The sequence below is a fragment of the Teichococcus globiformis genome (assembly GCF_042646265.1).
GTDB lineage: Bacteria > Pseudomonadota > Alphaproteobacteria > Acetobacterales > Acetobacteraceae > Pseudoroseomonas > Pseudoroseomonas globiformis.
Genome location: NZ_JBHRTN010000018.1, coordinates 734,308 through 947,182 on the forward strand (window position 1 = coordinate 734,308; position 212,875 = coordinate 947,182).

Genomic DNA, 212,875 nt, shown 5'->3' on the forward strand with positions numbered 1-212,875 from the left:
GATGATATTTCTCCCGAGCGGAAAGTGTAGAATTCGGCTCGCGCTGCCTTCGCACCATCCGGCCCTGGCTGCGCCGGTCCGGCCGGACCGGGCATCTTCCGCCCCGCCGCTTGCGGTGCCTATAGGTTACAATCGCGCCCGTGCCTGAAGGAGTTGCCGCATGCCGACCCGCCAGCCGATCAGCCTCGGCCTTTCCATGCGTTACATCGGCTACCACGCCGCAAGTTGGCGCCACCCGCAGGCGCAGCCCGGCGCGGGCTCGGATTTCCGGCACTTCGTCCGCCTCGCGCAGTCGGCCGAGGCTGCCAAGTTCGACATGCTTTTTCTGGCGGATGGCATCGGCATCCGCGCCAAGGACGCACCACCCGGCGCGTTGCAGCAGACGGCGCAGAGCACGGTGCTGGAGCCGCTGACGCTGCTTTCCGGCCTTGCCGCCGTGACGGAGCGCATCGGCCTGGTCGCCACCGCCTCCACCACCTACAACGAGCCTTTCCACATCGCCCGCAAATACGCCTCGCTCGACAGCATCAGCGGCGGCCGGGCGGGATGGAACATCGTCACCTCCTGGTCCGAGGCGGAAGCGCGTAATTTCGGCCGCGACAAGCACATGGACCATGGCCCGCGCTACGCCCGCGCGGCGGAGTTCGTCGAGGTGGTAAAGGGACTGTGGGACAGCTGGGATGCCGACGCCTTTGTGCATGACAAGGCGAGCGGCACCTTCTTCGATCCGGCCAAGATGCATGTGCTGGATCACCAGGGCGAACATTTCCGCGTGCGTGGCCCGCTCGACATCCCTCGCAGCCCGCAGGGACGGCCGGTGCTGGTACAGGCTGGCGCGTCGGATGCCGGTATCGGCATCGCCGCCGCCAATGCCGAGGTGGTGTATTCCGTCGCTCACGATCTGAACGGCGCCAAATCCTACTACGACAAGGTCAAGAACGCGGTAGCCACGGCTGGGCGCAACCCGTCTGGCTGCAAGATCATGCCCGGCATCACGACCTTCATCGCGCCGACCGAGACCGAAGCGCGCGAGAAGTACGAGCAGCTCAACGCCCTGGTGCCGGAGGCTCTGGGCCTGTCGTATCTCTACGGCCAGATGGGCGACCTTTCAGGCCACGACCTCGACGGGCCGGTGCCGGAGCCGACCGACCCCGCAGTGCGCTCCATCGCCAAGGGCCTGCTGGCCCTGGCGCAGCGCGATAACCTCTCGATCCGGCAGCTCTACACCACCATTGCGGCTGGCTTTGGTACGCGCATCCTGATCGGCACGCCGCGCCAGGTGGTGGACGAGTTGGAAGCATGGGTCGAGGCCGGCGCGGCGGACGGCTTCAACCTTTGCCCACCCGTGCTGCCGTCGGCCTTCGATGATTTTGTGGCGATGGCGCTGCCGGAGCTGCGCCGCCGCGGCCTGTTCCGCGAGGAATACAGCGGCACCACGCTGCGCGAGCATCTGGGAGTCACGGTCCCAAACAGCCGCTATGGTGGGGCGGTGGTGCCGCGGGAGTGAACGGAGGACGTCATGAGAGGGGCACCGCCCCTCTTACACTCTCCACGCCGAAGGGCTGAGGCTCTTGGAAACGCGGTTGGCGGGAACGATCCTTTGGAGGTCGCCACCGGCCGGATCTGCCGGTCCGCTCTGAGAGCGGCTTTGCAAGATGCTACAGTTGACGGAATTCGGCGAGCTTCCCCTAGGTCGATGACATTGTACCGCCGGCTAACGACGTAACTTCTACAGCGCGGGAAGCTTGATTGTCTGTCCCGCGACATCGATCGCCACCTTGCCTCGAAGCCCACGGGAGCCCCCACCTTCGAGCAGCTCATGCGCTTCGCCGATCCGGGCCAATGGAAGCACCGCACCAATGACAGGTCGGATCAGGCCGCGTTCGACCAGGTTTGTCAGCGCGTCAAGCTTGCCGCGGTTCTGCCGGGTGAAGACGAAATGGTAGGCGGCGTTCTTCCCCCAGGCATCGATCAGGTTTTGCGGCTGTGAGATGTCGACAATACTGACCACGCGCCCGGCGTCCGCAAGGGCAGGCGCGCTTCTTGTCAGGGTGTCGCCGCCGATCGTGTCGAACACGACGTTCACCCCCTGCCCCCGCGTCAGGTCCGCGACGGCTGAGACATAGTCATCGGAGGTGTGGTCGATCGCCTCGTCTGCTCCGAGTGAACGCACGAACTGGTGGTTGCCACGGCGCGCCGTCGTGATGACGCGCGCACCCATCGCCTTGGCAAGCTGGATCGCCACCGTGCCCACGCCGCCCGCACCGCCGTGGATCAGAATGGTCTCGTGGACGGCAAGCTGGGCGCGGGTCACCAAGGCTTCCCAGACCGTGCCTCCGACCAGCGTCAGGCTGGCAGCCTCCAGATGATTGATGTTGTTCGGCTTGCGGGCGACCAGATCAACATCGGCAACGTGTTGCTCCGCATATGAGCCGGCGCCGCCGAAGATCCTGGGCGTGTAGTAAACCTCGTCGCCAAGGGCGAATTCGCTGACATGCGCGCCCTTCTCTTCCACGATGCCGGAAACGTCGTGACCGATAATGGCGGGGAGTGGCACGTCGTCGGCGTAGTCGCCGCGCCGGATCTGATAGTCCAGCGGATTGATGGCGGTGGCGTGAACGCGCACCCGGACTTGCCGGGGCCCGACGGCCGGAACGGCAACATCGCGCATCTCGAAAGCGTCGAAGCCACCGAACTTGCTGAGAACGATTGCCTTCATGGTGCCGGTCACACTCTTGCCTTTTCCTGAACCAGGTTGACGGTAAGAGCGTCTTATCGGGTACCCACGCTTGCTGTAATACGCACAAAATTCTCCCTAGGTGCACAGGACGATACCGACATGGTCAAGCGGCGCCATTCCAGCTTGGATTGCAGTCCCGGTTGCGCCGTCGAGGCGGCCATCAGTCTGATCGACGGCAAATGGAAATGCGTCGCGCTCTGGTACCTTCACGAAAGAGGGGAGGTCCGCTTCAATGAGTTGATGCGCCTGATGTCCGGGGTCACACAGAGGACGTTGACCAATCAGTTGCGCGAGCTGGAAGCCGACGGACTCATCAATCGCGTCGTCTACGCTCAGGTTCCACCCAAGGTCGAATACAGCTTGTCCGATCGGGGTCGGACTTTCGTGCCGATCCTTCTATCCCTTTCGGCGTGGGGAGAAGCCAATATGGACTTGTTCCAGCAATCCCACGTGGCGACCTCGTAACCTCCGCCAAGCTGCAGGCCCGTGCGATGGCACCGGCTCCTGGCGCCATGGAACCGCCAGCCAGGGTCTGACCAGAATGCACCCGGGAACGGCCCAGGCTTTGCCAAAATCCGGGCGTAACTACCTTCTCCCGACACGCCAAAGCTGGGCTGGAAAGTCAGGATGCTCTTCCGCGCGCGCATGACCGCCCGGAAGGCAGACACTGCAACAATTGGAACGACATAGAAGGGTGGGAGCCGATCGCAACACGGGGCTTCCTTTCGGATCCCGCCCTTAGGGAACGTCCCCAACATCGGGAGCCGGGGAAGATGCTCGCCTGCTGGAGAGCCCGAGGGGCACCGCGCCCCTGGGCCCACCTTTCAACGCTTCTCCACGTTCCAGAACACCGGCACGGCCGAGGGGATCAGTCCGCCGAGGTTGGACCGCATCGCCGCCGGCTGGGCGAACTGGCCGAAGGGAATTCCGAGCCCCTGCTCATAGACGATGGTCTGGATCTGCCCCGCCACCTCCCGCTGCTGCTCGCGGCTGGGCGCGCGGGCAAAGGCATCGAACAGCGGCACCATGCGCTGGTCGCACATGAAGCCCGCCGTCTTGGCCTCGGTGCAGTTGAAGCTGATCACGGTGTTGGTCAACGGCGAGGACAGGTCGAGGCCCAGCGCATGCACGCCATAGACGCTCCAGCCCTCACGCAGGGTGCGGCGGGTCAGCACCGAGGCCCAGTCCATGATCTGGAAGTCCACCTTGAAGCCAGCACGCGTCAAACGGTCCGCCAGGATCTGACTGGAAATCTTCGGTGCCTCCAGGTCGGAGGCGGCCATCACCACCACCGGCTCGCCCGCATACTTTGTCTGCTTCAGCAGCGCCGCGGCGGCCTCGATCGAGGGATCCTTCAGCGGCTCGGTGCCGGCCGTGGTCTCGTAGGGCGAGCCGCAGATGAAGAAGGCGGCGCAGTCGCGCGAATAGCGGTCATCAAGGCCAAGCCCGGCCATCACCTCCCGCTGGTCCACAAGCTTCAGCAGCACGCGGCGGATGGCGGGGTCGTTGAAGGGCGGAGAGGCGGTGTTGATCCGGTAATGGCCGGTGAACATGTGCGGTCCCGCAAAGTTCACCACCTTCACCCGCCGGTCCTTCTCCATCATCGGCAAAAAGTCGAAGGGGGCGTACTGCATGTAGTCGATTTCGCCCGATTGCAGGGCGGCGGCGGCCGTTGAGCCGTCCGGGATGACGCGGATATCCAGCGCCTCGACCTTCGCCACCTTGCCTCCGGCCAGGAAGTCCGCCGGCTCGGCACGCGGCTTGTAGGCCTCGTTGCGGCGGAGGACCATGCGGTCGCCAGGCCGGTGCTGCGCCCGGTCGTAGATGAACGGGCCTGATCCGACGATCTCGGACAGTTGCGTGCTGCCCGGCGTCGCCGCCAGCCGTGCCGGCATGATGAAGGGAGTGGGCGAGGAAGGGGTGCCCAATGTATCCAGCACCAGCCCGTAGGGTTCCTTCAGCACCAGGCGGAAGCTGTTCTCGCCCGTGGCCTCCAGGCTGGAGGCGACCGCCATCAGCCGCGCGCCGAGCGGGCTACGCGTTGCCCAGCGCTTCAGCGAGGCGACGGCATCGGCGCCGGTGACCTTGCTGCCGTCATGAAAGGCGAGGCCATCGCGCAGGGTGAAGTCCCAGTTCAGCCCATCGGCCGAGACAGTGTGGCTCTCCACCATCTGCGGATGCATCGCGCCCTTGGAATCGGGAGCGAACAGCGTGTCGAACACCATCAGCCCGAAGGTCCGGGTGATGTAGGCGCTGGTGAAATAGGGGTCGAGCGTGACGATCTCGGCCTCCAGCACCACTTTCAGTGGTTCGGCCCGTACCGCCGGGGCGGTGGCAAGGGCAACTCCCAGCGCCATGGCGCCCATGATCGAGCGGTGAAACATCTTCATCTGACCCTTGGCCCTCCTGCAACAGGTGGACAGGGTTTCAGCAAAATGCGTGCCGCGCCAGAGGCGGCGCTCAGGTCAGTCCAGCGCCATAGGGACAGCGTGGTGGTGGCAGTGGCCATGTTCGAAATCGGCCAGCGTTTCCAGGATGCGGCAATCCTTGGCCTCGCCGCCCCGGCAGGATCCGGCCATCTCCACCAGCTCGGCCCGCAGCGCCTCCAGGCGGCGCAGGCGCGAATCCACTTCCGCGATCTGCGCCGTGGCCAAGCCGTGGATCGCAGCGCAATCCTCGCGTGGCCGCCCCGCCAGTCCCAGCAGTGTGCGGATCGCCGGCATGGCGAAGCCCAGCTCGCGCGCATGGCGGATGAAGCCCAGTCGGCGGAGGTGGTCGGCGGCATAAACACGGTGCCCGCCATCGCTGCGTGCCGGGGAAGGCAGCAGCCCTTCCTGCTCATACCAGCGGATGGTGGTCGGCTTCACCCCCGTCCGCCGGGACAACTCGCCGATCGTCAGCGTCACTGCAGCCTCCTTTTCGCCGCCGGAGGGGCATTTCGCCCTTGAACCTCCAGTCGCTGGAAGGTGCATATGGGGAGCCGGCCACGCATGGAGCAAGACGATGGATGGCGGCACCCGACATGGCTGGAAGGTAGGCGGCATGGATTGCGCCGCCTGTGTCGCCAAGGTCACCCGCGCCGTCGAGCGCCTACCCGGCGTTTCGGAGGTATCGGTCAACCTGATGGCCGAGGAACTGTTTCTTGACCTCGCGCCCGGCACCACTGCTCCAGGGAAGGTAAGGGATCAGGTCTCAGCCCTGGGCTACAGCGTCACGGCCCTGCCCATCATCGTCCGGCCTGATGGCGGTAAAGATGAGCATGCGCATGACGGATGCTGTGGACGTGGCCACCCTGATCGCGCCGACGGGCCGGAGCCGGAGGCACGTTATCGCTGGAAGGTGGAGGGCATGGATTGCGCCGCCTGCGTGGCAAAGGTGACGCGGGCGGTGGAACGCCTGCCTGGCGTGAGCGGCATTTCGGTCAATCTTATGGCCGAGGAACTGTCGCTACGGCTGGGACCCCACGGTCGGCGGAACGATGTGGAAGCCCAGGTGGCGGCCCTCGGCTACGCCATCTCTCCCCTCGGCGACCCTCATGCTGTGGGGCTGGGCAGCATGGGCCATGCTCCGGGCCATGAGCATGGCCCTGTGGCGCACAGCCATGGCGCGGCGGATCCGGCGCGTCCCTGGCATGCCAACCGGCAGGCCCGGCTGGTGCTTCTGCTGGGCACCCTGGTGGGAGCGGCCAGCCTGGCCGGCTGGCTCTGGCCCGCCGCCGCAGCGTGGCTCTACCTCACTGCCACCCTGGTCGCGGTGGTGCCCTTCGGCCGCCGTGCGGTGGCCCTGGCCCGCGCCGGCAGCCCCTTCAGCATCGAAACGCTGATGGTGACCGCGGCTATCGGCGCGGCCCTGATCGGCGCCGCTGGCGAGGCCGCGCTCGTGGTCTTTCTGTTCGCCACGGGCGAATGGTTGGAGGGGGTCGCCGCCGGCCGGGCCCGCGCCGGCATCCGCGCCCTCGTGGAGATGATGCCCCGCACCGCCCGTCGCGAGCGCGGGGGGCGCGTCGAGGAGGTGGCGGCCGACAGCCTCGCTCCCGGCGAAACGATCCTGATCCGCCCCGGCGACCGCGTGCCTTGCGACGGCACCATCGCGGAGGGCCGCTCGGCGCTGGACGAGAGCCCGGTCACCGGCGAAAGCCAGCCTGTGGCCCGTGGACCGGGCGACCCCGTAGTGGCCGGCAGCATCAATGCCGATGGCGTGCTGCGCGTCACCGTCACCCATGCCGGGCCGGACAGCACCCTGGCCCGTATCGCCCGCATGGTGACAGAGGCCACGGCTTCGCGCGGGCGGACCCAGCGCTTTATTGAGCGTTTCAGCAACGTCTGGACGCCGGGCTCCATGGCGGTGGCGGCGCTGGTGGCGTTGCTGCCGCCGCTGCTGGGCGGCGGCGACTGGTCCACCTGGCTGTACAGGGGCCTGGCGCTGCTGCTGGTGGCCTGTCCCTGCGCGCTGGTGATCTCGGTGCCGGCGGCCATGGCGTCTGGCCTGTCGGCGGGGGCACGGCACGGGATGTTGGTGAAGGGCGGCGCGGCCCTGGAGGCGATTGGCGGCGCCCGCACCGTCGCCTTTGACAAGACCGGCACGCTGACCGAGGGCCGCCCGCGGGTCACAGATATCCTCCCAGCGCCCTATGTGCGGGAGGAGGAAGTGCTGCGCCTCGCCTCCGGGCTGGAAGCCGGCTCCTCCCATCCCCTGGCCCGCGCCATCCTGGCGGAGGCGCGGGTACGCGCCGTCACGCCCCCGCCGCTCTCCGCTGCAGCGGCCATCCCTGGGCAGGCGGTCACCGGAACATTGGAAGGGCAGCCCTACGCCCTGGGCAGTCCGGGCTGGGCAGCGGAAGCGGGGCATCCCCTGCCCTCCACCCTGGCCGGCACTGCCGAAGCCCTGGAAGCCGAGGGCAAGACAGTGGTGGCGCTGGTCCGTGACGGGGAGGTGATGGGGCTGGTGGCCATGCGCGACGAGCCTCGGGCCGATGCGGCGGCCGGCATTGCCTCGCTCCGCCGGCTCGGGCTGCGCTGCGTGATGCTGACCGGCGACAATCCTCGCACCGGCGCCGCGATCGGGCGGGTGCTGGACCTCGAGGTGCGTGCCGGCCTCCGGCCCGAAGGCAAGCTCCGGGAAATCGCGGCGCTGCGACAACAAGGGCCGGTGGTGATGGTCGGGGACGGCATCAACGACGCGCCGGCCCTGGCGGCTGCCTCGTCCGGCATAGCCATGGGCGGCAGCACCGATGTGGCGCTGGAAGCCGCCGACGCCGCGTTGATGCGCGAACGCGTCGGCGGTGTTGCCGGTCTGGTGGCACTGTCGCGCGCCACGCTCGGCAACGTGAAGCAGAATGTCGCCGTCGCTGTAGGACTGAAACTGATCTTTCTGGTCACCACCGTGGCAGGCATATCCGGCTTGTGGATGGCGATCCTGGCCGACACCGGGGCCACCGTTCTGGTGACGCTGAACGCCTTGCGGTTGTTGCGCTGGCGGCCGGCGCAGCACTGATCGCGCCGTGAATGCGGAGGGCCGAGTCGGCCGAGTGTGCGGCGCGGCATAAGTTCCGGTCAAACTCTGGTGTTTGTTGCCATTTGCTTGCCCATCAAGGATTTTTTTTCGCTCACGCAGCGATGATTCTCGTGACTTTTGCCAACGGCTGGTCGGACACTACGTGATGTGGAGCGACGACGCCCCGGCACGGAAGCCCCCGCGACGGACAGCGCCCTTCACGCCACCAGAGGCAAGCCAGGAGCGCGAATTGGCCCAGCTTGACGATATCTTCTCCCTGCACAGCGCGATGCGCGAGCAGCGCCGCGAGGTCGAGATGAGCCTCGCGGAATTTCTTGAACAATGCCGCACCGATCCGGGCTGTTACGCATCCGCCGCCGAACGGATGCTGCGCGCCATTGGCGAGCCTGAAACCATCGACACGGCGAAGGATGCGCGGCTCGGCCGCATCTTCCTGAATCGCACCATCCGCATTTACCCCGCCTTCGCCGAGTTCCACGGCATGGAGGAGACGATCGAGCGGATCGTCGGATTTTTCCGCCATGCCGCGCAGGGGCTGGAGGAGCGAAAGCAGATCCTCTACCTGCTGGGCCCCGTGGGCGGCGGCAAATCCTCGCTTGGCGAGCGGCTGAAAGCGCTGATGGAGCAGGAACCCATCTATGTGCTGAAGGCGGGCCAGGAGATCAGCCCGGTCTTTGAAAGCCCCCTCGGGCTGTTCGACCCCGAGCGCATGGCGCCGGCAGTGTCCGAACGCTACGGCGTGCCACTGCGCTACCTGACCGGCCTTGCCAGTCCCTGGGCGCTCAAGCGGCTGGATGAGTTCGAGGGCGACCTCGAGCGCTTTCGCGTCGTGAAGCTCTACCCGTCCCGCCGCCGGCAGATCGCCATCGCCAAGACCGAGCCGGGCGATGACAACAACCAGGACGTATCGGCCTTGGTGGGCAAGGTGGATATCCGCCAGCTCGAAACCTACAGCCAGAATGACCCTGACGCCTACGGCTTCTCGGGCGGGCTGAACCGCGCCAACCAGGGGCTTCTGGAATTCGTCGAGATGTTCAAGGCGCCGATCAAGATGCTGCACCCCCTGCTGACGGCGACGCAGGAGAACAACTACGTCGGCACCGAGAATATCGGCGCCATTCCCTTCAATGGCGTGATCCTGGCGCATTCCAATGAGGCGGAATGGCAGAGCTTCCGCAACAACCGCACCAACGAGGCCTTTCTCGACCGTGTAAGCGTGGTGAAGGTGCCCTACTGCCTCCGCGTTACGGAAGAAACCAAGATCTACGAGAAGCTGATCCGCACCTCGGCCCTGGCGGAAGCGCCGTGCGCGCCGCACACGCTGGAGATGCTGGCCCGCTTCGCCGTGCTGTCGCGGCTGAAGCCGCACGCCAATTCACGGCCCTTCATCAAGATGCGCGTGTATGACGGGGAAAACATCCGCGAGATGGACCCCAAGGTAAAGACGATGCAGGAGTATCGCGACACCGCCGGCGTCGATGAAGGGATGGACGGCATCTCCACCCGCTTCGCGTTCAAGGTGCTGTCGGCCACCTTCAACCACGACCCGACCGAGGTGGCGGCCGATCCGGTGCACCTGATGTACGTGCTGGAACAGGCCATCAAGCGCGAGCAGTTCCCGCCCGAGGTGGAACAGAACTACCTGACTGCCATCAAGTCGGAACTGGCCTCGCGCTACGCCGAGTTCATCGGCAACGAGATCCAGAAGGCCTATCTGGAGAGCTACCACGACTACGGCCAGAACCTGTTCGACCGCTACCTCGACTACGCCGATGCATGGATCGAGGATCTGGACTTCAAGGACCCGGATACCGGGCAGATGATGAACCGGGATCTGCTGAACGCCGAGCTGACCAAGATCGAGAAGCCGGCGGGCATCGCCAATCCAAAGGATTTCCGCAACGAGGTCGTGAAGTTCGCGTTGCGGACAAGGGCGGCGAATGGCGGGCAGAATCCGTCCTGGACCTCCTACGAGAAGATCCGCGACGTGATCGAGAAGCGGATGTTCTCCCAGGTCGAGGACCTGCTGCCGGTCATCAGCTTCGGCTCCAAGAAGGATGGCGAGACCGAGCGCAAGCACAGCGATTTCGTCGAGCGCATGGTTTCCCGCGGTTACACGGAGCGCCAGGTGCGCCGGCTTGTCGAGTGGTACATGCGCGTCAAGCAGTCGGCCTGAGGCCTCCGGGGGACGGTATCGACTTTGGACATCATCGACAGACGACCGAACCCGCATGGCAAGAACCTCGAGAACCGCCGCCGCGTCCTGGTCCGGGCACGGCAGGCAGTGCTCCGGGCGGTCCGGGATGCGGTGGACAGCGGGACACTGCGGGAAACCGGGCATGGCGAGGCTGTTACCATCCCCGCCGACTCGCTGCATGAGCCTGTGTTCCACGAGGTGTTCACCAGCGGCCGACGCGACATCGTTCTGCCGGGCAACAAGGAATTCTCGGTCGGCGACCGCCTGAAGCGCCCCGATGGAAAAGGCGGCGGGGCCGGCGGTGGCGGAGGCAGCGGCGCCTCCGGTGAGGGCGGAGGCGGCAGCGAGGACAATTTCCGCTTTGTGCTCACCCGCGACGAGTTCCTCGACCTGTTCTTTGAGGATCTCGAGCTTCCGGACCTGGTGAAGCGCGACATCCTGGACACCGAGACGGTGTCGCCGCAGCGCACTGGCATCTCCACCGATGGCTCGCCCTCGCAGATCGACCTGGCGCGCTCCATGCGCCAGAGCCTGGCGCGCCGCATCGGGCTGAAGCGCCCCAAGAGTGAAGCGGTGCGCAACATGGAGGCCGAGGTCGCGGCGCTGGAGGAAAGCGGCGAGGAGCCGGAGCGGCTGAAAGCGCTGCGCGCCGAGGTGGCCGAGGCCCGGCGGCGTCAGGCGCGCATACCCTGGGTCGACCCGGTCGATCTGCGTTACCGCCGATTCACCCCGACACCGAAGCCTTCGGCGCGGGCGGTGATGTTTTGTCTGATGGATGTGTCCGGCTCCATGACCGAAAGCATGAAGGACCTGGCCAAGCGGTTCTTCCTGCTGCTGCACGTCTTCCTCGAGCGCCGCTACAAGCGTGTGGAACTGGTGTTCATCCGCCACACGGAGGCAGCGGAGGAAGTGGACGAGAAGACCTTCTTCACCGACCCCCGCACCGGCGGCACCATCGTCTCTTCGGCTCTGGCCGAGTTGATCCGCATCCAGCGCGAACGCTACCCGGCCGCATCCTGGAACATCTATGCGGCCCAGGCCTCGGATGGCGACAACTATGGCGGCGACACCGCCCGTGCCGTGCAGTTGCTGGAGAACGATATCCTGCCGCTGGTGCAGCATTTCGCCTATATCGAGGTGGCACCTTCCGGCGCCGTGATCCGCGGTGAAACCGACCTTTGGCGCGGCTATGATCCGCTGTCCGACCGGGTCGAGCACATGGCGATGCGCCGTGTCAGCGACCGGCGGGAAATCTTCCCGGTGTTCCGCGACCTGTTCGGCAAGCGCCCGGTGGCGGGGTAAGGCGCCATGGAGAGCGGCTCATCTTCCCTGCTCTACTCCGGCACGGCCTGGGACTTTGCCACGCTGCGCCGGTCCTATGACGCCATCGAGCGCATTGCCGAGCAGGAACTCGGCCTCGATGTCTACCCCAACCGCATCGAGGTCATCAGCTCCGAGCAGATGCTGGATGTGTACACTGCCCATGGCATGCCGATCACCTACCGGCACTGGTCCTACGGCAAGCACTTCCTGCAGCACGAGAACGAGTACAAGAAGGGCTACAGCAACCTCGCCTACGAGGTGGTGATCAACGCCAACCCCTGCATCTCCTATCTGATGGAGGGCAACACGGCGACGATGCAGGCGCTTGTCATTGCTCACGCCGCTTTCGGCCACAACCACTTCTTCAAGAACAACCACCTGTTCCGGCAATGGACGGACGCCACGGCCATCCTGGACTACCTCGAATTCGCCCGCAGCTTCATCTCCCGCTGCGAGGACCAGCACGGCATCGCCGCGGTGGAGCGGGTGCTGGATGCAGCGCATGCACTATCCCGAAACGGCGTCCACCGGCATGGCGGCAAGCGACCGCTGAACCTGCAGAGCGAGGAGCACCGCGAGCGCGAGCGGCGGCAGTACGACCAGAAAGTGTTCAACGACCTGTGGCGAACCGTACCTGGCGTCAAGCCGGTGCATGCCACGGACACAGTGGCCGAGCGCCGCCGGCGTCTGGGCCTGCCTGAGGAGAACCTGCTTTACTTCCTGGAGAAGACCTCGCCCGTTCTGAAGAGCTGGGAGCGGGAACTGATCCGCATCGTCCGGTTGATTGCACAGTACTTCTACCCGCAGCCTCAGGCCAAGGTGATGAACGAGGGCTGCGCCACCTGGGTGCATCACCAGATCATGACCCGGCTGCACGAGACCGGGCAGATCGACGATGCAGCCTTCCTGGAATGCATCCATTCCACCAGCTCCGTCATCCAGCAGCACGGCTTCGAGCATGTGGGACCAAACCTGAACCCCTATGCGCTCGGCTACGCGATGATGAACGACATCGCCCGCGCCTGCACCGACCCTTCGGAAGAGGACCGGCGCTGGTTCCCCGACTTCGCCGGCAACAAGGATGCCATCGGCACGCTGAAACATGCCTGGGCCAACTACCGGGATGAAAGCTTCATCCTGCAGTTCCTGTCTCCTGCCGTGATTCGCCGCTTCCGCCTGTTCCGCTTGCTGGACGACACCACCGACAGCCATCTGCTGGTGGACGCCATCCATGACGAGGATGGCTATCGGGAAATCCGCCGGTCACTGGCCCGCAGCTACGATCCAGGGATTGGCACGCCTGACATCCAGGTCCTGGACGTTGACCTGGCCGGCGACCGGCGGCTGCTTCTGGAGCACCGCACCAGGCCAGGACGGCTGCTACATTCCAAGGATGCGGCGGCGACCATGCGCTACCTCGCCAGCCTTTGGGGCTACGAGGTGCGGCTGCAGGAGGTGGACATGGTGACCGACAACATCCTGGCAGTGCACTCGGCGGCCCCCTGAGGATCGCGCCATGAAAAAGGGCGGAGCCGCAAGGCCCCGCCCTTCATTATTCCGGTCAGGCCGGGATCAGCGCGAGTAGAACTCGACGACCAGGTTCGGTTCCATCTGCACCGGATACGGCACGTCCGACAGCTTGGGCGCGCGCAGGAAGCGGCCCTTCATCTGGCGGTGGTCCACCTCGATGTATTCCGGCACGTCGCGCTCGCCGCTCTGCGCGGCGTCCAGCACCATCACCAGCTGCTTCGACTTCTCCTTGACCTCGACCACGTCATTGTCGCGGACCAGGTAGGAGGGGATGTTGACGCGCTTGCCGTTGACCGTGACGTGGCCGTGGTTCACGAACTGCCGGGCCGCAAAGGGCGTCATCGCCAGCTTCATGCGGTAGATCACGGCGTCCAGGCGGCGCTCCAGGATCTCGATCAGGTTCTCGGAGGTGTCGCCCTTGCGGCGCACGGCCTCCTCGTAATACTTGCGGAACTGCTTCTCGCCAATATTGCCGTAGTAGCCCTTCAGCTTCTGCTTGGCCATCAGCTGGATGCCGAAGTCGGTCGGCTTCTGCTTGCGGCGCTGGCCATGCTGGCCGGGGCCATATTCGCGCTTGGCGACCGGGGACTTGGCGCGGCCCCACAGGTTCACGCCCAGGCGGCGATTGATCTTGTACTTGCTTTCCGCGCGCTTCGTCATGCGGCGGGCTCCTTCTTGTTGTGGCCCCGCTGCCGTTGACCGGTCCGAGGTGCCGTTGTGTCCCGGTAGTCCCCAAGGCTGGTGCCAAGGGGCGGGCGCGCAGGACCGGGCCCACGTCCGCTTTCCCGGAAAGGTGCGCGCCTGTAGCCGCTGCCCGGGCCGCTTGTCAAACGCCGCCCACCCCCCTACCCGGAGTTTCAGGCGGGAGGAGCAAATCCAATGGTCACACGGGCGGAAATCCTGATCCTGGGGCTAACGGCGGGAGTAGCGGGCAGCCTTGTCGGGGGGTTGATGCTGGGCATCGGCCTGGGCCTCGTGGTCAATGGCGTGCATGCCGCCTGGGTCCTGGTGCTGCCGGCGGCACCGGTAGGGGGCATGATCGGCTATGGTTTGGCCCGGCGGCTGGCCCGGCAGGCCGAGGCGCCCTAGCAACCACCCTCCACCGCTTCCCGTTCTGCAAAGCAATGCTGCAACGCGGCATACCAGCAGCGAGAAGGGGTCTGGAGCATGTCCTTGGCAGAAAATGGCCGCGTCGTCGTGATCACCGGCGCGTCCAGCGGCATTGGCCGCGCCACGGCCTATGCCTTCGCCGAACGAGGCGACCACCTGGTTCTGGCCGCGCGCCGGGCGGAGCGGCTGGAGGAGCTGGCGCGCGAATGCGAAGGTATGGGCGTGCATGCCCTGGCGGTGCCGACCGATACCACGGATGAGGACCAGGTCCGGCATCTGGCCGGCCAGGCGCTGGAGCATTTCGGCCGGATCGACGTTTGGTTCAACAATGCGGGTGTCGGTGTTTTCGGCCGGTTCGAGGACATTCCGCCCGAAGCCTGGCGCCGGGTGATCGAGACCAACCTGTTCGGCTACGTGCACGGGGCCCGCGCGGCCATGCCGGTGTTCCGGCGGCAGGGGCATGGCGTGCTGATCCAGAATGCCTCCATCGTCGGCCGCATCGCCAAGCCCGATTCCACCGCCTACGCCACCAGCAAATTCGCCGTGCGCGGATTGTCCGAGGCACTGCGGCAGGAAGTGCTGGATCAGCCCGGCATCCAGATCTGCACCATCCTGCCTTCCGTAATCGACACGCCCTTCTTCCAGCATGCGGCCAATTACAGCCACCGGCGCGTGCGGGCGGCGCCGCCCGTCTACACGCCCGAGAAGGTGGCGCAGGCCGTGTTGCGTTTGGTCGACAACCCGCGTGCCGAGACGCCGATCGGCGGCTTCGCCTGGTTCGGCACGCTGATGAAGCGACTGGCCCCTGCCCCGGTCGCTACACGCCTGACCGGACGCGCCCTCCATGCCGGCTTCCTGGCGCGGGAAGCCAGTCCGGACACCGACGGCGCGTTGTTCACACCCATGGTGGATGAAGCCCGGGTGCGCGGCGGCTGGCGGCACGGGCCCAACAATGGCGGGGTGCCGCTGGCGGCCTTCGGCCTGCTGGCCGCCGTGCTGATCCTGCGCCGGATGTCCCGCTGATGCCGGCCCCCGCAACGCAGCCCTTCACGGCCCTCGCCCTTTCCGGCGGCATCGCGCTCGGCGCCTACGAAGCCGGTGCCTGCGCCGCGCTGCAGGACGCCGGACAGGAGCCACGCTGGATTGCCGGCGCTTCGGTGGGCGCCATCACCGCCGCGCTGATCGCCGGCAACCCGCCGGAACGGCGCGCGGCCCGGCTTAAGGAGTTCTGGCAGGCCGCCACCCACGAGCCTTTGCCCTTGGCCCCGCTCTGGTTCGGCGCGCCCTTCACCGGCCCCTGGCGGGAAGCGGAGGCGATGGCGGCGGCGCTGCAGTCTCACTTGTTCGGATGCCCGTCGATCTTTCGCCCTCGCCTCGGCCTGCCCGGGGCCGGCGTGCGCGACGTGCCTGCCCTGTACGATCTTTCGCCGCTGCGGGCGCAGCTTGAACAGCTGGTTGATTTCGGCCGACTCAACAGCGGCACCATCAGGGTGAGTATCACCGCCACCGACATCGAGAGTGGTGACCGCGTGGTGTTCGATACCGCGCGCGGACAGCGCATCGGTCCAGAGCACCTGCTGGCCTCGGGCGCCCTCCTGCCCCTGTTCGGCCCGGTCGAAATCGAGGGCCGGCTGCTGGGCGATGGCGGGCTGGCGTCGAACCTGCCCCTGGACCTGATCCTGGACGACCTGCCCCCGGAGGAGGTGCTCTGCCTGGCCGTCGAGCTGTTCGCCCGTCGCGGCAGCCGCCCGCACACCCTGGCCGCCGCCGCCTCCCGGGCAGGGGACATCGCTTTCGGCAACCAGACCCGCCGCATGGTGGAGGGACGGCAGCGGGAACACCGGCTGCGCGCCTTGCTGGCCCATCTTCCGGAACACCTGGCGGACGATCCTGCCCTCGCCAACCTGCGGCAGGAGGCCCGAACACAGCGCACGGCGGTAATCTGCCTGAGCTACCGCGCCGCGCTGGACGAGGCGGGGCTGGGCAAGGCCTTCGATTTCTCGGGCAAGACCCTGACCCAGCGCTGGCAGAGAGGTGGTGCAGACATGCGCATCGCGCTGGAGCAGGCACGCCATCTGCCGACCGGTGCGGGGCTGGTCGTCCACGAGATCGACACCCCGGCGGAAGGCGCGGAGTGAAGCGGTGAACGAAAAAGAGGGGAGCCTTCGCCCCCCTCCAGGTTCAGCCGGATGCTGCCTCGGTGCGGTTCAAGCCGCCACCTGCAGCGCCTCCGACTGCCGGCGCACCATGTCCTGGTAGGGGCCAGGGCGGCGCATCAGCTGGTCTGGCGGGCCATCCTGCACCACCTGCCCCTGGTCCATGACGACAATGCGGTCGAAATTGGTCAGGGTGGCCAGGCGGTGGGCCACGGCGATCACCGTGCGGCCCTCCATCAGGGAGTCGAGTGCCTTCTGCACTTCGGCCTCCGACTCGCTGTCGAGCGCCGAGGTGGCCTCGTCGAGCAGCAGGATCGGCGCGTTCTTCAGCAGGGCGCGGGCGATGGCCAGGCGCTGGCGCTGACCGCCCGAAAGCTTGGCGCCACGGTCGCCGACAATGGTGTCGAAGCCCTCTGGCAGGGCCTCGATGAAGTCGCGGCAGCGAGCGGCCTCGGCGGCAGCCAGCACTTCCTCGTCAGTCGCATCGGGGCGGGCGTAGCGGATGTTCTCCAGCACCGTGCGGTGAAACAGGGAGACATCCTGCGGCACCACCGCGATCTGCTCGGCCAGGCTTTCCCGCGTTGCATCGGCAATGTTCTGCCCGTCGATGTCCACTTCGCCCGATTGCGGTGCGGAATGGCGCTGCAGAAGCGTCAACAGGGTGGACTTGCCGGCGCCCGAGCGCCCGACCACGCCAACCTTCTGCCCTTTGGGAATGGACAGGTTCAGCCCACGCAGGATTGGCGGCGAGCCTTCCGGAGCGGCCGGATAGCTGAACACCACGTCGCGGAAATCCACCGCGCCGCCCCGGCCCTCCAGCAGGCTGGCGTTTTCCACATCCGGCAGGTCATGCGGCACCAGCAGCGACACCAGCGCTTCCCGCATGCGGGCCACGTACTGCGTCAGGTCCACCAGGGCCATGGCGAGGTCGCGCGAGGCATGCAGGATGGTGAAGCCCAGCGTGCAGACCAGCACGATGTCGCCGGCCGTGGCACGTCCGGCCTGCCACAGCGTCACCACCCACCACAGCAGCACGGCCGTCATCACGGCGGTAGCGGCGCCGTGTACCAGGCGAAGCTTCTCCAGGTAGCGAAGGCTGGCGCGGCGAGCGGCGGTTTCATCGGCCAGCGACTTGTCGAGCAGCACACGCTCCCGGCCGAAGGCGCCGAAGGCACGGACCAGCGAGAAATTCTGCACCACGTCCACCAGCTGCCCGTCCACTGCGGCGGCCCGTCCAGCGAAGCGGTCATGCATCACCTCGCCCTTGCGGCCGAGCCAGGCAACACCCGCCGCCAGCAGCCCTGCCGCCACCACAAGGCAGCCCGCCATCAGCGGGTCCACACTGGCGAGGAAGGCAATCGCCAGGGTGACCGCCACCGCGGGGGGCACGGTGTGCCACGTGAAATTCTGCAGCACGGTGAAGCCTGCCGTGCCGGTGGCGCTGATCCGGGCCGCCAGCGTGCCGGAAGAGCGGTTGGCGAAATAACCGGGCGAGTGGCCGGAAAGGTGATGGAACAGCTCGGCCCGCATCGAGGCGGTGGCGCGGGGAAAGCGATCCGCCGCGATCCAGCCGCCGACGCGCCACAACAGGTTATCGGCGGTGATAATGCCGGCCAGGATGGCGAAGGCGGTCCACACGGCGGTGGAGGCCACGTTGGACGGGCCGCCCGACAACGTGTCGATCAGGTTCTTCACGGCATAATTGGCACCCACCGAACAGCCGACCGCGCCGAGCACCGCGATCATGATCGCGACGTGGCTGCCGGCGTAGGGCCGCAGGTGGCGGAACAGGAACCCGATCGGACGCCGGGATAGGCGGAGCAGGTCGCTGGTGTCGGCACGCTGCATGGGGGGAACTCGCCTCCGAAACCTGAAGCACAAACGCGTGAGCCCAGCCTTGGGCCGCGTTCTTGCTGAGGTAACGCCAGCATCAAGACGAAATCGTGGCGAAGTTTGCCGAATCCAAACCTCAATCACCTGCGATCTATCCACCCAGTGACGAAGCAATGGAGACCCGACCCGATGCGTATCGCTCAGATCGCTCCCCTTACCGAGGCCGTGCCCCCGAAGCTGTACGGGGGCACTGAGCGGATCGTGTCCTACCTGACGGAGGAGCTGGTCGAGCTGGGCCACGAGGTGACGCTGTTTGCCAGCGGCGACTCGATCACCAAGGCCAAGCTGGCGCCCATGAGCACCAAGGCGCTGCGGCTGGACCCTTCCGTGCGTGACGCCAACGCGCCGCTGACGCTGATGCTGGAGCAGGTTTATCGCCGCAGGCACGAGTTCGACCTGCTGCACTTCCACCTGGACTACCTGCCCTTCCCGCTCTTCTCGCGGCAGAGCGTCCCCTTCGTGACCACGCTGCACGGCCGGCTGGACCTGCAGGAGCTGCAGCCCGTATTTGACGCCTTCCCCAACGCGCCGGTGGTGTCGATCTCCAACGACCAGCGCCGCCCGTTGCCTCAGGCACATTGGGCCGGCACCGTTTATCATGGCCTGCCGGAGCGCCTGCTGGTGCCGGACGCACAGGCGAAGCCGGGCTACCTAGCCTTCCTGGGCCGCATCGCGCCGGAGAAGCGCTGCGACCGGGCGATCGAGATCGCCATTGCCACCAATACCCCGCTGAAGATCGCGGCCAAGGTGGACAAGGTCGACGTCGATTACTTCGAGAGCAAGATCAAGCCGATGCTGAACCATCCGCTGATCGAGTTCATTGGCGAGATCAACGAGACGCAGAAGCAGGACTTCCTGGCCAATGCCATCGCCCTGCTGACGCCGATCGACTGGCCGGAGCCGTTCGGACTGGTGATGATCGAAGCCATGGCCTGCGGCACGCCGGTGATCGCCTTCCGCCACGGCTCGGTGCCTGAGGTGGTGGATGACGGCATCACAGGCTACTCGGTGACCAGCATGTCCGAGGCGATCTCGGCCGTGGCCCGCGTCAAGGAACTGCCCCGCGCCGGCGTACGCGCCCAGTTCGACAAGCGGTTCACCGGCCGCCGCATGGCTGAGGACTACGTGTCCCTCTACGAGGGGCTGTGCCGCCGCGAGGCTCCGCAACTGGCCGTCGCCGCCGAATAAGGGCACGGCACCAAAACCTGGCCGGGAGCGCCTCGCCGCTTCCGGCCTTTTTCGTCTCCGGCCGGCCATGCGAGGACGGGGCGGCCCTCTCGAACGTCCCTGACAGTTAAAGCTTCACCCTTCGGGAAGCCCTCGCCACGAGGTGAAGCAGCGTCCAGGCCGCTACGGTTTCAGGCTGAAGCCGTCTTGTGCCGAGCCGGTGGGCATGTCGCTGCTCCGCCGCCAGCGGCCGCAAATGGGCCTCCGGGGGTACGGAGCACCGGGTGACGAGGGACATAACACTTCCCGGCCAGTGCGCATGCGTCCCGGTTCCGCTTTGATTCCCGCCCCGCATGCCCTATCTGCTGCGCGGACCTCTCGGCGGGTGTTGACCGCCTTCCCGACTCTGCCGCCGGAACAGCATGACCGACACGCCGCTCTCCCGTATCCGCAATTTCTCGATCATCGCCCATATCGACCATGGCAAATCGACCCTGGCCGACCGCCTGATCCAGGCCACGGGCTCCGTCGCGCTGCGCGACATGAAGGAGCAGATGCTCGACAGCATGGAGCTGGAGCAGGAGCGCGGCATCACCATCAAGGCGGCTTCCGTGCGGCTCGACTACAAGGCGCAGGACGGCGAAACCTATGTCCTGAACCTCATGGACACGCCGGGTCATGTGGATTTTGCCTATGAGGTCAGCCGGTCGCTGGCCGCCTGCGAGGGCTCGCTGCTGGTGGTCGATGCCTCCCAGGGGGTCGAAGCGCAGACGCTGGCCAATGTATACCAGGCGATCGACGCCAATCACGAGATCGTCCCCGTTCTCAACAAGATCGACCTGCCAGCCGCCGAGCCGGAGCGGGTGAAGCAGCAGATCGAGGATGTGATCGGTCTCGACGCCTCGGAGGCGGTGGAAATCTCGGCCAAGTCCGGCCTCAACATCGAGGGCGTGCTGGAAGCCATCGTCACCCGCCTGCCGGCTCCCAAGGGCGACGCTTCCGCGCCGCTCAAGGCCCTGCTGGTGGACAGCTGGTACGACCCCTATCTCGGCGTCATCATCCTGATCCGGGTGGTGGACGGTACCATCCGCAAGGGTCAGAAGATCCGCTTCATGGCGGAGGGCACTACCCAGACGGTGGACAGCGTCGGCGTGTTCCGCCCCAAGATGGTGCCGGTGGATTACCTCGGCCCGGGCGAGATGGGCTACCTCAACGCCGCCATCAAGACGGTGGCCGAGACCAATGTCGGCGACACCATCACCGATGACCGCACCCCCGCCGCCGAGCCTCTGGCGGGCTTCAAGCCCTCCATCCCTGTGGTCTGGTGCGGCCTCTATCCGGTCGATGCCGATGATTTCGAGAAGCTGCGCGAATCGCTCGGCAAGCTTCGGCTGAACGACGCGTCCTTTCATTTCGAGGCGGAAAGCTCGGCGGCGCTGGGCTTCGGCTTCCGCTGCGGCTTCCTTGGCCTTTTGCACCTGGAGATCATCCAGGAACGGCTGTCGCGCGAGTTCGACCTCGACCTGATCGCGACCGCCCCCTCGGTGGTCTACAAGCTGACCGACAGCAAAGGCGTGACCAGCGACCTGCACAACCCGGCCGACATGCCGGACCCAACGCAGATCGACAAGATCGAGGAGCCCTGGATCAAGGCCACCATCATGGTGCCGGACGAGCATCTCGGCTCGATCCTGACGCTGTGCTCGGAGCGCCGGGGCCAGCAGGTGGAACTGACCTATGTCGGCAACCGCGCCATGGCGGTGTATCGCCTGCCGCTGAACGAGGTGGTGTTTGACTTCTACGACCGGCTGAAATCGGTCTCGCGGGGCTACGCCTCCTTCGACTACCAGATGGACGGCTATGACGAGGGCGACCTCGTGAAGATCTCGATTCTGGTGAACAACGAGCCGGTGGACGCGCTGTCCTTCATGGCGCACCGCTCCCAGGCCGAACGCCGCGGCCGCTCCATCTGCGAGAAGCTGAAGGACCTGATCCCCCGTCAGCTCTTCAAGATCCCCATTCAGGCGGCGATTGGTGGCCGGGTCATCGCGCGCGAAACCATTTCCGCCATGTCAAAGGACGTTACCGCCAAGTGCTATGGCGGCGACATTTCCCGCAAGCGCAAGCTTCTGGAGAAGCAGAAGGAAGGCAAGAAGCGGATGCGGCAATTCGGCAAGGTCGAGATCCCGCAATCGGCCTTCATCGCCGCCCTTAAGATGGATAGCTGAGAGCGGCCAGCGGAGCCTATTCCGTGATGGCTCCGAAAGCTGACCTTGCTGTAACGTTCTTCCACGCCTCTCCGCCCACCCCGGTGGAGGGCGCCCGCACCGCCTGAGAAGCGGACGGAAACGTCGGAAGGACTTGATTGATGCTTCGTCGCTGCCTGCCTGTTTCCCTGGCCGGCCTCGCCCTCTCGGCGCTGGCTCTTTTCCCGTCCGGCTCCGCCCGGGCGCAGGGCAACTACCCGACCCGCACCATCACCATGGTCGTGCCCTTCGCAGCCGGCGGGCCGACCGACACCGTTGCCCGGCTGGTGGCCGAGGCCATGGGACGCGACCTCGGGCAAACCGTGGTGGTCGAGAATGTTGGCGGTGCCGGCGGCACGCTGGGCGCGGCGCGCACCGCGCAGGCCCGCCCGGATGGCTACAACATCCTGATGCACCATATCGGCATGGGCACCACGCCAACCCTTTACCGCCGGCTGCCTTATGATCCCGTCAATGGCTTCGCACCCATCGGCCTCGTCACCGAGGTGCCGATGACCATCATCACCCGCAAGGACATCCCCGCCGCCAACATGGCCGAGCTGACCGCCCTGGTGAAAAAGGAAGGCGAGAAGCTGAACTACGCCCATGCCGGGATCGGCGCCGCCAGCCATCTCTGCGGCCTGCTGTTCCGCCAGGCTGTGGGCGCGCCCATGACCACCGTTCCCTATCGCGGCACCGCTCCGGCCATGACCGATCTGGTGGCCGGCACCGTGGACGTCCTGTGCGATCAGACCACCAACACCACGGAGCAGATCCGGGCCGGCGCTGTGAAGGTCTTCGCCGTCACCACGCCCGAGCGCCTGAAGGCCATGCCCGATGTCCCCACCGCGGCCGAGGGCGGCCTGTCCGGCATGGAGGTCACTATCTGGCACGGGCTCTACGCGCCGAAGGGCACTGACGCCGCCATCGTGAACCGGCTTTCCGCGGCGTTGCAGGTAGCGCTGCGCGATCCCCGCGTGGTGGAGCGCTTCGCCGATCTGGGGACCACGCCGGTAACGCAGGATCGCGCCACACCGACGGCCCATGAGACATTCTGGAAGGCCGATATCGCCAAGTGGAAGCCTGTGATCGAAGCTGCCGGGCAGTATGCCGATTGAATATCCCGGCATTCATGCACGCCTCGATTGGTAGAAGAGGGACGCACACAACCGAACATTCGTTCCAACCGGTCACTCTGCCTTGGGTTCGTCCGGCAGGCTCGTCTTGACCCTTGCGCATGGCGCCGCGCCGCCGCATGGGGAGGTTGATGCAACCCCGCCGCGGGCGGATCCGGTCAGGACGATGAGGCAGGCGACACGACGGGCGCCGACCGTTCGGCTTTATTTGCTGCTCATCGCCCTGGCCGTCTTCCTGCCGGTCTGGGGTATGGCCGGCCATGTGGCTGGCCGGATGGCCGAAGCCGAGCGGGACCGCCTTTCCGCCCAGGCGGCGGAGGCAGCGCGCGAACTGGCCTTCGGGCTGGAACGCGAGGTGCTGGGGCTGCGCGGAGAACTGGCCGCACTGGGCCGCTCGCCTGCACTCCGCAACCAGGATTTTGCTGCCTTCCACGAGGCCGCGCGCACCCTGCCGATGACCTACCGCGCCCGCATCTGGCTGACCGATGTGCAGGGCCACATCGTTGTCGACAGCGGCCGCGCCTTTATCGACCCGCACAAGCCGGGGATCGTGCTCCCGGTGCTGCGTGATGCTCCCCGAAGCACCGGCATCTCCAGCCGCCACTCGCTGACGGCGGACGAGCCGCTGCGCCTCGACATCACCGAGGAGCTCTGGCCACAGGGCCCGGGGCACCCATCGCTGTTTCTCACCGCCTCGCTTGACCCCATGCCGCTGTGGCGGCCGCGCATCCAGCGACTGACCGTGCCTTCGGAATGGATCGTCACCATTATCGACGAGAATGCCCGATTGCTGGCGCGCAGCCCTCCCCTGCCCGGTTCGGTAGGGCGCGAATTGACCGCCACCAGCCCCATACGCCGGGTCCTGCGCACGGATTCAAACCAGGGTTGGCTGCTCAGCCAAACGGCCCGTTCGGAGCCGGTCTATACCGCCTGGCGCCGCGTCGAATCGACGCCCTGGACCGTCACCGTTTCCCTCCCGACCGAGACGCTGGACGGCGCCCTTTACCGTGTGCTGACGCCGGTGGTGCTGGTGGGCGGCTCGGTGCTGGCCATGTTCACCCTGGCATTGGCCCTCTGGGTGGACCGGCGCGTAGCGACGCCGCTGGGGCGGCTGGGCGAGATCGCCCACGCCTTTGGGCGGGGTGGTCCGCTGCCCGCCTTTCCACCGACCGGGTTGCGCGAAATCGACGAGGCTGCGGCGGCGCTGACCAAGGCGGCCGCGGAGCGCGATGACCTGGAAGCGGAGCGCATCGCCCTTTCGGCCCGGCTTCACACCGTGCTGGAAAGCACCACTGACAGCGTCCTGGTGCTCGACCGCGAAGGGGTGCTGCTCTACCTCAACGGTCGCGCACGTGCCCTGGCCGCCAGCACCGGGGAGGCCATCGGCCGCCGTTTGCCGGAAAGCTTTCCCGGATGGGACGAGGGCCCCTTCTCCGCCGCCTTCGAGGTGGCGCGGCAGGATGGAACGGCGCAATCCGTCACTGCCTTCCATCCGGCCCTGGCGCGCTGGATCTCGGCTGACATTTTTCCCTCGGCAGAGGGGCTGACGCTGTTCTTCCGCGATGTCAGCGACGAGCGCGCGGCCCAGGCGGCGCTTCGGGAAAGCGAGGCGCGACTCAAGGCGGTGATGGACAACGTCCCCGTCGGCGTGCTGCTGGCCGAGGCCCCCTCGGGGCGGATCCTGCTCGGCAACCGGCGGCTGGAGGAGATCCTGCGAAGCCCGGTCGAGTTGCTGGGCGGCATTGGCGAATACCGCGCCAAGCTGGAGGCCTACCACGCCGATGGCCGCCGCATGGACGGGCCGGAGTTCCCGCTGGCCCGTGCCTTGCTGACCGGCCTGCCGGCCACGGCGGAGCATCATTACCGGCGTGGCGACGGCTCCATGGTATGGCTGCGGGTGGCTGGCACGCCGATTCGCGATGCGCAGGGGCGGATCGTCGGGGCCGTGGCCGCCATCACCGACATCGACGCGAGCCGCCGCGCCGCCGAGGCACTGCGCGAGAGCGAGCTGCGCTTCCGCACGCTGGCCGAGGCCATTCCGCAGATCGTCTGGTCAACCTTGCCCGATGGGCGAATCGACTACGTCAACCCTCGCCTGCAGGATTTCACGGGCCTTGCCCCCGGGATCGCCGTGCAGTCGCTGGACCGGCTCGTGCACCCCGAGGACCAGCAGAGGGCCGAGCGTGCCTGGCGCAGGGCGCTGCGCGGCGGAAAGCCGTTCAGTGCCGAGCTGCGACTGCGCCGGGCTGAGGGAGGCTGGCGTTGGTGCGTGGCCCGTGCCCTGCCCGCCCGTGCCGCCGATGGGACCATCCGCCGCTGGATCGGCGCCGTGACCGATGTGTCGGAACTGGCCGAGGCACGCGAGGCGCTGGCCCGGCAGGTCGCGGCGCAGACCGCTTCGCGCAAGGCAGCGGTGCAGGCGGCGGCCGACCTTGCCGCGTCCGAGAGCCGCTTCCGCCGCTTCGCCGAGGCCAGCCCGGACGTGATGTGGATGTCCGACATCAGCGGCCAGAACCTGGAATTCCTGAGCCCGGCCTTCGAGCGCATCTGGGGCGTCTCGCAGGAGCGGATGGAGCGCGAGCCTGGCCTCTGGGTGGAAATGATCCACCCCGCGGATCGCGATCGTGTGCAGGCCGCGGCAACGCAGGCCCGCATCACCGGCATGCAGGACATCGAGTACCGCATCACCCGCCCGGATGGTGGCATGCGCTGGATCCGCGATGTCGGCTTCCCCATTCTGGATGCCCAGGGCCGAATGACGCGGCGTGGCGGCCTGTCGCGCGACGTGACCGACGCCAAGGCAGCCGAGGCACGGCAGGCCCTGCTGCTGGGCGAGCTGAACCACCGGGTCAAGAACACCCTGGCCACCGTGCATTCCTTGGCGCTGCAAACGGCGCGCAATGTTGTCGGCGCACCGGATGCCATTCCCCGCTTCCTGCAGGACTTCCAGGCCCGGCTGCTGACCCTGTCGCGAGGGCATGACCTGCTGACCGCCCGCACCTGGCGCGGCGCCACGCTGGAAGAAACGGCACGGGCCGTACTGGCCCCCTGGCAAGGCGAGGCAGCGGGCGAACCGGGCGAGTTCCGCTTCCGCATCGGCGGCCCCACCGTCTGGCTGGCACCCAAGCAGGCGCTGGGCCTCGCTCTCGCCCTGCACGAACTAGCGACCAACGCCCTCAAGCATGGCGCGTTGACTCATCAGGATGGGCGTATTGTGGTTCGATGGGGTGGCGAGGCCGATGGCATGGTGCAACTGATGTGGCGCGAAGGAAATGGACCGCCAGTGCGGGCCCCTTCCCGCAAGGGCTTCGGCACGCGCATGCTGGAGCGTGGATTGCCGGCGGAGCTGGGGCCTGGCTCCTCGGTAAAGCTGAATTACGAGAGTGACGGCTTCGTGGCGGCCATTCGCTTCCGCCCCGTCAACGGACCGGTGGTGGAAGAGGAGCCCGCATGAGCGGCTTGAATGGACGGCGCATCCTGGTGGTCGAAGACGAGGCGCTGATCGCCATGCTGGTGGAGGATGCGTTGCTGGAAGTCGGCGCCATCGTGCTCGGCCCCGCCGCCACGGTGGAGGAAGCGCTGGAATTGTTTGAAGCCGAGCGGCCCGAGGCCGCCGTGCTGGACATCAACCTGGCGGGCCAAGCCTCCACCCCTGTGGCGGATACGCTCAGCGACCACAACATCCCGTTTGTGGTGGCCACCGGCTACGGCGCCGCTGGCCTGCCGGAGCGGCATCGCGACGTCACCGTGCTGGCCAAACCTTATGACCCGCGCGACCTGATCCTAGCCCTGGAGCGGGTTTGCTCCTGAGGAACCACGCCGCCTGAAGACACGGCGGGAGGAGCTTGGCTCCTCCCGTCCGAAAGCAGCGGCGGCCTGAGCCTCCGGAAAGCCACCTCAGCACCTATTGAACCGCTGGTGGCGTTCCGGACTTCAGGTCTGACGCACCCTCAGCGGTTCATGACGCGCCCGGCCACCGCGTCCAGCTTCGCCATCAGGGCGGGATCGCGCTTCTCGGGCGGGGTAACCAGCGCGTATTCCAGCGCACGGTCGCATCCCGCCGGACAGGCGCCGCGCGGCACGCCCAGCATCGGCACCACTGTCTTCACCAGGGCCTTCGCGCGGTCGGCATTGGCTTGCATCACCTTGACCACGGCATCCACCGTCACCGCATCATGGTCGGGGTGCCAGCAGTCGAAATCAGTGACCATGGCAATGGTCGCGTAGCAAAGCTCCGCTTCACGGGCGAGCTTGGCCTCGGGCATGTTGGTCATGCCAATCACGTCGCAGCCCCAGGCGCGGTACAGCTCGCTTTCAGCCTTGGTGGAGAATTGCGGGCCTTCCATCACCAGATAGGTGCCGCCGCGCTTGTAGCTCAGCCCGATCCGGCGGGCCGCTTCCTCGGCCGCGTCGCCAAGGCGGGGGCAGACAGGGTGGGCCACCGAGACATGCGCCACACAACCCGTCTCGAAGAAGGACTTGTTGCGCGCAAAGGTGCGGTCGATGAACTGGTCCACGATCACAAAATGCCCCGGCGGCAGGTCGCCATTCAACGAGCCTACCGCCGAGATGGAGAGGATCTCGGTAACGCCGGCGCGCTTCAAAGCATCGATGTTGGCGCGGTAATTCAACGCCGAGGGCGGCATCCGGTGGCCGCGGCCGTGGCGCGGGAGAAACACCACGCGCACTCCGCCAAGGCGGCCAAAAAGCAACTCGTCCGAGGGCTCACCCCAGGGGCTCTCGATCCGGCGCCATTCGCGCTCCTCAAGCCCGTCAATATCGTAGAGGCCGGACCCGCCGATCAGGCCGATCACGGGTTCGATCATGTCGCTCATGCGGGGGGCTCCTCACGAAAAAGGCCGCCTGGTGGCGACCCTTTCCTTGGAGCCGGCCCGGCAGCACTGCCGGACCGTCCTTGAAGCAGGATACGGCCGGCCGCAAGCCACCGGCCGCATGACGTTCCTATTTCACGTGGTCGCCGCCAATCCGCGCCCAGACCCGCCGCTTCACCGTGTAGGTCAGCCCGCCCAGAACCAGCAGGAACAGGATGATCCGCACACCCATGGCGCGCCGGGTTTCCGATTCCGGCTCGGAAGCCCAGGCCAGGAAGGCGGTGACGTCGCGGGCCATCTGATCCACGGTGGCGGTGGTGCCATCCGCGTACTGCACCTGGCCGTCGCTGGTCAGCGGCGGCGCCATGGCGATCTGATGGCCGGCGAAGTACTTGTTGTAGTGCATCCCCTCCATCAGCGTGACACCCGCTGGCGGATCCTCGTAGCCGACCAGAAGCGCATGAAGGTAGTCGGCGCCGCCCCCGCGGGCCTTGACGATCACCGACAGATCGGGCGGCAGAGCACCATTATTGGCCGCACGCGCCGCGGAGTCGTTGGCGAAAGGCTTGCGGAAGCGGTCTGAGGGGCGTCCCGGCCGCTCGAACATCTCGCCGTCGTCGTTCGGACCGTCCTGGATCTGGTAGCCGGCGGCGACCGCCGTCACCTCCGGCTCCGAGAAGCCGATATCCCGCAGGTTGCGGTAGGAGACCAGCCGCATGGAATGGCAGGCCGAGCAAACTTCCTTGTAGACCTGGAAGCCGCGCTGCAGCTCGCCCCGGTCGAAGGTGCCGAAAGGCCCGTCAAACGAGAACTTGGTGTTGGGCAGTTCGACGCCGCTTTCCGCCGCCTGGGTCGCCGGCATGGCCAAGCCGATCGACATCAGGCCGGCGAGCGCGGCTGCCTTCAGGGTGTGCACGCGCATCAGGCCTTCTCCATCGGCTTGGCCACGGCCGCGCCGGGCAGTGGCCCGCCGCCTCGCGTCACCGGCTGGCTGATGCTTTCCGGCAGCGGCAAGGGCCGCTCCACCTTGGCCAGCAGCGGCAGGATGACGAGGAAGTAGGCGAAGTAATAGGCGGTCGAGAGCCGCGCGATGGTGACGTAGACGCCCTCGGCCGGCATGGCGCCCGCCCACATGAGGACAAAGAAGTTGATGCCCCACAGCATCAGCGCCCAGCGCGCGATTGGCCGGAAGCGCATGGAGCGCACCGGCGAGCGGTCCAGCCAGGGCAGGATGAACAGGATGGCGATGGAACCGAACATCATCAGCACACCGCCGAGCTTGTTCGGCACCGCGCGGAGAATGGCGTAGAAGGGCAGGAAGTACCATTCCGGCACGATGTGCGCCGGCGTCACCAGCGGGTTGGCCGGGATGTAGTTGTCGGTATGGCCCAGGTAGTTCGGGGTGAAGAACACCAGAACCGAGAACACGATGAAGTAGACGATGATCCCGACGCTGTCCTTGGCCGTGTAGTAGGGGTGGAAGGGCAGCGTGTCCTGCGGACCCTTCGGCTCAATGCCGAGCGGGTTGTTGGAGCCTGTGATGTGCAGCGCCGCGACGTGGAGGAACACCACGCCGGCGATCACGAAGGGCAGCAGGTAGTGCAGGGAGAAGAACCGGTTCAGCGTCGGATTGTCGACCGAGAAGCCGCCCCAGAGCAGGGTGACGATGGCATCCCCCACCAGCGGGATGGCCGAGAACAGGTTGGTGATGACGGTGGCGCCCCAGAAGGACATCTGGCCCCAGGGCAGCACGTAGCCCATGAAGGCCGTGGCCATCATCAACAGGAAGATGGTGACGCCGAGGATCCAGAGCAGCTCGCGGGGGCTCTTGTAGGAACCGTAATACAGGCCGCGCCAGATATGGATCAGCACAACGATGAAGAACATCGAGGCGCCGTTCATGTGAACGTACCGGATCAGCCAGCCATAGTTCACGTCGCGCATGATGCGTTCGACGCTGTCGAAGGCCAGTCCGGTATGCGCGGTGTAGTTCATCGCCAGGAAGATGCCCGTCGCGATCATGATCACGAGGTTGATCAGGGCGAGGGCGCCGAAATTCCAGAAGTAGTTGAAATTCCGCGGAGTCGGGAAGCTCCCATACTCCTTTTGGATCATGGTGACGACGGGCATGCGCTGATCGATCCAGCGCAGGACGGGGTTTGTGACAGTGCTGTCGTGCAGGCCGGCCATGGTTCTGCTCCTCAGCCGATGCGGATCTGGGTGTCGGAGCGGAATGCGTATTCCGGTACGGCGAGGTTGGTCGGCGCGGGGCCGCGGCGGATGCGGCCCGCCGTGTCATAGTGGCTGCCGTGGCAGGGGCAGAACCAGCCGCCGTAATCGCCACGCGGGTCGGTCGATTTCTGCCCCAGCGGCACGCAGCCGAGATGGGTGCAGACGCCGACCACCACCAGCCAGGGTTCGCGTTGCACCCGGTCCTGGTCGCTCGCCGGATCGCGCAGCTGGCCCAGCGGCACGTCCTTGGCCTCCTGGATCTCGGCCGCGGTGCGGTGGCGCACGAAAACGGGCTTGCCACGCCACATCACCGTGACGGCCTGCCCTTCGGCGATATGGTCCAGCGTCACGTCCGTGCTGGCCAGCGCCAGCACGTCCTTTGCCGGGTTCATCGACGCGATGAAGGGCCAGACAATGGCACCCACGCCGACGGCGGCAAACGACCCCGTCACCAGTTTCAGAAAGTCGCGCTTCGTCCCCTCCGGCTGGCCATGGGGTTCACCCGTGGCCGGGGAACGTGTCGGCGCCAGCGTATCAGCCATGCCTCATCGTCCCTTATGGCGGCTGACCCCGGTCTCCAGGCAGGCGGGGACGCCGCAAATCATTGGCCGCAACTGGCGGCAGCGCACATCCTTCCAGACCCCCTTCCGCCCTTGGACCTGCGTGGGAGCCCGGCGATCCATGCGCCACCGACATATTAAGGGCACGTCAGAGAAGGTGGCAATCGCCAGCCCGCGCCTTAGCGAGGCTGAAACGCGGCTTTCATGGTGGAACGCCCCTGCTTCCGCCGTTGCGCCGGGCCCGGCCAGGCGCTAGCCCCCGCCTGCCTACCGTCGTGAGGATCGCCATGCCTGACACCACTCCGATGGATCATCCGCTCGCCCAGCCTGCGCGCTCCTGGTTCGAGTCGCTGCGCGACCGGCTCTGCACCGCCTTCGAGACGATCGAGGACGATCTGGCCACCGGCCCCCATGCGGCCCTTCCCCCCGGCCGATTCGAGCGTCAGCCCTGGGACCGACCTAGCGGCGAAGGCCCGGAGGGCGGTGGGCCAGGAGGCGGCGGCGTCATGTCCGTGATGCGCGGCCGGGTGTTCGAGAAGGTCGGGGTCAACGTTTCCACCGTTTGGGGCGAGTTCAGCCCGGAATTCCGCAAGCAGATCCCGGGTGCCGCCGAAGACCCTCGCTTCATGGCCACGGGTGTGTCGCTTGTCGCGCATATGCGTTCCCCCCGCGTGCCTGCGGCGCACATGAACACCCGCTTCATCGTGACTAGCCGCGCCTGGTTCGGCGGCGGCGGCGACCTCACGCCCATGACCATGGATGCGCCGGAGTCGCTGGAAGACGCCGCCGCCTTCCACGCCGCATACAAGGCCGCCTGCGACCGGCATGACCCAGAGCACTATCCGCGCTTCAAGCAGTGGTGCGACGAGTATTTCTTTCTGCCCCACCGCAACGAGCCGCGCGGGCTGGGCGGCATCTTCTACGACTGGCTGGGCCGCGACGATCCAGGCGGCGAGCGGCTGGAAGACCACTTCGCCTTCACCCGCGACGTAGGTAAGGCCTTTCTGTCCGCCTACCCCGCCATTATCCGCCGCCGCATGCACGAACCATGGACCGAGGCCGAGCGAGAGCACCAACTCATCCGCCGTGGACGCTACGTGGAGTTCAACCTGCTGCACGATCGCGGCACGCTGTTCGGGCTCAGGACCGGCGGGAACACGGAGGCGATCCTGATGTCCATGCCGCCGGAAGTGCGCTGGCCCTGATCGCCAGGGGCATCGCCCCTGGACTTCCGCCGAAAGAAGGGGTGGCTCCCCAGCTTCCCCCTCCCTTGGCGCGAAGGCCCGCCGCGGCCGCGTTCAGCGGATTCTGTCGCGGTCACCAGCTCGAATCCGCGGTTGCCTGAGGCCTGCCCTCCGGCATGTTCTTCAAAAGGACCGCTCCGTTCGGGGGACGAGGTGGTTCCACCATTGCGGCGGGACACGCGGGAGTGCCCCTCCACCCTCCCTTTCAGGCCGCCTGCTCCGAAAAGAAGCGATTTGCTGGCCGCGGCAGGCCGAGGTTCTCCCGCAGCGTCGGTCCATCATAGTCCGTGCGGGCCAGGCCCCGCCTGCGCAGGACCGGCAGCACGTCTTCCACGAAGCGCTCGAACTGGGTCGGGAAAAAGGGCGGCATGATGTTGAAGCCGTCGCAGGCCTCGGCGCGGAACCAGCTTTCCAGCGCATCGGCGATCTGCTCGGGCGTGCCCCAGACGATGCGGTGCCCGCGCGCCCCGGCCACCAGGTAGTACAGTTCCCGCAACGTCAGCTTCTGGGTGCGGGCCAGGTCGGTCAGCAGCTTGGCGCGGCTCTGCAACTGGTCCGACTCGGGCAGGTCCGGCAAGGGACCGTCCAGGTCGAAGCCGGAGATGTCGTGGCCCAGCCGGTCTGACAGCAGGCGCGTCGCCGCCGCCGGGTCGATGCCGCCCTGCAATTCGGCGTACAGCGACCTTGCCTCGGCCTCGGTGGCGCCGACCACCGGGCAGACGCCCGGCAGCACCAGCAGGTGGTCGGGATTGCGACCGGCCTCGCGCACCTGCCGCTTCAGCCCTTGGGTGAAGGCCCGGCCCTCTTCCAGCGTTTGCTGCGCGGTGAACACCATGTCGGCCGTGCGGGCCGCCAGGCGCTGGCCGGGCGCGGAGGAGCCGGCCTGGATGATCACCGGATGCCCCTGAGGCGAACGGGATACGTTGAGCGGCCCCTTCACGGAGAAGTAGTGCCCCTTGTGGTCCAGGGTGTGGATCGAGTCGGGCCGGATGTAGTGGCCGCTCGCCTTGTCCTTGATGAAGGCGTCGTCGGCGAAGCTGTCCCAGAGGCCGCGCACCACGTCGATGAATTCCTCGGCGATGGCATAGCGCTCGTCATGCGCCGGGTGCTCGCCACGGGTGAAATTCGCCGCCGAGCGGGAATAGGAGGTGGTCACGGCGTTCCAGCCGGCGCGCCCACCCGAAAGGTGGTCCAGCGAGGCGAAAACCCGCGCCGTGCTGAAGGGCTCGCCATAGGTGGTTGAGGCGGTTGCGGCGAGGCCGATATGCTTTGTCGTCATCGACAGCGCGGACAGCAGGGAAAGCGGCTCGATCCGCGCCATGGCCGAAGGGTGGGCGTCGGCGCCCGTGGTCAGTCCATCGGCCAGAAATAACAGGTCGAACTTGCCGGCCTCGGCGGTTGCGGCGACGCGCTGGATCAGGCCGACATTCTCGCCGCCCGAATCCGCCTCCGGATGGCGCCAGCCGGCGACGTGGTGCCCGGCGCCCTGGAGGAACAGCCCCAGGCGCATCAAGGGGGTGGTCATGCTCGTGTCTCCCGCTCAGTCGAGGCGCAGATTGGCGCTCTCCCGCAGCCGGGTCCACTTGGCGATCTCGGAATCCAGTCGCTGCGCCAGATCCTCAGGCCGTCCACCCACGAATTCCACCCCCTCCTCGGCGAAGCGGCGACGCAGATCCGGGTCCGCCACAGCCTCGTTCAGCGCGGCGTTGAGCCGTGCCACCACCGGAGCAGGCGTGCCTGGCGGGGCGAAGAGCCCGTTCCAGCTGGTGACGTCGAAGCCCGGCAGGGTTTCCGCCAGCGCCGGCACGTCGGGAAGGCGCGGGCTGCGCTGCGGGCTGCTGACGGCCAGTGCCCTGGCACCATTCTCCAGCATCGGCAGCACCTCGATCATCTGGGCGAAGGCGCCGTGCAGCCGGCCGCTGGTGATGTCGAGCATTTCCGCCGCGCCACCTTTGTAGGGCACGGTCACCAGCTTCAGCCCGGCCTGGAAGGCCAGCAGCTCGGCGGCAAAGCGCGGCGCAGTCGCGGCGCCGGAATTACCCAGGTTGAGCGCACCGGGATTGGCCTTGGACCAGGCGATCAGTCCCGCCACATCCTCGGCCGGAAGACCGGGGCCGGTAACCAGCACGTAAGGCAGCCGCGCCACGGCGCCGATGGGCGTGAAGGCCTTGCGCGTATCGCCCGGCGGCAGGTCCGGCTGGAAGACCGGGTTGATGGAACTGGCCGGCGTCGCAATGAACAGCGAATAGCCATCCGGCGCGGCGCGTGACACTTGAGCCGCAGCCAGCGAGGTCGAACCACCCGGCTTGTTGTCCACGATGATGGTGGTGCCGAGGATGCGGCCCATCCGCTCGGACACGGCGCGTGCGATGGTGTCCACACCGCCGCCGGGCGGAAACGGAACCGTCAGGGTGATGGGACGGAGTGGAAATCCATCATTCCGGGGCTGTCCCTGGGCGATGGCCGGTGCACGCGCTGCCAAGGCGCCCAGCCCCGCGACCATGGCGGCACCGCCCTGCAGCAGGCGGCGACGCGGGAGAAACAAAGCTTCGGAACGGGCCGTGATGCGCTGCATGACCATCCTCTGATACACGATATCTGAAGGTTTAATTCTGTAACCAGCAAAGTCCATCGTATTTCAGGATCCCTTGGCCATGGCGGAGCTGTTGGATCCGCTGGAAAGCGGCAACCCGAGGCCAGCCGCCGTGTGCTGGCGGTGACATTCTCATGGACTTTATCCACCCTGAACCACGATATTTCATCGTGCAAATACCCAGGCGGTGAATGAACAAGCTGCGAGTGGAGGCATCACCACGGCGGCGATCCAGGCGGAACGCCTTTTCCCCACAGTGTCTTCCCCCGCAACGACGCGCGCTGGCCACCGATTGCGTCGATGTCCGCCCGAACCCTTGCGGCGGAACGGCGACGCCACCATACCGCTTGGCATGGCCCAGGACCTTTCCACCACGGCCGGGCGCCGCGCCGCCTGGATCAACAGCCTGTTTGTCGATCATGCCGTGCTGCGGCTGGGCTGGCGAAACTGGGGGGTGGTGGAAGCCGGGCGGCTTTACCGCTCGAACCATCCCTCCCCCTGGCAGTTCCGCCGAGCGGTCCAGGGCGTCGGCATCCGCAGCGTCATCAACCTGCGCGGCCACCGGGAGAAATGCGGCTCCGATGCGCTGGGCCGGGCCGTGGCGCAGGAGTTGGGGCTCGAACATGTGGACGCCCCGCTGGAATCGCGCGGCGCGCCGCACAAGGACCGCATCCTTCGCCTGGCAGGCATCTTCCGCGACCTGCCGGAACCCGTGCTTATCCACTGCAAATCGGGCGCCGACCGCACCGGCCTCGCCGCCGGGCTTTGGCTGATGCTGCAGCACCGCCCGGTGGAAGAAGCGATGCGTCAGCTCTCCTGGAGGCACGGCCACGTTTCCGCCTCCAAGACCGGCATTCTTGACGCTTTTTTCCGGGAATATGCCCGCTTCACCCGGGCGCATGGCCCGAAGCCTTTCCTTGACTGGGTTCGGGATGATTACGACGAGGACGCCCTGCGAAGCCAATTCCGCAGCCGCGCCTGGGCCGACCGCCTGGTGGATGGCATCCTGCGCCGGGAGTAGCGCGGCCGCCCGAGGCCCGCGCCCGAATCGAGGAAGCCACTCCGCATGAGCGACAGCCATTTCTACGAACCGCGCCGGGGGCACGGCCTGCCGCACGACCCGTTCAACGCCATTGTCGGGCCGCGGCCCATTGGCTGGATCTCGACGCGCGGGGCCGACGGCTCGCTGAACCTCGCGCCCTACTCCTTCTTCAACGCCTTTTCCTACCATCCGCCGATCGTCGGCTTCTCCTCCACCAGCGAGAAGGACAGCCTGCGCAATGCGCGCGAAACCGGCGAATTCGGATGGAGCCTGACCACCCGGGCGCTGGCCGAAGCGATGAACCTGTCCTGCGCACCCCTGCCCTATGGCACGAGCGAGTTCGAGGCGGCAGGCCTGTCCCCTGCCTCCTCCCGCATCATCGGCGCCCCGCGCGTGGCGGAAAGCCCGGTGAGCTTCGAATGCAAGGTCAGCGACATCATTCACCTGAAGGGCCATGACGGCCGCCCCGCGCAAGGCTGGCTGGTGATCGGCGAGGTGGTGGGCGTGCATATCGACCGCGCTTTGCTGAAGGACGGCATCTACGACACCTTCGGCTCCGGTGTGGTGCTGCGCGCCGGCGGCCCCAGCGCTTATGCCGCCATCGGCCCCGAAAACCGCTTCGACATGCGCCGCCCTGGCTGAGGGCTTCCGCAACCGCACCCTTTGCCGCGGCATTGCTGTTCGCACTGGCCGGCGCCGCGAGGCCCGGCCCGTCGGAGGCCGCTCGCATGACAAAGCCCACCCCGACCGTACCGCCACCTCGTCCAGACAGCCTGAACCAGTCCTTGCGGCGCAACATCCAGGCGCTGGAAGAACGGCGCCGGCGTGAGGCCGCTTCGGCCACCCGGCAGGAGCGGGTGGCCGAGGCCATCACCCGCTTCACCGGCAGCATGCGCTTCGTCTACCTGCACATCCTGCTCTATGGAGGTTGGATCCTCGTCAACCTGGGCGTCGTGCCCGGGGTGCCGCGCTTCGATCCCTCCTTCGTGGTGCTGGCGATGGTGGCCTCGGTGGAAGCGATCTTCCTGTCCACCTTTGTGCTTATCAGCCAGAACCGCATGTCGGCGGCGGCCGACAAGCGCGCGGACCTGGACCTGCAGATCAGCCTGCTGACGGAGCATGAGCTGACCAAACTGTCGGAAACGGTGGTCGCCATCGCCGAGCGACTGGACATCCGCGCCGGGTCGGACCCCGAAGTGCAGGAGATCGGGAAGGACGTGGCGCCCGAGGCGGTGCTAGACGAGATCCAGGCGCAGCAGCGCGAAGGCGGCGCACCCGTCTGAGCCTCCCTGCCGCGGCTATTCCGCGGCGAAGGCCTGGGTGCGGACCATGCGGGCATACAGCCCGTCGCGAACCATCAACTCGGCATGCGTGCCACTCTCGGTGGCACGGCCATCCTGCATGACGATGATGCGGTTTGCCTGCTGCACCGTCGCCAGCCGGTGTGCCACCACCAGCGTGGTACGTCCGGCCCGCAGCCGTTCCAGCGCCCGGCCGATGGCGGCCTCGTTCTCGGCATCCAGCGCGCTGGTCGCCTCGTCCAGCAGAAGCACGCGCGGGTTGCGCAGCAGGGCGCGGGCCAGGGCGATGCGCTGCCGCTGGCCACCCGAGAGGCGTGACCCGGCAGGCCCGAGCACCGTCGCATAGCCCTGCGGCAGGGCCTCGATGAAGCCGTGGGCGGCAGCGGCGAGCGCGGCCTCCTCGACCTCCGCCTGGCTGGCACCGGGGCGCCCGCAGGCGATGTTGGCCATCGCCGTGTCGTCGAAGATCACCGCATCCTGCCCGACATAGGCCATTGCCGCGCGGAGGGACTCCAGCGTCACCCCGCGGATGTCGGCGCCATCCAGGGTGATGCGCCCTTCCGTCGCGTCGTACAGGCGCGGCAGCAGCGCCAGGGCGGTCGACTTGCCAGCGCCCGAAGGGCCGACCAGCGCCACGGTCTGCCCCGGCTCGGCGGCAAAGCTCAGATCGTTCAGCGCCGGCTGGTCGCCACCATAATGAAAGCCCACTGCCTCGAACACGACGCGCCCCTGGCCGGGTGGCAGGGGCAGCGCTCCTTCGGGCGCGGTGATGCTGGGCCTGCGATCCATCATGGCGAAGACGCGGATCAATCCGCCGAAGCCTTCCTGCAAAGCGGCGTTCAGGGAGCCGAGGGAGCGCATCGGCCGCGTCGCCAGCAGCAGCGCGGTGATGAAGCCGGTGAACTCGCCCACCGTGCCGCGATCGGTGGCCACCTTCCAGCCGACAAAGGCCAGCACGCCCGCGACGGCGATGCCGCCCAGCGCTTCCAGGATCGGGTCCAGCATCGAGCGGGTGCGGACAATGGTGTAGAGCGCGCGGCGAAGATCGGCGAAGGCGCCGGCAGCGCGAGCCTCCTCCTGCCGCTCCAGCCCGTAGGCACGCACCATGCGGGCGGCGGAAAAGCTCTCAGTCAGCATCGCCGCCGTCTCGCCCACCCGCTCCTGCATGCCGCCCGAGGCACGGCGGATGCGTTTGCCCAGCCGGTTGATAGGCACCACCGCCACGGGATAGAGAAACACCAGGATCAGGCTCATCTGCCAGTCCAGCCACACCATGGAGATGGCCAGACCGATCACCGTCAGCCCGTCGGCCAGGGCGTTGATGGCCTTGGTCAACGCCTCACGGATGGCCTGGGCGTCAGCGGTGAAGCGGGCAGCGGCGCGCGCCGGCGCCTCGGTGGCGATCTGCGCCAGGTCGGCGCGGGCATAGGCGCGGAACAGGTCGTTCTGCAGCCCTTCGATCACCCGCAGCACCACCCCCTGCACAGCCACGGCCTGCCCGAACTGTGCCAAGGATTTCAGGGCGGTGATCAAGATGATGACCGGCGGCACCAGCCACACGATTCGGGCGTCGCCAGCCGTGAACAGGTCGAAGCTCTGTTGGATCACCACCGGGTAGAGCGCGGTGAAGCCTGCCAGTGCCGCGGTGCAGAGCAGTGCCATCAGGATGCCGCCACGCCGATGGCGCACATAGTCGCGCCACAGGCGAAGGGTCAGGGCACGGGTGGTTTCGGGAAGCGGAAGGGGGGCGGCCATGCGCCGCGCTTAGAGCGGATAGGCGTGGCGGGAAAGAAGCGTCGCCATCCAGCAGGCCGGAACCGGGCGGCTCACCGGTTCAGCTCGGCCAGGGCGCTCGCCATGGGCCGGTCGGACATCACCAACAACCCGCTGAACGGGCTGTCGATTTCCATGATAATGAAGACGGCGCTGCCGATCGCCAGAGCCGACAGCAGGAATGCCATCAGGACCACGCGGTTGATCGGCATGTTCAACCCGAAGCTGGCGAAGATCAGGGTCACAAGAATAACGGCCCAGCCCAGGATCAGCGGCTGCACGGTGGGCGCATCCTGCTCGATCAGCACCTGACGCTGCCGCAATAACTGGGCCGCGCTCTGCGTGGCCTGAAGCTGCAGCTGTTGAGCGCGGATGGCCTGAGGCACCAGCGACCGGATCATGCGCCGGACTTCTTCCAGCATCGCGCCTGCAGCAGGAGCGGAGGGATGTGCCGGAGCATGTTGCGTTCCTGGCCAGATATCCCGCTTGAACTGTTGGGCAAAGGCACGCAGCCGCGCGCGTGCGGCATCCGCTTCCGGCCCGTAGTCCCGCAGGACACCATCCAGGATCACCAGCTCGGCCGCAAAATTCTGCACTTCCCGCGTGGTGGTGTCGGAGGAGGTTCGGGCGGTTGTGATCAGCAGCCCCAGAACGAGCGCCGCCAGCACCGACAGGCTGCCGGTGCAGAGCCGGATCACTTCCTGGGTTTCCTTGGTCACATGCTCCGGCGGCAACAGGCGGTGGAGATACAGGCCGCCAACTGCGCCGGCGAAAACACAGGCCGCAGCCGCGAGGCCCACAACAGCCGGCATGCCTTCACCCACCCGGCCAAGCCGCCTGAACATGCACCGCTGCGGCCACAGCTCTCTTCATCGCCCTCCGCTCCATCCTTGCCGGATGTTCGCCGATCCGTCTTCACCCTGCGGCGCCAGAACGGAATATTACGGTGGAAGAATGGAAACGGCCAGGGCGGAGGATCGGCAGAAGGAGACAGGCTTCAGCGGGCCGCCCCTCGGGCTTCCGGGGCCAGGGTATCGAGGCGCGGCATCGCGCGGGCATTGATGACCAGCGTCAACATGCCGCAGAGCAGCGTAACGATCCCCACATAGTGCGCCGGACCCAGGCGATCCAGCGGAACCAGGACCGACACCAGCAACGGCGTCAGTCCGCCGAAGATGGCGTAGGACATGTTGTAGGCGAAGGAGACGCCCGAGAAGCGGATGGGAGCTGGAAAGGAGTGGATCATCACGAAGGGTGTGACGGTGATGATGCCGACAGCCGCACCTGCCACGGCATAAAGCGGCACCAGCAGGTCCGGCCGCAGTCCGGCACCAATATACAGGGCATAGGTCGCGGAGATCAGCCCGACGCAGCCGATCAGCCCGACCTTCAGGCTGCCGAAGCGGTCCATCAGCGCGCCGCACAGAACGGCCGAAACGGTGAGGGTGAAGGTGCCTGCCAGATTCGCCCGCAACGTCTCGGCCGGCGTGAAGCCGTACATCTTCTGCAACAGTGTGGGCGTCATCAGGATCACCACCACCACGGCCGCCGACAGCATCCAGGTCAACGCCATGGAGACGACCACGCCTCGGCCATGCCCGGCCAGGACCTGTTTCACCGGCAGTTCGCGTGACAGCGCCGCGCGCTGACGCAGTTCCTCGAAGATCGGCGTTTCGTGCAGGAAACGACGCAGGTACATGGCCAACAGCCCGAACACGCCGCCGATCAGAAAGGGAATGCGCCAGGCGAAGCCGCTGACCTCCTCCGGCGTGAAGGCGGTGTTGATGGCGGTGGCCATCAGTGAGCCGAGCATGATGCCCCCTGTCAGCCCGCCGGTCAGCATGCCGATGGCAAGGCCCACATGGCGCTTCGGCGCGTGCTCGGCCACGAAGACCCAGGCGCCCGGCCCTTCGCCGCCGATCGCCGCGCCCTGCATCATGCGGAAGATCAACAGCAGCACCGGCGCGGCATAGCCCAGCGTGGCATAGGTGGGGGTGAGGCCGATCAGCAGGGTTGGCACGGCCATCAGCAGAATGGAGAAGGTGAACATCTTCTTCCGGCCGACCCGATCGCCGAAATGCGCCATGATCAGCCCGCCGAGCGGACGGGCCAGGTATCCAGCAGCGAAGATGCCGAAGGTCTGCATCTGCTGCAGCCAGTCCGGCATGCCGGGTGGGAAGAACAGATGCGAGATGGCGGCCGCGAAAAAGACAAAGATAATGAAGTCGTAGAATTCCAGCGCGCCGCCAAGCGAGGCAAGGGTCAGCGTGCGGACATCCCGCCGGTTGAGGTTCCGGTTCACCTGCCCGGCCATCCCTTGCTCGCTCATGCCACCATCCAAGAATTCGGACGAAATGCCCGGTCTATTGCAGGCCGATCCGGCGGCTTAAACTTCATGTCGCGCGGCCGGTCGATCTTGGAATTTTAGGTCGTGGATGCGGTAGGAAGGAGCATGGATTGGGAAAGGCAGCAATGCACCGCCAGCAGTTCTGAGAACGATTACACAGCTGTCCGCAAACGTTCCCGGCACTTCATTGAAGGCCCGCGGCGTGCCGCAGCATGGTGCGGCACGCCGAGGCGGAGGCGGTGCAGCCGCCCTCCCACCACCACCGCCTCGCTTCGGCCAAAGCACGTCCCATGGCCGGGCCGGGGGAAATGCCGAGTTCCAGCGCATCCCGGCCCTGCAGCGGAAACACCGGAGCGGGCGTATCCGCAATACGACGGCGGAGGGCGGCCCGATCCCGACCATCCCAAGCCTCTGCAGCCCAGGCGAGGTCCGTGGCGATTGGGGGCGCAACATCGGCCAGCAGCCGCCGCAGGTCATCGCCTGAGGTTTCCGGCGCCGGTGCAGGAACCGCCAACAGGGTGCGCAGCCGCTTCGCTTCATCGCCCGACAAACGAAGGCGGCGGATCAGGTGCTCGGCGCCGCCTGCCCCGTTCAGAAGCACCGCCAGCCGCAGCACGGGGTCGGGCGGGGCGCCAAGCCGGGCCACCGCCGCGACGCAGCCGGCCTCGGGCAACACCGCCTGCAAAACTCCCGACTCGCGCATCAGCTCCAGTGTCGGAGCCGGATCGGTACCTTCCAGGAGGCGCTTCAGCTCCATCCAGACCCGTTCGGCGGACAGGCGGGCCAGTCCGGGAATAGCGGCGCGAATGGCCGTCAGAGCGGCAGCATCAGGCGCCCCGCGCCCATAGCGCGCGTGGAAGCGGAAAAACCGGAGCAACCGGAGATAATCCTCGGCGAGGCGAGTGGCCGGGTCGCCGACAAACCGCACCAACCCGGCGGCCAAATCCTCGCGCCCGCCGAAATAATCCCAGATCCGCCCTTCTCCATCCATCGAAAGGGCGTTGATCGTGAAGTCGCGGCGCGCTGCATCTTCCCGCCAATCTTCTGTCCAGGCCACGGTGGCATGTCGGCCGTCGGTCAGCACATCGCGGCGCAGGCTGGTCACTTCGACCGGCTCCCGGTTCAGCACGGCGGTGACGGTGCCGTGTTGCAGGCCGGTCTCGAAAACCTTCAGTCCCGCTTCCCGTAGCCGTGCCGCGATGGCGTCGGGCGGCAGGGGCGCGGCCACATCCACGTCATGCACCGGGCGTCCGGCAAGTGCATCGCGCACGGCACCGCCCACAGCACGTGCACCCGGCAGCGCCGCCAGAACCGCCGCCGGCGCGCCTTGCCGAAGCATCTCGGGTGGATCGATGCGGACAACTGGCGGGTCGGAAGGGTCGGTCATGGCGCGGCAGGCCAGCATGTGGCGAGGCCGCGCGCAACCACGCATCCAATTGCCCCGCTGCCGCGTTTGCCGGGCACGCCGCCGGAATCCCGTGTGGCACCAAAGGACAGGAGATGCTTATGGACGAGAACCGCGTGACCGGCGCCGCCCGCGAAGGCCTGGGCCGGGCGCAGGAGGCTGCCGGCGCCATCACCGGCAATGCCGAGTACCGCGCGCGGGGCATGTACAACCAGGGCGCCGGCTCGGCCGAGAACATGGTCGGGCAGATGTGCGAGAGCGTGCGGGAGCAGCCGCTGACCTCGCTCGCGATCGCGGCCGGCATCGGCTACATCCTGGGTCGCCTCCGCATTCTCTGACGCATGGCCTTGCGGCGGCCGACCCTGAACTCAATTTCATCCGGAACAGGTTCAGGAGACGCCGCCCATGCCTTCCTTCACACGCCGCCAGGCCCTGATGAGCGGGGGCGCCTTCACCCTGGGAACCCTGGTTCTGGCCAGCGATGCGTCCGCGCATCACGGCTGGTCCTGGGCGGAGGGTGAGCAGGTGGAAATGACCGGCACCGTCCGCAATGTTTATATCGGGCAGCCGCACCCCACCCTTCAGGTGGAAATGCCCGACGGAATGTGGACGGTGGAGCTGGGCAACCCTTCGCAGACGAGCCGAGCGGGATTTTCGGCCGAATCCGCCAAGGTAGGCGACCAGATCACCGCCCTCGGCAACCGTTCACGCGACGCGAACGAGAAACGGCTGAAAGCCGTGCGCGTCTCGGTGAACGGCCGCACCTACGACATCTACCCCGAGCGCATCCGCACCTGATCTTGCAGGCCCTTTCCGAGTGGGGAGTGGCCGCGGCCATCCGCGAGGGCGCCCTCCTTTACCCGCTGGTGAATGCTGCGCACATCCTGGGCATTGCCCTGCTGATCGGCACGATTGCCACGCTCGATCTGCGCCTGCTTGGCCTGTTCCGGCAGCAGCCGCTGGCCGCACTGGCCCCGCCGCTCTGGCGGGTGGCCGCCGGCGGGCTCAGCCTGGCGCTACTCACCGGCTTCCTGCTGTTCAGCACCCGTCCTGCCGACTACCTGGCCAACCCCGCGCTGCTGACCAAGCTGGCCCTGGTCACCGTGGGCATCGCCAACGCCCTGCTGCTGCACCGGAGTGCCGCCTGGCACGAAGCCTTGTCAGGCACCCCGCCGCGCCCCAGGCTGAAGTTCGCGGCGGGTTTGTCCCTGGCATGCTGGTTGGGGGCGCTTTTGGCCGGACGCTGGATCGGATTCCTGCAATGAACCCGCCAAGGCCGCGGAATGCCTGACTCAGAACAGCGACATCTGGCCCTTGGTGCCGACACCGTCGGGAACAGCGAACTGCCCGCAATCCAGCGCTCCCTGTGACCACCGATCAAAGCCCAGCCGGCGAGAAGCGACACGAAACCGGTTGGCCAGCATCTCGGCGTAAGGGCCCGAACCCTTCATGCGCTGTGCGAAATCCCCATCGTAAAGGCGGCCACCGCGTGTCTGCCGCACCAGGGCGAGCACCCGCTCGGCCCGGTCAGGCATGTGCGCGCGCAACCAGTCCTCGAACAAGCCGGCGATCTCCAGCGGCAGGCGCAGCAACACGTAACCGGCGCGCGTAGCTCCTGCGGCGGCGGCGCGCTCCAGAATGCGCTCCAGCTCCATGTCATTGACGGCGGGGATCATGGGCGCGGCCAGCACGGCGGTGGGAATGCCGGCCTCGGTGAGTTGCCGCACCGCCTGCAGCCGCCGCTCCGGCGCGGCGGCGCGGGGCTCCAGGATGCGCGCCAGCTTCGGATCCAGAGTCGTGATGGAAAAGCAGACGCGCATCAGCCCACGTGCGGCCATGCGCCGGAGGATATCGAGATCGCGCAACACGCCGGCGGATTTGGTGACAATGGTGGCGGGATGGCCGAACCGTTCCAGCACCTCCAGCACCGCACGGGTCAGCTTGAGCTGACGTTCCACGGGCTGATAGGGATCGGTATTGGAGCCCAGCGCAATCGGGCGGGGCACATAACCCGGCTTGCGCAGTTCCTTCTCCAGCAACGCGGCAACATCCGGCTTGAACAGTAGCCGCGTTTCGAAATCCAGCCCGGGTGAGAGACCCAGATAGGCGTGGCTCGGTCGGGCGTAACAATAAACGCAGCCATGTTCGCAGCCGCGATAAGGATTCACGGCCCGGTCAAAGCCAAGATCGGGGGAGTTGTTCCAGCTGATGGCGCTGCGGCTGGCGTCCTTGGTCAGGGTAGTTGGCAGCGGTGGCAGTTCGGCGAAGCTGTTTTCCAGGGTCTGCCAGCCATCGTCGAAGGCCGCCGTGGCCTGTCGGTCGAAACGAACGGGCGGGTTGCGGGTGGCACCCCGCCCCTTGCGGGCGCCGTCCAGGGGGCTGGACACAGCGATGCTGCCCTCCGGCATGGACATGTTCCTCTTTCGTTCGGACCGACTCTGCGCAAGAAATGCAAGAGGCGTCAAGAACAATGAAAGAACACTTCATCCATGACCGAAGGGGCACCTGCCGCTCTTGCGCCGCTTCCGGGCCTCTGCTGCGTAGGCGCCAGGGCGATGGTTCTCGTTCTGGTTCGGCACCACGATCGAGCGATGATAGTCGGCCCAGTCGGCCGCGCTCATGGCCTCCAGATCCGTGGTGCTGGTGGCGGAGGCCAGCACCGCGTCGGAATAGGCAATCTGCGGCACGGGCTGGGCCTGCAGCAACGGTTCCGAACGACGAAACGAAATCGGCATGCCCGTGCGGGTCAGGCGAATATTGGTGAACAACGGGCCGAACCAATGGTCGGCCTCGACCATTCCCTCAAACGGCTCATAGGCTGGGTGGCGCGGAAGATTGGCCAGCGGCCGCAGCAGCAGGCTCCAGCCCGGTGCGGTCCGCGCGGCCAGGCCAGTCCACATCTGCACCACGCCGGGCTCCTGCAACGCGGTCAGGAATGGCGGCGAGTAGCCGCGGATTTCCTCCGGCACGGCGGCGTCGAAGCGGGAGGCGAAATGCGGGAACTGAGCCGAGCCCAGCGGCATCCAGCCTTCCAGCCCCGCGCAGTGCCACCAGATCTGTGCGCCATCCCAGATCAGATCAAAGTCCATCGGGGCATGAAGGTGCCAGCCGAAACCCGCCGCGCTGGTCACAGCATCGCAGTGCCGCACGGCGCGGATCGGCAGGCTGCCACCGGCCGAGCGGTCGGCACGTTCCGGAAGTCGCGCAGTGTCGATCATGCGGTGAAAGGTGACGAAGGGTATCGCGGCGGAAAGGGCAGCCATGGTTCTCGCGGTCCGGCTTCTGGCGGGGCACAAAAAAAGCCGGGAGCATTTGCTCCCGGCCTTCCAGCTGAGGATGACGGTACTGATTAGCCGCGGCGCATGCCGGCGCCCAGGCGCACCCGGCCCGCATCAGCCGTGGCGGCGGCAAAATGCGGGCAGCCCGTTGTAGCCGGGGCGTTCCGGAACCCGGGCGGCAGCGGAGGCAGCCCAGCCGGCATCGTCATCGCACGGCGTTCAAGATGGCGCATCCCGGCGCCGAGACGAACCAGGCCGGCATCCTGCACATCGGCGATCTGAACCGGGTTCTGAGTGATGATGGTCATGGTGGGTTCTTTCACGATGGGCCAGGCAAAGGCGCGGCATACGCGGCTTCGGGGGGAAAGCGGCGGTTAACGCAACCAAGCGGCAAGAGGGGAAAGCGTCTCAGGCATGGCTCCGCCCTTGACCAAACGGACTTTATCCCCATTTCCGCTCAGATCAAGGATTATTTTCCCTCAACCAGACAGATAATCCTCGCCTTCTCTTTTAACGTGACTTTGACGGTCGGCGTGCGTCTATCACGCGCAGCGACGAAGCAGGATTGTTAGGGTCTGCCCATGATGCCAGCGCAGCAATGGGAACACGCCATGACGAGCACCCGTCTTCCGGAGCAAGCCTCCGTCCGTGACACCCAGGACAGCCTGATCAAGGTTTATGCCGCCGCCCGCCGCTACATGGCGCATCGTGAGCGGGCGCGGATCCTGCAGGAGCGCCGCGATCAGGCCCCTGCCGACTTGGCCGAAGCCATCGATCGCGACTTCATCGAGTTCGACATGATGCGGGCTGAGCGGCGCCTGCGGGAAGCGCTTCGCGCCGCCGCTCCCCTGTTGGCGGATGACGCGCTGCCCGATCTCGACGACGAAGGCTGATCGCCGCAGGGATGAAAGATCTGCCGCCGGTGCAACTTCCCGCACGCCTTCCCCTGGCGGCAGAGTTGGGCCTTCGGCTAGGTTAAGTTTATGTCGGGTACGTCATGGGTCGAGGCCGGAGCAAGCACGGGGGCCACGCCGCTCGCCCGTGGTGCTGCCGCTTTGCCCGGCCTGCCGCCGGCCACGACGCCGCTGATGCGCATCGGGCTGATTGGACCCATGGAAGCCTGGACCCTGTCCAGCCGTCCCGTTCTTCCACGCTCCCGCAAGGCCCGCGCACTTCTTGCCGTACTCGGCCGCTCCCTGGGACAGCCGGTGCCGCGCAGCCGGCTTGCGGAACTGCTCTGGTCGCGCCGGGGCGAGGAACAGCAGCGAGGCTCTCTGCGTCAGGCGCTGCACGAGTTGCAGGCCGCGCTGGTGCCGGTGGGCGCTCCGGTGCTGCAGGCCAGCCGAGACAGTCTGATGTTGCAGGACGGACCCGTCTGGATCGATGCCGAGGCGGTGCTCGACCGTGAAGCCGGGCCGGATGCGCTTGATCTTCTGTGCCAGCCGCTGCTGCCGGATCTGGAAGGGCTTGACGCCGCCTTCGACGGCTGGCTGACGGAGCAGCGCGCCCTGCTGCAATCCGTTGCGGCGCACCGCGCAGGTGCCCTGCTGGCCGCCACTACGTCGCCGGAGGCCGCCCTGGATGCGGCCGAGCGCCTGTTGCGCATCGACCCGGCACGGGAAGCGGGATGGCGCGCGCTGATCCGGCTGCGGCTCGACCGCGGCGATCGCGCTGGCGCCTATGCCGCGTACGAGGCCTGCCGCAGCCTGATGGCGAGCCGCTTCAACATCACCCCGTCGGCCGAGACCGAGGCGTTGGCGCTGGCGCTGCGGGCCGAGGCGGGACCGCCGCCCCCCGCCCCTGCTCCGCGCCAGCCGGCGCAGCGGGGCACGCGGCTGGGGGTGGTGCCGCTGCTGCCGCTGGGCGAAGGGGTTGCGAGCCATCTGGGACTTGGCTTGGCAGAGGAGATCGGCACGGCACTGGCCCGCTTCCGCTGGGTGTTCGTGGCCGACAGCACCTCCCTCGCCGAAGCCACGGGGCGCGAGGGCGCCGAGGCCGCGGCGCGGGCGCTGCGTCTCGACTACCTGCTGAGCGGCACCGTGCAACGCGGCGGCGACACGCTGCGCGTCTCGCTGCGACTGGCCGATCTGCGCGATCCCGGCGGGCTGGTCTGGAGCCAGCGCTTCGACCGCCCGGCCGGCGACCTGCTGGCCCTGCAGGACGAGGTGGCAGCCGCTGTGGTGGCCCGCATAGACCCCGAGATCCTGCTGATCGAGGCCAAGCGCGCCACCGCCCGCCCCGCCCATAGCGGCGCCTATGACCTGTTGCTGCGCGCCATTCCCGCCATCCACCGGCTCGACCGGCAAAGCTTCATGGCCGCCGGCGAATGGCTGTCCCAGGCCACGGCGCTGGAGCCGGACTACGCCCAGGTCCATGCATGGCATGCCTATTGGCATCTGTTCCTGGTTGGCCAGGGCTGGTCGGCCGACGAGGCTGCCAGCACCGTCGAGGCCGAGCGGCTGGCGCAGCATGCCAGCGGCCTCGATCCGCTGGATGCCCAGGCCTTGACCATCCAGGGCCATGTCCGCGCCTTTCTGCACCACGAGCCGGACCAGGCGGCGGCGCTGCATGATCGCGCCCTGGCACTGAACCCCAACTTGGCCATGGCATGGGTTTTCTCTGGCATGGCCGAAAGCTATCGCGGCCGGCATGAGGAGGCGTTGCTGCGCCTCGACCGCTACGCCGCCTTGTCGCCCTGTCACCCGCACGCTTTCTTTTTCGATGCGGCGCGCGGCATTCCGCTGGTGATGTTGCGCCGGCACGAGGAAGCGGCGGCGGTGGGCCGCGCGGCTGTGGCGCTGCGCCCGGCATTCAGCTCCAACTACAAGACCTATCTTTCAGCGCTGGGCCATCTGGGGCTGAAGGATGAAGCGGCCACGGCCCGTTCCCGCCTGCTGGCGATCGAGCCGGATTTCTCCATCGCCAAGGCGCTGCGGCGTACACCGGTCAGGGGAGAAGAAGACCGGGCGCATTACGCCGAGGGGCTTCGCCTGGCCGGTCTGGGCGCGGGCTGACGCGCGGCAGGTCAAGCCGTCCGCAGCACCACGGCGGTCCGGTAGGGCGGCTCGCCATACCACGCCATGCGGTCCAGCACGGAAGCGTTAACCGGCAGCGCCCGCGCATCCGCCTCGCCCTCGCCGCGCGCGGGTTCGGTCCAGGGATCGCTGATCAGGAACCAGCCATCCTTGGCCCCGCCCGCCCGGCCATGCAGCAGGATCCAGTGCGGGGTGTCCCGCCCCTGGGTCAGCGTCTGGCTGACCAGCACCAGCACCATGGCCCCCTCATCCAGCGCCGCCGCCAGATCTTCTACCTCGAAGGCCCTCTGCTCGGCCTGCAGGCCACTGGCCGCCACCTCGGCCCGGAAGCCCTCCTGCACGAAGCGGATCAGGTCGCGCTTCTCTTCCGTGTCGGCTCGTTCCATCAGCATGGGTCCGGGTGTGCTTGCCAGCACCCGGGCCTGGAGACCGCGCCGGCGCGCCGCCAGCGCAAGGCCGAAGGGATCGCAGCCGCCAGGGCCGCTCAGGCTGACAATGCTGGTGGCCTCACGCCACAGCGCGATCTCGGCGTCCCGCGTCGGCGCCTCCCCTTGCAGGAGCCTCATTGCCATGAGCAGGGAGGCTGGTCCGCAGGTGAAGCGCGTGGACTGCCGGTAGTAAACAAGCCCTTCCTGCACGGGCAGGCGGAGGTTGCCAAACCAGTGCTCGGCCTCGGCCTCCACCCCGAAGGCCGGCAAAAGCTCCGCATCAATGACCGTGCCGCCACCGCGGCGCCAGCCCAGAAGCCCGACGGCCTTCGCCTGGTCCGCGAGACGCTCCGCCAGCACCAGGGCCGCGCTGGTCCGATCCAGAACACCCGGGGCGATCCAGACCAGCAACAGCCGCATCATTCCGCCGGTTGGCCGTGCCAGACCGAGCGCCAGCCCGGCCAGCGTCCCCTCTTCCCAAAGACAGGCCAGATGGTGTCCGGGGAGCGCCAGTGTGGCGGCAACCTCCTCCCGCCGTTCCGGCGGCAGCGCGGCCATGGCGCGGGCGAGTTCGTCCGGAGCCGGGATGTGGTCGAGCGGTGCCATGGCGTCAGCCCTTGCGCAGGTTCCAGAAGGTGGCGGTCGGCGCCTTCACGAAGCCGCTGAGGTTCCGGCTGAAGGCCTGCTGGTTGAAGTACTGGCCGCAGGGCAGGAAGGGCGGCCGTTCCAGTGCCCGGAGCTGCATCTGCTCCGCCACTGCCTTCTGAGCCGGCAGGTCCGGCGCGTCGAACCATTGGTCACGCAGCTCGGCCATGCGGGCGTCAGGCTCGCTGCCGTAGAGATGCGCGTGCATGGCGGGATTGGTGATCCAGAGCCCGGCCCAGGCCGTGGCATAGCAGTTCCAGGGGCCGCGCCCGCCCTGCGCATTGGTGCGGCTGAGCAGCGTGCCCCAATCCATGGTCTGGTAGTCGACCTTCAGGCCGACCTGCTCGAACAATTGCCGCGCTACCGGCGAGAAGGCGGCTGAGGTGCCGAGGTCGGACGCTTCCAGCATCACCACCGGCCGCCCGTCGTAACCGGCGTCCTTGAGCAGCTGCCGCGCCTTCTCCAGGTCGCGCGGACCGGTCAGCACATCGAGCCCGGCTTCCGTCGCCAGGGGAGAGCCGGGCAGGAACACGCCGCTCCGGGGGTTCATCAGCTCCGGCCGCTCCGTACCCAGAAGGGATTGCAGGAAATCGGCCTGCTTCAGCGCCGGCATCAGGGCACGCGCCACCTTCGGGTTGTTGAAGGGCGGGATGGCGGTGTTGAAGCGGATCTCCGCCCAGGTGCCGAGCGGGTCCAGCACATCCACCCGCAGCCTGGGATGCTGCTCCAGCAGCGGCACGAGATCGGCGAAGGGCCGCTCTACCCAATCCACCTCACCCGCCTGCAGCGCCGAGGCCGCAGTGCTGGGGTCGGGCATGATGGTCCACTCGATCCGATCGAAATGCACCGGCTTGCCGCCGGCCCAGAAGGAGGACGATTCGTCGCGCGACATGTAGCGAGGGTTGCGCTCGAACACGGCCCGGGCGCCGGAAACCCACTCGTCCCGGCGGAAGATAAAGGGACCGCTGCCCATCGGCTCGTTCACCGCCGTGCCGACGGGCGTGGCGGCGCTGCGCTCCGGCATCATGAAGCAGGCCGTGGCACCCAGGGCGAACAGCATCTGCGGGAAGGGCTTCCGCAGCCGGATCTCGAAGCGTGTGTCGTCAAGCGCCCGCATCTCCTCCGTCTGCGCGGCCAGGCGCAGACCGAAGCCGTCCTTCTGCGCCCAGCGATGGAGGGAGGCGACGCAGTCCCGCGCCAACACCTTCTCCCCGTCATGCCAGAGCAGGCCTTCACGCAGCGAGAAGCGCCAATGCAGGCGATCCTCGGAAAGTTCGTGGCCCGACACCATCTGCGGCCGCGGCGTCAGCGTCTCGTCCAGCCCGTAGAGCCGGTCCCAGATGGCGCTGGCCGCGCAATAGGAAACCAGCGCCGTGGACCAGAGAGGATCGAGCACGGTGAGGTTGGCGTGCGGCACGAAGCGCAGCACGCGGCTCCGATCCTGGCCAAGCGCAGGGCGGAAGGGGCCGGGCGCCAGCGTGGCGCCGCCGGCCAGGGCCAGGGCGGCACGGCGGCCGAACTTGGGGTGCGGCTGGGGCATGGTCGTGCATCTCCTTGGCCGGGCAGCCTGCGCCCGGCCGCCGCACCCTGGCAACCCGCCTGCCTTCAGGCCCCCAGCTTCGCCGCCGCTCCCTTCAGAAAGCCGCCAAGCGCCGCGTGGAACTCGGGCTCATGCAGCAGAAAGGCATCGTGCCCCTTGTCGGAGGTGATCTCCACAAAGGACACGTTGGCCGCCGCTTGGTTCAGCGCCCGCACCAGTGTGCGGCTTTCCTCCGTCGGGAACAGCCAGTCGGAGGTGAAGCTCGCGACAAAGAAACGGGTGGAAGTGCCGCGGAACGCGGCCGAAAGATCGCCGCCATGCTCCGCCGCCAGATCGAAGTAATCCATCGCCCGGGTGATGGTCAGGTAGGAATTGGCATCGAAGCGGCGCACAAAGGTGGAGCCCTGGTGGCGCAGGTAGCTCTCAACCTCGAACACATCCTCCAGAAAGGTCAGCGCCGAGGCGCCGCGCAGCCGCCGGCCGAACTTCCGCGTCAGCGCCTGCTCGGAAAGGTAGGTGATGTGCGCCACCATGCGCGCCACCGACAGCCCCTTGGCCGGCACAAGCCCCGGCTCGGCGAAGTAGCGCCCGCCGCGCCAGTCGGGATCAGCCTGGATGGCGGCGCGTCCCACCTCGTCGAAGGCGATGTTCTGCGCGCTGTGATGGGCGGCGGTGGCGATCGGCGCCGCGGCGAACACCATCTCCGGAAAGGTCGCGGCCCATTCCAGCACCTGCATCCCGCCCATGGAGCCACCCACCACCGCCAGCAGCCGGGCGATGCCCAGATGCTCCACCAGCAGCTTCTGCGTGCGGACCATGTCACGGATGGTAACCGAGGGGAAATCGGTGCCCCAGGGCCGGCCTTCCCCAGGCATCTCCTCGCGCGGGCCGGTGGTGCCCATGCAGCCACCCAGCACGTTGGAGCAGATCACGAAATAGCGGTCGGTGTCGATCGGCTTGCCGGGACCGACAATCGCCTCCCACCAACCGGGCTTGCCGGTGACGGGCTGTGTTTCCGCCAGGTACTGGTCGCCGGTCAGGGCGTGGCAGACCAGCACGGCGTTGCTGCGGGCCGCGTTCAGCGTACCATAGGTGCGGTAGGCGACATCCACCGGCGCCAGCACCGCGCCGCAATCCAGCGCCAGCCCGTCGGGAAAACGGGCGCGCTGATGCTCAACCTCGGCGGTGGGCGCCAGGACGGAGGCGGAGGCGGGGTTGCTGGCCTGGTTCATCACGCCCCGATCAATAGAACAACCATGCCGGAACGGAAATGCGGCGCTTGGCGCGGAACGCGACGGGTTCTATTGCTGAGCCGCCGCCATGTCCGATCAGAACGCGCCCCTTCCCGCCGAGCCAAAGCCAGCGACGCCTGCCATGGCCTCGACCGCGCCTCCCTTTCGCGACCTCGCCGCCGTGCGCGCGGAGATCGACCGGATCGACGATGCGCTGCACGACCTGCTGATGCAGCGTGCCGATCTCGTGGCCCACATGGCTGCCTCCCGGCTGAAGAACGGCGCGCCCACCTTTCGTCCCGGGCGGGAGGCGCTGATCCTGCGGCGCCTTTTGCAGCGCAACCGGGGCGCTCTCGCGCGCCCCGCCTTGGTGCGGTTCTGGCGCGAGATGATCGCCGCCTCCCTGGCGCAGCAGGGCAACTTCACCGTGGCCATACCGGCGGAGACCGGGGAGGATTCCTGCGCCCGCCTGGCCCGGGCGCATTTCGGCGTGCTGACGCCACTGAAGCTGCATTCCACGCCGTTCCGGGCCCTGGCTGCCGTGGCGGGCGGAGAATCCGCCGTGGCCATCCTGCCACCCCCCGAGGATGCAGAGCGCCCCGACCCTGCCTGGTGGATGCAGATGGAAGCGCCGCGGCTGCGCGTGGTCGCCGCCCTGCCCTTTCTGGCCGCGCCGGACGCATCCCCGCAGGGCTATGCCATCGCCACGCTGGCGCCGGAGCCCACCGGGCGCGATCGCAGCCTGATCCGCATCGAGCCCGGCGCCGACCATTCCCGCCCGCGCATCGCCGCGTTGCTCACCGCCGCCGGCCTGCCGCCGCGCTGGCTGATCCGCCGCGAATCGCCCCTGCCCATGGCACTGGCCGAGGTGCCGGGCTTCCTCGCCGAGGATGACTCCCGTTTGGCCGCCCTGCCCTTCCCCCGCCTGACGATCCTCGGCACCTACGCCGAGCCCGAGCCGGAAGCCTGATCCCATGCCCGTTTCGCCGCGCCCCTCCATCATGACCATCGACCCCTATGTAGGCGGCGAGTCGAAGATCCCCGGCGTCAACCGGATCATCAAGCTGTCGTCGAACGAGGGCGCCTTCGGCCCGCCGCCCGCGGCGATCGAGGCCATCACCCGCGCCGGGCGCGAAGCCCACCGCTACCCCGATGGCGCCGCCACCGCGCTGCGCGAGGCGATCGGCGGCCGCTTCGGCCTCGACCCCGCCCGCATCGTCACCGGCAATGGCTCGGACGAGCTGATCTCGCTGCTCTGCCTGGCCTATGGTGGCGAAGGCACGGAGATCATCATGTCGGCCTACGGCTTCATGATGTACGACCTGTCGGGCCGGGCCGGCGGCGCCCGCGTGCTGAAGGTCGCCGAGAAGCCCGCCCCCGGCGGTGTCGGCACGGTGGCCGATATCGACGGCATGATCGCGGCCGCCGGGCCGCGCACCCGGATCGTCTTCCTGACCAACCCCAACAACCCGACCGGCACGCTGCTGCCCAACAGCGAGCTGGCGCGCCTCCGCGCCGGCCTGCGCGACGACATCCTGCTGGTGCTGGACAGCGCCTATGCGGAGTACGTCACCGAGCCGGATTACGATCCCGGCAACGGGCTGGTGGACGCGGCCGGCAACACCATCATGCTTCGCACCTTCTCCAAGGTGTTCGGACTGGGCGGGATGCGCATCGGCTGGGGCTACGCGCCGGCCGGAATCATCGACGTGATGAACCGCGTGCGCGGCCCCTTCAACGTCGCCGCCGCCTCGCAGGCCGCCGCCCTCGGCGCGCTGTCCGAACCGGGCTGGGTCGAGAAGTCGGTCGCCCACAACACCGAATGGCGCGGCCGGCTATCCGCTGCCCTGTCCGCCGCCGGGGCAGAGGTCTGGCCCAGCCACGCCAACTTCATCTTCGCCGATTTCGGCTCGGCGGAGGCCGCGAGGACGATCGATGCCCGCCTCAAGGCGCGCGGCCTGATCGTGCGCGGCATGGCAGGCTACGGGCTGCCGCAGGCGCTGCGCTTCACGGTCGGCAATGCCGAGGAATGCCAGATGGTGATCGACGCGCTTGGCACGCCCCATGGCTGAGCCCGCGGCGGCCGAGCCGATTTTCAACCGCCTCTGCCTTATCGGGCTGGGGTTGATCGGCTCCTCCATCGCCCGGCTTGCGCGGGAGCGCGGCGACATCGCCCGGACCCTCGTGGCCTGCGACCACGGCGTCGGCGTGGCGCACCGCCTGCGCGAGCTGGATCTGGCCGACATCATCGAGGTCGACGCCGCCGAAGCAGTGAAGGGATGCGATGGCGTCATCCTATGCACACCGGTCGGCAGCTTCGCCGGACTGATGGCGCAGATCGCGCCGCATTTGGCCGCGGGCGCGGTGTTGTCCGACACCGGCTCCACCAAGGGCTCAGTGCTGCGCGACATCCGGCCTCTGCTGCCCAAGGGCGTGCATCTTGTCCCCGCCCATCCCATGGCAGGCACGGAACATTCAGGCCCCGATGCCGGCTTCTCCACCCTGTTCCAGGGCCGCTACGTCATTCTGACGCCGCAGCCCGGCACGCCGCCCGAAGCGCAGGAAAAGATCGCCGAGCTGTGGCGCCGCGCCGGTGCCATGCTGGAAAACATGGACGCCATCACCCACGACAAGGTGGTGGCCATTGTGTCCCACCTGCCGCACCTGCTGGCCTTCACCATCTGCTCGACGGCCGATGACCTGGCACAGGAAACTCGCGAGCAGGTGCTGAAATTCGCCGCTTCCGGCTTCCGCGACTTCACCCGCATCGCGTCGAGCGACGTGGACATGTGGCGCGACATCTTCGTCAACAACCGCGAGGCGCTGCTGGAAATGCTGGCCCGCTTCTCGGAGGACGCACACGCTCTGGGCCGTGCCGTCCGGTGGAACGAGACCCAGTTCATCGAGGACCGCATCCATCGCGGCCGCAAGATCCGCCGCTCGCTCATCGAGCTGAAGCAGGCCTGAGGCGGGAGGGGGGGCCCTCCCTCCCCGCTTACTCGACGATCTGGAACTCGCCCGCGAGATGCAGCGCGACCTCGTCGCTCACCGCCGGCACCATGTAGCCCATGCCGAACTCGGACCGCTTCAGCGTGGCAGTGCCGTCGAAGCCCAACGTGTAGCGCTTGGTCACCGGATGCACGCCCGCCGTGTTGAAGCGGGCCTCGAAGGCGACGGGGCGGGTGACGCCGCGCAAGGTCAGGTCGCCGGTGACGCGCGCCGTGCGGTCGCCCGTGCGCTCGATGCGCGTTGACACGAAACGCGCCTCGGGATGCTTGGCGGTGTCGAAGAAGTCCGCGGCGCGCAAGTGCTTGTCGAGGTCCGCATCCAGCGTGCCGCCCTTCTCCAACGGGATGGTCACCCGCAGCGAGCCCTGGTCCGGTGCCTTGGGGTCCAGGCGCAACTCCGCCTGCACATCGGTCAGCTGGCCGGTATAGCGCGACAGGCCCAGGTGGCTGACCGTCCAGGTGATCTTGCCATGCGACGCATCCAGCGCGTAGGTGCCGGCCCGCACCGCGGCGGGGTCGGGGTTGAAGGGCTGCGGTTGCTGCGCCATCGCGGGCGCGAAGCTCAGGGCGGCCAGCATGAACCCGGTGGTGAGAAGTTTCTTCAAAGGCAAGTTTCCCGGCGTCGCCGGCGGAGCATCATGCACCGCCTGATGGCCAAGGTGGCGCCGCACCTGCTGGATTCAACCGCGCAAATGGTCGCGCAAAAGGCGGACAGCCGGCGTCAGCCCGGCATCCAGGCGGGCACAAAGGCACAGGCTCCGCACTGCCCAGCCGTCCTTGAGGGGCCGCACCAGAATCGTGCGGCCATGCCGCCGCAACGCGGTTTCCGGCAGAATGGCAATGCCGGCCCCCGCCGCCACCAGGCGACAGGCGGCATCGAAACCCTGGGCACGAACCCGCAACCGCATCCGCCCGCCAAGCCGAGAAGCCTGCCACAATAGATGAGCCTGCAACGCGCTGCCGGCCTCCAACCCGACGAAGCCCTCGGGCAGAAGATCCGCGAGACACAGCGTCGCGGCCCTGCCAAGGACATGGCCGCGCGGCAAGGCTACCATCAGCCGGTCCGTGCGAAAGGGCAGCACCTCCATTCCCTCCTGGCCTTCCAACGCCCAGGCGGCGGCGATTCCCAGCTCCGCAAAACCGCCGGACACGGCCCGCACCACGGCGTCACTACCTTGTTCCTCAGGCTCCACATCCAGCCCGGGATGAGCCGCCAGAAAGGGCGCCAGCGCTTCCGGCAGGAAGATGCCGCAAGCCGCGCTATTGGCTGGCAGACGGATCACCCCGCGAAGTCCGCCGGCAAAATCCGCCATGGCGGCCTCGAGCCCCGCCAACTGCCCCAGCACCAGCCTTGCGTGATGCATCAGGGCCAGCCCTGCCGCGGTCAGGCGGATGCCGCGACGGCCGCGCTGCAGCAGCGCCACTCCAGCCTCGGCCTCCAGGTCGCGCAGGCGGGTGCTGGCGGCGGCCAGCGCCAGATGCGCCCGTGCCGCGCCGCCGGTGATGCTGCCGGCATCGGCCACAGCCAGGAACAGGCGCAGATCGGTCAGGTCCAGATGCATGCCGTGCCTTCGCGCAGCGCGAAGCCTCGATCAACCAGGGACGCATTGTGTGCCCGGTGCCGGGAGCCGCAAGCTGGCAACCATGGAAAGCAGCAGCATCACGATCCTGGCCGTGGCCGGAGTGTTCTTCGTGGCCGGCATGGTCAAGGGCGTCATCGGGCTGGGCCTGCCCACGGTTGCGATCGGCCTGCTGGGCCTGTTCCTGCCGCCGGCCCAGGCGGCAGGGCTGCTGGTGCTGCCTTCCTTGCTGACGAATTTCTGGCAGGCCGGCACAGGCGGCCGCGTGCTGCCGCTGGCCGGGAAACTGGCGCCGCTGCTCCTCGGTATCTGTGCCGGCGCGGGGCTGGGAACGCTGCTGGGCTGGGGATTGTCGGGCGGCGATGCCGCCATGGCCCGCCGGTTCCTGGGCGTTGCTCTGGTTGCGTATGGGCTCTTCGGCCTGCTCGGGCGGCGCATGGGGCTGCCGCCCAGGATGCACGGGGCGCTGGGCGCGGCCAGCGGCCTCGTTACGGGGCTCGTCACAGCGGCCACCGGCGTGTTTGTGATGCCTGCCGTGCCCTACCTGCAGTCACTGGGGCTGGAGCGGGGGACACTGCTGCAGGGCATGGGCCTGTCCTTCGCCATTTCCACGCTGGCTCTGGCGGCGGCCCTGCCGACAGGCACGCTGCTGGGGGGCGGGATGCTGGCCGGCTCGGCGCTGGCCATCCTGCCTACCCTGCTCGGCATGGTGGCGGGCCAGAAGCTGAACCTGCCGCCAATGGCCTTCCGCATCCTGTTTTTTGCCGGGCTGTTGGCGCTCGGCGCCCATCTGGCGCTAGGCTGACCCGGCTGAGATGCCTCAGGCCGCAACCAGGCGGATGTGGCGACCTTCCATGGCCTCCACCTTCAGCACCCCGATGATCTGGCCCAGATTGCCAGCCACCAGATGCAGCATCTCGAGCGGCATGGCATCCAGTGCAACCTCGACGCGAAGATAATCCCCTTCGCGCTGGCTGCGCACTCTGTCGGGGGTCAGGTCGCGCTTCGCGAAGGGCTCCAGCACGCGGGACAGCAGGCCGGGATAAGCCTCGGCCTGAACGGTGAAGCGGGCGGACGCCATCGGGGCGGTATCGGACATGGGATCGGTTCCGGATCAGCGGAGAAGAAGGGCGCGCGGGGCTTGTCCCGGCCGCTGCCCCCCGCAGGGCGCTCAGGCGGCCGGGCCGCTAATCACAATGCGGTCGATCCGGAAATCCATGGGACGGACGATAAGCGTGTCTCGCACCGGCTGGCAAGCCTTTGTGCGGGACCATGCGACGCGGGGCAGCGAGCCACCGAACGCATGGCGCCCTGCCCGCGCCCTCATCCTTCGGCGGCGCGCGGCACGGGCGGACGCATCGCGTCCGGCGCCTGCCCGTCAAAGGTCAGGCGTTGCCGGTGCGCGGGGATCTCGATCCCCAGCGCGTCGAAGCGCGCCTTGATGCGACGATTGGCTTCCCGCAGCACCTCCCACCGCTTGATAGGCTCGGTCTTGATCCGGACCCGCAGGATTGGGCCGTCCGGCAGCAGCTTGTCCACGCCCAGCACTTCCAGGTCGTCGCGGATCATCAGCCCCCACTTGGCCTCCGCGCGCATCTCGCTGCAGATCCCGCTCAGCACCTCGACCACACGGTCCAGGTCCTCTCGGTAGGCCACCTGCACGTCGAGCACGGCGAAGGAGAAGTCCCGCGTCATGTTGGTGACGCTGTTGACGGTGGAGAAGGGGATGATGTGCAGGCTGCCATCGATCGCGCGCAGCTTGATGGAGCGGATGGACAGGTGCTCGACCACCCCTGTCTTGCCGCCCAGATCGACCACGTCGCCCACTGCCATGGCATCCTCGAACAACAGGAAGATGCCGGTGATCACATCCTGGACCAGCTTCTGCGAGCCGAAGCCCAGCGCCAGGCCAATCACGCCGGCACCGGCCAGCAGCGGCGCCACGTTGACGCCGAGTTCGGTCATCAGGGTGAAGGCCAGGAACAGCAGGATCACCACCATCAACGTGGTCTTCAGCATCGGCACCAGGGTGCGGACGCGGGCGCTGCGGGCGGCCTCTGCATCGCGTGACAGGCGTTCCAGATGGCGGGCCAGCGCCACATTGGCGACCTCCCAGACGGCCAGCGCCAGTGCCACGCTGAGGCCGAAGGACAGACCGGATGCGATCAGCCGGCTGCCCAGCGCACCGGGGCGGAACCAGGCGAAGACGTCAATCCCCCACACTTCCATCAGCAACATCACCGTCAACACGGTCAGCACCGTGGACACGAGGCCCTTGATCAAGGTGACGTAGCGGTTGGCGCGGTTCTCCAGCCCGGGATGCCGGCTGGCGAGGTCGTTGGCCACGCTGAAGAAGCGCGAAAGCATGCGCCGCGCCGTGATGTCCAGCAGGCGCGCCGCGCCCAGCACCAGCAGCGTCAGCACGCTGGCCCGCAGCAGCCGGGCGAAGCCGTCCTCGATCTGAAGCGCCCAGACCGCCCACAGCGCCAGCAGGTAGAGGATGGCCAGGATATGCCAGATCTCGGCCAAACCGTCGCGAAAGCGGCGGGCGGCGATGCGGGCCCGGTTCGGTGCGTCGCTGGGGCGCAACGCCGGCGCGCGCAGCCATTGCGCCACCGGCACCCGGTTCTGCAGCACGATGATTCCGAAGAACACCGACACGGCCAGCAGCGTCAGCCGCCGGATGGCGTCGTAGACACCCCAGGGCAAGCCAAAGAACAGCCCCGCCTCAGCCACGGCATAGCCGGCTGTCAGCACGGTAACCACTCGCCCGAGCCAAAGCATTACATAGGCGGCTGTGAAGTCCGAGCATGGCACCAGCCGGAGCCGTGCCGAGGCGGGGGACAGCAGCATCCGCCCCAGCGCCATCACCACGCGAATGAAGAGGTAGGCGTTGTTGGCAGTCAACAGCACCAGTTCTGTGGTCGGTAGCGGCTGCACAGCCGGTGTGGCACCGAACGCAACCAGGCCAAAGGCGGCGATCGGCAGCAGATCAAGCAGGAGGCGGCCCAGCAGCAGCGGCAGGCGCCGGATGCGCCCCCATCCCAGCGCAGGGCCGGGCACGGCACGGTCCAGCTTGCGCCGGGAACGGCCCAGCGCCCGCTCCGCCGCCCATTCCGCCAACAGGCCCAGGCCAAACACCAGCACAAGCTTCCACGAGGCGTCGGCAACGCGGGCCTGCGTTACCGGGTCCCGCGCCACGGCCGAAAGCCAATCCACCAAGCCCGGCAGGTCCGTGATCGCCTGCAGGGCCGTCAGGGTTTGCGCGGTGATGAAGGCGAGATAGCGGGAAGCACCGGACAGCAATTGCCCGCCCAGCGTGTCCGGCGCCAGCAAAGGCGGTTCGGCCGCACCTGGGGCAGGCTGAGATGCGGGCGCCGGCGCCGCTCCGGCCTCAGGCGGTTGGGCAGGCTGGCCCGGCGGCGCAGGCACCGCCGGGGCCGCCGGACTGACGGCGGAAAGCGCCTCCAGCGTCCGCATCAGTTCCATCCGCCTGGCTTCGTCGCGCAGCAGGTCGAGCAGGCGACGCGCCTCCCCGGCTCCTTGCGGAGGGGATGCCTGAGGTGGCGATACGGGCTCCTCGATCGCGGGCGCAGCGGGCATGGGCACGGGAGCCTGCGCCCACGAGGTGTCGGGACGCAGGGCCGCAAGGGCGAGCATCAGCCCGCACAGGAGCAGGGAAATCGGCAGGCGCATGGGCCGCAGCAAGCCGAAGCTGCGATCCGGGTCAAGGCTTAGGCCGCGGCACCTGCCTTGCACGGCTGCGAAACGATGCCATCTTGGCGAAATGGTCACCCTGCTCTCCATCCTGCTCGGCCTGTGCATGCTCGGCACGCTCGGCGTCATGTTCGCCGGCATGGCGGGGCTGGCGCGCGGCGAAGGTCCCCATCAAGGCCACCGCTCCAACAAACTGATGCGCTGGCGGGTGGGGCTGCAGGGCCTCTCCATCGCCTTGTTTCTGGCGCTGATGATGGCGATGCGCGGTTAAATCCACCGGGGTCGTGAGCGTTCGGCAGCGCCCTGCCGTAGCCTTCGGCAATGCCGAAAGCGAGTCCAGGCGCGGTGTCGCTCGCCCGCCTTGCCACTGCCCGGCACCCCGCCTAGGCTCGCGCCGCAACAGAACACATGAAGCGGCCGTCCGACATGGCAGGGCGGCCCTGGGAACCCACAAGGACACGGCCTGGCGATGAAGCTCCTCGTCCCCGTCAAGCGGGTGGTTGACTACAATGTGAAGGTCCGCGTGAAGGCGGATGGCACAGGCGTCGAAACGGCGAACGTGAAGATGTCGATGAACCCGTTCGACGAGATCGCCGTCGAGGAAGCCGTTCGGCTCAAGGAAAAGGGCGCGGCCACCGAGATCATCGCCGTCTCCATCGGCCCGGCCCAGGCGCAGGAGCAGATCCGCACGGCGCTCGCCATGGGCGCCGATCGCGGCATCCTGATCGAGGCGGAGGGCACGGAGCCGCTGGGCGTGGCCAAGCTGCTGAAGGCCATCGTTGAGCGCGAAAGCCCGCAGCTGGTGCTGATGGGCAAGCAGGCCATCGACGACGACATGAACGCCACAGGCCAGATGCTGGCGGCTCTGCTGGGTTGGGGCCAGGGCACCTATGCCAGCAAGGTCGAGCTGGCCGATGACGGCGCCAAGGTCACGCGCGAGGTGGATGGGGGACTGGAAACGGTCAACCTGAAGCTGCCTGCCATCGTGACGGCGGATCTGCGGCTGAACGAGCCCCGCTACGCCTCGCTGCCCAACATCATGAAGGCGCGCAAGAAGCCGATCGAGACTCTGAAGCCGGCCGATCTCGGCGTCGACGTCACACCGCGCCTGACCACGCTGAAGGTCGAGGAGCCGCCGAAGCGCCAGGCCGGCGTGAAGGTGGGCTCTGTGGCCGAGCTGGTGTCCAAGCTGAAGACCGAAGCGAAGGTGATCTGAGCATGGCCGTCCTTCTTCTTGCCGACCGCAGCGGCGGCACCGTCAGCCAGCCCACCCGATCCGCCATTGCCGCCGCCTCGCAGATCGACAGCGACGTGCACGTGCTGGTTCTGGGCGGGGCCGAGGCTTCCCAGGCCGCGGCGAAGCTCCCCGGCGTCACCAAGGTGATCCAGGCCGATGGCCCGGCCTATGAGCACGGGCTGGCCGAGCCCGCCGCGGCGCTGCTGGTGGCGCTGGCGCCGAACTATACCCACCTGCTCGCCCCTGGCAGCGCCATGGGCAAGAACATCATGCCGCGTGTCGCCGCCCTGCTCGACGTGCAGGTTCTGACCGATGTGGCCGGCGTCGAAGGGCCGGACACCTTCCGCCGCTTCATCTATGCCGGCAATGCGCTGGCCACGGTGAAGACCTCGGATGAGAAGAAGGTGCTGACGGTCCGCGCCGCCTCCTTCGACCCGGTGCCGGCCGAGGGTGGCTCCGCATCGATTGAGAACGCGCCAGGCGCGGAAGATCCGGGCGTGTCGTCCTTTGTCGGCGCCGAGATCGCGCAGAGCGAGCGGCCGGAGCTGACCGCCGCCCGCGTGGTCATCTCCGGCGGGCGCGCCCTGGGCTCCGCCGAGAACTTCGCGATCCTGGACAAGGTGGCGGACAAGCTGGGCGCCGCCGTCGGCGCGTCCCGCGCAGCGGTGGATGCGGGCTACGCGCCGAACGACCATCAGGTCGGGCAGACCGGCAAGATCGTGGCGCCGGAACTGTACATCGCGGTCGGCATCTCGGGCGCGATCCAGCACCTCGCCGGCATGAAGGACAGCAAGGTCATCGTCGCCATCAACAAGGACGAGGATGCACCGATCTTCCAGGTGGCCGATTACGGATTGGTGGGCGACCTGTTCTCCATCATGCCGGACCTCGAGAAGGAGCTGGGCTGAGCCATGCCGGAGGCGGGATCGGGGATCGCATCGGTCGGTGTGATCGGCGCCGGGCAGATGGGCAACGGCATCGCGCATGTCGCGGCCCTGGCCGGCCTGCCGGTGGTGCTGGTCGACGTGAAGCCCGAAGCGCTGGACAAGGCGCTGACCACCATCCGCAAGAACATGGACCGGCAGGTGGCCAAGAGCACGTTGCAGGCGCCGGACAAGGATGCCGCCCTGGCACGCATCCAGACCGGCACCGAGATGGCAGCCCTGTCCGACTGCGACATCGTGATCGAGGCGGCGACGGAGCGGGAAGAGACCAAGCTCTCCATCTTCAAATCGGCCTGTGCCGTGCTGAAGGAGGGGGCGATTCTCGCTTCCAACACCTCTTCCATTCCCATCACCCGGCTGGCGGCGGCGACCGACCGGCCGGAGCGCTTCATCGGCATGCACTTCATGAATCCGGTGCCGGTGATGAAGCTGGTGGAAGTGATCCGCGGCATCGCCACCTCGGACGATACCTTCGTGGCGGTGCAGGCCCTGGCGGAGCGGATGGGCAAGACCACCGCCGTGGCCCAGGATTACCCGGCCTTCATCGTCAACCGCATCCTGGTGCCGATGATCAACGAGGCGGTGCAATCGCTGCAGGAAGGCGTGGGCGATATCCGCTCCATCGACGCGGCCATGAAGCTCGGCGCCAACCACCCGATGGGTCCGCTGGAACTGGGCGACTTCATCGGCCTCGATACCTGCCTCGCCATCATGCGAGTGCTGCACGAGGGGATGGGTGACAGCAAGTACCGTCCCTCTCCGCTTCTGGTGAAGTATGTCGAGGCGGGATGGCTGGGCCGCAAAACCGGGCGCGGCTTCTACGATTATACCCAGGACCCGCCGGCACCGACCCGCTGAGCGGGTCGCCCAGCCCGCGAACCGGAGGCGGAGATGAGCGTCGTCGCCGCCTTCCTTTACCACAATGGCCATCGCGTCCGGCCCATCGCCATCGATGAGCCGACGCCCTGCCATGACGACAAGGCCGAGTTTGTCTGGATCGGCCTGCTGGAACCCTCGGAAGAGGAGTTGCGGACCCTCCAGGACAAGTTCGGCCTGCATCCGCTAGCGGTGGAGGACGCGCTGAAGGCGCATCAGCTGCCGAAGGTCGACGTCTATGGGGATCAGCTCTTCGTGGTCGCCCGCACCGCGCAGCTTGAAAACGACCAGGTGCAATACGGCGAAACCGCCATCTTTGTCGGCCGCAACCACATCATCACTGTTCGCCACGGTTCCGCCCGCCACCACATGCGCCTGCGCGAGCAGCTCGAGGCCTCACCGCAGTTGCTGGCCCACGGCGTAGATTATGTGCTGCACGGGGTGCTGGATTTCATCGTGGATGGCTACTTCCCGATCGTTGACACGATCGAGGAAGACCTTCTGGAGATGGAGCAGAGCGCGCTCGATACCATGCTGGAGCGAGAGGCCGTGATCCGCATCTTCGGTCTGCGCCGGCAGATGATCCGGTTCCAGCGCATTCTGGGACCGATGGCGGAGCTTTGCGGAAAGCTTGTTCGCCTTGATCTGCCCTGCATCGATGCCGAGGCGCGCAACTACTTCCGCGACGTGCTCGACCATGTGCGGCGGGTGGAGATGCGGGTGGGCGGACTGCGCGAGGTGCTGACCTCCGTCTTCGAGACCAGCAGCCTGCTGGAGCAGCAGCGCCAAGGCGCCATCGGGCGGCAACTGGCCGCCTGGGCCGCCATCCTGGCGGTGCCCACCGCCATTGCCGGCATCTACGGCATGAATTTCGAGAACATGCCCGAACTGCGTACCCGCGACGGCTACTTCGTCGTACTGGGCGTGATCGCCGTGCTGTGCGGCTTCCTCTACTGGCGCTTCCGGCGGGCGCGCTGGCTCTGAGCCGCCTCTTCCGCGGCTGCGCAGCATCTCGTGTTGCCCAGGGGACGCACCGGAGCGATGGCCAGATGCTGGCGCAAAACCGGTTGGTAGTGGCGGGGAAGATGCCCGACATCCTGCGCGCAGTGACCAGGGGACGCACACAGGACACCGGTTAGCCCTTCCATGTCCCAGCCGGTCGCCCGATGCGATGCGGCAAGTTCGGTCAAGGCAAGCTCCGGCCGCGCGGCAGCATCTTCGGCTGGGCGGTGAGGCCTAAAGCAGACCCTCCCGCCGGAAGCTCAGGTAGCGGCCATTGCCTACGATCAGATGATCATGCACGACCACGGCGAAGAACTGCCCGGCCTGCTTGATCTCTTTGGTCATCTCGATGTCGGCGCGGCTCGGCGTCGGGTCGCCGCTCGGATGGTTGTGGACCAGGATCAACGCCGTGGCATGCAGCTCCAGAGCCCGCTTCATGACCTCGCGCGGGTAGACCGGCGTGTGGTTCACCGTTCCCTTGGCCTGCGCCTCATCGGCGATCAGCCGGTTCTTGCTGTCCAGGAACAGGATGCGGAACTGCTCGATCTTCTCGCGCGAGATGGCGGCATTCAGATAGGTGATCAGCCTGTCCCAGTTGTTCAGCACAGGGGCTTCCATCACCTCCGCCTTGGCCAAGCGCAGCGCGGCGGCCTGCACCAACTTAATGGCGGCGACGCTGTGGGTCCCCAGGCCCCGGGTTTCCATCAGCACCTGCTGTGGCGCCGCCAACACCGCGCCAAAGGAACCGAACTGGTTGATCAGCGCCTTGGCCAGCGGCTTTGTGTCGCCCTGCTTGAAGGCAAAGAACAGCAACATCTCCAGTAATTCGTAATCGGCCAGGGAGTCGGGGCCGCGTTCGAGCAGCTTTTCCCGCATCCGGCCGCGATGGCCCTGCGGTCCGGTGCTGACAAAGGGTTTGGCTGGACTGTCCACTCCATCCGGCGCCTGATCCAACCGGTCAGGACGTAGCGGAAACGACGTGTCCGGATCGTCGGTCGTGCCGCCGGAAGGTGCCAGCGTGTCCAGCAACTCGGTGGTCCGGAGCACCTCGGCCGCCACCTCCGCTCGCAGCGTCTCGTTGCGGGCAGTGCGCCGACGCAGCCCGTTCCGCAATGGAGCTTCGGAAAAGCCACGCGGCACGTGGCCCGGTTCCGGTTGCGTCATATCGTTGGAGGCGAGGGCATCACTGACCCCCGCCTTTTTCTGGAAAGTCCTGGAAAGCCAACCGGCCACGCTGTCAGATCCGTCCTGGAATACACATCACGGCGATGTGAGGAACTATTCCTTCAACCTGTCGGCGATTCAAGCCTTTCCTGCGATCTGGTTAGCGCTGAAAGCTGACCTTGGCGTTTTCACCGCCCGTATCGGGCCGCCCGGTCACCAGCGCCTCGGCATAGCCGAAAGCGAAGCGCAGGCTGGAGGAGATGCCGTCCCAGTACTCCGCCCCCTCGATGGTCACGGCGATCAGTCCGACTTCCGGGCTCTCGGGTCCCTCGGGCAGCCAGGTGCGCAGCCCTTCCGTCCAGAGAGCCTTTTTCTTCTCCGCATCCACGACCACCCGGCCACGGCCGTAGATCGAGACGTAATCCTCGCTACGAGTATCGGAATAGCCGAGCAGCACACGGTCATCCTTCTCCAGCTCGGCGATCTTCGGGCTGTCGGACCGGGTGAAGAACCACAGGGTGACGCCGTCCTCGTCCGGCTTCTGGGTCCGCATGGGACGGCCATGCAAGCGGCCATGGCCGTCAATCGTGGTGAAAATGGCGGTGCCGATGCCGGAGATCATCTCCCGCACCTTCATCCGCATTTCGTCGTCGTTCTTGGTGGCCTGCATGGAGGGCTCTCCCTGGCTGTGTCATCGGAGAACCCTTGCCGCGGCGGGGGGTTGCCCCGCCACGGCGGCGGCTCAATCGGCGGGAAACAGGTAGGGCGGAATGGGCTGGGTATGGTCCTCCACCCGCTTGACCCCCGGAACCTCGGAGGCCAGCACGCGCAGGCCGCGTTGCACCGCCGGGCTGCGCGAAAAGCCATGCAGTTCCACCACGCCGTCATGCACCTCGACCAGGGTGTAGAAGGTTTCCGCCCAGGGTTCCTGCTTCATGGCCGTCAACACGGCCTGGCGCAGCTTCTCATCGGTAACCTCGGCGCCCTCCTGCGCGCTGGGCGGCTTAACAATGGCCCGGAGCAGGTCGGCGCGGCTGACCACCCCGCAAAGCTGGCCATCCTCCACCACCAGCACCCGGCGGATGTTCTTTTCTTCCAGCGTGTCAACAATGGCAGCCAGCGTGGCTGAGGGCGGGACGGTAACGGGCCGGGCGGTCATCACCTCGGCGGCGGTGCGCCCATGGGTGTCCGTGTAACGTCGCGCGAGCCGGTCATTGTCGGCGAAGAGCGACCGGAAAAAGCCGCCAGCATGCTTGTCGGCTCCGGCCAGGCGGCGGATCAGGTCGGCTTCAGTGACGATGCCCTGCAAGACCCCGTCGGCGGCAACAACGGGCACAGCGGAAATGCCGCGCTCCGCGAGCAGTGCCGCGATGGCGCCCACAGGCGTTTCCGGCGGCACCGTCACAACCGGGGATGTCATCAGCTCGCGTGCGGTGGGCTGGCTCATGGTCCGGCTCCTTTCGGGGGAACGCGACCTTCGGCACGGCGCGCCCCTGCTTTTGGCCCGCCGGACGCTCGCCCGCCATGGGAACGGCGCCCCGCGGTACCCTTCTACAACGCGCGACGCGGGCATCCGGTGGCGCCGGTCAATCCCGCAGTTTGCCGCGCGGCCTCCGCTTGTCCCGCCTCCAGCCATGCCGGACCTTGATGCACATCAAATCCGGAGCCACGAAGGCGAATCTTATATTCACGCTTTCGTGAAGTTCTTAGGGTAGGCGCCATGCGCGCCTTCTTCTGCTTGTCGGTCGTCTTGCTCACCGGATGTGCCATGCCGGTGCCCGATCACTGGATCCCGACCCTCTGGGAAACGCCCGAGCCGGTGGCGGAGCCCGACAGCACCGACCCTGCCGCCGCGGTCCGTCCCGTGGCCGACGGAACGCCGTCGGTCAGGCTTTCCTGGGGCCGGGGCACCGCGCTCGCGCTGCTGGTCTCGCAGAATGGCGAGAACCGGATGTGGCGCAGTGCCGGAGGCGTGGTCGTGGCGACCGACGGCGCACGCATCGTGGCCACGGCCGGGCTGCGGGAATGGATCGCCAGCACCCGCATTGACGGGCCGGACCCGCTGGACGAGCCGCTTTCCCTCGCCAGTCAGCCCGTAACGCTGCGGCGGCAGGTCGACCTGATGCGGGGCAATCGTGCCCCGTCCTCCATGCGGTTCGGCGTGGCGCTGAACTGCCGCATCTCGGCGGCGCGGCAAGGCCCGGCGCTGGTGGTGCGGGAGAATTGCCGCGGCACCGGCCCGCTGATGACCGAGCCGGGCTGGTTCGGTGGCGTGTTCGGCGAGGAGAGCCGGAGCGGTTTCACCAACCGCTACTGGGCGGACCCTGCCACCGGCGGGATCTATCGTTCCGAGCAATGGGTGGGCGAGGCCGGCATGATGCGCCTGGAAGTGGTCACGCCGCCCAGCTGAGGCCGGCCCGGCGCACCCGGTGCGCCACATAGGCCAGCCAGCTGAGCTGCACCAGCAGTGGCGGCAGGATCACCAGTGGCTTCTCCGCCGGTCCCAGCCGCAGGAACAGCAGCGCCAGCCCGACATGCAGCAGCACAAACCCGCCATGCACCGCCGTCACCTGGCGCGGGCCGAGGCCGCTGCGCTGCGCCATCTGGTACAGGTGGGTCCGGTGAGGCGCCGAAAGCGGTTCTCCCATGGCAGCGCGGCGCAGCAGCGTGAAACCGGTATCGAACAGCAGCGCGAAGAGAAGCAGCGGCATCAGCAGAAAGGAAATCTGCCCCGCATCCAGCTCGGCCGCCGCCACACCCAGCACGGCCAGAATGAAGCCCAGGAACTGGCTGCCCACATCCCCCATGAAGATGCGCGCCGGGTTCAGGTTGAAGGGAAGAAAGCCCAGCACGCTGCCGCCCAGGATCACGGCCGCCGCATAGATGAACCAGCCGCCCTGAGCCTGCGCCACATAGGCGAGGCCGGCGCAGACCACCAGCACCGTGCCGCCCACCAGCCCATCCATGCCGTCCATGAAGTTCACGGCGTTGGTGCAGGCCACGATCCAGAACAGCGTCAGCAGCGGCCCGAACCAGCCCAGCTCCACCACGCCGATCCAGGGCAGCGCCAGCCGTTCCACCACCAGCCCGCTGCCAATGGCGACCAGCGCCGCCAGGGTCTGCGCCGCCAGCTTCACCACGAAGCGGAAATCGCGCATGTCGTCCAGCAACGCCACCACGGCAATGGCGACCGCCGCGGCAATCACGCCAACAAAGCCACGGTCGGCCATGCGGGCGAACTGCGCCACCTGGTAGAGCACCAGCATCCCCACAACAAAGGCGCAAACGATGCCAATCCCGCCTCCCTTCGGCGTCGGCCGCGCATGCGCCTTGCGGTGGTCGGGATGGTCCAGGATCGGGAAGGCGATCATCAGCCGCACGAGCAGGCCGGACAGCACCGCCAAGCATAGGGCGAAGCCGAGATGTTGCAGAACGGCATTCAGGGTCATCGTCAATCCGGCAGGCGGTTCAGGACATCAGGCAGCGCGTCAGAGCAGGCGCGCCGGCTCCAGACTGGCGTAAACATCGCCGGAATTGGCCTCGGCCGGCAGCGCCTCCAGCCAGCGGGCCAGCGTGCCGGCATGCACAGGGCCGTCCAGCGCGAAGCGCATCTCCTCCCCCAGGCAGGCATTGAAGCGATAGGGGCCTAGCGCCTCGACCAGCTCCAGGGCCGCGTGCGCCACGCCGCGCTGGTGGGTGGTGAACTCGAAACTCAGGCTACGCACGGGGCGCGAAAGGCCGGACAGCACCGCCGCCTCATAGCCTTCCACGTCGATCTTGATGAAATGGGGCGTTCCGTGCCGGGAGGCCAGCGCGTCCAACGTGGTGACGGCCACCGGGATCTCGGCATCCCAGATCTGCCCCTGCCAGCCAGGCGCATCGCCAGCGGCGGCCAGGAAGTCGCGGGAAGCGGTGGCTACCGTGGGGTTGGCGCGGTTCAGGTGCAGCACTGCCTCCCCCGCTTGCCCGCCCAGCAGCACCGGCACCAGCGCCACCCCTTCATCCGCGGCAAAAAGCAGGCGCAGGAGCCGGGCCAGGCGGGGCTGCGGCTCCACCGCCACCGCCCGCGCGCCCAGGCGGCGGAAGCTGGCGGTGCGGTCGCCCACATGGGCGCCAACATCGAAGCCAAGCTCCCCCTGCCCCAGGAAGCGGCGCAGGAAGCCATCCAGCGCCGCCGCGCGGCCCGGCGCGTAATAGGTGCGCAACGAGCGGCCAATCGCCCTCGCCTCCGGCGCCTGGCTCATGCAGCGAAGATCAGGGCCGTGCCGCCGGCATGCTCGGGCGGCAACATCAGCCCGCCCGGCACGACCCGCAGCCGATCACCGGCGATGCGCCGGATCGCCTCGTTGCCGTCATCGGTGCGCAGGGTGCAGGCGGCCAGAAAGGGCAGTCCAGGCGCCGCCACCCCCGGCAGCGCGCGCTCCAGCGCAGCCGGCGGCAGGATGCGCACGCGTCCCACGGGCAGGGGCAGCACATAGCCACCGGCGGGATCGGGCTCGAACGGCAGGCCGGCCAGGCGGGACAGGGCGGTGGCGCTGACCGCCGGCTCGGGCGCTGCCAGGATCGTATCCTCCAGCGCCACGGCACGGTTGGCGTGAACAAGCCAGCGCTCCTGCCACATCAATTGCGGCGTGTGGTGCTGCACCAACTGGATGCGACCTTCCGGCGCGTCGGGGATGGGAAGGCGGGAAAAGCGCGCGGGGGGCCCGCCACTGTTGTCCACCGGCCGCTGCAAGGGCGACACCCCCGGCACTTCCAGCCCCGCCCGCCGCAGGCGCGGCAACTCGGCCTCCGCATCCTCCATGCCGAACGCCAGGATGTGCATGCCCTCATACCGCGCGAGGAATCGCGTGAGGCCATTGTCGAAGCCGGACGGATCCACGATGGCCAACAGCTCAACATAGCCCTGCCGCAGCATGGCGCAGCGATTGGCGGTGCCGTAAAGCTCCAGTGGAGAATCCGGTCCGCCACGGCGCCCGCTCTGCCGGTTCACCGGCGACAGGGTGAAGCCCAGCGCCTCGTAGGTCGCCCACAGGGCCGGGCCATCGGCGGTGCAGAGCCCCACATGATCCAGGCTCGACGCCCCCTCGGAGTCTTCGGGCTGCACCCCGCTCACGACTGCGCCGCCTGTTCGTACTTCGCCAGCTGCCATTCGGCGGGCTCGGCCGCGGCCTCGGCATACCAGCGCTCGATCAGCGGGTGGGCACGCACCGACGCCATGTAATCGCGGCTAAGCGCGGACAGCTCCGGCTCCCAGGTCAGGAACCGACTGACCACGGGAGCGAACATGGCATCCACCGCACCGAAGCGGGCACCGAACAGGAAGGGGCCGCCAGAGGCACGCAGCGCCTCGCCCCAGATGGTCTCGATGCGGACGATGTCTGCCAGCGCCTCAGGCGTGCGGTTGCGGCCGGGGAAGCGGCGCAGGGCCACCATCGGCATGGCCATGCGCAATGCCCGGAAGCCGGCATGCATCTCGGACGCCATGGAGCGCGCGGTGGCGCGTGCAACCCGGTCCTCCGGCCAAAGGGCGGGCTCGAGCTCGGCACAATATTCCAGGATGGCGATGCTCTCCCAGATTCGCGCTCCGCGATGTTCGAGGTAAGGCACCAGGCCGGCCGGCGTCGCATCCTTGATGGCTTCCGTGCCGCCGCCGGCCAGGGGGATCACCACCTCCTCCACGTCCAGCCCGGCAAGGTGCACGGCCAGCCAACCGCGCAGCGACCAGGAGGAATACATCTTGGTTCCGATGACGAGACGTCCCTCGGCCATATCAGGTGCTCCTTCTTCACCGCCCGCCGGCTGCGGGACGTCGCCAAACTAGGGCCAGGCGCCGCTGCGGGAAAGCCGCCAGCCTTGCACCTCCCGGGAACGGCGCCACCTCTGGCCTGACCATGGCGAGGAAGGGCGGCCCGAGGTGGATGTCAGCGAGTATTACGACCAGATGCACACCTACACCTGGCGCGACAGCGCCTTCGAGCTGCATTCGGGCATCCACCACCACGCCATCCACCGCTTCCTCCAGGCACCGGATGGCAGCTTCTCGCCGGACACCATCCACACCCTGCTGGCGGCGCACCTGCCGCGCCTGCCCGGATTCCGAGGACTGGATGCCGGTTGCGGTTATGGCGGCACCTGCTTCCGGCTGCTGCCGCTGACGGGCGGCGTCTGGACGGGCATCACCATCTCGGCCACGCAGCGCCGGCTTGCCGCCGCCCGTGCCGTGGAGCTGGGTTTCGAGGCGCGCGCGCATTTCGCCCGACGCTCCTACGACGATCCGCAGGAAGGCAGCTTCCATGCCATTCTCGCGATCGAGAGCCTCGCGCATAGCCGGGACCCTGCCGCCTCGCTGACGAACCTGGCGCGGCACCTGCGACCGGGCGGCGTTTTTCTGCTTGTGGACGACATGCCCCGCCCCGGCCTCCCGGCGGAGGAAGCTGGATGGCTCGCGGAATTCCGCCGCTACTGGCATTGTCCGGTGCTGCCCATGGCCGATGGCTGGCGCGCGATGCTGGCTGCGGAGGGGCTGGAGCTGGCGCACGACCAGGACCTGCTCCCCCTCACCCGCCCACGCCCGATGGAGATGCTGGAAACGGCCTGGGTCGAGCATTCCGCCCGCCTCCCGGCCCGTCGGAGCGAGGGCTTCGGCGCTGTCGCGGAAGGCGAGCTGGGCGGCATCCGCCTTGAGCAGCTCATGCGGCGCGGCGCGGTGGAATACCGGCTGATGGTGGCGCGTCGCCCCGGCTGAGGGCGCCTTCCCTACTCTGCCGGCACGCCCTTGGAGGTGCTGTACTCGAAATGCAGCGCCTCGCCCGGATAGATCCGCGGATGGATGGCATGCGCCGCCATGGCTGCCTCCGAGAAGCCTTGCAGGATCAGCTTCAGCTTGCCCGGGTAAGTGGCGACATCGCCGATGGCGTGGATGCCGGGGATATTGGTTTCGCAGGTGGCAGGGTTTACCGTGATGTGGTGCTTCTCCAGCCCCAACCCCCACTCGGCGATAGGGCCAAGCTCCATCGACAGGCCGAAGAAGGCCAGCAGGTGGTCGGCCGGCACCGCCTTCTCTTCGCCCTTCAACGTGGCCAGCACCACATGGTCCAGGACGCCATCTTTTCCGGTCAGGCCGTGCAGCTGGTAGGGAATGGCGAGATCCAGCTCGCCCATCGTGGCCGCCGCCTCCATCTGCGCGACGCTTTCGGGCGCGGCGCGGAATTTCGGCCTGCGGTGCACCACCGTCACCCGCTTGGCGATGCCCTTCAGGCTCAGCGCCCAGTCCACTGCCGAATCGCCGCCGCCGGCGATCACCACCCGCTTGTTCCGCAACTCTTCCCGCCGGGCCACCATGTAGCGCACCGCGCCGGTGGCCTCGTAGGCCGACAGGTCGTTCAGCGGCGGCCGGTTGGGTCCAAAGGCGCCGGCGCCGGCGGCAATGATCACCGCGCGGGCCCGCACCAGCTCACCCTTGCTGGTGCGCAGCTCGAAGCCGCCGCCGTCGCGCTCGCTCAGCGCCTCGACCCGACGGCCCAGCAGATAGATGGGGGAAAAAGGTGCGGCCTGCTCCTCCAGCCGGTGCACGAGATCGGCGCCCGCGATCGCCGGATGGGCGGGAATGTCGTAGATCGGCTTCTCGGGATACAGGGCGGAGCACTGGCCACCGATCGCCTCCAGGGTGTCGATCACCACGCATTTCATCCGCAGCATGCCGCATTCGAACACGGCGAACAGCCCCGTGGGGCCGGCACCGATGATGGCGACATCGGTCTCCACCGCGACATGCGGGGCGTTCTGGTCGGGCATGGTGCGGGCATCTCCAAGCTGTGCAGGCGGCATAGAGGCTTTGCGCCCCGGCCGCAAAGGGCGGCGGGTCAGGCCCGGCGCGCCTCGAAATGCGTCTTGCCGCGGGTGAAGCCCGCCCCTTCGTAGAAGCGCAGCGTTTCCGGCTGATGTGAGCCGGTGGCCAGCATCACCTTGTAGCAGCCGAGATCCCAGGCCCGTTCCATCGCCGCCCCCAGCACCGCCCGCCCCAGCCCCGTCCGCCGCCAGGCCGGATCGGTGACCACATTCTCGATCAGCGCGAAGGGGCGTGCGCCGCGCGGCAGGTGCGGCACCACCAACAGCGTGCAGCTCGACACCGGCTGCCCGCCGCGCTCGGCGACCAGCACGGACACCAGCTCCGAGCCCAGCAGCGCGGCCCAGGCGGCCGCGGCGCGCACGGGATCGGGTTCCGGCTCATCCCCCGTCAGGTGGCGGAAAAGCGCGATCATGGCCGGCAGGTCCTCGGCCCGCGCCAGGCGGATGCCGTTAAGCGCCGGGTGCATCATGTTCCGTCCAGGATGGCCAGCGTCGCAGGGTCGCGCCGCCCGTCGTAGAATTGCACCAGCGCATCGGCGAATTCAGGCTGCTCTGGCCGGGCCGTCGCGAACAGCGTCATGCAGGATCGGAACTTCATGTCGTCCGGGCTGCCAAAGATCTGGTGCGCGCTGCGTCCCCGTACGGCATTCACCAGCGCGGTGCATTCCACCAGCCGCCAGCCCAGCACGGGGTGCGCCAGATAGGCCACCGCTTCCTCCAACGAGGCGATGGCGTAGCGCCGCGCCATGGGGCTGTGCCCCAGCCCGGCGATTTGCGGAAACACGAACCACATCCAGTGGCTGCGCTTCTGGCCCTCCGCCAGCTCGCGGCGCACCTGGTTGATCACTGGCGCCTGGGCCTGAACAAAGCGGTCAAGGTCGTAGGGGTCGCTCATGGCAGCCATCCTAAGCTAGGATGCGTGCTTTGCCATGGATGGCGGCTTGTTGCGCTGGATCATTGTTCTCCTCCTGGTGCTGTGCGGCATGTTTGGCGCTGCGTGGCTCAGCCTGAGCAAGGTGGATCTGGCATCCTGGGCCGCACGTCGCGCATCGGCCAGCCTGGGCCGCGAGGTAGCGCTCGACTCGTTGCGATTGGAGCCCGGACGCTGGCTCGGCGTCACGCTGCATGGCCTTCGCGTTGCCAATCTGCCGGGCGGCAGCGAACCTGACATGGTCACGCTGAGGATGGCCAGGGCCGAGATCGACCTGTTCTCGCTCCTGTCAGGCTCACCGGTGCTGAGGCAGGCCGGCGTGCACGGGCTCAGGCTCCTGCTGGAACACGGGCCGGATGGCGCCGCGAACTGGCAGAGGCCAGGCGCCGCTTCGGCGGCAAGAGGCAGGGCATCACCCCGCCCCTCCGATCTTCCCGCCATCCTGACAGCCGCATTCTCCGACGCCGCAGTGGACTTCCGCACGAGCAGCGGAGCGCTGCTGCGCATCAGGCTGGCCGGGGCTCAACTCGCCCTGCCCCCCGGTGCACCGGGAAGCCTGTCCGCCCGCGGCAGCTACAACGGGATCTCCGCACAGGTCACGGGCAGCCTCCTGCCACCTGGCACATCGCACCAATCCGGCGCCCCTTTTGCCGCCCGGCTGACCCTGCGGTGCGGCAACACCCTGCTGCGCTTCGCCGGCAGCATCGCCGACCCTCTCGGCTTTGATGGTCTCGATGGTGCCGTGTCGCTCGACGCGCCAAGCCTCGACACCCTGCTCCGTATCGCCGGCCTCGACGAAGAGGGCGCGCCGGCCCTGCGCCTGGCTGGGCATCTCCGCCATACGGGGCAACTCTGGTCCCTGGACGGCGCCACAGGGAAAGTGGGCGACACCGCGATCGAAGGCGCGTCGCTGGCCCTGGAGGAAGGCGCCCGCGGTCAGCCGGACAGCATCGCTGCTAAGCTGCTCTTCGGGCATCTGGATCTCGACGCTCTGCTGGGGCGCCCGGCGGTGCCGCAACGCGGCCGGCAAGCCAGGGACGCCGATGTGGCGCTGGCGGTGGATCAGGCCCCCGACACGCTGTTGCAGGCCCGGCTTGCAGCATCCCGGCTCAGCTATGGCGCGGTTGAGGCAACCGATGCGCATCTTCATGCCAGCCTCACACCGGGCCGTGTCGCGGTGGAAGGATTTGGCCTGCACGACCTGGGGGGCCGGATCAGCGGCCAGGGCGAGGTGGTTGCCGAAGGCGGGAGCGCCGGTCGGATTCAGGCCATGGCGGAAGTTGCCGGGCTGGACAGCGAGGCCCTGAGGCATGCCCTACAGGCCGGGAGGCTTCCCTTCTCGGGGCGGCTGGATGGCCGCTTCGCCATCACGGCGCAAGGCGAGACGCTGAACGCGGCGGCGCAGGGTGCGCATGCGGCCGCGGTGGTGTCGATGTCGGGCGGATGGATCGACCGCAGGGCTATCGAGATCGCCTCCACCGACCTGCGCAGCGTGTTCCGCCGGGCCGAAGGCAGGACGGCGCTGCGATGCCTGCTGGGGGTGATGGACCTGCGTGCCGGGATCGCGACCATCTCTCCGCTCCGGCTCCGCGCCGACACCGGAACGATTGCCGGACATGGCCGCCTCGACCTGAACAGGCGAACGGTGGACATGACCGTGGGCAGCGAATCCAACACCACCGGCGCGCTGGCGCTCGACATTCCGGTGAGGATCAATGGCCCTATTGCTGATCCCTCGATCCGCCCGGCGGCGTGGAGTGCCGAAGGCCGCGCCTCGCTGCACGCCTCGGACATCGTGGAACGCTTGCCGCAAGGTCTGCGTCCTATGGCGCGCGGAAACCCCTGCCTCGCACCGGGCTGACGCCACCCCCTGACTGGGGCGCAGCCTTCCTGTCCGCCCCGCCTGCCGGCGAGGCGGAGGCCCTGGCTCAATCCCCCAGCGTTTCCATCAGCTCGCACAACACCGCGCAGCGCGGCGCCAGCTCGGGCCAGATCACATGCTCGAACTCCGCATGGGCACCGGCGCCGGCGCCGCCCAGCCCGTCCAGTGTCGGCACGCCCATGGCGGCGGTGAAGTTGCCGTCTGAGCCTCCGCCGCGATGCTGCTTCGGCAGGTCGTAGCCGGCCTTGGCCGCCGCCGCCCGCGCCGCCTCGTACAGCGCCAGCGCCGCGGCGTTCTCCACCATGGGCGGCCGGTTCATGCCGCCGGTGATGGAAACCTCGGTGCCTTCTGGCTGCGGTCCCGCGAGTGCGGAGATGGCGGCTACCAGCGCCTCGCCCTTCTCCACCGTGGCGACGCGGATATCCACCTCGCAGCCGGCCTCGTTGGGAATGACGTTGGGCCGCGTGCCGCCCCAGATCGGCGCGCAGTTGGTGGTGGTGCCGGCTTCCAGATCCACCATGTGATGGATGGCGGTGATCAGCCGTGCCAGCGTCACCACGGCGCTGCGCCCATCCTGCCAGTTACCACCGGAATGGGCGCTCTGGCCCTTGACCTTCACCACCATGCGGCCGGTGCCCTTGCGCGCCGTGACGCAGGCCTTCTGCGTGCCGCCGGCCGGCTCGGGGATCAGCACGGCGCAGGCCCGCGCCGCCTCGGCCTCGATCAGTTCGCGGCTGGTCTGGCTGCCCACCTCCTCATCCGAGGTCAGGATCAGGGTGATGGGCGACTTCGTGCGGGTGCCCTGGCGCAGGATCTCCCGCAGCGAGTGGAAGGCGAAGAAGGAGCCCGACTTCATGTCGTAGATGCCCGGTCCGTAAGCTTTTTCGCCCTCCACGCGAAAGGACAGGACGCCGTGGTCCCACACCGTGTCGAGGTGGCCGGCCACCACCACCGGGCGGCCATTGCCGGACGTCTCGGGCGGCGTGCGCGCGATCAGCTGGCCACCGCGCCCGTCGCGGCCAGGGATGCGTTCCACCCTGGCGCCCACCGCCTCCAGCTCGGCCGCGATCTTGTCCATCAGCGCGTCGATGGCGGCGGGATCGGTGGTCGGCGTCTCATGCTCCACCCAGCCGCGCAGTTCCTCCAGCAGGGTTTCGCTGGTGCCGATCCGGGTCATGGGCATGGGGCGTCCTCTCCTGTGACGGTGAAGGCCAGGGTTGTCGCGCCACGTCGCCGGCTTGTCCATGCCAGGGCGCATGCGGCCCAGCATCCGCCAAGCTTGTCCCGCGGCCCGACGGGCGGTAAGCCCGGCAAGCGGCGCAACATCGGCGCCGCGAGGGGCGGGCCCGCCACCAAGCCCCGCCGGCCGCCCGGCCCCCGCCGACACAGCGGCGGTCCGCCCGGAACGCCGGAGGCCGACCCTCCTGCCGCGACAGCCGGGGGCAACTCCGCCGAAACCACAGGTCTGATCTCATGAAGCGTGTCTGCGTGTTCTGCGGCTCCAATCCCGGCCTCAACCCGGCCTATGCCAGTGCAGCCCGCGCTCTGGGCCGCGCCATCGCGGCACGTGGGCTCGGCCTGGTCTATGGCGGCGGCCATGTCGGGCTGATGGGCATCGTGGCCGACGCCGCCATGCGCGAAGCGGCGGAGGTGATTGGCATCATCCCCGAGACGCTGATGCGGCGGGAAGTCGGCCACGGCGCCATCACCGACCTGCGCGTGGTTTCCACCATGCATGAGCGCAAGGCGATGATGGCCGACTTGTCGGACGGATTCATCGTGTTGCCGGGCGGCATCGGCACGCTGGAGGAGGCAGTGGAGGCCTTCACCTGGACCCAGCTTGGCATCCACGACAAAGGTCTGGTGTTCCTCGACACCGCCGGATACTGGCAGCGCATGGGCGCCGTGTTCGACCACATGGTGAGCGAGGGCTTCCTCCACGAGAAGCACCGTGCCCTGGTGACCCTGGCGGAAACGCCGGAGGAGGCGCTGGACGCGCTGGAGGATTTTACCCCCGTGACGGTGGAGAAGTGGGCGGAGAAGACGCAGCGGTGAGTGCAGGCCGGTGACCGGGATCCCCGCGATCAACATCCCCCGGGAGGCGCGTGGCGCCACCGTGGCGCTGGGCAATTTTGACGGCGTGCATCTGGGGCACCGGGCAGTGCTGCGCGCCGCCCATGCCGCCCGCCCCGACCTGCCGGTGGTGGCGCTGACCTTTGAGCCGCATCCGCGCGAACATTTCCGCCCCGACGACCCACCCTTCCGCCTGACCCTCGGGTCCGAGAAGGCGCGGGCGCTGAAAGGGGCAGGCGCGGCGCACGTTGTGGCGCTGCCCTTCAACGAAGCCTTCGCCGACCTGTCCGCAGAAGCCTTTGTGACCGAGATCCTGCACGGCGCGCTGGACGCCCGGCACCTGTCCTGCGGCGGCGACTTTGCCTTTGGCCACCGACGCGGCGGCGACGTGGCCTTTCTGGGCGTGGAGGCCGAGCGGCTGGGGATGGGGCTGACCGTGGTGCCGCACCTCTCGGACGAGCACGGACCGATCTCCTCCACCGGGATCCGCCGCGTGCTGCAGGACGGCTATCCCGAACGCGCCGCGCGGTCTCTCGGCCGGGATTGGGTCATCAACGGCGTCGTGAGCCATGGCGACAAGCGCGGCCGCACCATCGGCTTCCCGACCGCCAACGTGCCGCTGGGGCGGCACCTGGAGCCGGCACGCGGTGTCTACGCCATCCGCGCCCTGCTCCCGGATGGCGGGGTGGCGCCCGGGGTGGCCAATATCGGCATGCGCCCCACCGTGGGCGGCACGGAAAGCCGGGTGGAGGCGCATCTGTTCGACTTCAACGGCGACCTCTACGGCCAGGAGATCGGCATCGCGCTGGTGCACTACCTGCGCGCCGAGAAGCGGTTCCCCGACTTCGCGGCGCTGAAGGTTCAGATCGGTGTGGACGCGGCGGAGGCGCGGCGGCTGCTGGGCGCCTGAGCGCGTGTGGATGGCCTGTCGCCCATTGCGGGACCAGGCCGAGGCACCATGATCTTTGCTGCCCCCTCACTGGAGATCACCCGATGCGCAGCCCCGTTGCCTCCCGTTCCGCTGTTGCCGCTGGCGTGGCCGCGGCCCTCGTTCTTAGCCTGGCCGCCTGCGGCGCGCCCTCCGGGGGAGCATCCCCGGCGCCATCCGCGCAGCCCGGATCCTCCTCGCAGCCTTCTACCCTGGGCAGCACGCAGCCGCGCTCGGCCCTGCCCGGCAATGGTGGCCAGGGCAACAACACAGGCTCCGGCGGCAGTTCCGGCGCCAGCCGCTGAACCGGCAGGAGGCCGGATAGCACACCCGGAGCGCCGCGCGGGCAAGGCGCCGCCGGGTGACCCGGCGGCTGGATCCAAGCCGGTTCGGCCAGGGCCAGGGCTGCGTTCTGGTGCGGCCGTCCTCCAGACGCATCCCCGCCGCCCTCCTTTGCCAAGGCCGCATTGCCTCGCTGCCCTGGCGGGCGCCGCCGCATCGCGATCTCAACACACCGGCAAGTTGCTTGACCTCGCCCCGGACGCGCCGCAAAACGCCGGCATGGTCCCATTGCCGACAGGCCCGCAGACGATGCTCCCGGGCGCACGAATTCCCAGCCCGGTTTCCTGAACCCGCACCGGGGCCAGGGGGCCGGGGTGCCTGATCTTCTTCCTTTCTCCGCCTGACCGCCTGCCCGCCAGGGCCGGCATGGACACCATGATGACCGACGCCTCGCCTGCCTCTCGCGATTACCGCGGCACCGTCTTCCTGCCGCAGACCTCTTTCCCCATGAAGGGCGATCTGCCGAAGCGCGAGCCCGGTTGGCTGGAACGGTGGGAGCGGATCGGGCTGTGGTCGCGTCTGCGCGCGCAGTCCGAGGGGCGCGAGAAGTTCGTGCTGCATGACGGCCCGCCCTACGCCAACGGTGCCCTGCACATCGGCCACGCGCTGAACAAGATCCTGAAGGACGTCATCAATCGCGCCGCGCAGATGAGCGGCAAGGACGCCGACTACATCCCTGGCTGGGACTGCCACGGCCTGCCCATCGAGTGGAAGGTCGAGGAGGAGTATCGCAACCCCAAGGGCAAGTATCAGGGTGGGCGGGACAAGGACGCCGTGCCGGTGCTGGAATTCCGCGCCGAGTGCCGCGCCTATGCCGCGCACTGGCTGGACGTGCAGCGGGAAGAGTTCAAGCGCCTGGGCGTCGCCGGCGACTGGGCCGGCCGCTACGCCACCATGGACTTTCCCTCCGAGGCCGCCATTGCCGGGGAGATCGGCAAGTTCCTGCTGAACGGCTCGCTGTACCGCGGACTACGCCCGGTGATGTGGAGCCCGGTGGAGAAGACAGCCCTGGCCGAGGCCGAGGTCGAGTACCACGACCACAAATCGGCCATCCTCTACACCGGCTTCCCGATCATCGCCGGCGCGCCGGAGGACCTGATCGACGCCGAGGCGGTGATCTGGACCACAACCCCTTGGACCATCCCGGCCAACCGCGCCCTCGCCTACGGCGCGGAGATCGACTACGCGCTGGTGGTGGTGGATGGCGTCGCGGACGGGATCGAGCTGGTGCGGGCGGGCCAGCGCTTCATCGTCGCCGAGGCGCTGATCGGTTCCTTCGCCAAGGAGGTCGGCCTCGCCGCCTTCAGCGTGAAGCGGGTGTTCAAGGGCGCGGAACTGGCCGGCGCCATCGCCGCCCATCCGCTGCGGAGCTGGTCCGGCGCCGATGACGGCTATCAGTTCGCCGTGCCGCTGCTGGAAGGCGATTTCGTCACCACTGAAGCCGGAACCGGCCTGGTGCACATGGCGCCGGCCCATGGCGAGGACGATTTCCACCTGACGCGCGCCCATGGCATCGCGGTGCCGGAATGCGTGGCCGATGACGGCACCTATACCAGTCAGGCGCCCGGCTTCACCGGCATCCACGTGTTCAAGGCGCATGAGCCGGTCTGGGCTGCGCTGACCGAAACCGGGCACCTGGCGGGCAAGGGCTTCATCACCCACTCCTACCCGCACAGCTGGCGCTCCAAGAAGCCGATCATCTTCCGCGCGACGCCGCAATGGTTCATCGCCATGGATGACGGCAACCAGATCCGCGCCAAGTCGCTCCAGGCCATCGCCGAGACGCACTTCGTTCCCGACCAGGGGCGCAACCGCATCGGCTCCATGGTTGCCGCACGGCCCGACTGGTGCATCAGCCGCCAGCGCGCCTGGGGCGTGCCCATCGCCGTCTTCGTCCACAAGGAGACCCGCGAGGTGCTGCGCGACGAGGCGGTGCTGGATCGCGTCTGCACCGCCTTCGCGGCGGAAGGGGCGGATGCGTGGTACAGGCCCGGGGCCGCCGCCCGCTTCCTGGGAGACGGGCGGAATGCCGATGATTACGAGCAGGTCATGGACATCGTGGATGTCTGGTTCGAATCTGGCTCGACCCACGCCTTCGTGCTGCGCGACCGCGGCCTTCCCGTGCCCGCCGACCTCTACCTGGAGGGCTCGGACCAGCATCGCGGCTGGTTCCACTCCTCCCTGCTGGAAAGCATCGGGGCCAACGGTCACGCGCCGTTCAAGGCCATCCTGACGCACGGCTTCGTCCTCGACGAGGGCGGGCGGAAGATGTCGAAGTCGCTCGGCAACGTCACCGCGCCGCAGGAGGTGACGCAGCAATACGGCGCCGATATCCTGCGCCTGTGGGTGATGAATTCCGACGTGTCGGACGATCTGCGCATCGGCAAGAACATCCTGGGTCAGCAGGCGGAGCTGTATCGCCGCATCCGCAATACCCTGCGCTGGCTGCTGGGCAATCTGGCCGGCTTCGAACAGGGCGAGGCGACCGCCCGCAAATCGGACGATGAGCCGTTCTCCGGGCTCAGCGCCGGCGCCTACCGTGCCTTGCCGGAACTGGAGCGCTGGGTGCTGCACCGGCTCTCGGAGCTGGATGCTCGGATGCGCAAGGCGGTCGCGGATTACGATTGGAACGGCGTCTACCCCGAGCTCCACGCCTTTTGCGCCACCGACCTTTCGGCCTTCTACTTCGACATCCGCAAGGACAGCCTTTACTGCGACGCGGCCGACAATCCGCGCCGCCGCGCTGCCCGCACCGTGCTGGATGTGCTGCATCGCTGCCTGACCGCCTGGCTGGCCCCCGTCATGCCCTTCACCGCCGAGGAAGCCTGGCTCGCCCGCTTCCCGTCGGAGGATGGCTCGGTCCATCTGCAGGGCTTCCCCGAGATCCCGGCGGAATGGCGCGACGAGGCCCTGGCCGCGAAATGGGACACGATCCGCGGCATCCGGCGCGCCGTGACCGGCGTGCTGGAAAAGGCCCGCGCTTCGGGCGATATTGGCTCCTCGCTGCAGGCTGCGCCGGTGCTGCACCTGCCGGAAGAGCTGTTGCCGCTGCTGCCACCGGCGCAATGGGCGGAGTTGTGCATCACCTCCGATCTCCGCCTCACCACCACCCCTGCCCCCGAGGCGGCGCAGATGGCCGAGAGCCAGCCCGGCGTAGCCGCCCTGTTCGCCCCGGCCGCAGGCGGGAAGTGCGAGCGGTGCTGGCGCGTCCTTCCCGAGGTGGGAAGCTCGGCGGCGCATCCGGGCCTGTGCCTGCGCTGCGAGGCGGTGGTGGAACAGGCCGCGGCATGAGCCTCAAGCTCGGGCTGCCGGTGGCCACCGGCCTGCTGGTGGCGGATCAGATCAGCAAGTGGTGGATCCTGGAGGTGCTGCGCCTGCCGGAGCGCTTCCAGGTGAAGCTGCTCGATTTCGGCAGCTTCGGCTTTGACTTCACCATGGTTTGGAACCGTGGCGTCACCTTCGGCCTGCTGGCGGGCGAGGCCTTGTGGCACCGGCTTGCCCTGGCCGCCGTCGCGCTGCTCGTGGTGGCTTTCCTCCTCCGCTGGATGGCCCGCGCCGAGAACCGCCTGACCACCCTGGCGCTGGGTGGCATCACCGGCGGCGCCATCGGCAACGTGATCGATCGGGTGCGTTTCGGCGCGGTCGTGGATTTTGCCGATTTCTGGATCGGCTCCTTTCATTGGTACGTGTTCAACCTCGCCGACGCGGCCATCGTCATCGGCGTTGTCGCGCTGATGGCCGACGCCTTGTTCCGTCCGCGCGCCACGGCTAAGGAAACACCATGAGGACGCTTCCCTTCCAGGCGCGCGGCGCCGCGCCCGCGCTCCGTTTCGCGACGCTCGGCTGCATCCTGCTGCTGGCGGCCTGCGGCAGCGACACCTCCCGCACCCTGGGCTTCACCCGGGATGCCCCGGACGAGTTCGCCGTGGTCACCCGCGCTCCACTCTCTCTGCCACCCACATTGGGGGAACTGCCGCGGCCGCGCCCCGGCAGCCCCCGCCCGCAGGAGCTGCGCGGCCCGCTGGCCGGCGAGGCGGCCCTGGCGCCTGGCGCCGTTTACGGTGTCGGTGCCAGCACGGGCCCTTCGAGCGGCGAGTCGGCTCTGCTGGCCCAGGCCGGCGGCAGCGTGCCGGCCGGCATCCGCAACACGGTGGACGAGGAAAGCCTGCGCCTGGAAACGGCCGACCGCTCCGTGGTGGACCGGCTGATGTTCTGGCGCGACGCGCCCCCGCCCGGCACCGCCGTGGATGCCGGGCGCGAGGCGCAGCGCCTGCGCGAGAACGCGGCATTGGGGCGCGACAGCGTGGAGGGCGAGACGCCGATCATCCAGCGCCGCCGACAGGGTCTCTTCCAGGGCCTGTTCTGAACGCCCGCCTTGCGCAATTCCCCTGTTGCCTTGGACGCTCCGCCCCCATCTGATGCGGATATGTGCCCGATCAGCCGCCGGGCGGCCCTCACGGCCGCCGCCGCCCTCCCCGCTCTTGCGGCCTTGCCGCCGCAATCCCTTGCCGCTTCCCCCGCCCCCAGCGGCGCGGCCCCCGCGCCTTCAGGAGAGCGCCCGCTGTTTGGTGCCAGTCTCTGGACCCTGCCCAACGGGCTGACCGTGGTGCATGCCGAGAACCGGCGCGCGCCGGTGATCGCCCATTATGTGTTCTACAGCGTCGGCGCCGGGGACGATCCAGCCGGCAAGTCCGGCCTTGCCCACTTCCTGGAACACATGATGTTCAAGGGAAGCGCCAATGTCGCGTCCGGCGCCTTTTCCCGCGTCGTGGCGCGGGAAGGCGGGCAGGACAATGCCTTCACCTCGCGCGACGTCACCGCCTACCACCAGCATGTTGAGGCCAGCCGCCTTCCCCTGGTGGCGGGCATGGAGGCGGATCGCATGGCCTCCGCCCTGTTTCCCGCCGACGAGATCGAGGCCGAGCGCCAGGTTGTGCAGGAGGAGCGCCGCCAGCGCACCGAAAGCACCCCGCGCGGCCGCTTCCGCGAAGCCTGGGACGCAGCCTTCTGGGGCCGCCAGCACTGGCGCGGCCGCCCGCTTATCGGCTGGCCGGAGGACATCGCCGCCCTGTCGCGCGACGACATGGTGGAGTTCTTCCGCAACGCCTACACGCCGGCCAATGCCACGCTGGTGGTGACCGGCGCCATTAGCCGCGCCGAGCTCGAAAAGCTGGCGGTGGAGGATTACGGCGGCATTCAGGGCCGCCCCGCGCCCTGGCCCAAGGCGCAGCGCGGCCGCGCCGTCACGCCCGCGGCGCCGCTGGAAGAGCGGCTGGTGCGCCGCGAGCCCACCTTGCAGGAAGCCGCCTTCATGCGGGGCTGGATCGCTCCCGCCCTGCTGGATGGCACCGAGGCAGGCCGGCATGCCTACCCGCTGGAAGTGTTGTCGCACCTGCTGGGCGGCGGTCAGGGCTCGCGGCTGCACCGTGCGCTGGTGGAAAGCGGCGTCGCGGTGTCCGCCGGCTGCTCCTACGATGGGGATTCCCTCGGCACCGGAACGCTGGACCTCTTTGTGACGCCCCGGCGCGACACGCCCGCAGAGCGGGTGGAACAAACGGTGCAAGCCGAGATTGCCCGGCTGCTCGATGCCGGCGTCACTGAGGCCGAGGTGACACGCTCGATCCGGCAGCTTACCGCCGGCACGCTGCTGGCCCTGGACAGCCTGGGTACGGCGCCGCGCATCCTGGGCAGCGGCATCGCCACCGGCATGGCGCTGGAGCAGATCGAATTCTGGCCATCGCATATTCGCGCCGTAACGCCCGGCCAGGTGACAGAGGCGGCGCGTTACGTGCTGTCCCGTCCCTCGATGAACGGCTGGCTGCTGCCGGAGGGCGCGGCATGAGCGGCAGCGCCGGCTTTTCCCTGCCGATCCAGGTGGTCGAGGCGGCCGGCCTGACCGCTTGGCTGGCCGAGGATCATTCCGTTCCGGTGGTCAGCCTGTCCTGGTCGTGGCCCGGCGGCGCCGCGCTCGACCCCGCAGGACAGGAGGGCGCCGCGCGGCTCGCCGCCGCGCTGATGACCGAGGGTGCGGGCGATCTGGACGCCAATGCCTTTGCCGACGCGCTCCGCGACGAAGCGATCGGGCTGGATTTCGGTGCCGGGCGCGACGAGTTCGAAGGCGGTTTCCGGGCCCTGGCCCCGGCCCTGCCGCAGGCGGTTCGCCTGGCCCGTCTGGCAATGACCGAGCCGCGCTTCGCCGAGGCCGACATCGCCCGGCTGAGGGCCCGCGCCATCGCCTCGGCCCGGCAGATGCTGGAAGGTCCGCGCGGCCGCGGCAGCCGTGCCTTCTGGGCCGCGGCCTATCCGGACCACCCGGCGGGACGCCCGTCCGGCGGCACGGAGGAAAGCCTTGCGGGGCTGACCGAGGCGCAGCTGCGTGCTCCACTAACCCGGCATCTGCGGCGTAATGGCGGGCTGCGCATCGCCGCTTCCGGTGCCATCACCGCCGCGCAGCTGACGCAACTTCTGCCCCAGCTCTTCGGCGCCTTGCCTGAGGCTCCGGCCGAGGCACTGCCGCCCCTGCCGGATTTTCGCGATTTCGGCACGCAGGTGGTGCCGGTGGCGGCGCCGCAATCCTCCGTCATTTTCGGCCAGCCTGGCATCGCTCCGCGCGACCCGGACTGGGAAGCGGCGCAGGTGATGCTCCGCATCCTTGCAGGGGGCGGCTTCACGGCACGGCTGACCCGCTCGATCCGGGAGCAGCGCGGCCTGACCTACGGCATCGGTGCCGGCCTCGACAGCTTCTACGGGCAGGCGGTGCTGGTCGGCTCCTGCGCGACCGCGAATGCCCGTGTGAGCGAGCTGCTGTCGGTGCTGCGCGAGGAATGGGCCCGGATGGCAGCGAATGGTCCGACGAGCGAGGAGATGGACGAGGCCATCGCCTATCTCACCGGCAGCCAGCCGCTGCAATTTACCGACAGCCGACGCATCGCGGCCACGCTGTTGGCCATGCAGCGCAACGACCGCCCGCTCGACTGGCTGACCCGGCGGCCCGAGCGTCTGGCGGCCATCACCCGCGACCATGCCGCGTCGCTGGCGAAGCGTTTACTGCAACCCGAGGGACTTTCGATCACGGTGGCTGGGCAACCCGAAGGCATCTGAGCGATTATAGTCGCGCCCGAGCCTGGATGGAGGAAGCAATCATGACGCCGGAAGCGCGCAACGCTGCCTGGGGGCGCCTCGCCTCCCTCGCTTCCGGCCCCGCCGCCGGGCAGATCCGCGAACTTTTCGCCGCCGACGCAAAGCGCTTCGGGCGCTTTCACCGTCAGGGCTGCGACATCCTGATGGATTTCTCCAAGACCTCCATCGATGACGACGTCCTGAAGGCGCTGCTGGAGCTGGCCGAGGCTTGCCAGGTGACGCAGAAGCGGGACGCCATGGCGGCGGGCGAGATCGTCAACAATACCGAGGGCCGCTCGGTGCTGCACATGGCCTTGCGGGCGCCCCGCAAGGCCGGCTTCACCGCCAAGCATGCCGACGGCTCGGTCGAGGATGCCTCAGCCCATGTGGACGAAACGCTGGCGGCGATGGAGCGCTTCACCCACGCCATCCACACCGGCGACATTCGCGGTGCCACGGGCGAAACCTTCACCGACGTCATCAACATCGGCATCGGCGGCTCCGACCTGGGGCCGTTCATGGCCGGGCGGGCGCTGTGGACGGTGCGCTCACCCATGCGCCCGCTCTTCCTGGCCAATGCCGACGCGCATAACTGGGAGGCGATCCGTCCCCGGCTGAACCCGCATCGCACGCTGATGCTGGTGGCATCCAAGACCTTCACCACCGCCGAAACGATGGCCAATGCCCATGTGGTGCGCGGCTGGCTGGAGCGGAACCTGGGCGAGATAGGCGCCCGCCGGCACATGGCCGCCCTGTCCACCAACCTCGAGGCGACGGCGGCCTTCGGCGTGCCGTCGGACCGCGTCTTCGGCTTCCGCGACTGGGTGGGCGGGCGGTTTTCGCTCTGGTCGGCCATTGGCCTTTCGATCGCGCTATCCTGCGGGTGGAACGCCTTCCGTCAGTTGCTGGACGGCGCCCGGGCCATGGACGAGCATTTCTTGTCCGCCCCGCCCGACCGCAACCTGCCGCTGTTGTTGGCGCTCACCACCGTCTGGCATGTGAACGGCCTGGGGCTGAAGGCGCATGCGGTGCTGCCCTATGACCACCGCCTGTCGCGCTTCCCCGCGCATCTGCAGCAGCTGGAGATGGAAAGCCTGGGCAAGCGCGTCACCGTCTCCGGTGAGCCGGTCGGGCGCGAAACCGGGCCGGTGATCTTCGGCGAACCCGGCACCAACGCGCAGCACTCCTTTATGCAGCTGCTGCACCAGGGCACCACGCCGGTGCCGGCGGACTTCGTCCTCGTGGCCAACCCCGACCATCCCTATGCCGACAACCACCGGCTGCTGCTGGCCAACGGGCTTGCCCAGGCCGAGGCGCTGCTGCGCGGCCGTTCGGCAGACGAGGTCGCCGCCGAGATGCGCAAATCCGGCAAGCCGGAGGATGAGATCGCGCGCCTGCTGCCGCATCGCGTCTTCCCCGGCGATCGGCCCAGCACCACCTTGCTGATGGACCGGCTGGACGCCTTCACCCTGGGCCAGCTGATCGCCCTCTACGAGCACAAGGTGTTCTGCCTCGGCGCGCTGTGGGACATCGACGCCTTCGACCAATGGGGTGTGGAGCTGGGCAAGCAGCTCGCGGGCTCCATCCTGCCGGAGCTGGCGCCGCTGGGCAGCGTCGGCGACCATGACGCCTCCACCACCGGCCTGATCGCCCGCATCCGCGAGTTGCAGGTGCTGAGGAACGCCTGAACCAGTCAGGTCAGGGGCTTGCGCAGCGTCCATTTCGGGCCGCTGATCGCCAGCTCCTGGCCGATCTCGGCGGCGAAGTCCTGTGCCGCCCGCGCCACGCCCGGCCAGGACCAGTCATCGCCCACCAATACCCCGCCCGGGGCCAGGATCTCCCAGAAGCGGCGGGCATCGCGCAGAACCGGCTCGTACTCATGCGCCGCGTCGATGTGGACCATCTCGGGGTTCAGCTTCATCCGGCCCAGGATCATGGCGGCGTTCTCGCTGGTCTGCACCATCGGCACCACGCTGGCCTGCAATCCCAGATGCGCCACGTTGCTGAGGAACTGCCGGTACAGCATCGGCTGGCCGCGATCCATGCGCAGCGAGGCATAGATGCCGTCCGGCCGGTTCCGGTTCCAATGCTCCGGACTGCCCAGGAAGGTGTCCACCGCGATCACCGCGCCCCGCAGCCCGAGCTGCGCCATCTGCGTCGCCAGGAACGCCACGGAGGCGCCTTTCCACACACCCACATCGACCACGTAGCGTGGCCGTGCTGCCACCAGCGCCTCGGCCAGCGCCGGGTGGTGGCTGTTCCAGCCCTGAAGGTCCAGCGGCAGTTCGGGCTCGTAGCCGGCGAAGATATCCTCGCCGTAAAGCCGCTCGGTCAGTCGCTGGGCACGGCTTTGGCGGAGCGGCGTCTCGACCGTGGCGTTCATGCCCATGTCCTGACTCGTCGATTCTGATGAAATCATTCTGCGGGCAAACTTGTTTCGGTGCCAAGCGGCTTCACGGAGCGCGGAGCGCCCCGGCGGCTGTCATGCCGGAATCACCCTGGCCCTTTCCGCGCCGGGTCGTCGGGCGCTAGACCCTGGCGATGGACCGCATCCGCCTTCTTTCCGCAACCACGGCCGACCGCATCGCCGCCGGCGAGGTGGTGGAGCGTCCCGCCGCCGCGGTGAAGGAACTGGTGGAGAACGCGCTGGATGCCGGGGCACGCCATGTCTTCATTGGCCTGGAAGGCGGCGGGATCGCCCGCATCCTGGTGGAAGATGACGGGGCCGGCATGTCGGCCGCCGACCTGTCCCTTGCCGTGGAGCGCCATGCCACCTCCAAACTGCCCGAAGAGGCGGCGCTGTTCCGCATCGCCACACTGGGTTTCCGGGGTGAGGCGCTGCCTTCCATTGGTGCCGTGGCACGCCTCATCCTCACCAGCCGCCGTGCGGATGGCGACGCGCATGGCCTGACGGTCGAAGGAGGGCTCAAGGGTGAAGTGCGGCCGGCCTCCGGGGCGCCCGGCACCCGCGTCGAGGTTCGGGACCTGTTCTTCGCCACCCCCGCCCGGCGGAAGTTCCTGAAGACGCCGCCGACCGAGGCCGGACACGCGGTGGAGGCTGTGCGCCGCCTCGCCCTGGCCTGGCCGGAAGTCGCCTTCCGCATGGAGGTGGAAGGGCGGCAGGTGCTGAACCTCGCCGCCACGGACCGGTCCGGCCGGCTGGCAGCCCTGCTCGGGCCGGATTTCGCCCGCGCCGCCGTGCCGGTGAAGGGTGCCTGGAGTGACCTGGAGCTCGACGGCATGGCGGCGCTGCCGACGCTGACCCGTGCCACCGCTGCGGAGCAGCATCTGGTGGTGAACCGCCGCCCGGTGCGGGACCCTCTTCTGCGTGCCGCGCTGCGCGTTGCCTATCGCGACCTGATCGTCTATGGCCGGCATCCGGTGGCGGCGCTGTTTCTGGACCTGCCGCCCGAGTTGGTGGATGTGAACGTCCATCCCATGAAGACCGAGCTGCGTTTCCGCGATGCTGGGGCGGTGCGGGGCGCGCTGATCTCCGCGCTGCGCCGGGCCCTGGCCGTGGGCGCGGGGAACGGCGTCCCGGCGCCACCTCCCGCCCCCGCAGACTGGTCGGCCATGGCGCTGGAGGAAGGCGCAGGAGGGGCGGACCCCGGCTTCGCGCCAGCGGGGTTCGCCGAATCGCAGCCTGCCCTGGATGGCGCCACCGCGCCCACGGTCGGTTTCCTGGCCCAGCGACCCGCCGCCTGGCAGCCGGGGCTGCGCCTGCCGCCGCCCCTGCCCCGCAACGGGCAGCTGGCGCCCCATCCGGCCCAGGCGCACGAGGATGGACCGCTCGGCCTGCCTGTTGCCCAGCTGATGGACACCTACATCCTGGCCGAAGCTCCGGATGGCGCACTGATCCTGGTGGACCAGCATGCGGCGCATGAGCGACTGACGCATGAGGCGCTGAAGGCGCAGCTTCTGGAGGGCGAGGTGCGCAGCCAGCCTCTGCTGATCCCCGGTGTGGTAGAGATGCCGCAGCACGAGGCGGCACGGTTGACCGAGGCTGCTCCAACCCTGGCACGGCTGGGGCTGGAGCTGGAAGGCTTCGGCCCTGGAGCCGTGCTGGTGCGCGCCCTGCCCGCTCTGCTTGGCAATCCCGACCCGGTGCCGCTGCTGCGCGACCTGGTGGCCGAACTGGCGGAATGGGACGAAACCACGGTGCTGGAGCGCCGGCTCGATGCTGCTGTGGCGCGACTGGCCTGCCATGGATCGATCCGCGCAGGGCGGCGCCTCAAGCCGGAAGAAATGGCCGCCCTTCTGCGGCAGATGGAGGCGACACCGCGTGCCTCCACCTGCTCGCATGGCCGACCCACATGGCTGCGCTTCGGCAAGGGTGAATTCGAGCGGATGTTTGGCCGGCGCTGAGGCAAAACAGCCTTTCGCGCGCCATCTCCGTGCCCTTGCCAGGGCGACGCTTCCGCGCCAGCTTCCCGCGCAAGGACGGCCGGTCGAAGGCCGCCAGGACACCGTCGAGGAAAGTGGCCCACCATGCCTGCGCCCGTTCAGCAAGCGCGTTGCCGCGCATGAACTACGTCTTTGAATTCAGCGCAGTCTTCGACGCCTGGGACGAACTTCTCGCCGGAACGCTGCGCACGGTCTGGCTTTCGGCCGCCGCGATGGGTATCGGGCTCGTGGTCGCCATCCTGGGTGCCCTGGCCAAAACCGGCGGACCGCGCCCGGTGCGCTGGCTAATCGACGCGTATATCGAGTTGATCCGCAACACGCCCTTCCTGATCCAGATCTTCGTCATCTTCTTCGGCCTGCCAGCCATCGGTTTGCGGCTGGAGGCCGATCAGGCGGCTCTGCTGGCGCTTGTGGTCAATGTTGGGGCCTACGGCATCGAAATCATCCGGGCCGGTATCGAGAGCATCCATCATGGCCAGGTCGAAGCCGGGAGGGCACTTGGCCTGACCAACCTGCAGATCTTCCGCCTCATCATATTGAAACCGGCCCTGCAGGCGATCTACCCGTCCCTCACCAGCCAGTTCATCCTGCTGATGCTCAACTCCTCGGTCTGCTCGGCCATCGCGGCCAGCGAGCTGACCGGAGCAGCCAACGACATCCAGGCCCGCACCTTCCGCAGCTTCGAGGTCTACTTCGTGGTCACCGGCCTCTATCTGGCGTTGTCCGTGCTGTTCTGGGGGCTGTTCGCCTGGATCGAGCGCACCTTCCTGCGCCAGCCAGCCCCGCGCTGAAGGAGGCCGATCATGCGAAGCCTCGCCACCGGCGACATCCTCTTCATCCTGCTGGCCCTGCGCTGGACTCTGCTGCTCTCCGTCGTCGCCTTCATTGGTGGCGCGGCGGGCGGGCTGCTGATTGCCCTCATGCGCAGCGGCACCATCCCCGCGCTCCGCTGGCTGGCCTTCGGTTACATCAAGCTGTTCCAGGGCACGCCGCTGCTGATGCAGTTGTTCCTGGCCTTCTTCGTTCCTGGCATCTTCGGCTTCGACGTCGATCCCTGGGGTGCGGCGGCGCTTGGCCTGTCGCTGCACGCCAGCGCCTTCTTGGGCGAGATCTGGCGCGGGGCGATCGAGACCGTGCCCAAGGGGCAATGGGAAGCCTCCTCGGCGCTCGGCCTTCGATACTGGCGGCAAATGCGGTTGATCGTGCTGCCGCAGGCGCTGCGCGTGGCCATCCCGCCCACCGTGGGCTTCCTGGTCCAGCTGATCAAGGCGACCTCGCTCGCCTCCATCATCGGCTTCGTCGAGATCACGCGCGCAGCGCAGGTCATCAACAACGCGGTGTTCCAGCCCTTCACCATCTTCGGTCTGGTGGGGCTCGCCTATTTCATCGTCTGCTGGCCGCTTTCGGCCTACAGCCGCCGGATGGAGCAGCGCCTGGCCGCTGTCCGCAGATAAACTAGATCCCAGGAGGAAACCATGACGCTCAACCTGTCCCGCCGCGGCCTTGGCGCGCTGGCACTCGGTGCCACAGCCCTCGGCCTCGCCCGCCCCGCCGCGGCCGCCACACCGGACGAGATCAAGAAGCGCGGCCACCTTCTGGTCGGGGTGCTGACCGATTACCCCCCCTTCGGCGGCATCGATGCCAACCAGCAACCGGCGGGCTACGATCCCGACGTTGCGGCACTGTTGGCGAAGGCCATGGGTGTCGAGTTGCGGCTGGTGCCGGTCACTGGGCCGAACCGCATCCCCTTTCTGCTGACCAACAAGGTGGACATGCTGATCGCGACCTTCGGCATCACGGAGGAGCGGTCGAAGCAGGTGCTGTTTTCCAACCCGTACAGCGCCTTCACCACTTATATCCTGGCGCCCAAATCGACCGCCATCAAGGCACCGGAGGATCTGAAGGGCGTGCGCGTCGGCGTGGCAAGGGCCAGCACTCAGGATTCCGCCCTGGTTGCCGTGGCGCCCAAGGAAACCCGCATCATGCGTTTCGACGACGATGCGACAACAACACAGTCGATCATTTCCGGTCAGGTCCAGGCGATCGGCGCCAGCAGCACCGTCCTGGCACAATTGACGGAAAGCTACGCCAATCTGCAGATCGAGCCGAAATTCACCCTGCGCGCCCAGGCCAATGGCATGGCCTTCCGCAAGCAGGACACGGCGCTGCGCGACTGGAGCAATGACTTCATCGCCAAGCTGATCGCCGATGGCGAGCTGGGCCGCATTCACGAGCGCTGGTTCAAGGCCAAGATGGAGCCGCTGCCGCCGATGCCCCAGTTCGCCGGCTGATTCCGAAGCGAGAGGGGCCTCCACCCCTCTCGTCACCTCCTCAGAACAGCGCCGAGGGCGCCACAGTTGATCCCGTGCCGCCCTCCACCTTCAACGGCTGCACCGCGAAGGCGAATTCATGCTGGCCACGCTGCGCCAGCGCGTCGAGCTTCATGTTCTCCAGCAGGTGCACCCCATGCACCACCAGGGCCAGTTGATGCACTGGCAGGCTGGCATCCGGCATGGTCTTGGAAGGGGCGCATTCCACCGGCCAGTTGTCCGCACCCATCAGCATCGGGTTCTGGCCCAGAACCCATTCCGCCGCCGCCACGCCAAGGCCGGGGCAGGAACGGACATAGCGGGCGTTTTCCTTGCCCCAGAGAAGGCCCCAGCCGGTGTGGATGAGCACGGCGTCGCCTTCCTCGATGCGGGTGTTCTGCTTCTGCAACGCCGCCTGGAGGTCGTCGGGTGTGATCTCATAGCTGTCGGGCAAGGTCGCCACGCCCTTCAGCGCCGCCACGTCGATCAGCACGCCACGGGTGAAGATGGTGCCCACCGTGTCCACCCCCATTTCGGCAAAGCCGCCCCGGCCCGCGATGCGCGGGATGTTGACGCAGTTGTAGCCCTCATCCCCGATGGTCTGGTGCGGAAAGGCGTCGAGCTGCGTGCCCACTTGGCCGATCTCGGCAATCACCAGTTCCTCGTTGGAGCCCCGCCTGTTGGCCTCGGGGTTCATGAAGGTGCGCTTCAGGTGGACGTCGAAGCGCCGCGTGCCGAAGAAGGGCATGGTCTGGCTCAGCTTCTGACCGCACTCGACGATCTCGCCCGTGCGGATCAGCTGCGCCGCGCGCTTGGCTCGCTCCGGTGTCATCAGGTTCATGGAGCCGCGGCGATCGGCGGCACCCCAGCGTGACGGGCAGCGCTGGTCAGCGCCCGGCGGGCTCCACCCCTGGGCGCTGGCGGGGGTGGCCATCAGCCCGTGCGCCCCGGCACAGGCCATGCAGATGGAGCCGAAGACCGCCTTGCGGCGGGTCAGTCGAGACATGGTTGTTTCCTCCCGGTCTTCGGGAGGGCGATCGCGGGAGCGAACCCGGCCGCCATCCCTGACCGGCAGCATGGTCCACCGCGTTTCCACCTGCCAAGCCGCAAATGCTTCTGTGCCGGAACGTTTCGCCGGCCGGATGCCACCAGCCCGCACCTGGAGCCGGCCGGATACGCAGCATCGCGCAGGCCTCACTGGACCGGGGATCGTATGCCCCCCCGGAACCGGAGGGGAGTCCGCCCCCCCCGGCCCGCTTCACCCCCGCAGCGTCGCGCCGGTCGCCTTGGCCACGGCGGCAACGATTTTCGCCCCCACAGCTTCGATCTCGGCGTCGGTCAGGCTCTTCTCTCGAGGCTGCAGCGTCACCTCCAGTGCCAGCGAAACCTTGCCCTCGGGCAGTTTCTCGCCGGCATAGCGGTCAAACAGCGCCACATCGGTGATCAGCGTCCGTTCCGCTCCCCGCGCCGCACGGACGAGGCTTTCCGCTGGCACCACGGCATCGACCAGGAACGCGAAGTCGCGCCGCAGCGGCTGGAAGGATGGCAGGTCGGGCACCGACTTCTTGCGCTTCTTGGGTTCCGGGACGGCATCCAGGAAGACCTCGAACCCCACGGCGGCGCCGGGCAGACCCAGCTCTTCCCGCAGCTTCGGATGGATCTCGCCGAACCGCGCCAGCACCGTCTTCGGGCCTTGCCGCAGCTGGCCTGAGCGGCCGGGATGGTAGAAGCCGGGCGCATCGGCGGTGACGGTCAGCGCCGCCATCGGGACCCCCAGCGCCAGCAGCACTGCCAGCGCATCGCCTTTGGCATCCATTGCATCGATGGCGCGAGCCGGTGCATCCCAGTGGCGCGGGGTCGCCCCGGTGCGGATGCCGCTCACCACCGCCGCTTGCCCGTCGGGCGATGCATCCAGATAGGCGGCGCCCAACTCGGACAGCGCCACATCCGGATAACCCCGCGCGATGTTGCGCGCCGCCGCCAGCACCAGGCTGGCCAGCGGCGTCGGGCGCATCTGGTCCAGATCGGCGGCAATCGGATTGAGCAGGCGCAGCGTTTCCGGCGTCTCGCCGAACTTCGCGGCGATGCGGCTGTCCATGAAGCCATAGGACACGCAATCCATCATGCCGCGCGCGGCCAGCGTCCGGCGGGCCAGCGTGGCGCGGGCCTGCTTCGGCGTCAGCGCCGGCTTCGGAACGGGCGAGGAAACGGGCAGCGACACGGCCGGGACGCGGTCCAGCCCGGTGATGCGCAACACCTCCTCCAACAGGTCGCATTCGGGCTCCACCTGGGCGCAGCCCTCGGCGGCCGCTGCGGCCTTCGCGGCATCCAGCGCCGGTGCCTGGGCCAGCGCGCCGGCCCCGGCCACATCGTTGCGCCAGGACGGAACGGACACGGTGACCTTTTCCGCATCGCGCGACACCACGCCGAAGCCGAGACGCTCCAGGATGCCCACCGCCGCATCGGGCGCCACATCGGCACCGCCGAGCCCGGCGATGCGCCCGAAGCGCAGGCTGGCCTGCCGCTGCCAGGCAGGTTCCGTGCCTGCCGACGAGACCTCGGAGGCCTCGCCGCCGCAGATCTCGATGATCATGGCGGTGGCCGCTTCAAGCGCATCGGGCAGCAGTGCCGCGTCGATGCCGCGCTCGAAGCGCTGCCGGGCATCGGAGCGCAGATCGTGCCGACGGCCGGACAGCGCGATGCGCACTGGATCGAACAGCGCGCACTCGATGAACACCTCGGTCGTGCCGGCATCCGAGCCGGAATGCTCGCCGCCCATGATGCCGGCGAGCGACTCGACGCCATCCGCATCGGCGATGACGCAATCCTGCGGCGTCACGGCAATTTCCTTGCCGTTCAGCGCCAGATAGCTCTCGTCTTCGCGGCCCGGACGCATCCACAGCGTGTCGCCTTTCACCTTGGCCACGTCGAAGACGTGCAGCGGGCGGCCGAGGTCAAAGGTGAACCAGTTGGTGATGTCCACCAGCGCGTTGATCGGACGCAGGCCGATGGCGGTCAGCCGGTCCTGCAGCCATTGCGGCGAGGGGCCGTTCTTCACCCCTCGCACGGCGCGACCCAGCACCCAGGGACAGGCCTCCGCATCCTCGATCACCCAGCGCAGCGGCGAAGGATAGACCGCCGGCACCTTTTCCGGCGCAAAGGGCCGGAGCGTGCCCAGACCGGCGGCGGCCAGGTCGCGCGCGATGCCACGCACGGACAGCGCGTCGCCCCGATTTGGGGTGATGCTGATCTCGACAACCGGATCGTCCAGCCCGGCCCAGGTGGCATAGGGCGTGCCCACCGGCGCGTCCGCCGGCAGGTCGAGGATGCCGTCATGATCCTCGCCGAGGCCCAGCTCCCGGGCGGAGCACATCATGGCCTCGCTCTTCACGCCGCGGATCTCGCCCGCCTTCAGCGTGACGCCGGTGGCCGGGATGACCGAACCCGGAAGCGCCACCACAGCCTTCATGCCGGTGCGCGCATTGGGCGCGCCGCAGACCACCGAGCGGATGGTGCCGTCGCCCACATCGACGCGGCAGGCGCGCAGCCGGTCGGCATTCGGGTGCTGCACCGCCTCGACGACGTAGCCGATGCGGAACGGGGCCAAGGTGGCGCCCCGGTCCTCCACGCCCTCGACCTCCAGACCGATGCTGTTCAGCGCCGCCAGGATGTCATCGAGCGGAGACTCGGTGTCGAGGTGCCGCTTCAGCCAGGAGAGGGTGAACTTCATCGCCTCAGACCCCTTCGGCCAGGTTGGCGGGCGCGAGCACGCTGGCCCCGTAGTGCCGCAGCCACCGAATATCGCTGTCATAGAACGGGCGCAGATCAGGGATGCCGTGCTTCAGCATGGTGATACGCTCGATGCCCATGCCGAAAGCAAAGCCCTGCCACTCGCGCGGATCGATGCCGCAATTGGCCAGCACGCGCGGGTGCACCATGCCGGAGCCCAGGATCTCCAGCCAGTCGCCGCCCTTGCCCAGCTCGCCGGTCCTGCGGTTCCAGCCGATATCCACCTCCATCGAGGGCTCGGTGAAGGGGAAGTAGGAGGCGCGGAATCGCACCGGCAGGTCGCGGATGTCGAAAAAGGCACGCAGGAAGTCGATCAGGCAGCCCTTCAGGTGGCCCAGGGTGATGCCGCGGTCGATCACCAGCCCCTCCACCTGGTGGAACATGGGCGAATGCGTGGCGTCATGGTCGGCGCGATAGGTGCGGCCAGGCACGATGACGCGGACCGGCGGCTCCTGGCTCAGCATGGTGCGGATCTGCACCGGGCTGGTATGCGTGCGCAAAACAGGACGGCGGCCATCGGCACCTGCCGGCAGGTAGAAGGTGTCGTGGTCCTGCCGCGCGGGATGGTGGTCGGGAATGTTGAGCGCGCCGAAATTGAACCAGTCGCCTTCCACGTCCGGCCCTTCGGCAACGGAAAGCCCCATTGTGGCGAAGATGGCGACGATCTCCTCCACCGTGCGGGCGATGGGGTGAATGGCGCCGGCATCCGGCCCGGCCGGCGGGAAGGGCCGCGGCGGCAGCGACACGTCCATTCGCTCGGCCAGCAAGCGGGCTTCCAGCGCGGCGGCGTCGAGTTCCGTGCGGCGGGCCTCGATGGCACCCTCCAGCACCCCCTTCAGCCGGTTGACGGCGGCGCCGCGTTCCTTGCGCTGCTCGGCCGGCACGGCGCCCAGGCCCTTCAACAGGCCTGTCAGGCTGCCGTTCTTGCCCAGCGTGGCGACGCGTACCGCGTCCAGCGCGCGGAGGTCACCCGCCGCCGCCAGCGCCGCCTCGGTCTCGGCCTGCAGCCCGGCCAGATCGGGGGCCAGTTCATCCGTCATGCTTTCGGTCCCATCGACAACCGGAAATGAAAAAGCCGCCTGACGCCACGGGAATTCCCGGGCGGAGGCGGCTCTGGTCTTCAGCGCGAAGCCCGGCGAACCGGACCAGCGCTCAGATCACGCTGCGGCGTCGGCCGGCAGCGCCGCCTTGGCCTTCTCGACCAGGGCGCCAAAGGAAGCGGCGTCATCGAAGGCGATGGCGGCCAGCACCTTGCGATCCAGCTCGATGTTCGCGGCCTTCAGGCCCGCGATGAACTTCGAGTAGGTCAGGCCATGTTCGCGCGTGGCCGCGTTGATGCGCTGGATCCACAGGCCGCGGAACTCACGCTTCTTAACGCGACGGTCGCGATAGGCGTACTGGAGCGCCTTCTCGACCCGCTCGAGAGCCGGGCGGTAGCCGGTGGAGGAACGACCCACATAGCCCTTGGCGAGCTTGAGGATCTTCTTGTGGCGGGCATGGGCGGTAACGCCGCGCTTAACACGAGCCATAGGTCAGATCCTTCCTTACCGGGCCGAACCGTACGGCATCCACTGCTTCACCGTGTCACCATCCTGCTTGTCCAGCACGAAGGTGCCGCGGTTCTGCCGCTTCATCTTGTTCGTCTTGGCCGTCAGCATGTGGCGCTTGTTGCCGGCGCCGGCCTTCACCAGGCCCGTGGCGGTCAGTCGGAAGCGCTTCTTCACGCTCGACTTCGTCTTCATCTTGGGCATTTCGGTCTCCTTGAGATCGGGCGCCCTGGTCGGAACCAGGGCACAAGGCCACGGCCGGGCATGCCCTACAGGCCCGGACGCGTGGATAGCGGAGGCGGGCCTATACAATTCCTCGCCCCCAGGAGCAAGCCTCGCATGCCGGGCATGGCGCCGCCCGCGCTCTTGCCGCCGTTCCGCACTTGCTCCAGCCTCGCCATTGGCGAAACGAAAAATCGAATCCCGGGAGGAACCCATGTCGCCGCCATTCTCCATCCGCCGGCGCGCCGCCGCGGTTCTGCTGCCCCTGGCCGCCCTCGCCCTTTTCGCCTGCGCGACGCCCGAGCCGCCGCCGCCGTCGCGGCAGGCAGTGCTCGATGCCGCGCTGCAAAGGCAGGTGGACAGCGGCAAGGTCGGCGCTATTTCGGCGCTGGTGGTCGCTGCCGACGGCACGGTGCTCTACAGCGGCAGCGCCGGCAGCACCGCGCCGGGCAACCAGACACCGCCGGCGCCCGACAGCCTGTTCCGGCTGGCCAGCATGACCAAGCCGGTTACCTCGGTGGCCATCATGCAGCTGGTGGAACAAGGTCGGATTGGCCTCGACGATCCGGTGGGCCGCTTTCTGCCAGAGTTCCGCAACCTGCGCGTGATCCAGCCTGGTGGCGGCACAGTGCCCGCCGAGCGGCAGCCCACCGTGCGCGACCTGCTGCGCCACACCTCCGGGCTGTCCTACACCTTTCTGAACAAGCCCGGCGTGGTGGAAGCCTATCGTCGCCTGGGCGTGGATGACGGGCTGGCGGCACCGCAGCGCACGCTGCGCGACAATATGCGGAGGCTGGCGCAGGCTCCGCTGGTGATGCAGCCCGGCAGCGCCTGGCATTACTCGCTGGCCACTGACGTGCTGGGCGCAATTGTGACCCGCGTCAGCGGCGACCCGCTGGATGCCTACATCGCCAACCGCATCGCAGGGCCGCTCGGGCTGCGCAGCTTTGCCTTCCGCGTGCCCGGCGCTGCGCGCAGCCGCATGGTGACGGCGCTTTATCCCGATCCGGCCGGCACGCTGCGCCCGATGGCAAGTCCGCAGGTGGTGCCCTACCCGTTTTCGGGCGGCAACTGGACCGCCGACCCCAACCGCGCCTTCAGCGACGGCGCATATCCTTCGGGCGGGGCCGGCGCCACAGCCACCATCGGTGACTATGCGCGCTTCGCCCGCATGCTGCTGAATGGCGGCACGCTGGATGGCGTGCAGATCCTGAAGCCTGAAACGGTGGCCGAGATGACCCGCCCGCAGACCGGCGGCTTTCCCATCGACCTGCGCGGTGCCGGCTATGACTTTGGATACGGCTTCTCGGTGCTGACCGATCCCGCGGTGGCGAAAACCCGGCAGGGGATGGGCACCTATGGCTGGGGCGGCATCTACGGCACCGGCTTCTTTGCTGATCCCGCCAACCGCATCGTCACCGTGGTGATGACACAGACCGGCGTGAATGGCGGCCCCGCGGCCAATGAGGTGCGAGAGGCGGTGTATGGCACGCTCACCGCCGCAACGGCCGCGCCCACGAACTGAGAGAGGCAGGCGCCCTTGGCGTGCGCCCCATCCGCCGGGGCCGGGTTCCGTCCCCGCCCCGGCGCCCTTATATAGCCCTTGTGCAGATCCCTTTTCGCAAGATGCATGGGCTGGGCAACGACTTCGTCATCGTCGATGCGCGTGCCAAAGCCCTGCCCCTCCATCCCGCCCGCATCGCGGCGCTGGCCGACCGCCACCGCGGCATCGGCTGCGACCAGTTCATCACGCTGGAGCCCGCCGCGCCTGGCGCCGACGCCTTCATGCGCATCCACAACCCGGATGGCTCGGAGGCCGGGGCCTGCGGCAATGCGACGCGCTGCGTCGCGGCCCTGCTGATGGCAGAAACGGGTCGGGACGAGGTCACGATCCGCACGGTTAGCGGCGAATTGCCGGCCGAGCGCCTGCCGGGCGGCATGATCCGGGTGGACATGGGCCAGCCGCGCCTGGGTTGGCAGGACGTGCCGCTGGCGGAAGAGATGGACACGGCCCACCTGCCCCTGACGCTGGGGGAGGTCGCCGATCCGGCCGCCTGCTCCATGGGAAATCCGCACGCCACGTTCTTTGTGGAGGATCTTGATGCGTTGGACTGGCGCGTTCTGGGTCCGCAGATGGAAAACCATCCCCTGTTTCCCCAGCGCGCCAATATCGGCTTCGCCCAGGTGATCACCCCCGAACATATCCGCGTCGCGATCTGGGAGCGGGGCGCCGGCCCGACGCTCGCCTGCGGCTCCGGCGCCTGCGCGACGCTGGTCAACGCGCATCGCCGCGGCCTGGCCACCCGCCGTGCCCAGGTGGAGTTGCCGGGCGGCACGCTGGATCTGGAATGGCGGCTGGACGGCGCCGTTCTGATGTCCGGCCCTGTCGCCACCTCCTTTCTGGGGCAGTTCGACGCCGACGCCTTTCCGGCATGAGCGGCGGCCAGGGGGCGAAGGATCCGGGGACGGCCCCTCTCGGCCGGGTGCCGCTCGACGAAGGCCCAGTTCGCGTGCTCAGCTTCGGCTGCCGCCTCAACACCTACGAAAGCGTCGCCATGCGCGACCTCGCCCGGCGTGGTGGCCATGCCGAGGCGCTGCTGGTCAACACCTGCGCCGTCACCGCCGAGGCCGAGCGCCAGGCGGCCAAGGCCATCCGCCGCGCCGCGCGGGAGAACCCCGGCACTCCCATTCTGGTCACCGGCTGCGCCGCGCAGATCGCCCCGGAGCGCTGGGCGGCCCTGCCCGGCGTCGCCCGCGTCATCGGCAATGCCGACAAGCTGAAGCCGGAAGCCTGGGACGCTGCCGCGCCACCTGTTCCGGTCAGCGACGTCATGGCGGCAAGGGAAACAGCGGCCCATCTGGTGACGGATTTCGCCGGCCGGGCCCGGGCCTTTCTGCAGATCCAGCAGGGCTGCGACCATCGCTGCACCTTCTGCGTGATCCCCTACGGTCGCGGTCCGTCGCGGTCCGTGCCCATGGGGGTGGTCGCCGAGCAGGCCCGCGCGGCGCTGGAGGCCGGCTACCGGGAGATCGTGCTGACCGGCGTGGACATAGCCAGCTATGGCCCCGACCTGCCAGGCCAGCCCACGCTCGGGCAGATGCTGCGCCGCCTGCTGGCCCTGCTGCCCGGCCTGCCGAGGCTGCGCCTGTCTTCGCTGGACCCCGCAGCCATCGATGCGGAACTCTGGCGGTTGATCGAGAACGAGCCTCGGTTGATGCCCCACCTGCACCTTTCCCTTCAGCACGGGGCCGACCTGATGCTGAAACGGATGAAGCGTCGCCATTCCCGCCAGGGAGCGCTGGAAGCCATTGCCCGCGCCCGGCGGCTGCGGCCCGGCCTGGCGCTCGGCGCCGACCTGATCGCCGGCTTCCCGACCGAGACCGAGGCGCATTTCGCCGAGATGCTCGATTTCGTGGAGGAGGCGGAGCTGCACTTCCTCCACGTTTTCCCCTATTCCGAGCGCGAGGGCACGCCGGCGGCACGCATGCCGCAGCTGCCGCCTCCGCTGCGCCGGGAACGTGCCGCCCGGCTGCGCGAGGCAGGCGCCGTCGCCGCCAACCGTTTCTATGCGCGCCGCGTTGAACAGGCCCAACTGGGCGAGGAGGAAACCGTGCTGCTGGAAGCCCCCGATCGCGGCCACACCGAGCATTTCGCACCCATCCGGCTGATGGCCGGCCATGGGATGCATGGAGCCCTGCTCCGTGCCCGTGTCACCGGCCGGGATTCGCGTGGCCTCCTGGCGGAAGCGGCCTGACCATGGCCCTGCGCGATCTCTGGGCCCGGCTGCGCGGGCGCGACAAGGCGGCGGAAGCCCCGGCCTCCGAGGATGCGGCTCCGGCTGCCGACACGCTGGCGCCGGAACACAGCTCCACTGGTGCTACGCCCGAGAAGGCTCTACCGGAGCCTGAACGGGAAACCCCGCCAGCTGTCCCTATCCTGCCCGGCACGGAAGCGCCTTCCGCTGAAGCCCTGACCGCCGAGCCGGCTCCTGGCGGGGATGCCCGGCGCACCGGGTCCGGCCCCGAACCTTCGGGGGAGGCGGAGCAGCGCCTTTCTCCTGCCGCCGAGCGGCAACCCGCCGCCATGGCGCCCGCTCCTTCGGAAACCCGCAGCCCCGACCCCGAACAGGCGCCCCTGCCCGAGCCGCTGCCGCCGCTGACCAGCGCCGTAGCGCCGCCCGAGACCCGCTCCGGCCCCTTCGACCCGCAGGACCTCGCGGCGCGGGATACGCTTCGGAACGAGCATCCGGCCCGGAGCGCGCTGCCACCGGAAATCCCGCCGGGCGACCTGCCCCGCAGCCCGCCGGAGATTCCGCAGCCCCCCTTCCCGGGCCACGGGCCGCTGACGGAACGGCCGGCTGGCACGCCGCCGGAAGTGCCGACGCCCGCGCCAATGCCGGAAATCGCGCCACCCGCGGCGCCGCCGGAGTCACCGCCGCCGCCGCCGCGCCCATCTCCCTTGCCCCCGGTGCCTCCTGCCCCGCGGCCACCGGAAGAGGTGCCGCCGCCCCCCGACACGCCTGCGGCACCGGAGCGCCCGCCCGAGGCGCCACCCGCGCGGCCACAACCGGACGTGCCGCCGCCCGGCCCCGTGCCGGAGCTGCCGCCACCCCAGCCGGATGCCCCGCCTGTGGAGCCGCAGCCGCACCCGCAGCGGACGGAGGCGCGCGCCCCGGCCATCGACCTGCCGCTGCCGATGCATCGCTCCGGCTTGCCCTTCCCGGTTCAGTCCCCTGCACCACCACCGGTTGAAGCGGAGGCGGAGACTTTCATTTCTGTCGATGCCGAACAAGCGGATGAGCCGGTGGCCGAGGAGCGGGGCGGCTGGTTCGGCCGCCTGCGGGCCGGCCTGTCGCGCTCCACGGCGCGGCTGACCGGCGGCATCACGGGACTGTTCACCAAGCGCAAGCTGGATGACGAGGCGCTGGAAGAGCTGGAGGAGGCGCTGATCACCGCCGATCTCGGCGTTTCCGCGTCCCAGCGCATCGTGGAAAACTTCCGCCGCACCCGCTTCGGCCGCGAGGTCACGGATGCGGAGGTCAAGGAATCGCTGGCGGCCGAGATTGCCACCATCCTGGAGCCCGTGGCCCAGCCTTTGGTGCTGGACCCCGCGCTTCGCCCGCATGTGGTGCTGGTGGTGGGCGTCAATGGCACCGGCAAAACCACCACCATCGCCAAGCTGGGCCAGCAATTCCGCGAAGAAGGCCGCAGCGTCACCTTTGTGGCCGGCGACACCTTTCGCGCCGCGGCGGTGGAGCAGCTGCAGATCTGGGGCAGCCGCACCGGCTGCGAGGTGGTGGCTCCCGCCAAGCAGGGCGCCGATGCCGCCGGCCTTGCCTTCGATGCGCTGAAAGGCGCGCAGCAAAAGGGCACGGAGGTGTTGCTGGTCGATACCGCCGGCCGGCTGCACAATAAATCGGCCCTGATGGAGGAGCTGAGCAAGGTGGTGCGCGTGATGCAGCGCATGGACCCCACCGCGCCGCATTCGGTGCTGCTGGTGCTGGACGCTACCACCGGCCAGAACGCCATCCAGCAGGCCAAGGTGTTCTCCGAAATGGTCAATGTTTCCGGGCTGGTGGTCACCAAGCTGGATGGCTCGGCCAAGGGCGGCGTGGTGGTGGCGCTGGCGCAGGAATTCGGCCTGCCGGTGCATGCCGTGGGCGTCGGCGAAAAGGCGGCTGATCTGCGGCCCTTCTCGGCGCGGGACTTCGCCCGGGGATTGCTCGGCCTTTGAAAGCCGGCAGCGTCAGGGCCAAGGCCATGCTTGGAAACCTGCACACCTTTTCCTAGGTTCAGCTCCTGCCGGCGGCAATGCCGCCGTTCTTCGTTCAATGGGAGCCATTCTGCGTGTCAGCCCCGGAGTCGAGCACAACACCCGCCCGCAAGCGGCGGAGCAAGGTGAAGGTGACACCGGCCCGGGTACAGGAACTGCTCACGCGGAACTGGTCCGCGGGGCTGGCGGCGTTGCGGGACCGGCACGGTTTGCCGGTGCTCCCCTCGGTGCCTGCGGACCCGCCGCCGGATGGCGCAGAGATCACCCTCGCCTCCTACAACGTTCATAAGTGCGTCGGCACGGATCGCCGCTTCGATCCGGCACGCATCGCCCGGGTAATTGCCGAGATCGGTCCTGACATCCTGGCGGTGCAGGAAGCCGATCGGCGCTTCGGACGCCGCATCGGGTTGCTGGACATGGTGGCACTGCAGGAAGCGGGGCTCAGCATGGTGCAGTGTTCCCGCCTGCCGGACGGGCATGGCTGGCATGGCAACGCGCTGCTGGTGAGGCAGGGCACGGCGCTGGAAGTGCAGCGCCTGTCCCTTCCCGGAGCCGAGCCACGGGGCGCGGTGATCGTGGAAATGGAGCTACCCGGCGGCCGGCTTCGGGTGGTGGGCGCGCATTTCGGCCTGCTGAAGCGCTGCCGCACCCGGCAATCCGCCGCCATCCTGGAGGCGATCGGCCGCCGCCCCACCATGCCCACCATCATGATGGGCGACCTCAACGAATGGCGACCGGGCCGGCGTTCTTCTCTGCGCTCGCTGGAGCCGCTGTTTGGCGGCGGCGCCTCCTTTGGCCCGGCCAGCTTTCCGTCCCGCCTGCCGATCTTCGCACTGGACCGCATCCTGGGCTGGCCGCAGGGCATGCTGCGCGAGGTCCAGGCGCATGACAGTCCCCTCGCGCGCGTTGCCTCGGACCACCTGCCGCTCAAGGCCCGGATGGTGCTGTCCCGTGCCGCCGCCGGGCAAAGCGTAGCGGAGGCCGCATGAGCGAGGCGCTGACCCCGCCGCGGATCGCGCCCGTGGTGGTGGGCGGTGCCCCAACGGCCTCGGAGATGGATGCCGTGCTGAACCAGCTGCTGGAACAGGCTGCCTCCACAACCGGCGTGGCTCTGCTGCCGGCCGGTCTGGAAGCCTTCATGCTGCGCGTGCACAGTGCCCGCATCGCCGGGCGCACGCTGGACCTGCAGTATTACCGCTGGTCGGACGACATCACCGGTGGCCTGCTGGCGCGCGAGATCCTGTCCGCCGCCGACCGGGGCGTCCGGGTGCGGATGCTGCTCGATGACAGCTATGTGCTGGGGGTGGACCGCCGTATCGCGCTTTTGTCGGCGCACCCCCGCATCGAGGTGCGACTGTTCAATACGGCACGGCTCCGCTGGCTGGGTCAGGCTGGGCTTGGGCTCGAATTCATTCTGGGTGGCTGGCACCTGAACCACCGCATGCACAACAAGAACTGGGTGGCCGATGGCCGCATGGCGCTGGTGGGCGGGCGCAACATCGCGGATGCCTATTTCGATGGCGCTGGCGATTTCAACTTCCGTGACCTCGACCTGCTGATCGCCGGTGAGGCGGCAGGCCAGGCACAGCATGTGTTCGATACCTACTGGTCCTCCTCCCTGGCACGGCCGGTGGAGCGGTTCCGCCTGGCGGCCGGGCTCAGCGACACGGCGCTGGCCGGGTTTCGTGCCGAGCTGGAAGCCATGCCGGACAGCGACAAGGCGCGGCCCTACCTCAAGGCCCTGGCCGCCCGGCGCGCCGTGCTGCTGGGCCGCGATCACGGGTTGCTCCCCGCGGCGGACACCGTGCGCGTGATGTCCGACCCGCCGGCCAAGGCGAAGGGACGTGCCCACCGGGCCGGCATGGCACCCGCCATTCTAGACACGCTGCGGCAGGCCAGGCGCGAGGCGGTGCTGATCTCGCCATACTTCGTGCCTGGCCGGACCGGCACCGCGCTGATTGAGGAGCTGTCCCGGCGCGGCGTGCGCATCCGGGTGGTGACCAACTCCCTGGCGGCCACCGACGTGGTGGCGGTGCACAGTGGCTACGCGCGCTACCGGCCCCGCATGCTGGAGCTGGGCGTGGAGCTGCACGAGCTGCGCCGCATGGGTCCGCACGGGCGGGGCGTGTTCGGCTCCAAGGGCGCGAGCCTGCACACCAAGGCCATGATGATCGATGGCGAGCTGGTGTTCGTGGGCTCCTTCAACCTCGATCCCCGGTCGGCCAACCTGAACACGGAGATGGGTGCCTTTGCGCGGCACCCGGGCCTGGCTGAGCAGCTGGCTCGCGAATACCGCCGCCTGACCGATCCCCGGCGGTCTTATCTTGTCACCCTGGGTACCGATGGCCGGCTGCGCTGGACGGATGCGCAGCAGACCACGCAGCACGAGCCGGAAGCGCACTGGAGCCGCCGTGCCATGGCGCGCGTGGTAAAATGGCTTCCGATCGAGGCGCAGCTCTGAGCCGGGTACCTGCAGCGGAGGATCAGGCCGATGATCGCGTACACCATGGTGGGCACCCGGGACCTCGGCCGGGCACGCCGCTTCTATGACCCGCTCTTCGAGACGATGGGGCAGGAACCCTGTTACAGCGACGGCCAAGTGGCGTCCTGGGGCCGACCTTCCGATCCGGGCCTGCCGCGATTCTTCGCTGGCTACCCCTCCGATGGCCAACCCGCCGGCACGGGCAATGGCGGGATGACCGCCTTTCTGGTGCCGGACGCCGCCACCATCGACCGTCTCCATGCGCTGGCGCTGCAGAACGGCGGATCGAGCGAGGGGGCGCCGGGCCACAGACCGCAATACAGCGAAGGCTTCTACGCCGCCTATGTGCGCGACCCGGACGGCAACAAGCTGGCCTTCATCTCCTACGACGGCAGGCGTTGAAGCCCGCGCGGGCGCTCACCGCCCGGCCGCGACCAGCATCATCATCGGCCGGTCCCGTTCTTCCGCCAGGGCCGGGTTGGCGGCCAGATCCGCCGGGCTGGGCGCCCATTCCTCCAGCCGGCGGAAGGCGAAGCCGGCGCCGACCAGGCTGTTCAGCACGGTGCCCAGCATCCGGTGCCGCTTCACGACGCCTGGCGCCAGCCAGTCGGTGACACGCTCCCCTTCCACCGCATACCCCTCCAGCGGCCAGACGCGGCGGCCATCCGCTGCCGCCATCCAGGCAGGGTGGCTCGGCGCCATGAAGACCGGGTGTTCCATGGTGAAGACCAGGTGGCCGCCGGGCACGAGCGCGCCGTGCAGGGTGGCGAAAAGCCGCGGCAGATCGGCGATGTAGTGGAAGGCCAGCGCGCTGTAGGCCAGGTCGAAGCGCTGCTCGGGCAGGGCCAGCGTTTCCAGGTCGGCACGCTCATAGCGGATGCGGGCATCGGAGGTTTCGGCGCGGGCACGGGCCAGCATCTTCTCCGACAGGTCGAGACCCAGGATGTCCGCAGCACCCTTCCCCGCCGCCCAGCGCGAGAACCAGCCGAACCCGCAGCCGAGATCGACGATGCGCAGCCCGGTGACATCCGGCAGCATGGCCTGGATGGTAGGCCATTCCGGCGCGCCCGCCAGCCCGTGCACCGAGCGGCTCAGTTGGCTGTATCCGGCAAAGAAGTCCGGCCGGTCATAGATGTTCTGCGCCACCGTCCATCTTCCCCTTCATCGGCCCCCAACCCGCTCGGCGGCGAAGCGCTCGCGCAGCCAGGCCGCCGCGGGGCCGCAGGGACGCTGCTTGTGCCACACGAGTTCCAGCGCCACGGGCCAGTCGCCGTCATCGAATTGCAGGTCGGGCGTGACCAGCCCAGGCGCGGCGGGCGAGGCAGCGATCACATGGTCGGACACAAAGGCCCAGCCGATGCCGTGCTTCACCATCTCCAGGATCACCCAGTGGCTCTCCACCCACCAGACCTCGGCGGCGATGCGCAGGCGCTGCTTTTCCGCGCCCTCGCCGCGCGCAGCCACCAGGATCTGACGGTGGCGCTTCAGCTCCTCGAACTCGACACGCGCCTTCGCCAGGGGGTGGCTGCGCCCGCAGACCAGCTTCAGCGGCACCCAGCCGATGGTCTGAAAGGCCAGTTCGACCGGCAGCTTCTCCTGCCGCCACATGACGCCGAGCTGCGCCGTGCCATCCAGCACCAGCCGGCTGACATCCTCCATCAATGGAAACAGGATCTCCAGCTCGACGGACGGGAAGCACCGGGCGAATTCGGTGAACAGCCGCCCCAGGGCGTGTTCGGGATACAACTCATCAATGGCGACGGTCAGCCGGTTTTCCACACGGGCCTCCAGGCTGGCAGCAACCCCGATCAGGTGCTCCCGCCGCTCCAGCACCACGCGGGCCTCGGACAGCATCCGCTCTCCTGCCGGCGTCAGCACCGGATTGCGGCCCTCTCGGCTGAACAAGGTCAGGCCGAGTTCCAGCTCCAGATGGGCGATCTGGGTGCTCACCGCCGACTGCGCCTTGCCCAGCCGCCGCGCCGCCGCCGAAAAGGATCCCAGTTCGGCGGCGGCAACGAAGGCCTGAAGCTGGTCGAGCGAAACGGTCATCGGAAGCGACCCATCTGGAAAACAGATGGAACCTAACTTGCTTCATAGCCCCCTGTGTATAGAAGAGCACCACTTCGTTACGCATCATGAGGTTTCCGCCATGCGGTCCCCCGCAGATCGCCTCCGCCATGCCATCAGCTTCGAGGTGATCGGCCTCGCTCTGCTGATCCCTGTGGGCTCGTTGCTGTTCGGCCTGGCCATCGAGAAGATGGGCGTCTTCGCCCTTGGCGCGTCCTTGACGGCGACGCTCTGGAACTACGTGTACAATCTGGGCTTCGATCATGCCATGCAGCGCCTGGCCGGACATACGCGCAAGACGCCGCTGCTGCGGGTCTTCCATGCCGTGCTGTTCGAGGCGGGGCTACTTTGCGTGCTGTTGCCGCCCACCGCCTGGTTTCTCGGCATCAGCCTTTGGCAGGCCTTTGTGATGGATGCCTCGATCGCGGTGTTCTACGTGGCCTACGCCTTTGTCTTCAACCTGGCCTATGACCGGTTGTTTCCCCTGCCCGAATGGCAGGAGAAAGCCTGCACCCCGTAGGACCAGTCCGGCGGCCGCAACCGAGAGGCTCCGCTCCTCCCCGACCCCTTGGCCGCGGGAGCATCCACCCCGCATCCGAGGGATCACGGCGCACCTGACCGCCGCCAGGACGATGCTGAGGTTCTCAGTTGATCAGGCCGGCGCTCCCGGATCGCCTTCGCTCCACGGGAGGTCGGCCCTGATAGGCCGTAGCCTTGGGCGTGAAGAATCCGGGAGAAGCACGGCCCGTCTCCAGAACCCCCGGTTCAATATCCCCGCGCCGGATCTACCACCTGTTGCAGTTCCTGCCGCGCCTTGAAGCGTTCCAGATTGGCGAAAAACCCGTCCAGTGCCCGGCTCCCATACGCGGTCGGGTCGTACAGCCCGCAATGCGGTGTCACGACGAGGTTGGGCGTGGTCCAGAGCGGACTTTCCGGCGGCAAGGGCTCCTGCGGCAGGGCATCCAGTACGGCACCTGCCAGGCGGCCGTCCCGCAGCCGCTCCACCAGCGCGTCATGGTCAAGCTGCGGTCCGCGGCCAATGTTCACCACCCCTGCATGCGGTGGCAGCAGGTCGAGTTCCGCGGCGCCGATGATGTTGCGTGTTTCCGGCGTCATCGGCAGGGCGATGATAACGTAGTCGGCACGTGGCAGCAGGCTTTGGAGCGCCTCGATGCGGTGCGTCTCGGCACAGGCCGGGTGCGGCCTGCCGGAGCGCGAGACACCGAGCACGGTGATGCCGTGACGGGACAGTGCCTCGGCCGTGGCGCCGCCCAGACCACCAAGGCCGAGCACCAGCGCCGTGCGGCCCGCCACAGTGCCGGAGGGACGCGGGTCCCACCGGGATTCGCGCTGGGCGGTGAGCAGGGCCGGCAGGTTGTTGTTCAGCATCAGCACGCAGAGCAAGGCGAACTCAGCCGTCTTTGGGCCGTGCGTGCCGCTGACATTGGTGAGCGTCACGCCCTGCGGAAGGCCTGTGTTCAGCAGCCATTCCACCCCGGCGCTGGTGTAGTGCAGCCAGCGCAGGCGTGGCGCGCGCGCCTGCAATCCGGCAAGTTCCGCCTGGCCGGTCAGGTGCAGGATATCGGCCCCGCGCAGCGCCTCCTCCAACGCCGGGCCAGTGTCGCTGAAGCCGAGTTCCACCCCTTCCAGCACGCCCGGCCGGCGGGCGGCGGCATCCCGCACCGCCGCCTCGGTGAAGGCGGCGCGGATGGGGGAGCTGGATTGCACCGCCACGTGGAGGCGCAGCGGGCTCGTGGCTTCAGGCACGGGGCTCTCCTCAGTCAGGCTTGATGTTGTGCTGGCGGATCAGGCTGCCGTAGTTCTCGGTTTCCCGCTCAAGCCAGGCACGCATGCTGTCTGCCCCCTCGGGACGTGGCTGCCCGCCAAGTTCGGCGATGCGGGATGCGATGGCAGGCTTTGCCAGCGCCTCCTTCAGCGTGGCCGAAATGCGCTCCACCATCGGGGCCGGCGTGCCGCCGGTGGTGATGACGCCCTGCCAGGTGCCGGCATCGGGATTGGTCCAGCCCAGCTCGCGGAAGGTCGGCGCGTCGGGCAAGTTGCCGAAGCGCGCCGGGCCTGTGACGGCAATGCCCTTCATCTGCTTGTTGAGCACGTAGGGCAGCGCCTGGGTCGCACCGACCACTGTCATGTCGGCCTCGCCGGTCACCAGGGCCGTCAGCCCCGGCGCGCCGCCGCGGTACGGCACATGGGTGAAGGGGGCCTTCCATTGCTCGCCCAGCGCCACCTGCACCAGATGCGTCGCCGTGCCGGTACCGGAGTTGGCCGCGTTCAGCACGCCCGGGTTCTTCTTCGCATAGGCTTCCAGCTCGGCCGCGCTGTTCACCGGCAGGGCCGTCTTCACCGCCAGGATGTAGGGCGCGTAGATCACCATGGAGACCGGTGCCAGATCCTTCTTCACGTCGAAGGGGATCTTGGGGAACAAGGACGGGTTGATCGCCAGCACCGACAGGTCCAGCAGCGCCATGGTGTGGCCGTCGGGATCGGCTTTGGCCACCGCGTCGGCGCCGATGTTGCCACCCGCGCCGGCCCGGTTCTCGACCACCACGTTCTGACCGAAGGCCTGGGTCAGTTCCGGTGCGATCAGCCGGGCCAGGATGTCGCTGGTGCCGCCCGGCGCGTTTGGCACGATCAGCCGGACGGTGTGGGTGAAGCCCGGGGCCTTGCCCTGCGCCCGGACGGCCGGCGCGGCCAGGGTACCGAGAAGCGGCGTGGCCGCCGCCGCGCGCAGCAGGGTGCGACGATGCATCATGTCCGTTCCTCCTGCGGGATCGTTGCCCGCTGTTGATGGGCCGAGCATACGCACTTCAATATTCATCCGGCAATACGATGACTGAGCGCAAATTCATCTTCAGCATGATGGCCGAGCCTCTGCGCGGGGTCGCGAGGGCCATGAGCCGCATACCCGGAGCCCTGGTCGGAAAGCAAAATGCCTTCAACCTCCTGGGCGCCGCGTCATCGGTTCCGCACGCGCGTCAGGCCATCCCTACTCCGTGCGCGCTTCGCGCACGACCGCATCCTCCCGCTTCCACAGCTCCGGCAGCAACGCGGTGCCAAGGCCGGGGGCGGTCGGTGCCTGCGCCATGCCTGCTTTCAGCACCGGCAGGTCGGTCACCAGGTCGCGGTACCAGGTGGCCAGTGTTGCCCGAACCACCTCCTGGAAGATCGCGGTGGGCGCGTGCAGCGCGAGGTGCAGCCCGGCCATCAGCGTCACCGGCCCGGTGCAGTCATGCGGTGCCAGCGGCTTGGCGTGCGCTTCGGCCAGGGCCGCGATCTTGCGCCCTTCGGTCAGGCCGCCACACCAAGCGAGGTCAAGCATGACGATGTCCGTCGCATCCGCCGCCAGCAGGTCGCGGAAGGTCTTGGCGCCGGCCAGCGTCTCGCTGCCGCAGATCGGCGTGCGGGTCCCCCGGCGCAAATCGGCCAGGGCCTGGAAGTCGTCCATCTTGTTGATCGGATCCTCGGCCCAGAACACGCCGTAATCCTCCAGGGCGTGGCAGATGCGGGCCGCCGAATGCGCGCCGAACAGCGAGTGCAGCTCGCACATCACCTCGATCCTGTCGCCAACGGCCGCGCGGATCTTGCGGAACGGCTCCAGCCCGGCCTTGAGGTCGGTGAGGCTAATCATGTGCCCTCCGGTCGAGGGCGCGTAGATGTCGAAGGGCCAGATCTTCATGGCGGTGTAGCCCTCGGACAGCAGGCTTTCCGCCAGCGCCCCGGCATCGCGCATGAAGGCGATCTGGTCGTCATAGGGCCCGGCGGCCTGGTCCGCCGCGCCGATGTCGCGCCGGGCGGTGCCCCTAGTGTTGTAGGCGTAGCCGGCGCAGGTGTTGTAGCTGCGGATCTCGGTGCGCAACGCGCCACCCAGCGCCTCATGCACGGGGATGCCGTGACGCTGGCCCATCAGGTCCCACAAGGCAAGGTCCACGGCACTGGCCGCCCGGATCTCGGCGCCGGCCGAATGAAAGCCGAGATAAGGCGTCATCAGCGAGCGGCTGACCGCCTCGATCCGGCGTGAATCCTGGCCCAGAAGCAACGGCGCCACCTGCTCGTGCAGCACCGCCTCCACCGCCGCGGCGCCCCGAAAGCTTTCTCCGAGCCCGACCAGCCCCTCATCGGTGGTGATCTCGATCCAGATGAGGTTGGGCCGCTCGGCCAAGCGGAGCGTGCGGAAGCCGGTGATCTTGGACATGGGGCTCTCCCGTTATTCGGCACTGATCTTGTTGGCGCGGATGACCTCGCCCCAGCGGGCGGACTCGCTCTTCACCTGCGCGCCCATGCGCTCCGGGTCGCCGCCTAGCGGCACCACGGCGGCATCGCGCAGGCGCTGCACCACGGCGGGATCGCGCAGCGCGGCGTTGAAGGCTTCGTTCAGTTGGCGGATGGTTGCCGGCGGCGTGCCCGCCGGCGCCAGGAAGCCGAACCAGCTGTCGATCACCATGCCTTCGATGCCGGCCTCGGCAAAGGTCGGCACGTCCGGCAGTTCCGGCAGGCGCTCGGCCGAGACCGCCGCCACCGGCCGCACCGAGCCGGCGCGGATGTGCGGCAGGATCGAGGGCAGATTGTCGAAGAACACGTCGATCCGGCCCCCGACCAGATCCGTGATGGCCGGGCCGCTGCCGCGATAGGGCACATGCACCCACCGCAGCCCCTGCTTGCCCCGCAGCAGTTCCGGCCCGAGCTGGTTGGAAGCGCCGACACCCGAGGAGCCGAAGCTCAGCCCATCTGGCTTGCGGGCGAGTTCGATGACCTCGCCCAGGCTCTTCGCCGGCAGGTCGTTGCGCACCACCATGATGTTGCGCACCGCTCCGGTCAGGATGACGGGCGCGAAATCCTTTGCCAGGTCATAGCCCGGATTGGCGTAGAGGGAGGGGTTGGAAGCGCAGGTCCCGATGGTGCACTGGACGAGGGTGGTACCGTCCGGCTGCGCCCGTGCCACCTCGGCGGTGCCGATATTGCCTGCCGCGCCCGCCTTGTTCTCCACCATCGCGCCGGCCGGGAGGTGCGCGGCGGCGCCCTGTGCCAGGATGCGGGCCACGATGTCGCTGGTACCGCCGGGCGGGAATGGCACAACGATGCGCACGGGGCGGTCGGGAAGCTGCGCCATCGCGGCAAAAGGCAGCGAGGCGGCAAGGCCGGCAATCAGGCCGGCAGCGAGGCGGATCGGCATGGTTCTCTCCCCTGCCCCTCTCCGACCGGGGCGTGTTGCCGCACAGCATCCACCGATCGCTCAGGCTGTCAAACAGCTTCGCCCGTCACACGGCGAGGCTGTCTGATTTTTTGACAGACTTTACAGCTTTCGCTGTCCGCAGCTCTGTGACACAAGAGCGGAGCATGATTCCCTCGCCTTTCGACACCCCGCGCCAGCTGGGCGACGCTGTGTATCGCCGCCTGCTGGACCTGCTGGGCTCAGGCCAGTTCGCGCCGGAAGCCCGGCTGCCCGGCGAGATCGAACTGGCCCGCCGCTTCGCCGTGTCGCGGCCCGTATTGCGTCAGGCCCTAGCCCGGCTGCGCGCCGAGGGCCGGATTGAGGCGCGCAAGGGTTCGGGCAATTTTGTCCGGGTTCCAGGCCCGCCACCGCCCGCGCTGGATTTCGGTCCTCTCAGCAACATCCCCGATGTGCGGACCTTTCTGGAGTTTCGCTCGGATATCGAGGCCGAGATGGCAGCGCGTGCCGCCCTGCGCCGCGACCAGGCGGAGATTGCCGCCATGCAGCAGGCCCTGGCCGCGCTCGAGGCGGAGATTGCCGAAGGCGGTCCGGCGCTGGATGCCGATATCGGCTTCCACCTGGCCGTGGCGCGGGCCAGCGGCAACCGTTTCTACCTGGCGACCCTCAACGCCCTGGCCGAGCAGACGCGGTTCAGCATCCGCCTCACGCGCGAATTGTCCGGCCAGCCTGCGGCGGCGCGCTTCGCCAGCATCCAGCGCGAGCACCATGCCATTGCCGCCGCTATCGCCGGCGGCAACGCGGCAGCGGCGCGTGCCGCGATGGCGGCGCATCTGCGCGGCGGCATCCAGCGCCTTTTCGGCTGAAGCGGCCGCGCTTCCCCGCCCTGGCCCTTCCCCGCGGGGCGGCGCATGGTTCCGCCGGCCACCGCCCCCATCACAAGGAGCCGCCTCATGACCCTTGCCTCTCTAGACCTGCCTGAGGACGCCGTCCGCTGGGACCGACTGACCGCGCCTGAACTGCGCGACCTCGCCGAACGTGGCGCCGTGGTGGTGCTGCCGGTCGCGGCGCTGGAGCAGCACGGGCCGCATCTGCCGGTCTGGACCGACAGCATGATCGGCCATGCCTGCTGCCTGCGCGCCGCGCGCAAGGCGGGCGTTCCCGCCGTGGTGCTGCCGCCCATGTGGACGGGAATGTCCGAGCACCACTTGCCCTTCGGCGGCACCATCAGCCTGGACTATGCCACATTCCGTGCCGTGCTGGCCTGCGTCTGCCGCTCGGTGAAGGCGCAGGGCTTTGGCCGGCTGTTCCTGGTCAACAGCCACGGCGGCAACATCGACCCGTTGGCGGTGGCTGCACGCGAACTCTGCATCGAGTTCGGCATGCCCGTGGTGGCAACCACCATCTTCCACGTTTCGGGCGAGAAGCTGCCCGCCATCCTGGAGCGCCAGCCGGGGGTGATGCATGCCTGCGAGGCCGAAACCAGCTACTGGCTCGCCCTGCATCCCGAGCAGGTGCGGCAGGACGAGGTGGAGGGCGCCTTGTCCGATCCTGCCACCAGCGTTCCTGGGCCGTTCAGCCGCTTCTGGTCCTTTGCCGAGCGGGCGCCGCGCACGGGCGTGATGGGCGATCCGCGGGCCGCCACGGCGGACAAGGGCGAGGCGCTGCTCGAGGCCGTGTCGGACGCGCTGGCGCAGGCGATGCGGAACGAGGCGCTGTGGCAGGCCCCGCGGAAGGTGTGGTGATGCAGCAGTAACGAGGGCAGGCTTCGGAGCGCGGCGCCGGCCTCCTGTGCCCTAGCGTCCGGTGCCTCACCGCACCGGATGCGCTGCCATGCCGCCTCGTTCCGCCTTTCGCCGCCTGGCTTGGTCCAGTCTCGCCACGCATCTTTCGGATCAGGTCGCGCTGGCCGCCGCGCCGCTCGTGGCGGTTCTGGCGCTGGGTGCCGGCGCGGTGCAAACGGGGTTGCTGCAGGCGGCGCAGACGCTTCCCTTTCTGCTGCTGTCCCTGCCGCTCGGCGTGCTGGCCGACCGAGCCTCGCGCCGCCGCATCATGCTGGGGGCGGAGGTGCTGCGGGCGATCGCGCTCGGCGCCGCGCTGGCCTTGCTGCTGACCGGCGGACCCGCTTTGGCCGGGCTGGGATTGGGCGGGCTGGCCGCCCTCGGCTTCCTGGGGGGCGGCGGGAACCGTGGCCTACAGCGTCGCCGCGCCCGCGCTTCTGCCGGCCTTGCTGCCACGGGAAGGTCTGGCCGCCGGCAACCGCGTCCTGGAGCTGGCGCGCAGCGCGGCCTTCGCCGCCGGGCCCGCTTTGGGCGGCGCGCTGCTGGGCTGGGCCGGAGCGGCTGTCGCCTACGCCCTGGCCACCGCACTGGCGGTGCTGGCGGCCATGCTGCTGGCAAGGTTGCCGGAGCCCGCGTCCGGACCGGCCGGCAGCAGCAGGGGCGCGCCGTTGCGCGCGCTGGGGGAGGCTGCCGGCTTCGTGCTCGGCCATCCGCTGCTGCGGCCCATCCTGCTGACGGCGGTGGCCTTCAACCTGGCCTGGTTCCTGTTGATGGCGGTATTTGTCGCCTGGGCGTTGCAAGGCATCGGCATGACGCCGGCGGCAGTTGGGCTGGTGCTCGGCCTCTACGGCGGCGGCATGGTGGCGGGGGCCATGGCGGCCGGCCCGCTTGGCCGCCTTCTGCCCTGCGGCACGCTGATCGCCCTGGGACCGGCCAGCGCGGTGCTGGCATCCTGGCTGCTGCTGCTGGCCATGGCGGTGCCAGGAGCGAATGCGCCCGCCCTGGCTGGCACAGCCTTTCTGCTGTTCGGCGTGGGGCCGGTGCTGTGGACCATCGGCACGACCACATTGCGCCAGGCCGTGACGCCGTTGCCAATGCTTGGGCGTGTTTCCGCCCTGGTGCTGACCGCCACCTTCGGGGCACGGCCTGTAGGCGCCGCGCTCGGTGCCGCCCTGGCTGCCTGGTCCGACGTGGAGGCCGTTCTCTGGGCATCGGCGGCCTGCTTCGCCGTGCAGGCATTGGTGATCGCCCTGTCCCCCGTGCCGCGGCTGCGCCGGTTGCCCGACGCCTTGCCGACGAAAGAAGCAAAAAAAGCCGCTCCCGAAGGAGCGGCCAGTTCTTGAGGAGGAAAATGCCACTGGAGAAGAAATGCGCTCACAATCTCGTGAGGCACGTCCTGGATACCAGCGCTGCGCCCGGGACTGCAACAGAAATCGTCAGGCCCCCCAATTCGTTTCTCTCGCTGAATCATGAACTTGACTGTTTCTGCAGAAGACCTGCCGATCCTCAAACAGCACCATGGGCCTCCACGGTCAGTGCGTAGAGCGAATGCGAGCTGGTCATGTAGAGGCGATTGTTCTTGGGTCCGCCGAAGCACAGATTGGCGCAGCGCTCCGGCAGGCGGATGAAGGCCAGCGCCTTGCCCTGGGGGTTGAACACCATCACCCCATCCAGGTCTTCCGGATTGCCTCGCAGGGGGTAGATCCGGCGGCCGTTCATCTCCACCGGCTCGCTCGCCAGTGCCCCGTTGCTGCCCCAGCCGCACCAGAGGTTGCCGTCGCGGTCCACCTTGAACCCGTCCAGCGCGCCCTGGTCGGCGGCGTCGATCAGCTTGGTCTTGCCACCCACCGTGCCGTCCGGCTGCACGTCGTAGCTCCAGATGCTACGATTGGGCGTGCCCCGCCACTCGACGACGTAGAGCTTGCGCTCATCGGGGGAAAAGGCGAGGCCATTGGGGTTGACCAGATCCGTGATCACCGCTGTCAGCGCGCCATCCGTGCCGATGCGGTAGACATTGGTGGTGGGCTGTTCCGGCGTGGCGCGGCTGCCCTCCCACTCGCCATTGATGCCGAAAAGCGGGTCGGTGAACCAGATCGTCTCGTCGGACCGCACCACCACGTCATTGGGCGCGTTCAGCCGCTTGCCCTGATAGCGGTCGGCCAGCACCGTCAGCGTGCCGTCCTTTTCCGTGCGGGTGACGCGGCGGGTCACCGAATGCTCGCAGGTGACGAGGCGCCCCTGCCGGTCCCGCACATTGCCGTTCGCGTAGTTGGCCGGCTCGCGGAACACGGTGAAGCGGCCGTCGCGCTCGTTGAACTTCATGATGCGGTTGTTGGGGATGTCGCTGCAGAGCAGGTAACCGCCATCGGGGAAATAGGCCGGTCCCTCGGCCCAGCGCATGCCGGTCGCCACTTGCTCCACCGTGCTGCTGAAGATGCGGTACTTCGCGAAGCTGGGGTCCAGAATCTGCACCGCCGGATCGGGGTAGCGCTGGTTCGGCCTGAAGGGAAAGGACTGCGCCGCCGCTGCCCGGCCGAGCAGGGATGCGCCGGCCAAGCCGCCGGCGGCGGCCAGCAGGCCGCGACGTGTGGTGTTCATGCGGATCGTTCCTCCTGGCGCGCCCGTTCCGGCCGCGCATCGGCACAGCTTGTGCTGGCATCGGTGTGACCGCAAGAGCGCCACGCTGGCGCTTCGACGACGCTCTGGCCGGAAGAGGCTCTGCTGCTCGCCCACTTGCACGGCAGAAGCCCATGTCTCGCGGTCAACCCGTCGCTGGCCCTGCCTGTCCTTGCACCTGAGCGAAACACGGGCGCCGCGGCGCACCGACATGTTTGAGGGCTTCATCTGAACGGTTGCCGAAACGCGCTGCGAAGGGCGCCGGGAAGGACGCTCTCTGCCGGGATCAGGCCTTGCGTTCCCAGCCTCGCTCGCCTTGCTGCCAGTAAGTAAGCCCATGCCCTTCAGCCTTGGCCGCTGCCCAGCGCCGGCGCGCGGCCTGCACCGCCGCTTCGTCCTGCCCGTCGAACAGGTCGAACACCCGCTCGAACTCCGCCAGCCGGGAGGAGCCGGCGCCATCCACCAGGAACAGGAAGCGCGCGCCATTCGGCGCCTCTTCTTCCGTGGTCAGCCAGATGGGTTGGAGCTCGGCATCACCGTTGCGGGCGGAGCCATGGGGCAGCCAGTCCGGATCCGGACAAAGCCAGAGCGAGGCGTCGAGGCTTTCCAGCCGTTCCGGATCGGTCAACCGCACCACCGCCCGCCCATTCTGCGCCAGCACGCGGCCCAGCAGCTTCGGCAGCGCCGCCTCCATGGGCGTGCGGGTCAGGTGGTAGAAGCCGATCTCGCTCACAGCCGGTGCGGGTCCTCGAAGCGCGCGCCCACCAGCGTGCAGAGCAGCCGCACGCCGAAGCCGCCAGGAATGGAAAGCGGCGCATCCTTGCCCTTTGCCGCTTCGCCCACCATACCGGCCATGTCGAGATGCGCCCAGCCCAGCGGTTCGCCGCCCAGGAACTCGCGCAGAAAGGCGGCGGCATGGCTGCCATCGGGCTGGCCACGCTCCGGCGAGCATTGCCGGAGGTCGGCGACGTCGCTGTCCAGCGCCCGCCGGTCGGCCTCCGTCACCGGCAGGGGCCAAAGCCGCTCGCCCACCGCCTCACCGGCCGCGCACAGCGCCGCCGCCAGCACGGGATCGTTGCCGTAGAGCGCGGCCCGCTGATGGCCGAGTGCCGCGATGGCGGCACCGGTCAGGGTGGCGAGGTCGATCACCACCTCCGGCCTGAAGGCGCGCACCGCGTAGTTCAGCGCATCGGCCAGAGCGAGACGCCCTTCGGCATCGGTGTCGACCACTTCCACCGTGTAGCCCGCCAGAGTGGACACCACATCGCCGGGGCGGCAGGCCGCGGCACCGATGGCATTCTCCGCCAGGGCCAGCACGGCCGCGGCGGGGGCCGGGCTGTCGCGCAGCGCCAATGCCAGCATGGCTCCTGCGCAGGCAGCGGCGCCGGCCATGTCCTCTCGCATCTCATGCATTGCGCCGCGCTTGAGGCTGACGCCGCCACTGTCGAAGGTGATCCCCTTGCCGACAAACACCACCGGCGCCGCCGGAATGCGACCGGCCCAGCGCAGCACCACCAGGCGTGGCGGGTTGGCGGAGCCCTGCCCCACCGCCAGCAACCCGCCGAAACCGGCCCGCTTCATTGCCCCCCGACGGAGGATCTGCACGGCGACGCCATGCGCTTCCAGCCGCTTCAGTCGGTGGGCGAAGACCTTGGGTGTCAGCGCATTGCCAGGCATGGCCACCAACTCTCGGGCCAGCATCACCCCCTGCAGCACCGACCATTCGGCATCCCAAAGCGGGGCAAGCGCCTCTGCATCACCATGCCAGAGATCGAGCCTGAAGCCGGCGGGTGCGCGCAGAGCCAGCCCGGCGGTGATCGCCACCGCCTCCTCCGGTGCGAGGGCTCGCGCGTCCAGCACGGCGCGCGGCATGCCCTCGGGCAATGCGGCAGCGGCCAGCGCCCCGGCCCGCTCGGCCCGCCGGCGGGCCTCCGCGCGGTTACCGGGCTCCGGCCCCATGGGAATGCGCAGCACGCCGTCCCAGAACCGCACTCCCTCGGCCACCGGACCCTGTTCCGGCAGGAGGCGAAGGCGACCGGCGGCGCGGGGGCCCAGTGTCGCGCGCAGCCGCACGCGCATCATCGGCGGCTATCCAATGGCTCCTTCACGCTGCCGCTTGGCCTCAGCTCTCGTAATGCTCGGCCACCAGACGGTCGAGCAGCCGCACGCCGAAGCCGGTCGCTCCCTTGGGCACGGTGGGATGGTCCTTGGTGGCCCAGGCGGTGCCGGCGATGTCGAGATGCGCCCAGGCCATCTTGCCGTCCCGCGTGTCCACGAAGCGCTGGATGAACTGCGCCCCGGTGATGGATCCGCCAGGACGCCCGCCCACATTCTTCATGTCGGCGATATCGGACTTGATCTGCTTGTCGTAGGCGTCGCCGAGCGGCATGCGCCACAGCTTCTCCTCCACGCCCAGCCCGGCCGCCTGGAGCTGCTGCGCCAGCGTGTCGTCATTGCTGAACAGCCCGGCATGCTCATGGCCCAACGCCACGATGATAGCGCCCGTCAGGGTCGCCAGGTCGACCATGAAGCGGGGGCGGAAGCGCTGCTGCGCGTAGGTGAGCACATCGGCCAGCACCAGCCGGCCCTCGGCATCGGTGTTGATCACCTCGATGGTCTGCCCGGAAAGCGACTTCACCACATCACCCGGACGCTGCGCCGTGCCGGAGGGCATGTTCTCCACCAGCCCCACCAGCCCGACGGCGTTCACCTTGGCCTTGCGTCCCGCAATGGCGGCCATGGCGCCGATCACGGCTGCGGCGCCGGCCATGTCGAACTTCATGTCCTCCATGCCGCCGGCCGGCTTGATGGAGATGCCGCCGGTATCGAAGGTGACGCCCTTGCCGATCAGGCCAACCGGCGCGGCATCCTGGGCGCCGCCTTCCCACCGCATCACCACAACACGCGCTTCCCGCACGCTGCCTTGCGCCACGCCCAGCAAGGCGCCGAAGCCCAGCTCCTGAAGCTCCTTGGGCTTCAGCACCTCGACGGTGACCCCGAGCTTCTCCAGCGCGCGGCAGCGATCCGCCATCTCGGCCGGGAACAGCACATTGGGTGGCTCGCTGACCAGGTCGCGGGCCAAGAACACGCCATGCGCGATGGCGGAAAGCGGCGCATGGGCGGCACGGGCCGCATCCGGCTCCGGCGTCGCCAGCGACAGGCGGACCAGCTTCGGCTTTTCTTCCGCCGGCTCCTTGGTGCGGTATTTGTCGAAGCGGTAGCCGCGCAGCCGCATGCCGAAGGCAAAGGCGGCGGTCAGCGCCGCGTTCAGCCCGTCGGTCGCAACCGTCACTTCCGGTTCGGCCGCGACCAGCGGCAGTGCAGCCCCACCGGCCGTCTCGGCGCCACGGGCATCCGGAGCGGCGCCGAGACCCACCGCCACGATGCGGGAGATGTGGCTGTTGCGGTCGCCTGGTGCCCAAAGGGTGCAGCTCTGCCCCTTGCGGCCCTTGAAGCCGGCGGCTTCCAGCCCACGCGTCACCGCGCCGCCCACCGCTTCGTCCGCCTGTGCCGCCAGCCCGGTCAGGGTGAAGCCCTCGGCCAGCGGCAGAACCAGCGCGCCGGAGCGCGGCAGGGCGGGCTTGACGAACAGGATGTCGGGCATGCGGCAACTCCAGATCTGCGGCCGGGACCAGCCCGGGCATGACGGAACGATAACACCCGGCGCCGTGTGCGCCAGGGGCTAGCGCCCCGGCACGGTCTGCCGCCGCCACTACAATCCGATGAACCGCGGCAACCCCTCCGGCCACGGGCGGCTTCTGGGCTCGGCCGCCTTTCGCGTGCCCCAATGCCCACCGGGAGACCCGCCATGCGCCAGCCATCCGCCACCACCTTGCCCCTGCTTCTCGCCGCCCCGCTTCTGGCTTTCGCCGCTCCGGCGACGGCGCAGGACGGGTTCTCCTGGAATGCGGGGAGTCCGGAGCTGCGTCTGGACGACGGCGCGGTGCGCCTGTCGCCGGTGCTGCGTCTCGACGCCGATGCCGGCTCCTACTGGGGACAGGACGAGCCAGACGGCTTCCGCTCCGGCACCAATCTCCGCCGCGGCCGCGTCGGCTTCGACGCCGAGCTTCCGGGCGATTTCGAGGCATCCTTCGTATGGGATTTCGGCTCCTCCTCGCCCGGCAATGCCAGCGACCTATACGAGGCGCAGATCGCCTGGAGCGGCCTCGGCTGGGCGACGATCCGCGGCGGTGCCTTCCAGCCATCGCATATGCTGGAGCGCTCCTCCTCCTCCTTCGACCTGCTGTTCATGGAGCGCGCCATGGCCTCCAACCTGGCCACGAGCGTGAGCAGCGGCGACCGCCGCCTGGGCGTAGGGCTGGAGGCGCATGGCGCGCGCTGGACCGCCGCAGGCTACCTGCTCGGTGGCAACGTCAACGTGCCACAGGAATGGGGGCAGCGGGGCGTCGCGGCCCGTGCCACCGCATTGCCGCTGGACCTGCCGGGAATGCAGGCGCAGCTCGGCGGCAATTTTGCGTGGCAGTTCCGCCCCGGCTCGGATGGCGGCTACAGCGAGGCCAGCCTCGGCGACCATCCCGAACTGCGCGTCGATTCGCGTGAGTTCCTCGACACCGGCTCGGTGGATGCGGACAACATCTGGGCCGCGGGGCCGGAATTCGCCTTTGCCACAGGCCGCTTCTACGGCCAGGCCGAGTACCAGTGGCTGGTCTTCGACACGCCGGAGGATGGCAGCCGCACCGGCACCGCCTGGTACGGCGCCTTGTCCTACACCCTCCTGGGCCAGCCGCGGCAGCGCGACGCCGAGGCCGGCAGCTGGAAGCGCCCCCGGGGCGAAGGCGCTTTCAACCCGATGGCCGGAGATTGGGGCGCGCTGGAGCTCGCCGGGCGCTACAGCGAGGCCGATCTGCGTGACGGCCCGGTGCAAGGCGGGGCTCAGCGCATCTGGACCGGCGGGGTGAACTGGTACCCAGCCTCCTGGCTCAAGGTCATGCTGAACTACCAGAATGGCCGCATCGTGCTGCCCGACGAAAGCCGCGACTTCGAGGCCATCGGCATGCGGCTGTCGTTTAATCTCTGAGCGGGTTGCCCGGGCGGTGGCTTCCGGCAGCGCCGCCAGGGCATTGAATGACTCGCGCAAGCGGCGCCGCGCAGTGCTACACCCGTCGGCGAAATGACCGATGCCGATCTGCTCGCGCTTGCCGCCCGCCTCGCCCAAAGCGCCGCCGCCGCCATCCTCTCCGTCCGCGACGCCGGCTTCGCCGTGGAACGCAAGGAGGATATGAGCCCCGTCACCGCCGCCGACCGGCTGGCCGAGGCGATCATCGCCGAAGGGCTGCGGCTGGCAGTGCCCGACATTCCCGTGATCGCCGAGGAGGAATGCTCGGCCGCCGACATCACCACCGACAAACCGCGCTACTGGCTGGTCGATCCGCTGGACGGCACGCGGGAATTCGCCGCAGGCCGGGCCGAGTTCACGGTCAACATCGGGCTGGTGGTGGATGGGCGGCCGCGCCTCGGCGCAGTCGCCATCCCGGCCTATGGCGAGCTGTTCACCGGCATCGTCGGCCAAGGCGCCTGGAAGCGCGAGGCCGATGGCAGCGAACGCCCCATCGCCGCACGCCGCGTGCCGGAGGAAGGGCTGACCGTAATGGGCAGCCGCCACTACAAGGACGATCCGCGCCTCACCGAGTTCCTGGCAGGGCGCCGCGTCGCGAAGATCGTGCAGATCGGCTCGGCGGTGAAGTTCTGCCGCCTGGCTGAGGGCGTGGCGGATGTTTACCCACGCTTCGGCCGCACCATGGAATGGGATACGGCGGCGCCCGAGGCGGTGCTGATCGGGGCCGGTGGGCGCTGCACCAATTTCGACGGCACGCCGCTGGCCTATGGCAAGCCGGGCTGGGAGAACGCGCCGTTTCTGTGCCAGGGTGCCGCGTGACGCTGCGGCTCGATGGGGCGAAGCTGGACCGCGCGGCGGCGCTGCTGCGCGAGGGGCGGCTCGTCGCCTTCCCGACCGAGACGGTGTACGGCCTCGGCGCCGATGCGCGGAACGCCCGGGCGGTGGCCGCCATCTACGCTGCCAAGGGGCGTCCGAGCTTCAACCCGCTGATCAGCCATTTCGCGAGCGCGGGGGCCGCCTTCACGGAGGTGTTGGCCGACGACCGTGCCCGGACGGTGGCGGCGCACTTCTGGCCCGGCCCGCTGACGCTGGTGCTGCCGCGCGCGCCGACGGCACGGATCGACCTGCTGACGGCGGCCGGGCTCGACACGCTGGCGGTGCGGGTGCCGGCGCATCCGCTGGCTCATGCGCTGTTGGAACGTGCCGGGGTGCCGGTGGCAGCGCCCTCGGCCAACCCGTCGGGCGCCGTTTCTCCCACCAGCGCGGATCACGTGCTGGAAGGGTTGGGCGGACGCATCGACGCGGTGCTGGATGGCGGAACCTGCGTGGTCGGGGTGGAAAGCACCGTGCTGGACCTTTCCGGCCCTGTGCCGCTGTTGCTCCGTCCGGGCGGCGTGCCGGAGGAAGCCCTGGCCGCACTGATCGGCCCGATCGGGCGGGCGCACCCGGCTGCGGATGGGCCGGGGGTGAAGGCACCCGGCATGCTGTCCTCGCACTATGCGCCGTCCCTGCCGGTACGGCTGGAAGCGGCCGCTCTGTTCCCGGGAGAAGCGTTGCTGGCCTTTGGCCGTCCCTTGCCGGACGCGGCCCTGTATTTCCAGCTCAGCGAGCGTGGCGACACGCGGGAAGCGGCATCGCGCCTTTTCGCCGGACTGCGCTGGCTGGATGCGGAAGGAAGGCGGCTGAAGCTTTCCCGTATCGCCGCCCAGCCCATCCCGGCGGATGGCCTCGGCGTCGCGATCCGCGATCGCCTTGCCCGCGCCGCGGCACCACGTCCCCAGGCGGAACCATCCTCCCCGGCGAAGAACGAGGCCTCATGAGCCTGCCACCCATCGTCATCTTCGCCTTCAACCGGCCGGACTACCTGCGGCGGCTGTGCCGCTCGCTGAAGGCGCAGCAGGGGGTCGCGCTGCATGAGGCCGACATTCACCTGATGCAGGACGGCGCCGTTTCGCCACGGTCCGGCATGCGCTTCGCCGAGGATGCCGAGATTGCCGCCAACATTGCTGCCTTCCGCGAGGAGCTGCCACGCGGCCAGGTGCATGCCGCACCGAAGAACCTCGGCATCGCGTTGAACCTGCATCGCGGTGAAGCCCTGGCTTTCGAGACGCTCGGCGCCGAGGTCGGCTACTTCTTCGAGGAGGATCTGGAACTCGGCCCGCATTACCTTGCCATGCTGGAAACGATCCGCCTGCAACTGCCGGCGCATCCCCGGCTGGGCTATTTCGCTGCCTATGGCAGCCACCGCCATACAAGCGACCCGACGCGCCCGCGCTTTATCCCGCTGGAGCACCATTGGGGCTTCGGCCTGACGGCCGCCTGTTGGCACGCCATGCAGCCCTGGCTGGCACCGTTCCACACCATCTGGAACGAGAGCGACTACCAGGGCCGCCCGCATCTGCGGCTGGTCGAGACCTACCTGGAAAAGGCGGTGGCCAGCGCGCAATCCTCGCAGGATGTGTCCAAGACCATGGCGTGCGCTGAGCTAGGCTTCGGCCGGGTCAACCTCGATGTTTGCTATGCCCGGTATATCGGACGGCAGGGGCAGTCCTTTCGCGACGCCAATTTCGAGCGCCACGGCTACGACGCCATGGTTTATGCCGACACCTTGCCGGACCAGTTGCCGATCCTGGCCGAGGCCACCCTGGCCGGCTTCATTGAGGCCAAGCGGGCGCATCACGCCCACTTCCGCGCCGAGCGGCTGGAGCCCGAACTGACTGCCATGCGCCAGCGCCTCTTCAATCCGGACCGCCTGGCGACACGCCAGGACATCCTGGACATCTGGCGCGTGCTGATGGACCGGGTGCCGGAGGAAGACTACATCGCCCGCAACGAAGGCCAGAACACGGTGCGTCATATCCGCAGCTCGCTGCTGCGGGGGCGTGAGGCGCGGGTGAAGAGCTTCTTCCTGAAGTGATCGCCGCCCACGACCTTGTGGCCGGGCCGGCGCCCGCCACGCGGCCATGATGCATCCATGCTGCCCTGTTGCCCTTCCCGGCAAGGCCGCTCCGTGCCCCGCCGTCAGACACGCGGCACCAGGCCGTTGCCGGTCCTGCTGGTCATCGCGTTGCTGTTCGCCACCCTGCTGGCTGGCGGCTGCGCCGCCTTGCCCTCCGGCGGCAGTCGCGTTGGCCAAGACGACCAGGGCGCGGAGCGCGCCAGCCTGGCCTCCGTCAGTGCGGGGCGTGGCCCCCATTGCCTTTCCAGTGGCGTGGCGGTCCATGTGGGGCGGGCGCGCTTTCTGACGGCAGCGCATCTGGTGGACGGCACCCAGGCCCTGCTGCATGGCTGCAGCAGAACGGCGCAGCCCGGCTCCGCCACCCTCCGCTTCGCCGGGTCCGCGTTTCCGGCCGAGATGCTCCGGGCGGGGCAGGCGGATCTTGGCGCGGGGATCGGCACCTTTTATGTCGGGGGGCGGGATGTGGCCCTGCTGCGCGGCCCCGCCATGCCGCCCGGCGCGGCGTTTATCGGCCTTTGCGCCGCCCCGCTGCTGCCCGGCCAGGCGGTGGAGGTGGTGACGCCGCGCCGTCACGCGCCCACCCGCATCCTGGACCTGGTGCACGAAGCCGACCCCATCCACGGCTTCTATGCCGAGCTGCCCCTGCCGCTGGAACCCGGTGAATCGGGCGGCGCGGTGATCGACCCGATGGCGCAATGTCTGGCCGGGCTGGTGAGCCACCGGCTCGATCCATCGGGCCGCAGCGGTGCGGCCTCCCGCACCCGCATTGTGCCGGCGGCGGTGCTGCGCGCCTTTCTGGGCGAGTAGTCCCGGACAAGCAGCCCGGAGCAAGTCTCGGCCGCACGGCTTGGCGCGGCCCCCGGGGGGGCCTACATGCTGCGCAACCACCTGCCCGCCCCGCCCGCCGGACAGCCAAAGGACGCATCTTCCCCGCATGACCCGTCTCGACCGCTACCTGTTCCGTCAGCTTGGCGTGACGCTGCTGGCCGTGACCATCGGCCTGGCGGCACTGGTCTGGCTGACCCAGAGCCTGCGCTTCATCGAGCTGGTGCTGGACCGCGGCCTGTCGCTCGCCGTGTTCATCGAGCTGACCGGGCTGCTGCTGCCCTCCTTCTTCGCGGTGATCCTGCCGATCACCACCTTTGTGGTGGTGCTGTTCACCTATGTGCGGCTGACCGCCGACCGGGAGCTGGTGGTGATGCGCGCCGCCGGGCTGTCGGACTGGCGGCTGGCGCGGCCGGCGCTGCTGGTGGCGGCGGTCGCCACCGGGCTGTGCCTGTTCATGCAGCTCTGGCTGGTGCCGGTGAGTCATGCCGCCTTCCGTTCCTGGCAGTTCGAGATCCGCAACGAGATGGCTGCCGTACTGCTGCAGGAAGGGGTGTTCTCCGCCCTGGGCGAGGACCTCACCGTTTACGCGCGGCGGCGCGACGCCGATGGCACCCTGCGCGGCATTCTGGTGCACGACACGCGCGAGCCGGGCGCTCCCGTCACCATCATGGCCCAGCAGGGGCGGCTGATCTCAGGCCCTGCCGGACCGCGGGTCACCCTGCTGAACGGGGTGCGGCAGCAGCTCGATCCGGCGACGCCCACCCGGCCGGCGCGGCTGTCCACCCTGTCCTTCGCCGAGAACAGCCTCGACCTTGCCGAATCCGGCCGCAATGAGCCCGAGGCGCCCCGCAACCGAGACTCGCGGGAACGCTTCGTGCCCGAGCTGCTCTATCCCAACCCGGCGGAGAACCTGCCGGAGCGCGACATCGTGAAGTTCCGTGCCGAAGGCCACGGCCGGCTGGCCGGCCCCTTCACCGCCCTGTCCTTCGCCATGGTGGGGCTGGCCGTTGCCCTTGCCAGCAGCTTCCGCCGCTATGGCGACTGGCGCCCGGCGCTGATCGGCGTGGGCATTGTGGTGACGCTGCTGGCGCTCGGCCTTTCGATCGGCAATCTGGCGGCGCGTGACAACCGCTTCGTTCCATTGATCTGGCTGCATGCGCTGGCACCCGCCCTGGGCGCGGCCTGGGTGCTCTCGGGCAGCCCCGGCCTGCCGCGCCGGCGTGTTCAGCCGGCTGCGGAGGGCTGAGCGGCCATGCCCGTCTTCTCCCCCACCCTGACCCTGTACATCGCCCGCCGCTTCGCCGGCATGGCGCTGGCCATGATCGTTGCCCTTGCGGCCCTGGTCGCGCTGTTCGACTTTATCGAGCTGCTGCGCCGCGCCGCCACGCGAGAAGATGCGGGCTTTGCCCTGGTGGCCACCATCGCATCCCTGCGCCTGCCGTTCGTCATCATGCAGATCCTGCCTTTCGGCGTGCTGCTGGGCGGCATCATCGCCTTCTGGCGGTTGTCCCGCGCTTCGGAACTGGTGGTGGCGCGCGCCGCAGGGGTCTCGGCCTGGAGCTTCCTGGCCGGCCCGGTGGTGGTGGCCGCCCTTCTCGGCGTGTTGGCGATGACCGTGATCTCGCCACTCTCGGCCGCCATGTTCTCCCGCGCGGAGCGGATGGATGCCACTTATCTGCGCAATGCCCAGAGCATGAGTTCGCTGGCCGGAGGACGGCTCTGGCTGCGTCAGTCGGACGATTCCGTGCAGCCGGGCGGTGTCGCCATCCTGGCCGGCGTGCCGGAAATCACGCCGCGCGGCTTCGTGCTGCGCGAGGCCTCGCTCTGGCGGCTTTCCGCCACGGACCGGCCGCTCGAGCGTGTTGAGGCGCCCGAAGCGCTGCTGACGCCGGGCGCCTGGGAGCTGTCGCAGGCCGTCACCTTTGCCACCAACCGTCAGCCCACCCCGCCGGAAAGTCTGCGTGTGCGCACTACGCTGACGCCGGACCGCATCGAGGAAAGCTTCGCAGCCCCCGATACCCTTTCCTTCTGGGCACTGCCGGAGTTCATCCGGGTGCTGGAAAGTTCTGGGTTCTCGGCGGTGCGCCACCGGCTCTATTTCGAGTCGCTCCTGTCCACGCCGCTGCTGGCCGTGGCCATGGGGTTGCTGGCGGCCGGCTTTTCCATGCGCCACGCCCGGCGCGGCGGCGTGGCGCAGATGCTGGGCGCGGGTGTTGCCGCCGGCTTCGCTCTGTTCCTGCTGGACAAGGTGGTGGAGGAGCTGGGCCAGGCGGGCACCCTGCCCGTGGTGCTCGCGGCGTGGGCGCCCTCCGTGGCCGGTCTGATGTTCGCCCTGACCCTCCTGCTCTACGTGGAGGATGGCTGACAGCCGGAAGGACCGCGGCAGGCGGCCGCGCAACCCTCTCGCCCCCGCTCGGCGAAGCCGCTATGCAGGCGGAATGGACCGAGCCCCGCGCGATGCCACGCCCCGCCCCGATGGGTGCCCCACTGGACGCCCCGCCCGGGATTACGCCCGCTGGACTACCGGCTGGCGCGGCCTGCTGCTGGGCAGCGCCGCGCTGATCGCCCTGGCGGCACCGCGGGGGGAAGGCCGGGCGCAGGGCGTGCTCGGCACCAGCGACGCGCTGCGCTCGGGAGGGCCGGGCTCGATCCCGGTGCCGGAAGGCACGCCCTCACCGACCATATCCCCGGCCGCCGCCGCCGCCCCGGCGCCACCGCCCGCCCCCCTCCCGCCAGGCGCCAGGGACCCCAGTCAGACCGGCAACAACGCCCCCGTCACCTTCACCGCCGAACAGGTGGAATACGACCGGGACAACAACCGGGTCACCGCGACCGGCGCGGTGGAAGCCTGGCAGAACGACCGCATCCTGCGCGCTGACCGCTTCACCTATAACCGGGAAACCGGCATCGCCACCGTGGAGGGCAACGTTCAGTTGCTGCAGCCGGACGGGCAGGTGTTGTTCGCCGACCGGGCGGACCTGACCGGCAATCTGCGCGACGGCGTGCTTCAGGGCCTGTCTGCGCGTCTCGCGCAGAATGGCCGCATGGTCGCCAATGGAGCGCGGCGCACCGATGGCAGCATCCTCGACATGTCAAGGGTGCTGTATTCCTCCTGCGATCTCTGCGCCGATGACCCGGAAGCCGCACCGCTCTGGCAGCTGCGCGCTCGTCTCGCCACGCATGACCAAGCGGAAAAGCGGCTGCGCTACCGCGACGCCTCGCTGCTGTTCGGCGGCGTGCCGGTGTTCTGGACACCTTACCTGTCGCATCCCGATCCCTCCGTGCCGCGGCAGTCCGGCTTCCTGACGCCCAGCTTCGGCTCCTCGAGCTTTCTCGGCGGCTTCATAGAGACACCCTATTACTGGGCGATCGACGACAGCTCAGACGCCATCATTTCGCCGACCTTCTCCACCAAGCAGGACCCGGCGCTTGGCCTCGATTACCGGCGCCGCTTCAATGCGGGCGAGATCAAGCTGAACGGCTCGGTCGGCCAGCGGGACGGCGCGCGGGACGAGGAAGGGCTCGGCGGCCACATCTTTTCCTCCGGCCAGTTCGCCATCGACGAGAACTGGCGCACCGGCTTCAACCTGAACCGCGCCAGCAGCGAGAGCTATCTGCGCGCCTGGCGCTATCCTGCACAGCGGCAGCTCGTCTCCGACCTGTACCTGGAAAGCTTCTGGGGCACGGAAAGCTTCTTCCGCGCCGATACGCGCTTTTACCAGGGCCTGTCGGAGGTGGACGACACCGGACAGATCCCACTGGTGCTGCCCAATCTCTACGGCGACCGCTGGTTCGGCCGCGACCGCTTCGGCGGCTTCCTGACGCTCGATGCCAACGCCTTCGCCATCAGCCGCAGCCAGGGAACCGATACCCGCCGCTTCGCCTCCCGCATCACCTATGAACGTCCGCAGATCGACAGCATGGGCTCGGTCTGGACGTTTCGGGGCCAGGCCGACGGCATCGGCCGCTGGGTGGATGACTTCGACCGTGCGCCAAATTTCGGCAACACCGGCACGGTGAACGACATCACCGGCAATGTGCGCCTCGGCCTCGACTGGCGCATGCCCTTCATCCGCAGCGCCGGCAACTATGGCAGCCAGTTGCTGGAGCCACGCGTCCAGCTGGTCACCGGCCCCGCCACCGGCCGGCAGACCGACGTGCCGAACGAGGACAGCTACGGCTTCGAATTCACCGACGCCAACCTGTTCCAGCTCAACCGCTTCTACGGGCGGGACCGGCAGGAGGGCGGCACGCGCGTCGATGCCGCGCTGCGCGGCGCCTGGTACTTCCCCAATGGCGGGCAGCTTGAGGCCATGGCCGGCCGTTCGTTCCGCACCACGGAGGCGGAGGTGTTCCAGGAGGATTCGGGCCTGCGCGACAAGGCCTCCGACTGGGTCGGGCGGGTGCGGCTGTCGCCGACCCCTTGGCTCGACCTGATCGCCCGCACCCGGCTGGACAAGGACGGGCTGGATGCGCGGCTGGTGGAAACCCAGGGCCGCATCAGCCTGGGCCCGGTCGCGCTGAACGCCAGCTACCTCTACACCACGCCCTCCGACGCGCTGATCTCGACGCGTGAGCGGCGGGAAGTCGCGGGCGGGGTGCAGACGCGGCTCGGCCGCTTCTGGAGTGTCGGGGCCTTCGGGCGCTACGACCTCGAGCTGAACCGTTCCGTCAATGTGGGCGGGAACCTTACCTATGAGGATGAATGCCTGATCTTCGCCACGCACTTCTCCAAATCCTATGCGGAGCCGAGCACGCGGGCGAATTACTACCCGTCCGAGACGGTGCTGCTGTTCCGCCTTTCGTTCAAGACCATTGGTGATTTCGGCTTCCGCGCCATCTGACCTGCGCCGGAACGCCGGCGACCTCGGGCGGGAACCGACGCGGGCGGTTCCGGTCCGGCGCGATCTGCTCTAGGACAAACGCCATGCGACGTGCCACCGCCCCCGACCAGCCCCGAGGCCACGCCCTCCCCTTCCGTGCCGGTGCCGCCCGCGGCCTGCGGCCCGGGCTGCTGGCCGCCGCCGCACTACTCCCGGCGCTGCTCGCCCTGCCCGCACCGGCGCAGGCCCAGGGGCGCGCCCCGGCGGCTGATGCGGCAACGGGCGAGACCAACCGCATCCTCGCCGTGGTGAATGGTGACATCGTCACCGCCAGCGAGGTCACCAACCGTGCCCGGCTCTTCGCGTTGAATGCCGGGATGGGCCCCAATCCCGAGGTGCTGGCGCGGCTGCGGCCGCAGGTGACGCGCCTGCTGGTCGATGAGCGGCTGCGGATGCAGGAGGTGCGGCGCCGCCGCATTCCCGTGGCGGATGCCGATGTTGCCGCCGCGGTGGCCGAGATCGAAGGGCGCAACGGCCTGCCGGCCGGGGGGCTGGCCAATCAGCTCCGCGCCTCCGGGGTGCAGCCGAGTGCGCTCTACGACCAGATCCGCAACCAGATCGGCTGGTCGCGGCTGGTGCGCGCCCAGCTGGGTGCGCAGGGCCAGGTCAGCCAGGCGCAGATCGATGAGCACATCGCCGCCCACAATGCCCGCACGGGCGAGCCCGAATACCTGGTGTCCGAGATCTTTATCCCCGTGGATGATCCGGTGACGGAGCCGGATGTACGGCGCTTCGTCGATGAAGTGGTGGGGCAATTGCGGCGCGGCGTGCCCTTCCCCGCCGCCGCCACCCAGTTCAGCCAGAGCCAGACGGCGCTGCAGGGCGGCGACATGGGCTGGACGCGCGTGGACGAGCTGGACCCGGGTGTTGCCGACGTGATCGGCCGCATGCCGCCCGGCGCCATTGCCAATCCCATCCGCGTGCCTGGCGGCTTCCAGATCGTCACGCTGCGGCAAAGGCGGGAAATGGGGCGTGACATGGCGACGCTGGTGACGCTGCGCCAGGCCTTTTTCGGCTTCTCCGCGCCACTCGACCCGCAGGCGCCGACGCAGCAGCAGGTACAGGCGGTGGAACGTGCCCGCGGGCTGCAGGGCCGCGCCTGCCCCGCTGTGGAGGCCGCAGGCCAGGGCGCCGGCCGGCCCGCCGATCCGGGCGGGCCGCTGCGGCTCGACAACATGCAGCCGCCGGCGCTGCGCAACATCGTCGCCGGCCTGCAGCTCAACCGGGCCAGTGAGCCTTTGATCACGCCTGACGGCGTCATGGTGATCGCCGTTTGCTCGCGGGAAACGCGCAACCTGGCCGAACTGACCCCCGATCAGGCCCGCGTCACCATTCTGCGCGACCGGCTGGAACTGTCTTCGCGGCAGATGCAGCGCGACCTGCGCCGCCGGGCCCAGATCGAGATGCGGAGCTGAGCGCCCCCCTTCCTCCGCTCGCCGAGCACATCGCGCGACACGGCCTCGCGCCGCGCAAATCGCTTGGCCAGCATTTCCTGCTGGATGCCACGCTCTGCGCCCGCATTGCGCAGATCGCGTCCCCACTGGAAGGGCGCCAGGTGCTGGAGGTCGGCCCCGGCCCCGGCGGGCTGACACGCGCCCTGCTGGACAGCCCGGCCGAGCACATCGTGGCGGTCGAACTGGACCGTCGCGCCATCGCCGGGCTGGAGGAATTGTCCGCTGCCCGGCCGGGACGCCTCACCATTGTCGAGGGCGACGCGCTGAGGGTCGACGCGGAGGCGCTGATGCCGGCGCCGCGCCGCATCGTCGCCAACCTGCCCTACAATGTCGGAACGCCGCTGCTGATCGGCTGGCTTCGCCAGGCGCATCTGTTCGAGAGCATGACGCTGATGTTCCAGCAGGAGGTGGCCGAGCGCATCGTCGCCGCCCCCGACACGGAGCATTACGGACGGCTGGCCGTGCTGTCGCAGTTCCGCTGCCAATGCCGCATGGCCATGCGCCTGCCCCCCGGAGCCTTTTCACCGCCGCCCAAGGTGTGGTCGGCCATCGCCCATCTGGTGCCGCATGAGCAAGCGCCCGAGCCGGCTCTGATGTCGTCGCTCGAGCGGGTCACCGCCGCCGCCTTCGGCCAGCGGCGCAAGATGCTGCGCTCCAGCCTGAAATCGCTCGGCGGAGCCGAGGCGTTGCTGGAGCAGGCGGGGCTCGACGGCACCCGCCGTGCCGAAACCCTGCAGGTGGCCGAGTTCGAGAGGCTGGCGCGGCTGGTGCTGGCACGCGGCTGATGGCGGCGCCAACCCGCAAGATCTGGGCCTGGGCGCTGTATGACTGGGCCAACAGCGCCTTTCCCACCGTGGTCTCCACCTTTGTCATCGCCGCCTACTTCACCCAGGGCGTCGCGGCCGATCCGGTCACCGGTCAGGCGCAATGGGGGGTGATGCAGACCGTGGCCGGCCTCGCCATCGCCGTGCTCTCCCCCGTGCTGGGGGCGGTGGCGGATGCGGGCGGGCGACGACGGGCCATGCTGCTGCTCTGCACCCTGGTCACCTCCATCGCTACCGGGCTGGTCTGGTTCGGGACGCCCGAGCCGGCCTCGGCGCTCTGGGTGCTGGCCTGCGTCGGCATTGCCACGGTGGGCTTCGAACTGGGCACCGTCTTCTACAATGCCATGCTGCCCAGCGTGGCGCCGCCGGAGAAGCTCGGCCGGATCTCCGGCCTGGCCTGGGGGCTGGGCTATGCCGGCGGCCTCGCCTGCCTGCTGCTGGCGCTGTTCCTGCTGGTACAGCCAAACCCCTCTCCCCTCGGGCTGGACCGCGATGCGGCCGAGCATGTCCGCGCCACCGCCGTTCTGGTGGCGGCCTGGATGATCGTGTTCGGCTGGCCCGTGCTGGTGGCGTTGCCGGATCCGCCGCCGCCCAGACCGCGCTGGAGCCAGGCGGTGCGCGAAGGGCTGGCCGAGATCCGCCGCGTGGTGGTCGGCCTTCCCCGCAACCCCGTGATGGCCCGCTTCCTGCTGGCGCGGCTGTTCTACACGGACGGCCTGAACACGCTCTTCGCCTTCGGCGCCATCTACGCCGCAGGCGCCTTCGGCATGGAATTCGAGGAAATCCTGCTGTTCGGCATCGCGCTCAACGTCACCGCCGGGCTGGGCGCCGCCGCGGCGGGGCTGCTGGAGGACCGGCGCCTCGGCGCGCGGCGCACCATCCTGCTGGCGCTCGGCGCCATCATCATCCTCGGCGCCGGGCTGATCCTGGTGCAGGACAAGGCCTGGTTCTGGGGCCTCGCCCTGGCGCTCGGGCTGTTCATGGGTCCGGCACAATCGGCCAGCCGAAGCTACATGGCGCAGCTCGCGCCGCCTGCGGAAGTCACGGCCTATTTCGGGCTGTTCGCGCTATCGGGACGGATCACCGGCTTTCTCGGCCCTGCCGCCCTGGCAGCCATGACGGCAGCGACAGGCAGCCAGCGTGCCGGCATGGCCACGGTGCTGGGCTTCCTGGCCCTGGGTGCGGCCATCCTGCTGACCATGCGTGAAAAGCCGCGCGGATGAGCCGCGCCATTCTGATCACCCACCCCGAGGTGGCCATCGACCCGGCGGTTCCGGTGCCGGACTGGACGCTTTCACCCACCGGCTTCAACCGCATGCGCGCGGTGCTGGACCGGCCCTGGGTCACTGGCCTCCGCCACATTGCCAGCAGCGCCGAGCGCAAGGCGCGCGATGCGGCCGGGGTTCTGGCGGCGCATCTCGGCCTGGAGGTGCGGGTGGTCGAGGGGCTGGGCGAGAATGACCGCTCCGCCACGGGATTTCTGCCGCCCGACGAATTCGAGCGCGTGGCAGATGCCTTCTTCGCCAAGCCCGAGGTCAGCATCCGCGGCTGGGAACGCGCCGTCGATGCCCAGGCGCGGATGCTGGCCGCCACCGAGGAAGCCCTGGCCATCGGCGATGGCGACATCGCGATTGTTGCGCATGGGGCGGTGGGCGCCCTGCTGTTGTGCCACCTGGCACGCCGGCCGATCGGCCGTGATGCCGACCAGCCGGGCCGCGGCGGCGGCAACCTTTATGCCTTCACGCGGACGGAACGCCGATTGCTCTGCGGCTGGCAGCGGATGGAGATGGCGCGGCTTTAATCCTTCCCCGGCGGACTGCCTTCCACCGATTCGCTGCCCGCGCGCCACCGATGGGTGGAGGCGCCAAAGGCCACCAGCGTGCCGACGGCGTCGAACACCTCCGTGCGAACGAAGAAGACATTGCGGCCGCGCGACAAAACCTTGGCCTCCGCCGCGATGCGACCATGGGTCACCCGTCCGGTGAAGCGGCAATCGAGGTCGATCGTCACGGCCTTGCGGACGTTGCCGGGCACGCTGCACCAAAGGCCGGAGTATCCCGCCGCCTGGTCGATCATGGACAGCACGACCCCGCCATGCGCGATGTTGCTGCGGTTCATGTGCTTCTCGCCGATCTCGCAGACCACGCGGGCGAAGCCCTCGCGCCATTCCACCAGATGCATGCCGAGCAGTTCGTGAAACGGGGCGGAGCCCGGATCGAGGCTGATGTCGTTCATCCCGCGATGGTTCCGGTGCCGCGCCCTGCGGTCAAGACACCGAACAGCAATGGGCTGCCCCCGCGAGGATCGCCGGCCATCAGGGCTCCAGCCGCTGGGCCAGGGCCGGAGCCAGCCCCAGGGTGGGTGTGCGCGCCGGCGGGGAGGGAATCGCGTGGGGCTGCGCCGCCATCACCAGGAGGCAGTCCAGGCTGTCCAGCACCGGGACGGCAAGGCGTGGCGCCAGGCGCGGCGCCAGCCCCGCCAGCCCGGCGCCGCCCAGAACCACAACCCCGGCCCCATCGGCCACCGCTTCGGAGGCCGCTATCGACAGCATGTCGAGCGCACGCTCCGGATGGCGGGCGATCATGTCGCCGGTGGGCGTGACCGCACGCACCAGCACCCGCTCCGGCGCCACCCCGCGCGAGACGATGAATTCCTCCAGCATCGGCACCCAAGCCGCGCCGCCCGTCAGCAGCGCCACGCGCGGCGCCAGGGGCAGCGCCGCCTGTAGGCTGGCATCCGCCATGCCGGCCACGGGGATGCCCGCCAGTTCACGCGCCGCATCCAGCGCCGGGTCGCCGAAGCAGGCGATGGCGATGGCCTCAACGGAGGAGGCATGCTCCGACACCCGCTCCAGCACCGCGTGCCCGGCAATGGCGGCGGCCACCCGGCTCGCGATGTAGCGCGCCCCGAACCGCGCCGTCGCCGGCACCAGCGAGACATGCCCGAGGCCAAGGCGCGGCAGGGCTGCCTCCGCCAGGGACAGCATGCGGTCCGTCAGGGCGGCATCGGTGTTGCCGTTCAGCAGAAGGATGCGCATGGCGGTGCGACTCGCAGAGAGAACGAGGCGAGGTTGGCATTGCTGTTCCGTCCTGGGGAGCCGTCTCCGCTTGCTGGCTGTTTTCGGGCCTCGCGCTGCCGTGCGGCAATCAGGCAGACCGTGCGCCGGCGCTCCGGCCAGGGGGTTTCCTTTTCCGCTTGCCGGGCCATGCTGCACCCCGTTTTCCCGTCCGGATCCCGTATGCTGCTGGCTTACTTCCAACTCGGCTCCGCCATGGCCCTGGTCGGCGCCAATGTTGCGGTGGCCAAGCTGCTGGCCGATGCCTTGCCGATCGCCATGATCGCGGGGCTGCGCTGCGCACTGGCCTGCGCCGTGCTCTGGCCGCTGGCCAGAACACTGGAAGGAAAAGTGCGCCCGCAAGGCGCCGCGCTGCGGAACCTCGCGGCGCAGGCGCTGGTTGGCACCCTGCTGTACAACGCCGCGCTGCTGATGGGCCTGCGCCACACCACCGCACTGGAGGCCGGGCTGGTGCTGGCTACCCTGCCCGCCGTGATTGCCGCCGGGTCGGCGCTGTGGTTGCGGGAAACGCTGCCGCCTCGGCAATGGGCCGCGGCGGCGCTGGCGGCACTGGCCATGGCCGCCATCACCCTGGCTGGTACGGCCGCCGGTGCCGGGGGAAGCCTCGCGGGCAATGCCCTGGTCTTCCTCGCCGTCTGCGGCGAGGCGGGCTATGTGCTGCTGGCCAAGCGCATCGCCGGCCGTGTGCCGGTGATCACCGCCAGCTTCTGGATGCAGTTGTTCAGCACGCTGATGCTGCTGCCCTTCTGCCTGCCAGTGCTGAACTCGGCGGCAGCGCTCGGTTCCCCGTCGGTCGCCGGGCTTCTGGTGTTCCACAGCCTGACGGCCTCGGTGCTGTGCCTGCTGCTTTGGTACCAGGGGTTGCGCCGGGCGCCGGCAGGTATTGCCGGCATCTTCACCGCATTGCTGCCAGCCACCGCCGCGCTGGTCGCGGTGGTGTTCCTGGGGGAATATTTCCGGCCGCTGCATGCGCTCGGCTTCGTGCTGATGCTGAGCAGCATCGGCCTCGCTACCTGGCCAGGCCGAAAAGGGATTTCCGAAACGGAAAAGCAACTCCTACGATAGAATTATGGATGGATGGGTGACTGCGTCAGGGCAGGACTTGCTTGCTGCCCCGCCAGAACATTGGGCGGCTCGCCTGGCCTACTGCCAGGCCGGCCAGTTCTCCGAGGTGCAGCGCACGCAAAGGGAAAGCTGGCGCGGGCTGGCCGCGGCGTTGCAGGCAGCGCTGCACCAGGCCGGCGGCGCCTGCTGGACGGTGCTGCTGGAATGCGACCTGCTCCGCCTCGAGAAGCGGATCGACGCCATCATCCTGACCGACCGCGCCATTTTCGTCATCGAGTACAAGCATGGGGCGTGCGGCTTCGCTCCGACCGACATGGCACAGGCGGAGGATTACGCGCTCGACCTCTTCGACTTTCACGCGGCCAGCCGAGCGCATCCCGTGATACCGCTGCTGCTGTGCAGCGATGCGCCGGACCCGGCCAACCAATGGCCGATCCTGCACGGCGTCACACCCGTGCTGAAGACCAATCCCCGCCGTCTCGGCGCCCTGCTGCGGCAGATTCAGGCGGAACTGCCGACGCCGCTGCAGCCACTGGATGCCCCAGCCTGGCGCGCCGCGCCCTACAAGCCGGTACCCACCATCATCGATGCGGCGAGACGGCTTTTCGATCGGCATGGGGTTGAAGCGATCGCTTCCGCCCGCGCTGGTGCCATCGACCTGTCGCGCACCACGGAAGCCGTCCGCGACGCCATCGCGGCTGCACGGGACCGGGGAGAGCGGCGCGTGGTCTTTGTCACCGGGGTGCCCGGTGCCGGCAAGACGCTGTGCGGCCTCAACCTCGCCTTCGGAACCGAGTCCGCCACCGGCGCAGCCTTTCTGACCGGCAATGCCCCGCTCGTGGCCGTGCTGCGCGGCGCGCTGGAGATGGATGCAAGGAAGCGCCAAGGCAGGGGTCCCCGCCAGCCGAGGCGCGAGGCCCGCACCGTATTGCAGAATGTGCACCGCTTCCTGGAGCATCACGTCCGCCACCTCGCTGAAGCACCGGCCGAGCATGTGGTGGTCTTTGACGAGGCGCAGAGGGCGTGGGACGCCGACCAGGCCGGACGCGACACGCAGCGCCGCAGCTCCGTGCTGAGCCTGTCCGAACCTGGCCACATGCTGGAGATCATGGCGCGCGTGCCGGGCTGGTCGGTTATCGTTGCGCTGATCGGCAATGGGCAGGAAATCAACACAGGCGAGGCCGGACTGGCGGAATGGGGTGCCGTAATCGCGGCCAGCAACGGTGTCTGGTCCGCCTCCGCAGCGCCGCGCGTGCTGCAGGGGCGTGAAGCGGCACAACGTCTCGCCAATGGCCCGGTGCCGTGGCTCTCAATCCACCCTGCGCTGGACCTCACCTTGCCGATCCGGTCGGTGCATCACGCTGCCTGCGCCGAATGGGTCGATGCCGTTCTCACTGACCGGCCGGAGGAGGCGCGCGCCATTGCCGTAGCGGGCGGGCTGCCCTTCCGGTTGACGCGCGACCTCGGGCAGATGCGTCAGGCGCTGCGGAGCCGCGCCCGCGGCTTGCGTCGTGCGGGGCTGGTCTGCTCGGCGAAGGCCAAGCGCCTGCGCGCGGAGGGGCTGGGCGCGCAGCTGCACGGCGCGGATGCGGAGGTGGTCAACTGGTTCCTGCGGCACTGGCCCGACGTGCGAGCCTCGGACGCGCTGGAAGTCTGTGCCACGGAGTATGCCTGCCAGGGCCTGGAGCTCGACCATGTGGGGCTGGCCTGGGGTGGCGATTTCATTCGCTCAGCCGGAGAATGGCAGGCCCGACGCTTCGCCGGCACTTCGTGGCAGACCGTACATGGTGCCGACACGCAGCGCCACATCCGCAACACCTACCGCGTGCTCATGACCCGGGCACGATTCGACACCATTCTGTTTGTTCCTCCCGGCCATGGGGAAGATGCGACGCGCCCGCCCGCGGAAGCGGACGAGGTGGCCCGGTACCTCCTGCGATGCGGCGTGCCCGCGCTGGAGGCACCGCTCCGGGAAGCGGAAGACGAAGCGCCGGCGCTTCTGTTGTAGCATCCCCGTTGCCAAGGGCGCATTTGCGGCCCAACCTCGGCATCGGACGCCCGGCAAGAGGCGCCACGGAAGCAAGGAAGCATCCATGCGGAAACACGCCACCTATCCGGATCTGGCGGGACGTAGCGTCTTCATCACCGGCGGCGGCAGCGGCATCGGTGCGGCGCTGACCCGCGCTTTCGCCCATCAGGGCAGCAAGGTCGCCTTTGTTGACATCGCCGATGCCGAGAGCGAGGCGCTGGTGGCGAGCCTGGAAGCCGAACGCGTCGGCCATACGCCGCTCTTCCTGCATTGCGACCTGCGCGACATCGAGGCACTGCGCGAAGCGGTGGACGAGGCTGCGGCTGAGCACGGCGACATCACCGTGCTGCTCAACAACGCCGCCCATGACGAGCGCCACGCGGTCGAGCGGGTTACGCCGGAATACTGGGACGACCGGATCGCCGTGAACATGCGGCCGGTCTTCTTCGCCGCGCAGGCGGTGATTCCGATGATGCAGCGTGCGGGCGGCGGCTCCATCGTCAATTTCGGCTCCGTCTCCTGGAAATTGCGGCAGGGTGGCATGCCCGCCTACACCATGGCCAAAGCTTCCATGCAGGGGCTGACGCGTGGCCTGGCGCGGGATTTCGGCAAGCAGAACATCCGCGTCAACACGCTGGTTCCCGGCTGGGTCATGACCGAGCGGCAGCTGAAGCTCTGGGTCACGCCCGAGGCGGAGAAGGAGATCGATGCCGGCCAGGCCCTGGCAGGACGAGTCAGGCCGGAGCACATCGCCGACATGGCGCTGTTCCTGGCCTCCAACGCCTCCGCCATGTGCTCCGCGCAGGAATTCGTTGTTGATGGCGGCTGGACCTGACACTTCAGGCCCCGAGCAGATCTTGGTTCACAGCTTCGTGCGCGCAAAGATGCAGCGCCTCTGCTAGCGTTTCACGACAAATCAGGATGAGGCCCGCAAAGCGGCCCGTTTCGGGAGGATCGAAGTCATGCACAGGCGTTCCCTGCTGGCTGTGCCGGCCGCTCTCGCTCTGGCTTCCGCGCCCGGCCAGGCCCGTGCGCAGGACAAGAAGAGCCTGGCCTTCGTTGTCAATGTTTCCGCCGATTTCTGGACCATCTGCAAGCGCGGCATCGAGAAGGCCAATCGCGAGCATCCCGAGTTCAGCATGGAGATGATCGTGCCCGGCCAGGCCAGCGCCGCCGAGCAGCGGCGCATCGTCGATGAGCTGCTGGCCCGACGCGTCGCCGGCATTGCCATCTCGCCGATCAACCCTGCCAACTCGACGGAGATGCTGAACCGCGTCGCGGCGCAGTCCATCCTGTTCACCAGCGACAGCGATGCGCCGAACAGCAACCGCATGGTCTATATCGGCACCGACAACGTCGCCGCCGGGCGCGAGGCCGGCAAGCAGATGAAGAAGTCCCTGCCGAATGGCGGCAAGGCGATGCTCTTCGTCGGCACCATGGATGCCGACAATGCGCGCGAACGCGTGCAGGGCATCCGCGAGGAGCTGCAGGGCAGCGAGATCAACATCGTCGACATCCGCACCGACGAATCCGACATCGCCCGCGCCAAGCGGAACGTCGAGGACACGCTGGCGCGTTACGCCGACATCAACCTGCTGGTCGGCCTCTGGGCCTACAACACGCCGCAGATCTACCAGGCGGTGAAGGGCGCCGGGCGCGAGGGCAAGGTCAAGATCGTCGGCTTCGACGAGGACGCGCTGACGCTGCGCGGCATCGCCGACGGCACCATCGACAGCACCGTCGTGCAGCAGCCCTACGAATTCGGCTACCAGAGCATGGTCGGCATGGTGAAGGTGCTGAACAACGACAAGTCGTTCATCCCCGCCAACAAGCAGATCATCATCCCGACCCGCATCATCGACAAATCCAATGTTGCGGAGTTCCAGAAGCAGATGCGGGATCTGTTGCGCGGGGCCTGATCCATGGCGCCCTTGCTGGAACTGGAAGGGATCGGCAAGAGCTATCCCGGCGTGCGCGCGCTGGACGGCGTCAGCCTGCACCTCGACAAGGGTGAGGTGCTGGGGCTGATCGGCGAGAACGGCGCCGGGAAATCCACGCTGATGAAGGTGCTGGGGGGCGTCGTGGCACCCAGCGAGGGGCGGATCCGCATCGATGGCCAGGACCGCGCCACCTGGGATGTGACGGAGGCGACGCGCGCCGGCATCGCCTTCGTCCACCAGGAACTGAACCTGTTCGACAACCTCGACGTCGCCGGCAACGTCCTGTTCGGACGGGAGCCACTGAAGGGCGGCTTCCTGCGCCTGGTGGACCGCCGCACGGCACGGGCAAAGGTTCAGCCGATTCTCGAGCGGTTGGGCGCCGACTTCACGCCTGACACGTCGGTCGCCGAATTGTCCATCGCGCAGCGGCAGCTTGTTGAGATCGCCCGCGCCCTGGCGGCCGAGGCGCGCATCATCATCCTCGACGAGCCGACCTCGTCCCTGACGCTGTCGGAAACCGCGCGGCTGCTCACCGTCATCAAGGAGCTGCGCGCTTCCGGGGTCGGCCTGATCTACATCACGCACCGGCTGGGTGAGATCGTCGATTGCGCCGACCGCGTGGTGTGCCTGCGCGACGGCCGCATGGTTGGGGCGCTGAAGCGCGAGGAGATCGCGCACGGCACCATGATCCGGCTGATGATCGGCCGCGAGTTGCGGGCGCTCTACACGCCCCCTGCGGCCCCGCCGCGCGATGGCGGATTGCGGGTGAACGGGCTGGTCACCTCCGCTTTTCCGGGCCGCAGCATCGACCTGCATATCCGCCCGGGCGAGATCCTGGGCCTGGCCGGCCTTGTGGGTGCCGGGCGCACTTCGCTGGCGCGCACCCTGTTCGGCATCGATCCGCCACTGGCCGGCGAGGTCCGGCTGGATGACAAGCCCCTGCTTATTCGCAGCCCGGGCGACGCTGTGGCCGCCGGCCTCTACCTCGTGCCGGAGGATCGCAAGAAGGCCGGCCTCGTGCTCGACATGCCGATCTGCGAGAACATCACCCTCGCCAGCACCGGCCACTATACCAGTGCCGGGCTGATCGACCGCGGGCGCGAACGGCGCGCCGCCGAGGCGCAGCGGCAATCGCTGCGAATCAAGACACCCGACTGCCTCGTGCGGGCCGGCACCCTTTCGGGCGGCAACCAGCAGAAGGTGGTGCTGGGCAAGTGGCTCAGCATGGCGCCCCGCGTCATCCTGTTCGACGAACCGACTCGCGGCATCGATGTCGGTGCCAAGGGCGAGATCTACGCGCTGATGCGCGCCCTTTCTGACAGGGGCGTGGCCATCCTCATGATCTCCTCGGACATGGAGGAGGTGCTGGGCGTCAGCGACCGCATCGTCGTCATGCATGAAGGCGTCATCAGCGGCGGGCTGGACCGCTCGGGCTTCAGCGAACAGGCGGTGCTGCGGCTGGCCATCGGCCATGCCGGGCAGGAGATGGAGCACGCATGAGCAAGAAGGAACTGGGGCTCGCCCTGCTGCTGATCGTCATCGGCGGCATCACGGCGGCGCTGAACCCGCTGTTCCTGTCCGGCGTCAACCTGCTGAACATGGCCAACCTGATCGGCCTGTTCGGCATCTTCGCCATCGGCCAGGGGCTGATCATCATCACCGGCGGCATCGACTTGTCGGTGGGCTCCATGTTCGCGCTGCTCGGCGTGATCCTGGTCGACCTGCTGGTGAACTTTGAACTGTTCTGGCCCCTCGCCGTGCTGGCGACGATCGGCGTCGGCGTCGGGCTCGGGCTGCTGCACGGGCTGCTGGTGACGCGGATGAAGCTGCAGCCCTTCGTCGTGACGCTCTGCGGGCTGCTGATCTACCGCGGCATCGCCCGGTACTACACGGAGGATTCGACCAGCGGCTTCGGCTATGCGGGCGACATCGACACCATCACCTGGCTGGCCTCCGGCCGCTCCTTCGGCATCCCGCACCCCTTCCTCATCATGCTGGCCGTTGCCGCCATCATGGCGGTGGTGCTGCACCGGACGGTGTTCGGCCGCTATCTCTACGCCGTCGGCCGGAACGAGGAGGCGGCGCGCCATTCCGGCATCAACACCGACCGGGTGATCACCGGCGCCTACCTGCTGGGCGGCGCCCTGGCCGGGTTGTCCGGCGTGCTGCTGGTGTTCTACACCTCCTCCGTCTCGCCCTCCTCCTTCGGCAACTTCTACGAGCTCTACGCCATCGCCGCCGCCGTGCTCGGCGGCTGCTCGCTGCGCGGCGGCGAGGGCAGCATCCTCGGCATTGTGCTGGGCACCGTGCTGCTGCAGATCCTGCAGAACCTGGTGAACATTCTGGGCATCCCTTCCTCGCTGAACTTCGCGGTGATGGGGGGCGTCATCCTGCTCGGCGTCATTGCCGACCAGCAGCTGGGGCAGCGCAAGCAGCGGATCCAGCTCAGCCGCGCCCAAGGCCAGCCGGCTCCGGCGGAATAAAGACCCTGCCGCCACGCCGTGCCGGTCACGGCATGGCAGCAGGGCAACATCGCGCCGTCCTTCCGCGTTGGCATCGCCAGCAACGGAAGGAAGACCCCCATGGCCAAGACCGTCGCCGACTTCATCTGGGAGAGGCTGGTGCAATGGGGGGTGAAGCGCGTCTACGGTTATCCGGGAGATGGCATCAACGGGCTGATCGGCGCGCTGGACCGGGCCAAGGAGCAGGTGCATTTCGTTCAGGCCCGCCATGAGGAGATGGCCGCCTTCATGGCCTGCGCCCATGCGAAGTACACGGGCGAGGTGGGCGTCTGCCTCGCCACGTCCGGCCCGGGCGCCATCCACCTGCTGAACGGCCTCTACGACGCCAAGGCCGACCACATGCCGGTGGTGGCGCTGGTCGGCCAGCAGGCGCGCGCGGCGCTGGGCGGGCATTACCAGCAGGAGGTCGATCTCTCCGCGCTGTTCAACGATGTCTGCGCCTATGTGCAGCAGGCCAGCGTGCCCGAGCAGATCCGCCACCTGATCGACCGAGCCATGCGCATCGCCATCAGCAAGCGCGAGGTCACCTGCATCATCCTGCCCAACGACATCCAGGAGTTGGAGGCGGTGGAAACCCCGCCGCATCTCCACGGCACCATCCATAGCGGCGTCGGCTATGCCGAGCCGCGCGTGGTGCCGGAGGCCGAGACCCTGCAGCAGGCGGCCGAGGTCCTGAACGCCGGCAAGAAGGTGGCCATGCTGGTGGGTGCCGGCGCACTGGGCGCGACGGAGGAGGTGCTGACCACGGCGGGCGTGCTGCAGGCGGGCGTCGCCAAGGCGCTGCTGGGCAAGGCCGCAGTGCCCGACGACCTGCCCTGGGTGACGGGCTCCATCGGCCTGCTGGGCACCGAGCCCTCCTGGAAGCTGATGCAGGAATGCGACACGCTGCTGATGGTGGGATCCGGCTTTCCCTATTCCGAGTTTCTGCCCAAGGAGGGCGCGGCGCGCGGTGTGCAGATCGACCGCGATCCCGCCATGCTTTCGCTACGCTACCCGATGGAGGTCAACCTCGCCGGCGATGCGGCGGCGACACTGCGGGCGCTGCTGCCGCTGCTGAAGCCCAAGGAGCAGGGCCGCTGGCGCGAACGGATCGGCGGATGGACCGAAGATTGGTGGCGCCTGCTGGAGAAGCGCGCCATGGCAAGCGCCGAGCCGATCAATCCGCAACGCGTCTTCACGGAGCTGTCCAGCCGCCTGCCGGACGACGTGATAATTGCCGCTGATTCGGGCTCCTCCACCAACTGGTATGCGCGCGACATCAAGCTGCGGCTCGGCATGAAGGCGACGTTGTCCGGCGGGCTGGCCAGCATGGGCTCCGGCATGCCCTACGCCGTCGCCGCCAAATTTGCTTTCCCCGATCGCCCCGTGGTCGCCATTTGCGGGGATGGCGCCATGCAGATGAACGGCATGAACGAGCTGATCACCGTCAGCCGCTATTGGCGCGACTGGAAGAACCCCAGGCTGGTGGTGCTTGTGCTGAACAATCGCGACCTGAACCAGGTGACCTGGGAGCAGCGGGTGATGGGGGGGGACCCGAAATTCCTGGGCTCGCAGAGTCTTCCGGAATTCTCCTATGCCCGCATGGCGGAGCTCGCCGGGCTACGCGGCATCGCCGTGGAGGACCCCGAGTTGCTCGGCGCCGCCTGGGACGAGGCCATGGCTTCCGACATTCCCGTGGTGCTGGATGTGCGCACCGACCCCAACGTGCCGCCCCTTCCGCCGCACATCACGCTGAAGCAGGCCCAGGCCTTCATGAGCAGCATGTTCGGCGAGCCGGAACTGCGCTCGGTGCTCGGCAACACGGCCCGGCAGGTCGCGAGCCGCTTCCTGCCTGGGAAGGGCTGAACCCGGACAGCCTCCCGCAGGACGCGGAACTTTCCTTCTGTTCCAAACCTTTGCCGTGCTAGCTTGCCGGCATTGCTCAGGAACAGATGACTGAGGCTCATGCCGCGCGCCCTTGCTGATCGCCGATCCCCCGCTTCCGCACCCCGTTCCCGCCCGGCAGCGGGCGATTCGGTGGCGCATCGCTTCGCCTCCCCGGCCGTGCTGGCCATGCTGCGTCGCCGCAGCGCGGAACTTCTGGGTTTGGTGCTGGCCCTGGCCGGGTTGGCCCTGCTGGTCGCCCTGGCGAGTCACAACCCGGCCGATCCCTCGCTGAACAGCGCAACAACGGCGCCCCCGACCAACCTCGCCGGGCCGGCCGGCGCCATCGCCTCCGACCTTCTGCTGCAAACCTTCGGTTGGGCGGCCCTGCTGCCGGTGGGGGCACTGCTGGGCTGGGCCTGGCGGCTGGCGACGCATCGCGGCCTGTCGCCCTTCGCCGGGCGGCTGGCTGCCGTGCTGGCCGCGGTGCCGATGCTGGGCGCCGCCATGGCTCTGGCGCCGCTGCCGGCCGGGCTGCCGGCCTCCACCGGTGCCGGGGGAGCCATTGGCCGCATGATCGCCACCGCCATCGAAGGTCTGGGCACCGCCGCACTGGGCCCTTTCGGCACGGTGATCTCACAGGTGGCGATCGTTGCCGCCGCCGGCTCGCTGTCCTTTGCCGCCCTGGCCGTGCCCCTGGTCGCATGGCGGCAGGCGGGACGCGTCGCGGGCGGTGCCGCCCGGGGCGGTGCCTCCATGACGTCGCAGCTCTTCGCGTCCCGGCGGCAGGAAGCCCAGCCGCCGCATGATCGCTGGCGGGAAGAACCGGATCTGCCTGAGGACGAGGCCGGCCCCAGCGTCGCCACCCGTCTGGCCGCTCCGTTTCGCGCGGTGGGAGGCGCGGTGGGCGATGCGGTGGGCGGGCTGTTCGGCCGCCGCAGCGAGGCACCCTCTCCCCAGCTCGCCGCGATGCTGCGTGCCGCCGACGAGGCCGCCGCCGAGGCCCCGGAGCATCGGCGCGAGCGCCGTGCCCCGAGCCTTTCCGCCCCCGTACGACGTGGCGCGGCCGCGCCTTTCGTTCCGGACTCCAAGGATGCCGGGGCCGCACCGGCCCCGGCAGAACCGCGGTCCGCACGCAAGGACGACCCCGAGGACGAGGATGACTTCCTCGACCTTCCCCCAGCCCCGCCGGTACGGCGTGAGCCGCCCCCGGCCCGCCCGCCACAGATGGAGGAAACCTCACGCGCCGGCCAGGCCGCCCGGCTGCTGGATCGGGTGATCCCACGCGCCGCCAAGCAGGCCCCGCCGCGGGAGCCGTCGCAGTTCCAGCTGCCGCCGCTGGAACTGCTGACCGCCGCCCCTGCCCGCCGGGCCGCCGGCCCTTCGGCCGAGGCCCTGCAGGAGAACGCCCGCCAGCTGGAAACGGTGCTGGAGGATTACGGCGTGCGGGGCCGGATCGTGGAGATCCGCCCCGGCCCCGTCGTCACCCTGTACGAGCTGGAACCGGCGCCGGGCACCAAATCCTCCCGCGTGATTGGCTTGGCCGACGATATTGCCCGATCCATGAGCGTGGTCGCGGTGCGCATCGCGACCGTTCCCGGGCGCAACGTCATCGGCATCGAGCTGCCGAATGACAAGCGGGAGATGGTGTTCTTCTCCGAGATGATGACGGCCGAGGACTGGGCGCGGCACAACGGCAAGCTGCCGCTGGCGCTGGGCAAGGACATCGGCGGCGCGCCGGTGATCGCCGACCTCGCCCGCATGCCGCACCTGCTGATCGCCGGTACCACCGGCTCGGGCAAGTCGGTCGGCATCAACACCATGATCCTGTCGCTGCTCTACCGATTCAGCCCGGACGAGTGCCGCTTCATCATGATCGACCCGAAGATGCTGGAACTTTCGGTCTATGACCGCATCCCGCACCTCCTGGCCCCCGTCGTCACCGAGCCGACCAAGGCCATCGGTGCGCTGAAATGGACGGTGCGCGAGATGGAGCGCCGTTATCGCGCCATGTCGCAGCTCGGCGTCCGCAACATCGGCGGCTACAACGAGAAGGTCCAGGCCGCCAGCGTGCGGGGCGAGGTGCTGACGCGTCGCGTTCAGACCGGCTTCGATCCGGAAACCGGCCGCCCGGTCTTCGAGGACCAGCCCCTGGCGCTGGAACCGCTGCCCATGATCGTCGTGGTCATCGACGAGATGGCCGACCTGATGATCGTGGCGGGCAAGGAGATCGAGGCCGCCGTGCAGCGCCTGGCGCAGATGGCGCGCGCCGCGGGCATCCACGTCATCATGGCGACGCAGCGCCCCTCGGTGGATGTCATCACCGGCACCATCAAGGCCAACTTCCCGACCCGCATCTCCTTCCAGGTCACGTCCAAGATCGACAGCCGCACGATCCTGGGCGAGATGGGCGCCGAGCAGTTGCTCGGCCAGGGCGACATGCTGCACATGGCCGGCGGTGGCCGCGTCAGCCGCGTGCACGGCCCCTTTGTCTCGGATGCCGAGGTGGAGAAGGTGGTGGACTGGCTGCGCGAGCAGGGTGAGCCCGCCTATATCGAGGAAGTCACCGAATCGGACGAGGAGGAGGGCGGCGACAGCGGGCTGTCCGGCATCGCCGGCGCGTCGGATGGCGAGAAGGGCCTGTTCGACCAGGCGGTCGCGCTGGTGACGCGGGAAGGCAAGGCCTCGACCTCCTTTATCCAGCGGCACCTGTCCATCGGCTACAACCGTGCCGCCAAGCTGATCGAGCAGATGGAGAAGGAAGGCATTGTCGGGCCCGCCAACCATGTCGGCAAACGGGAGGTTCTGGCCCGCCGCAGCGATGTCGATTGATGGCTTCCGCATCCGCCGCCTGCTGGAGGCGGATGCGGAGGAGTTCCGTGCTATCCGGCTGGAAGCGTTGCAGCGCCATCCGGAAGCCTTTGGCGCCAGCCTGGAGGACGAGGCGGCACGATCGCTCGCCTTCTTCGCCATGCGCCTCAAGGAAAATGCGGTGTTCGGCGGCTGGGTGCCGGAGGAGCCGAGCCTCGCCGGCATCATGGCCCTGCACTTTCCCAGCGCCGCCAAGACGCGGCACAAGGCGCGGCTCTGGGGCGTTTATCTGCGGCCGGTGGCACGTGGCCGCAGCCTGGCCCCCGCCCTCCTGCGCAGCGTGCTGAACCATGCGCGGGAACGGGTGGAGGAAGTGGGGCTTTCCGTCACTGCCGGCAACGCAGCCGCAGAACGGCTTTATGAGCAGGCCGGCTTCGCTTCCTTCGGCAGCGAGCCGCGCGCGCTGAAGATCGGCGAGGCGTATCACGACGAGAGGCTGATGCTTCTCCGCTTCTGATGGATCGGCAACTCGGGGCTGGGAAACGTGGTTTTCACGCTATCCCCATCGGAGTTCCGTCGTATGCGCCGCCTTGCCCCCGCCGACCTCGCCGCCTGGGCGGTGATCCTGCTGCTGGGTCTGCCTGCGGTGCTGCTGGCGACGCGGGACATTGGCGAGGGGCTGACGGACGGGCCGCTTGCACTGGAAGCCGGGCATCCAATGGCCGGCTCTTACCCCGCCTCCTCCGGCTGGGATCGCTTCGAGGCCCGCTAGCCGTCAGGCGGCGCGCGGCATGGCGACCCGCTCCTCCTCCAGCGGCAGTTCCTCCGGCATGACGCACAGCCCGCGCCGGCGCATCCAGGCGGAAGGCGCCGGCGCGGCGGTTGCCCACGCAAAGGGGATGCCCAGCAGCAAAGGCAGCCAGACCGGCAGCCCCCAGAGCCAGGCGGTTCCCCCGGCCAATGCCAGCCCGCCAAGGGTGACGGCGCCCACCGCTGCCTGCGGCCACAGCAGCCGGGCCGCATCCGCCCAGCGCACTCCGCGGGATTCGCGGTTCTGCGGCAACCAGCCGGGCCGTAGGCCAAAGGGCAGGCGCAGAAGAAACAAAGCCTTGTCCACCATTACCAGCGGATCGTTCAGGGCGGTGAACAGGATTTCCGCCAGTGCACCCCGAACCACCCGTCCCGGTCCACCATAGGAGGCGGCGCCCTCGGTTCGCAGCAGCAACTCGACATAGCCCAGCAACTTGGGCGCGTGCAGCGCGACCCAGTTCCCGAGTAGCAGCGCCAGCAAGGCGCCGGCAGGGGTCGTGCTCCCCCCGCCAGTGGCGGCGTTCATCACCACCGCCAGCAACAACAGCAGCCAGAGCGGCGCCGCGGCGAACAGAAGAACAGCCTGGGCCAGCTGCCAACGCCCCATCCAGGTCAGCCCTGGCAGGCGCAGCAGATGCAGGTACTGCATGTTGCCGGCGCCCCAGCGACGGTCGCGCAGCAGGAAATCCGGCAGGCTGGGCGGATTGCCCTCCAGACTGCCTGAGTCATCCGGCTGGCAACGCACCTTCCAGCCTGCGGCCCGCAGCCGCACCGCCTCCAGCTGGTCGTGGGACAGGATGTGGCTGCCATCGGGCAGGGCTTCCAGCCGCGCATGAGTGCGAAAGGGTTCGATCCGCAGCAGGGCGTTGTGGCCCCAGTACGGACCGTCATCCAGCTGCCACCAGGCCTGCCCGGTGCCCCAGATCCGCATCCCCGATCGCATGCCGAACTGGAACAGCCGGGTGAAGGCGGTGGCCGCCGGGCGGCCGGCGATCAGCGGCTGCAGAATGGCCAGCTTCGGATCGGCCTCCATCACGGACACCAGCCGCAGCACCGCCCCGGCGGTCATCTCGCTATCGGCATCCAGGCACAGAAAGAACTCGTGGCCACCGGCATGGCGATCCAGGAAATCCATGACGTTGCCCGCCTTGAAGCCGAGATTCTCCACCCGCCGACGGTAACGCACGGGGATCAGCCGTTGCGCCCGCAGGGTCGCGAAGGCCGTGATCGCGGCCTCTTCCCGCATCACAGCGCCCGGCTCGGTCGAATCCGACAGCAGCCACAAGGTGAAGCGGTGCCCGGCGCCAGCGGCTTCCAGCCCATCCAGCAGTGGCACCAGCCGGCTCAACGCTTGCGCCGTGTCCTCATGCCGCAGGCACAGCGTCAGGGCGGTGGCTCCCCGCGGCGGGACCGGCAACGGTGCCAGATCCGGAACACCTCCGGCAGGGCCGGGTTGCGACATGCGGAGAGCGAAGCCGATCAGCGCATTGGCGGCACAAAGCGCGGTCCACGGCAGGGTCCCCAGCCAGAAGAGCAGGATCGCTACCTCCCAGCCGGTCCAGCCGCCAGGCGCCAGAACCCCGATCATCAGCAGCAACAGCGGCGCCGCGACAGCCAAGCAGAGCCCAACAAAGCCGCACCGGCGCAGCAGGGCATTTCCGCTCGGCGGGTCAAGGCTGGGTTCCGGCTCCCGGAGCTGGCGAGGGGACGGACGTGCCGGAAGATCTTTTCCGGCATCATCGGCGGCAGGCTGATACATCCTTTTGATATAGGCTGATCCGGCCACCGGAAACCCTGCGGCGGCTGGGGAAAGGGGCATTCAGCGGGCGGTCGGGACGGTGACGCCGAGCGACTGGGCTGCCTGCACCATGCCGACCCAGAGATCGGGCTGCAACGGGATGCCGTCACGCAGCCGGGTCGCGCGGTGACGCGCCTCGGGCTCACCCGGCAGCAGCACCTCGCCCCCCGGCGCCGCAGGGCGGCTGGAGGCGAACCAGTCGGCATAGGCCCGGCCGCTGCGGTGGAACTCGGCCTCGGTGCCGAAATGCGCCGGCGAAAGATAGATAGACAGCATGCCGTTGGTGATGCGGGCCCGCTCCTCGATGGGTCCGGCGCAGCCGCCGCCGGTGAAGGCGCCGCCCAGCAGCTCGCACATCAGGGCCAAGCCGGAACCCTTGTGGTCGCCGAAGGCGCGGATGGCACCCGACCCCGCGCCCGCACTGCGCAGCCCAACCGGCGGGTAGTCGCCATACAGGGTGTGCGGATCGCTCGACAGCGTGCCGTCGGGCTCGATCAACGCTCCATCGGGCAGGGCCTTGCCGCCATTGGACGCAACCAGCACCTTGCCTTCCGCCACCAGAGAGGTGGCGAAATCCAGCACCACCGGCCGCTCCGGCAGGGGTACGCCCACGGCGAAAGGCGCGGTGGAGAGCCGCCGCTCGACACCGCCGAAGGGTGCCACCAGCACCGATCCCGCGACGTTGACAAAATGCACCGAGATCAGCCCGGCCTCGATCGCCATCTCGGCATAATGGCCGATGCGGCCGACATGACCGGCGTTGCGTAGCGCCACCACCGCCGCGCCGTGCTGCTGCGCACGGGCAATGCCATGCTCGGTGGCGCGCTTGGCCATGGGCTGGCCCAGTCCGAACTGCGCGTCGAACAATGCGAAGGCGCCGCCATCCAGCACCGTCTGCAACTCCCGGCCGGACACAAGATATCCGGATTTCAGCCAGTCCAGGTAACGGGTGACGCGAACCACCCCATGGCTGTCATGCCCCGCCAGATTGGCACCGACCAGATGACCGGCGACGGTTGCTGCCTCCTCCGCATTGCAGCCTGAGGCGGCGAACATGTCGCGCACCAGCGTTTCCAGTTGCGTGGCTTCGATCATGACGGGGGGTTGCGCGTCCATGGAGTATCCTCTGACGTTTCTTGTAGCCAGGAGCATGGCTCCCCCCGGACGCGCCGCCTACCCCCCTTTCACCATCACTGGCTCCACGGCCGTAGCCTCAGGGCATGGCGGCGATGCCGCGCGCCCACTCCGCCTGAAGACGCCGATGTGTCGGGTTCACCATCACCTCGTCGATGCAGGCCCGCGGCGGCATTCCGGCCACAAAGGCCACCACCTCCGCCACATCCTCCGGCTGCAGCATCCGCGCGCGTTCCTCTGCCGGCACAGGGATCGGGCGCTTGTCCAGGATCGGTGTTGCGACCTCGCCCGGGCAGATGCAGGTGGAACGGATGTTGTGGATGCCGTTCTCCGAGTTGATCGAGGCAGACAAGGCCACGAAGCCCGACTTCGCCGCGATATAGCCAGGGCCGGAAATGCCGAAGGACCCCTTGCCCGCCATGGACGCGATCTGCACCAGCAGGCCGCCGCCACGCGCCCGCATCGCCGGCAGCACGGCCAGGCTGGTGTAGAAGGGTGCGGTCAGGTTGGCATCGACCACCAGCTTCGCATCCTCGGGCGAGAGCTGGTGCCAGTGGCGGCGCGGCACGTTGCTGCCGGCATTGTTCACCAGCAGGTCTGGCCCGCCCAGTGTGTCGGCCACCCGCTTGGCTGCGAGCTGAACGGCCGCCGGGTCGGTCAGGTCGGCCGGAAGGATGATGGCATCCCCCTGCCCGGCCAGTTCCGCCGTTTCGCGCAGCGGCTCCTCCCGGCGGCCGGTCAGCGCCAGGCGCCACCCGGCGGCAGCAAGTGCCACGGCGCAGGCACGACCGATGCCCGAGCCAGCGCCAGTGATCCAGGCGGTCTTGCCGTGACCCGACATTGCGGCGCCGCTCACAGGACGCGCCCCGATTGCGGATCGAGCAGATGCATGTTGCTCATATCCACCGCCATCGGCAGAGGCCGCCCCGGCGCCGCCGGCGCGTTCGGGTCCACGCGGCCACAGATCTCGGCCCCGCTCATCTTGAAATGCACCAGCGTCTCCATTCCCATGGGTTCCGTGACCTCCGGCGTCGCCGTCATCTGCGCGACATGCGGACGGTCGAGGTTCTTGGCTTCGGTCAGATGCTCGGGCCGGATGCCGAACACCACCTCCCGCCCGGCCAGCGCCTTGTAGCGCTCGGTGCGCTCGGCCGGCACCGGCAGCACGATGTCGCCCGGCAGATGCACCCGCAGCGCGCCGGCGCCATTCTCCAGCCGTCCCGGGATGAAGTTCATCGCCGGGGAACCGATGAAGCCGGCCACGAAGCGCGTCTTCGGGTTGTGGTAGAGCTCCTGCGGCGGGCCGACCTGCTCGATGATGCCGCCATTCATCACCACCACGCGGTCGGCCAGGGTCATGGCCTCGACCTGGTCGTGCGTCACGTAGATCGTCGTGGTGCGCACCTTCTGGTGCACCTGCTTGATCTCGGTCCGCATCTGCACGCGCAACTTGGCATCGAGGTTGGAGAGCGGCTCGTCGAACAGGAACACCTTCGGGTCGCGCACAATGGCGCGGCCCATGGCAACGCGCTGCCGCTGCCCGCCCGACAACGCCTTGGGCTTGCGTGCCAGCAACGGCGTGATGTCGAGGATGCGGGCGGCATTGTCCACGCGGCGCTTGATCTCCGCCTTGTCGAACTTCCGCAGCATCAGCCCGAAGGCCATGTTGTCGAACACTGTCATGTGGGGGTAGAGCGCGTAGTTCTGGAACACCATGGCGATGTCGCGGTCGCGCGGCGGCACGTCGTTGACGACGCGCCCGCCAATGGCGACCTCGCCGTCGCTGATCTCCTCAAGTCCCGCGATCATGCGCAGCGTGGTGGACTTGCCGCAGCCCGACGGCCCCACCAGCACGACGAATTCGTGGTCGGCGATGTCGAGGTCGATGCCTTTCACCGCCTGCACGCCGCCTTCATACGCCTTGACGACTTTCCTGAGCGTCACTTGCGCCATTGATCTTTCAGCCTCCCATTCAACTTTTCGATGCTCACGATGCCCGCCATCGGCCAAGACCTCCGGCGATCGCGGCGTCAGTCATCTGGACACCAGCGATTCACGCCATCGGCCTTTGGCCTCCGGCGATCGTGGCGTCAGCCCTTGGTCGCGCCGGCAGTGAGGCCGGCGATGTAGTAATCCATCAGGAATGCGTAGACGAGCAGCGGCGGCAACGCCGCCATCAGCGCGCCGGCCATGATCTTGCCCCACTGGAAGGTGTCCGCGCGGATCAGGTCGGAGACGATGCCCACCGTCAACACCATCTGGTCGGACGAAACCAGAAAGGCGATCGGGTAGATGAACGCCGCCCAGCTCACCGTGAAAGCGAAGATCATCGCCGCCAGGATGCCGGGCAACGCCACCGGGATGAAGATCTTCCACAGCATCTGCAGGTGGCTCGCTCCGTCGATCAGCGCCGCCTCGTCCAGTTCCTTCGGGATCGATGCGAAGTACCCGATCATGATCCAGGTGCAGAACGGCACCGTCAGCGTCGGGAAGATCAGCACCATCGCCCAGAGATTGTTGTACAGGCCAAGCTGCCCGACAATCTGGAACATCGGGATGAACAGCAGCGTTTCCGGCACCAGATAGGTCAGGAACACACCTGTCGCCAGCGTCGCGCTGCCCCAGAACTTCATCCGCGCCAGGGCAAAGGCCGCCATGGTGGAGATGATCATGCTGATCACCACCGTGCTCGCCGTGACGATCAGGGAGTTCTTGAAGTGGATCAGGTAGTTCCCCTGGGTCAGCAGCTCCCAGTAGTTCTGCAGCGTCGGCGCCTTGACGATCCAGGGATTGCCGGCCAGGTCGGCAATCTCCGAGCTGCTCTTCAGGCTGGTCATCAGCATGTGGAAGGGCGGCGTCATGAAGAACACAACAAACACCGCCAGTGCCACATAGGCACCGATCATCGCCCAGCGACGCTCGCTCCGAAGACTGCCGACGCGCGTCTCGGCGGCGGGCTTTGCCGCGGGAAGGGTCGTCGTGCCCATTACGCCATCTCCTTCGAGCGCTTGTTCACGCCGCGCAGCGTGAGGATGGCGAACACCGCCAGCAGCGGGAACATGAACAGGCTGACCGAGGCGCCGAGCGGAATGTCGCCCGACTGGATGCCAACCTGGAAAGCATAGGTCGCGAAGACGTGCGTGGTGTCCTGCGGCCCGCCATTGGTCAGGATGCGGACGATGTCGAAATTGGCAAAGGTGACGATCAGGCTGAACAGCACGGTGATCGAGATGATGTTGCGCATCATCGGGAAGGTCACGTAGCGCAGCTTCTGCCAGCCGGTGGCGCCGTCGATCGCCGCCGCCTCGTAGAGCTGGTCCGGCACGGATTTCAGCGCCGCCAGGTACATGATCATGAAGAAGGGCGAGCCATACCAGACATTCACCAGAATGACCGAGAACCGCGCCCAGCCCGTCGATCCAAGCCAGGGCACCGGATCGACGCCGATGCCCATCAGCGCCCAGTTGAAGGCGGAGTAGGACGGGTCGAACAGCCACCACCAGGCCAAGGTCGAGATGGCAGGCGGGATCACCCAGGGCACCAGCAACATGCCGCGCCACTTCCGCTGCCCCTTTGCCGGTAGGGCGTGCAGCACATGTGCCAGGATGAAGCCGATCAGTGCCTTCAGCACCACCGCGGACACGGCGAACAGCACCGACTGGAACACGACGTTCCAGAAGGTCTCGCGCGTGAACAGGAAGGTGAAGTTCTCCCAACCGATGAAGCGCGTCATCCGCTTGTTCAGCGTCGAGAGGTAGAGCGCGTAGAGGAACGGATAAACCACGAGGCCGAGGATCAGCAGGATCAGCGGCAGGGTCAGCAGGAAAGCGGTGGTGGAATTGCGCCGTGCCAGGCGCCGCATCGTCGAATTGCGCGACGCGGCGGGCGGGACATCCAGGGATAGCGTGCCTTCAGACATGCCAGGCTCCCGCGGGAAGGTTGCGGAACCGGGACGGGCGCAGCGCCCGCCCCGCGGTCAGGGATCAGCCGCGCTTGAAGCCTTCCAGCTCCCGCTCCACCCAGGCGATGGTGCGGTCCGGCGCTTCCTTGTTCTGCACCACGCGTGCGATCATCTTCGCCTGGATGCCCTGGTTGTACATCTGCACCGCGATTTCAGGCGGCGCCGGGTAATCGGCGATGAACTGCTCGGATTTGTGGTGCGGCTTGACCGGATAATTGTAGACCACGCCGGTCGGAGGGCCCTCCGTTTCCCAGGCCTTGAAGTCGGTCATGCTGGTGAAGGGCGGAATGTCGTAGCCTCCACTCGCCGTGACCATCGCCTCGGCCTGCTCCCGCTCCGAGAGGAACTCCAGCAGCGCCTTGGCCGCGCCCTTGTTGCGGCTAAAGCTCCACACGCCCCAGAAATACGGCAGGTACGGCGTGAAGCGTCCATTGGCGCCGGAAGGTGGCGGAAACGTCCAGACCTGCTCGGCCACCTGCGGCGCATCGCGCTTGGCAACGGCCCAGGCGGAAGGCGGATTGAAGATCAGCGCCGAGCGGCCGGAGATCAGTGCGCGGTTGTTGGATGCGTCATCCCAGGAGAACACGTCGTTCGGCAGGAACTGGCAAAGGCGCTGCGCGTAATCCAGCACGGCGCGCACCTGGTCGGTCTTCGCCGTGATGTTGCCCTTGGCATCGACCAGCGTGGCGCCGAAGGAGTGGAACATGCTGCCCACCCAGTCATTGGCGTCAGGGAAGCTGCCGAGCGGCAGGCCGAAGGAGAAGCCGGCCTTGTGGCAGCCCTCGGCCGCCTTCAGGAAAGCGTCCCAGTTCCAGGCATCCGCGCCCGGACCGGCATTCGGGCTGGCCGGAAACATCGCCTGCACGTCCAGCCCCGCATGCTGCTTCAGCAGGTCGATGCGCCCGAGAGAAGGCTTGTTCTGCGAGCCGGACACGGCCGGCACGGCGCGCCACTGTCCCTGCACCTTGCCGAGGTACTCGGTGATCGGGTTCAGCGCGCCGTATTTCTGCGACAGGCGCTGCACCACGTCGTCCATCGGTTCCAGCTTGTCGGCCTGGGCGTGGACCTCCCAGGTCGGGAAGGACAGCACGTCGTGGCCCTGCCGGGCCTGGCTTTCCGCCGCAATGGTCAGCAGGTTCTTGTTGCCGACCGAGGTGATGAAGTCGAGCTGGATCTCGACCCGGTTCTTCTGCCCCCAGTCGGTGACGATCTTGCGCATGGCGTCGTTGCCGACGGGGACCCAGTGATCCCACAGACCGAGCGCAAGCCGGCCACCGGATGTCTGCCCATGCACGTTTACCAGCGGCAGGGCGCTGGCGGCCGCGCCGAGCGCAGCACCGCGCAGCACGGTACGACGGGAAATCCCGTTGCCTTCCATGTCCGTAAAAACCTCCTCTGCACGTGCGGTCGATGCCGCCCCGGGCCTTGTGGCCACGCGTTGCAGATCAAGGTTAGGCGGGGGCGCGGGCGTCTGGCAACGAATTCCGCGAGCCGAACTCAATCGCCAAGCCGAAGCACCAGCGCCACCAGATCCGATTGCCGCCGGCAGCCGGTCTTGCGACGGATCGTCGCCAGGTGCGTCTTCAGCGTTTCGCGCGAGACCTGCCGCTTCAGCGCCTGCTGCGCCAGGGTCCGACCGCCGGCCAGCGCGGCGGCCAGGTCGGCTTCGGCAGGCGTCAGCCCCAGCACGCGCTGCAGCGTCAAGGCAGAGGGTAACCGGCGTGCGGCGGTGTCGGTCACCACCATCACCGCCCCTGCCGCCCGCCCGTTCGCTCCATCCCGCCGCGGCACCGTCTGCACCAGGAAAGGCGAGCGGCCGGAAGGGCGGGGAATGGCGAAATGCATCCCATCCGGCAACAGGCGGATGCGCCCCTCGGCAACCGCCAGCGCGAGCCGCAGGGCGTAGCGCGCATTGGCCAGGGCGGTGGCATCGGAGGGCAGCAACCCCTCCGGGCCCAGCGCCAGCCCGTCTCGCTGCGCGGCCATTTTTTCCAGCACCCGGTTGGCGTGGCGCATCCCCCCCGCCGCATCAAACACCGCGACACCCTGCGGCACGGCATCCAGCCCTGCTTCCCGCAAATCCGCCTGCCGCTCGATCCCGGCCAGCCGAGACTGCGCCAGCAGCGCCTGCCGCAGATGGGGGTAGAGGGCGGTCAGGAAGGCCTCGTCCTGATCATCGAAGGGTTCCGCATCGGGCGGACGATGAAGAGCCAGAGCCGCCACCACATCGTCCTTCTCGGCGACGATGACGTTGACCGTGTGGAAGCAGGGTTCCATCTGCCGGCCCCATTCGCGCCAGAACGCCGATTCCTCGAACCGGTGGCGCGGCAGCAGGCGGGCGAAGTTGTAGACACCCTCCCGACCCCAGTCCACCACTCCGACCCGCGGGTCCAGATGCATCCAGTGGGCCGAGTAATCTTCCATGGGCTCGGCCCGGATCCGGTGTCGCGTGAAGTCCATGGCCGCAGCCGGCCTGCCGTGCTGCATCGGCAAGCGGGTGATGAAGCCGGTTTGCGCACCCAGCGCGGTGGCGATCCGCCCCAGCGCGCCGTCCAGCGGCTTGCCCTGCAGGACGTCGTCGTAGAGCCCCAGGGCCAGCTCGCGCGGATCGTTCATTCGTTTCGTTCCCACCCTCCCGGCATTTTGCCGGCAGCCGGGCCGGATGCTGCAGAAGAACAAACCGCGGCTCACCCAAATAGGTTAGTTTTTGGCCGGCGCCCGCTCCTCCTCACGGAAAGGGGATACCTCCGCCAGCCGCGCCATTTCAGCCCGCATGGCCGCCCGCTCCTCCTCCAGGAAGCCGGCCACGGCGCGGCGCAGCCCGCGGTGCCGGATCCAGTGCGCGGAATAGGTTGGCACCGGCAGGTAGCCGCGCTGGATCTTGTGCTGGCCCTGTGCTCCCGCCTCCACCCGCTGCAGCCCATGCGCGATGGCGAAGTCGATGGCCTGGTAGTAGCAGAGCTCGAAATGCAGGAACGGGGCGTCGGTCACCGTGCCCCAGTTGCGGCCGAACAAGGCGTTCCGGCCCAGCAGGTTCAGCGCGCCGGCCACCGGCTCGCCGTCGCGCTCCGCCACCATCAGCACCACGCGCTCCCCGAGGCGTTCCGCCAGCAACGGCCAGAAGCGCTCGGTCAGATAGGCGCTGCCCCACTTCCGGTCGACCGTGTCCATGTAGAAGCGATGGAAGGCTTCCCAGTGGCGCGTGGTGATCTCCGTCCCGCGCAGGGTGCGGAATATCAGCCCGGCCGATTGCGCGTCCCGCCGCTCCCGGCGCAGCTGCTTGCGCTTGCGGCTGGACAAAGCACCCAGGAAATCCTCGAAGCTGCCATAGGAATCGTTTCGCCAGTGATACTGTGTCCCGACGCGCTGCAGCCATCCCGTTTCGCCCAGAGAGCGCCATTCCTCTTCGGTGCAAAACGTGACGTGGGCGGAGGAAAGGTCGAGCTGTTCGGCCACCTGCGCCAGGGCCTGGCCAAGGCCCGCCACGGCAATGCCGGAGCCCGGGCGGACCAGCAGCCGCCCACCGGGCACCGGGCTGAACGGCACCGCCACCTGAAGCTTGGGGTAGTAGCGCCCGCCGGCCCGCTCCAGCGCATCCGCCCAGGCATGGTCGAAGACGTACTCTCCATAGGAATGGCTCTTGGCATAGGCCGGCGCGACGGCGACGAGCCGCCCCTCCGCGTCGCGCAGGGCCGCGTGCTGCGGCAGCCATCCGGTGCGCGGACTGGCCGAGCCGCTCTCCTCCAGCGCTGAAAGAAAGGCGTGGCTGGTGAAGGGATTGTCCGGCCCTGCGCATTCATCCCATTCCAGGGCCGGGATCTCGGCGATGGCGGGGTGCAGGCGAAGGGTCAGGTCAGGGTCCGGGCCATCGGGCATGATGCCCAGCATGTGTCCCCGTCCAGCCCCGCCGCAAGGGTTGCGGCGCAACATGGCAGGGCCTTCACCTGAAGCCCTTATCGCGGAACTGGCCGGCAAGCCTCCGCCGTCACCGCCGCCAGCCTGGTCATGCGCCGGGCGGCCACCGCCGCGCCGGCCGCGCCACCGGCCAGCTTCGCGGCATGGCCCTCCACGATCTGCTCCACCCCGGCCTCGACGGCGAGATCGGTGCCGATCACCAGCCCCGAGGAAAACGCCAGGCGCCGCAGCAGCTTCCACAGCACCACCGCCCCGGGCCGCACCCCGTGCAGCACCGCCACCTGCCGCATGGTCCGCAGGCCGATCAGCGCCATGGCCGCGGCATCAAGGGCCGGCGAAGGCAGCACCGCGGTGGTCAGGAAGACCTGCCGAGCCGACTGCCAGCCGATTGCCTTCACCCGCGCATCAAGCACCGGCATCAGCCCGGTGTGCAGCAGCCCGCGCGCTTCCGCGACGGTTTCGGCGCGGCGCAACTCCGCCACCGCGGGCGAGGCTTCCGGCAGCCGCTCGGCCACGCCCTCGGCCCAGCGGATCAGGGTGCGCGGCGGCTTTGCCTTGTCCGGCATCTCGCGCAGCGCGCGAGCGAGGCCCTCCAGCGAATCCAGCCGCTTCAGCGCGCGCCATTCCCGCCCCGCGCCCCAGAGCAGCAAACCGCCCACCCCCGCACCCAGCGCCGAACCCAGCCAACCCAAAGCGGGCGAGGCGGTGAACAGCTCGTCGATCGCCAGCCCCAGCCACAACCCAAAGCTGCCCAGCACCAGCAAGGCCGCGGCGGCGCCAAACACACCGAACGAGGCCAGCCAGCCCGAAGCCCTGGCTGCCGCATCCGGCACACCGAGGCTGCCTGGCTCGCCGTGCCGGACCAGTCCACCCTCCTCCGGCTCCAGCAGGGCCGGCCCATCGGCCGCTCCCGGCATGGCCGCGGCGAGCGAGGCATCCAGGCTGCCTCGCAACGTTTCGCCGCCCGCGCGGGTGGGCTTGTCGTCCTCGTCGGCCCAGCCGGGCCCGGCAGCACGTCCTGTCGGCATCACAGTGCATCCTCCAGCAGCCAGGCCAGCAGGCGGTCCATGCCGATATGGGGCATGCCTTCCCGTCCGTCAGGGTCGATCACCGGCGGGCGGAACACTGGCAGCTCGAAATAGGGCCGGCGCCAGAAAGCATCGCCCACGGGTGGCGGCATGGCGGGAATATGCCCGGGGCGGAACGGCCGTCGCCGCGTTTCGCCCATCGGCACGCCATAAACCACCGGCGCCTCGCCTTCGCGGGCCGGACCTTCCTCCGTGCAACGCAGGGCGGACACGGCCAGGTGGTTCACCGACCGACCGCCGTCGCCACCGCCCACCATGGCGCGGAACAGGCTCTCGAAGGCCGGGCGCTGAGCCTCCGGCACATGGTCCGACTTGCTGGCCACAAAGGCCACCCGGCGCAGCGATGAAAAGCCGAGCCAGTTGCGTGAGCGCGAATCATAGGCCCTGGCGATCTCGGCCACCGCATGGCGGGCATCCTCGAAGGGGCCCTCGCCCGCACAAAGGGCGCCCAGCGCGTCCACCAGCACCACCTGCCGGTCAAAGCGGGCGAACCACGGGTCGAAATAGCTATCACGCATATCGTCGCGGTAGGCGTCGAAGCGCCGCGCCAACAGCTCCCGCAGCGAGCCCGGGGCAGGCGATCCGCGCCCCGGCAGGGGAAAGAACCACATCATCGGGCTATCGCCCTTGGGCCCCGGCACCAGAAACCGGCCAGGCTGCAGGAAGCGGAGCCCCAGCCGGTCGCGCGCGGTCATCAGCATCTCGCGGTACAGAATAAAGCCACGCCGGGCAACCGCCTCCTCAGCTGGGGCGCTGGAATCCAGGCTGGCGAGGAAGGCCAGGAAATCTCCCGCCACGCCGGCGCGCGGGGGCTGGCGCAGCATCTCCAGCGTGGCCTCCGACCATTCGCCATGGCTCTGTCCCAGCAACGGCAGGTCGAGCAGCCATTCGCCAGGATAGTCCAGTAATTCCAGGCGCACGCGGCGCGGCGGCAGCCAGGTGCCGAAGGGGCCGCTGCGCTCCACCGTCAGCGTCAGGCTGGCTGAGGCCAGGTCACTAGTCCGCGGCGGCCAGTGCGGGCTGCCGCCGGCGAGGTCGCGCAACTTGTCGGCGGCGTCGAACCAGTCCAGCGCCTGGGTGCCCGCCGGCTCCAGCCGCACCGAGCGGATGCGCCGGCTTTCACCCTGCGCCATCTGCCGCGAAAGCGCCGGCAGCGTGTCCCGCCCGCGCCCCATGGCCAGCAGGTTGGCGATCAGCGAGGTGATGAACACCGTCTTGCCCGAGCGGCTGAGGCCGGTGATCGCGACACGCAACGTGGATTCGTTGAGAAAGCGCTCCGCCTCATCGGTGATGCGGGTCAGGCCGTGCCCGATCCAATTCAGCCCAAGCCCGCTCAATCCGCTCGCCGCCATGCGCCTCCGCCCGTCTATCAGCACGAACCCCGCAATGTGGGGGCGCCGCGCCCGAAGCGAAAGGCACGCGGGGAAGTGCCTTAGCGTGCGGCCAGCGGCGGCCCCGCGCGCGGCAGCCGCAGCAACTGCACGAAGCCCTCATCGGCCACAACCTGCACGCCAGGCGGCAGCGCCACCACCCCTTCCCGGTCCGGCAGGTCGGCATCCAGCACAAGCGCGTAGTCGAAACGCTCCCGCCACTGCAGCGCATAGGTCTGGCTTTCCGGCACCGGATAATCCGGCCTTTCCAGCACATGCACCGAGGCTGGCCCACCCTCGGGCACCGAGATCTCATTGTAGGGTGGCAGCACCACCAGCGGCTGCTTGCCCCGCGCGGAGAACAGGTTGGGGATGAAGGCCTGGCGCCAGATGGTGGCAAAGGAGGCCATCTGGGTGAATTGCCCCCTGTCATCCACGAAGTAGCGGCCGAGCGGAGCTGAGGCCACCGCATCGGGAGTGGCGAAATGCCTCAGCGGCAGCACCGCCTGGCCAGGGGGAAGCACGGCCATCACCCGACGCAGCGCGGCCACATCCTCCTCCGCCCGCGCCCAGTGCCGGACCACGTCGCCCGTGCGCACCAGCCCCAGCATGGCGAGCAGTGCCGCCGCCACCATCGTTTCGCGCCGCGTCGGCATGTCGATCCGCAGCGAGGCCGCGAGCGCCAGCAGCGCCATCAACGGGATGCGCAGCTCCAGCGCCGCCGTGCCCGCCATGGCCTTCGGCATGAAGAGCGAGGCGATGCCCAGGATCACCGCCACGGTGAACAAGCCTTCGTGCAGGCTGAGCCGGCGGCGGAGCAATGCGTAAAGCGGCGCCAGCGCCACCAGCCCCACCAGCGCCACATCCACGGACAGGTGGTAGGTCCGCAGCGGCGAGATCAGCGCCGAAAAGCGGGTCAGCCCCTCGGTCCACACCACCGGCGCGCTGTCCACATGCTTGTCCTCGCCCGGCAGGTGCGCGGCGGTCAGGCTCAGCACGAGCAGCGGCACCGCGCAAATCCCAACCAGCATCAGCCCCTGGCGCAGGAAGCGCATCATCGCCGGGCGGGACGCGAGGTGATCCCCCAGCCGGGGGCCCAGGATCAGCCCGCCGGTCAGCGCGGCATAAAACAGCAGCGCAAAGGGATGCACCGTCAGCATCACAAAGGCGGCAGCCAACCGGTACAGCCACCGCCCCGCCCCGCCCGGCAACAGCGTGTCGAGCGTGACCAGCAGCAGTGCCAGCCCCACCCCCATCTGAAAGGTGACGAAGCCGAACAGCAGCGTCTGGGTCCAGGCCAGGAAAGGGAACAGCACCATCCACACGTTCCAGCCATGCAGCCGGCGGTTCAGCAGCAGCACACCCAGCGGTGGACCCAGGATGCCGAACACCAGGATGCCCTGGCCCACCCGGTCGCCGGGAACCACGCCGGCGAAGAAGCGCACCACTAGGTCGCCGCCGATGTTGATGAAGGCGCGGCTCCAATCGGCGCCATACACCTCCGGCATCAGCGCCAGCCCGCCTCCGAGCAGCCAGAACCGGGCCTGATGGTTGGCGAAATCGCCCAATGCCGGCATCGGCGAGACCATCATCGGCGTCAGGAGCAGCAATCCGGCCAGCAACACCAGAGCGAGACGGATCATTCCGGCGGGCATTCGCATCGGCGGTTCATCCAGCAGGAGGTTGCGGCGGCTCACATCCGCCCGGCGGAGCCGTAAACGAGGAGGCTGTTCAGCACGAAGCCGAAGGCAAAGGTGGCCAGCACCGAACCGAGCTTGGCGGCCAGCACCGGCATGAGATGGGACAACAGGGCCAGGGAAGCCAGCGACACCAGCAGGCAGGCGAGGTTGACCGCGGCAAAGCGCGACGCCCGCCGCCAGGAAGCGAGCCGTACCCCGCGCGCCCGAAAGGTGACGCGGCCGTTCATCAGGTAGCTGTTGAGCGCCCCGGCGGCATAGCTGACGGTGTTGGCGGCCAGAGGCGGCACCTGCGCCAGCGTCAGCAGCAAGGTGAACACGGCGAGGTCGATCAGGGTGTTGAGCACGCCCACGCCCGCGAACAGCGCCATCTCGCGCCACCGCCGCGGCCCTCCGGCAGGTGGCTGCCGGGCCGGCACCACGGCCTTCGTGCCCGCCTGCACCGGCATCCCTGTCAACCGCCTCCGGACCAGGTGGAAACCACGTCGTCGCGCATCGCGGGCTCCATGCGCGAGAAGTGGCTCGGCACCTCATGGCGCCGGCGGCCGGCGCGGATCGCCTTGACCATGAAGAGCGGCCGGCCCTTGGCCTCATGCACCAATCGGCCCAGATACTCGCCGAACACGCCGAGGATCAGCATCTGCAGCCCGCCGAAAAAGGCCACGGCGCAGATGATGCTGGCCCAGCCGGCCACCACCACGTTCTGCGTCCACTGGTACAGCGCGTAGAGCAGCAGCAGCATGGAGAAGCTGGCGGTAGCCAGCCCGACCCAGACGGCCAGCCGCAGCGGCACGGTGGAGAAACTGGTGATGGCATCCGTGGCGAAGCGGATCATCTTGCTCAGAGGGTATTTCGAGGTGCCGGCATACCGAGCATGCCGCTCATAGGGCAGCGCCACCTGCCGCCCACCGATCCAGCTCACCATGCCGCGGATGAAGCGCTGCCGCTCCGGCATCAGCAGAAAGGTGTCGACGACCCGGCGGCTCATCAGACGGAAATCGCCCGTGTCGCGCGGAATGGAAACATCGGTGAGCCGGGTCAGCAGGCGGTAGAAGCCGGCGGCGGTGGCGCGCTTGAACCATGTCTCGCCGGCCCTCGCCGCGCGCTGGCCATAAACCACATCGGCACCCTCATCCATCAGGCGCATCATGTCACCGAGGAGTTCGGGCGGGTCCTGCAGGTCGGCGTCGATCAGCATCACGCGCTGGCCGCTGGCAATGTGCAGCCCGGCGGTAGCGGCAAGCTGGTGCCCGTGATTGCGCAGCAACTGCACCCCGACAACGTGCGGGTCGCTTTCCGCCAGGGTCTCGATGATGGCCCATGTGCCATCCTTCGATCCGTCATCCACGAGCACGATCTCGTAGGAGCCCGTCAGCGGACGGCATGCGGCGCTGACGCGGGCATGGAATTCCCGCAACACTTCATGCTCGTTGTAGCAGGGCGCAACAACCGAAACCAAAGGACGTGCGCTACGCGTCGCTTCCATCTTCGGGGCCTCTTGCCTCGTCGCCCCGACGATACGCGTCCTCTTTCCAGCGCTTCCTCACGACCCCGTGTTGATGAGCGGCCGCAGCATAACAAACTTGTGTCTTTGCCTTGACGGTCGAACATCCCGCCAACCAGGCAATCCCGGGCTGAGCGAGCAGGACCTAGAGGTTCTTGGTGAAAAAATGCCGTGCGTAGCCGGCGGGATAATCGGGCAGAACTCCGAACTCGTGGTAGCCATGGCGGCGGTAGAAATCCGGCGCCTGGAAGCTGAAGGTGTCGAGCCAGGCATGGCGGCAGCCCCGGGCCCGCGCTTCATCCTCGGCCAAGTGCAGCATGCGCGAGCCGAGACCATTTCCCCGCTCCGCCTCGGGCACAAAGAAGAGCTGCACGAAGAGCCAGTCCTTGTCGGTACGGCCCATCAGCCCGCCTTGTACGGATCCGCTTTCCCGGTCGCGCAGCAGAATGGCCAGTGGGCGAGGCGCGAAGCCCCGCCCCGGCACCTGGGCGCTGTGCGCGGTCAGGCCATCCACCAGCGCCTTGTGCGCTTCCTGCGGCGGATCGTCCGTGACCTCGATGCAGGCCCGTGCCATCAGGCGAACTCGAACATGCCTTCCACTTCGACGGCCGCATCCATGGGCAGGGATGGCACGCCAATGGTGGAACGTGCATGGCGCCCAGCCTCGCCGAACACGGCAACCGCCAGGTCCGAGGCCCCGTTCATGACTGGCGCGTGGGCGGTGAAGTCCGGCGTACAGGCGATGAAGCCGCCCAGCCGCACCACGCGCGTCACCCGGTCCAGGTCGCCAAGGGCGGCGCGCAGCTGCGCCAGCACGTTGACCAGGCAGAGCTGCGCTGCCTGCTGACCGGTTTCCTGATTGACCGTGTCGCCCAGCTTGCCGGAATAAGCCACCTTGCCGTCGCGCACCGGAACCTGGCCGGAAACGACCACCAGCGAACCTGTGGTGACAAAGGGCACGTAATTGGCCACCGGCGCCGCCGGCTGCGGCAGGGTGATGCCCAGCTCGGCGAGGCGGGTTTCGATCTTTCCGGCCATAAGGAACTCCGTATCGGTGTTGGTCAGCTCACCAGGCGGAAGCTGCGGCGCCGGGCGGCGGGGGAAGGCTGTTGCGGCAACGGCAGAGGCAGCATCGGGCCCCTGTCGCCCGGGGCCGGCGCCTGCTCGGTGAGGCAATCTTCCAGGGCCGGGTCGGGCCACAGGGCGCGCGCCTCCGCCTCGCCCCCATAAGCGATGGCGAGCCGCCGGAAGGCCCAGTCCAGCACGGAAGTGGCGCACAGAATGGCACTGTCGCCCTCCACCATCCCTGCGGCGGGGCCGTGCCGGCCATAGGCGAATGCGGCGACATAGTCCGACAGCGGCACCCCGCGCCCGAGGCCGATATTCACAGCCTGCACCAGGGCGTCCGCCACGCCGCGCCCCGACAACAGCGCGATCTCGGCGAGCCCGCCATCCGCCGCCTCGGTGGCGCGCAGGGTCACCCGGTGTCCGCCGACCACCACTCGCCAGATCTGGCTCGGCGCGGCTGCGGGACGTGGCGGCGGCAGGGGACGCGCAGGCTGCGGCGTGGCCAGTGGAGCGGGGCTCGCCGCATGCAGGAAGGGGCTGACCGCAGCCTCCATCGCACTTCGTGCCGCGGCCGGAACCGGCGCCAGCAGCGCGGCCGCCCCCGCCCCGTGCAAGGCCATGGCCCGCAATGCCGCCCGCGTCGGGCGCTCCGTCACCGCGCCCGTTTCGTCGTGCTCGTAGCGCACCGGCCCCTGGGCCGGGGCGATGCCGCCGGTTTCCGCTCCCAGCAGCTGTTCGGCGGCATCGGCATGGGTCAGGGCGAAGCAGCCCTGGTGGCGCAGGCCATGGCTGGCGCCCGCGAGGTCCAGCGCCCGCCGCGCGGCGGCGGCAAGGCCCGGCACGGCACACTGCGCCGGCGGCGACGGCCAAAGCAGTGCCGCCGGCTCACGCGCGCCCAGGCGGTCGGCGATGCGGCTGCTCGCGGCTTCGGCGGCACCGCGTGTCAGGGCAGCGAGGCAGGTCGCCACGTCGCGCGCCGCCACCGAGTCGTAGGCAAGGCCCAGCGCCGCCAGCAACCCCGCCAGATCGGCGAAGCCGACCCGCAGACGAGTAGCCTTGCCGCCGGACAGGATGTCGAGCGACTCGACGGCCACCCCCACCGCCTTTGCGTAGGCGGCCGAGTCGAAGCCACCGGTCTCGTCCAGAAATGCCGGAAGGTTAAGCACAAAGCGGGGCTCCGCCCGCGCCTCGCCGCGCCAGGTGGTGGCGCCGGGGCAGCCGCGGCGGCTGGCGACCAACCCGTGCAGCGCCAGGGCCAGCGTGTCCGCACGTCCGGAGTCCAGAAGCCGCAGCTCCGTGCCACGCCGAACCAGCCGCGCAATCCAGCCTTGGGCCAGGATGGGCAACACCACAGGCCCCATTCCCGTAGCCAGCGCGGCGAGGGCGGCGCCCGCCTCTTCATCCCAGGCGGCGGGCAGGGCCACGGCGCGCGGCGCGGCATCCGGCTCGGGCGCGGCGCGGACGCGGCGAAGCGCCATGCCGCCCCACGGGGTGTCGCGCCAGGAAGGAGTGGGCCAGGAGGTGCCAGTCCGGTTTGCCATGCGGGGAGGCTACCCTTTGCCTGCGCCGGGCGAAAGCCACATCAGGTGGGCGACGCGCCTCGGCTCCGCAACATGTGGATGCTGTGCCGCAACCCTTTCCCCAGATCGCCGCATGTGCGAAGGAAGCGGCGGATCGCCCCTCCCCCCGGGGGTGAGGCTCGCCATATCCAGGGCCTGCCCACAGCCTGTTTGGAACCGAGAGAGAGAATGTCCTTTCTGCAGCGGCTGACCACTGGCTTCACCGCCAGCAAGATCGGCACCGATCGCTTCGGCAACACTTATTACGAGAGCCGCAAATCCTGGCTCGGCTATGGCCGCAAGCGCCGATTCGTCATCTACAAGGGCGCGGCCGATCCCACCTCCGTTCCGGCCGAATGGCATTGCTGGCTGCACCACGTGACCGACGCGCCCCTGCCCGAGCAGAAGCTTTATGGCTGGCAGCAGGAACACCGGCCGAACCGCACGGGAACGCCGCAGGCATACCGGCCGCCCACCCATGTGGAAAGCGCCAACCGCCGCCCGCCCACCGCGGGTGACTACGAAGCCTGGACGCCGGGCAGCTGATGGCGGGCGCGACGCAGGGCCGCAACTGGGCCGAGATCCTGACCGGAGCGGTGATCATCGCGGTCGCAGCTGGCTTCCTTTTCTTCGCCATCGGCCAGTCCGGGCGCAACTTCACCAGCGGCAGCGGTACCAGCCTGACCGCGCGGTTCGACAACATCGACGGCATCTCGCCGGGCGCCGATGTGCGCATCGGCGGCGTCCGGGTGGGCAGCGTGGTCGAGCAGCATATCGACCCCCGGACCTACCTGGCCGTGTTGACCCTGAACGTGCAGCCGGGGATTGAGGTGCCGGAGGACAGCTCGGCCGAGATCACCTCCGAAGGGCTGCTAGGCGGCAAGTACATCGCCCTGGTGCCTGGCGGCTCGGAACGGATGCTGCCCAGCGGCGGCACCATCACCATCACCCAGTCTTCCGTCAGCCTGGAAGCGCTGCTGGGCCGCTTCATCTTCTCGGTGACGCAGCTCAACGCCGGCACCGGCGAACAGGGCGGCAACCAGGAAGGCGGCACGGGTGAAGGCGCGCGCCAGGGCGGTAGCGCAACACCCGCACCGGCTCCGACCCGTCCGTGAGCCTGGCGCCGCCCGATCGCTGGCCCGGCGCGGCAGGCCAGCCGGTTGCATGCCGCGAGAAGCTCAAGGTTCTGGCCGAGAACCATGCCGAAGCGGTGCAGGTATTGAGCGATCTGCTGGAGGATGCGGTGCTGATGGGCGTGGACGAGGCCGGGATGCGCCGCATCCTGGCCGACATGGTGGCCGCGCTGCCCAGCCCGCGCCGCAGTGGTGCGGCGTGATGCGGACAGCCACCGCATTTTCCCTGGCGCTGCTGTCGGCCTTCCTTCTGCCACCCGGCGCCATGGCTCAGGGCTGGCCTGGCAGCCCGGCACCGACAGCACAGCCCTCCATCCCCGATGCGGGCTGGCAGACCAAGCGCACTGCCCGGCTGCAGGCGCTGGACAAGGTCACCGCCCGCGTCACGGTGCTGGAAGCGCCGCTGAACCAGCCGACCCGCTATGGCACGCTGCTCATCACCGTGCGCGCCTGCAATGCTCGCCCGCCTGAGGAAGTGCCCGACGCAGCCGCATGGCTGCAGGTAACGGACACGCGCAACGCCTCGGCCGCCGGCGCCGCCCCTGCCGCACCGCGGGGCGGTGGGCCGCTCGGCCCGCCTCAGGGCGCCCCCGGCGGCGACGCGGTGTTTGCCGGGTGGATGTTCGCCAATGCTCCCGGCATCGCCATGCTGGAGCACCCGGTTTACGATCTTCGGGTGCTGGAATGTCACTGAGGCGATTGCACACAAGGGCGTGAGGCTGAGCACCGCTCTGCCCTCCCGCTCGTTGCCTGGGCGGAAGGCTGCCGACATTCGCGGCGCGCCCTCTCGCCACGCCGCCGCGTCCGGGTCATGCTGGAGGCCAGCTAAGGCAGCCTGTCCCGCCACGAGCCGGCCACGGCTCCAACCGGAGTGACCATGCAAGCCACCGTCCTGCTCGATGATCCCGCCATGCCGCCGCTTCCCGGGGCCGATGCCGCCCTGTTCCTGGATCTGGACGGAACCTTGATCGAGATCGCCGAGCGTCCAGACGCAGTGGTGGTGCCGCAGCACCTGCCCGTTCTGCTGACGCGGCTTTCCGCCGCGCTGGATGGCGCGGTGGCCATTGTCACCGGGCGCGGGCTGGAGGTAGCGCGCTCGCTTTCCGGCGCCCCGCCCATCGCCTTCGCCGCGGAACATGGCAGCATCATCGACAGCCAGGGCCTCCCGGGCAGCGCCATTCCCGGCACGCCTCCGCCGCCCTCACCACCGCCCGCCTGGCGCGATGCGGCCGAGGCCTTCGTGCAGGCCCATCCCGGCATGCTGCTGGAAGAGAAGCGGCACGGCTTCGTTGTGCATTTCCGTGCCGTCCCGGAACAGGGAGAGCTTGCTCACGCCTTTCTGCAAGGGCTGGTTCAGGGCACCGATTTCCAGGTCCTGCCGGCCCATTGCGCCGCCGAGCTGCGCCCGCGCGCGGCCGACAAGGGCACCGCCGTAGCCTGGCTGATGCGTCACACCCCTTTTGCCCGCCGTACCCCGCTCTTTATCGGCGACGACGTCACCGACGAGCACGGCATCGCCGCCTGCCGGGCGATGGGTGGCACCGGCTACCGCATCCCGCGCGACTTCAGCGGGCCAGCCGCCGTGCATCAATGGCTCACCCGCCTCGCGGACCGGCTGGAGGCATGAGCCAGCCCCTCGACCTCGCCCCCGTCGGCAACGGCATCATTGCCGGGCTGTTCGACCGCCAGGGACGCTGCTCCTGGCTTTGTTGGCCCCGCTTCGACGGCGACCCGGTATTCTCCGCCCTTCTGGGTGGCAAGGAGCCGGAGGACGGCTTCATGGAATGCGAGATGGTGGGCATGGCGCGCAGCCATCAATCCTACCGCCGCAACACCGCCGTGCTGGAAACCGAGTTGGAGGACGGCAAGGGCAACCGCCTGCGCATCACCGACTTTGCGCCTCGTTTCCGCCGCTATGGCCGCAATTTCCGCCCGCCCATGCTGGTGCGGCGGATCGAGCCGCTATCCGGCACGCCACTGATCCGCCTGCGCATCCGGCCCCGGGCGCATTGGGGCAAAGACAAGCCCGTGCGCCGCTCCGGCTCCAACCACTTGCGCTACTTCTCGGACGAGAACGCGCTGCGCGTCACCACCGACGCGCCCATCGCCTGCCTGGCGGAGGAAGCGCCCTTCCTGCTGGACCAACCGGTGACCCTGCTGCTCGGCTCGGACGAGACGGTGACGGAGAACGCCGATATCCTGGGCCAGGACTTCCTGCGCGAAACGGAAACCTACTGGCTCGACTGGACGCGCGGCCTGCACCTACCCTTCGAGTGGCAGGAAGAAGTGATCCGCGCCGCCATCACCCTGAAGCTCTGCACCTTCGAGGAAACCGGCGCGGTGGTGGCCGCGCTCACCACCTCCATCCCCGAGGCCGCCGACACCGAGCGCAATTGGGATTACCGGTACTGCTGGCTGCGGGACGCGCTGTTCACCGTGCAGGCATTGAACCGGCTCGGCGCCACGCGCACCATGGAAGAATACATCCGCTACGTGACGAACGTGGTGGCCATCTCCCCGGATGGCGAGCTGAAACCTTGTTACCCGCTGGTGCCCTCCCTGCCCATGCCGGAGCGGATCGAGGAAGCGTTGCCTGGATTCCTCGGCATGGGGCCGGTGCGGGTCGGCAACCAGGCGGCCGAGCAGGTGCAGAACGATGTCTACGGTTCTGTCATCATGGCGGCGGCGCAGATGTTCTTCGACCAGCGCCTGCCGCGCCCAGCCGGCGAAGCGTTGTTCCACCTGCTGGAAACGCTGGGCGAGCAGGCGGAGAAGCGCGCCCTGACGCCCGATGCCGGCATCTGGGAATATCGTGGGCGGGAGCGCATCCACACCTTCTCGGCCGCCATGTGCTGGGCCGGCATGGCGCGGCTGGCGGGAATCGCCAAGCATCTCGGCCTGCCCGAGCGGGCTGAGCGCTGGGCCAAGGCTGCGCGCGAGTTGCACGCCGAGATCTGTGACAAGACGTTCCGCCCGGACCTCAACAGCTTTGTCGAGAGCTTCGAGAGCGACGGCATGGATGCCGCCCTGCTGCTGCTGCCCGAGATCGGCTTTCTGCCGGCCACCGATCCCCGCTTCCTCGGCACGCTGGATCGCGTCGGGGAGAAGCTGATGCACAAAGGTTTCCTGTATCGTTACGATATGGCCGACGATTTCGGGAAACCGGAAACCGCCTTCCTGGTTTGCTCGTTCTGGTACGTGGATGCCCTCGCCGCTGCTGGCCGGCTGGATGAGGCGCGCGCCATGTTCGGAGAAATACTCTCATGTCGGAATCACCTCGGGCTGCTGGCGGAGGACCTGGATCCGAAGCGGAATCAGCTCTGGGGGAACTTTCCTCAGACTTATTCGCACGTTGGCCTCATCCTTTCGGCGATGCGCTTGAGCCGTTCCTGGGAGCACGGTCTGTGGGGCGGGTAGTTGTTGTTTCGAACCGCGTGGCGGTGCCGCGACGCGGTGAGCCCACAGCGGGTGGCCTGGCGGTTGCGCTGAAGGACGTCCTGAAATCCAGCGGCGGGCTTTGGTTCGGCTGGAGCGGTGAAACGCGCAAGGAGCCAACTTCGCGCGAAACGCGGCGCATCCGCTCGGCCGGCATCGACTACGCCACGATCGACCTGAACGAGCAGGACCATAAGGGCTTCTACGCCGGCTTCTCCAACGCGACGCTGTGGCCGCTCTTCCATTTCCGCCTGGGGCTGATGGAATACGACCGCAAGCACGCGGAGGCCTATCGCCGCGTCAACCGCGACTTCGCGGAAGCCCTTCTGCCCCTGCTGGGGCCGCAAGACACCATCTGGATCCACGACTACCAGCTCATTCCCCTGGCGGCGGAACTGCGCGCCCTGGGTGCCAAGCAGCGCATCGGCTTCTTCCTTCACATCCCCTTCCCGCCCTTTGCCGTGCTCTCCGCCCTACCGGATTGCGACAAGCTGCTGAAGGATTTGCTGGCTTACGATCTCGTCGGATTGCAAACCCGGCGCGACCTGGCCGGACTGGTCAACTGCTTCAGCGAGGGGCTAGGGCTGGAAGTGGATGCCGAAGGCGGCGTGCGCGGCGAGTCGGGAGGGCACATGCGGCGGACGCAGCTGGCCGCCCATCCGATCGGCATCGACACCCGCGGCTTCGCCACCCTGGCGCGGAAAGCCGCCTTCACGCCGGAAACGCAGCGCCTGGTCAAGAGCATGGGCGACCGCGCCCTGATCGTCGGCGCCGAGCGGCTCGATTACACCAAGGGACTGCCGCACCGGATGCGCGGCGTGGCCGCCCTGCTGGCCAATTTCCCCGAGCACCTGAACAACGTCACCTATCTGCAGGTCGCGGCCCGCAGCCGCAACGAGGTGGCCTCTTACCGCGACCTGAAGCGGGAACTCGACAGCCTGGCCGGGCGCATCAATGGCGATTACGGCACCTTCGACTGGACGCCCGTACGCTATGTGGCCCGGGCCATGGCGCGCGATACGCTGGCCGGCTTCTATCGCGCTGCCCGGGTGGGCCTGGTGACGCCGCTGCGCGACGGCATGAACCTGGTGGCCAAGGAGTATGTGGCGGCGCAGGACCCGGAAGATCCCGGCGTGCTGATCCTGTCCCAGTTTGCCGGCGCGGCCGAGACGATGGACGGCGCGTTGCTGGTCAACCCGCTGGACGCGCAGGCCATGGGCGAGACGCTTGACCGTGCGCTGCGCATGCCACTGGCCGAGCGACGCGACCGCTGGACCCGGATGATGTCCGGGCTGGAGGAGCAGACCGCGATGCGCTGGGCGGAAAACTTCCTCACCGAGCTGGAAGAACTGCCCCTCTCGGGCGAAGAGTTGATCTGGGCCGAGCCAGCTCGCAACTAGGGATGACGGCGGCTCATCAGAGCCGCCGGATTTCCGCTTCCAGTTCCTCGGGCATCGTTTGCCAACGCGCCTCGGCATTCACGGCGCGTTCCAACCGCATCTTGTATTCGGCGCGGGGGATTTCCACCGTGCCGAATTGAGTCAGATGCTCGGTGATGAACTGCGTGTCGAGCAGGGTGAAGCCACCGGCCCGTAGCCGGGCCACCAGGTGCACCAGCGCCACTTTGGACACGTCGCGCGCACGGCTGAACATGCTTTCGCCGAAAAACGCCGCGCCCAGCGCCACCCCATACAGCCCGCCCAGCAGCGCATCGCCTTCGCGGACCTCTATGGAATGGGCGTGGCCCATGCGGTGCAGGGCGGTGAAGAGCCACTCGATCTCCGGGTTGATCCAGCTATCCTCCCGCCCTGGCGCGGGCTCGGCACAGCCGGCGATCACCGCCGCGAAATCCGTATCAGCCGTCACGGTGAAGCGCCCCGACAGCACCGTGCGCCGCAGCCGCCGGGGCAGGTGGAAGCCTTCCAGCGGGATAACGCCACGCCGCTCGGGGTCAAGCCAGTAGAGCCGGCCGGCCTCGCGCGATTCCGCCATGGGGAAAAGTCCCGCGCGATAAGCCCGCAGCAGCAGCTCTGGCGTGATCATCACCGCTCGGCGTGACATGGTGCCTGCATCATGGCGTCACGGTCGCGGCCACGCCAGGGATGCGCGCGGGATGTTCAACCCGCAGGCAGGATTCGCGCCAGGAGGCGATCCGCCAGGGCTCGGTAGTTCTCGTCGAAATGATGTCCGCCTCCCGTGCGGACGATCTGCGCCTCCGTGCCGCGAAAGGCCAGGCAGGCGGTATCCGCCTCTTCCTCGGACCCATAGGTGCATTGCACGAGGGCGGGCGGCAGGCCCGGGATCTCGGGTGCCGTGGGCAGAGCGCTGGGACGGGACAGGCCGATGAAATCGCCGATCTTGATCTCGAAGGCGGCGTCCTTGGCAAAGGCCAGCAGGGCAATCAGCATGACGCGCGCCTTGTTCGCCTCCGTCATGCGATTCCAGGCGAAAGGCAGCACGTCGGCGCCAAAGGAGTAACCCACCAGCGCCACGCGCGGCGCCTGCCACTTGGCGGCGTAGAGCGCGACCACCCGGTCCAGCTCCTCCGCCACTTCCTGCGGTGAGCGGCGGGTCCAGAACCAGTTCAGGCAGTCGAAGCCCAGCACCGGCACCCCGGCATCGCGCAGATACCGTCCTACCTGCCTGTCGAGGTCGCGCCAGCCGCCATCGCCGGACAGGATAATGGCAAACACGTCACCGCGGCGCGCCTTCGGCACCATCTCGATCAGCCATTTCGAGGTGTCGCGTTGCGCCAGGGCCGGCCGCGCCAAAGGCAGAGCCGCCGCCAGCGTGCCGAACAGGAGCCGCCGATTCATTTGCCGATCACCCCTCGCAGCCCGCCGGATTGCAGCGCCGCCACATCGGCTAGCACCACCCAGGGGTCCAGCCCGCCCGGCGTGCAAAGATAGCGTGGCTCCCAGACCGGCTCGAACTTCTCCTTGAAGGCGCGGAGGCCGCGGAAATTGTAGAAACGCTCACCCCGGCGGAACACCAGCCCACCCAACCTGTACCAGACCGGTGCCAGGCGGTGCGCCGCGAGGCCGGACAACGGTGCCATTCCCAGGTCGAAGAAGGCATAGCCCTGCTCCTTGGCCCTCAGGATCAGGCGCAGGAACAGGAAGTCCATGGTGCCGGGCGGCACCTCCGCACGGTGGCGCATCAGGTCGATGGACATGTCATGGCGGTGCCCCGGCGCTTCCAGCAACGTGGCAAAGGCGATGATGCCGCCTTCCGGCCCGCGCACCACTCCCACCGGCTGCGAAGCCACATAGCCCGGCTCGAAGGCGCCAAGGGAAAAGGCCTTTTCCCTTGCCTTGTGCTGGTCCAGCCATTCGCGCGACACGGCTTCCAGTTCCGGCAGCAACGGTTCGACTTCCGGCGGAGATACCACCTCGAAGCGCAGCCCTTCCCGTTCCGCCCGGTTGAGGGCGGAGCGCAGCGGCTGGCGCGACTTGCCCTTCAGTTCGAAGCTGGCCAGCGGCACCCGCGCTGCCTCGCCCAGCTTCAGCGGCCGCATTCCGGCATCGATGTAGAGCGGCAGGGTTTCCGGCCGCACCTGGTAGAAGGCGGCACGCCCGCCCTGCGCGTCGGCCAGTTCCACGAAGCGCCAAACCAGATCGAGCTGAGCCGGCTTCGGTCCGACCGGATCGAACAGCGCAATCCAGGAGCGGCCACGCCGGCCGTACATGAGGAAGCCGTCGCCAGCCTCGGTGAACAGCAGGGCCTTATCGCCCATGCGCACCATGTTGGCGTCCGCCCGCTCCTGCGCCTCGACGATGGCAACCGCCCGCTGCAGCTCGGCCGGCGTTGGCGGATGGCTCTTGCTGCGGGCCGGGCGCAACAGGGTCCAGAGCCCGGCGGCGAACAACGCCAGCACGGCACCCAGTGTCGCCCGCATGCCGCGCGGGGCGGATGCGTCCAGCTCGAACTGCCACCAGAGTTGCCGGGAATACTCCACGTCGCGATGGGCGAAGAACAGCAGCCACGCCGCGGCCGCCACCACGCCCGCCACCGCCAGCCACCAGCCCGGTGTCAGACTCGGCGTCAGCATCCGTGCCCTGCGGTCGAACCGGGAATGCGACACCAGCAGCGCAATGCCCAGCACCAGCAGCAACGGCAATTCCAGGGCGCCGCCGCCCCGGGCGATGGACAGGGCCAGGCCAACGCCCGTCAGCACCAGCGCCAGCCACCAGGCACCATCCAGCCGGTGCACCAGCCCGTGCGCAACGAAGATCAGCGCCAGCCCACCCACGCTGGCCAGCAGGTGCGACAGCTCGAACACGGTGGTAGGCAAAGCCGGTGCCAGCAGGCCTGGCGTGTCGCCGGTGATCGGCGGCGTGACGCCTCCCAGCAGGAGGGCCGCCCCCGCTGCAAAGGAGGCCGCACCCAGGAAACGCGGCATCAGCCGCGTCGCCGCCCGCACCGCCCTGGTGCCGCCCCGCAGCAGATGCGCCCGCCGGCTGACCTCGAACCCTGCCAGCAACAGCACGGCCAGGCCGAAAGGCAGGGCGAAGTAGATGGCGCGGTAGAGCAGCAGGGCCGCGGCCACCTCGTCCAGCGGCACCTCCGTGTGGCGGAACGCGGTCAGCACCACGGCCTCGAACACGCCGATCCCGCCGGGCAGGTGGCTGGCGGCGCCGATGGCGATCGCCACCGCGTAGAGGGCCATGAAATCCGGCAAGCCCACCGCGCCGGGTGGCAGCAGCAGCCACAGCACCGTGGCGGCGGCGCCGATATCCACCAGCGACACCAGCCCCTGCCACAGGATCAGCCGCGCCGGAGGCACCCGCAGGGCAAAGCGGCCGAGGCGCACTCCTCGCCGAAGCCGCCCCAGTACCGCGAAGCCAGCCAGCAGCCCGAGCAGGCTCAGGGCCAGCAGCCGCAGGGCCGAGGCGGGCAGGCCGAACCAGCCCGCCATGGGCTCGGCGGCGTAGAGCAGCCCTAGCGCGGCCACGGCATAGAGGCCGATCACGAAGCTGCCGGTGACGAACACCAGCACGCGGGTCAACCGAGTCGGGTCCAGCCCCGCGGCGGAATAGATGCGCCAGCGCACGGCGCCGCCGGTGAAGGCGCCCACCCCCACCGAATTGCTGAGGGCGAAGCCGCAGAAGGCCGCCAGCACGCCGATGCGCGGCGGCACCGCCCCGCGCGCGATATGTCGCAGGGCGGATAGGTCATACCCTGCCATGGCCCCGAAGCTGACCACGGTCGCGGCAATGGCGGCCAGGATCACGCCAAGCGGCCGCTCACGGAAGGCGGCCGTGACGGCGGCGTAGTTCAGCTCTTGCGAAAGGGTCTGAAGCGCGCCGATCGCCAGCAGGGCCATGGCAAGCCCCACCCCCGCCAGCAGCCACGGCTTCAGCACAGACAATCGACGGGGAAACCAGGCGCCGTCCCGGGCCGGCGCTTCGCCTTGCATCACCTGCGCCTCGGGATCATGGGCGGTCATGCCTGTCATCGGATCTCCGCTGAAAAAAAGCGGCACCGTGACCCTGGCGCCCGGCGCGGCGTGTGCCGCCCGGCCAGGCGGCACAGCCGTTTAATGAGGGTGGCCGTGGCACGGTTGCCCCGCCCCCTCACCGGCCTGGCAAGCCAGCCTCAGCCACGCAGGCCGACGAAACGCTCCAGCCAGTGGATGGTGTAGTCGCCCGACTGGAATTCCGGGTCCGCCATGATGCGCTGGTGGAGGGGCAAGGTGGTGCGGATGCCGTCCACCACCATCTCCTCCAGAGCGCGGCGCATACGGGCAATGGCCTCCGCCCGTGTCTTGCCGTGCACCACAAGCTTGGCCACCAGGCTGTCGTAATGCGGCGGCACGGAATAGCCGGAATACAGCGCGCTATCGACGCGGACGCCGAGCCCGCCCGGCGCGTGGTAGGTGTTCACCCGTCCCGGGGAAGGCGCGAAGCTTTCCGGATCCTCGGCCGTGATGCGGCACTCAATGGCGTGGCCGCTGAAGGCGATGTCCTCCTGCGCGTAGCCGAGCTTCTCGCCCGCCGCGACGCGGAGCTGCTCCTTCACCAGGTCGATGCCGCAGACCATCTCGGTGACCGGGTGCTCGACCTGCAGGCGGGTGTTCATCTCGATAAAGGCGAACTGGCCGTCCTGCCACAGGAACTCCAGCGTGCCGGCGTTGCGGTAGCCGAGCTTGGACAGCCCTTCCGTCACCTGCCGGCCCAGCGCATCACGCTCGGCGGCGGTCAGCACGGGGGAGCCGGCTTCCTCCACAAGCTTCTGGTGGCGGCGCTGCAGGGAGCAATCGCGCTCGCCGAAATGCACCACGTTGCCATGGGTATCGGCCATCACCTGCAGCTCGATATGCCGCGGCCGGTCCAGGTACTTCTCCATGTACACGGCGTCGTTGCCGAAGGCGGCCTTGGCCTCGGTGCGGGCGACGCGCCAGGCCTCCTCCAGCTCATCGGCGCTGTGCGCCACCTTCATGCCGCGCCCGCCACCGCCGGCGGCGGCCTTGATCAGCACGGGATACTTGATCCGCTCGGCGACCTCGCGCGCTTCCTCCAGACTGGCCAGCTCGCCATCGCTGCCGGCCACCAGCGGCACGTTCAGCGAGGCCATGGCCTGCTTGGCGGCGATCTTGTCGCCCATCATGCGGATATGCTCCGCCGTGGGGCCGATGAAGGTGAAGCCATGGGCCTCCACCATCTCCGCGAAGGAGGCGTTCTCCGACAGGAAGCCGTAGCCGGGATGGATCGCCTCGGCGCCGGTGATGGAGGCGGCCGACAGGATGGCCGCGACGTTCAGGTAGCTGTCGCGCGCGGCAGGCGGGCCGATACAGACACTTTCATCCGCGAGGCGGACATGCATGGCCGTGGCATCGGCGGTGGAGTGCACGGCCACGGTGCGGATGCCCATTTCCTGGCAGGCCCGGTGAACGCGCAACGCGATCTCGCCCCGGTTGGCGATCAGCACCTTCCTGAACATGGGTGCTTACTCGACCACCATCAGCGGCTCGCCATACTCGACCGGCGCGCCACTCTCGATCAGGATGCGCGTGACCGTGCCGGCCTTCGGCGCCTTGATCTGGTTGAAGGTCTTCATCGCCTCGATCAGCAGCAGGGTCTGCCCCGCGGCCACCTTGGCGCCAACCGTCACGAAGGCCGCGGCACCCGGCTCGGGCGCCAGATAGGCGATTCCCACCATGGGCGAGGTCACGGCACCCGGGGTTGAGGCATCCACCTCGGCGGAGGGGGCAGGCACGGCCGCGGCCATGGCCGGCGCCGGTGCCGCGGTCGGGGCGGCAGAAGGCGCGGCGGCATAGGCAACCGGCGCGATGGCAGGCGGGCTGCGGGTCACGCGAACGCGCTGCTCGCCATCGGCCAGCTCGATCTCGGTGAGGTCGGTTTCGCGCAGGATCTGCGCCAGCGCCCGGATCGCGTCCGGGCCGAAGGAAATGCCGCTCATGCCAGTACCTTGTTGGTCCTTCAATCCTGCTCGGCCTGGGCCAGGATGCCCGCGATGCCGCGCAGCGCCAGGGCGTAGCCATGCGGGCCGAGCCCGCAGATCACGCCCTGCGCCGCCTTGGAGACGTAGGACAGGTGCCGGAAGGATTCCCGGCGGTGGATGTTGCTCAGATGCACCTCGACAACCGGCAGATCGGAGGCCAGCAGCGAGTCCATCAGCGCGACGGAGGTATGCGAGTAGCCTGCCGGGTTGATGATGATGCCCGCCGCCAGGCTGCGCGCCTCCTGCACCCAGGAGATCAGCTCGCCCTCGACATTGCTTTGCCGGAAATCGATGGCGAGGTCGAGGGCATCCGCCGTCTCGGCGCAAAGCGCCTCGATGTCGTCCAGCGTTTCCGCCCCGTAGATCTCCGGCTGGCGGGTGCCGAGCAGGTTCAGGTTGGGACCGTTCAAAACGAAGATCAGCGGCGGGTTCAAGGTTGCGTTTCCGTCCTGCCGGGACAACGGCGGTTTCCGTCCATCCGGACGGCGGCGGTAGCACGGGGGGTTTCGCCACCGCAAGCCGCCCCGCCACCTGCGAAGGCGCGCGAACCACCTTGCGCCACCGATGCGCCGGGCCCCAGCGCCGTATCCAGATGCGCAGGCTTGGCGGCGAAGCCGACCGGCGACGACGAGCATCAGGCACCCTCCGCGCCTCCAGGCAATGGTTCGACGCTGTGGGGGCAACCACAGGGTGACACCGCCGCCCTGCCTCCCTAGGTTGCGCCGCAGCGCAGGCTTCCAGCCCGGACCCTGCGTCCGACAATGGAGGCCCCGATGACCGCCCTTGCCCGGCCCGCCCCGCTCTCCCTGCTGCTGGCCCTGTCCCTAGCCGCGCTTGCCGCCTGCAGCCCGAGCTATTCGCCCGATGCCTATTCCGGCCGCGCCGTTCAGCAGGCGAACAAGGTGGAGGCCGGCATCGTGGTGGGGCGCCGGCAGGTCGAGATCCTGGCCGACGGCTCGGCCGGCGGGGTGGCCGGCGCCGCGGCGGGCAGCGTGGCCGGCACGCGGGTCGGCGGTGGCGATATCACCTCGGCCTTTGCCGGCATTGGCGGCGGGCTGGTGGGCGGGCTGCTCGGCACCGCGGCGGAGAAAGGCGTGGGCTCTACGCAGGGCTACGAGTACATCGTGCGCAAACCCAATGGAGATTTGGTTTCCGTCACCCAGCGGGACGAAACGCCACTGGCCATTGGCCAGAAGGTCCTGGTGATCGCCGGCACCCAGGCCCGCATCGTCGCCGACTACACCGTGCCGAACCTGGCCGAGCCTGCCCCCGCCCCGGTGCCTGCGCCCGGCACGGGAACCGTCACCGTGCCGCACGCGGCTCCAGGCCCGGATGAGGTGGCGCGCCCCATCGCCCCAGCCCCGGAGCCGCTGCCGGCGTCGATCCCGCAGGCGGTACCGCATGCCTTGCCCGGCCTTCTGCCCCCAGGCCTTCCGGTGGACTCGCTGCCGGGCGCTGCCGCGCCGCCGCCCGCGGCAGGACCCACCTCCAGCCAGGAGGGCCATCCATCCGCACGCTCGGACATGCCGTCGAACGCCAATGACGCGGCTGCGCCCGAGTCGGCCCCCCCCACAACCCGGCTCACCGATGCGGAGGCCGGCGGAACGTCCGCAGGCCGTTCCCTTATCCCCTGATAACAGGCGATTCGCGCGCCGGAACAAGGCAAGGACGTTTCCTGCCGCCGCGAATGACAACCCTCCCCCTTTCGCATTTCTGTCAGGGGGGCCACATTCCGCGCCATGGCGGACAGCATCGAAATCACGGTCAACGGGGAAACCCGGGTGATCCAGCCGGCGGTCACGGTAGCCCAGCTGCTGGCCAATCTCAGCCTCGACACCCGCAAGGTGGCGGTGGAGCGCAACCTGGAGATCGTGCCGCGCTCGGCCTACGACGCCACGGCCTTGGCTCAGGGCGACCAGCTTGAAATCGTTCATTTCATCGGCGGCGGCTGATCGCGTGTCACACGAACTCCACGAGGATTTCTGGGAGGTCGCCGGGCACCGGTTCCATTCGCGGCTGATTGTCGGCACCGGCCGCTACAAGTCGCTGGAGGAAACGGCGGCCGCCATCAAGGCCAGCGGAGCGGAGATGGTCACGGTTGCGGTGCGTCGCGTGAACCTGTCTGACCGCAATGCACCGATGTTGCAGGATTTCGTCAGCCCCCAGCGTTACACCTACCTGCCCAATACCGCCGGCTGCCACACGGCGCAGGATGCCGTGCGTACCCTGCGGCTGGCGCGAGAGGCCGGTGGCTGGAACCTGGTGAAGCTGGAGGTGTTGGGCCCACCGCCCTTCCTCTATCCAGACATGCCGGCGACCTTCGAGGCGGCCGAGGCCCTGATCAAGGATGGCTTCCAGGTCATGGTCTATTGCGCCGACGATCCGCTGGCGGCGAAGCGGCTGGAGGAGATGGGCTGCGTTGCGGTGATGCCGCTGGGCGCGCCGATCGGCTCCGGCCTTGGCCTGTCCAACCCGTTCATGCTGCATTCCATCATCCGCGAGGCCAAGGTTCCGGTGCTGGTGGATGCCGGCATCGGCACAGCCAGCGAGGCCGCGGCCGCCATGGAGCTGGGCTGCGATGCCGTGCTGCTGAATTCGGCCATCGCCCATGCGCGCGAACCGGTGCGAATGGCCCGCGCCATGAAGGCGGCGGTGGAGGCCGGGCGGCACGCACACCTTGCCGGGCGGATGCCCCGCAACTACGCCGCCGACCCGTCCAGCCCGCTTTCGGGGCTGATCCGGTGAGGCACGCCGCACTCGCACTGCTGCTTCTGGCCGCTTCGGGCCCCGCGGCGCTGGCGCAGTCGCCGCCGCCCGGGCAGGTGACGCATTTCCAGGAGATCGAGCAATCCCTGGAAGCCTTGCTGAATGAGGGCTGGGAAGTCACCGGCATGGCCGGCAACCTCGGCGGCATCGCTTATGTGCTGCGCAAGGAGAACAAGTGGATCACCTGCCAGGTGATCACGCGGCGCGAGGACAGCCGCAGCCGCTGCATGACCATGAACTGAGGCCCGGCAGGGGTGGGAGGCTCGGGCGGAGGCTCAGTGCGCCTCCGCCCCACCCCCGCCCGGCCGTGGACGTCGCAGCAGCAGCACCAACGGCAGGCAAGCCAGGAAGAGCAGCCCCATCACCACCAGCACGTCGTTATAGGCCAGCACCAGCGCCTGCTGCGTCACCATGCCCTTGATGCGGCCGAGCGCCGCCATTTCCGACGCTCCGCCGAGCCGGCCTTCCAGGACGCCCGTCATCCTGGCCAGGTGATCGCTCACCCCCGGGCGAGCCCAATTCAGCTGCTCGGCCAGGTGCAGCCGGTGGGCATAGGAGCGGTCCTGGACCAGGGTGTTGATGCCTGCCAGCCCCACCGCGCCGCCCAGGTTGCGCATCAGGTTGAACAACCCCGCCGCCCCCTTGAGCTGCGCCGGAGGCACCGTGCCCAGCGCCACCTGGTTGATCGGCGCCATGCACAGCATCATGGCGACGCCGCGCAGGCCGAGGCCGAAGGCCATCTGCGGGAAGGCGCTGTCCACGGTGAGCGTCGCCGTGTCCCACATCGCCCAGAAGAACAGCAGCAGCCCCACCGAGATCAGGATGCGCACATCCACCTTGTTCAGCAGCCGCCCCACCAGCGGGGCGGTGAAGAACATGCACAGGCCGGTGATAAACATCACCTCGCCGATCTGCAGCGAGTTGTAGTCGCGCACCCGCCCCAGGAAGAGCGGAATCAGGTAGACCGAGCCGTACAGCCCGATGCCGAGGATAAAGGCGAACAGGCAGCCGATGGCGAAGTTGCGGTCGCGGAAGGCGCGCAGGTCCACGATCGGCTCCGGCCGGGTCAGCGCCCGCCAGAAGAAGGCGATGCCGGCCACGACGCACAGGGCGCTGAACCAGCGCACCGCCTCGTCATCCAGCCAGTCCCAGCGCGGCCCCTCCTCCATCACGTATTCCAGACTGCCGAGGAAGCAGGCCATGGCCAGCAGCCCCCACCAGTCGAAATGCTTCAGCAGCCCGTGGTCCGGCTTGTCGATGTCCACCGTGTTCCACACCACCAGGGCGATGACGATGCCCACCGGCACGTTGATCAGGAACAGCCAGTGCCAGGACAGGGCCTGGGTCAGCCAGCCGCCGAGCGTCGGGCCCAGGGTCGGCGCCAGCGTCGCCGTCAGCCCGATGATCACCATGGCCGAGGCGCGCTTCTTTCCCGGGAACAGCATGAAGGACGCGGCGAACACCGTCGGGATCATGGCGCCGCCGATGAAGCCCTGGGCGGCCCGGAACACCACCATGGCGCCCAGGTTCGAGGCCAGGGCGCAGAGCAGCGAGAACACGGTGAAGCCTGTGGCCGAGGCGGTGAACAGCACCCGCGTGGAAAGCAGCCGCGACAGGAAGCCCGAGAGCGGGATCATGACGATCTCCGCGATCAGGTAGGAGGTCTGCACCCAGCTCGCCTCGTCGGGGCTGGCGGCAAGGCCCGCCTGGATCTCGGAGATCGAGGCCGAGACGATCTGGATGTCCAGGATCGCCATGAACATGCCGAACACCATGGCCATGAAGCCGATGCGCGACTTCAGGGTCAGCACCGGCTCCCCAGTCCCGGCGCCCGGCGATGCGGTTGTGGCGCTCACGGCGCGGTTCCCTATCGCAGGCCCAGCGTGGCGGCGGCGGCAGCGAAGATGCCGCGCGGCGCGCCCGGATCGTCGCGCGTATCGACCTCGGCCACCACCGAAAGGCCGGGCCGCAGCCGGGCCACAGCCTCCTGCGGCTGGCCCGGCTCCAGCATCAGCTTGACCGGCACGCGCTGCACGATCTTGGTGAAGTTCCCGGTGGCGTTCTCGGGCGGCAGCAGGCTGAACTCGCTGCCTGTGGCGGGGGCGAAACTGTCCACGCGGGCGTGCAGCGCGTGGCCCGGAATGGCATCCACCGAGATCTCCACCGGTTGGCCCGGCTTTATACGAACCAGCTGCGTTTCCTTGAAGTTCGCGGTGACGAACAGCGCCTCCGGCCGTGGTGCCACGGCGATCAGCTGCTGACCCGGACGCACCCGCTGCCCGAGCTGGGCCGCGCGGTTGCCGGCGATGCCGTCGAAGGGCGCGCGGATCTCGGCATAGCTCAGGGCGATGGCGGCCAGGTCGGCGGCGGCAGCGGCATGGTCGCGCTTCGCCGCGGCCTGGGCAAGCTGCGCCTCCTGCACCGGAATAGCCTGGCGGCGGACGGCCAGCTCTGCCTCGGCGGCAGCCACGGCGGCCTCGCTCTTGCGCTGATCTGCGATGGCCTGATCGTTGGACTGGCGGGAAGACCAGCCACCGCCAACCAGGGACTGGGTGCGCCGGGCATCGGCCGCGGCGCGGACCTGCTCGGCCCTGGCCTGCTCCAACTGCGCATCGGCCGCGCCGATCTGCGCCCTCTGCTGCTCCAGCGTCTGGCGCGCGGTCAGCACCACCGCATCCGCCTCGGCCAGGGCGGCGCGGGACTGCGCCAGCTGCAGCCGCGCGTCGCGGTCGTCCAGCCGCAGCAGCACCTGGCCGCGTGTCACCGGCTGGTTGTCGCCCACGGCGATCTCAACGACGTCGGCTTCGATGCGGGGCGTGAGCACCACGATGTCGCCCTGCACATAGGCATCGTCGGTTTCCGCCAGGAAGCGTCCGGTGTTCCAGTACCAGTTGCCCCCCAACAACAAGCCCGCCAGCACCAGCGGCAACATGAGGCGGAGCAGCCAGCGGCGCAGGGTGCCTGTTTTCGGCTCAGGGGACGGCGGGCTTTGGCGCGCAGCTTCGGCCGCGGCAGAAGGAGAAACGGGAGCGTTCATGGGAGCATTCCTGATACTGAACTGTTCAGTTCAGCAGATGCAGCCGAGTTGCTCCTCCGCGCGTCAGATGTCAAGACTGAACTGAACCGTTCAGTTTTCCATTGCTCCTTCACCGCGGTAGGCTTACTGATTTGTCATGAGTGACGACGATCTTCCTGGCGTATCCCCCAAGCGCCGCGCCATTCTGGAGGGAGCGGCCGCGCTGTTCATGGCGGAGGGCTTCGGTGCCGTCTCCATGGATGCGGTGGCTCGCACTGCCGGCGTGTCAAAGGCCACCCTCTACGCGTATTTCAGTGGCAAGGATGCGTTGTTCGCCGAGATCATCCGCGGCAATTGCCGGCGCATGCAGGCCGCGGCGCCGCCTTCCTTCTCCAGCCATGACCTGCCCCTCGATCGCGCCCTGGTGGAGTTTGGAGAACACTGGCTGAACTTCCTCCTGCAACCGCAGGTGCGCGCGTTGCACCGCATGGTCATCGCCGAATGTGGCCGCATTCCCGAGCTGGCCCGCGCCTTCTACGAGGCTGGGCCTTTGGCCGTGCGGGCCTGGGTGGCGGGATGGCTGGCGGAAGAAGTGTTGCGTGGACGGCTGCGCCCTGGAACCGATCCGGATCTGGCGGCGGAGCAGTTTCTGTCGCTGCTACGGGGCGATCTGTTTCTGCGCGCCACCCTGGGGTTGGAACCGCAGGCGAATCCGGAGGCCGTCAGTGCGCTGGCGCGGCAGGCAGCGGCCGGATTTCTGGCGATCTACGCGGCCATCCGCCCCCTGGCATCGGAGCGGATGGATTCGTCCGAAAACTTGCATCGACACGAAAGCTAACCCGTCATTAACAGATCTCTTCGGGGGTTTTCCGCTGTGCACAACAGCTATGCGGAAAAATCCCGGCCTGTGCAGAAAATCTCCTTTTCACTTCGGGATTGCATCTCTATATGCCCCCGCAGACGCAGTACGCACGTGCCTCTGGCCCCCGGCCGACCCTGATCGGCCAAAGGTTTACGCAACGACGTCAAGCGTTCTGGCAACCCCGGCGAAGGGCACAAGCCCCCATCCGGCCCCTCTTTGGTCGCTGGTTCGTTCGACCGTTTCGTCAACTTGGGGCCGCGCCCTGCCTGGGCCGGTTTCCCGCTCTGGATTGGAGGGTTGTGCGATGACCGAAAAGGTCCTGCGCTTCCTGCGCGATGTCGCCCCGGCAACTCCCTGCCTCGTCGTCGACGTGGATCGGGTCGCGGAGAACTATGGCCGGCTGAAGGCCGCCATGCCGCTGGCCCGCGTGTATTACGCGGTGAAGGCCAACCCTGCCGCGCCGATCCTGAGCCGGCTGGTCGACATGGGCTCCTGCTTCGACGCTGCCTCGATCGAGGAAGTGCGCATGTGCCTGGCGCAGGGCGCCGCGCCGGATGCCATTTCCTTCGGCAATACGGTGAAGAAGGAGAGCGCCATCCGCGAGGCGTACGCCGCTGGCGTTCGCATGTACGCCTTCGACTCGGAGGCCGAGCTGATGAAGCTGGCGCGCTCCGCTCCGGGTGCCAAGGTGTATTGCCGCATCCTGGTCGGCAATCTGGGCGCCGAGTGGCCGCTGTCGAAGAAATTCGGCTGCGAGGTCCAGATGGCGCACGGGCTGATGGTGAAGGCAGCCGAGCTGGGCCTCGACCCCTATGGCATCTCCTTCCATGTGGGCAGCCAGCAGACCCGCACCGACGCCTATGAGATGGCGATCGCCCGTGTGGCCATGCTGTTCTCCTCGCTGAAGGAAGCCGGCATCAAGTTGCGCATGGCGAATCTGGGCGGCGGCTACCCGGTGCGCTACCGCGCCGAGGTGCCAGAGATCGACGATTTCGGCGCCGCCATCATGGGTGCCATGGTGGAGCATTTCGGCAACGCCCTGCCGGAGATCCTGATCGAGCCGGGCCGCTTCCTGGTGGGCGATGCCGGCGTGGTGTCCACCGAGGTGGTGCTGGTGTCCCGCAAGGAAGAAGATGATCCGGTGCGCTGGGTCTATCTGGACATCGGCCGCTTCGGCGGGCTGGCGGAGACAGAGGGCGAGGCCATCAAGTACCGCTTCCGCACCCCGCATGATGGCGGCGCCGAAGGCCCGGTGACCATTGCCGGCCCGACCTGCGACAGCACCGACACGCTGTACGAGAAGTCCAACTATCGCCTGCCCATGGCGCTGGATTGCGGTGACCGTGTCGAGCTGCTTTCCACGGGTGCCTATGTGACCACCTATGCCAGTCAGGGCTTCAACGGCTTCGCGCCCCTGGCCGAGCACTATATCTGACGGACGGGCCGGGGCGCCCCAACCTGCCCGGAAGGGCTGCCCCGGCCATGATGCGCCGAATCCTCGTTCCGCTTTGTCGGCGCGCCGGATAAAGTTGCGCCATGGATGCCATCGACAGGAACATTCTCGTCGCCCTTCAGGATGACGGAGCCGCCGGCCTCGCCGAACTTGCGAAGGTGGCGGGGCTCTCCGTCTCGGCCACGGCCGAGCGCGTCAAGCGCCTGGAGGAGCGGGGCACCATTCGCGGCTGGCGCGCCGACCTCGACCCCGCAGCCATCGGCTGCGCTACCCTGGCCTTCGTCTTTGTGTCGCTGCGGCCTGGCCGCGACGAGAACGCCTTCCGTCTCGCCATGCGTGCCAGCGAGCATGTGCTGGAGTGCCACCACGTCACCGGTGCATGGACCTTTCTGCTGAAGCTGCGTCTGCCGGACCTTTTCGCGCTGGAGCGCTTCGTGGCCGATCAGGTTCGGGGGCTGGAAGGGGTTGAGCGCACCGAGACGATCCTGGCCATTACCTCGGCCAAGGAAACCGCCATCCTGCCGGTGGCGGAAGCGACGGACGAGTAGCGCCGCGCATCCGTGTCCCCATCAGAGAAGGTCGAGCGCCTTCTCCTTCGGCCGGCAGATCGCCGCACCTTTGGGCGTGATCACGATGGGCCGCTCGATCAGGATCGGATGCTGGGCGATGGCATCCAGGATGGCATCCTCCGTTATCCCCGGGTCATCAAGGCCCAGCTCCTCGAACGGCGTGCCCCTTCGCCGCAGGATATCCCGCAGCGTCAGTCCCATTCGCGCCACCAGCGCCTGAAGTTCGTCCCGCCCGGGCGGAGTCTTCAGGTACTCGACGATCTCCGGCTCGATACCCTTTTCCCGCAACAGGGCAAGGGTGCTGCGGGACGTGCCGCAGGCCGGGTTATGCAGGATGGTCACGCTCATCTCTTGTCCGTCCAGCCAGAAAGAAAGGCCGGAAAGGTTTTCCCTTCCCGGCCCTGCCTTGTTCAGGCCGCCTTGTCATTGAGGTGGCAGGCCGATTTGTGCCCGGGCGCCACTTCCTTCAGCGCCGGTCGCTCGATCCTGCAACGCTCGAACGCGTGCGGGCAACGCGGATGGAAATGGCAGCCCGGAGGCGGGTTCAGGGGCGATGGGATTTCGCCCTTGATGCCGGCGAAGCTCTTCTTGCGCGCCTCGATCCGCGGCACCTCGGACAGCAGGGCCTGGGTATAGGGATGGTTGGCGCGGGCGAAGATCTCTTCGGCCGGCGCTTCCTCGACCACGCGGCCCAGATACATGATGACCACGCGGTCGGAGAGGTGCTCGACCACCCCGAGATCGTGGCTGATGAACAGGTAGGTCAGGTCGAGGTCACGCCGCAGATCCATGAACAGGTTCAGGATCTGCGCCTGGATCGACACGTCCAGCGCCGCCACGGCTTCGTCGCAGACGATGAATTCAGGCTGCACGGCCAATGCCCGCGCGATGCCAATGCGCTGGCGCTGCCCGCCTGAGAACTGGTGCGGGTAGCGGCGCTTGAAGGAGGGGTCCAGCCCGGCGCGGCGCATCTGGCCATCGACATAGCTGTCCCATTCGCCGCGCTTGGTCAGCCCGTGCACCAGCGGAGCCTCGCCCACAATGTCGGCCACCCGCATGCGGGGGTTGAGGCTGGCATAGGGGTCCTGGAAGATCATCTGGGTCTGCAGCTTGGCCTGCTTGGCCTCGCGCCCGGACAGTGCCGTCAGGTTCTTGCCGTGCCACAGGATCTCGCCGCCCGAAGCCGGCATGATGCCGGCCACCATGCGGCCCAGCGTGGACTTGCCGCAGCCGGACTCGCCGACCAGCCCGACCACCTCGCCCTTGCGGACGGTCAGGTCGACATTGTCCACCGCGTGGACAATCTCGTCCCTCACGTTCATGCCCAGCTTCTGGGCGAACTTGCCGGCGAAATCGAGCTTCTTGGAGAAGCGCTTGGAGACGCCCTTTAGTTCGATGATCGGGGTGCTCACGCGGCCACTCCCTCAGGCATGTTGTGCGGGAAGAAGCAGCGCGCCTCACGGCCGGGCAGAAGCTGGCCGAAGGGCGGATCCTGCCGGCATTTCTCCTGCGCACGCGGGCAGCGCGCCCGGAAGGCGCAGCCCGCCGGCAGGCTGAGCAGCGAGGGCGTCATGCCCGGGATCGACCGCAATGCCTCGCCCCGCTTGTTGCGCGACGGCACGGAGCCGATCAGGCCGTTGGTGTAGGGATGCAGCGGCGCGTCCAGCGTCGGGCCGACCGGCCCATGCTCGACCACGCGGCCGGCATACATCACCGCGATCTCGTCGGCGAGGCCGGCCACCACCGTCAGGTCGTGCGTCACCCAGATCATCGCCGTGCCGGTCTGGGCACAGAGCTTCTGCACCTCGGCCAGGATCTGCGCCTGGATGGTCACGTCGAGGGCTGTGGTCGGCTCGTCGGCCACGATCAGCTCGGGGCGGTGCAGCAGGGCAATGGCGATCGCCACGCGCTGCCGCATGCCGCCCGAGAACTGGTGCGGATAGCTCTTCAGCCGTTCGTCCGGGGAAGGAATGCCCACCATGCCCAGCGTGTCGCGGGCGCGCTGGCGGGCCTCCTCCTTGCTGACCTTGGTATGCGCCAGCACCGTCTCGATCATCTGCGTGTCGACGCGCAGGACCGGGTTCAGCGTCATCATTGGGTCCTGGAAGATCATGGCGATGCGGTTGCCGCGAAGCTGCCGCATCTCCTCTTCCTTGAGCTTCGCCAGGTCCTGCCCGTGGAACAGGATCTGGCCGCCCACGATGCGGCCCGGCGGGTCGACTAGGCCAAGGATCGAGAACCCGGTGACGGTCTTGCCGGAGCCGGATTCGCCCACCAGCCCCATCACCTTGCCGCGCCCGATGGTGAAGGACACGTCGTCAACGGCCTTCACCACGCCCGCGCGGGTGAAGAAGTGGGTTTGCAGGTTGCGGACCTCGAGGGTCGGGGCGGCGGCGGCAGCAGGGGTGACAGCCATGCCCGGTCCTTTACTTCTTGAGTCGCGGATTGAGCACGTCGCGCAACTGGTCACCCATCAGGTTGATGGACACAATGGTCACCAGCAGGGCAATGCCCGGATAGAAGCTGATCCAGTACTTGCCCGAGAGCATGTACTCGTAGCCGTTGGAGATCAGCAGGCCGAGAGAGGGCTCAGTGATCGGCACGCCGAGGCCGAGGAACGACAGGGTCGCCTCCAGGGCGATGGCGCGGGCGATCTGCATGGTGCCGACCACGATCAGCGGCGGCATGCAGTTCGGCAGCAGGTGGCGGAAGATGACGCGCCAGGTCGGCAGGGCCAGACACTGCGCCGCCTCGATATATTCGCGCCGCCGCTCCACCAGCGCCGTCCCGCGCACAGTGCGGGCATAATAGGCCCATTCGACGATCACCAGCGCCAGCACGACGTTCATCACGCCCTTGCCCAGGAAGGCCAGGATCATCAGCGCCGCGAGGATCGACGGAAAGGAAAGCTGCAGGTCCACCAAGCGCATGAGGATGCTATCGGTACGGCCGCCCGCATAGGCCGCGAGCATGCCGAGCGAGGCGCCGACGGCGCAGGCGATGATGGCCGAGCCCACGCCCACCGTCAGCGAGATGCGCAGCCCGTACATGATGCCGGAGAGCATGTCGCGCCCCTGGTCATCCGTGCCGAGCCAGTAGGTGAAGGTGTCCATCCCGTTCCGGGTGCCCGGCTCCATTCGCCCGTCCAGAATGTCGAGCTGGGCCAGGTCGTACGGGTTCTGCGGCGCAATCCACGGCGCGAAGATGGCGATCAGCGCGATGATCGTGAAGACGATCAGGCCAATCAACGCCAGACGGCTTTCCGCGAACTCGGAGAAGAAGCGGCGCCAGGGCGTCTCCACCTTGGGCGGGCTGGCGGCCGCGGCCGCCTCGGCGGTCGGCGTGTGGCTCTCGGGTGCGGCTGTGCTGCTCATCTTACTTGCTCTCCAGCCGCACGCGGGGATCCAACGCCGAATAGGCGAGGTCGACCACGAGGTTGATGACGATGAACATCAGCACGATCATCATCAGGTAGGCGACGATCACCGGGCGATCGAGCACGTTGATGCTGTCGATGATCAGCTTGCCCATGCCCGGCCAGGCGAAGACGCTTTCCGTCACCACCGAGAAGGCGATGGTGGAGCCGAGTTCCAGCCCGACCACGGTGACCACGGGAATCAGGATGTTCTTGAAGACGTGCACGAAGGTGACGCGGTTGTTGGTCAGCCCCTTGGCGCGGGCGAACTTCACGTAGTCCATCAGCATCGTCTCGCGCACGCCGGCGCGGGTGAGGCGGATCACCAGGCTGATCTTGAACAATGCGAGGTTCAGCGCCGGCATGGCGAGATGGCGCAGCCCGTCCCAGGTCAGGAAGGACCAGCGCAGGCCCAGCACCTCAACCGTCGGGCCGCGGCCCGTGGAGGGCAGCCAACCCAGCTGCACCGCGAACACCATGATCAGCATCAGCCCGACCCAGAAGGTCGGCAGCGAGAAGCCGAGAATGGAACTCGCCATGATCACCTTGGAGCCCGTCGCGTTGGGCTTGAGGCCGGCATAAAGGCCGAGCGGCAGGCCGATCAGCAGCGCGATGAACATGGCGCCAAAGGCCAGTTCCAGCGTCGCCGGCATACGCTGAAGGATCAGCTGCAGCGCCGGCTCGTTGAACACGAAGGATCGGCCAAGGTCGCCGCGCAGCGCGTTCATCAGGAAGGACAGGTATTGCTGCCACAGCGGCAGATCGAGGCCGAGCGCACGGATCGCGCGCTCACGCTCCATCTGGTCGGCATCGGGGGAGATCAGGATCTCCACCGGATCACCGATGGCAAAGACGCCGACAAAGACGATGACCGACATGGCCAGCATCACAAGAACCGACTGCAACAGCCGGCGGAGAAGGTAGACGCTCATGTCAGAGCACCGCCTTTACTGCGCTGGAGGAGAGTTATGGAGCCGCGGCCGGGCGCACATCCTGCGCGCGGGTCAGCTCGTCGGCACGGGAGTCGTGCGCCAAGTTCGGACGCATAGCCCAGAGGTTCTTCTGGATGTGCAGCGGAATGATGCCGACATCGTCCATGGCGATCTTGGTGGCTTCCTGCAGCAGCACCTCGCGCTTGGCGTCGTCCAGCTCGCCCAGGGCGGCTTCCATCTTCGCGTCCATCTCCGGGTTGGAGTAGCGGCCGCGGTTGGAGAAGCCGTAGCCCTTCTCGCGGTTGTAGGTCGCGACAAGCGACCGCAGCGGGTTCGACGCCTCGCCCGAGGAGATGCTCCAGCCCACCAGGAAGGCGGACAGCTCCTGCTTTCCGGCACGGGACACGAAGGTGGTCCAGGGCTGGGCATCCACATTGGTGCGGATGCCGATGCGGGTCCACATCTGGCCGATTGCCTGCACGATGCGGCCATCGTTCATGTAGCGGTCATTGGGGCCGCTCAGCGTGATGCGGAAGCCATCGGGGTAGCCAGCCTCAGCCAGCAGCTTCTTCGCTGCATCCGGATCGGCCTTCGCCGCCTCCATGCCGGGAATGTGGCCGAAGGCGCCGGCGGGCAGGAACTGCGCCGTGGGATTGGCCGCCCCTTCCATCACACGGGCCGCGATGGCCTGGCGGTCGATGGCCATGGACAGGGCGCGGCGCACCCGCACATCCAGCAGCGGGTTCTTGTTGAGCGGCTTGCCGTCATTGCCGGTGATCTGTGGCGACCCCTCGGGGTGCAGGTGGTCGAGCGCCAGGTAGATGACCCTCAGCCCGTCCTTTTCGGCCATCTTCGCGCGCTTGTCGCGGCGCAGGGTCGCGATGTCGCTGGTCGGCACCTGGTCGATGAAGTCGACATCGCCCGCCAGCAGACCGGCGGTGCGGCCGGAATCATTCACCACGATGCGATAGTCGACGGTGGCCCAGGCGGGCTTCTCGCCAAAATAGCTGTCGTTGCGCGCGAGGCTCAGGCGGTCACCCGACCGGAAGTTGACGTACTTGAAGGGGCCCGTGCCGATCGCGACCTTGCCCGAGTTGAAATCTTCGGTGGAAGCGCCCTCATGGGTCTGCTTGTCGAGGATGGCGATCTGCGCCAGGTCGTTCGGCAGAACGGGATAGGGAGTGCGGGTATGAAAGCGCACCGTCAGCGGGTCCACCACCTCCACCCGCTCAATGGCACGAGTATAGATCGCGTAGGAGGACGGGCTATTCGGCACGGTAGGAACGCGTTCGATGGTGAAGGCCACGTCCTCGGCGGTGAAATCATTGCCGTTGTGGAACTTCACACCTTCGCGCAGCTTGAATTCCCAGACCTTGGGTTCAATGGCCTTCCAGGAGACGGCCAGATCCGCCTCCAGCCGCGCCTCGGAGTCGAAGGCCGTCAGGCTGCTGAACAGCATGGTTGCCACGGCGTAATTCGGCGACAGCGCGTGATAGTGCGGATCGAGCGAGGTGACCTGCGCCCCCACCGCCATGGTCAGGTTTTGACTTTGGGCTTCGGCAGGTTTTGCTGCGGCGATGCTCAACGCCGAAACGGCGGCCAGAACGGCCGCCTTGGTCACGATCTTCATCATCCCTGCCCCCGGTATGCGAGTCCTCAGCAGACCCCACAATAACAGATGGCAGCCCCCCTCGCTAGGTTATGGCTTTTTTACGACATCGCACTGGTTGCCGTGGAAACATGACTGGCTCGTCATGTTGATCGCCTTAGACGGTAAACTGCTCGGCAATGATGCGCTCGGATAAGCCATGATCTGGGTCGAACAGCAGGGTCAGCCGCACGTTCCGATCCTCGCGCACCTCCACAGAGCGCACATCCCTTACTTCCACGTAATCCGCCACAGCCGCCACAGGTCGCTTGCCAGGTTCCAGGATCTGGAAGGTGACAAGGGCTTCGGATGGCAGCAGCGCCCCGCGCCAACGCCGTGGACGAAAGGCCGAGATCGGGGTCATAGGCAGCAGGTTCGCGCTTAACGGCACGATGGGCCCGTGCGCAGACAGGTTGTAGGCCGTGCTACCCGCCGGCGTGGACACCAGAATGCCGTCGCAAATCAGTTCCGGGAGCCTTTCCTTGCCATCCACCAGGATGCGGATCTTGGCCGCCTGCCGGGTTTCCCGCAGGAGATTCACATCGTTGATGGCCAGCGCTTCCCGCAGTGCCCCATCGGCTCCCAGCGCGCGCATCCGGAGCGGATGCAGCACCGCGGACTGAGTCACCGCGAGGCGCGCCAGCAGATCCTCTTCGTGGAAAGCGTTCATCAGAAAGCCGACGCTGCCGCAGTTCATGCCGTAGACCGGCAGGTTGCGGCCCAGAAAACGATGCTGGACCTCCAGCATGAAGCCATCCCCGCCCAGGGCCACAACCACGGCCGCTGTCTCCGGCGGCGCGTCGCCGAACAACGCGGCGAACCGTACCCGGGCGCTCTCGGCCACGTCGGTGGGCGCAGCCAGAAAGGCAATGCGGCCACGCAGATCGGCTGGAAGCTCAGGCGTTTCGCCAAAGCCCGCCGATCCAAGCAGGGCGGCAGTCATGAAGAGCGCGTCATGGGGACAGAGCCTTTACTGCGGCAATGCTATCAAGCCGCGCTGGCCGGTGCCCGACAAGGGGCCGCGAACGCAAAAAGGGCGGATGGTGGCCCATCCGCCCTTTGCAAACACTGTTAGCGGAAACGGCTCAGGCCGCGTCCTGCTGCTCCTCGGCCGCTTCCGGCTTCGGGCCGGAATCCTGGCCCTTGGCGGACACGTCGCGCTCCACCAGCTCGATCACGGCCATGTCGGCGGCATCGCCGTAGCGGATGCCGGCCTTCAGCACGCGGGTGTAGCCACCCTGCCGCGCCTTGTAGCGCTCCGCGATGGTGGTGAAGAGCTTATCCACCACCTTGGGGTCCATGATCTGGGCATAGGCCTGGCGGCGGGCATGCAGATCGCCGCGCTTGCCGAGGGTGATGATGCGCTCGACGTACGGGCGCAGCTCCTTCGCCTTCGGCAGGGTCGTGGTGATCTGCTCGTGCTTGATCAGGCTGGTCGCCATATTGCGCAGCATTGCAATACGGTGGGTAGAGGTGACGCCGAGCTTCCGGCCGGCAACCCCGTGACGCATGGGTCTATTCCTTCAGGTGGCCGAAAATCAGAACGGCTCTTCGATCTTCTTCGCGAGGTCCTCGATGTTCTCCGGCGGCCAGCCCGGCACGGTCATGCCGAGCGAGAGGCCCATGGAGGCGAGAACTTCCTTGATCTCATTCAACGACTTGCGTCCGAAGTTCGGAGTGCGGAGCATCTCCTGCTCCGTCTTCTGAACCAGGTCGCCGATGTAGACGATGTTGTCGTTCTTCAGGCAGTTCGCGCTGCGGACCGACAATTCCAGCTCGTCCACCTTGCGCAGCAGGTTGCGGTTGAAGGGCAGGTCGTCCTGCACCTCTTCCACGACGCGCGCGCGCGGCTCATCGAAGTTGATGAAGAGCTGCAGCTGGTCCTGCAGGATGCGGGCCGCCAGAGCCACGGCATCGTCGGGCGCCACCGTGCCGTCGGTCTCCACCGTCAGCACCAGCTTGTCGTAGTCGGTGCGCTGGCCCACGCGGGTCGGCTGCACCTGGTACGCCACGCGGCGAACGGGCGAGTAGATGGCATCCACCGGGATCAGCCCGATCGGGGCGTCTTCCGGACGGTTCTCGGAGGCAGGCACATAGCCCTTGCCCACATCGACGGTCAGCTCCATCGACAGCTTGGCGCCGTCGTCGAGCGTGCAGATGACCAGCTCCGGGTTGGCGATCTCGATGTCGCCGGAAACCTGGATCTGGCCCGCTGTCACCTCGCCGGGACCGGACGCGGTGAGCTGAAGGCGCTTGGCGCCCTCACCCTGCATCCGGACGGCCAGGCGCTTGATGTTGAGCACGATGTCCGTGACGTCCTCGCGGACGCCCTGCAGGCTGCTGAACTCATGCAGCGCGCCGTCGATGCGGATGGCGGTGACGGCCGCACCCTGCAGCGAGGACAGCAACACGCGACGCAGGGCATTGCCCAGCGTCATGCCGAAGCCGCGCTCGAGCGGCTCCGCGACCACCGTCGCAACACGCGAAGGGTCGACCCCGGGCTCGATATCGAGCTTCTCCGGGCGGATCAGGGAACGCCAGTTGCGCTCGAGCACTACGGTTTCTCCTGCAGCCTCGCCTCAGACCCGACGCCGCTTGCGCGGACGGCAGCCATTGTGCGGGATTGGGGTCACGTCCTTGATGGCCGTCACGTAGAAGCCAACAGCCTGCAGCGCGCGCAGGGCGGATTCACGTCCCGAGCCAGGGCCGGACACCATGATCTCCAGCGTCTCCATCCCGTGCTCACGCGCCTTGCGGCCGGCATCTTCCGCAGCGACCTGGGCGGCGTAGGGGGTCGACTTGCGGCTGCCCTTGAAGCCCTGGCTGCCGGCCGAGGACCACGCAATGGCGTTGCCCTGGCTGTCGGTGATGGTGACGATGGTGTTGTTGAAGCTGGCCAGAACATGCGCCACGCCAGACGCGATATTCTTCCGCTCCTTCTTGCGGGGGCGGCCGCTGGGCTGACGGGCCATCTTACTTGGTCACCTTCTTCTTGCCGGCGATCGCGACGGCCTTGCCCTTGCGGGTGCGGGCATTGGTGTGGGTGCGCTGGCCACGGACCGGGAGGCCCTTGCGGTGACGCAGGCCACGGTAGCAGGCCATGTCCATCAGGCGCTTGATGTTCATCGCGTTCTCGCGACGCAGATCGCCTTCGACCCGGTACTCGCGATCGACCAGCTCGCGGATCTTGACGATCTCGTCATCCGTCAGCTGGTTCACGCGGCGATCATCGGGGATGCCGAGCTGCTCGCAGATCACCTTCGCATTCGCCGGACCGATGCCGTAAATGTAGCGGAGGGAAATGAGAACGCGTTTGTTGGTCGGAATGTTCACGCCTGCAATGCGTGCCATTGATTGCCTGCTCCTGGGGCCCGAGGGGCCACCGCTAACTGCCGGCCATCATGCCGGCGGGGAGGTGATCGGCGCGCCCGGACGATATTGATCCGAACACAACCATCGTCGCGGCCGGGGAAGACCCCGCCCGAGAGAAGGCGGGGGTTTAACGACCGATCGGCGAAGGAGTCAAGGGCGGGGAGCCGAAAACACTCCATCCGCCCTCTGGTTTCAGCCTTTCAGAACCGCGTCGATCTGGCGGGCGACCTCATCCATCGAGGCCATACCATCCACCTGGCTGAGCTTGCCCTGTGCCGCATAGTAAGGCAGGAGCGGCGCCGTCTGGCGATGATAGGCCTCAAGCCGCGCAGCCACTGTTTCAGCCTTGTCGTCGGCGCGGCGCGTGAACTCCGTGCTGCCGCAGCTGTCGCAAACACCGGGTGCGGCCGTGGGCTTGAAGCTGTCATGGTAGCCCGCGCCGCACCGGGCGCAGGTGAAGCGACCCGCGATGCGCTCCACCAGGGCGCTGTCATCCACCTTCAGCTCGATAACGTGGTGAAGCTGAAGGCCCTTGTCCCGCAGCATGGCGTCCAACGCTTCGGCCTGCGGCGTGGTGCGGGGAAACCCGTCCAGGATGAAGCCACGCGCCGCATCCGGCTGCGATACCCGATTGGCCAGCATGGCAGTGATCACGGCATCCGGCATCAGGGCGCCGCTCTCCATGATCGCTTTCGCCTGCCGGCCGATCTCGCTGCCGCTCTTCACTTCGGCACGCAGCATGTCGCCGGTGGAGATCTGCGCGATGCCGTGCGCCTCCTCCAGCTTTTTCGCCTGGGTGCCTTTCCCGGCCCCTGGAGGCCCCAGCAAAATCAAATTCATCGACGCATCGTCCCCAGCTTCCGTCCCGCCATCATGGCCTCAGCGCATCCGCGGAGCGCCGCCCCGGCCACCGCCCAGGCGTGCCTTCCGGATCAGCCCCTCATACTGGTGCGCGAACAGATGCGACTGCACCTGGGCCACCGTGTCCATGGTGACCGAAACGATGATCAGAAGGGAAGTGCCACCGAAGTAGAACGGCACGCCGTACTGGCTGATCAGCAGCTCCGGCAGCAAGCAGACCAGGCACATGTACAGGGCGCCTACCGTGGTGAGCCGGGTCAGCACCCGATCCAGGTAGTCGGCTGTGGCTTGCCCCGGGCGGATGCCGGGCACGAAGCCACCATGCTTCTTCAGATTGTCCGCCGTCTCGCCCGGGTTGAACACCACGGCCGTGTAGAAGAAGGCGAAGAAGATGATCAGCGCCACATACAGGCCCATGTAGAGCGGCTGCCCATGGGCCAGGGCGGCAGTGATGCTGGAAAGCCAGCCTTCCTGATTCTGCACCCCCGAGAAACCCGCGAAGGTCGCCGGCAGCAGCAGCAGCGAAGACGCGAAGATGGGGGGGATCACGCCGGCCGTGTTCAGCTTCAGCGGCATATGGGTGTTCTCGCCACCATACATCTTATTGCCGACCTGACGCTTCGGGTATTGGATCGGAATGCGCCGCTGGGCGCGCTCCATGAACACCACGAAGGCGATCACCGCCAGGGCGATGATCAGGAAGGCAATGATGAAGGCAGTGGACAGCGCGCCCGTACGGCCGAGTTCCAGCGTGGCCACCAGAGCAGAAGGCAGGTTGGCCACGATGCCGGCGAAGATGATCAGGCTGATGCCGTTGCCGATGCCCCGCGCCGTGATCTGCTCGCCCAGCCACATCAGGAACATGGTTCCGCCCACCAACGTCACCATGCAGGAAATGCGGAAGAACACGCCGGGATCATACACTGCCGGCCCGAAGCTGCCCTGCATGCTCTCCAGCCCGACCGAAATGCCGTAGGCCTGGAACACCGCGATCAGCACTGTCAGGTAGCGGGTGTACTGGTTCAGCTTCTTCCGGCCGGACTCGCCCTCTTTCTTCAGGGCCTCCAACGACGGCACGGCGGCCGACATGAGCTGGATAATGATGCTGGCCGAGATGTAGGGCATGATGTTCAGCGCGAACACCGTCATGCGCCCCAGCGCACCGCCGGTGAACATGTCGAACATGCCCAGGATGCCGCTGCCGTGCTGGCGCAGGATCTCAGCCATCACGCCGGCATCGACGCCCGGCACCGGAATATAGGTGCCGATACGGTACACGATCAGCGCGGCCAGCGTGAACCAGATGCGCTTCTTGAGCTCGGTGGCTTTGCTGAGCACGCCGAGATTGAGATTGGCCGCGAGCTGTTCGGCGGCGGACGCCATGTTTTCGCCCCTTCAACGTGACTGCGGCGCCGGGGGGCTATTCCCGCGGCGCCGCTGCCAGCCCAGTGATCTCTGCCTAGCCCCCCAAGGGCGGGGGGCGCAAGACTTACGCCCCCGCGAGGAGCGAAGTCCTTTCTCAGGCTTCGGGCTTTTCTTCCTTGGCCGGAGCCAGCACGGTCACGCTGCCACCGGCTGCCTCGACCGCGGAAATCGCCGCCGCGGAAGCGCCGGCCACCGTGATCTTGACCGCGCGCTTGATCTCGCCACGGGCCAGCAGGCGGACGCCCGCGATCTTGGCACCGGTGCGGACCAGGCCCGCAGCCTCCAACGCCGCCTCGTCGATCGCCTGATCGGCCGGCAGCTTGCCGGCCTCGATAGCGGCGTCCAGCGTACCGATGTTGATCGGCGCGTATTCCTTGCGGAACGGATTGACGAAGCCGCGCTTCGGCATGCGCCGGTAGATCGGGAGCTGACCGCCCTCGAACCCGTTCAGCGACACGCCGGTACGCGCCTTCTGGCCCTTGACGCCACGGCCCGAGGTCTTGCCTTTGCCAGAGCCGATGCCACGGCCCACGCGCTTGAACTTCGGGCGGGCGCCCTCGTTGTCGCGCAGCTCGTTGAGCTTCATCTTACTTCTCCGTGGTCTCGCCCACCTGGATCAGGTGCGCGACCTTGCGGATCATGCCGCGCACGGCCGGAGTATCCTCCAGCTCGCGGGAACGGCGGATCTTGTTGAGGCCGAGGCCGATCAGCGTCTCGCGCTGGCCGGGCTTGCGGCCGATGGGCGACGCGATCTGCGTCACCCGAACGGTCTTCTTGGTCTCAGACACCAGCAGCCTCCTGCGCCGCAGGCTCCGCATCCTTGCGCGGGCCCAGCAGGTCGGAAACCTTCTTGCCGCGGCGGGCAGCCACAGCCCGGGGGCTGGTGCAGCGCGTCAGCGCAGCGAAGGTCGCCTTGACCATGTTGTGCGGGTTGGTCGTGCCGGTGCACTTGGCGACCACGTCACCCATGCCCACCGACTCGAACACCGCGCGCATCGGACCGCCCGCGATGATGCCCGTGCCGGCCGGGGCGGCCCGCAGGATGACGCGGCCGGCACCGAACTCGCCGATCACATCATGATGCAGCGTCCGACCCTCGCGCATCGGCACGCGGATCATCGTCTTCTTGGCCTGCTCGGTCGCCTTGCGAATGGCCTCGGGAACTTCGCGCGCCTTGCCGGCGCCCCAGCCCACACGACCCTTCTCATCGCCAACCACCACCAGGGCGGCGAAGGAGAAGCGACGGCCACCCTTCACCACCTTGGCCACGCGGTTGATCGTGACCAGCTTGTCCTTCAGCTCGTCGCCCGGCTCGCGCTCGTTGTTGCGCTCCGGACCCCGGCCGCGGCCGCGGTCGCGATCACCACCGCCGCCGCTCCTCGGTTCACGTGCCATATTCTGTGCTCCTTAGAACGACAGCCCGCCCTCGCGGGCGCCGTCCGCCAGGGCTTTCACCCGGCCGTGATACAGGTAGGGCCCACGATCGAACACGACCTCGGTCACCCCGGCGGCGATGGCGCGCTCGGCCAGCAACTTGCCGATGACCGATGCAGCGCTCTTGTCCGCGCCGGTGGACAGGCCCTCGCGCTGCGCCTTCTCCAGCGAGGACGCCGCGGCAAGGGTGCGCCCCGCCTTGTCGTCGATGATCTGGGCATAGATATGCTTGCCGGAGCGGAAGACCGAAAGACGAGGCCGACCACCGCTCTTGAGCCGCAGCTGGAAGCGCAGGCGCTTGCGACGCCGCTCCTGCAGAATGAGCTTGTTCGCCATCTTACTTCTTCTTCCCCTCCTTCCGGAGGATCACCTCGTCCGTGTACCGCACGCCCTTGCCCTTGTAGGGCTCGGGGCCACGATAGCCGCGGATCTCGGCCGCCACCTGCCCGACCTTCTGCTTATCAATCCCCTCGACCTTGATGGCCGTGGGACGCTCGCAGGAGATCTTGATGCCATCGGGCATCGCGTAGCGGATCTCATGGCTGTAGCCGAGGTTCAGCACCAGTTCCTTGCCCTGGACCGCGGCGCGGTAACCCGTGCCGGTGATCTCCATGGACTTGGAAAAGCCAGTGGACACGCCCGTGACCATGCCGTTGATCAGGCTGCGGGTGGTCCCCCACAGCGTGCGGCTGCGGCGATCCTCGCCGAGCGGCTTCACCATGACCTGGTTGCCCTCGACCTCGACCGAAACGGCCTCGGTCACCACCGGCAGGGACAGCTCGCCGAGCTTGCCCTTGGCGGAAACCACGCCGTCCTTCATCGCGACCGTGACACCAGCGGGAACGGTGACGGGATATTTGCCGACGCGCGACATGAGCTATCCCTCCCTTAGAACACGCGGCAGAGGACTTCGCCGCCAACATTGGCGACGCGGGCCTCAGTGTCGCTCATCACGCCACGCGGCGTGGAGAGGATGGAAATGCCGAGGCCATTATAGAACTTCGGCAGTTCCTTGATCTTGGAGTAGACGCGACGGCCCGGCTTGGAGACGCGGGTGATCTCCTTGATCGCCGGCTCACCCTCGGAATACTTCAGCTCGATGTCGAGCAGCGCCACACCGGGACGCACCTGCTCGGTGCGCCAGGCGCGGATAAAGCCCTCGCGCTTCAGCACATCGAGCACATCGGCGCGGAGCCGACTGGCAGGCGATGTGATGCGGGCCTTACGGGCACGGTGCCCGTTGCGAATGCGCGTGAGCATATCGCCCAGCGGATCGGACAGCGACATGCGGCCCCCTTACCAGCTGGCCTTGGTGAGCCCCGGGATCTGGCCGTTCGAGGCCAGGTCACGGAGCGCAGTGCGGCTCAGCTTGAACTTACGGTAGTTGCCGCGCGGGCGGCCGGTCAGCTCGCAGCGAAGGCGCACGCGAACGCGCGACGCATTCCGCGGCATCTCTGCCAGCTTCAGCGTCGCCTCGAAGCGCTCCTCCACCGGAAGCTCACGGTTCATCACCGTGGCCTTCAGCGCGGCGCGCTTGGCGTTGTGCAGCTTCGAGAGGCGCTCGCGGCGCTTGTTCTTCTCGACAGCCGAGGTCTTGGCCATGCGGTCTAAATCCTCCGGAACCTGCCCGATCCACGCCGCACGTGGCCGGAGCGGTTTTCCAAACTCAGTTGAGGAAAGGAAATTCGAAGCCCTTCAGCAGGGCCTTCGCTTCCTTGTCCGTCTTCGCCGTGGTGACGAACACGATGTCCATGCCGCGCACCGCGTCCACCTTATCATAGCTGATTTCGGGGAACACGATCTGCTCCTTCAGGCCAAGCGAGAAGTTCCCGCGGCCGTCGAAGCCCTTATTGCCCGGCAGGCCACGGAAGTCACGCATGCGCGGCAGCGCGATCGTCACAAGACGATCGAGAAACTCGAACATACGTGCGCGGCGCAGCGTCACCTTGCAGCCAATCGCCTGACCTTCGCGGATCTTGAAGCCAGCGATGGCCTTCTTCGCGAGCGTCTTCACCGGCTTCTGGCCGGCAATCAGCGTCAGCTCGGCCAGAGCGGCATCGAGCTTCTTGCTGTCGCCGGCGGCTTCACCGACGCCCATGTTGATGACGATCTTCTCCAGCTTGGGCACCTGCATCGGGCTGGTGTAGCTGAATTCCTCAGTCATCTGCTTGCGCACAACATCAGCGTAGCGCTGCTGCAGGCGCGGGAGCTCCTTCGCGTCGCTCATGCGTCGATCACCTCGCCGGAGGCCTTGGCCACGCGGACCTTCTTGCCATCCTCAAGCACCTTGAAGCCCACCCGGGTCGGCTTGTCGGACTTCGGGTCGATCAGCGCGACGTTGGAGAGGTCGATGGACGCCTCCTTCTCCACGATGCCGCCCTGCTGCCCCATGCCGCTCGGCTTGGTATGGCGCTTCACAATATTCAGGCCCTGCACGACGGCACGGCCCTCGGCGGTCAACACGCGCAGAACTTCGCCGCGCTTGCCGCGGTCCTTGCCCGTGAGAACCTGGACCCGATCGCCCTTCTTGATCTTCGCGGCCATGGTTACAGAACCTCCGGCGCCAGCGAGATGATCTTCATGAACTTGCGCGCGCGCAGCTCACGGACCACCGGACCAAAGATACGGGTGCCGATCGGCTCGTTCTGCTTGTTGATCAGAACAGCGGCGTTGCGGTCGAAGCGGATGGCGGTGCCATCGGGCCGACGCACGGAATAGGCAGTGCGCACGATCACGGCGCGCTGCACATCGCCCTTCTTCACCTTGCCGCGGGGAATCGCTTCCTTCACGGACACCACGATCACGTCACCCACCGAGGCGGTGCGACGCTTGGAGCCGCCCAGCACCTTGATGCACTGCACGCGACGCGCGCCAGAATTGTCCGCAACCTCAAGGTTGGACTCAACGATAATCATCGGTTGTCCCTACCTTCAGGCCTGCGCCGTTTCCGGAGCAGCCACAGCGGTGAAACCGGCCGTCTCGACCGAGGCGCCATTGCGCTCGATCACCAGCCAGGTCTTGCGCTTGCTGATCGGACGGCATTCCTCGATTGCCACGACGTCGCCTTCCTTGCACAGGTTGGCATCGTCATGCGCGGCATACTTCTTGGAACGCCGGATGAACTTCTTATAGAGCGGATGCATCACGCGACGTTCGACCAAGACCGTCACGGTCTTGTCCATCTTGTCGCTAACCACCCGCCCGGTGAGGACGCGCTTCGGCATCTGCCGGGGTCTCCTCGTCAGGCTTTCGCGGCCGAGCGGGACTGCTCGGCCAAGACGGTCTTAACACGGGCGATGTCGCGACGCACCACCTTGATGCGGGAAACCGCCTCAAGCTGGCCTGTCGCGCGCTGGAAGCGCAGGTTGAACTGCTCCTTGCGGAGATCCAGCAACATCGTTTTCAGCTCGTCCGGGGTCTTCGCCCGGACATCCACGATCTTCGTCATCGCCTCAGGCCTCCGCCGCGCCCAGACGGGTCACGAGCTTGGTCTTGATCGGCAGCTTCGCCGCACCGAGGCTCAGCGCCTCGCGCGCCGTCTCCACGGAGACGCCGTCGATTTCGAACATGATGCGGCCAGGCTTGACGCGGGCCGCCCAGTACTCCGGCGCGCCCTTGCCTGAACCCATGCGGACTTCCGCCGGCTTCGTGGACACGGGAACGTCCGGGAAGATGCGGATCCACACCCGGCCCTGACGCTTCATGGCGCGGGTGATGGCGCGACGCGCAGCCTCGATCTGGCGGGCGGTGACGCGCTCAGGCTCCAGCGCCTTCAGGCCGAAGCCGCCGAAGGAGAGGGTGAACCCGCCCTTCGCCACGCCCTTGATCCGGCCCTTGTGCGCCTTGCGGAACTTCGTGCGCTTCGGGGAAAGCATTGTCTCTTATCCTCAGCGCTGCGGCGCCTGCTCCGCGGCGCGCTTGTCCTGCGCCAACGGGTCATGCGCCATGATCTCGCCCTTGAAGATCCAGACCTTCACACCGCAGGTGCCATAGGTCGTCTTCGCGGTCGCCGTGCCATAGTCGATGTCCGCGCGCAAAGTGTGCAGGGGCACACGGCCCTCGCGATACCACTCCATACGCGCGATCTCCGCGCCGCCCAGACGGCCGCCGCAGTTGATGCGGATGCCGCCGGCGCCGAGGCGCATCGCGGACTGCACGGCGCGCTTCATCGCGCGCCGGAAGGCCACACGGCGCTCCAGCTGCTGCGCGATGCTCTCGGCCACCAACTGCGCCTCGATCTCCGGCTTGCGGATCTCGACGATGTTCAGCGCAACCTCAGCCCCGGCGAGCTTCGCCAGGTCCTTGCGCAGAACCTCGATGTCGGCGCCCTTCTTGCCGATCACGACACCCGGGCGGGCAGCGTGGATCGTCACGCGGGGCTTCTTCGCCGGACGCTCGATAACCACCTTGGACACGCCCGCGCCCTTCAGGCGCGACTTCAGCGTGTTCCGCAGCTTCAGGTCATCGTGCAGCAGGCGCGAATAATCGGCATCGGCGAACCAGCGGGAATCCCAGGTCCGGTTGATGCCGAGCCGCAGCCCGATCGGATTGACTTTATGGCCCATGTTACGCGGCCTCCTGCTCTGCGGGCGCGGCTTCCGCCTGCGTCTCGGCAACGACGATGGACAGGTGGCTGAACCACTTCTCCACACGCGACGCCTTGCCGCGGCCACGGGCATGGAAGCGCTTCATCACGATGGCACGGCCCACTTCCACCTTCGACACGACCAGCTGGTCGACATCGAGCTGATGGTTGTTCTCCGCATTCGCGATGGCGCTTTCCAGCGTAGCCTTCACCGTCTTGGCGATCCGGCGCTTGGAGAAGGTCAGGATCGCAACTGCGTCCTGCGCCTTCTTTCCGCGGATCAGCCCGGCGGCAAGGTTCAGCTTGTAGGGCGAGACCCGGATGTTCCGGGTCACGGCCTTCGCCTCGGTCTCGGCCAGGGCGCGGGGATGCTTCGGCTTGCTCATCTTGCCTTAGCCCCTCTTCGCCTTCTTGTCCGAAGAATGGCCGGTGAAGGTACGCGTCGGCGAGAACTCGCCGAACTTGTGCCCCACCATGTTCTCCGAAACCTGAACCGGGATGAACTTCTTGCCGTTGTAGACACCGAAGGTCAGCCCGACGAACTGCGGCAGGATCGTGCTCCGGCGGGACCAGATCTTGATGATCTCGTTCCGCGTGGAGTTACGCGCCGCTTCCGCTTTGTTCAGCAGGTAGCCGTCAACAAACGGCCCCTTCCAGACACTGCGCGACATCGCGGTCAGCCCTTCGTCACGTTGCGGCGACGGACGATCAGCTTGTCCGTGCGCTTGTTGGTGCGGGTCTTGTAGCCCTTGGTCGGCTTGCCCCACGGCGTCACCGGGTGGCGGCCGCCAGAGGTCCGGCCTTCACCACCGCCATGCGGGTGGTCGACCGGGTTCATGACAACGCCGCGCTGATGCGGCTTGCGGCCAAGCCAGCGCGAACGGCCAGCCTTGCCGATGTGCTGGTTCTGGTTGTCCGGGTTGGACACCGCACCGATGGTCGCCATGCACTCGCCGCGCACCAGGCGCAGCTCGCCCGACTGCAGCTTGACCTGAGCGTAGCCGGCATCCTTACCGACCAGCTGGCAGAAGGTGCCAGCCGAACGGGCGATCTTGCCGCCGGCGCCCGGCTTCATCTCGATGTTGTGGATGATCGTTCCCACAGGGATCGAGCCAAGCGGCATCGCGTTGCCCGGCTTGATGTCCACGCGTTCACCGGCCACCACCGTGTCGCCCACCTTCAGGCGCTGCGGCGCGAGGATGTAAGCGAGCTCACCATCCTCATACTTCAGCAGCGCGATGAATGCCGTGCGATTCGGGTCGTATTCCAGACGCTCCACCGCCGCGGGCACATCGAACTTGCGCCGCTTGAAGTCGATCACACGGTAGGACTGCTTGTGTCCACCCCCACGGAACCGAACAGTGATGCGGCCATGATTGTTGCGGCCGCCGGAGTGGCTCTTGCCCTCCGTCAGCTGCTTGACCGGCTTGCCCTTGTGCAGCTCGGAACGATCGATGAGGATCGTGCCGCGCGAGCTCGGGGTGACCGGGTTAAAGTGCTTCAGCGCCATGGCGTTAAGCGAGCCCCGTCGTCAGATCGATGCTCTGGCCTTCGGCCAGGCGGACGATCGCCTTTTTCCAGTCGGAACGCTGGCCCTCACGGCCGCGCACCCGCTTGGTCTTGCCCTTGGTCAGGATCGTGTTGACGGCGAGAACCTTCACGCCGAACAGTCCCTCGACCGAAGCCTTGATCTCCGGCTTCGTCGCAGACAGCGGCACCTTGAAGGTGACCTGGTTCTGCTCCGCCAGCATCGTGGCCTTCTCGGTGATCACCGGCGCGAGGATGGTAAGATACATCTTCTCGCGCGAGATCACGGGCTTCTTGGTCGCGGTCTCGCTCATGCCAGCCGCTCCTTCAGAGCCTCGATGGCCTGGCGGGTCACCGCCAGCACATCATGGTTCAGGATGTCGTAGACGTTCGCGCCCGGGGTGGGCAGAACGTTCACGTTCTTCAGGTTGCGCACGGCGCGGCCGAAGCCATCCTCGACCGCGGCATCGACAACCAGCGCGCTCTTCCACCCCAGCGCCTTAACCTTGGCGGCCATGGCGGAGGTCTTCGCGTCGTCGCCCAGCGAAGCCGTGTCGAGCACGATCAGCTTGCCCTCGGCGGCCTTCTGGCTCAGCGCGCTGATCAGGCCCAGGCGGCGGACCTTCTTGTTCAGCGAGTAGCCGTGGTCGCGCACGACGGGGCCGTGTACCACGCCACCGGTGCGGAACTGAGGAGCGCGCAACGAGCCCTGGCGAGCGTTGCCGGTGCCCTTCTGCCGGTACGGCTTCTTGGTCGTGCCGGAAACTTCGCCCATGCCCTTCACCTTGTGGGTGCCGGCACGGCGCTTGGCAAGCTGCCAGTGAACAACGCGGGCCATGATGTCGGCGCGCGGTGCGGCGGCGAACAGCGTATCCGGGAGATCAATCTCGCCGGCCTGGCCGTTATCCAGGGTGATGACAGGAACCTGCATGTCCTTACCCTCAGGCCACAGCCGCGGGGAACGGGGCATCGGCGTGGCGCGCGCGCTTCACAGCGTCACGGACCAGCACGTAGCCACCCTTCGCCCCGGGCACCGCGCCCTTGACCAGCAGCAGACCCTTCTCGAGGTCGAAACCAGCGACCTCCAGGTTCTGCGTGGTCACGCGCTCAACACCCAGATGGCCAGCCATCTTCTTGTTCTTGAAAGTCTTGCCCGGATCCTGACGGTTACCCGTGGAGCCGTGCGAGCGGTGCGAGATCGACACGCCGTGCGACGCCTCAAGGCCGGCAAAGTTCCAGCGCTTCATGGCGCCGGCGAAACCCTTGCCCTTGGAGGTGCCCGTCACGTCGACGATCTGACCCTTCACGAAGTGATCCGCCGAGAGCTTTCCGCCGGGCTCCAGAAGGGCATCTGCCGCAACGCGGAACTCGACAACCTTCTTCGGCGCCTCGACGCCAGCCTTGGCGAAGTGACCCTTGTTGGGCTTCGTGACATTCTTCGGCTTGGCCAGGCCGAAGCCCAGCTGAACCGCATTGTAACCGTCCTTCTCATCCGTGCGCTGCGCCACCACGCGCACCTGGTCCAGGTGCAGCACGGTCACGGGCACGGTCGAGCCGTCGTCGTTGAACAGCCGGGTCATGCCCAGCTTCTTCGCGATCAGGCCGGTGCGACCATTCTTCGCGGCCATGGTGATTTACTCCCCGGCCTCAGAGCTTGATCTCGACGTCCACACCGGCCGCCAGGTCGAGCTTCATCAGCGCGTCCACGGTCTGCGGGGTGGGATCGACGATATCAAGCAAACGCCGGTGCGTCCGGATCTCGAACTGCTCACGGCTCTTCTTGTCGACGTGCGGCGAGCGGTTCACGGTGAAACGCTCGATCTCGGTGGGCAGCGGGATCGGACCCCGCACGCGCGCACCGGTCCGCTTCGCGGTGTTCACGATCTCCCGCGTGCTGCCATCCAGCACGCGGTGATCGAACGCCTTGAGGCGGATGCGGATGTTCTGGCTATCCATGATGGCGCCTGCTCTCTTCCCGCTCGCTTACGCGCTGATGGACGCGACGACGCCGGCGCCGACGGTGCGTCCGCCTTCGCGGATGGCGAAGCGCAGGCCCTGGTCCATGGCGATCGGCGCGATCAGCTCGACGTCCATCGTCACGTTGTCGCCCGGCATCACCATCTCAACGCCTTCCGGCAGCTGCACCACGCCCGTCACGTCGGTCGTGCGGAAGTAGAACTGCGGACGGTAGTTGGTGAAGAACGGCGTGTGCCGGCCGCCCTCTTCCTTGGTCAGCACATAGGCCTCGGCCTTGAACTTGGTGTGCGGCGTGATCGAGCCGGGCTTCGCCAGCACCTGCCCGCGCTCCACGTCCTCGCGCTTCGTGCCGCGCAGCAGCGCGCCGATGTTGTCGCCCGCCTCGCCGCTGTCCAGCAGCTTGCGGAACATCTCGACGCCGGTCACCGTCGTCTTCAC

The 212,875-nt window shown here is 68.2% G+C and carries 209 protein-coding genes and 1 pseudogene; 96 read left to right on the forward strand and 114 right to left on the reverse strand.

The genetic code is table 11. The features are described from left to right. Nucleotides 1–160: 160 nt before the first annotated feature. Entirely contained in the window at nucleotides 161–1,507 is a 1,347-nt protein-coding gene (locus ACFOD4_RS17685) for an LLM class flavin-dependent oxidoreductase (protein ID WP_379598527.1), read from the forward strand. Between the two features lie 222 nt (nucleotides 1,508–1,729). Here the strand turns inward: ACFOD4_RS17685 and ACFOD4_RS17690 are convergent, their stop codons facing one another. Then, the gene (locus ACFOD4_RS17690) at nucleotides 1,730–2,731 is read right to left on the reverse strand and encodes a zinc-dependent alcohol dehydrogenase family protein (RefSeq protein WP_379598529.1); all 1,002 of its coding nucleotides are present in this window, start codon (nucleotides 2,729–2,731) and stop codon (nucleotides 1,730–1,732) included. A gap of 108 nt (nucleotides 2,732–2,839) precedes the next feature. Here ACFOD4_RS17690 and ACFOD4_RS17695 point away from each other — a divergent pair, with 108 nt between their 5' ends. Further along, the gene (locus ACFOD4_RS17695; protein WP_379598531.1) at nucleotides 2,840–3,205 is read left to right on the forward strand and encodes a winged helix-turn-helix transcriptional regulator; all 366 of its coding nucleotides are present in this window, start codon (nucleotides 2,840–2,842) and stop codon (nucleotides 3,203–3,205) included. Nucleotides 3,206–3,564: 359 nt separating this feature from the next. Here ACFOD4_RS17695 and ACFOD4_RS17700 read toward each other — a convergent pair whose 3' ends face one another. Beyond that, nucleotides 3,565–5,130 carry an ABC transporter substrate-binding protein gene (locus ACFOD4_RS17700; RefSeq protein WP_379598533.1) on the reverse strand — a complete coding sequence of 522 codons (1,566 nt, stop codon included), beginning with the start codon at nucleotides 5,128–5,130 and terminating at the stop codon, nucleotides 3,565–3,567. Nucleotides 5,131–5,205: 75 nt separating this feature from the next. Beyond that, a complete protein-coding gene (locus tag ACFOD4_RS17705; RefSeq protein WP_379598535.1) occupies nucleotides 5,206–5,646 on the reverse strand; it encodes a MerR family transcriptional regulator in 441 nt (146 codons plus the stop codon). A gap of 97 nt (nucleotides 5,647–5,743) precedes the next feature. On the opposite strand from ACFOD4_RS17705, the gene ACFOD4_RS17710 reads away from it, so the two are divergent. The 4 genes from ACFOD4_RS17710 to ACFOD4_RS17725 all read left to right on the forward strand — a co-directional run bounded on the left by ACFOD4_RS17710 (nucleotide 5,744) and on the right by ACFOD4_RS17725 (nucleotide 13,280). After that, nucleotides 5,744–8,233 carry a heavy metal translocating P-type ATPase gene (locus ACFOD4_RS17710; RefSeq protein WP_379598537.1) on the forward strand — a complete coding sequence of 830 codons (2,490 nt, stop codon included), beginning with the start codon at nucleotides 5,744–5,746 and terminating at the stop codon, nucleotides 8,231–8,233. A gap of 250 nt (nucleotides 8,234–8,483) precedes the next feature. Then, complete coding sequence (locus ACFOD4_RS17715) at nucleotides 8,484–10,430, forward strand: PrkA family serine protein kinase (protein WP_379598539.1); 1,947 nt, start codon at nucleotides 8,484–8,486, stop codon at nucleotides 10,428–10,430. A gap of 24 nt (nucleotides 10,431–10,454) precedes the next feature. Further along, nucleotides 10,455–11,753: a YeaH/YhbH family protein gene (locus tag ACFOD4_RS17720; protein WP_379598541.1), complete on the forward strand. Its 1,299-nt coding sequence runs from the start codon at nucleotides 10,455–10,457 to the stop codon at nucleotides 11,751–11,753. 6 nt (nucleotides 11,754–11,759) lie between these two features. Continuing rightward, the gene (locus tag ACFOD4_RS17725) at nucleotides 11,760–13,280 is read left to right on the forward strand and encodes a SpoVR family protein (RefSeq protein WP_379598543.1); all 1,521 of its coding nucleotides are present in this window, start codon (nucleotides 11,760–11,762) and stop codon (nucleotides 13,278–13,280) included. 66 nt (nucleotides 13,281–13,346) lie between these two features. Here ACFOD4_RS17725 and rpsD read toward each other — a convergent pair whose 3' ends face one another. Continuing rightward, nucleotides 13,347–13,964 (reverse strand): 30S ribosomal protein S4, encoded by a 618-nt coding sequence (gene rpsD / locus ACFOD4_RS17730; RefSeq protein WP_379598545.1) that lies wholly within the window; start codon nucleotides 13,962–13,964, stop codon nucleotides 13,347–13,349. A gap of 219 nt (nucleotides 13,965–14,183) precedes the next feature. On the opposite strand from rpsD, the gene ACFOD4_RS17735 reads away from it, so the two are divergent. The 3 genes from ACFOD4_RS17735 to ACFOD4_RS17745 all read left to right on the forward strand — a co-directional run bounded on the left by ACFOD4_RS17735 (nucleotide 14,184) and on the right by ACFOD4_RS17745 (nucleotide 16,552). Then, a complete protein-coding gene (locus ACFOD4_RS17735; protein WP_379598547.1) occupies nucleotides 14,184–14,393 on the forward strand; it encodes a hypothetical protein in 210 nt (69 codons plus the stop codon). Between the two features lie 78 nt (nucleotides 14,394–14,471). After that, the gene (locus tag ACFOD4_RS17740; protein WP_379598549.1) at nucleotides 14,472–15,437 is read left to right on the forward strand and encodes an SDR family oxidoreductase; all 966 of its coding nucleotides are present in this window, start codon (nucleotides 14,472–14,474) and stop codon (nucleotides 15,435–15,437) included. Beyond that, complete coding sequence (locus ACFOD4_RS17745; RefSeq protein WP_379598550.1) at nucleotides 15,437–16,552, forward strand: patatin-like phospholipase family protein; 1,116 nt, start codon at nucleotides 15,437–15,439, stop codon at nucleotides 16,550–16,552. Before ACFOD4_RS17740 ends, ACFOD4_RS17745 begins: the two co-directional genes overlap by 1 nt. A gap of 69 nt (nucleotides 16,553–16,621) precedes the next feature. Here the strand turns inward: ACFOD4_RS17745 and ACFOD4_RS17750 are convergent, their stop codons facing one another. Continuing rightward, the gene (locus ACFOD4_RS17750; RefSeq protein ID WP_379598552.1) at nucleotides 16,622–18,418 is read right to left on the reverse strand and encodes an ABC transporter ATP-binding protein; all 1,797 of its coding nucleotides are present in this window, start codon (nucleotides 18,416–18,418) and stop codon (nucleotides 16,622–16,624) included. Nucleotides 18,419–18,592: 174 nt separating this feature from the next. On the opposite strand from ACFOD4_RS17750, the gene ACFOD4_RS17755 reads away from it, so the two are divergent. The 5 genes from ACFOD4_RS17755 to ACFOD4_RS17775 all read left to right on the forward strand — a co-directional run bounded on the left by ACFOD4_RS17755 (nucleotide 18,593) and on the right by ACFOD4_RS17775 (nucleotide 26,822). After that, complete coding sequence (locus ACFOD4_RS17755) at nucleotides 18,593–19,651, forward strand: glycosyltransferase family 4 protein (protein WP_379598554.1); 1,059 nt, start codon at nucleotides 18,593–18,595, stop codon at nucleotides 19,649–19,651. A gap of 401 nt (nucleotides 19,652–20,052) precedes the next feature. Beyond that, nucleotides 20,053–21,858, forward strand: coding sequence for a translation elongation factor 4 (lepA, locus tag ACFOD4_RS17760; RefSeq protein ID WP_379598556.1), 1,806 nt, complete (start codon nucleotides 20,053–20,055; stop codon nucleotides 21,856–21,858). Between the two features lie 140 nt (nucleotides 21,859–21,998). Then, the gene (locus ACFOD4_RS17765) at nucleotides 21,999–22,994 is read left to right on the forward strand and encodes a tripartite tricarboxylate transporter substrate-binding protein (protein WP_379598558.1); all 996 of its coding nucleotides are present in this window, start codon (nucleotides 21,999–22,001) and stop codon (nucleotides 22,992–22,994) included. A 184-nt stretch (nucleotides 22,995–23,178) separates the two neighbouring features. Beyond that, on the forward strand, nucleotides 23,179–26,466 hold the full coding sequence (locus tag ACFOD4_RS17770; RefSeq protein WP_379598560.1) for a PAS domain S-box protein: 3,288 nt from the start codon (nucleotides 23,179–23,181) through the stop codon (nucleotides 26,464–26,466). Beyond that, on the forward strand, nucleotides 26,463–26,822 hold the full coding sequence (locus ACFOD4_RS17775) for a response regulator (protein ID WP_379598561.1): 360 nt from the start codon (nucleotides 26,463–26,465) through the stop codon (nucleotides 26,820–26,822). The genes ACFOD4_RS17770 and ACFOD4_RS17775 overlap by 4 nt, the downstream gene beginning before the upstream one ends. A gap of 140 nt (nucleotides 26,823–26,962) precedes the next feature. On the opposite strand, the gene ACFOD4_RS17780 is transcribed toward ACFOD4_RS17775, so the two are convergent. The 4 genes from ACFOD4_RS17780 to petA all read right to left on the reverse strand — a co-directional run bounded on the left by ACFOD4_RS17780 (nucleotide 26,963) and on the right by petA (nucleotide 30,618). Then, the gene (locus ACFOD4_RS17780) at nucleotides 26,963–27,847 is read right to left on the reverse strand and encodes an S-methyl-5'-thioadenosine phosphorylase (RefSeq protein ID WP_379598562.1); all 885 of its coding nucleotides are present in this window, start codon (nucleotides 27,845–27,847) and stop codon (nucleotides 26,963–26,965) included. Between the two features lie 127 nt (nucleotides 27,848–27,974). Next, a complete protein-coding gene (locus ACFOD4_RS17785; protein WP_379598564.1) occupies nucleotides 27,975–28,766 on the reverse strand; it encodes a cytochrome c1 in 792 nt (263 codons plus the stop codon). Further along, a complete protein-coding gene (locus tag ACFOD4_RS17790; protein ID WP_379598565.1) occupies nucleotides 28,766–30,034 on the reverse strand; it encodes a cytochrome b in 1,269 nt (422 codons plus the stop codon). The genes ACFOD4_RS17785 and ACFOD4_RS17790 overlap by 1 nt, the downstream gene beginning before the upstream one ends. Nucleotides 30,035–30,045: 11 nt before the next feature. Further along, entirely contained in the window at nucleotides 30,046–30,618 is a 573-nt protein-coding gene (gene petA / locus ACFOD4_RS17795) for a ubiquinol-cytochrome c reductase iron-sulfur subunit (protein ID WP_379598566.1), read from the reverse strand. Between the two features lie 305 nt (nucleotides 30,619–30,923). Here petA and hemF point away from each other — a divergent pair, with 305 nt between their 5' ends. Then, entirely contained in the window at nucleotides 30,924–31,841 is a 918-nt protein-coding gene (hemF, locus tag ACFOD4_RS17800; RefSeq protein WP_379598568.1) for an oxygen-dependent coproporphyrinogen oxidase, read from the forward strand. A 244-nt stretch (nucleotides 31,842–32,085) separates the two neighbouring features. On the opposite strand, the gene ACFOD4_RS17805 is transcribed toward hemF, so the two are convergent. Next, on the reverse strand, nucleotides 32,086–33,405 hold the full coding sequence (locus ACFOD4_RS17805; RefSeq protein WP_379598570.1) for an LLM class flavin-dependent oxidoreductase: 1,320 nt from the start codon (nucleotides 33,403–33,405) through the stop codon (nucleotides 32,086–32,088). A 15-nt stretch (nucleotides 33,406–33,420) separates the two neighbouring features. Continuing rightward, nucleotides 33,421–34,455, reverse strand: a complete 1,035-nt coding sequence (locus ACFOD4_RS17810; protein WP_379598571.1) for a tripartite tricarboxylate transporter substrate binding protein — start codon at nucleotides 34,453–34,455, stop codon at nucleotides 33,421–33,423. Nucleotides 34,456–34,825: 370 nt separating this feature from the next. On the opposite strand from ACFOD4_RS17810, the gene ACFOD4_RS17815 reads away from it, so the two are divergent. The 3 genes from ACFOD4_RS17815 (at nucleotide 34,826) to ACFOD4_RS17825 (ending at nucleotide 36,798) form a co-directional block, all read left to right on the forward strand. Further along, the gene (locus ACFOD4_RS17815) at nucleotides 34,826–35,494 is read left to right on the forward strand and encodes a tyrosine-protein phosphatase (RefSeq protein WP_379598572.1); all 669 of its coding nucleotides are present in this window, start codon (nucleotides 34,826–34,828) and stop codon (nucleotides 35,492–35,494) included. Between the two features lie 45 nt (nucleotides 35,495–35,539). Further along, nucleotides 35,540–36,157 carry a flavin reductase family protein gene (locus ACFOD4_RS17820; RefSeq protein ID WP_379598573.1) on the forward strand — a complete coding sequence of 206 codons (618 nt, stop codon included), beginning with the start codon at nucleotides 35,540–35,542 and terminating at the stop codon, nucleotides 36,155–36,157. Nucleotides 36,158–36,243: 86 nt separating this feature from the next. Next, a complete protein-coding gene (locus ACFOD4_RS17825; protein WP_379598574.1) occupies nucleotides 36,244–36,798 on the forward strand; it encodes a DUF1003 domain-containing protein in 555 nt (184 codons plus the stop codon). A gap of 15 nt (nucleotides 36,799–36,813) precedes the next feature. On the opposite strand, the gene ACFOD4_RS17830 is transcribed toward ACFOD4_RS17825, so the two are convergent. From ACFOD4_RS17830 to ACFOD4_RS17845, 4 genes are all read right to left on the reverse strand, one after another. Further along, on the reverse strand, nucleotides 36,814–38,571 hold the full coding sequence (locus ACFOD4_RS17830; protein ID WP_379598576.1) for an ABC transporter ATP-binding protein: 1,758 nt from the start codon (nucleotides 38,569–38,571) through the stop codon (nucleotides 36,814–36,816). Between the two features lie 71 nt (nucleotides 38,572–38,642). Beyond that, entirely contained in the window at nucleotides 38,643–39,401 is a 759-nt protein-coding gene (locus tag ACFOD4_RS17835) for a bestrophin-like domain (RefSeq protein ID WP_379598577.1), read from the reverse strand. 185 nt (nucleotides 39,402–39,586) lie between these two features. After that, nucleotides 39,587–40,918 (reverse strand): MFS transporter, encoded by a 1,332-nt coding sequence (locus ACFOD4_RS17840; protein ID WP_379598578.1) that lies wholly within the window; start codon nucleotides 40,916–40,918, stop codon nucleotides 39,587–39,589. Nucleotides 40,919–41,120: 202 nt separating this feature from the next. Beyond that, complete coding sequence (locus ACFOD4_RS17845) at nucleotides 41,121–42,323, reverse strand: CCA tRNA nucleotidyltransferase (protein ID WP_379598580.1); 1,203 nt, start codon at nucleotides 42,321–42,323, stop codon at nucleotides 41,121–41,123. Nucleotides 42,324–42,442: 119 nt separating this feature from the next. On the opposite strand from ACFOD4_RS17845, the gene ACFOD4_RS17850 reads away from it, so the two are divergent. From ACFOD4_RS17850 to ACFOD4_RS17860, 3 genes are all read left to right on the forward strand, one after another. Further along, complete coding sequence (locus ACFOD4_RS17850; protein WP_379598582.1) at nucleotides 42,443–42,679, forward strand: CsbD family protein; 237 nt, start codon at nucleotides 42,443–42,445, stop codon at nucleotides 42,677–42,679. Between the two features lie 67 nt (nucleotides 42,680–42,746). Next, nucleotides 42,747–43,139, forward strand: a complete 393-nt coding sequence (locus tag ACFOD4_RS17855) for a DUF6152 family protein (RefSeq protein WP_379598583.1) — start codon at nucleotides 42,747–42,749, stop codon at nucleotides 43,137–43,139. A gap of 2 nt (nucleotides 43,140–43,141) precedes the next feature. Continuing rightward, on the forward strand, nucleotides 43,142–43,606 hold the full coding sequence (locus ACFOD4_RS17860; protein ID WP_379598584.1) for a DUF2214 domain-containing protein: 465 nt from the start codon (nucleotides 43,142–43,144) through the stop codon (nucleotides 43,604–43,606). Between the two features lie 27 nt (nucleotides 43,607–43,633). Here ACFOD4_RS17860 and ACFOD4_RS17865 read toward each other — a convergent pair whose 3' ends face one another. The 3 genes from ACFOD4_RS17865 to ACFOD4_RS17875 form a co-directional block, all read right to left on the reverse strand. Further along, nucleotides 43,634–44,749, reverse strand: coding sequence for a PA0069 family radical SAM protein (locus ACFOD4_RS17865; protein ID WP_379598586.1), 1,116 nt, complete (start codon nucleotides 44,747–44,749; stop codon nucleotides 43,634–43,636). 75 nt (nucleotides 44,750–44,824) lie between these two features. Continuing rightward, nucleotides 44,825–45,604, reverse strand: a complete 780-nt coding sequence (locus ACFOD4_RS17870) for a DUF6065 family protein (protein ID WP_379598587.1) — start codon at nucleotides 45,602–45,604, stop codon at nucleotides 44,825–44,827. A gap of 86 nt (nucleotides 45,605–45,690) precedes the next feature. Further along, nucleotides 45,691–45,927, reverse strand: coding sequence for a hypothetical protein (locus ACFOD4_RS17875; protein WP_379598588.1), 237 nt, complete (start codon nucleotides 45,925–45,927; stop codon nucleotides 45,691–45,693). A gap of 303 nt (nucleotides 45,928–46,230) precedes the next feature. On the opposite strand from ACFOD4_RS17875, the gene ACFOD4_RS17880 reads away from it, so the two are divergent. Further along, on the forward strand, nucleotides 46,231–46,512 hold the full coding sequence (locus ACFOD4_RS17880) for a hypothetical protein (RefSeq protein ID WP_379598590.1): 282 nt from the start codon (nucleotides 46,231–46,233) through the stop codon (nucleotides 46,510–46,512). Between the two features lie 90 nt (nucleotides 46,513–46,602). Beyond that, a complete protein-coding gene (locus ACFOD4_RS17885) occupies nucleotides 46,603–48,633 on the forward strand; it encodes a BTAD domain-containing putative transcriptional regulator (RefSeq protein WP_379598592.1) in 2,031 nt (676 codons plus the stop codon). Between the two features lie 11 nt (nucleotides 48,634–48,644). Here ACFOD4_RS17885 and ACFOD4_RS17890 read toward each other — a convergent pair whose 3' ends face one another. From ACFOD4_RS17890 to metX, 3 genes are all read right to left on the reverse strand, one after another. After that, entirely contained in the window at nucleotides 48,645–49,688 is a 1,044-nt protein-coding gene (locus tag ACFOD4_RS17890) for a peptidase C39 family protein (protein ID WP_379598594.1), read from the reverse strand. Between the two features lie 4 nt (nucleotides 49,689–49,692). Next, nucleotides 49,693–51,267, reverse strand: a complete 1,575-nt coding sequence (locus ACFOD4_RS17895) for an ABC transporter substrate-binding protein (RefSeq protein ID WP_379598595.1) — start codon at nucleotides 51,265–51,267, stop codon at nucleotides 49,693–49,695. Between the two features lie 65 nt (nucleotides 51,268–51,332). Beyond that, complete coding sequence (gene metX, locus ACFOD4_RS17900) at nucleotides 51,333–52,499, reverse strand: homoserine O-acetyltransferase MetX (protein ID WP_379598596.1); 1,167 nt, start codon at nucleotides 52,497–52,499, stop codon at nucleotides 51,333–51,335. 88 nt (nucleotides 52,500–52,587) lie between these two features. On the opposite strand from metX, the gene ACFOD4_RS17905 reads away from it, so the two are divergent. From ACFOD4_RS17905 to ACFOD4_RS17915, 3 genes are read left to right on the forward strand one after another with little or no spacing between them, the layout of a single operon-like run. Beyond that, entirely contained in the window at nucleotides 52,588–53,469 is an 882-nt protein-coding gene (locus tag ACFOD4_RS17905) for a chorismate mutase (protein WP_379598598.1), read from the forward strand. Between the two features lie 4 nt (nucleotides 53,470–53,473). Continuing rightward, entirely contained in the window at nucleotides 53,474–54,571 is a 1,098-nt protein-coding gene (gene hisC, locus ACFOD4_RS17910) for a histidinol-phosphate transaminase (RefSeq protein ID WP_379598599.1), read from the forward strand. Beyond that, nucleotides 54,564–55,466: a prephenate dehydrogenase/arogenate dehydrogenase family protein gene (locus ACFOD4_RS17915; protein ID WP_379598601.1), complete on the forward strand. Its 903-nt coding sequence runs from the start codon at nucleotides 54,564–54,566 to the stop codon at nucleotides 55,464–55,466. The genes hisC and ACFOD4_RS17915 overlap by 8 nt, the downstream gene beginning before the upstream one ends. 28 nt (nucleotides 55,467–55,494) lie before the next feature. Here ACFOD4_RS17915 and ACFOD4_RS17920 read toward each other — a convergent pair whose 3' ends face one another. Together ACFOD4_RS17920 and ACFOD4_RS17925 are read right to left on the reverse strand one after the other, a co-directional pair. Then, the gene (locus ACFOD4_RS17920; protein WP_379598603.1) at nucleotides 55,495–56,112 is read right to left on the reverse strand and encodes a YceI family protein; all 618 of its coding nucleotides are present in this window, start codon (nucleotides 56,110–56,112) and stop codon (nucleotides 55,495–55,497) included. 75 nt (nucleotides 56,113–56,187) lie between these two features. After that, nucleotides 56,188–57,069: a LysR family transcriptional regulator gene (locus ACFOD4_RS17925; RefSeq protein WP_379598604.1), complete on the reverse strand. Its 882-nt coding sequence runs from the start codon at nucleotides 57,067–57,069 to the stop codon at nucleotides 56,188–56,190. A gap of 82 nt (nucleotides 57,070–57,151) precedes the next feature. On the opposite strand from ACFOD4_RS17925, the gene ACFOD4_RS17930 reads away from it, so the two are divergent. Beyond that, on the forward strand, nucleotides 57,152–57,892 hold the full coding sequence (locus tag ACFOD4_RS17930; RefSeq protein WP_379598606.1) for a sulfite exporter TauE/SafE family protein: 741 nt from the start codon (nucleotides 57,152–57,154) through the stop codon (nucleotides 57,890–57,892). Between the two features lie 15 nt (nucleotides 57,893–57,907). On the opposite strand, the gene ACFOD4_RS17935 is transcribed toward ACFOD4_RS17930, so the two are convergent. Beyond that, complete coding sequence (locus tag ACFOD4_RS17935; RefSeq protein ID WP_379598607.1) at nucleotides 57,908–58,186, reverse strand: hypothetical protein; 279 nt, start codon at nucleotides 58,184–58,186, stop codon at nucleotides 57,908–57,910. 224 nt (nucleotides 58,187–58,410) lie between these two features. Beyond that, complete coding sequence (locus ACFOD4_RS17940) at nucleotides 58,411–60,690, reverse strand: mechanosensitive ion channel family protein (protein ID WP_379598609.1); 2,280 nt, start codon at nucleotides 60,688–60,690, stop codon at nucleotides 58,411–58,413. Between the two features lie 184 nt (nucleotides 60,691–60,874). Between ACFOD4_RS17940 and ACFOD4_RS17945 the strand changes: the two genes are divergently transcribed. The 5 genes from ACFOD4_RS17945 (at nucleotide 60,875) to ACFOD4_RS17965 (ending at nucleotide 64,845) form a co-directional block, all read left to right on the forward strand. Beyond that, a complete protein-coding gene (locus ACFOD4_RS17945; RefSeq protein ID WP_379598611.1) occupies nucleotides 60,875–61,075 on the forward strand; it encodes a twin transmembrane helix small protein in 201 nt (66 codons plus the stop codon). Between the two features lie 198 nt (nucleotides 61,076–61,273). Next, on the forward strand, nucleotides 61,274–62,020 hold the full coding sequence (locus ACFOD4_RS17950; RefSeq protein WP_379598612.1) for an electron transfer flavoprotein subunit beta/FixA family protein: 747 nt from the start codon (nucleotides 61,274–61,276) through the stop codon (nucleotides 62,018–62,020). A gap of 2 nt (nucleotides 62,021–62,022) precedes the next feature. Beyond that, entirely contained in the window at nucleotides 62,023–62,949 is a 927-nt protein-coding gene (locus ACFOD4_RS17955; RefSeq protein WP_379598614.1) for an electron transfer flavoprotein subunit alpha/FixB family protein, read from the forward strand. A 3-nt stretch (nucleotides 62,950–62,952) separates the two neighbouring features. After that, entirely contained in the window at nucleotides 62,953–63,843 is an 891-nt protein-coding gene (locus ACFOD4_RS17960) for a 3-hydroxybutyryl-CoA dehydrogenase (protein WP_379598615.1), read from the forward strand. Between the two features lie 33 nt (nucleotides 63,844–63,876). Then, nucleotides 63,877–64,845 carry a magnesium and cobalt transport protein CorA gene (locus ACFOD4_RS17965; RefSeq protein WP_379598617.1) on the forward strand — a complete coding sequence of 323 codons (969 nt, stop codon included), beginning with the start codon at nucleotides 63,877–63,879 and terminating at the stop codon, nucleotides 64,843–64,845. A gap of 252 nt (nucleotides 64,846–65,097) precedes the next feature. Here ACFOD4_RS17965 and radC read toward each other — a convergent pair whose 3' ends face one another. The 3 genes from radC to ACFOD4_RS17980 all read right to left on the reverse strand — a co-directional run bounded on the left by radC (nucleotide 65,098) and on the right by ACFOD4_RS17980 (nucleotide 67,474). Further along, nucleotides 65,098–65,817, reverse strand: a complete 720-nt coding sequence (gene radC, locus ACFOD4_RS17970; RefSeq protein WP_379598897.1) for a RadC family protein — start codon at nucleotides 65,815–65,817, stop codon at nucleotides 65,098–65,100. Nucleotides 65,818–66,187: 370 nt separating this feature from the next. Continuing rightward, nucleotides 66,188–66,697 carry a pyridoxamine 5'-phosphate oxidase family protein gene (locus ACFOD4_RS17975; RefSeq protein WP_379598618.1) on the reverse strand — a complete coding sequence of 170 codons (510 nt, stop codon included), beginning with the start codon at nucleotides 66,695–66,697 and terminating at the stop codon, nucleotides 66,188–66,190. Between the two features lie 72 nt (nucleotides 66,698–66,769). Then, nucleotides 66,770–67,474 carry a CBS domain-containing protein gene (locus ACFOD4_RS17980; protein ID WP_379598619.1) on the reverse strand — a complete coding sequence of 235 codons (705 nt, stop codon included), beginning with the start codon at nucleotides 67,472–67,474 and terminating at the stop codon, nucleotides 66,770–66,772. Nucleotides 67,475–67,795: 321 nt separating this feature from the next. On the opposite strand from ACFOD4_RS17980, the gene ACFOD4_RS17985 reads away from it, so the two are divergent. Then, nucleotides 67,796–68,437, forward strand: a complete 642-nt coding sequence (locus ACFOD4_RS17985; RefSeq protein WP_379598621.1) for a YjbF family lipoprotein — start codon at nucleotides 67,796–67,798, stop codon at nucleotides 68,435–68,437. Here ACFOD4_RS17985 and ACFOD4_RS17990 read toward each other — a convergent pair. The 4 genes from ACFOD4_RS17990 to ACFOD4_RS18005 are packed head-to-tail and all read right to left on the reverse strand — an operon-like array spanning nucleotide 68,421 to nucleotide 71,799. Beyond that, nucleotides 68,421–69,476: a glycosyltransferase family 4 protein gene (locus ACFOD4_RS17990; protein ID WP_379598622.1), complete on the reverse strand. Its 1,056-nt coding sequence runs from the start codon at nucleotides 69,474–69,476 to the stop codon at nucleotides 68,421–68,423. The two genes, ACFOD4_RS17985 and ACFOD4_RS17990, sit on opposite strands and share 17 nt — an antisense overlap. A 39-nt stretch (nucleotides 69,477–69,515) precedes the next feature. After that, nucleotides 69,516–70,271: an FkbM family methyltransferase gene (locus ACFOD4_RS17995; protein WP_379598624.1), complete on the reverse strand. Its 756-nt coding sequence runs from the start codon at nucleotides 70,269–70,271 to the stop codon at nucleotides 69,516–69,518. Next, a complete protein-coding gene (locus ACFOD4_RS18000; RefSeq protein WP_379598625.1) occupies nucleotides 70,268–71,143 on the reverse strand; it encodes a VOC family protein in 876 nt (291 codons plus the stop codon). Before ACFOD4_RS18000 ends, ACFOD4_RS17995 begins: the two co-directional genes overlap by 4 nt. Further along, a complete protein-coding gene (locus ACFOD4_RS18005; RefSeq protein WP_379598627.1) occupies nucleotides 71,140–71,799 on the reverse strand; it encodes a glutathione S-transferase in 660 nt (219 codons plus the stop codon). The genes ACFOD4_RS18000 and ACFOD4_RS18005 overlap by 4 nt, the downstream gene beginning before the upstream one ends. 145 nt (nucleotides 71,800–71,944) lie before the next feature. On the opposite strand from ACFOD4_RS18005, the gene ACFOD4_RS18010 reads away from it, so the two are divergent. Continuing rightward, complete coding sequence (locus ACFOD4_RS18010; protein WP_379598629.1) at nucleotides 71,945–72,775, forward strand: SAM-dependent methyltransferase; 831 nt, start codon at nucleotides 71,945–71,947, stop codon at nucleotides 72,773–72,775. An 11-nt stretch (nucleotides 72,776–72,786) separates the two neighbouring features. Here the strand turns inward: ACFOD4_RS18010 and ACFOD4_RS18015 are convergent, their stop codons facing one another. From ACFOD4_RS18015 to ACFOD4_RS18025, 3 genes are all read right to left on the reverse strand, one after another. Beyond that, entirely contained in the window at nucleotides 72,787–73,824 is a 1,038-nt protein-coding gene (locus tag ACFOD4_RS18015; RefSeq protein ID WP_379598630.1) for an NAD(P)/FAD-dependent oxidoreductase, read from the reverse strand. 68 nt (nucleotides 73,825–73,892) lie between these two features. Continuing rightward, nucleotides 73,893–74,348, reverse strand: a complete 456-nt coding sequence (locus tag ACFOD4_RS18020; RefSeq protein ID WP_379598632.1) for a GNAT family N-acetyltransferase — start codon at nucleotides 74,346–74,348, stop codon at nucleotides 73,893–73,895. Then, on the reverse strand, nucleotides 74,345–74,773 hold the full coding sequence (locus ACFOD4_RS18025; RefSeq protein WP_379598634.1) for a DUF1810 domain-containing protein: 429 nt from the start codon (nucleotides 74,771–74,773) through the stop codon (nucleotides 74,345–74,347). Before ACFOD4_RS18025 ends, ACFOD4_RS18020 begins: the two co-directional genes overlap by 4 nt. Before the next feature lie 34 nt (nucleotides 74,774–74,807). Between ACFOD4_RS18025 and ACFOD4_RS18030 the strand changes: the two genes are divergently transcribed. Continuing rightward, the gene (locus ACFOD4_RS18030) at nucleotides 74,808–76,670 is read left to right on the forward strand and encodes an AsmA family protein (protein ID WP_379598635.1); all 1,863 of its coding nucleotides are present in this window, start codon (nucleotides 74,808–74,810) and stop codon (nucleotides 76,668–76,670) included. Between the two features lie 67 nt (nucleotides 76,671–76,737). Here ACFOD4_RS18030 and ACFOD4_RS18035 read toward each other — a convergent pair whose 3' ends face one another. Further along, entirely contained in the window at nucleotides 76,738–77,874 is a 1,137-nt protein-coding gene (locus ACFOD4_RS18035) for a M20/M25/M40 family metallo-hydrolase (protein ID WP_379598636.1), read from the reverse strand. A 290-nt stretch (nucleotides 77,875–78,164) separates the two neighbouring features. Here ACFOD4_RS18035 and ACFOD4_RS18040 point away from each other — a divergent pair, with 290 nt between their 5' ends. From ACFOD4_RS18040 to pgi, 9 genes are all read left to right on the forward strand, one after another. After that, the gene (locus tag ACFOD4_RS18040; RefSeq protein ID WP_379598638.1) at nucleotides 78,165–78,746 is read left to right on the forward strand and encodes an LOG family protein; all 582 of its coding nucleotides are present in this window, start codon (nucleotides 78,165–78,167) and stop codon (nucleotides 78,744–78,746) included. Between the two features lie 10 nt (nucleotides 78,747–78,756). After that, nucleotides 78,757–79,674, forward strand: coding sequence for a bifunctional riboflavin kinase/FAD synthetase (locus ACFOD4_RS18045; RefSeq protein ID WP_379598639.1), 918 nt, complete (start codon nucleotides 78,757–78,759; stop codon nucleotides 79,672–79,674). Between the two features lie 83 nt (nucleotides 79,675–79,757). Next, nucleotides 79,758–79,997 carry a hypothetical protein gene (locus ACFOD4_RS18050; protein WP_379598641.1) on the forward strand — a complete coding sequence of 80 codons (240 nt, stop codon included), beginning with the start codon at nucleotides 79,758–79,760 and terminating at the stop codon, nucleotides 79,995–79,997. A gap of 415 nt (nucleotides 79,998–80,412) precedes the next feature. Next, nucleotides 80,413–83,325, forward strand: a complete 2,913-nt coding sequence (gene ileS, locus ACFOD4_RS18055; RefSeq protein WP_379598642.1) for an isoleucine--tRNA ligase — start codon at nucleotides 80,413–80,415, stop codon at nucleotides 83,323–83,325. After that, nucleotides 83,322–83,819: a signal peptidase II gene (gene lspA / locus ACFOD4_RS18060; protein ID WP_379598643.1), complete on the forward strand. Its 498-nt coding sequence runs from the start codon at nucleotides 83,322–83,324 to the stop codon at nucleotides 83,817–83,819. Before ileS ends, lspA begins: the two co-directional genes overlap by 4 nt. Then, nucleotides 83,816–84,400, forward strand: coding sequence for a DUF3035 domain-containing protein (locus ACFOD4_RS18065; RefSeq protein ID WP_379598644.1), 585 nt, complete (start codon nucleotides 83,816–83,818; stop codon nucleotides 84,398–84,400). Before lspA ends, ACFOD4_RS18065 begins: the two co-directional genes overlap by 4 nt. 60 nt (nucleotides 84,401–84,460) lie before the next feature. Further along, on the forward strand, nucleotides 84,461–85,876 hold the full coding sequence (locus ACFOD4_RS18070; protein WP_379598645.1) for a M16 family metallopeptidase: 1,416 nt from the start codon (nucleotides 84,461–84,463) through the stop codon (nucleotides 85,874–85,876). Beyond that, entirely contained in the window at nucleotides 85,873–87,135 is a 1,263-nt protein-coding gene (locus ACFOD4_RS18075) for a M16 family metallopeptidase (RefSeq protein WP_379598646.1), read from the forward strand. Before ACFOD4_RS18070 ends, ACFOD4_RS18075 begins: the two co-directional genes overlap by 4 nt. 41 nt (nucleotides 87,136–87,176) lie before the next feature. Next, nucleotides 87,177–88,841 carry a glucose-6-phosphate isomerase gene (gene pgi / locus ACFOD4_RS18080; protein ID WP_379598647.1) on the forward strand — a complete coding sequence of 555 codons (1,665 nt, stop codon included), beginning with the start codon at nucleotides 87,177–87,179 and terminating at the stop codon, nucleotides 88,839–88,841. A gap of 5 nt (nucleotides 88,842–88,846) precedes the next feature. On the opposite strand, the gene ACFOD4_RS18085 is transcribed toward pgi, so the two are convergent. Next, a complete protein-coding gene (locus tag ACFOD4_RS18085; RefSeq protein ID WP_379598649.1) occupies nucleotides 88,847–89,536 on the reverse strand; it encodes a class I SAM-dependent methyltransferase in 690 nt (229 codons plus the stop codon). A 158-nt stretch (nucleotides 89,537–89,694) separates the two neighbouring features. On the opposite strand from ACFOD4_RS18085, the gene mutL reads away from it, so the two are divergent. The 4 genes from mutL to ACFOD4_RS18105 all read left to right on the forward strand — a co-directional run bounded on the left by mutL (nucleotide 89,695) and on the right by ACFOD4_RS18105 (nucleotide 93,848). Then, complete coding sequence (gene mutL / locus ACFOD4_RS18090) at nucleotides 89,695–91,518, forward strand: DNA mismatch repair endonuclease MutL (RefSeq protein WP_379598651.1); 1,824 nt, start codon at nucleotides 89,695–89,697, stop codon at nucleotides 91,516–91,518. Nucleotides 91,519–91,676: 158 nt separating this feature from the next. Next, nucleotides 91,677–92,348, forward strand: a complete 672-nt coding sequence (locus ACFOD4_RS18095; RefSeq protein WP_379598653.1) for an amino acid ABC transporter permease — start codon at nucleotides 91,677–91,679, stop codon at nucleotides 92,346–92,348. A 12-nt stretch (nucleotides 92,349–92,360) separates the two neighbouring features. Then, nucleotides 92,361–93,011 carry an amino acid ABC transporter permease gene (locus ACFOD4_RS18100; protein WP_379598654.1) on the forward strand — a complete coding sequence of 217 codons (651 nt, stop codon included), beginning with the start codon at nucleotides 92,361–92,363 and terminating at the stop codon, nucleotides 93,009–93,011. Between the two features lie 21 nt (nucleotides 93,012–93,032). Beyond that, entirely contained in the window at nucleotides 93,033–93,848 is an 816-nt protein-coding gene (locus ACFOD4_RS18105) for a transporter substrate-binding domain-containing protein (RefSeq protein ID WP_379598656.1), read from the forward strand. Nucleotides 93,849–93,888: 40 nt separating this feature from the next. On the opposite strand, the gene ACFOD4_RS18110 is transcribed toward ACFOD4_RS18105, so the two are convergent. The 5 genes from ACFOD4_RS18110 to rpmI all read right to left on the reverse strand — a co-directional run bounded on the left by ACFOD4_RS18110 (nucleotide 93,889) and on the right by rpmI (nucleotide 99,406). Next, entirely contained in the window at nucleotides 93,889–94,872 is a 984-nt protein-coding gene (locus tag ACFOD4_RS18110) for a cyclase family protein (protein WP_379598657.1), read from the reverse strand. A 252-nt stretch (nucleotides 94,873–95,124) separates the two neighbouring features. After that, nucleotides 95,125–97,596 (reverse strand): phenylalanine--tRNA ligase subunit beta, encoded by a 2,472-nt coding sequence (pheT, locus tag ACFOD4_RS18115; RefSeq protein WP_379598658.1) that lies wholly within the window; start codon nucleotides 97,594–97,596, stop codon nucleotides 95,125–95,127. 4 nt (nucleotides 97,597–97,600) lie between these two features. Further along, the gene (pheS, locus tag ACFOD4_RS18120) at nucleotides 97,601–98,695 is read right to left on the reverse strand and encodes a phenylalanine--tRNA ligase subunit alpha (protein WP_379598660.1); all 1,095 of its coding nucleotides are present in this window, start codon (nucleotides 98,693–98,695) and stop codon (nucleotides 97,601–97,603) included. Between the two features lie 117 nt (nucleotides 98,696–98,812). After that, nucleotides 98,813–99,184 carry a 50S ribosomal protein L20 gene (gene rplT, locus ACFOD4_RS18125; RefSeq protein ID WP_379598662.1) on the reverse strand — a complete coding sequence of 124 codons (372 nt, stop codon included), beginning with the start codon at nucleotides 99,182–99,184 and terminating at the stop codon, nucleotides 98,813–98,815. A gap of 15 nt (nucleotides 99,185–99,199) precedes the next feature. Beyond that, entirely contained in the window at nucleotides 99,200–99,406 is a 207-nt protein-coding gene (gene rpmI / locus ACFOD4_RS18130) for a 50S ribosomal protein L35 (protein WP_379598664.1), read from the reverse strand. A gap of 232 nt (nucleotides 99,407–99,638) precedes the next feature. On the opposite strand from rpmI, the gene ACFOD4_RS18135 reads away from it, so the two are divergent. From ACFOD4_RS18135 to ACFOD4_RS18165, 7 genes are all read left to right on the forward strand, one after another. Beyond that, complete coding sequence (locus ACFOD4_RS18135; protein ID WP_379598666.1) at nucleotides 99,639–100,949, forward strand: serine hydrolase domain-containing protein; 1,311 nt, start codon at nucleotides 99,639–99,641, stop codon at nucleotides 100,947–100,949. An 80-nt stretch (nucleotides 100,950–101,029) separates the two neighbouring features. Beyond that, nucleotides 101,030–101,860, forward strand: a complete 831-nt coding sequence (dapF, locus tag ACFOD4_RS18140) for a diaminopimelate epimerase (protein WP_379598899.1) — start codon at nucleotides 101,030–101,032, stop codon at nucleotides 101,858–101,860. Further along, entirely contained in the window at nucleotides 101,857–103,179 is a 1,323-nt protein-coding gene (mtaB, locus tag ACFOD4_RS18145; protein WP_379598668.1) for a tRNA (N(6)-L-threonylcarbamoyladenosine(37)-C(2))-methylthiotransferase MtaB, read from the forward strand. The genes dapF and mtaB overlap by 4 nt, the downstream gene beginning before the upstream one ends. Nucleotides 103,180–104,120: 941 nt before the next feature. Beyond that, nucleotides 104,121–105,158 carry a signal recognition particle-docking protein FtsY gene (gene ftsY, locus ACFOD4_RS22110; protein ID WP_456316908.1) on the forward strand — a complete coding sequence of 346 codons (1,038 nt, stop codon included), beginning with the start codon at nucleotides 104,121–104,123 and terminating at the stop codon, nucleotides 105,156–105,158. Nucleotides 105,159–105,271: 113 nt separating this feature from the next. Next, nucleotides 105,272–106,186 carry an endonuclease/exonuclease/phosphatase family protein gene (locus ACFOD4_RS18155; RefSeq protein WP_379598671.1) on the forward strand — a complete coding sequence of 305 codons (915 nt, stop codon included), beginning with the start codon at nucleotides 105,272–105,274 and terminating at the stop codon, nucleotides 106,184–106,186. After that, nucleotides 106,183–107,658, forward strand: a complete 1,476-nt coding sequence (locus ACFOD4_RS18160) for a phospholipase D family protein (RefSeq protein WP_379598673.1) — start codon at nucleotides 106,183–106,185, stop codon at nucleotides 107,656–107,658. The genes ACFOD4_RS18155 and ACFOD4_RS18160 overlap by 4 nt, the downstream gene beginning before the upstream one ends. Before the next feature lie 30 nt (nucleotides 107,659–107,688). After that, nucleotides 107,689–108,081: a VOC family protein gene (locus ACFOD4_RS18165; protein WP_379598675.1), complete on the forward strand. Its 393-nt coding sequence runs from the start codon at nucleotides 107,689–107,691 to the stop codon at nucleotides 108,079–108,081. A gap of 15 nt (nucleotides 108,082–108,096) precedes the next feature. Here the strand turns inward: ACFOD4_RS18165 and ACFOD4_RS18170 are convergent, their stop codons facing one another. Further along, complete coding sequence (locus tag ACFOD4_RS18170) at nucleotides 108,097–108,825, reverse strand: class I SAM-dependent methyltransferase (protein WP_379598677.1); 729 nt, start codon at nucleotides 108,823–108,825, stop codon at nucleotides 108,097–108,099. Between the two features lie 15 nt (nucleotides 108,826–108,840). Beyond that, nucleotides 108,841–109,728, reverse strand: coding sequence for a LysR family transcriptional regulator (locus ACFOD4_RS18175; RefSeq protein ID WP_379598678.1), 888 nt, complete (start codon nucleotides 109,726–109,728; stop codon nucleotides 108,841–108,843). Nucleotides 109,729–109,828: 100 nt separating this feature from the next. On the opposite strand from ACFOD4_RS18175, the gene ACFOD4_RS18180 reads away from it, so the two are divergent. Next, nucleotides 109,829–110,266, forward strand: a complete 438-nt coding sequence (locus ACFOD4_RS18180) for a PACE efflux transporter (RefSeq protein ID WP_379598680.1) — start codon at nucleotides 109,829–109,831, stop codon at nucleotides 110,264–110,266. A 245-nt stretch (nucleotides 110,267–110,511) separates the two neighbouring features. Here the strand turns inward: ACFOD4_RS18180 and ACFOD4_RS18185 are convergent, their stop codons facing one another. The 4 genes from ACFOD4_RS18185 to ACFOD4_RS18200 all read right to left on the reverse strand — a co-directional run bounded on the left by ACFOD4_RS18185 (nucleotide 110,512) and on the right by ACFOD4_RS18200 (nucleotide 114,934). Continuing rightward, the gene (locus tag ACFOD4_RS18185) at nucleotides 110,512–111,513 is read right to left on the reverse strand and encodes a D-2-hydroxyacid dehydrogenase (protein ID WP_379598682.1); all 1,002 of its coding nucleotides are present in this window, start codon (nucleotides 111,511–111,513) and stop codon (nucleotides 110,512–110,514) included. Nucleotides 111,514–111,523: 10 nt separating this feature from the next. Next, nucleotides 111,524–112,516 carry a Bug family tripartite tricarboxylate transporter substrate binding protein gene (locus ACFOD4_RS18190; protein WP_379598684.1) on the reverse strand — a complete coding sequence of 331 codons (993 nt, stop codon included), beginning with the start codon at nucleotides 112,514–112,516 and terminating at the stop codon, nucleotides 111,524–111,526. A gap of 234 nt (nucleotides 112,517–112,750) precedes the next feature. Beyond that, nucleotides 112,751–113,956 carry a mandelate racemase/muconate lactonizing enzyme family protein gene (locus ACFOD4_RS18195; protein WP_379598686.1) on the reverse strand — a complete coding sequence of 402 codons (1,206 nt, stop codon included), beginning with the start codon at nucleotides 113,954–113,956 and terminating at the stop codon, nucleotides 112,751–112,753. Nucleotides 113,957–113,968: 12 nt separating this feature from the next. Continuing rightward, complete coding sequence (locus ACFOD4_RS18200; RefSeq protein WP_379598688.1) at nucleotides 113,969–114,934, reverse strand: Bug family tripartite tricarboxylate transporter substrate binding protein; 966 nt, start codon at nucleotides 114,932–114,934, stop codon at nucleotides 113,969–113,971. Nucleotides 114,935–115,098: 164 nt separating this feature from the next. Here ACFOD4_RS18200 and ACFOD4_RS18205 point away from each other — a divergent pair, with 164 nt between their 5' ends. The 4 genes and pseudogenes from ACFOD4_RS18205 (at nucleotide 115,099) to ACFOD4_RS18220 (ending at nucleotide 118,055) form a co-directional block, all read left to right on the forward strand. Next, on the forward strand, nucleotides 115,099–115,797 hold the full coding sequence (locus ACFOD4_RS18205) for a FadR/GntR family transcriptional regulator (protein ID WP_379598690.1): 699 nt from the start codon (nucleotides 115,099–115,101) through the stop codon (nucleotides 115,795–115,797). Nucleotides 115,798–115,884: 87 nt separating this feature from the next. Continuing rightward, a complete protein-coding gene (locus ACFOD4_RS18210) occupies nucleotides 115,885–116,676 on the forward strand; it encodes a creatininase family protein (RefSeq protein ID WP_379598691.1) in 792 nt (263 codons plus the stop codon). Nucleotides 116,677–116,764: 88 nt separating this feature from the next. Continuing rightward, nucleotides 116,765–116,983, forward strand: a pseudogene (locus tag ACFOD4_RS18215) (MFS transporter); the annotation flags it as partial. 136 nt (nucleotides 116,984–117,119) lie between these two features. After that, nucleotides 117,120–118,055, forward strand: coding sequence for an MFS transporter (locus ACFOD4_RS18220; protein ID WP_379598693.1), 936 nt, complete (start codon nucleotides 117,120–117,122; stop codon nucleotides 118,053–118,055). A gap of 163 nt (nucleotides 118,056–118,218) precedes the next feature. Here ACFOD4_RS18220 and ACFOD4_RS18225 read toward each other — a convergent pair whose 3' ends face one another. The 4 genes from ACFOD4_RS18225 to ACFOD4_RS18240 form a co-directional block, all read right to left on the reverse strand. Further along, nucleotides 118,219–119,310, reverse strand: coding sequence for an SMP-30/gluconolactonase/LRE family protein (locus ACFOD4_RS18225; protein WP_379598695.1), 1,092 nt, complete (start codon nucleotides 119,308–119,310; stop codon nucleotides 118,219–118,221). Nucleotides 119,311–119,614: 304 nt separating this feature from the next. Next, nucleotides 119,615–120,061: a DNA polymerase III subunit chi gene (locus tag ACFOD4_RS18230; RefSeq protein WP_379598697.1), complete on the reverse strand. Its 447-nt coding sequence runs from the start codon at nucleotides 120,059–120,061 to the stop codon at nucleotides 119,615–119,617. Continuing rightward, nucleotides 120,058–121,410: a leucyl aminopeptidase family protein gene (locus ACFOD4_RS18235; protein ID WP_379598698.1), complete on the reverse strand. Its 1,353-nt coding sequence runs from the start codon at nucleotides 121,408–121,410 to the stop codon at nucleotides 120,058–120,060. The genes ACFOD4_RS18230 and ACFOD4_RS18235 overlap by 4 nt, the downstream gene beginning before the upstream one ends. Before the next feature lie 40 nt (nucleotides 121,411–121,450). Then, entirely contained in the window at nucleotides 121,451–122,932 is a 1,482-nt protein-coding gene (locus tag ACFOD4_RS18240) for a leucyl aminopeptidase (protein WP_379598699.1), read from the reverse strand. Between the two features lie 204 nt (nucleotides 122,933–123,136). On the opposite strand from ACFOD4_RS18240, the gene ACFOD4_RS18245 reads away from it, so the two are divergent. The 12 genes from ACFOD4_RS18245 to ACFOD4_RS18300 all read left to right on the forward strand — a co-directional run bounded on the left by ACFOD4_RS18245 (nucleotide 123,137) and on the right by ACFOD4_RS18300 (nucleotide 137,154). Further along, a complete protein-coding gene (locus ACFOD4_RS18245; RefSeq protein WP_379598701.1) occupies nucleotides 123,137–124,366 on the forward strand; it encodes an OprO/OprP family phosphate-selective porin in 1,230 nt (409 codons plus the stop codon). 93 nt (nucleotides 124,367–124,459) lie between these two features. Further along, nucleotides 124,460–125,224 carry a 3'(2'),5'-bisphosphate nucleotidase CysQ gene (cysQ, locus tag ACFOD4_RS18250; RefSeq protein ID WP_379598702.1) on the forward strand — a complete coding sequence of 255 codons (765 nt, stop codon included), beginning with the start codon at nucleotides 124,460–124,462 and terminating at the stop codon, nucleotides 125,222–125,224. Further along, nucleotides 125,221–126,225: an L-threonylcarbamoyladenylate synthase gene (locus ACFOD4_RS18255; protein ID WP_379598704.1), complete on the forward strand. Its 1,005-nt coding sequence runs from the start codon at nucleotides 125,221–125,223 to the stop codon at nucleotides 126,223–126,225. The genes cysQ and ACFOD4_RS18255 overlap by 4 nt, the downstream gene beginning before the upstream one ends. Next, nucleotides 126,222–127,322, forward strand: coding sequence for a hypothetical protein (locus ACFOD4_RS18260; protein WP_379598706.1), 1,101 nt, complete (start codon nucleotides 126,222–126,224; stop codon nucleotides 127,320–127,322). Before ACFOD4_RS18255 ends, ACFOD4_RS18260 begins: the two co-directional genes overlap by 4 nt. 93 nt (nucleotides 127,323–127,415) lie before the next feature. Beyond that, nucleotides 127,416–128,171, forward strand: a complete 756-nt coding sequence (locus ACFOD4_RS18265; RefSeq protein WP_379598708.1) for a hypothetical protein — start codon at nucleotides 127,416–127,418, stop codon at nucleotides 128,169–128,171. Between the two features lie 127 nt (nucleotides 128,172–128,298). After that, nucleotides 128,299–129,438 carry an LPS export ABC transporter permease LptF gene (lptF, locus tag ACFOD4_RS18270; RefSeq protein WP_379598710.1) on the forward strand — a complete coding sequence of 380 codons (1,140 nt, stop codon included), beginning with the start codon at nucleotides 128,299–128,301 and terminating at the stop codon, nucleotides 129,436–129,438. A 6-nt stretch (nucleotides 129,439–129,444) separates the two neighbouring features. Then, nucleotides 129,445–130,557: an LPS export ABC transporter permease LptG gene (gene lptG / locus ACFOD4_RS18275; protein ID WP_379598711.1), complete on the forward strand. Its 1,113-nt coding sequence runs from the start codon at nucleotides 129,445–129,447 to the stop codon at nucleotides 130,555–130,557. 73 nt (nucleotides 130,558–130,630) lie between these two features. Beyond that, nucleotides 130,631–133,036: an LPS-assembly protein LptD gene (locus ACFOD4_RS18280; protein WP_379598712.1), complete on the forward strand. Its 2,406-nt coding sequence runs from the start codon at nucleotides 130,631–130,633 to the stop codon at nucleotides 133,034–133,036. 83 nt (nucleotides 133,037–133,119) lie between these two features. Further along, nucleotides 133,120–134,490: a peptidylprolyl isomerase gene (locus ACFOD4_RS18285; protein ID WP_379598714.1), complete on the forward strand. Its 1,371-nt coding sequence runs from the start codon at nucleotides 133,120–133,122 to the stop codon at nucleotides 134,488–134,490. Continuing rightward, nucleotides 134,487–135,314, forward strand: a complete 828-nt coding sequence (gene rsmA / locus ACFOD4_RS18290; RefSeq protein WP_379598901.1) for a 16S rRNA (adenine(1518)-N(6)/adenine(1519)-N(6))-dimethyltransferase RsmA — start codon at nucleotides 134,487–134,489, stop codon at nucleotides 135,312–135,314. Before ACFOD4_RS18285 ends, rsmA begins: the two co-directional genes overlap by 4 nt. Next, on the forward strand, nucleotides 135,314–136,576 hold the full coding sequence (locus ACFOD4_RS18295) for an MFS transporter (protein WP_379598716.1): 1,263 nt from the start codon (nucleotides 135,314–135,316) through the stop codon (nucleotides 136,574–136,576). Before rsmA ends, ACFOD4_RS18295 begins: the two co-directional genes overlap by 1 nt. Further along, entirely contained in the window at nucleotides 136,573–137,154 is a 582-nt protein-coding gene (locus ACFOD4_RS18300; protein ID WP_379598717.1) for a histidine phosphatase family protein, read from the forward strand. Before ACFOD4_RS18295 ends, ACFOD4_RS18300 begins: the two co-directional genes overlap by 4 nt. On the opposite strand, the gene ACFOD4_RS18305 is transcribed toward ACFOD4_RS18300, so the two are convergent. After that, entirely contained in the window at nucleotides 137,151–137,588 is a 438-nt protein-coding gene (locus tag ACFOD4_RS18305) for a PaaI family thioesterase (RefSeq protein ID WP_379598718.1), read from the reverse strand. The two genes, ACFOD4_RS18300 and ACFOD4_RS18305, sit on opposite strands and share 4 nt — an antisense overlap. Before the next feature lie 79 nt (nucleotides 137,589–137,667). Then, nucleotides 137,668–138,390, reverse strand: a complete 723-nt coding sequence (locus ACFOD4_RS18310) for an aspartate/glutamate racemase family protein (protein WP_379598719.1) — start codon at nucleotides 138,388–138,390, stop codon at nucleotides 137,668–137,670. A 201-nt stretch (nucleotides 138,391–138,591) separates the two neighbouring features. Here ACFOD4_RS18310 and ACFOD4_RS18315 point away from each other — a divergent pair, with 201 nt between their 5' ends. From ACFOD4_RS18315 to ACFOD4_RS18360, 10 genes are all read left to right on the forward strand, one after another. Next, on the forward strand, nucleotides 138,592–139,494 hold the full coding sequence (locus ACFOD4_RS18315; RefSeq protein ID WP_379598720.1) for a DMT family transporter: 903 nt from the start codon (nucleotides 138,592–138,594) through the stop codon (nucleotides 139,492–139,494). A 16-nt stretch (nucleotides 139,495–139,510) separates the two neighbouring features. Continuing rightward, complete coding sequence (locus ACFOD4_RS18320; protein ID WP_379598722.1) at nucleotides 139,511–141,502, forward strand: DNA/RNA helicase domain-containing protein; 1,992 nt, start codon at nucleotides 139,511–139,513, stop codon at nucleotides 141,500–141,502. A gap of 85 nt (nucleotides 141,503–141,587) precedes the next feature. After that, nucleotides 141,588–142,358 (forward strand): SDR family NAD(P)-dependent oxidoreductase, encoded by a 771-nt coding sequence (locus ACFOD4_RS18325; protein WP_379598723.1) that lies wholly within the window; start codon nucleotides 141,588–141,590, stop codon nucleotides 142,356–142,358. Nucleotides 142,359–142,485: 127 nt separating this feature from the next. Next, a complete protein-coding gene (locus ACFOD4_RS18330) occupies nucleotides 142,486–143,442 on the forward strand; it encodes a sugar-binding protein (protein ID WP_379598725.1) in 957 nt (318 codons plus the stop codon). A 3-nt stretch (nucleotides 143,443–143,445) separates the two neighbouring features. Continuing rightward, a complete protein-coding gene (locus ACFOD4_RS18335) occupies nucleotides 143,446–144,963 on the forward strand; it encodes a sugar ABC transporter ATP-binding protein (RefSeq protein WP_379598726.1) in 1,518 nt (505 codons plus the stop codon). Continuing rightward, the gene (locus ACFOD4_RS18340) at nucleotides 144,960–145,946 is read left to right on the forward strand and encodes an ABC transporter permease (RefSeq protein ID WP_379598727.1); all 987 of its coding nucleotides are present in this window, start codon (nucleotides 144,960–144,962) and stop codon (nucleotides 145,944–145,946) included. Before ACFOD4_RS18335 ends, ACFOD4_RS18340 begins: the two co-directional genes overlap by 4 nt. A gap of 99 nt (nucleotides 145,947–146,045) precedes the next feature. Further along, nucleotides 146,046–147,830 carry a thiamine pyrophosphate-requiring protein gene (locus ACFOD4_RS18345; RefSeq protein ID WP_379598729.1) on the forward strand — a complete coding sequence of 595 codons (1,785 nt, stop codon included), beginning with the start codon at nucleotides 146,046–146,048 and terminating at the stop codon, nucleotides 147,828–147,830. Nucleotides 147,831–147,929: 99 nt separating this feature from the next. Beyond that, complete coding sequence (locus ACFOD4_RS18350) at nucleotides 147,930–150,680, forward strand: DNA translocase FtsK (RefSeq protein ID WP_379598731.1); 2,751 nt, start codon at nucleotides 147,930–147,932, stop codon at nucleotides 150,678–150,680. Further along, the gene (locus ACFOD4_RS18355) at nucleotides 150,670–151,176 is read left to right on the forward strand and encodes a GNAT family N-acetyltransferase (RefSeq protein ID WP_379598733.1); all 507 of its coding nucleotides are present in this window, start codon (nucleotides 150,670–150,672) and stop codon (nucleotides 151,174–151,176) included. The genes ACFOD4_RS18350 and ACFOD4_RS18355 overlap by 11 nt, the downstream gene beginning before the upstream one ends. A 63-nt stretch (nucleotides 151,177–151,239) precedes the next feature. Next, nucleotides 151,240–151,431, forward strand: a complete 192-nt coding sequence (locus ACFOD4_RS18360) for a hypothetical protein (RefSeq protein WP_379598735.1) — start codon at nucleotides 151,240–151,242, stop codon at nucleotides 151,429–151,431. Between the two features lie 3 nt (nucleotides 151,432–151,434). On the opposite strand, the gene mdoH is transcribed toward ACFOD4_RS18360, so the two are convergent. The 17 genes from mdoH to ACFOD4_RS18445 all read right to left on the reverse strand — a co-directional run bounded on the left by mdoH (nucleotide 151,435) and on the right by ACFOD4_RS18445 (nucleotide 170,545). Continuing rightward, on the reverse strand, nucleotides 151,435–153,228 hold the full coding sequence (mdoH, locus tag ACFOD4_RS18365; protein ID WP_379598737.1) for a glucans biosynthesis glucosyltransferase MdoH: 1,794 nt from the start codon (nucleotides 153,226–153,228) through the stop codon (nucleotides 151,435–151,437). A gap of 60 nt (nucleotides 153,229–153,288) precedes the next feature. Next, a complete protein-coding gene (locus ACFOD4_RS18370) occupies nucleotides 153,289–154,383 on the reverse strand; it encodes a malate/lactate/ureidoglycolate dehydrogenase (RefSeq protein WP_379598738.1) in 1,095 nt (364 codons plus the stop codon). A gap of 97 nt (nucleotides 154,384–154,480) precedes the next feature. Continuing rightward, nucleotides 154,481–155,257 carry an SDR family oxidoreductase gene (locus ACFOD4_RS18375; RefSeq protein WP_379598740.1) on the reverse strand — a complete coding sequence of 259 codons (777 nt, stop codon included), beginning with the start codon at nucleotides 155,255–155,257 and terminating at the stop codon, nucleotides 154,481–154,483. Beyond that, nucleotides 155,254–156,354 (reverse strand): ABC transporter ATP-binding protein, encoded by a 1,101-nt coding sequence (locus ACFOD4_RS18380; RefSeq protein WP_379598742.1) that lies wholly within the window; start codon nucleotides 156,352–156,354, stop codon nucleotides 155,254–155,256. The genes ACFOD4_RS18375 and ACFOD4_RS18380 overlap by 4 nt, the downstream gene beginning before the upstream one ends. A gap of 137 nt (nucleotides 156,355–156,491) precedes the next feature. Further along, the gene (locus ACFOD4_RS18385; RefSeq protein ID WP_379598744.1) at nucleotides 156,492–157,388 is read right to left on the reverse strand and encodes a carbohydrate ABC transporter permease; all 897 of its coding nucleotides are present in this window, start codon (nucleotides 157,386–157,388) and stop codon (nucleotides 156,492–156,494) included. Continuing rightward, nucleotides 157,388–158,320, reverse strand: coding sequence for a carbohydrate ABC transporter permease (locus ACFOD4_RS18390; RefSeq protein ID WP_379598746.1), 933 nt, complete (start codon nucleotides 158,318–158,320; stop codon nucleotides 157,388–157,390). Before ACFOD4_RS18390 ends, ACFOD4_RS18385 begins: the two co-directional genes overlap by 1 nt. A 64-nt stretch (nucleotides 158,321–158,384) precedes the next feature. Then, nucleotides 158,385–159,740 carry an ABC transporter substrate-binding protein gene (locus ACFOD4_RS18395; RefSeq protein ID WP_379598747.1) on the reverse strand — a complete coding sequence of 452 codons (1,356 nt, stop codon included), beginning with the start codon at nucleotides 159,738–159,740 and terminating at the stop codon, nucleotides 158,385–158,387. A 119-nt stretch (nucleotides 159,741–159,859) separates the two neighbouring features. Continuing rightward, nucleotides 159,860–160,978 carry a helix-turn-helix transcriptional regulator gene (locus tag ACFOD4_RS18400; protein WP_379598748.1) on the reverse strand — a complete coding sequence of 373 codons (1,119 nt, stop codon included), beginning with the start codon at nucleotides 160,976–160,978 and terminating at the stop codon, nucleotides 159,860–159,862. Between the two features lie 84 nt (nucleotides 160,979–161,062). Continuing rightward, the gene (locus ACFOD4_RS18405; RefSeq protein ID WP_379598749.1) at nucleotides 161,063–162,250 is read right to left on the reverse strand and encodes a GNAT family N-acetyltransferase; all 1,188 of its coding nucleotides are present in this window, start codon (nucleotides 162,248–162,250) and stop codon (nucleotides 161,063–161,065) included. 65 nt (nucleotides 162,251–162,315) lie between these two features. After that, the gene (locus ACFOD4_RS18410; RefSeq protein ID WP_379598750.1) at nucleotides 162,316–163,305 is read right to left on the reverse strand and encodes a DUF697 domain-containing protein; all 990 of its coding nucleotides are present in this window, start codon (nucleotides 163,303–163,305) and stop codon (nucleotides 162,316–162,318) included. Beyond that, complete coding sequence (locus ACFOD4_RS18415) at nucleotides 163,305–164,717, reverse strand: YcjX family protein (RefSeq protein ID WP_379598751.1); 1,413 nt, start codon at nucleotides 164,715–164,717, stop codon at nucleotides 163,305–163,307. The genes ACFOD4_RS18410 and ACFOD4_RS18415 overlap by 1 nt, the downstream gene beginning before the upstream one ends. Before the next feature lie 80 nt (nucleotides 164,718–164,797). Continuing rightward, the gene (locus tag ACFOD4_RS18420; protein WP_379598752.1) at nucleotides 164,798–166,396 is read right to left on the reverse strand and encodes a hypothetical protein; all 1,599 of its coding nucleotides are present in this window, start codon (nucleotides 166,394–166,396) and stop codon (nucleotides 164,798–164,800) included. A 32-nt stretch (nucleotides 166,397–166,428) separates the two neighbouring features. Then, complete coding sequence (locus ACFOD4_RS18425; RefSeq protein WP_379598754.1) at nucleotides 166,429–166,881, reverse strand: GtrA family protein; 453 nt, start codon at nucleotides 166,879–166,881, stop codon at nucleotides 166,429–166,431. Between the two features lie 5 nt (nucleotides 166,882–166,886). Next, nucleotides 166,887–167,918: a glycosyltransferase family 2 protein gene (locus tag ACFOD4_RS18430; RefSeq protein ID WP_379598755.1), complete on the reverse strand. Its 1,032-nt coding sequence runs from the start codon at nucleotides 167,916–167,918 to the stop codon at nucleotides 166,887–166,889. Nucleotides 167,919–168,081: 163 nt separating this feature from the next. After that, nucleotides 168,082–168,510 (reverse strand): GNAT family N-acetyltransferase, encoded by a 429-nt coding sequence (locus ACFOD4_RS18435; protein ID WP_379598757.1) that lies wholly within the window; start codon nucleotides 168,508–168,510, stop codon nucleotides 168,082–168,084. Beyond that, the gene (locus ACFOD4_RS18440) at nucleotides 168,510–168,974 is read right to left on the reverse strand and encodes a RidA family protein (protein WP_379598759.1); all 465 of its coding nucleotides are present in this window, start codon (nucleotides 168,972–168,974) and stop codon (nucleotides 168,510–168,512) included. Before ACFOD4_RS18440 ends, ACFOD4_RS18435 begins: the two co-directional genes overlap by 1 nt. Nucleotides 168,975–168,997: 23 nt before the next feature. Beyond that, the gene (locus ACFOD4_RS18445) at nucleotides 168,998–170,545 is read right to left on the reverse strand and encodes a hypothetical protein (RefSeq protein WP_379598761.1); all 1,548 of its coding nucleotides are present in this window, start codon (nucleotides 170,543–170,545) and stop codon (nucleotides 168,998–169,000) included. Between the two features lie 207 nt (nucleotides 170,546–170,752). Between ACFOD4_RS18445 and ACFOD4_RS18450 the strand changes: the two genes are divergently transcribed. From ACFOD4_RS18450 to ACFOD4_RS18480, 7 genes are all read left to right on the forward strand, one after another. Continuing rightward, a complete protein-coding gene (locus ACFOD4_RS18450) occupies nucleotides 170,753–171,109 on the forward strand; it encodes an NADH-ubiquinone oxidoreductase subunit NDUFA12 family protein (RefSeq protein WP_379598763.1) in 357 nt (118 codons plus the stop codon). Then, nucleotides 171,109–171,678, forward strand: a complete 570-nt coding sequence (gene mlaD / locus ACFOD4_RS18455; RefSeq protein WP_379598765.1) for an outer membrane lipid asymmetry maintenance protein MlaD — start codon at nucleotides 171,109–171,111, stop codon at nucleotides 171,676–171,678. Before ACFOD4_RS18450 ends, mlaD begins: the two co-directional genes overlap by 1 nt. Continuing rightward, nucleotides 171,675–171,899, forward strand: a complete 225-nt coding sequence (locus ACFOD4_RS18460; protein WP_379598767.1) for a hypothetical protein — start codon at nucleotides 171,675–171,677, stop codon at nucleotides 171,897–171,899. The genes mlaD and ACFOD4_RS18460 overlap by 4 nt, the downstream gene beginning before the upstream one ends. After that, complete coding sequence (locus ACFOD4_RS18465; protein ID WP_379598768.1) at nucleotides 171,899–172,390, forward strand: DUF2155 domain-containing protein; 492 nt, start codon at nucleotides 171,899–171,901, stop codon at nucleotides 172,388–172,390. The genes ACFOD4_RS18460 and ACFOD4_RS18465 overlap by 1 nt, the downstream gene beginning before the upstream one ends. 183 nt (nucleotides 172,391–172,573) lie before the next feature. Then, a complete protein-coding gene (otsB, locus tag ACFOD4_RS18470; protein ID WP_379598771.1) occupies nucleotides 172,574–173,323 on the forward strand; it encodes a trehalose-phosphatase in 750 nt (249 codons plus the stop codon). Then, a complete protein-coding gene (locus ACFOD4_RS18475; RefSeq protein ID WP_379598773.1) occupies nucleotides 173,320–175,113 on the forward strand; it encodes a glycoside hydrolase family 15 protein in 1,794 nt (597 codons plus the stop codon). The genes otsB and ACFOD4_RS18475 overlap by 4 nt, the downstream gene beginning before the upstream one ends. Next, nucleotides 175,101–176,531 carry an alpha,alpha-trehalose-phosphate synthase (UDP-forming) gene (locus ACFOD4_RS18480; protein WP_379598775.1) on the forward strand — a complete coding sequence of 477 codons (1,431 nt, stop codon included), beginning with the start codon at nucleotides 175,101–175,103 and terminating at the stop codon, nucleotides 176,529–176,531. The genes ACFOD4_RS18475 and ACFOD4_RS18480 overlap by 13 nt, the downstream gene beginning before the upstream one ends. Nucleotides 176,532–176,547: 16 nt before the next feature. On the opposite strand, the gene aat is transcribed toward ACFOD4_RS18480, so the two are convergent. The 6 genes from aat to aroQ form a co-directional block, all read right to left on the reverse strand. Further along, nucleotides 176,548–177,192, reverse strand: a complete 645-nt coding sequence (gene aat / locus ACFOD4_RS18485; RefSeq protein ID WP_379598777.1) for a leucyl/phenylalanyl-tRNA--protein transferase — start codon at nucleotides 177,190–177,192, stop codon at nucleotides 176,548–176,550. A gap of 56 nt (nucleotides 177,193–177,248) precedes the next feature. Next, entirely contained in the window at nucleotides 177,249–177,947 is a 699-nt protein-coding gene (locus tag ACFOD4_RS18490; protein WP_379598779.1) for an AcvB/VirJ family lysyl-phosphatidylglycerol hydrolase, read from the reverse strand. Further along, the gene (gene mprF, locus ACFOD4_RS18495; protein WP_379598780.1) at nucleotides 177,944–180,589 is read right to left on the reverse strand and encodes a bifunctional lysylphosphatidylglycerol flippase/synthetase MprF; all 2,646 of its coding nucleotides are present in this window, start codon (nucleotides 180,587–180,589) and stop codon (nucleotides 177,944–177,946) included. Before mprF ends, ACFOD4_RS18490 begins: the two co-directional genes overlap by 4 nt. Nucleotides 180,590–180,729: 140 nt before the next feature. After that, nucleotides 180,730–182,073 carry an acetyl-CoA carboxylase biotin carboxylase subunit gene (gene accC, locus ACFOD4_RS18500; protein ID WP_379598782.1) on the reverse strand — a complete coding sequence of 448 codons (1,344 nt, stop codon included), beginning with the start codon at nucleotides 182,071–182,073 and terminating at the stop codon, nucleotides 180,730–180,732. 6 nt (nucleotides 182,074–182,079) lie between these two features. After that, nucleotides 182,080–182,553, reverse strand: a complete 474-nt coding sequence (accB, locus tag ACFOD4_RS18505; protein WP_379598784.1) for an acetyl-CoA carboxylase biotin carboxyl carrier protein — start codon at nucleotides 182,551–182,553, stop codon at nucleotides 182,080–182,082. 20 nt (nucleotides 182,554–182,573) lie between these two features. Further along, nucleotides 182,574–183,029 carry a type II 3-dehydroquinate dehydratase gene (aroQ, locus tag ACFOD4_RS18510; protein WP_379598786.1) on the reverse strand — a complete coding sequence of 152 codons (456 nt, stop codon included), beginning with the start codon at nucleotides 183,027–183,029 and terminating at the stop codon, nucleotides 182,574–182,576. Between the two features lie 339 nt (nucleotides 183,030–183,368). Between aroQ and ACFOD4_RS18515 the strand changes: the two genes are divergently transcribed. The 4 genes from ACFOD4_RS18515 to ACFOD4_RS18525 all read left to right on the forward strand — a co-directional run bounded on the left by ACFOD4_RS18515 (nucleotide 183,369) and on the right by ACFOD4_RS18525 (nucleotide 185,603). Next, nucleotides 183,369–184,229 carry a hypothetical protein gene (locus tag ACFOD4_RS18515; protein ID WP_379598788.1) on the forward strand — a complete coding sequence of 287 codons (861 nt, stop codon included), beginning with the start codon at nucleotides 183,369–183,371 and terminating at the stop codon, nucleotides 184,227–184,229. Between the two features lie 105 nt (nucleotides 184,230–184,334). Then, a complete protein-coding gene (gene thiS / locus ACFOD4_RS22115) occupies nucleotides 184,335–184,547 on the forward strand; it encodes a sulfur carrier protein ThiS (protein ID WP_456316905.1) in 213 nt (70 codons plus the stop codon). 4 nt (nucleotides 184,548–184,551) lie between these two features. Further along, nucleotides 184,552–185,340 carry a thiazole synthase gene (locus tag ACFOD4_RS18520; protein ID WP_456316906.1) on the forward strand — a complete coding sequence of 263 codons (789 nt, stop codon included), beginning with the start codon at nucleotides 184,552–184,554 and terminating at the stop codon, nucleotides 185,338–185,340. Beyond that, nucleotides 185,337–185,603: a hypothetical protein gene (locus tag ACFOD4_RS18525; protein ID WP_379598790.1), complete on the forward strand. Its 267-nt coding sequence runs from the start codon at nucleotides 185,337–185,339 to the stop codon at nucleotides 185,601–185,603. Before ACFOD4_RS18520 ends, ACFOD4_RS18525 begins: the two co-directional genes overlap by 4 nt. 33 nt (nucleotides 185,604–185,636) lie before the next feature. On the opposite strand, the gene ACFOD4_RS18530 is transcribed toward ACFOD4_RS18525, so the two are convergent. Both ACFOD4_RS18530 and ACFOD4_RS18535 read right to left on the reverse strand, forming a co-directional pair. Further along, complete coding sequence (locus ACFOD4_RS18530) at nucleotides 185,637–187,217, reverse strand: DHA2 family efflux MFS transporter permease subunit (protein WP_379598792.1); 1,581 nt, start codon at nucleotides 187,215–187,217, stop codon at nucleotides 185,637–185,639. Between the two features lie 11 nt (nucleotides 187,218–187,228). Next, entirely contained in the window at nucleotides 187,229–188,398 is a 1,170-nt protein-coding gene (locus tag ACFOD4_RS18535) for an efflux RND transporter periplasmic adaptor subunit (protein ID WP_379598794.1), read from the reverse strand. Nucleotides 188,399–188,534: 136 nt separating this feature from the next. Here ACFOD4_RS18535 and ACFOD4_RS18540 point away from each other — a divergent pair, with 136 nt between their 5' ends. From ACFOD4_RS18540 to ACFOD4_RS18550, 3 genes are all read left to right on the forward strand, one after another. Continuing rightward, complete coding sequence (locus tag ACFOD4_RS18540) at nucleotides 188,535–189,215, forward strand: TetR/AcrR family transcriptional regulator (protein WP_379598796.1); 681 nt, start codon at nucleotides 188,535–188,537, stop codon at nucleotides 189,213–189,215. A 328-nt stretch (nucleotides 189,216–189,543) separates the two neighbouring features. Beyond that, nucleotides 189,544–190,674, forward strand: a complete 1,131-nt coding sequence (locus ACFOD4_RS18545) for a type III PLP-dependent enzyme (protein ID WP_379598798.1) — start codon at nucleotides 189,544–189,546, stop codon at nucleotides 190,672–190,674. A 101-nt stretch (nucleotides 190,675–190,775) separates the two neighbouring features. Further along, the gene (locus ACFOD4_RS18550) at nucleotides 190,776–191,240 is read left to right on the forward strand and encodes an Lrp/AsnC family transcriptional regulator (RefSeq protein ID WP_379598800.1); all 465 of its coding nucleotides are present in this window, start codon (nucleotides 190,776–190,778) and stop codon (nucleotides 191,238–191,240) included. 21 nt (nucleotides 191,241–191,261) lie between these two features. On the opposite strand, the gene arsC is transcribed toward ACFOD4_RS18550, so the two are convergent. The 35 genes from arsC to ACFOD4_RS18725 all read right to left on the reverse strand — a co-directional run. Beyond that, nucleotides 191,262–191,609 carry an arsenate reductase (glutaredoxin) gene (arsC, locus tag ACFOD4_RS18555; RefSeq protein ID WP_379598802.1) on the reverse strand — a complete coding sequence of 116 codons (348 nt, stop codon included), beginning with the start codon at nucleotides 191,607–191,609 and terminating at the stop codon, nucleotides 191,262–191,264. Between the two features lie 62 nt (nucleotides 191,610–191,671). Then, on the reverse strand, nucleotides 191,672–192,673 hold the full coding sequence (locus tag ACFOD4_RS18560) for an ABC transporter ATP-binding protein (RefSeq protein ID WP_379598804.1): 1,002 nt from the start codon (nucleotides 192,671–192,673) through the stop codon (nucleotides 191,672–191,674). Then, the gene (locus ACFOD4_RS18565; protein ID WP_379598806.1) at nucleotides 192,670–193,677 is read right to left on the reverse strand and encodes an ABC transporter ATP-binding protein; all 1,008 of its coding nucleotides are present in this window, start codon (nucleotides 193,675–193,677) and stop codon (nucleotides 192,670–192,672) included. Before ACFOD4_RS18565 ends, ACFOD4_RS18560 begins: the two co-directional genes overlap by 4 nt. A gap of 10 nt (nucleotides 193,678–193,687) precedes the next feature. After that, complete coding sequence (locus ACFOD4_RS18570) at nucleotides 193,688–194,635, reverse strand: ABC transporter permease (protein WP_379598808.1); 948 nt, start codon at nucleotides 194,633–194,635, stop codon at nucleotides 193,688–193,690. A 1-nt stretch (nucleotide 194,636) separates the two neighbouring features. After that, the gene (locus tag ACFOD4_RS18575) at nucleotides 194,637–195,608 is read right to left on the reverse strand and encodes an ABC transporter permease (RefSeq protein ID WP_379598810.1); all 972 of its coding nucleotides are present in this window, start codon (nucleotides 195,606–195,608) and stop codon (nucleotides 194,637–194,639) included. 34 nt (nucleotides 195,609–195,642) lie between these two features. Then, nucleotides 195,643–197,238, reverse strand: coding sequence for an ABC transporter substrate-binding protein (locus ACFOD4_RS18580; protein ID WP_379598812.1), 1,596 nt, complete (start codon nucleotides 197,236–197,238; stop codon nucleotides 195,643–195,645). A gap of 136 nt (nucleotides 197,239–197,374) precedes the next feature. Further along, nucleotides 197,375–198,199 (reverse strand): NAD kinase, encoded by an 825-nt coding sequence (locus tag ACFOD4_RS18585; protein ID WP_379598814.1) that lies wholly within the window; start codon nucleotides 198,197–198,199, stop codon nucleotides 197,375–197,377. Between the two features lie 142 nt (nucleotides 198,200–198,341). Further along, nucleotides 198,342–198,767, reverse strand: coding sequence for a 50S ribosomal protein L17 (gene rplQ, locus ACFOD4_RS18590; protein WP_379598816.1), 426 nt, complete (start codon nucleotides 198,765–198,767; stop codon nucleotides 198,342–198,344). A gap of 27 nt (nucleotides 198,768–198,794) precedes the next feature. Further along, on the reverse strand, nucleotides 198,795–199,811 hold the full coding sequence (locus ACFOD4_RS18595) for a DNA-directed RNA polymerase subunit alpha (RefSeq protein ID WP_379598818.1): 1,017 nt from the start codon (nucleotides 199,809–199,811) through the stop codon (nucleotides 198,795–198,797). 24 nt (nucleotides 199,812–199,835) lie between these two features. Beyond that, nucleotides 199,836–200,228 carry a 30S ribosomal protein S11 gene (gene rpsK, locus ACFOD4_RS18600; protein WP_040613074.1) on the reverse strand — a complete coding sequence of 131 codons (393 nt, stop codon included), beginning with the start codon at nucleotides 200,226–200,228 and terminating at the stop codon, nucleotides 199,836–199,838. A 1-nt stretch (nucleotide 200,229) separates the two neighbouring features. Further along, complete coding sequence (gene rpsM / locus ACFOD4_RS18605; protein WP_379598821.1) at nucleotides 200,230–200,607, reverse strand: 30S ribosomal protein S13; 378 nt, start codon at nucleotides 200,605–200,607, stop codon at nucleotides 200,230–200,232. A 213-nt stretch (nucleotides 200,608–200,820) separates the two neighbouring features. Beyond that, nucleotides 200,821–201,468 (reverse strand): adenylate kinase, encoded by a 648-nt coding sequence (locus ACFOD4_RS18610; RefSeq protein WP_379598823.1) that lies wholly within the window; start codon nucleotides 201,466–201,468, stop codon nucleotides 200,821–200,823. A gap of 39 nt (nucleotides 201,469–201,507) precedes the next feature. Continuing rightward, nucleotides 201,508–202,872, reverse strand: coding sequence for a preprotein translocase subunit SecY (gene secY / locus ACFOD4_RS18615; RefSeq protein WP_379598825.1), 1,365 nt, complete (start codon nucleotides 202,870–202,872; stop codon nucleotides 201,508–201,510). A gap of 136 nt (nucleotides 202,873–203,008) precedes the next feature. After that, a complete protein-coding gene (gene rplO, locus ACFOD4_RS18620; RefSeq protein ID WP_379598827.1) occupies nucleotides 203,009–203,500 on the reverse strand; it encodes a 50S ribosomal protein L15 in 492 nt (163 codons plus the stop codon). Between the two features lies 1 nt (nucleotide 203,501). Next, on the reverse strand, nucleotides 203,502–203,702 hold the full coding sequence (rpmD, locus tag ACFOD4_RS18625; RefSeq protein WP_379598829.1) for a 50S ribosomal protein L30: 201 nt from the start codon (nucleotides 203,700–203,702) through the stop codon (nucleotides 203,502–203,504). Beyond that, complete coding sequence (gene rpsE, locus ACFOD4_RS18630) at nucleotides 203,695–204,309, reverse strand: 30S ribosomal protein S5 (protein WP_379598831.1); 615 nt, start codon at nucleotides 204,307–204,309, stop codon at nucleotides 203,695–203,697. Before rpsE ends, rpmD begins: the two co-directional genes overlap by 8 nt. 12 nt (nucleotides 204,310–204,321) lie before the next feature. Next, nucleotides 204,322–204,684: a 50S ribosomal protein L18 gene (gene rplR, locus ACFOD4_RS18635; RefSeq protein ID WP_379598833.1), complete on the reverse strand. Its 363-nt coding sequence runs from the start codon at nucleotides 204,682–204,684 to the stop codon at nucleotides 204,322–204,324. 1 nt (nucleotide 204,685) lies between these two features. Continuing rightward, nucleotides 204,686–205,222 (reverse strand): 50S ribosomal protein L6, encoded by a 537-nt coding sequence (gene rplF, locus ACFOD4_RS18640; protein ID WP_379598835.1) that lies wholly within the window; start codon nucleotides 205,220–205,222, stop codon nucleotides 204,686–204,688. Nucleotides 205,223–205,236: 14 nt separating this feature from the next. Beyond that, nucleotides 205,237–205,635: a 30S ribosomal protein S8 gene (gene rpsH, locus ACFOD4_RS18645; RefSeq protein ID WP_379598838.1), complete on the reverse strand. Its 399-nt coding sequence runs from the start codon at nucleotides 205,633–205,635 to the stop codon at nucleotides 205,237–205,239. A gap of 9 nt (nucleotides 205,636–205,644) precedes the next feature. Next, on the reverse strand, nucleotides 205,645–205,950 hold the full coding sequence (rpsN, locus tag ACFOD4_RS18650) for a 30S ribosomal protein S14 (RefSeq protein WP_379598839.1): 306 nt from the start codon (nucleotides 205,948–205,950) through the stop codon (nucleotides 205,645–205,647). Between the two features lie 64 nt (nucleotides 205,951–206,014). After that, the gene (gene rplE / locus ACFOD4_RS18655; protein WP_379598841.1) at nucleotides 206,015–206,575 is read right to left on the reverse strand and encodes a 50S ribosomal protein L5; all 561 of its coding nucleotides are present in this window, start codon (nucleotides 206,573–206,575) and stop codon (nucleotides 206,015–206,017) included. Continuing rightward, nucleotides 206,572–206,892: a 50S ribosomal protein L24 gene (rplX, locus tag ACFOD4_RS18660; protein ID WP_379598843.1), complete on the reverse strand. Its 321-nt coding sequence runs from the start codon at nucleotides 206,890–206,892 to the stop codon at nucleotides 206,572–206,574. Before rplX ends, rplE begins: the two co-directional genes overlap by 4 nt. 2 nt (nucleotides 206,893–206,894) lie before the next feature. Beyond that, nucleotides 206,895–207,263: a 50S ribosomal protein L14 gene (gene rplN, locus ACFOD4_RS18665; protein WP_379598844.1), complete on the reverse strand. Its 369-nt coding sequence runs from the start codon at nucleotides 207,261–207,263 to the stop codon at nucleotides 206,895–206,897. A gap of 15 nt (nucleotides 207,264–207,278) precedes the next feature. Then, nucleotides 207,279–207,572: a 30S ribosomal protein S17 gene (gene rpsQ / locus ACFOD4_RS18670; RefSeq protein WP_379598846.1), complete on the reverse strand. Its 294-nt coding sequence runs from the start codon at nucleotides 207,570–207,572 to the stop codon at nucleotides 207,279–207,281. Between the two features lie 17 nt (nucleotides 207,573–207,589). Then, entirely contained in the window at nucleotides 207,590–207,796 is a 207-nt protein-coding gene (rpmC, locus tag ACFOD4_RS18675) for a 50S ribosomal protein L29 (RefSeq protein ID WP_379598848.1), read from the reverse strand. Between the two features lie 4 nt (nucleotides 207,797–207,800). After that, nucleotides 207,801–208,223, reverse strand: coding sequence for a 50S ribosomal protein L16 (gene rplP, locus ACFOD4_RS18680; protein ID WP_149813755.1), 423 nt, complete (start codon nucleotides 208,221–208,223; stop codon nucleotides 207,801–207,803). A 12-nt stretch (nucleotides 208,224–208,235) separates the two neighbouring features. Beyond that, nucleotides 208,236–208,913 carry a 30S ribosomal protein S3 gene (gene rpsC / locus ACFOD4_RS18685; protein ID WP_379598849.1) on the reverse strand — a complete coding sequence of 226 codons (678 nt, stop codon included), beginning with the start codon at nucleotides 208,911–208,913 and terminating at the stop codon, nucleotides 208,236–208,238. Nucleotide 208,914: 1 nt separating this feature from the next. After that, complete coding sequence (gene rplV, locus ACFOD4_RS18690) at nucleotides 208,915–209,319, reverse strand: 50S ribosomal protein L22 (RefSeq protein WP_379598850.1); 405 nt, start codon at nucleotides 209,317–209,319, stop codon at nucleotides 208,915–208,917. A 6-nt stretch (nucleotides 209,320–209,325) separates the two neighbouring features. Beyond that, complete coding sequence (gene rpsS / locus ACFOD4_RS18695) at nucleotides 209,326–209,604, reverse strand: 30S ribosomal protein S19 (protein WP_149813752.1); 279 nt, start codon at nucleotides 209,602–209,604, stop codon at nucleotides 209,326–209,328. A 5-nt stretch (nucleotides 209,605–209,609) separates the two neighbouring features. Then, nucleotides 209,610–210,443 carry a 50S ribosomal protein L2 gene (gene rplB / locus ACFOD4_RS18700; protein WP_379598852.1) on the reverse strand — a complete coding sequence of 278 codons (834 nt, stop codon included), beginning with the start codon at nucleotides 210,441–210,443 and terminating at the stop codon, nucleotides 209,610–209,612. A 4-nt stretch (nucleotides 210,444–210,447) separates the two neighbouring features. Continuing rightward, the gene (locus tag ACFOD4_RS18705) at nucleotides 210,448–210,744 is read right to left on the reverse strand and encodes a 50S ribosomal protein L23 (protein WP_456316909.1); all 297 of its coding nucleotides are present in this window, start codon (nucleotides 210,742–210,744) and stop codon (nucleotides 210,448–210,450) included. A gap of 26 nt (nucleotides 210,745–210,770) precedes the next feature. Next, nucleotides 210,771–211,391, reverse strand: a complete 621-nt coding sequence (rplD, locus tag ACFOD4_RS18710) for a 50S ribosomal protein L4 (protein WP_379598855.1) — start codon at nucleotides 211,389–211,391, stop codon at nucleotides 210,771–210,773. Nucleotides 211,392–211,401: 10 nt separating this feature from the next. Then, a complete protein-coding gene (gene rplC / locus ACFOD4_RS18715) occupies nucleotides 211,402–212,088 on the reverse strand; it encodes a 50S ribosomal protein L3 (RefSeq protein WP_379598856.1) in 687 nt (228 codons plus the stop codon). Between the two features lie 19 nt (nucleotides 212,089–212,107). Beyond that, nucleotides 212,108–212,416 carry a 30S ribosomal protein S10 gene (gene rpsJ / locus ACFOD4_RS18720; protein ID WP_007004401.1) on the reverse strand — a complete coding sequence of 103 codons (309 nt, stop codon included), beginning with the start codon at nucleotides 212,414–212,416 and terminating at the stop codon, nucleotides 212,108–212,110. 27 nt (nucleotides 212,417–212,443) lie between these two features. After that, nucleotides 212,444–212,875, reverse strand: a 432-nt coding sequence (locus ACFOD4_RS18725) for an EF-Tu C-terminal domain-related protein (protein ID WP_379597379.1), incomplete at its 5' end; no start/stop codon positions are given.

What these genes read in the sequence shown, in the direction of transcription:
- ACFOD4_RS17685 (WP_379598527.1), top strand. Translation starts at nt 161, where the DNA reads ATGCCGACCCGCCAGCCGATCAGCCTCGGCCTTTCCATGCGTTACATC.
- ACFOD4_RS17695 (WP_379598531.1), top strand. Translation starts at nt 2,840, where the DNA reads ATGGTCAAGCGGCGCCATTCCAGCTTGGATTGCAGTCCCGGTTGCGCC.
- ACFOD4_RS17700 (WP_379598533.1), bottom strand. Translation starts at nt 5,130, where the DNA reads ATGAAGATGTTTCACCGCTCGATCATGGGCGCCATGGCGCTGGGAGTT.
- ACFOD4_RS17710 (WP_379598537.1), top strand. Translation starts at nt 5,744, where the DNA reads ATGGATGGCGGCACCCGACATGGCTGGAAGGTAGGCGGCATGGATTGC.
- ACFOD4_RS17725 (WP_379598543.1), top strand. Translation starts at nt 11,760, where the DNA reads ATGGAGAGCGGCTCATCTTCCCTGCTCTACTCCGGCACGGCCTGGGAC.
- rpsD (WP_379598545.1), bottom strand. Translation starts at nt 13,964, where the DNA reads ATGACGAAGCGCGCGGAAAGCAAGTACAAGATCAATCGCCGCCTGGGC.
- ACFOD4_RS17735 (WP_379598547.1), top strand. Translation starts at nt 14,184, where the DNA reads ATGGTCACACGGGCGGAAATCCTGATCCTGGGGCTAACGGCGGGAGTA.
- ACFOD4_RS17740 (WP_379598549.1), top strand. Translation starts at nt 14,472, where the DNA reads ATGTCCTTGGCAGAAAATGGCCGCGTCGTCGTGATCACCGGCGCGTCC.
- ACFOD4_RS17745 (WP_379598550.1), top strand. Translation starts at nt 15,437, where the DNA reads ATGCCGGCCCCCGCAACGCAGCCCTTCACGGCCCTCGCCCTTTCCGGC.
- ACFOD4_RS17750 (WP_379598552.1), bottom strand. Translation starts at nt 18,418, where the DNA reads ATGCAGCGTGCCGACACCAGCGACCTGCTCCGCCTATCCCGGCGTCCG.
- ACFOD4_RS17755 (WP_379598554.1), top strand. Translation starts at nt 18,593, where the DNA reads ATGCGTATCGCTCAGATCGCTCCCCTTACCGAGGCCGTGCCCCCGAAG.
- lepA (WP_379598556.1), top strand. Translation starts at nt 20,053, where the DNA reads ATGACCGACACGCCGCTCTCCCGTATCCGCAATTTCTCGATCATCGCC.
- ACFOD4_RS17765 (WP_379598558.1), top strand. Translation starts at nt 21,999, where the DNA reads ATGCTTCGTCGCTGCCTGCCTGTTTCCCTGGCCGGCCTCGCCCTCTCG.
- ACFOD4_RS17770 (WP_379598560.1), top strand. Translation starts at nt 23,179, where the DNA reads ATGAGGCAGGCGACACGACGGGCGCCGACCGTTCGGCTTTATTTGCTG.
- ACFOD4_RS17775 (WP_379598561.1), top strand. Translation starts at nt 26,463, where the DNA reads ATGAGCGGCTTGAATGGACGGCGCATCCTGGTGGTCGAAGACGAGGCG.
- ACFOD4_RS17780 (WP_379598562.1), bottom strand. Translation starts at nt 27,847, where the DNA reads ATGAGCGACATGATCGAACCCGTGATCGGCCTGATCGGCGGGTCCGGC.
- ACFOD4_RS17785 (WP_379598564.1), bottom strand. Translation starts at nt 28,766, where the DNA reads ATGCGCGTGCACACCCTGAAGGCAGCCGCGCTCGCCGGCCTGATGTCG.
- ACFOD4_RS17790 (WP_379598565.1), bottom strand. Translation starts at nt 30,034, where the DNA reads ATGGCCGGCCTGCACGACAGCACTGTCACAAACCCCGTCCTGCGCTGG.
- petA (WP_379598566.1), bottom strand. Translation starts at nt 30,618, where the DNA reads ATGGCTGATACGCTGGCGCCGACACGTTCCCCGGCCACGGGTGAACCC.
- hemF (WP_379598568.1), top strand. Translation starts at nt 30,924, where the DNA reads ATGCCTGACACCACTCCGATGGATCATCCGCTCGCCCAGCCTGCGCGC.
- ACFOD4_RS17805 (WP_379598570.1), bottom strand. Translation starts at nt 33,405, where the DNA reads ATGACCACCCCCTTGATGCGCCTGGGGCTGTTCCTCCAGGGCGCCGGG.
- ACFOD4_RS17810 (WP_379598571.1), bottom strand. Translation starts at nt 34,455, where the DNA reads ATGCAGCGCATCACGGCCCGTTCCGAAGCTTTGTTTCTCCCGCGTCGC.
- ACFOD4_RS17815 (WP_379598572.1), top strand. Translation starts at nt 34,826, where the DNA reads ATGGCCCAGGACCTTTCCACCACGGCCGGGCGCCGCGCCGCCTGGATC.
- ACFOD4_RS17820 (WP_379598573.1), top strand. Translation starts at nt 35,540, where the DNA reads ATGAGCGACAGCCATTTCTACGAACCGCGCCGGGGGCACGGCCTGCCG.
- ACFOD4_RS17825 (WP_379598574.1), top strand. Translation starts at nt 36,244, where the DNA reads ATGACAAAGCCCACCCCGACCGTACCGCCACCTCGTCCAGACAGCCTG.
- ACFOD4_RS17830 (WP_379598576.1), bottom strand. Translation starts at nt 38,571, where the DNA reads ATGGCCGCCCCCCTTCCGCTTCCCGAAACCACCCGTGCCCTGACCCTT.
- ACFOD4_RS17835 (WP_379598577.1), bottom strand. Translation starts at nt 39,401, where the DNA reads ATGCCGGCTGTTGTGGGCCTCGCGGCTGCGGCCTGTGTTTTCGCCGGC.
- ACFOD4_RS17840 (WP_379598578.1), bottom strand. Translation starts at nt 40,918, where the DNA reads ATGAGCGAGCAAGGGATGGCCGGGCAGGTGAACCGGAACCTCAACCGG.
- ACFOD4_RS17845 (WP_379598580.1), bottom strand. Translation starts at nt 42,323, where the DNA reads ATGACCGACCCTTCCGACCCGCCAGTTGTCCGCATCGATCCACCCGAG.
- ACFOD4_RS17850 (WP_379598582.1), top strand. Translation starts at nt 42,443, where the DNA reads ATGGACGAGAACCGCGTGACCGGCGCCGCCCGCGAAGGCCTGGGCCGG.
- ACFOD4_RS17855 (WP_379598583.1), top strand. Translation starts at nt 42,747, where the DNA reads ATGCCTTCCTTCACACGCCGCCAGGCCCTGATGAGCGGGGGCGCCTTC.
- ACFOD4_RS17865 (WP_379598586.1), bottom strand. Translation starts at nt 44,749, where the DNA reads ATGCCGGAGGGCAGCATCGCTGTGTCCAGCCCCCTGGACGGCGCCCGC.
- ACFOD4_RS17870 (WP_379598587.1), bottom strand. Translation starts at nt 45,604, where the DNA reads ATGGCTGCCCTTTCCGCCGCGATACCCTTCGTCACCTTTCACCGCATG.
- ACFOD4_RS17875 (WP_379598588.1), bottom strand. Translation starts at nt 45,927, where the DNA reads ATGACCATCATCACTCAGAACCCGGTTCAGATCGCCGATGTGCAGGAT.
- ACFOD4_RS17880 (WP_379598590.1), top strand. Translation starts at nt 46,231, where the DNA reads ATGACGAGCACCCGTCTTCCGGAGCAAGCCTCCGTCCGTGACACCCAG.
- ACFOD4_RS17885 (WP_379598592.1), top strand. Translation starts at nt 46,603, where the DNA reads ATGTCGGGTACGTCATGGGTCGAGGCCGGAGCAAGCACGGGGGCCACG.
- ACFOD4_RS17890 (WP_379598594.1), bottom strand. Translation starts at nt 49,688, where the DNA reads ATGGCACCGCTCGACCACATCCCGGCTCCGGACGAACTCGCCCGCGCC.
- ACFOD4_RS17895 (WP_379598595.1), bottom strand. Translation starts at nt 51,267, where the DNA reads ATGCCCCAGCCGCACCCCAAGTTCGGCCGCCGTGCCGCCCTGGCCCTG.
- metX (WP_379598596.1), bottom strand. Translation starts at nt 52,499, where the DNA reads ATGAACCAGGCCAGCAACCCCGCCTCCGCCTCCGTCCTGGCGCCCACC.
- ACFOD4_RS17905 (WP_379598598.1), top strand. Translation starts at nt 52,588, where the DNA reads ATGTCCGATCAGAACGCGCCCCTTCCCGCCGAGCCAAAGCCAGCGACG.
- hisC (WP_379598599.1), top strand. Translation starts at nt 53,474, where the DNA reads ATGCCCGTTTCGCCGCGCCCCTCCATCATGACCATCGACCCCTATGTA.
- ACFOD4_RS17915 (WP_379598601.1), top strand. Translation starts at nt 54,564, where the DNA reads ATGGCTGAGCCCGCGGCGGCCGAGCCGATTTTCAACCGCCTCTGCCTT.
- ACFOD4_RS17925 (WP_379598604.1), bottom strand. Translation starts at nt 57,069, where the DNA reads ATGCATCTGGACCTGACCGATCTGCGCCTGTTCCTGGCTGTGGCCGAT.
- ACFOD4_RS17930 (WP_379598606.1), top strand. Translation starts at nt 57,152, where the DNA reads ATGGAAAGCAGCAGCATCACGATCCTGGCCGTGGCCGGAGTGTTCTTC.
- ACFOD4_RS17935 (WP_379598607.1), bottom strand. Translation starts at nt 58,186, where the DNA reads ATGTCCGATACCGCCCCGATGGCGTCCGCCCGCTTCACCGTTCAGGCC.
- ACFOD4_RS17940 (WP_379598609.1), bottom strand. Translation starts at nt 60,690, where the DNA reads ATGCCCGCTGCGCCCGCGATCGAGGAGCCCGTATCGCCACCTCAGGCA.
- ACFOD4_RS17945 (WP_379598611.1), top strand. Translation starts at nt 60,875, where the DNA reads ATGGTCACCCTGCTCTCCATCCTGCTCGGCCTGTGCATGCTCGGCACG.
- ACFOD4_RS17950 (WP_379598612.1), top strand. Translation starts at nt 61,274, where the DNA reads ATGAAGCTCCTCGTCCCCGTCAAGCGGGTGGTTGACTACAATGTGAAG.
- ACFOD4_RS17955 (WP_379598614.1), top strand. Translation starts at nt 62,023, where the DNA reads ATGGCCGTCCTTCTTCTTGCCGACCGCAGCGGCGGCACCGTCAGCCAG.
- ACFOD4_RS17960 (WP_379598615.1), top strand. Translation starts at nt 62,953, where the DNA reads ATGCCGGAGGCGGGATCGGGGATCGCATCGGTCGGTGTGATCGGCGCC.
- ACFOD4_RS17965 (WP_379598617.1), top strand. Translation starts at nt 63,877, where the DNA reads ATGAGCGTCGTCGCCGCCTTCCTTTACCACAATGGCCATCGCGTCCGG.
- ACFOD4_RS17975 (WP_379598618.1), bottom strand. Translation starts at nt 66,697, where the DNA reads ATGCAGGCCACCAAGAACGACGACGAAATGCGGATGAAGGTGCGGGAG.
- ACFOD4_RS17980 (WP_379598619.1), bottom strand. Translation starts at nt 67,474, where the DNA reads ATGAGCCAGCCCACCGCACGCGAGCTGATGACATCCCCGGTTGTGACG.
- ACFOD4_RS17985 (WP_379598621.1), top strand. Translation starts at nt 67,796, where the DNA reads ATGCCGGTGCCCGATCACTGGATCCCGACCCTCTGGGAAACGCCCGAG.
- ACFOD4_RS17990 (WP_379598622.1), bottom strand. Translation starts at nt 69,476, where the DNA reads ATGACCCTGAATGCCGTTCTGCAACATCTCGGCTTCGCCCTATGCTTG.
- ACFOD4_RS17995 (WP_379598624.1), bottom strand. Translation starts at nt 70,271, where the DNA reads ATGAGCCAGGCGCCGGAGGCGAGGGCGATTGGCCGCTCGTTGCGCACC.
- ACFOD4_RS18005 (WP_379598627.1), bottom strand. Translation starts at nt 71,799, where the DNA reads ATGGCCGAGGGACGTCTCGTCATCGGAACCAAGATGTATTCCTCCTGG.
- ACFOD4_RS18015 (WP_379598630.1), bottom strand. Translation starts at nt 73,824, where the DNA reads ATGCCCGACCAGAACGCCCCGCATGTCGCGGTGGAGACCGATGTCGCC.
- ACFOD4_RS18020 (WP_379598632.1), bottom strand. Translation starts at nt 74,348, where the DNA reads ATGATGCACCCGGCGCTTAACGGCATCCGCCTGGCGCGGGCCGAGGAC.
- ACFOD4_RS18025 (WP_379598634.1), bottom strand. Translation starts at nt 74,773, where the DNA reads ATGAGCGACCCCTACGACCTTGACCGCTTTGTTCAGGCCCAGGCGCCA.
- ACFOD4_RS18030 (WP_379598635.1), top strand. Translation starts at nt 74,808, where the DNA reads ATGGATGGCGGCTTGTTGCGCTGGATCATTGTTCTCCTCCTGGTGCTG.
- ACFOD4_RS18035 (WP_379598636.1), bottom strand. Translation starts at nt 77,874, where the DNA reads ATGCCCATGACCCGGATCGGCACCAGCGAAACCCTGCTGGAGGAACTG.
- ACFOD4_RS18040 (WP_379598638.1), top strand. Translation starts at nt 78,165, where the DNA reads ATGAAGCGTGTCTGCGTGTTCTGCGGCTCCAATCCCGGCCTCAACCCG.
- ACFOD4_RS18050 (WP_379598641.1), top strand. Translation starts at nt 79,758, where the DNA reads ATGCGCAGCCCCGTTGCCTCCCGTTCCGCTGTTGCCGCTGGCGTGGCC.
- ileS (WP_379598642.1), top strand. Translation starts at nt 80,413, where the DNA reads ATGACCGACGCCTCGCCTGCCTCTCGCGATTACCGCGGCACCGTCTTC.
- lspA (WP_379598643.1), top strand. Translation starts at nt 83,322, where the DNA reads ATGAGCCTCAAGCTCGGGCTGCCGGTGGCCACCGGCCTGCTGGTGGCG.
- ACFOD4_RS18065 (WP_379598644.1), top strand. Translation starts at nt 83,816, where the DNA reads ATGAGGACGCTTCCCTTCCAGGCGCGCGGCGCCGCGCCCGCGCTCCGT.
- ACFOD4_RS18070 (WP_379598645.1), top strand. Translation starts at nt 84,461, where the DNA reads ATGTGCCCGATCAGCCGCCGGGCGGCCCTCACGGCCGCCGCCGCCCTC.
- ACFOD4_RS18075 (WP_379598646.1), top strand. Translation starts at nt 85,873, where the DNA reads ATGAGCGGCAGCGCCGGCTTTTCCCTGCCGATCCAGGTGGTCGAGGCG.
- pgi (WP_379598647.1), top strand. Translation starts at nt 87,177, where the DNA reads ATGACGCCGGAAGCGCGCAACGCTGCCTGGGGGCGCCTCGCCTCCCTC.
- ACFOD4_RS18085 (WP_379598649.1), bottom strand. Translation starts at nt 89,536, where the DNA reads ATGAACGCCACGGTCGAGACGCCGCTCCGCCAAAGCCGTGCCCAGCGA.
- mutL (WP_379598651.1), top strand. Translation starts at nt 89,695, where the DNA reads ATGGACCGCATCCGCCTTCTTTCCGCAACCACGGCCGACCGCATCGCC.
- ACFOD4_RS18095 (WP_379598653.1), top strand. Translation starts at nt 91,677, where the DNA reads ATGAACTACGTCTTTGAATTCAGCGCAGTCTTCGACGCCTGGGACGAA.
- ACFOD4_RS18100 (WP_379598654.1), top strand. Translation starts at nt 92,361, where the DNA reads ATGCGAAGCCTCGCCACCGGCGACATCCTCTTCATCCTGCTGGCCCTG.
- ACFOD4_RS18105 (WP_379598656.1), top strand. Translation starts at nt 93,033, where the DNA reads ATGACGCTCAACCTGTCCCGCCGCGGCCTTGGCGCGCTGGCACTCGGT.
- ACFOD4_RS18110 (WP_379598657.1), bottom strand. Translation starts at nt 94,872, where the DNA reads ATGTCTCGACTGACCCGCCGCAAGGCGGTCTTCGGCTCCATCTGCATG.
- pheT (WP_379598658.1), bottom strand. Translation starts at nt 97,596, where the DNA reads ATGAAGTTCACCCTCTCCTGGCTGAAGCGGCACCTCGACACCGAGTCT.
- pheS (WP_379598660.1), bottom strand. Translation starts at nt 98,695, where the DNA reads ATGACGGATGAACTGGCCCCCGATCTGGCCGGGCTGCAGGCCGAGACC.
- rplT (WP_379598662.1), bottom strand. Translation starts at nt 99,184, where the DNA reads ATGGCTCGTGTTAAGCGCGGCGTTACCGCCCATGCCCGCCACAAGAAG.
- rpmI (WP_379598664.1), bottom strand. Translation starts at nt 99,406, where the DNA reads ATGCCCAAGATGAAGACGAAGTCGAGCGTGAAGAAGCGCTTCCGACTG.
- ACFOD4_RS18135 (WP_379598666.1), top strand. Translation starts at nt 99,639, where the DNA reads ATGTCGCCGCCATTCTCCATCCGCCGGCGCGCCGCCGCGGTTCTGCTG.
- mtaB (WP_379598668.1), top strand. Translation starts at nt 101,857, where the DNA reads ATGAGCGGCGGCCAGGGGGCGAAGGATCCGGGGACGGCCCCTCTCGGC.
- ftsY (WP_456316908.1), top strand. Translation starts at nt 104,121, where the DNA reads ATGCATCGCTCCGGCTTGCCCTTCCCGGTTCAGTCCCCTGCACCACCA.
- ACFOD4_RS18160 (WP_379598673.1), top strand. Translation starts at nt 106,183, where the DNA reads ATGAGCGAGGCGCTGACCCCGCCGCGGATCGCGCCCGTGGTGGTGGGC.
- ACFOD4_RS18165 (WP_379598675.1), top strand. Translation starts at nt 107,689, where the DNA reads ATGATCGCGTACACCATGGTGGGCACCCGGGACCTCGGCCGGGCACGC.
- ACFOD4_RS18175 (WP_379598678.1), bottom strand. Translation starts at nt 109,728, where the DNA reads ATGACCGTTTCGCTCGACCAGCTTCAGGCCTTCGTTGCCGCCGCCGAA.
- ACFOD4_RS18180 (WP_379598680.1), top strand. Translation starts at nt 109,829, where the DNA reads ATGCGGTCCCCCGCAGATCGCCTCCGCCATGCCATCAGCTTCGAGGTG.
- ACFOD4_RS18190 (WP_379598684.1), bottom strand. Translation starts at nt 112,516, where the DNA reads ATGATGCATCGTCGCACCCTGCTGCGCGCGGCGGCGGCCACGCCGCTT.
- ACFOD4_RS18195 (WP_379598686.1), bottom strand. Translation starts at nt 113,956, where the DNA reads ATGTCCAAGATCACCGGCTTCCGCACGCTCCGCTTGGCCGAGCGGCCC.
- ACFOD4_RS18200 (WP_379598688.1), bottom strand. Translation starts at nt 114,934, where the DNA reads ATGCCGATCCGCCTCGCTGCCGGCCTGATTGCCGGCCTTGCCGCCTCG.
- ACFOD4_RS18205 (WP_379598690.1), top strand. Translation starts at nt 115,099, where the DNA reads ATGATTCCCTCGCCTTTCGACACCCCGCGCCAGCTGGGCGACGCTGTG.
- ACFOD4_RS18210 (WP_379598691.1), top strand. Translation starts at nt 115,885, where the DNA reads ATGACCCTTGCCTCTCTAGACCTGCCTGAGGACGCCGTCCGCTGGGAC.
- ACFOD4_RS18225 (WP_379598695.1), bottom strand. Translation starts at nt 119,310, where the DNA reads ATGAACACCACACGTCGCGGCCTGCTGGCCGCCGCCGGCGGCTTGGCC.
- ACFOD4_RS18235 (WP_379598698.1), bottom strand. Translation starts at nt 121,410, where the DNA reads ATGATGCGCGTGCGGCTGCGCGCGACACTGGGCCCCCGCGCCGCCGGT.
- ACFOD4_RS18240 (WP_379598699.1), bottom strand. Translation starts at nt 122,932, where the DNA reads ATGCCCGACATCCTGTTCGTCAAGCCCGCCCTGCCGCGCTCCGGCGCG.
- ACFOD4_RS18245 (WP_379598701.1), top strand. Translation starts at nt 123,137, where the DNA reads ATGCGCCAGCCATCCGCCACCACCTTGCCCCTGCTTCTCGCCGCCCCG.
- cysQ (WP_379598702.1), top strand. Translation starts at nt 124,460, where the DNA reads ATGACCGATGCCGATCTGCTCGCGCTTGCCGCCCGCCTCGCCCAAAGC.
- ACFOD4_RS18260 (WP_379598706.1), top strand. Translation starts at nt 126,222, where the DNA reads ATGAGCCTGCCACCCATCGTCATCTTCGCCTTCAACCGGCCGGACTAC.
- lptF (WP_379598710.1), top strand. Translation starts at nt 128,299, where the DNA reads ATGACCCGTCTCGACCGCTACCTGTTCCGTCAGCTTGGCGTGACGCTG.
- lptG (WP_379598711.1), top strand. Translation starts at nt 129,445, where the DNA reads ATGCCCGTCTTCTCCCCCACCCTGACCCTGTACATCGCCCGCCGCTTC.
- ACFOD4_RS18280 (WP_379598712.1), top strand. Translation starts at nt 130,631, where the DNA reads ATGGACCGAGCCCCGCGCGATGCCACGCCCCGCCCCGATGGGTGCCCC.
- ACFOD4_RS18285 (WP_379598714.1), top strand. Translation starts at nt 133,120, where the DNA reads ATGCGACGTGCCACCGCCCCCGACCAGCCCCGAGGCCACGCCCTCCCC.
- ACFOD4_RS18295 (WP_379598716.1), top strand. Translation starts at nt 135,314, where the DNA reads ATGGCGGCGCCAACCCGCAAGATCTGGGCCTGGGCGCTGTATGACTGG.
- ACFOD4_RS18300 (WP_379598717.1), top strand. Translation starts at nt 136,573, where the DNA reads ATGAGCCGCGCCATTCTGATCACCCACCCCGAGGTGGCCATCGACCCG.
- ACFOD4_RS18305 (WP_379598718.1), bottom strand. Translation starts at nt 137,588, where the DNA reads ATGAACGACATCAGCCTCGATCCGGGCTCCGCCCCGTTTCACGAACTG.
- ACFOD4_RS18310 (WP_379598719.1), bottom strand. Translation starts at nt 138,390, where the DNA reads ATGCGCATCCTTCTGCTGAACGGCAACACCGATGCCGCCCTGACGGAC.
- ACFOD4_RS18315 (WP_379598720.1), top strand. Translation starts at nt 138,592, where the DNA reads ATGCTGCTGGCTTACTTCCAACTCGGCTCCGCCATGGCCCTGGTCGGC.
- ACFOD4_RS18325 (WP_379598723.1), top strand. Translation starts at nt 141,588, where the DNA reads ATGCGGAAACACGCCACCTATCCGGATCTGGCGGGACGTAGCGTCTTC.
- ACFOD4_RS18330 (WP_379598725.1), top strand. Translation starts at nt 142,486, where the DNA reads ATGCACAGGCGTTCCCTGCTGGCTGTGCCGGCCGCTCTCGCTCTGGCT.
- ACFOD4_RS18335 (WP_379598726.1), top strand. Translation starts at nt 143,446, where the DNA reads ATGGCGCCCTTGCTGGAACTGGAAGGGATCGGCAAGAGCTATCCCGGC.
- ACFOD4_RS18340 (WP_379598727.1), top strand. Translation starts at nt 144,960, where the DNA reads ATGAGCAAGAAGGAACTGGGGCTCGCCCTGCTGCTGATCGTCATCGGC.
- ACFOD4_RS18345 (WP_379598729.1), top strand. Translation starts at nt 146,046, where the DNA reads ATGGCCAAGACCGTCGCCGACTTCATCTGGGAGAGGCTGGTGCAATGG.
- ACFOD4_RS18350 (WP_379598731.1), top strand. Translation starts at nt 147,930, where the DNA reads ATGCCGCGCGCCCTTGCTGATCGCCGATCCCCCGCTTCCGCACCCCGT.
- ACFOD4_RS18355 (WP_379598733.1), top strand. Translation starts at nt 150,670, where the DNA reads ATGTCGATTGATGGCTTCCGCATCCGCCGCCTGCTGGAGGCGGATGCG.
- ACFOD4_RS18360 (WP_379598735.1), top strand. Translation starts at nt 151,240, where the DNA reads ATGCGCCGCCTTGCCCCCGCCGACCTCGCCGCCTGGGCGGTGATCCTG.
- mdoH (WP_379598737.1), bottom strand. Translation starts at nt 153,228, where the DNA reads ATGTATCAGCCTGCCGCCGATGATGCCGGAAAAGATCTTCCGGCACGT.
- ACFOD4_RS18370 (WP_379598738.1), bottom strand. Translation starts at nt 154,383, where the DNA reads ATGGACGCGCAACCCCCCGTCATGATCGAAGCCACGCAACTGGAAACG.
- ACFOD4_RS18380 (WP_379598742.1), bottom strand. Translation starts at nt 156,354, where the DNA reads ATGGCGCAAGTGACGCTCAGGAAAGTCGTCAAGGCGTATGAAGGCGGC.
- ACFOD4_RS18385 (WP_379598744.1), bottom strand. Translation starts at nt 157,388, where the DNA reads ATGGGCACGACGACCCTTCCCGCGGCAAAGCCCGCCGCCGAGACGCGC.
- ACFOD4_RS18390 (WP_379598746.1), bottom strand. Translation starts at nt 158,320, where the DNA reads ATGTCTGAAGGCACGCTATCCCTGGATGTCCCGCCCGCCGCGTCGCGC.
- ACFOD4_RS18395 (WP_379598747.1), bottom strand. Translation starts at nt 159,740, where the DNA reads ATGGAAGGCAACGGGATTTCCCGTCGTACCGTGCTGCGCGGTGCTGCG.
- ACFOD4_RS18400 (WP_379598748.1), bottom strand. Translation starts at nt 160,978, where the DNA reads ATGAACGATCCGCGCGAGCTGGCCCTGGGGCTCTACGACGACGTCCTG.
- ACFOD4_RS18405 (WP_379598749.1), bottom strand. Translation starts at nt 162,250, where the DNA reads ATGCTGGGCATCATGCCCGATGGCCCGGACCCTGACCTGACCCTTCGC.
- ACFOD4_RS18410 (WP_379598750.1), bottom strand. Translation starts at nt 163,305, where the DNA reads ATGCCGACAGGACGTGCTGCCGGGCCCGGCTGGGCCGACGAGGACGAC.
- ACFOD4_RS18415 (WP_379598751.1), bottom strand. Translation starts at nt 164,717, where the DNA reads ATGGCGGCGAGCGGATTGAGCGGGCTTGGGCTGAATTGGATCGGGCAC.
- ACFOD4_RS18420 (WP_379598752.1), bottom strand. Translation starts at nt 166,396, where the DNA reads ATGCGAATGCCCGCCGGAATGATCCGTCTCGCTCTGGTGTTGCTGGCC.
- ACFOD4_RS18425 (WP_379598754.1), bottom strand. Translation starts at nt 166,881, where the DNA reads ATGCCGGTGCAGGCGGGCACGAAGGCCGTGGTGCCGGCCCGGCAGCCA.
- ACFOD4_RS18430 (WP_379598755.1), bottom strand. Translation starts at nt 167,918, where the DNA reads ATGGAAGCGACGCGTAGCGCACGTCCTTTGGTTTCGGTTGTTGCGCCC.
- ACFOD4_RS18435 (WP_379598757.1), bottom strand. Translation starts at nt 168,510, where the DNA reads ATGGCACGGGCCTGCATCGAGGTCACGGACGATCCGCCGCAGGAAGCG.
- ACFOD4_RS18440 (WP_379598759.1), bottom strand. Translation starts at nt 168,974, where the DNA reads ATGGCCGGAAAGATCGAAACCCGCCTCGCCGAGCTGGGCATCACCCTG.
- ACFOD4_RS18445 (WP_379598761.1), bottom strand. Translation starts at nt 170,545, where the DNA reads ATGGCAAACCGGACTGGCACCTCCTGGCCCACTCCTTCCTGGCGCGAC.
- ACFOD4_RS18450 (WP_379598763.1), top strand. Translation starts at nt 170,753, where the DNA reads ATGTCCTTTCTGCAGCGGCTGACCACTGGCTTCACCGCCAGCAAGATC.
- mlaD (WP_379598765.1), top strand. Translation starts at nt 171,109, where the DNA reads ATGGCGGGCGCGACGCAGGGCCGCAACTGGGCCGAGATCCTGACCGGA.
- ACFOD4_RS18465 (WP_379598768.1), top strand. Translation starts at nt 171,899, where the DNA reads ATGCGGACAGCCACCGCATTTTCCCTGGCGCTGCTGTCGGCCTTCCTT.
- otsB (WP_379598771.1), top strand. Translation starts at nt 172,574, where the DNA reads ATGCAAGCCACCGTCCTGCTCGATGATCCCGCCATGCCGCCGCTTCCC.
- ACFOD4_RS18475 (WP_379598773.1), top strand. Translation starts at nt 173,320, where the DNA reads ATGAGCCAGCCCCTCGACCTCGCCCCCGTCGGCAACGGCATCATTGCC.
- aat (WP_379598777.1), bottom strand. Translation starts at nt 177,192, where the DNA reads ATGTCACGCCGAGCGGTGATGATCACGCCAGAGCTGCTGCTGCGGGCT.
- ACFOD4_RS18490 (WP_379598779.1), bottom strand. Translation starts at nt 177,947, where the DNA reads ATGAATCGGCGGCTCCTGTTCGGCACGCTGGCGGCGGCTCTGCCTTTG.
- mprF (WP_379598780.1), bottom strand. Translation starts at nt 180,589, where the DNA reads ATGACAGGCATGACCGCCCATGATCCCGAGGCGCAGGTGATGCAAGGC.
- accC (WP_379598782.1), bottom strand. Translation starts at nt 182,073, where the DNA reads ATGTTCAGGAAGGTGCTGATCGCCAACCGGGGCGAGATCGCGTTGCGC.
- accB (WP_379598784.1), bottom strand. Translation starts at nt 182,553, where the DNA reads ATGAGCGGCATTTCCTTCGGCCCGGACGCGATCCGGGCGCTGGCGCAG.
- ACFOD4_RS18515 (WP_379598788.1), top strand. Translation starts at nt 183,369, where the DNA reads ATGACCGCCCTTGCCCGGCCCGCCCCGCTCTCCCTGCTGCTGGCCCTG.
- thiS (WP_456316905.1), top strand. Translation starts at nt 184,335, where the DNA reads ATGGCGGACAGCATCGAAATCACGGTCAACGGGGAAACCCGGGTGATC.
- ACFOD4_RS18535 (WP_379598794.1), bottom strand. Translation starts at nt 188,398, where the DNA reads ATGAACGCTCCCGTTTCTCCTTCTGCCGCGGCCGAAGCTGCGCGCCAA.
- ACFOD4_RS18540 (WP_379598796.1), top strand. Translation starts at nt 188,535, where the DNA reads ATGAGTGACGACGATCTTCCTGGCGTATCCCCCAAGCGCCGCGCCATT.
- ACFOD4_RS18545 (WP_379598798.1), top strand. Translation starts at nt 189,544, where the DNA reads ATGACCGAAAAGGTCCTGCGCTTCCTGCGCGATGTCGCCCCGGCAACT.
- ACFOD4_RS18550 (WP_379598800.1), top strand. Translation starts at nt 190,776, where the DNA reads ATGGATGCCATCGACAGGAACATTCTCGTCGCCCTTCAGGATGACGGA.
- arsC (WP_379598802.1), bottom strand. Translation starts at nt 191,609, where the DNA reads ATGAGCGTGACCATCCTGCATAACCCGGCCTGCGGCACGTCCCGCAGC.
- ACFOD4_RS18565 (WP_379598806.1), bottom strand. Translation starts at nt 193,677, where the DNA reads ATGGCTGTCACCCCTGCTGCCGCCGCCGCCCCGACCCTCGAGGTCCGC.
- ACFOD4_RS18570 (WP_379598808.1), bottom strand. Translation starts at nt 194,635, where the DNA reads ATGAGCAGCACAGCCGCACCCGAGAGCCACACGCCGACCGCCGAGGCG.
- ACFOD4_RS18575 (WP_379598810.1), bottom strand. Translation starts at nt 195,608, where the DNA reads ATGAGCGTCTACCTTCTCCGCCGGCTGTTGCAGTCGGTTCTTGTGATG.
- ACFOD4_RS18580 (WP_379598812.1), bottom strand. Translation starts at nt 197,238, where the DNA reads ATGAAGATCGTGACCAAGGCGGCCGTTCTGGCCGCCGTTTCGGCGTTG.
- ACFOD4_RS18585 (WP_379598814.1), bottom strand. Translation starts at nt 198,199, where the DNA reads ATGACTGCCGCCCTGCTTGGATCGGCGGGCTTTGGCGAAACGCCTGAG.
- rplQ (WP_379598816.1), bottom strand. Translation starts at nt 198,767, where the DNA reads ATGCGTCACGGGGTTGCCGGCCGGAAGCTCGGCGTCACCTCTACCCAC.
- rpsK (WP_040613074.1), bottom strand. Translation starts at nt 200,228, where the DNA reads ATGGCCCGTCAGCCCAGCGGCCGCCCCCGCAAGAAGGAGCGGAAGAAT.
- rpsM (WP_379598821.1), bottom strand. Translation starts at nt 200,607, where the DNA reads ATGGCACGCATTGCAGGCGTGAACATTCCGACCAACAAACGCGTTCTC.
- ACFOD4_RS18610 (WP_379598823.1), bottom strand. Translation starts at nt 201,468, where the DNA reads ATGAATTTGATTTTGCTGGGGCCTCCAGGGGCCGGGAAAGGCACCCAG.
- secY (WP_379598825.1), bottom strand. Translation starts at nt 202,872, where the DNA reads ATGGCGTCCGCCGCCGAACAGCTCGCGGCCAATCTCAATCTCGGCGTG.
- rplO (WP_379598827.1), bottom strand. Translation starts at nt 203,500, where the DNA reads ATGAAGCTCAACGAGCTGCGCGACAACGAGGGCGCCCGCCCGAAGTTC.
- rpsE (WP_379598831.1), bottom strand. Translation starts at nt 204,309, where the DNA reads ATGGCACGTGAACCGAGGAGCGGCGGCGGTGGTGATCGCGACCGCGGC.
- rplR (WP_379598833.1), bottom strand. Translation starts at nt 204,684, where the DNA reads ATGGCGAACAAGCTCATTCTGCAGGAGCGGCGTCGCAAGCGCCTGCGC.
- rplF (WP_379598835.1), bottom strand. Translation starts at nt 205,222, where the DNA reads ATGTCGCGCGTCGGCAAATATCCCGTCACCGTTCCCGCTGGTGTCACG.
- rpsH (WP_379598838.1), bottom strand. Translation starts at nt 205,635, where the DNA reads ATGTCGCTGTCCGATCCGCTGGGCGATATGCTCACGCGCATTCGCAAC.
- rpsN (WP_379598839.1), bottom strand. Translation starts at nt 205,950, where the DNA reads ATGGCCAAGACCTCGGCTGTCGAGAAGAACAAGCGCCGCGAGCGCCTC.
- rplE (WP_379598841.1), bottom strand. Translation starts at nt 206,575, where the DNA reads ATGAGCGACGCGAAGGAGCTCCCGCGCCTGCAGCAGCGCTACGCTGAT.
- rplX (WP_379598843.1), bottom strand. Translation starts at nt 206,892, where the DNA reads ATGGCCGCGAAGATCAAGAAGGGCGATCGGGTCCAGGTTCTCACGGGC.
- rplN (WP_379598844.1), bottom strand. Translation starts at nt 207,263, where the DNA reads ATGATTATCGTTGAGTCCAACCTTGAGGTTGCGGACAATTCTGGCGCG.
- rpsQ (WP_379598846.1), bottom strand. Translation starts at nt 207,572, where the DNA reads ATGCCGAAGCGCGTCCTCACCGGGCGGGTGGTTAGCGACAAGATGGAC.
- rpmC (WP_379598848.1), bottom strand. Translation starts at nt 207,796, where the DNA reads ATGACGAAGATCGTGGATGTCCGGGCGAAGACCCCGGACGAGCTGAAA.
- rplP (WP_149813755.1), bottom strand. Translation starts at nt 208,223, where the DNA reads ATGCTTTCCCCGAAGCGCACGAAGTTCCGCAAGGCGCACAAGGGCCGG.
- rpsC (WP_379598849.1), bottom strand. Translation starts at nt 208,913, where the DNA reads ATGGGCCATAAAGTCAATCCGATCGGGCTGCGGCTCGGCATCAACCGG.
- rplV (WP_379598850.1), bottom strand. Translation starts at nt 209,319, where the DNA reads ATGAGCAAGCCGAAGCATCCCCGCGCCCTGGCCGAGACCGAGGCGAAG.
- rpsS (WP_149813752.1), bottom strand. Translation starts at nt 209,604, where the DNA reads ATGTCGCGCAGTGTCTGGAAGGGGCCGTTTGTTGACGGCTACCTGCTG.
- rplB (WP_379598852.1), bottom strand. Translation starts at nt 210,443, where the DNA reads ATGGCGCTGAAGCACTTTAACCCGGTCACCCCGAGCTCGCGCGGCACG.
- rplD (WP_379598855.1), bottom strand. Translation starts at nt 211,391, where the DNA reads ATGCAGGTTCCTGTCATCACCCTGGATAACGGCCAGGCCGGCGAGATT.
- rplC (WP_379598856.1), bottom strand. Translation starts at nt 212,088, where the DNA reads ATGGCCGCGAAGAATGGTCGCACCGGCCTGATCGCGAAGAAGCTGGGC.
- rpsJ (WP_007004401.1), bottom strand. Translation starts at nt 212,416, where the DNA reads ATGGATAGCCAGAACATCCGCATCCGCCTCAAGGCGTTCGATCACCGC.